This window comes from Streptomyces sp. NPDC002784 (assembly GCF_053592135.1).
In genome coordinates, this window is sequence record NZ_JBSFVD010000003.1 from 392,532 (window position 1) to 567,215 (window position 174,684).

Genomic DNA, 174,684 nt, shown 5'->3' on the forward strand with positions numbered 1-174,684 from the left:
AGGAGGGCGCCCGGGTCCTCACCGGCGGCGAGCGCGTCGAGCACGACGGCGAACTCAAGGGCGGCTACTACGTCCAGCCGACGATCTTCGAGGGCAACAACCGGATGCGGATCTTCCAGGAGGAGATCTTCGGCCCCGTCGTCTCGGTGACGTCCTTCGACGACTTCGACGACGCCATCAAGATCGCCAACGACACCCTGTACGGCCTCGGCGCCGGCGTGTGGACCCGCGACGCCAACACGGCGTACCGCGCGGGCCGCGCGATCCAGGCGGGCCGCGTCTGGACCAACTGCTACCACGCCTACCCGGCCCACGCGGCCTTCGGCGGCTACAAGGGCTCGGGCATCGGCCGCGAGACGCACAAGATGATGCTGGAGCACTACCAGCAGACGAAGAACCTCCTGTGTTCCTACAGCCCGAAGAAGCTGGGGTTCTTCTAGGGTCCGAGCGGCACAGTTTCCCCTCAACCCGTCAGCGGGCAAGTAGAATTCGCACGGCTCAGCCAACGCACAGCGTCCGTTCCGCCTCATCCCTTTCAGCGGGGTGAACCGCACGGGACGAAAGGACGCGATGTGCGTACGAAGAACGCTGTACGGGCGCTGCTGGCCCTCACCGCGACGGGAGCGGTGCTGACGCCCCCGGCGGCGTACGCGGAGGAGCCGCTGCGGGTGGACCTGAGGGCGGATACCGACCGGGACGGACGGGTCGACCTCACCGGCGGCACCGACACCGCCGGTGAGGACGCCTGGTCCGTGGGGCGGGGGGCGGTCTTCCTGCCCAACATCGACGACGACAGCAAGCGGTGCCCGACCACCGGTCCGGGCGGCCGGCCGCTCTCCGACGCCAAGCTGGCCGCCTGCAACGACGCCTCCGACAAGAAGGTCAACGGCCGCGCAGACGCCGCCGACCTCGCCCGGGTGCGCTCGGTGCCGATGCGCGGTCTGCCGTCCGACGCCAAGGGCAGCGTCAAGGTCACCGTGGGAGCGGCGCAGAGCAGAGTCTTCCTCCTGCGCAACGGCGCCTGGGAACTTGTCACTTCGTCGACCCGGCTGACCCGGGCGGAGCTGCGCGCCGGCGTCGAGTTCGGGGTCGAGGGCAAGGACGTGATCCGGGACAGCGCGAAGTGGGACGGACGCGTCGCGATCCGGCTGAAGGTCACCTCCGCGTCCGGCACCGCCTCGGACACCGTCACCCTGCGCGCCGCCCCGCTGCTCACCCACCATGCCCGCCAGAACACCCAGCAGCTGATGGTCACCAAGGTCCGCGGCAACGACCCCTGGGCCAAGCGCCAGCGCGCGTTCGTGACGAAGCTGGACAAGGAGGCCCGGCGGGCGGGTGTCACCAAGCCGCTGGTGACCTTCGAGAAGTACGGCGACATCTGGGCCCAGGACTTCGTCGAGCCGGCCTACCTCAACATGACCGGCCCGGACGGACGGCAGCGGACGATGCGCGTGATGCTGCGCTCCGCCCAGGACCGCGAGGCGGGCCGCGAGCTCTACGAGAAGCTGCGCGGCCCGGACGTCGGCGTCGTGCAGGCCAAGGGCCAGGACATGCAGGGGTGGGAGACCCTGAACTCCTACGGCAACCTGGAGACCATCCCGCCCTACGCGCTGGGCGGCCGCTCGTTCCCGGCCGGGCGGATCATCATGGGCGAGCGCAAGGACGGCAGCGGCATCCGCCCCTCCAAGGAGATACGCACGCTGCTGAAGTCCCAGGGGCTGCAGGATCCCCTCCTGCTGGACACCTCATGGCTGCATGTGGGGCACGTCGACGAGTTCGTGCAGTTCCTGCCCGCCGACACGCCGCGCGGCTGGCGGATCGGTGTCGCCGACCCGGAGGGCGGACTGCAACTCCTGCGCGACGCGCAGCGCGACGGCCACGGCGCGAAGAAGATGTTCTCCGTTCCCGGCTTCGACGAACTGCTGCCCCCCGCGGAGACCATCGACGAAGCCCTCGCCTCGCGGCACCTCGTGTCCGACAACGAGATGGCGGCCGGGAAGATCGCCGCCAACCTGGAGCTCCTCAAGCGGGAGACGGGCGTCACCGACGAGGAGATCGTGCGCGTGCCGGCCCTCTACACCCGGGGCATCGTGGGGGACAGTGCCGAGACGCGCGTCCCGCTGCTGCGGCGCCTCGGCGGCGGCACCCCGGAGGCCGCGCGGAAGTACGGCCAGCAGAAGCTCGCCGCGGACGAGGCTGCCGCCGCACCGGCTCCCACCGTCACGACCAGCGCGTACGTCCCGGGTGCCGTCAACGGCATCCTGCTCTCCCGCGACCGCTATCTCGCCCCGCGCCAATGGGGTCCCGTGATCGGCGGCAAGGACATCTTCACCGAGGCCGTCACGGCCGCGTACACCCGCGCGGGCCTGAAGGTCTCGTACGTCGACGACTGGTACACGTACCACCTCGGCATGGGTGAGATCCACTGCGGCACCAACACCCTGCGCGACGCGTCCGGCCTGTGGTGGATGCCGTAGCCGGGGGTCAGGTACGAGGGGGGCCCGGGATCCCCGGGCGCCCCGTGCGTCAGTCGTCCAGGGCCGTCAGGACGTCCGCGAGGTCGATGAACTTGAAGCCCGTGGCGGCGCGGTCGTCGCCCCGCGGGGTCTCGGCACCGTCCTGGACGACGAGGAGGCCGTTGGGGTAGCGGCGGCCGAGCGGGGCGTTGAGGACCGCCGCTCCGTCGCACTCCTCGGATCCGTCGAGGGTCGCGGAGGCGGCCGTCACCCGGAAGCCGCCCTCGTACTCGTTGTGGTCCGCCAGTTCACGGTCGTACGCGGCGAAGGTGTTGTCGCCCTGGCTGGAGGCGAGGAGATAGCCGTCGCCGTCGGCCTCGGGCAGCAGGGTCAGTCCCTCGACGTCGGCGGACAGGCGGGTGCCGCCGTAGCCGGGGTCGGCGCCCGGGGTGCACTCCTCGGTGGCCTCGTCGTAGGTCCCGGGGACGCCGTACTCGCGGACCTTGTCGATCAGCCGGGGCGTGCCGGTGAGGTCGGCGCGCAGCCGCCAGATGCCGACGTCCTCCTGGCCCGCGTAGAGGACGCCGTTCGCGGGGTCGACCACCATGCCCTCCACCTGGGGCAGTTCACCGGGTTCCAGGCAGGGGGTCCAGGACGTGCCGTCGGGCAGGGTGAAGGACGAGGGCAGGTCGATGGTCCGCAGCTTGCGGTAGCCGACCGTCCCGGAGCGGGTGGGGAGCAGTTCCAGGAGGGCGACGCTGGTGGTCTCGCGGCGGCTGACCAGGGCGTACGAGCGGCCCGACGCGCGGTCGGTCCAGGTGGCGAGGCCGTACGCGGTGCGCTGGTCGTTGATCTCCTCCTGGTCGGCGGAGAAGACGGGCGCCGCGGCCGGGTCGGTGACGTCGGTGAGCGGGCCGCCGGCGCGGTCGCGGTCGATGCGGTAGAAGCGGAGCCGGTCGTTGCCGCGGTCGCTGGTGACGGCGAGGTCGGCGCGGCCGGTGGACAGCTTCAGGCCCTGCACCAGGTCGACGTTGTTGAAGCGTCCGGGGGCGTCCTCGGACGTCGGGCCGGCCGGCGCGGGCAGCGACTGGATCTCGCGCGCGTCGAGGTCGTAGACCCGAAGGCCGCCCTCCTTGGCCGTGGCGACGACCAGGCTGCGGCCGGGCTCCGCGGCGTTGCGCCAGATCGCCGGGTCGTCCGCGTCGGAGTTGCCGCCCGCCTCGTCGTCGTAGAGCGGCGCGGTCTCGGCCCGGGGGGTGAGTTCGGGCAGACCGGACGACGCCCCTGCCTGGGCGGGCAGGGTCACGGCGAGTGCCACCAGGGTGGCGGTCATCAGGAAGACGTACGGTCGGCGGGTACGGGGCTCGGGCACGCGAACGCTCCTTCGGCTCATGATCGGATGCGGCTCGCAGCCTTCCCGGCGCGTGTGACGGGTGGGGGCGGGTCACTTGCCGGGACATGGCCGTGGCATGAACACTACATACCCGGCTCGCGGCGGACGGTGACCGGGAAGTCCACATGGCGGAAAGGGTTCGGCAGGCCGTACTCGGCGGCCCGTCCCGGATCGTCGACGCGGGCGAACGTGCGGATCAGGCTCGCCTTCACGCCGAACACCGCGTCGGAGTCCAGGTAGGGCGAGTCGTCGGCGAACAGATGGGTCGTCAGGGTGCGGAACCCCGGCGCCGACACCTGCAGGTGGATGTGCGCGGCCCGGTTGGCGTGGCGGCCGGCCGCCCGCAGCAGGGCGCCCACCGGGCCGTCGGTGGGGATCGGGTAATGGCGCGGAACGACCGTACGGAACCGGAACCCGCCGTCACCGTCGGTGGTGAACAGGCCGCGCAGATTGCGGTCCGGCACCTCGCCGGGCCGCTGCACGTCGTAGAACCCGTCCGCGTCGGCCTGCCACACGTCCACCCGCGCCCCGGCCACCGGTGCCCCGGAGGTGTCCGTGACCCGACCGGTGACCAGGCAGGGCTCGCCGCCCACGCCGATGGTTTCCCCGAGTTCCCGCTCGGGCGAGTCGATCAGGTGGAAGGGGCCCTCCACGGTCGCCTCGGTGCACTGCCCGTCGGCCGGGTTGTCCAACGACTCCACCAGCATCGACACCCCGAGCACGTCCGAGAGCAGGATGAACTCCTGCCGGGTGGCGTCGCACCGCTGTCCGGTCTCGGTGAGGAAGCGGATGCCCTCGGCCCACTCCTCGCCGGTCAGCCCCACCTCCTTGACGAAGGCATGGGCGTGCCGGACCAGGGACGTGAGGATCTCGTGCAGGCGGGCGTCCGGGGCGCCGGCGAAGGAGGCGGCGACGATCTCCGCGGACCGTTCCGTCTCGAAGGTCCCGGTCGGGTCGCGGGGTGGGCCGGTCATCTGCCGCCTCCTTCACAGCACGGTCAGTTCACGGTCGCGCCGGGCACCTCTTCGGTCACGCCGTTCAGCTCGGAGGCCGGGTCGGAGCCGTAGGGCCGGGTGAAGGCCTCCAGGCCGTGCCCCGAGGGATCGAGGAAGTACACGCCCCGGCCGCCGTCGTTGCGGTTGATCCGGCCCGGGTGCCTGCCGTGCGGATCGGCCTGGATGGGCACGCGCCCGGCGACGAGCCGGGCGAGGATCTCGTCGAACTCCGCCTCCGAGACGAGGAAGGCGTAGTGCTGGACCGGGATGTCTGCACCGGCGGTCATGAAGTCCAGCGTGACGCCGTTGGCGGTGACGACGGGCAGGAACGGCCCGCCGGGTGCGCCGACTTCGAGGCCGAGGATGTCGGCGAGGAAACGGGCGGACTTCTCCCGGTCGCGGGAGAGAACGATGGTGTGGTTGAACTCGACTGCCAAGGGAATGCCTCCACGGGCATCTCCGCGGAACCTCCATGCCTCACCCAGCCGGTGACCGGCACGCGATGCCGCAATGATCACCCTAGGCACAGGGCCGGCGACGCGTCGAGCGGTTTTGCGCCGGAAGGCTCGCCTCCAGCTCGTCGAGGGCTCTTCGCGCCGCGGCGATACGGCTGCGCAGTTCCCGGTCGGCGGGCGGGGTGTCGTCCCGCTGCTCCCGCTCCATCTCCCGCGCCTCCTCCAGCGAGCTGATCACCACCCCGATCAGCACGTTGACCAGCACGAACGAGGCTATGAGCACGTACGACGCGTAGTAGACGATGCTCCAGCGCGTCGCCTCCAGGCCGGCGTGGACCGCCTCGCCGAGGCCGTCCAGGGTCATCAGCAGGAAGAGGGTGAGCACGGCCCGGCCGATCGAGCCGTACTGCTCGGGGTCGTGGTGGCCGAAGAGGAGCCAGCCGACCATGGCGTAGACGTACAGCAGCAGGGCGCCCACGAGCAGGAAGCTGACCGTGCCGGGCAGGCTGCGGCCCACCGCGACCATGACGATGCGCAGTTGGGGCAGGAAGCGGGCGGTGCGCAGGACGCGGGCCAGCCGCAGCAGCCGCAGGACCGTGGTGTTCTCGCGGACGAACGGCAGGAAGGCGCAGCCCACGACGGCCAGGTCGAAGAGGTTCCACGGGTCGCGGAAGAAGTCACGGGGGCGGTCGGCGTGGGCGCAGGCGCGCAGCGCGATCTCGGCGGTGAAGCCGGCCAGACACACGTGCTCGGCGGTCCGCAGCCCCTGGGCCCAGTCCGCCGCGAGGCCGCGGTAGGTCTCCACGCCCAGCAGGGCGGCGTTGGCGAGGATCAGGACGAGGACGGTGAGCGCGAACCAGCGGGCCTCCGTGATGGTGCGGGCCCACCGGGCGAGTGCTCGGCGGGCGGGCCAGGACGCGTTCTCCGGAAGAAGCGGGTGCTCGGTCATCGTGCTGTATCTGCTCCGGCGCGGAGAATGCTATTCCGGGCTCAGATGTGCGAACGGGCGGGGAATGCCCGGCCGGGTCCGCATGGACGAACGGGCACGGCCCCGCGGGACCGTGCCCGTTCCCTCACTTCGCCGGGCGCCGCAGACCGGCCGCCGCCACGGCCGCGCCCACCAGACACAGCGCACCGGTCAGCACCACGGCCGCGTGGACGCCGTTCAGGAACGCCTGCCCGCTGCCCTCCACGACCGCCGCCCGCACGCCCGCCGGCATGTCGGCGGAGACCGGTGCGATGCCCATCGCCACCGCGTCCTTGGCCTCCTGGAGCCGGTCGGCCAGGGCGGACGGGACGCCCGCCCCGGTCAGTTCGCCGGTGAGCGTGGCGCCCGCCTTGGCGCTGATCACGGAGACCAGCACGGACGTGCCGAGGGCGCCGCCGATCTGGAGGGTGGTGGCCTGGAGGCCGCCCGCCACCCCGCCGTCCTGGACGGGGGCGTTGCCGACGATGGCGTCGGAGGACGCCGACAGCACCATGCCGACACCGAGACCGAGCGCCACGAACGGCGGCCACATCGTGGCGTAGGACGAGTCGGTCTGCCAGGTGAGCATGCCGAAGCAGGCGGCGGCCTGGAGCACCATGCCGAGCGGCATCGTCACGCGGGCGCCCAGGCGCTGGGTGAGAACCGCGCCCAGCGGGGAGGCGACCAGCGAGGCCAGGCTCAGCGGGAGGGTGCGCACACCCGCCTCGACGGGGGTGAAGCCGCGGACGTTCTGGAGGTAGAGCATCACGAAGAAGATCACGCCGAGCATGACGAAGAAGTTGAGCGCGGTGATGATCGCGCCGACGGTCAGGGACCGGTTGCGGAACAGCCGCATGGGCAGCAGCGGGTGCGCCACCCGGGTCTCGTACCAGCCGAACAGGACCAGGACGAGCACGCCCGCCCCGACGGCCGCCCAGGTGCCGGCCGAGGTCCAGCCCCAGCTCTCGCCCTTGACCACGCCGAAGACCACGCAGAGCAGTCCGGCCGCGAGCAGCAGGACGCCGGGGACGTCGAAGCGGTGGTGACCGGTGCAGTTCTTGCTCTGCGGGAGCACGAACATGCTGAACAGCAGGGCGGCGACGCCGATGGGGGCGTTGATGTAGAAGACGGACTCCCAGCTGACGTGCTCCACGAGGAGACCGCCGACGATCGGGCCGAGCGCCGTCGAGACGGCGGAGACCATGGCCCAGATGCCGACGGCCATGCCGAACCTCCGCGGCGGGAAGACCGCCCGCAGCAGGCCGAGCGTGTTGGGCATCAGCAGTCCGCCGAAGACGCCCTGGAGCGCCCGGAAGACGATCACCCCGGTGATGGACCCGGAGAGCCCGATGGCGACCGAGGCGAGGGTGAACCCGGCGACGCCGACGAGGTAGTAGGTGCGCCGCCCGAAGCGGTCACCGAGCTTGCCGCCGAGGATGAGGGTGGCGGCGAGGGCGAGCAGGTAGGCGTTGGTCACCCACTGGAGCTGGGCGGTGTCGGCGTCGAACGCCTCCCCGATCGCGGGGTTGGCGATGGCGACGACGGAACCGTCGAGCTGCACCATGAACAGGCCGAACGCGACGGCGCACAGCGTCAGCCAGGGGTTGGCGCGACGGCCCGCGGCCGCTGCGGCCCTGCCGGACGCGGGCAGGGTGGAGTGATCCACGAATGTGGACGGCATGGAGGAGCCTTCTCTTCGAAAAGGGGGTGCGGAGAAAGAGGGAAGGGAGGGAAGGGAGGCCCACGGAGGGGGTGAACCGACGGCGTCACGCCCCTCCCGGGGCGCGCCGGCCGCTCAGCGGACGGCGGAGTGGAGCCGGTTCGTCAGGGAGTTGAGCGCGCCCAGGGCGGAGCCCAGCGCGTCCTTCTCGCCCTCGGTGAGGGACATCAGCGCCTGGCGAAGGTACGTGGCCTCCAGCTCGCGCACCGCGGCGAGCCGCTGCCGGGACGTGGCCGTGAGATGGAGGTGGGCGACCCGCTTGTCGGTGCCGTCCGGCCGGCGCTCCAGGAGCCCGCGCTCGGTCAGCTGGGAGACGAGGGTGCTGACATTGTTCGGCTTCATCAGCAGCGCCTCAGCCGCCTCGCGCACGGTGGCGCCCTCGCGCTGCGCGACGAACCGCAGCAGCGCGAGCTGCCCCTCGGGCGGCTTGGGGTGCGGATACTCCGCGGCGACCCGGCGGTCCAGGGCACGGTGCAGCGCGGGCACGCGGTCCGCGAGCACGGCGGCTACGCGGTCGAGGTCCCGGCCGGGGGCGCTGGAGGGGGTCACCCTCCGACTATATGTAGCGCATCATAGGTATGTCAAAATACCTACCTGGAGAGAGCTGCCCAGAAGACCTCTCCCAGGACCCCCTTCCACGAAAGCCCGGAGCCCGATGACACCCCCGGACCGTGTCTCCTCCCGCCCCCGCACCCCCCGTCCGCCCGCCCCCCAGACGGCCCTGGGCGTCGGCGCGATCCTGCACGGCCCCCGGGGCCTGCTCCTGGGACGCCACCGGCACGGCACCCGGGAGCTGCCCGGGGGCATGGTGGAGCCCGGCGAGTCGCTGCGGGAGACGGTCGTGCGCGAGCTGGCCGAGGAGACCGGCCTGACGGCCCGCCCGGCGGACGTACGCCTCCTCGGCACCCTGCTGGACCGGGTCGACGGGGTGGTACGGCTCACCGTCGCCGCCGAGGTCACCGCCTGGCAGGGCGACCCGGCCGACCAGCCCGGCGAGAAGGTCGGCGACTGGCGCTGGTACGCCCTGGACCGGCTGCCGCAGGAGCTGTTCGTGTGCAGCGCCCAGGCGTTGACCGCCTGGCGTCCCGATCTGCCGATCGACCACACCCCGGCCCACTTCACGCCGTACGCGATCCCCTAGCCGAGGGGGCCCGGCGGTCCTGCAACCCTCTCGCAACCTCCCCCGTGGTCTGCTGGTCCGTCCGGATCCGGTTCCCCTGGGGATGGTTGGCATGTACGAGGAGATCCCGCGCGTCGAACTCACGCCCGCGGCCGCCGAACTGCTGCGCAGGCTGCACGCGGCGCACGGCCCGCTGATGTTCCACCAGTCCGGCGGCTGCTGCGACGGCAGTGCCCCCATGTGCTACCCGAAGGGCGAGTTCCGTACCGGCGGCTCGGACGTGCTGCTCGCGGAGCTGTACGTGGAGGGCGTCCAGGAGCCGGTCGGGTTCTGGATGTCCCGCGGCCAGTACGAGGCGTGGAGCCACACCCGGCTGATCGTCGACGTGGTCGAGGGCCGGGGCAGCGGCTTCTCGCTGGAGGCACCCGAGGGGGTGCGTTTCCTCATCCGTTCTCGCGTCGTCGGCGCATAGCCGTCCCGCCGTCCGCCTCCGTCTGATGCACTTCCCCTGAGACCTGGGACAGTTGACAAGCCCTCAGGGGGAAGCGTGACCCAACCTCAGAAGCGGTTAGCGGCAGGCAGAACAGCACTGACCTTTCTCACCGCACTCGGTGCGCTGGCCGGTACCGCCCTGGCGGGGGCGGCACCGGCCGACGCCGTTCCCGACGGCACCCGGCTCGCCCCGGGTGTCGTCTACGAGCACTTCGACATCGAGGGCGCCCGGGGCACCGCGCACGGCCATCTGCTGCGCGTGGACCTGACCGACCCGCGCGTCTCGCTGGACCTGCTGTACCCGGGGAAGGTGGCCGCGCGGGAGCCCGTGTCCCGGCTGGCCGACACCCAGGGCGCCGTCGCCGGGGTCAACGGCGACTTCTTCAACATCACCGAGACCCAGCACCCGGGCGTCGAGGCGACCGGCGCGAGCGTGGGACCGGCCGTGGCGAGCGGCCGTACGCTCAAGGCGGCCGTGCCGAACGGTCAGCGCTTCGGGCCCGCGCTGCCGCCCGGCACCTCCACCGAGGACGTCGTCGGCATGGGCGTGGACCGCCGGGTCCGCCTCGACGGCATGACCCTGCACGGCTCGATCCGCACGGTGACCGGACAGTTGAGGCTCGGCGGGCTCAACCAGTACGCGCTGCCGGTGAATTCCGTCGGGGCGTTCACCTCCACGTGGGGTTCCGTCTCCCGGGTGCGCGCGACCTGCGGCACCGACACCGAGCGGGCGGCGCCGTGCAGCGGGGACACCCACGAGGTGACACTCCGGGGCGGCCGGGTGGTGTCGACGGCCGACGTCCCGGGCAGCGGCCCCATCGAGCCGGGGACCACCGTGCTGGTGGGCCGGGAGGCGGGGGCGCAGGAGCTGCGGAAGTACGTCACGGGTCAGCCGGTGGCGGTACGGCACCGGCTGGTGTCGGCCGACTCGCGGATCCCGTACCGGTTCGCGGTCGGCGGGTACCCGGTGCTCGCCGGCGGACAGCCCCTGCCGGGCCTGGACGACACCACCTCGGCGGTGCGCAGCGCCGTGGGCGTCGGGGGTGGCGGGAGGCAGGTGCTGCTGTTCTCACTGGACGGCGGACCGGCGTACCGCGGCCTGACCATCGCCGAAATCGCCGACACCTTGCGTGAGTTGGGTGCGGCCGACGCCTTCAGTCTGGACGGCGGCGGCTCCTCGACCCTGGTCGCCCGGGACCCGGGGGCCTCGGCGGTCACGGTCCGCAACCATCCCTCGGGCGGCGCGGAACGCCCCGTCCCGAACGGCATCGGGGTCTTCGTCACCCCCTGAATCGTCACCCCTTGAATCGTCACCCCTTGAATCGTCACCCCTTGAATCCTCACGGCCGCAGACCGCTGACGATGCCGGCGGTGGCCGTGAGGCCGCTCTGGATCGTGGGCGCGATGCTCGTGCCGGCCATGTAGAAGCCGAGCAGCACGCACACCAGGGCGTGGGAGACCTTCAGCCCGCCGCTGCGCAGGAAGATCACCGCAAGGATCAGGAGCAGCAGCACCACAGAGATGGAAATCGCCATCGTCAACCTCCTCCGCCACGCCGTCACGTCCGGTTCACGGCGTTCGGCCGTAAGTGTGGCGTAGCGGAGGGTTCGTCCGGGCGGCTGACCTGTCCGCCGAACGTGTGGTGTCACGCCCGGTCGTTCGCCTCCAGGAAGGCGCGCAGGCCCGCGAGGTCGTCGGTGTTGAGGTGGTCGACGTCGGCGGCGACGAGTTCGGTCCACAGCGCGTCGCGCTCGGGGCCCGGGAGGTCCGGGGTGGCCCAGAACCGCACCCGCTGGCCGCGGGAGTGCGCCGCCTGAACGATCGTCGTCAGCTTCTGCCGCTCGGCGTCGGGGAAGGCGCCGGCGCCCCGCCAGGTGAAGTGGTTGGTCCAGTTGTCACTGATCAGCGGGATGAAGGAGGCGGGGGCCGCGCTGCCGAGGTCGGCGAGCCGGCCGTCGTAGAAGGCGCGGCGCACGGTCTGCGCCTCCATCGGGACGCGGGCGGCGCGGTGGCCGGAGATCACGGCGGTGACGGGTCCGGGGAAGACGCGGCCGTGGGCGTAGGTGGTGAACAGGTGCTTGTAGCGCCTGAGGTGCCGGTCGAGTTCGAGGTACGTCGAGGAGCCCTCGGTCTTGAGGTCGATGAGCAGCTGGAGCGGCCTGCGGTAACCGCGGTACACGGAGCCGTGGTTGGCCTTGACGCGGGCGGCGAGCGGGTCCAGGTAGAGGGACTCCAGGGTGCGCGCGGGGTCCAGGTCCTCGGGGTCGTGGGCGACCAGGAGCTGGTCGCCGACCAGGAAGATGTCGGCCTCCAGGCTGCCGAAGCGGTGATCGAGGGCGTCGAGGAGCGGGCGCGGGTGCTCGTAGTCGTTGTGGGCGTGGGCGCGCCACAACGGGCGCGGGCGGTGCTTGCGTTCGGTCGCGAACGCACTGCCGACGGGCTGGGCGGCGACGCCCGCGAGTGCGGCGCCGACGGTGGTGAGGGCTCTGCGACGGGTGATGAGCGCCATGGTCTGCCTCCCTGTGGCCGATCCGGACCACAGGGAGTATGGAGCGGTCCGGGCCGCAAGGGACCTGTCCGTGCCAGGAGTTGGCCGGACCGCCGCCACCCGTTCACTCCTCCCGCGCGGGCGCACGCAAAAGCCCGCCCCAGGCAGGGCGGGCTTTGCCCGGTGAACTCCCGGCTGCGTCAGGGGGCCTGGAGGTCGACGAGTTCGGCCAGGGCCGCCCGGTGGGCGCCCGCCGTGCCGTAGGCGATGGAGTCCGCCTTGGCCCGCTTCAGATAGAGATGGACCGGGTGCTCCCAGGTCATCCCGATACCGGCGTGCAGTTGCAGCGCCTCCTCGGCGGCGTGGACGGCGACGGATGCCGCGTACGCCTGGGCGACGGCGACCGCCACATCGGCGTCCGTGCCGGCCGTCAGGGCGCCGGCGGCGTTGCGGGCGGCGGCCCGCAGGTTGACGACCTCCAGCCACAGCTGGGCGAGCCGGTGCTTGAGCGCCTGGAAGCCGCCGACGGGCCGGTTGAACTGCTTGCGCTCCTTCAGGTACCGGACCGTCTCGGTCAACGTCCATTCCGCGAGCCCCAGTTGCTCGGAGGCGAGCAGCCCGGCACCGGCGCGCAGGGCCCGCCGTACGGCCGGCTCGGCGTCCCCCAGCCGACGTCCCGGCGCGCCGGCCAGGGTCACCGTCGCCACGGGCCGGGTCAGGTCCAGGGACACCTGCGGGGTGACGGTCACGGCGTCGGCGTCCACGGCGTACAGCCCGCCGTCGTCCGCGGGCACGAGCAGTACATCGGCGACGGCCGCGTCCGCGATCCCGGTCAACTTCCCGTGCAGGGCACCGTCTTCCAGTCGTACGGCCTTGTGGGGGGCGCCCGGAGCGAGGTGCAGGGCGACGGCCAGGGCGCCGATGCGGCGGCCGGCGGCGAGCTCGGCCAGCAGGTCGAAGGCGTCGCAGGCCAGCAGCGCCTCGGTGGCGACGACGGCGCTGGTGAGGTAGGGCACGGGGGCGACCGCGCGGCCCAGCTCCTCCAGGACGACGGCGGCCTCACGGTGGCCGGCGCCCTGGCCGCCGTGCTCCTCGGGCACCAGCAGGCCCGCGAGGCCCATGCCGTCGGCCAGCGCCTTCCAGGCTTCCAGGTCGTGCGGGGCTTCGGACTCGGTGCGCGCGATGACGCCGGGGGCGTCGCAGTGGTCGGCGAGCAGGTCCCGGACGGCGGCGCGCAGCGCCTCTTCCTCCTCCGAGTACAGCAGATCGGGCTGTGCGCTCATCGGGCCAGGTCCTTCCATGCGACGTCCTTGTCGGTGCGCGGCTCGGCGGGCAGGCCGAGGACGCGCTCGGCGACGATGTTCAGCAGGACCTCGCTGGTCCCGCCCTCGATGCTGTTGCCCTTGGAGCGGAGGTAGCGGTAGCCGGCGTCGCGGCCGGTGAAGTCCACCTGGTCGGGGCGGCGCATGGTCCAGTCGTCGTACAACAGGCCCTCCTCGCCGCGGAGTTCGACCTCCAGGCCGCTGATCTCCTGGTTGAGGCGGGCGAAGCCGAGCTTCATCCCGGCGCCCTCGGGTCCCGGCTGGCCCGCGACGAGCTGCTGGCGCAGCCGCTCGCCGGTGAGCCGGGCGACCTCGGCGTCGACCCACAGCTTCAGCAGCCGCTGGTGCAGGTCGTGGGTGCGCAGTTCGGGGCGCTCGCGCCAGGTCCTGGCGACCGGGCCGATCATGCCGCCCTCGCGGGGCAGCCGCGAGCCGCCGATGGCGACGCGCTCGTTGTTCAGCGTGGTCTGCGCGACCCGCCAGCCGTCGCCGACCGCGCCGAGGCGGCGGGAGTCGGGGATGCGGACGCCGGTGAGGAACACCTCGTTGAACTCGGCCTCGCCGGTGATCTGGCGCAGCGGCCGCACCTCGACGCCGGGGTCGGTCATGTCGCAGAGGAAGTAGGTGATGCCCGCGTGCTTGGGCACGTCCGGGTCGGTGCGGGCGATGAGGATGGCCCAGCGGGCGACATGGGCGCTGGAGGTCCACACCTTCTGCCCGTTGACCACCCAGTCCTCGCCTTCCCGGACGGCCCGCGTGCCGAGCGCGGCCAGGTCGGATCCGGCGCCGGGCTCGCTGAAGAGCTGGCACCAGACCTCCTCGCCCGTCCACAGCGGACGCAGGTACTGCCGCTTCTGCTCCTCCGTGCCGTAGGCGAGGATCGTCGGGGCGGCCATGCCGAGGCCGATGCCGATGCGCCGGGGGTTGTTGTCGGGGGCGCCCGCTGCCTCCAGCTCGGCGTCCACGACGGCCTGGAGGGAGCGCGGGGCGCCGAGGCCGCCGAGGCCCTCGGGGTAGTGCACCCAGGCGAGCCCCGCGTCGAAGCGCGCCCTGAGGAAGTCCAGGCGCTCGGTGGTGGCGGGCGGATGCACGGCCAGGAACTCCTGGGTCAGACGGCGGACGTCGGTCATGCCGCTCCCCCCGTCAGCACGGCGACGCGGCCGGTGGTGACGCCGTCGCCGACCCGCTGCACGGCGGCGGCGGCCTCGCCGAGCGGCACCCGCTCGCTGATCAGCGGCTTGATGGCGCCCCGCGCGGCCATCTCGGTGAGCTGCTCGTGGCAGTGCTGGACCAGCTTGGGGTTCTTGGTGTTGTACAGGCCCCAGTGCAGGCCGAGGATCGCGTAGTTCTTCACCAGCGCGTGGTTGAGCCCCGGGCTGGGGATGGTGCCGCTGGCGAAGCCCACGATCACGATCCGGCCCTCGAAGGCGACGACCTTGGTGGACTGGGTGTACGCCTCACCGCCGACGGGGTCGTAGATCACATCGGCGCCCCGGCCGCCGGTGGCCTCCTTCACCGCGGCCACGACGTCCTCGGCGCGCCGGTCGATCACCACGTCGCAGCCCAGGTCCCGGGCGACCGCGGCCTTCTCGGCGCCGCCGACGACACCGATGACGGTGGCGCCGGCGGCCTTGCCGAGCTGCACGGCCGCGCTGCCGACCCCTCCGGCGGCAGCGTGGACGAGCAGCGTCTCCCCCGCCTCGATGCGGGCCCTGCGGTGCAGACCGAACCAGCCCGTCTGGTAGCCGATGTGCAGGGCGGCCGCCTCGGCGTCGTCCAGCGAGTCGGGCGCGGGCAGCAGCGCGGCGGCGTCGGCCACGGCGTACTCGGCGAAACCGCCGTACGGCAGCGCGGGGTTGGCGATGACACGGCGGCCGTCCTCGGTCTCGCCGCAGATCTCCACGCCCGGGGTGAACGGCAGCGGCGGCCTGACCTGGTAGTGGCCCCGGCACATCAGCACGTCCGGGAAGTTGATGTTGGCGGCGCGTACCTTCAGCAGGACCTGGCCGTCGCCGGGGGTGGGCCGCTCGACGTCCGCGAGCCGCATCACCTCGCTCGGCTCGCCGTTCTCGTGCACTTGCCATGCCTGCATGCGGAGCCTCCACGGACTGCGTCGTCTGACCGGGGTCGGTTCGCATACTAAGCGGTCGCTTGCCGATCAGGGAACAGTCACGCCGGTCACGCCTGCCGGGGCTTGGCGCGCACGTGCATCCGCTCCCCCTGCGGTCCGAACAGACTCAGGAACTCCGCGGGCCCCTCCCCCGTCGACCCGAACCAGTGCGGCACCCGGGTGTCGAACTCGGCCGCCTCTCCCGCCGTGAGCACCACATCGTGCTCGCCGAGCACGACCCGCAGCCGCCCGGACAGCACGTACAGCCACTCGTAGCCCTCATGGGTACGCGGTTCGGGCTCCTCGTCGCGCTGCGGCACCAGCACCTTGAAGGCCTGGAGCCCGCCGGGCTGCCGGGTGAGCGGCCAGAAGGTGCGCCCATGGCGGACCAGGGGCTCGGCCCGTACCCGCGGATCCCCCACCGGCGGCGCCCCGACCAGCTCGTCCAGCGGCACCTGGTGGGCCTGCGCGATCGGCAGCAGCAGCTCCAGGCTGGGCTTGCGCAGCCCGGACTCCAGCCGCGACAGGGTGCTGACGGAGATGCCGGTCTTCTCGGCCAGCGCCGCCAGGGTCACCTCGCGGTCCTTGCGGAGCCGCCGCAGCCGGGGGCCCACCTCCGCGAGAACGTCCTCGGTAGTCATGAGGACAATTGCAGAATCGGCAAAGAAGTTTGTCAATCCCGCGCCTCGGAGCGACCGTGGCGGCATGACCGAGACATACGAAGTGATCGTGATCGGCGGCGGAGCGGCCGGCCTCTCGGCCGCCCTGGTCCTGGGCCGCGCCCGGCGCCGCACCCTGGTCGTCGACGCGGGCGAGCCGCGCAACGCCCCGGCCGCCCATATGCAGGGCTATCTGTCCCGGGACGGCATGGCGCCGGGCGAGTTCCTGGCGATCGGGCGCGAGGAGATCGCCCGGTACGGGGTGGAGCTCGTCCGGGACCGGGCGGTGGATGTCGCCAAGGACGAGGACTTCACCGTGGTCCTGGCCGGCGGACGCCGCCTCCGGGCCCGGCGGCTGGTCATCGCCACCGGCCTCGAGGACGAGCTGCCGGAGGTGCCGGGGCTCGCCGGGCGGTTCGGGCGGGACGCGCTGCACTGCCCGTACTGCCACGGCTGGGAGGTGCGCGACCAGGCCTTCGGAGTGCTCGCGACGAGCCCGCTGAGCGTCCACCAGGCGCTGATGGTCTCCCAGTGGTCGAAGGACGTCACGCTCTTCCTGCACGAGGTCGACGAGAGCGAGCTGGCCGGTGACGACCTGCGCAGACTGGCCGCCGCCGGGGTCGAGACGGTGCCCGGTGCGGTCGCCGAGGTGCTGGTCGAGGACGACCGGCTCACCGGCGTGCGCCTCGCCGACGGCACGACGCACGCCCGCCAGGTGCTGTTCGTCGCGCCCCGCGCCGTCCCGCGGACCGACCTGCTGCGGCGGCTGGGCGCGGAGCTGACGGAGACCCCGTTCGGCGCCTACCCCGTGGTCGACCCGACGGGCCTGACCAGCGTGCCCGGGGTGTGGGCGGCCGGCAACGCGATGGGCTTCGCCGAGCAGGTCGTGAACGCCGCGGCCGGTGGCTACCGGGCGGGGGCCACCATCAACGGGGACCTGCTGATGGCCGACCTGGACGCCCGGCGCTGAGGCGTGTCGCGCCCCGGCGGGGCGGCGCCCGTCCGGGTGTGAAGCGGCCGGGGCCGGGGCACCATGGGCTGCATGCTGCTGACCCGGCTGGCCCAGGTGTCCCAGGAGGTCGCCGCGGCCTCGGCCCGGTCCCGGAAGGTCGCCCTGCTGGCGGAGCTGTTCCGGGACGCCGAGGCCGCGGACGTGCCGATCGTCATCCCGTACCTGGCGGGACGCCTGCCGCAGGGACGGCTCGGCGTCGGCTGGAAGGTGCTCGGCCGCCCCGTCGCCCCCGCCGCCGAACCGACCCTCACGGTGGCCGGGGCCGACGCCCTGCTCACCGAGCTGGGCAAGGTGTCGGGCGCCGGTTCGCAGGCCGAACGGGCCCGCCTGGTGGGCGAGTTGATGGGAGCGGCGACGGCGGACGAGCAACGGTTCCTGCTCGGTCTCCTCACCGGCGAGGTCCGCCAGGGCGCCCTGGACGCGGTCGCGGTGGAAGGGCTGGCGCAGGCGGTCCAGGCGCCCGCGGCGGACGTGCGGCGGGCGGTGATGCTGGCCGGCTCGCTGCAGACGGTGGCCGAGGCCCTGCTCGCCGACGGCCCCGCCGCGCTCGACCGCTTCCGGCTCACCGTGGGCCGCCCGGTCCTGCCGATGCTGGCGCACAGCGCCTCCTCGGTGTCCGAGGCGGTCGGGAAGCTCGGCACCTGCGCGGTGGAGGAGAAACTGGACGGCATCCGCGTCCAGCTCCACCGGGACGGCGATGCCGTACGGGTCTACACCCGCACCCTCGACGACATCACCGACCGGCTGCCCGAAGTGACCTGCGCGGCGCTGGAGTTGCGGGGCGAGCGGTTCATCCTGGACGGCGAGGTCATCGCCCTCGACGAGCGGGGGCGGCCCCGCTCCTTCCAGGAGACGGCGGGCCGGGTCGGCTCCCGGGTGGACGTGGCGACGGCGGCGCGCGCGGTCCCCGTCTCCCCCGTCTTCTTCGACGCGCTCTCCGTCGACGGCCACGACCTGCTCGACCTGCCCTTCGCCGACCGCCACGCGGAACTGGCCCGGCTGGTCCCCGAGCCGATGCGGGTCCGGCGCACCCTGGTCTCCGGACCCGAGGACGTCCGGCGGGCCGAGGACTTCCTCGCCGGGACCCTGGAGCGCGGCCACGAGGGCGTCGTCGTCAAGGCCCTGGACGCCGCCTACAGCGCGGGCCGGCGCGGCGCGTCCTGGCTGAAGGTCAAGCCGGTGCACACCCTCGACCTGGTCGTCCTGGCCGCCGAGTGGGGCCACGGCCGGCGCACCGGCAAGCTCTCCAACCTCCACCTCGGCGCCCGCACCGCCGACGGCTCCTTCGCCATGCTCGGCAAGACCTTCAAGGGCATGACCGACGCGATGCTCAGCTGGCAGACGGAGCGCCTGAAGGAGCTGGCGGTCGAGGAGAGCGGCTACGTGGTCACCGTACGCCCCGAACTCGTCGTCGAGATCGCCTACGACGGCCTGCAGCGGTCCACCCGCTACCCGGCCGGCGTCACCCTCCGGTTCGCCCGGGTGATCCGCTACCGGGAGGACAAGCGCCCCGAGGAGGCGGACACCGTGGAGACCCTGCTGGCGGCCCATCCCGAGGTGAGGCCGTGAAGTACAGCGCGGGCCTGCTGCTGTTCCGCCGGACCGCGGGGGGCGCGGAGGTGCTGCTCGGCCACATGGGCGGCCCGTTCTTCGCGCGCCGCGACGCGGGGGCGTGGGGCGTGCCCAAGGGCGAGTACGAACCGGAGTCGGAGACGGCCTGGGAGGCGGCCCGGCGGGAGTTCCAGGAGGAGCTCGGGCTGCCGCCGCCCGACGGTGACGCGGTGCCGCTCGGCGAGGCCCGCCAGTCGAACGGCAAGCTGGTCACGGTGTGGGCGATCGAGGCCGACCTCGATCCGGACACCGTCACCCCGGGCACCTTCCGGATGGAGTGGCCCCCGAAGTCGGGCCTGACCGAGGAGTTCCCCGAGCTGGACCGGGTGGCGTGGTTCCCGCTGGACCGCGCCCGGGAGGTGATCGTCAAGGCGCAGGGCGCGTTTCTGGACCGGCTGGCGGAGCACTCGGGCTGAGCCGCCGCGTTGCGGCCACCGGCGACGCGCGGGAAGGTCGAAGCACATCAGCTCCCCGGGAGGTCAGTCATGCCCATCGCAACGGTGAACCCGGCGAACGGCGAGACACTCAAGACGTACGAGGCCATGGGCGCGGAGGAGACCGAGCGCCGCCTCCAGCTCGCCGAGGCGACGTTCCGCACGTACCGGACGACGACGTTCGAGGAGCGGGCACGGCTGCTGAACCGGGCCGCGGATCTCCTGGACGAGGACCAGCGGGACATCGCCCGGGTGATGACCACCGAGATGGGCAAGCCGGTCAAGCAGGCCCGCGCGGAGGCCGCCAAGTGCGCCAAGGCGATGCGCTGGTACGCCGCACGGGCCGAGGCGCTCCTCGCCGACGAGGTACCCGACGACACCGACGTGCGGGACTCCGGCGCCTCCCGGGTCCGGGTCCGCTACCGCCCGCTCGGCCCGGTGCTCGCGGTGATGCCGTGGAACTTCCCGCTGTGGCAGGTGATGCGCTTCGCCGCGCCCGCGCTGATGGCGGGCAACGTCGGCCTGCTCAAGCACGCCTCCAACGTGCCGCAGACCGCGCTGTACCTGGAGGACCTGTTCCACCGGGCGGGCTTTTCGGAGGGCACCTTCCAGACGCTGCTGATCAGCTCCGGCGCGGTCGAGGAGATCCTGCGCGACGAGCGCGTCAAGGCGGCCACCCTCACCGGCAGCGAGCCCGCGGGCCGGGCGGTCGCCGCGGTGTGCGGGGACATGGTGAAGAAGACGGTGCTGGAGCTGGGCGGCAGCGACCCGTACGTGGTCATGCCCTCGGCCGACCTGGACCGGGCCGCCGAGGTCGCGGTCACCGCGCGGGTGCAGAACAACGGGCAGTCGTGCATCGCCGCCAAGCGGTTCATCGTGCACACCGATGTCTACGACGCCTTCGCGGAGCGGTTCACGGCCGGCATGCGGGCGCTGAAGGTCGGCGACCCGATGGAGGAGGACACCGAGGTCGGGCCGGTCGCGACCGAGCAGGGGCGGGCCGATCTGGAGGACCTGGTCGACGACGCGCGGCGGAACGGGGCTCAGGTGCTGTGCGGCGGTCATCGGCTGCGCCGGCCCGAGCTGCCCGGCTGGTACTACCCGCCGACCGTCCTGGCCGGCATCACCCGCGAGATGCGCATCCACCGCGAGGAGGCGTTCGGTCCCGTCGCCACGCTGTACCGCTCGGGCGACATCGACGAGGCCGTGCTCATCGCCAACGACACCCCCTTCGGGCTGAGTTCGAACGTGTGGACGCGCGACGAGACCGAGGCCGACCGGTTCGAACGGGACCTGGAGGCCGGCAGCGTGTACGTGAACGGGATGACGGCCTCCCACCCGGCGTTCCCGTTCGGCGGGGCCAAGCGGTCCGGGTACGGGCGTGAGCTGTCCGGGCACGGAATCCGCGAGTTCTGCAACATCACGACGGTTTGGCACGGGGCGTGACGCCTGCGCGGCTACCATCCCGTTTGTGAACCGCGAAGTGACTCTGCCTCTGATCGTCGACGACCGCGGGACCTTGCAGGTGGCTGCCGCCGATGTGAGCAAGTTGTTGCGAACCGTGGGTGGGCGGTGGCTGCATCTCGTCGAGGCCGGGGAGGATCTCGACGAGGACACCGTGGCCGCGCTGACCATCGAGCTGGCCAAGCTCGCGGATCGTATCGACGTGGCGTGCATCGCCCACAGCAGCGGCGGCGCGCCGTAGCCCCGGCCGGGGCGCTCACCGTGATCGCGCGTTTGGAGTAGCCCGACGCGAAGTCGCCGCGTCCTCGGGTGAAGGTGGACTGGACCACCCTCTGAGGCGAAAGCAGGCACGGTTCATGGCGACTTTGTGCAGACCCTCGGTGTCCGTTCCAGAGCACGTGATCACGATGGAGGAGACGCTGGAGCTGGCGCGCTCCCGCCACGCAGACCACCCTCAACTGCCGCTGGCACTCCGGCTGATCGAGAACACGGGCGTGAAGACCCGGCACATCGTGCAGCCCATCGAGGAGACGCTGAAGCATCCCGGCTTCGAGGAGCGCAACAAGATCTACGTGTCGGAGGCGAAGGCCCGGGTCCCCTCCGTCGTACAGCGCGCACTCGACGACGCGGAGCTGCTCACCACCGACATCGACGTGATCATCTACGTCTCGTGCACGGGCTTCATGATGCCCTCGCTCACGGCCTGGCTGATCAACGAGATGGACTTCGACGCCACCACCCGGCAGATACCCATAGCCCAGCTGGGCTGCGCGGCCGGCGGCGCGGCGATCAACCGGGCGCACGACTTCTGCACGGCCTACCCCAAGGCCAACGCGCTCATCGTGGCCTGCGAGTTCTGCTCGCTGTGCTACCAGCCCACCGACATCGGCGTCGGCTCCCTGCTCTCCAACGGCCTGTTCGGCGACGGCATCGCCGCGGCCGTGGTGCGCGGGCGGGGCGGCGAGGGCATCGAGCTGGAGCGCAACGGCTCGTACCTGATCCCCAAGACCGAAGAGTGGATCATGTACGACGTCCGCGCCACCGGCTTCCACTTCCTGCTGGACAAGCGGGTGCCGGCCACCATGGAGCCGCTCGCCCCGGCGCTCCAGGACCTCGCGGGGCTGCACGGCTGGGACGCCGCCGACCTGGACTTCTACATCGTCCACGCGGGCGGGCCCCGCATCCTCGACGACCTCAGCAAGTTCCTGCAGGTCGACCCGCACGCCTTCCGGTTCAGCCGGGCCACGCTCACCGAGTACGGCAACATCGCCAGCGCCGTCGTCCTGGACGCGCTGCGCCGGCTGTTCGACGAGGGCGGGGCCCAGGACCGGGCGCGCGGGCTGCTCGCCGGGTTCGGTCCCGGCATCACCGCCGAGATGGCACTCGGCCGCTGGCGCACGGACGAAGAGGCGGTATGACCGAAGAGACGCTCACCGAGATCCTCCCCCCGATCCGGCACTGGCCGGCGCTCGATCTGACCGGGGTCGACTTCGACCCGGTGCTGACCGAGCTGATGCGGGAGGGCCCCATCACCCGGATCCAGCTGCCCAACGGCGACGGCTGGGCCTGGCTGGTCACCCGGTACGAGGACGTACGCATGGTGACCAACGACCCCCGGTTCAGCCGCGAGGCGGTCATGGACCGGCCGGTCACCCGGCTCGCCCCGCACTTCATCCCGGCCCGTGGCGCGGTCGGTTTCCTCGACCCGCCCGACCACACCCGGCTGCGCCGCTCGGTGGCCGCCGCGTTCACGGCCAAGGGCGTGGAGCGCATCCGCGACATGTCCCGCCGGATGCTGGACGACCTGGTCGACGAACTGCTCCGGGCCGGGCCGCCGGCCGACCTCACCGCGACGGTCCTCTCCCCGTTCCCCATCGCGGTGATCTGCGAGCTGATGGGCGTGCCGGCCGCGGACCGCCACGTCATGCACACCTGGACCCAGCTGATCCTGTCCTCCGCGCATGGCGCGGACGTCAGCGAGAAGGCGAAGCACGAGATGGGCGCCTACTTCGCCGATCTCATCGGGCTCCGGGAGGGCAGTACCGCCGAGGACGTCACCTCCCTGCTCGGCGCCGCCGTGGGCCGGGACGAGGTGACTCTGGAGGAGGCCGTGGGGCTCGCGGTGCTCCTCCAGATCGGCGGCGAGGCGGTCACCAACAACAGCGGGCAGATGTTCTACATCCTGCTGACCCGCCCCGACCTCGCCGAACGTCTGCGCGCGGAGCCGGAGATCCGGCCGCAGGCCATCGACGAGCTGTTGCGCTACATCCCGCACCGCAACGCGGTGGGCCTGTCGCGGATCGCGACGGAGGACGTGGGCATCAGGGGCGTACGGATCCGGGCCGGGGACGCGATCTACGTGTCGTACCTGGCCGCCAACCGTGATCCGGACGTCTTCCCGTTCCCCGAGACGATCGACTTCTCGCGCTCGCCGAACCCGCACGTGTCCTTCGGTTTCGGTCCGCACTACTGCCCCGGCGGCATGCTGGCGCGGATGGAGTCGCAGCTCCTGGTGGACGCGCTGCTGGACCGGCTGCCGGGGCTGAAGCTGGCCGTGCCGCCGGAGCAGGTGCCGTTCCGCAAGGGCGCGCTGATCCGCGGGCCCGAGGCGCTGCCGGTGACGTGGTGAGCGGTCGATGACAGCGACGGAAGGGCTGCTGGTGCCGCCGGGCCAGGGCCGGGTCGTGCAGACCCCGGCCCAGCACGTGACCTTCAAGGTCACCGGCTCGCACTCGCGCATGGCGTCCACGTTCGAGGTGATCGTGCCACCCGGCTTCGACGTGGGCGCCCATGTGCACACCCGCAGCGAGGAGTTGTTCTACGTGCTCGAAGGTGAGCTGGACGTGCTCGCCTTCGAGCCGAGGATCCGGACCCCCGACAACTGGCAGCGCTGGGAGTCCGGTTCGGGCAACCGGGTGGTACGCGCGACACCGGGCACGGTGATCGTCGTACCGCCCGGCTGTCCGCACGCCTTCGCCAACCCGACGGACGAGCCCGCGAAGATGTTCTTCCAGGCGAGCCCGCCGCCGGACCACGAGCGGTACTTCGAGGAACTGCTGGAGATCCTGGGCAACGGCGGCCCGCCGGACCACGCGGCGATCGAGGAGCTGCGCAAGCGCTACGACATCGAGCAGCTCACGCCGTTGAAGCACCGGTGAGCGTTGCCACCCGGAGCTACCGAATGGTCATCCCCGAGAGCGTCCGGGCGATCACCAGCCGCTGGATCTCGCTCGTGCCCTCGAAGATCGTGTAGATCGCCGCGTCCCGGTGCATCCGCTCCACCGGGTACTCCCGGGTGTAGCCGTTGCCGCCGAGGATCTGGATCGCCTGGCCGGTGACCTTCTTGGCCGTCTCGCTGGCGAACAGCTTCGACATCGAGCCCTCGGCCGCGGTGAACGGCTTGCCGTTGACCGCCATCCAGGACGCCCGCCAGACCAGCAGCCGCGCCGCGTCGATCGACGTCCGCATGTCGGCGAGCTGGAAGGCGACGCCCTGGTTGTCGATGATCGGGCGGCCGAACTGCTCGCGGGTGGTGGCGTAGTCCAGCGCCACCTCGTACGCGGCACGGGCGGTGCCCACCGCCATGGCGCCGACCGCCGGACGCGAGGCCTCGAAGGTGGCCATCGCCGCGTTCTTCACCCTCTCGCCACCGCTGCGGGCCCGCTCCCGGGCCCGGGCCAGGCGCTCGTCGAGCTTCTCCTTGCCGCCGAGCAGGCAGGAGCCGGGGACGCGGACGTTCTCCAGGACGACCTCGGCGGTGTGCGAGGCGCGGATGCCGTGCTTCTTGAACTTCTGGCCCTGGGACAGGCCCGGCGTGTTCGGCGGGACGATGAAGGAGGCGTGGCCCTTGGAGCCGAGGTCGGGGTCGACGACCGCGACGACGACATGGACGTTGGCGATGCCGCCGTTGGTCGCCCAGGTCTTCGTGCCGTTGAGCACCCACTCGTCCTTGGCCTCGTCGTAGACGGCCCGCGTGCGCATGGAGGCGACGTCGGAGCCGGCGTCGGGCTCGGAGGAGCAGAACGCGGCGACCTTGACATCGTTGGCGTCGCCGTACATCTGGGGGATCCAGGTGCCGATCTGCTCCTCGGTGCCGTTGGCGAGGACGCCCACGGCGGCCAGGCCGGTGCCGACGATGGACAGCGCGATGCCGGCGTCGCCCCAGAACAGCTCCTCCATCGCCATCGGGATGCCGAGGCCGGTGGCGTCGAAGTACTGCTGGGCGTAGAAGTCGAGGGAGTAGATTCCGACCTTGGCGGCCTCCTGGATGACCGGCCAGGGAGTCTCCTCACGCTCGTCCCATTCGGCGGCCGCGGGGCGGATGACATCGGCGGCGAAGCCGTGCAGCCAGTCCCGCACCTCCTTCTGTTCGTCGTTGAGCTCCATGGTGAACTCGGCCATGTCCCCTCCAGCGGCAGCGCACGTGCATGTTACTTGCGGTAACCGCAGTCTGTTACCGGCGGGTAGGAAAAGTCAACTCCTGATGACCGGTCGGCAGCCCGTTCGATGTCAGGAACGTGTTGAGTGTTAGTTTGCGCAGGCGTCACCGAAAAAGCACGGGTGGGGAGAGCACATGGACACCACACAGCGGACCGAGCAGCAGCGGTCCGCGGACCGCCGTCGGCGCGAGCTGCTGGAGGCCGCCGACCGGGTGGTGCTGCGCGACGGTCCACAGGCCTCGATGAACGCCATCGCCGCCGAGGCGGGCATCACGAAGCCGATCCTCTACCGTCACTTCGGCGACAAGGGCGGACTCTACGCGGCCTTGGCCAAGCGGCACACCGACGCGCTGCTGGACTCGCTGCGGGCCGCGCTGGACGCTCCCGCGGAGCGACGGCAGCGGGTGGAGGCCACCCTGGACACCTACTTGGCCGCCATCGAGGCACGGCCCCAGGTGTACCGCTTCCTGATGCACCCCGCCGAGGGCGGGCAGACCGGGGACCAGGGGTTCGACGTCGGCAAGCACTCGGCTCCGCTGCTGCGGCGGATGGGTGAGGAGCTGGCGCAGGTCATCGAGGAGCGGCTGGACCTCGGGCCGGGCAGCCAGCAGCTGGCCCGCGTGTGGGGCCATGGGATCGTCGGGATGATGCATGCCGCGGGCGACTGGTGGCTGGGCGAACGGCCCTGTTCCCGGGCCGAGTTGGTGCGGAGTCTGGCGGATCTGCTGTGGGGCCGCCTCGCGGCCGCCGGCGACAGGGTGGGTGGCCCGGGTTTCTGAGTCAGCCGCTCCAGGAGGCCCGCGCCACCTGCCGCATCAGCCGCCGGTGCCGCCACCCCGTGACCCGGTCCGCGTACACCTTCCCCGCCACGTGGTCGCACTCGTGCTGCAGACACCTCGCGAAGAAGCCCGTCCCATGCACCGTCAACGGCTCGCCCGTCACCGTGAACCCCTCCACCACCGCGTGGTCGTACCGTTCCGTCCCCGCTTCCAGACCGGGCAGGGACAGGCACCCCTCCGGCCCCCGCACCACCACACCGTCGGCCTCGACCAGACGCGGGTTCACCACATGGCCCAGATGCCGTACGTCCTCGTCGTCGGGGCAGTCGTAGACGAACACCCGCAGCGGCACGCCGACTTGGTTCGCCGCGAGGCCGACGCCCTGCGCCGCGTACATCGTGGCGAACATGTCCTCGACGAGCCTCGCCAGTTCGGGGCCGAAGTCCGTGACCTCCTCGGCGGGGGTGTGCAGGAGCGGGTCGCCGAGCAGGGTGAGGGGCCGGACACGCCCGTGGGCGCCCGGAATCGAGCCGTGTCGCATGGGCGCAAGATTACGGCCGATTCGGGAGCGCGAAGGGATCTCGATAGGCTGACCACCTACGACGTTGGGAGGATCGAGGACTGATGGCAGGCAACTCGGACCCGCTCACTCCGCGGGCCAAGATCGCCGTGACCGCGGGCAAGGCGGTCGCGGCGGCATCGCGCGCAGCGGGGCGCGGCAGCGGTTCGGTGATCGGTGGCCGGGTGGCGCTCAAGCTCGACCCCGACCTCCTCGCACGGCTCGCGCAGAACCTGGACGTGGTCCTGGTCTCGGCGACCAATGGCAAGACCACCACCACCCGGCTGATCGCGGAGGCGCTGGGCGCCGCGGGCCCGGTGGTCTCCAACGCGCTCGGCGCCAACATGCCCGCCGGTATCACCTCCGCGCTGGCCGGTGGCTCGGAGGCCCGCTACGGCGTCATCGAGGTCGACGAGAAGTACCTCGCGGGCGTCGCCCGGGACACCGACCCCAAGTGCATCGCCCTGCTGAACCTCTCCCGCGACCAGCTCGACCGCGCCGCCGAGACCCGGATGCTCGCCGAGGCATGGCGCGAGGGGCTCGCGGGGTCGAAGGCCGTGATCGTCGCCAACGCCGACGACCCGCTGGTGGTGTGGGCCGCGTCCTCCTCCCCCAATGTGATCTGGGTCGCCGCCGGGCAGATGTGGAAGGACGACGCCTGGTCCTGCCCGTCCTGCGGCGGTGTGATGCAGCGGCCGGGCGACGACTGGTTCTGCGGTGAGTGCGGCTTCCGCCGGCCGACGCCGAGCTGGGCGCTCTCCGGGGACCACGTCCTCGACCCGCACGGCTCCGCCTGGCCCATCCACCTCCAGCTGCCGGGCCGCGCCAACAAGGCCAACGCCGCCTCCTCGGCCGCCGTCGCCGCCGTGTTCGGGGTGCCGCCGCAGGTGGCCCTGGAGCGCATGTACCAGGTGCAGGCGGTCGCCGGACGCTACGACGTCGTCCAGTTCCAGGGCCGCGACCTGCGCCTGCTGCTCGCGAAGAACCCGGCCGGCTGGCTGGAGACGTTCTCCCTGATCGACCCGCCGCCCACCCCGGTGATCCTGTCGGTGAACGCGCGCGGCGCCGACGGCACCGACACCTCCTGGCTGTGGGACGTCGACTACACGCGTCTGACCGGGCACCCGATCTGCGTCATCGGGGACCGCAAGCTCGACCTCGCGGTGCGGCTGGAAGTGGCCAACCAGCACTTCCAGGTCTGCGAGAACCTCGACCAGGCCGTGCAGCAGTGCCCGCCGGGACGGATCGAGGTCATCGCCAACTACACCGCGTTCCAGGACCTGCGCCGCCGCGTCGGCAACTGACGTATCCGTAAGGACAGTGACCTCATGAGCGACAACCAACTGCGGGTCGTCTGGATCTATCCGGACCTGCTGAGCACCTACGGCGACCAGGGCAACGTCCTCGTCGTGGAGCGCCGGGCCCGGCAGCGCGGCCTGGACGTGGCCCGCCTCGACGTGCGCAGCGACCAGCCGATCCCGACCTCCGGGGACATCTATCTGATCGGCGGCGGCGAGGACCGGCCGCAGCGGCTCGCGGCCGAGCGGCTGCGCCGGGACGGCGGTCTGCACCGGGCCGTGGGCAACGGCGCGATCGTCTTCTCGGTCTGCGCCGGCTACCAGATCCTCGGCCACGAGTTCATCAACGACCTCGGCCAGCGCGAGCCCGGTCTCGGCCTGCTGGACGTGGTGTCGGTGCGCGGCGAGGGCGAGCGGTGCGTCGGTGACGTGCTCGCCGACATCGACCCGCGGCTCGGTCTGCCCCCGCTGACCGGCTTCGAGAACCACCAGGGCGTCACCCACCTCGGCCCCACCGCCCGCCCCCTCGCCCAGGTCCGCCTCGGCAAGGGCAACGGCACGGGCGACGGCACGGAGGGCGCGTACAACGACACGGTCTTCGGTACGTACATGCACGGCCCCGTGCTGGCCCGGAACCCGCTGATCGCCGATCTGCTGCTGAAGCTGGCGCTGGACGTCAACGCCCTGCCGCCGACCGACGACCGCTGGTACGAGGCGCTGCGCACCGAGCGCATCGCGGCCGCGCAGCAGCCGGCCTGAGCCCGTGCTCCAGAGGTACTGAAGCGGCCCTCCAGCGCGCCCTGCCACCGTGCTCACCGGGCCCGCCTGACGGCACGTCCGCTCACATGTGCGGGCACGTCCAGCAGGCGGACGCCCGGTACGGTGCCACCCCCTCACGCCGGTAGGGTGGCCGGGATCCAGCCGGACAGCGTGGTCCGGTCCCCGGCCCACGTTGAGAAGGTATTTCGGGCTATGCGCATTGGTGTCCTCACGTCCGGCGGCGACTGCCCCGGCCTGAACGCCGTCATCCGGTCCGTCGTGCACCGTGCCGTCGTCGACCACGGCGACGAGGTCATCGGTTTCCGGGACGGCTGGAAAGGCCTCCTGGAGTGCGACTACCTCAAGCTCGACCTGGACGCGGTGGGCGGCATCCTCGCCCGCGGCGGCACCATCCTCGGGTCCTCCCGGGTCCAGCCCTCGCATCTGCGGGACGGCGTGGCGCGGGCCAAGGGCCATGTCGAGGAGCTCGGGCTCGACGCGATCATCCCGATCGGCGGTGAGGGCACGCTGAAGGCGGCCCGGCTGCTGTCGGACGGCGGGCTGCCCATCGTGGGCGTGCCCAAGACCATCGACAACGACATCGCCGTCACCGACGTCACCTTCGGCTTCGACACCGCGGTCGGTGTCGCCACCGAGGCGCTGGACCGGCTGAAGACGACCGCCGAGTCGCACCAGCGGGTGCTGGTCGTGGAGGTCATGGGCCGCCACACCGGCTGGATCGCCCTGCACTCCGGCATGGCGGCCGGCGCGCACGCCGTCGTCGTCCCGGAACGCCCCTTCGACATCGAGGAGCTGACCCGCAAGGTCGGCGCGCGGTTCGAGGCGGGCAAGCGGTTCGCGATCGTCGTCGCCGCCGAGGGCGCCAAGCCGGCGCCGGGCTCCATGGAGTTCGACGAGGGCGGCAAGGACATCTACGGCCACGAGCGCTTCGCGGGCATCGCGCGGCAGCTCTCCATCGAGCTGGAGCACCGGCTCGGCAAGGAGGCCCGGCCGGTGATCCTCGGGCATGTGCAGCGCGGCGGCACGCCCACCGCGTACGACCGGGTCCTGGCGACCCGGTTCGGGTGGCACGCGGTGGAGGCCGTGCACCGCGGCGAGTTCGGGATGATGACCGCGCTGCGCGGCACCGAGATCGTGATGGTGTCGCTGGCCGAGGCCGTCGAGACGCTGAAGACGGTGCCGGAGAACCGGTACACCGAGGCGGAGTGCGTCCTGTAGTCAAGCCGTGAACAGAACGGCCCCCGGTCACGAGCGTGACCGGGGGCCGTTCTACTGTGGGGGCCGGACAGACTTGCACAACCCCCACGAAACAGGAGCCGGCGGATGGATCACAGCGGGCACGGCACGATGGTGGATCTGCCGCCGTTCACGCTGGGGCGAGGGCTCCAGTGGTCGCCGGACGCCTTCTTCCTCGTCGCGTGTCTGGCCGGGCTCGCCCTGTACGGGTGGGGGGTCGTGCGGCTGCGGCGGCGCGGGGACGCCTGGCCGGTGACCCGTACGGTGTCGTACGTCGCCGGGGTGCTGACCATCGCGCTGGTGATGTGCACCAAGCTCAACGACTACGGCATGGTCATGTTCAGCGTGCACATGGTCCAGCACATGGTGATCAGCATGCTGTCGCCGATCCTGATCCTGCTCGGCGCCCCGGTCACCCTGGCGCTGCGCGCGCTGCCGGTCGCGGGCCGGGGCCGCAAGGGACCGCGCGAGCTGCTGCTGGCGCTGCTGCACAGCCGTTACATGCGGATCGTCACACACCCCGCCTTCACCATTCCGCTGTTCATCGCGAGCCTGTACGCGCTGTACTTCACCCCGCTCTTCGACTTCCTGATGGGCTCCAAGGTCGGGCACATCGGGATGATGGTGCACTTCCTCGCCGTGGGTGTGGTGTTCTTCTGGCCGATCATCGGCGTGGACCCGGGGCCGCACCGGCCCGGCTATCTGATGCGGATGCTGGAGCTGTTCGCGGGCATGCCGTTCCACGCGTTCTTCGGGATCGCGCTGATGATGGCGTCGTCCCCGATGGTCGGCACGTTCGAGAACCCGCCCGCCTCGCTCGGCATCGACGCGCTCTCCGACCAGAACGCCGCCGGCGGTATCGCCTGGGCGTTCAGCGAGATCCCGTCCGTGCTGGTGCTGATCGCACTGCTGTTCCAGTGGTACCGCTCCGAGCAGCGGCAGGCCCGGCGCACGGACCGCGCGGCCGACCGGGACGGGGACAAGGAGCTGGAGGCGTACAACGCCTACCTCGCCTCCCTCAACGCCCGAGGAAACTGAGACGTACGTTCGAATCCAGGGCGTGCGGCCCCGGAAATCGGGCACATGTTTCCTCCGGGGCACCGTCCGGCGGCAGAACGGGGCACCATGGTGGGGGACGAACCATGAGGAGGGTGTTGCGATGCCCGGTTCTACGGACGGCTCTACGCGGACGATGGGGGTGCTCACCGTCGGCGGACTCGTCGTGGTGACGGCCTACACGGTGGCGCTCGGCAGCAACGGCTGGCTGTGGTTCGGCTGGATCGTGCTCGGGCTGATCACCCTCGGCATGGTGGTCACCCGCCCCTCGTGAGGCTCAGGCGCCGGTCAGCCGGCCCGCGGAGTGCACGCCCGGCTGGTACTTGGGCAGCCGGGCGGTGACCTTCATCCCCGCTCCCACGGCGGTCTCGATGACGAGTCCGTAGTCGTCGCCGTAGACCTGCCGGAGCCGGTCGTCGACGTTGGACAGACCGATCCCGCCGGACGGGCTGACCTCCCCGGCGAGGATGCGGCGCAGCAGGACGGGGTCCATGCCCACGCCGTCGTCCTCGATGACGACCAGGGCCTCCGCCCCCGCGTCCTGGGCGGTGATGCTGATCCGGCACTTGTCGGTCCTGCCCTCCAGGCCGTGCTTGACGGCGTTCTCCACCAGCGGCTGGAGGCAGAGGAAGGGCAGCGCGACCGGCAGGACCTCCGGGGCGATCTGGAGGGTCACCGAGAGGCGGGCGCCGAAGCGGGCCCGTACCAGCGCCAGGTAGTGGTCGATGGCATGGAGTTCGTCGGCGAGGGTGGTGAAGTCGCCGTGCCTGCGGAACGAGTAGCGGGTGAAGTCGGCGAACTCCAGGAGCAGTTCGCGGGCGCGCTCGGGGTCGGTGCGGACGAAGCTGGCGATCACCGCGAGCGAGTTGAAGATGAAGTGCGGGGAGATCTGGGCCCGGAGTGCCTTGATCTCGGCCTCGATCAGGCGGGTCCGGGACTGGTCGAGGTCGGCCAGCTCCAGCTGGACGGAGACCCAGCGCGCGACCTCCCCGGCCGCGCGGACCAGGACCGCGGACTCGCGGGGCGCGCAGGCGACCAGGGCGCCGTGGACGCGGTCGTCGACGGTGAGGGGGGCGACGACCGCCCAGCGCAGGGGGCAGTCGGGGGTGTCGCAGGTCAGCGGGAACGCCTCGCCGCGGCCGGACTCCAGCGGTCCCGTGAGCCGTTCCATGATCTCGGCGCGGTGGTGCGCGCCGACGCCGTCCCAGGCCAGCACCCCTTTCCGGTCGGTCAGGCACAGGGCGTCCGTGCCGAGCAGGGAGCGCAGCCTGCGGGCCGACTTGCGGGCGGTCTCCTCGGTCAGTCCGGCCCGCAGCGGAGGTGCGGCGAGGGAGGCGGTGTGCAGGGTCTCGAAGGTGGCGTGCTCGACCGGCGTACCGAGCCCGCCCTGGTTCTCGGGCCGCGCGGTACGCCGGCCCAGCCAGAACCCCGCCGCCAGCAACGGCAGGACCGCCACGCACAGCCCGGCGATGAATCCGCTCATACTCATACCGCTCATGTCTTCACCTCAGCGCGGCGCTCCGCGGGGAGAGCCGGGACGGGCCTTCGGCCGGCCGCGGCGCCGTCGTGGCCGATCCCGCCCACGCGGCGGAGCCGCACATGACACAGCCCCGCGCCGTTCATGCCTTCACCTCAGCCAGTTCCTCCGGCAGGTGGAAGCGGGCCAGGATGGATGCCGTTCCCGGTGGGACGCGGCTCGGGGTGGCCAGGGAGACCAGGGTCATCGTGAGGAAGCCCAGCGGCACCGACCAGAGGGCCGGCCAGGCCAGCAGGGCGTGCAGGGCGCCGGTGCCGGGCAGGCCGGCCATGGTCGCGGCGACGGCGAGCAGGGCTGAGCCACCGCCCACCAGCATCCCGGCGGCCGCCCCCTGCGGGGTGAGCCGGCGCCACCAGATGCCGAGCACCAGCAGCGGGCAGAAGGAGGACGCGGACACCGCGAAGGCGAGGCCCACGGCGTCGGCCACCGGCAGCCCGCCGACCAGGGCGCTCGCCGCGAGCGGCACCGCCATCGCGAGGAGCGTGCCGAGCCTGAAGTGCCGTACGCCGCGCGAGGGGAGGACGTCCTGGGTGAGGACGCCCGCGACGGCCATGGTCAGTCCCGACGCGGTCGACAGGAACGCGGCGAAGGCACCCCCGGCGACCAGCGCGCCGAGCAGGTCGCCGCCCAGGCCCCCGATCATCCGCTCCGGCAGCAGCAGCACGGCGGCGTCCGCGTCGCCGGTGAGGGTCAGTTCGGGGGCGTAGAGCCGGCCGAGGGCGCCGTAGACCGGGGGCAGCAGGTAGAAGGCGCCGATCAGGCCGAGGACGGCGACGGTGGTGCGGCGGGCGGCGACGCCGTGCGGGCTGGTATAGAAGCGGACGACGACGTGCGGCAGGCCCATGGTGCCGAGGAAGGTGGCGAGGATCAGCCCGTACGTGGCGTACAGCGGGCGTTCGCCGCGGCTCTCGGCCTGGGAGGGCGACAGGCCCCCGTCGCCGTCGCGTTCGGCCTCGGGGACGGCGGCGCCCGCGGCGAACGTCAGCCGGGTGCCGGCGTCGATGCGGTGGGTGCCGACGGGGAGGTCGAGCCGCTGGTCCTCGTGCGGGCGGCCGTCGACGGTGCCGCTCACGGTGACGGTCAGCGGACGCTCCAGGCGCAGCTCCAGGCTGTCGTCGACGCGGACGGTGCGCTGTTCGCGGAAGGCGGCGGGTTCGTCGAAGGCATGGTGCGGGGCGCCGTCGCGCTGCCAGGCGAGGACCAGGAACAGGACGGGCACCAGCAGGGCGGAGAGCTTCAGCCAGTACTGGAAGGCCTGCACGAAGGTGATGCTGCGCATGCCGCCCGCGGCGACGATGGCCACCACCACGACCGCCACGATCACCCCGCCGAGCCAGTCGGGCGCGCCGGTGAGCACGGTCAGCGTCAGCCCGGCGCCCTGGAGCTGGGGCAGCAGATAGAGCCAGCCGACCCCCACCACGAAGGCCCCGGCCAGCCGCCGTACCGCCGGGGAGGCGAGCCGGGCCTCGGCGAAGTCGGGGAGCGTGTAGGCGCCGGAGCGGCGCAGCGGGGCGGCGACGAAGAGCAGCAGGACCAGATAGCCGGCGGTGTAGCCGACCGGGTACCAGAGCATGTCGGGGCCCTGGACCAGGACCAGGCCCGCGATGCCGAGGAAGGACGCGGCGGAGAGGTACTCGCCGCTGATGGCGGCCGCGTTCAGGCGGGGGCCGACGGTGCGGGAGGCGACGTAGAAGTCGGAGGTGGTGCGGGAGATGCGCAGGCCGAAGGCGCCGACGAAGACGGTCGCGAGGACGACGAGCGCGACGGCGGGGACGGCGTAGTTCTCGTTCACGGTCCGTCGGCCCTCAGCGGTCCTGGTCCTCGACGAGACGGACGAGGTCCCGCTCGTTGCGTTCGGCGCGCCGTACGTACCAGCGGGCCAGCAGCACGAGCGGGGCGTACAGGCAGAAGCCGAGGACCGTCCATTCCAGGCGGTCGGAGTCCGGGACGGTGGCGAACAGCAGCGGCAGCGGGCCGATGAGCAGGGCGAGGACGGCGACCACGGCGAGGGCGGCGCGCAGCTGGGAGCGCATCAGGGAGCGGACGTAGGTGTGGCCGAGGGTGGTCTGCTCGTCGATCTCGGTGCGTGGGCGGTAGTAGCCGGACGCGGGGGTGCGGCGGGGCGGGCCGGTGACGACGACGCGGCGCTCGGCGGGATCCTGGCCGGGCACCGTCAGGTCCTCCTCATCAGCAGGTCCCGCAGCTCGCGCGCGTGCCGCCTGCTGACCTGGAGTTCCTCGGTGCCGACCAGGACGCTCACCGTGCCCGCGTCCAGGCGGAGTTCGCCGATGTGGCGCAGGGCGACCAGATGGCGGCGGTGGATGCGCACGAAGCCGCGGGAGCGCCAGCGCTCCTCCAGGGTGGACAGCGGGATGCGGACGAGATGGCTGCCCTTGTCGGTGTGCAGCCGGGCGTAGTCGCCCTGGGCCTCGACATGGGTGATGTCGTCGACGGAGACGAACCGGGTCACCCCGCCGAGTTCGACGGGTATGTGGTCGGGGTCGGGCTCGTGGACGGGTATGCGGGGGCCGGTGCCGATGAGTTCGGCGGCCCGGCGGACCGCCTCGGCGAGCCGTTCCTTGCGGACCGGTTTGAGGACGTAGTCGACGGCCTTGAGGTCGAAGGCCTGGACGGCGAAGTCCTCGTGCGCGGTGACGAACACGACCAGCGGCGGCTTGGCGAACCCGGTGAGCAGCCGGGCCAGGTCGAGTCCGTCGAGGCCGGGCATGTTGATGTCGAGGAAGACCACGTCGATCGCCTCGGGCCCGCCCGGCCCCGATTCCAGGGCGCGGTTGATCCGGCGCAGTGCCACGGTGGCGTCCCCCGCGCCCTCCGCGCTGCCGATCCGGGGATCGGCGTTGAGGAGGAACAGCAGTTCCTCCAGCGAGGGGCTTTCGTCGTCGACAGCCAGGGCGCGCAGCATGAACGTGGAGTGTAGGAGCAATTCGTACGCCTGCACACGGGCCGAGGTCGGATGTTCCCGCTGGATAGGGTGCGGCCATGAACAGCAGGCCCACGCCGTTCGACGAGCTCGACCGGAAGATCCTCACCGCCCTGATGGCGAACGCCAGGTGCAGTTTCGCCGAGATCGGCGCGGAGGTCGGACTGTCCTCCACGGCGGTCAAGCGGCGGGTGGACCGGCTGCGGGAGTCCGGGGTGATCACCGGGTTCACGGCCACGGTGAAGCCGTCGGCGCTGGGCTGGCGCACGGAGGCGTACGTCGAGGTGTACTGCGAGGGCGCGGCCCCGCCGCGGCGGCTGGCGGAGGTGGTCCGCAACCATCCGGAGATCACCGCGGCGATGACGGTGACCGGCGGCGCGGACGCGCTGCTGCACGTGCGGGCGCGGGACGTGGAGCACTTCGAGGAGGTGCTGGAGCGGATCCGCGTCGAGCCGTTCATCCGCAAGACGATCAGCGTGATGGTGCTGTCCCACCTCCTCCCGGAGAGCCCGGAGGCGGGCGCCAGCCACCCGGCACCCGAGGGCGCAGCAGACGTGCGCTGAGCGGCGAAACTACGCAGCATTCCTGCGCGAACACGCAGCTCTCGTTCCTTGTCGGGCTTCTCGGTCACTTCCTACCGTGGGGTCAACCCCGTCCACACCGCAGGAAGCGGAGGAACCCCTCTGTGCCCGAAAGCCGTGTGCAGCGCCGACGGCGCTTTCTCGTCTGCGAACCCAGACACTTCGCCGTCCAGTACGCGATCAATCCCTGGATGCGACCCGACACCCGGGTCGACGTCGATCTGGCCCAGGAGCAGTGGCGGTCGCTGATCCGCGCCTACCGCTCCCACGGCCACACCGTCGAATCGGTGGAGCCCGTCCCCGGCCTGCCCGACATGGTCTTCGCCGCCAACTGCGCGGTCACCGTCGACGGCCGGGTCTTCGGCTCCCTCTTCCACGCGCCCGAGCGCCGCCCCGAGTCCACCCACTACGACACCTGGTTCAAGGCGTCCGGATTCGACGTCTACCGCCCGGAGTCGGTGTGCGAGGGCGAGGGCGACCTGGTCCCCACGGGCCGGTACGTGCTGGCCGGCACCGGCTTCCGCACGACCCGCGAGGCCCATCGCGAGGTGCAGGAGTTCTTCGGCGTCCCGGTGATCGGGCTGACGCTGGTGGACCCGTACTTCTACCACCTCGACACCGCGCTGTTCGTGCTCGACGACGGCCCCGAGGAGAACATCGCCTACTACCCGGAGGCGTTCTCGCCGGGCAGCCGCGAGGTGCTGCGGCGCCTGTACCCGGATGCCGTCCTGGCGACCCGCGAGGACGCGACGGCCTTCGGCCTGAACTCCGTCTCCGACGGCCGGCACGTCTTCATCGCGCCGGGCGCGACCGCCCTCGCCGACCAGCTCGCCCTGCGCGGCTACGTCCCCGTCCCCGTCGACCTGTCCGAGCTGCTCAAGGCCGGCGGCGGCATCAAGTGCTGCACCCAGGAGATCCGCTCATGACCGCACCCGCGCGCACCCGTTCCTCCGCCGACCTGATCCGTGCCGAGGAGCCCGTCCTCGCGCACAACTACCACCCGCTGCCGGTCGTCGTCGCGCGCGCCGAGGGCACCTGGGTGGAGGACGTCGAGGGCCGCCGGTACCTCGACATGCTGGCCGGCTACTCGGCGCTCAACTTCGGCCACCGCCACCCCGCCCTGATCGAGGCCGCCCACCGCCAGCTGGACCGGCTCACGCTGACCTCGCGCGCCTTCCACAACGACCGGCTCGCCGAGTTCGCCGAACGCCTCGCCGCGCTGACCGGCCTGGACATGGTGCTGCCCATGAACACCGGCGCCGAGGCCGTCGAGAGCGCCGTGAAGGTGGCCCGCAAGTGGGCGTACGAGGTCAAGGGCGTCCCGGCCGACCGGGCCACGATCGTGGTCGCGGCGGACAACTTCCACGGCCGTACGACGACGATCGTCAGCTTCTCCACCGACGAGACCGCCCGCGCCGGCTTCGGGCCCTTCACCCCGGGTTTCCGGATCGTGCCGTACAACGACCTGGCCGCGCTGGAGGAGGCCGTCGACGACACCACGGCGGCGGTGCTCATCGAGCCGATCCAGGGCGAGGCGGGCGTGCTCATCCCAGACGACGGCTATCTGGCCGGGGTGCGGGAGCTGACCCGACGCAAGGGCTGTCTGTTCGTCGCGGACGAGATCCAGTCGGGCCTCGGCCGCACCGGCCGCACCCTCGCCGTGGAGCACGAGGCGGTCGTCCCCGACATGCTGCTCCTCGGCAAGGCGCTCGGCGGCGGCATCGTCCCGGTGTCCGCGGTGGTGGCCCGGCGGGAGGTGCTCGGGGTGCTGCGGCCCGGCGAGCACGGCTCGACGTTCGGCGGCAACCCGCTGGCCGCGGCGGTCGGCACCGCGGTGGTGGAACTGCTGGAGACGGGTGAATTCCAGCGCCGGGCGGCCGAGCTGGGCGTGGTCCTGCGGGGCGGTCTGCGGGAGCTGGTCGGCAAGGGCGTCGTCGGCTTCCGCGCGCGCGGCCTGTGGGCGGGCGTGGACGTCGACCCGGCCGTGGGCAGCGGGCGGGAGATCGGTGAGCGGCTGATGCGGGAGGGTGTGCTGGTCAAGGACACCCACGGCTCCACCATCCGGCTCGCGCCCCCGCTGACGATCACCGCGGAGGAGCTGACCGGGGCGCTTGCCTCGCTGGAGAAGGTGCTCGGGCAGGTCTGATCCGCGCGGTGGCCGTCTTCGCTCCTCGCTGCGAGGGTGAACACTGGGATCAGAGGTGGTAGACCACTGACGTGGACCGCTCTCAGCGAACCCAGCGACGGAGAGGTCGGCCGTGGGCAGACACGAGGAGCACGCCGCGGAGCGGCATCGGTTCGACGTGGCCGATGCCGCCCCCGTGCTGCTCGACGCCCAGGGGCTGGTGACCTGCTGGACCAGCGGGGCCCAGCGGCTGTTCGCGTACCCGGCGGCGGAGGCGGTGGGCCGGCCGGTCTCGGTCCTGCTGACGCCCGGGGACGCGGCCCGGCTCCCCGAATTGGCCGAACGCTGTCGCCGGGACGGCGGATGGGCCGGGCTGCTGACCGCCCGGCGGGCGGACGGCCGTGAGGTCCGGGTCATGGTGCGGGTCGTGGCGGCGCCGGAGCCGGGCGGTCCGGCCCGCTGGCTGGCGCTGCTGTCGGAGATGGAGCAGGAGCCCGGCTGGAACATGAGCCGGCCGGTGCTGGAGCAGATGGTGGCCCGCTCCCCCGTCGGCATAGCGATCGTCGACACGGACCTGCGGTTCGTGTGGTCCAACGCCGCGCTGGAGCAGTTCGGCGGCGGACCGGCCCACCAGCGGCTCGGGCGGCGGCTCGGCGACATACAGCCCGGTCTGGACGCGGCGGGCGTCGAGGCGCAGATGCGGCGCGTGCTGGAGACCGGGGAGCCGGTGGTCGGGTACGAGCACCTGGGCCGGGTGCGCTCCGCCCCGCACCGGGAGACGGCGCACATGATGTCGTTCACCCGGCTGGACGACGACCGGGGCCGGGCGATGGGCGTGTACTACACGGTCGTCGACGTCAGCGAGCGGCACCGGGCCCGCGGGCGGCTCGCCCTGCTGGACAAGGCGGGCCGGCACATCGGCCGCACCCTGGACGTGGTGCACACCGCCCAGGAGCTGGCCGACGTGGCCGTGCCCGGCTTCGCCGACCTGGCCCGGGTGGACCTGCTGGGGTCGGTGATCAGCGGCGGGGAACCGGCGCCGGGGCCGCTGAGCGACAGCGAGCCGGTGGAGCTGCGCCGGGCGGGCCATCGCTCGGTGCACGAGGACGAGGCGGTCGGCATCGGCTCGGTCGCCACCTATCTGGCCGGATCGCCGCCGATCCGCTGTCTGACCACGGGCAGCTCCTGGCGCGCGGAACAGCTGGATCCGCTGGCCCGGGAGTGGGCGACGGACGTGCTCGGCCGGGAGGCCACCTTCCGGGAGCTGGGCCTGCACAGCGTGATGATCGTGCCGGTCCGGGCCCGGGGCGTGACCCTGGGCATCACCACGTTCTTCCGGCGGGGCCGCCAGGAGCCGTTCGACGAGGACGATCTGCGGCTCGCCGAGGACCTGGTGTCGCGGGCCGCGGTCTGCGTGGACAACGCCCGCCGCTACACCCGCGAACGGGACGCGGCGCTGGTCCTGCAGCGCAGTCTGCTCCCCCACCGGCTGTCCGACCAGGACGCCGTGGAGGTCGCCGCCTGCTACCGGCCCGCCGACGAGCTGACCGGCCTCGGCGGCGACTGGTACGACGTGGTGCCGCTGTCCGGGGCGCGGGTCGCCCTGGTGGTGGGCGAGGTCCCGGGGCACGGCATCGGCGCCGCCGCGGCCATGGGCCGGCTGCGTACGGCCGTACGGACGCTCGCCGCGCTGGACCTGCGGCCCGAGGAGGTGCTGGCCCACCTCGACGACCTGGTCGGACGGTCGGCCCGGGACGACGGGGTGGCCCCGGACACGGAGGGCGCCGGCAGCATGCGGGCGGTGGGGTCCGGGTGCGTGTACGCGGTGTACGACCCGGTCGACGGGCAGTGCACCATGGCCGCCGCGGGCCATCCCTCGCCGGCCGTGGTGCTGCCCGACGGGGAGGTCACCTTCGTCGATCTGCCGCAGGGCCCGCCGCTGGGCATCGGCGGGCCGCCGTTCGAGTCGGTCGAGATGGTCCTGGCCGAGGGCAGCGTCCTCGCCCTGTACACGGACGGCCTGCTGGCCCGCGGGGACTCGTGGGCCGCCGACGCGGACCCGGACCGGCTGCGGCCGGCCCTGGAACGCCCGGCGGCCTCGCTCGCGCTGCACTCCCGTGCCGTGGTCGACGAGCTGGTCCCGGTACGGCCGCGCGACGATGTGGTGCTGCTGATGGCCCGCACCCGGCTGCTCGGTGACGGCCAGGTCGCGGACTGGGACCTGCCGAGCGACCCCGCCATGGTCGCCGAGGCCCGCAAGAGCGCCACCCGCCAGCTCACCGAGTGGGGTCTGGAGCCGCTGGCGTTCACCACCGAGCTGGTCGTCAGCGAGCTGGTCACCAACGCCATACGGCACGCTTCCGGGCCCATCCGGCTGCGGCTGATCAAGGAGCGCTCCCTGATCTGCGAGGTCTTCGACGGCGGCGCCTCCGCACCCCATCTGCGCCATCCCCGCGCCACGGACGAGGGCGGCCGGGGGCTGCTGCTGGTGTCCCAGTTCGCCCAGCGCTGGGGCACGCGCTTCGCCCCCGAAGGGAAGATCATCTGGGCCGAGCAGTCGCTCACCGAACCGATCGAGTGAGCACGGCCGCCTCTGTCAAGGACGCCGGAAAGGTCTGCGCCAGTCGTCCCGGCCCGGTTACGGGCGCCCCTGCCTGCGCCTACACTGGCACCCCCCACAACACGCCGGTTGACCAGCACGTAGAGGAGCGCCTCTTTGTTCTACTACCTGCTCAAGTACGTGTTGCTGGGCCCCTTGCTGAGACTGGTCTTCCGCCCGCGCATCGAGGGCCTCGGACACGTTCCGCCGTCCGGGGCGGCGATCATCGCGGGCAACCACCTCTCCTTCTCGGACCACTTCCTGATGCCCGCGATCCTCAAGCGGCGCATCACCTTCCTGGCCAAGGCCGAGTACTTCACCGGCCCCGGTCTCAAGGGGCGTCTCACGGCCTTCTTCTTCCGCAGCGCGGGGCAGATCCCGGTCGACCGCTCCGGCAAGGACGCGGGCCAGGCCGCGATCCGCGAGGGCCTCGGAGTGCTGAGCAAGGACGAGTTGCTGGGCATCTACCCGGAGGGCACCCGCTCGCACGACGGCCGCCTGTACAAGGGCAAGGTGGGCGTGGCCGTGATGGCGCTGAAGGCCGGGGTCCCGGTGATCCCCTGCGCGATGATCGGCACCTTCGAGGCCCAGCCGCCCGGCAAGGTCATCCCCAGGATCCACCCGGTGGTCATCCGCTTCGGCGAGCCCCTGGACTTCTCCCGGTACGCCGGCATGGAGAACGAGAAGGCGGTCCTGCGCGCCATCACCGACGAGATCATGTACGCCATCCTGTCGCTCTCCGAGCAGGAGTACGTCGACGAGTACGCGGCCGTGGTCAAGGCGAAGGAGGCCGAGGCGAGCGGCCCCCGGCGCAGGTTCCGGAAGATGCCGCTCGGCTGAGCCCTCCGGCGGGGCAGGGCGGGCGGTTCACGGAGTGAGCGCCCCCAGCATCCGGTCCAGCGCCCGGTCCAGCACCTGACGCAGCACCCGCGCGTCCGGCGCCACGGCGGTCACCAGCGCCGCCGGGCCGGCCAGCGGCACCAGCACGGCATGCTCGGCGAGGATGCGGGGTGCCACGGGCTCGTCCGCGAACTCGGGCCGTACGACGACGAGTTGCCCGAGCGCGCGATGCCCCGCCAGTCCGGCGGGCCCGTCCCAGCCACCCGGCGCGCCGGGCCCGCAGGCGAGTTCCTGGTCCAGGACGGTCCGCCCGGCGATCCGCACGGTCAGCCGGCTGGTGAGCCGCCCCGGCTCCTCCCCCACCCGCCCGAGCACCTGCTCCTCGCGCAGCACCAGCCGGGCTCCCGCACCGAGGTCGGCCCGGGTGGTGACGTACAGATCGCTGCCCCCGGCGCAGATCAACTGCTCCGGCAGCCAGCGCAGTTCGCCGCCGTCGGCGACGGTGAGCCGGACGTCGTAGCGGGCGTCGCCCTTGGCCTGACCGGGCAGGGCGATGGTCGCGGCGGCGGATCCGACGTGCAGGCGGGCCCCCTCCGCCACGTCGGCCTCGACGGCGAAGCGGTCACCGCCGAGGGGGCCGCTCATCGCGCCGACGAGCATGACCCGGGCCTCGCTCCCGCTCCCCCGGGTGCGCCGCAGCGCCAGCGGCCCCTCGCCCTGCAGCACGGGCAGCGACGTACCGCCCCGGCCGTCGTCGCGCGCGCCGATCCGGGCGGTGGCGGTGACGCCGGTGGCGATCACGCCGACCACGCGGCGAGTTGCCCCCGCACCCACGCGGCGACGTCCCGCACGCCGTGCTCGGAGCGCAACGACTGGAAGATCACCGGAAGTTCGGCCCGCTGCGCCTTGGCGTCGGCCGCCATGCGGGCGAGGTCGGAGCCGACGTAGGGGGCGAGGTCGGTCTTGTTGACGACGAGCAGATCGGCGGTGGTCACCCCGGGGCCGCCCTTGCGCGGGATGTCGTCGCCGCCGGCCACGTCGATCACGAAGATCTGCGCGTCGACGAGCCCCTTGGAGAAGGTCGCCGTGAGATTGTCCCCGCCGGACTCCACGAGGATGAGCTGCAGCGGCCCGGCCTCGTCCTCCAGGTCCTCGACGGCTTCGAGGTTGGCGGAGATGTCGTCCCGGATGGCGGTGTGCGGACAGGCGCCGGTCTCCACGGCGGTGATCCGCTCCGGCGGCAGCACGGCCTCCCGCAGCAGGAACTCGGCGTCCTCGCGGGTGTAGATGTCGTTGGTGACGACGGCGAGGGACAACTCGTCGCGCAGGGCCCGGCAGAGCGCTGCGACGGTGGCGGTCTTCCCGGACCCCACGGGCCCGCCGAGCCCGATGCGCAGGGCACGGCGGGAGCCGTCGGGGCGCCGGGCGTCGGCGCTGAGGGCGGCGGGCCCGTCGTGGGAGTGGTCGAGATGCATGTACGGCTCCTTCTCTGCCGGCCTGGTCCGTTCAGTTTGTCGGGCCGGCCTTGCGTGTGATCTCAGGACGCGAACAACCGCACCGCCCAGGAGGCGTGCACCTCCGCGCCGATCTCCAGCAGCGGTGAGGATGCGGCGGGCAGCGCGTCGACTCCCTCGTCGGCCACCGCCCGCGCGGCCTGTACCGCCTGGTCCACGACCCGGTCCAGCTCGGGAGCGAGCCGGGCCAGCACGGCCGTGGCCTCGAACGGATCGAGGCTCAGCAGCCGTACGGTCGCGGACGCGGGCCCGCTGACGCTCTCGTAGACGGCGCAGTACGCCGCGTCCACCGGTCCGAGCCCGGCCGCCCGGGCGGCGACCCCCAGCACCACCGGCTGGTGCGCCCCCTTGGGGAACGCCCGCGCCAGCGCGTCGAGTTCGTCGCAGGGCCAGACGGCCCGGGCGGCCCGCAGCAACTGCCGCCCCAGCTTCCGCGCGGCGGTCCGCAACGCGGGCGAGGGGGTGCGGGCGTCCGCGGCCGCGTCCAGCGACACCGCGTCCACCCCGAACGCGGCCGACGCGGCGAGGGCCGCGGCGACCCGCCCCGCCGTGTGCAACCGCCCGCGGCAGAAGTCCTCCAGAGTCCCGGCCCCGGTGATCCGTCCCGCCTTGACGGCGGCCTCGGCCCCGCCGGAGTGCGCGTGGCCTCCGGCGGGGAACCGTCCGTCGGCCAGGACGAGCAGCGCTGCCCTGGACATCAGAAGAGGAAGTAGCGCTGTGCCATGGGCAGTTCAGCGGCGGGAGCGGCCTCGACCAGCTCCCCGTCGATGTGCACGGCAAAGCTGTCGGGATCCACCCGCACGTCGGGCCGGGCGGAGTTCTCCCGCATGTCGGCCTTGGTGACCCCCCGGGTGGACTCGATCCCCACGAACCGCTTGCCGAGCCGCAGCCGCTCGGGCAGCCCGTCCTCGATCGCCGACGGGGCGACGAAGTTCAGGGAGTTGGCGGCCGGGCCGCGGCCGATCGCGCCGTACATGGGCCGCGGCAGGACCGGCTGCGGGGTGGGGATGGAGGCGTTGGCGTCGCCCATCTGCGCGTAGGCGATCTGCCCGCCCTTGATGACCAGGTGCGGCTTGACCCCGAAGAACGCCGGTTCCCACAGCACCAGGTCGGCGAGCTTCCCGGTCTCCACGGACCCGACCTGCCCGGCGATGCCCTGGGCCAGCGCCGGGTTGATCGTGTACTTGGCGACGTACCGCCGTACCCGGAGATTGTCCGCGCGCCCGTCCCCGGGCAGCGCTCCCCGCCGTCCCTTCATCACATGCGCGGTCTGCCAGGTCCGCATGACGACCTCGCCGACGCGTCCCATGGCCTGCGAGTCGGAGGAGATGATCGAGATGGCGCCGAGGTCGTGCAGGATGTCCTCGGCGCCGATGGTCGAGGGCCGGATGCGGGACTCGGCGAAGGCCAGGTCCTCCGGCACCGCGGGGTTCAGGTGGTGGCACACCATCAGCATGTCGAGGTGTTCCTCGGCGGTGTTGACGGTGAACGGCCGCGTCGGGTTGGTGGAGCTGGGCAGCACATGCGGCTCGGAGACCACGGTCATGATGTCCGGCGCGTGCCCGCCGCCCGCGCCCTCGGTGTGGTAGGCGTGGATGCCCCGGCCGCCGATGGCGGCGAGGGTGTCACCGACGAACCCGGCCTCGTTCAACGTGTCGGTGTGGATGGCGACCTGGATGCCGGTGCGGTCGGCGACGGTCAGCGAGGCGTCGATGACGGCGGGCGTGGAGCCCCAGTCCTCGTGCAGCTTCAGCCCCATCGCGCCGCCGCGGATCTGCGACAGCATCGCCTCGTGCGAGACGGTGTTGCCCTTGCCGAGGAAGCCGACGTTGAGGGGGTACTGCTCCATCGCCTCCAGCATCCGCGCCAGATGCCAGGGCCCCGGCGTCACGGTGGTCGCCTTGGAGCCCTCGGCCGGTCCGGTGCCGCCGCCGATCAGCGTGGTGATCCCCGCCGCCAGTGCCTCGTCGGCGATCTGCGGGCAGATGAAGTGGACGTGCGCGTCGATGGCGCCGGCCGTGAGGATCCGGCCGTTGCCCGCGATGATCTCGGTCTCGGGGCCGATGACGAGGTCGGGGTGGACCCCGTCCATGGTGTCGGGGTTGCCCGCCTTGCCGAGGCCGGTGATCCGCCCGTCGCGGATGCCGACGTCCGCCTTGACGATCCCCCAGTGGTCGATCACGACCGCGCCGGTGATCACCGTGTCCGGGGTGCCTTCCGCGCGCGTGGCACGTGACTGGCCCATGGACTCACGGATGACCTTGCCGCCTCCGAACACCGCCTCGTCACCGGAGAGTCCGGGGCCGCCGGAGCGGTCCTCCTCGATCTCTACCAGCAGATCGGTGTCGGCGAGCCGGATCCGGTCGCCGGTCGTCGGGCCGAACAGGTCGGCGTACGCGGCCCGGGAGATCTCAGGCATCGAGGGCACCTCCGGTCTCCCCGCGCAGCCCGGGCACGACGCGGGCGCCGGCCAGCGGGACGAGTTCGACGTCGACGGGGATGCCGGGCTCGAAGCGCACGGCGGTGCCGGCGGCGACGTTGAGGCGCTTGCCGCGGGCGGCGGCGCGGTCGAAGTCCAGGCCGGGGTTGGCCTCGGCGAAGTGGTAGTGGGAGCCGACCTGGACGGGCCGGTCGGCGGCGTTGAGCACGGTCAGCCGGGTGACCTCGCGGCCCTCGTTGAACACGACGGGCTCGTCCGCGAACAGGATCTCTCCGGGAATCATCGAAGCCCCCTCAGACGATCGGTTCGTGGACGGTGACGAGCTTGGTGCCGTCCGGGAAGGTCGCCTCGACCTGGACGTCGTGGATCATCTCCGCGATGCCGTCCATGACGTCGTCCCGGGTGAGCAGCTTGCGTCCGGAGGCCATCAGCTCGGCGACCGTACGGCCGTCCCGCGCGCCTTCGAGGATGTGCGAGGTGATGAGGGCGACCGCCTCGGGGTGGTTGAGCCTGAGCCCGCGGGCCCGGCGCTTCTCGGCCACGTCGGCCGCCACATGGATCAGCAGTCTCTCTTGCTCGTGCGGGGTCAGTTGCACAGCCCACCTCACAGTCCTCGCTCCGGACCGTGCGGGGCCCGGTTGCCGCAGCCACGGGCAAAGTGCCTGGTGGCGTGGAGGGAGGCTAGTTGGACCGGGTTTCGGGCACGTTAACCGAGCTGTGACCCGTCGGGGGTCCGAGAGCGCCGCCTCCGGAGCTGCCGGCCGGGCGGAAGCCGGTGGAGGGCGGCGAGCGATCTGGCGGCCCGGGCCGGGGAACTGACGCGCGTTCGGGCCCCGTCCAGGCGTTGGCCGCCAGGGCGACGCATCAGCGGGGCGAGAGCGGCGAGAGCGAGGCGCACGCCCCCACGCTGGCGCGCGCACCGCGGGTGCTGGACGGCGAGCGCCGCACGGCTCGGTTCACGCTGCCGCCCCGCTCGGAGAGTTGACGCAGGTGAGCCCGGTCCGGCCATTCGGCGATGGCGCCGAGGCGTCCGGACCGGAGTCGAAACGGACCAAAGGAGGTACCCCCTTTCGGCGTAGCCGTGTCTCCTGCCGTGGGCCCGTCAGGGTTGCGCAACGAGGCTAGGCCCTCACCCGAAAGAGACGTTCCGGTGCTGGTCCGGGCATCCTCCGTAGCCTCGACGCTGGTTCGAACGGAGCAGTGTCCACCCGAACGGGTGAGTGGTGAGTAACGCCACAAATCCCCGGTTCCATTGGGATTTTCGGACATCCGTGAGCCAAGATCCCTGACTGACGACAAGCCCCCGCCACCACGGCGGGGCGATCCGGGCGGACGCCGAGTCCTGCCGCCGCCCGGATGACCGGTCGACAGGAGTGGATCGGCAGGAGTGGAGGACCCGAGCACGACGGGTCGCCGGCACGGATGTCCGTGCCGAGCAGCCCTTGGGGTGAAGCCGCATCGCGGCCGGGCAACTTCGCCAGCCCGAATCCGACAGGTCATCCTTCACAGGCGGCTGACGAAGGGTTGCGCATGACTGCGCTCAATCGTGTCCCGTCGCTCATGGCCCGAGCCGGTACGGCCTCGGCTCTGACCATCGCCGCCGTGGGCGGTTCGATCGTGGCCCCGGGCCTCTCCGCCGAAGCGGCTGCGGCCACGCCGGCGACGAAGGCACTCCAGGTCGCGGCCTCCAAGAAGGGCTCCCCGTACAAGTACGGCGCCACGGGCCCGTACCGCTTCGACTGCTCCGGGCTGACGCTGTACTCGTTCAAGAAGGCGGGCAAGAAGCTGCCTCGTACGGCGGCCCAGCAGTACAACAAGACGCGCCACATCTCCGCCAAGAGCCGCAAGGCCGGCGACCTCGTGTTCTTCCACTCGGGGTCGAACGTCTACCACGTCGGCATCTACGCCGGGAAGGGGAAGCTCTGGCACGCCCCGAAGACCGGGGATGTGGTGAGGCTGCAGAAGATCTGGACCAAGAGCGTCTGGTACGGCCGGGTGAGCTGACCGGCCGCCCGAAGGGCGGCGGCGCCCCTGACACGCCGCCGCCCTGACGGGTGCCCGAGTGACCGCTGCGCGGAGCCGGACCGCTCCCGGGGCGGGTCAGCGCCGTACCGCCCGCGGGGGCGCCCGCTAGGGCTCCTGCTGACCGGCGGTGGTGACCGGCCGGGCCGGTACGGTCCAGGGAAGTTCGATGGAGACCGTCTTGCCGCCCTCACGGGTCGGCCTGACTCTGAGTCGGCCGCCGCACTCGGCGGTCAGCCAGCGGATGATGACCAGACCGCGGCCGTTGTCCTGCTGGACAGCGGCCGGCAGTCGTTTGGGGAACCGCGGGTGGCTGTCGGTGACCCCGATGCGCAGGTGTTCGTCGTGGCTCAGTTCAAGGTCCACCGTGAAGGTGGGTGACTGGCCGAGGGTGTGCTGTACGGCATTGGTGGCGAGTTCGGAGACGATGAGCCGGATGGTGTCGGCCACGTCCGTCCCTGCGGGCAGTCCCCATTCCTCGAGCGTGCTGACCACATAGCCGCGGGCCGCGGAGACCGAGGCGGGATCGCTCGGCAGAGTGACGGATGCTTCCAGATGGTCTGCCATGGCGGCGTCGTCCCTTTCCCACGGGACCGCAGTCCGACACGGAGCGGATGGTTCGAGTACGGTCCCGGACTGGTGCTTCCTCGCCAGACTGCCATTACCGCGCCGGTCACGGTGGCGATCCACCAAGATATGCATATATCTGTCGCTCGATGCGGTGAACTCTGCGACGCGAGAGCGTATTTGGGCGGCCCGGTTGGAGTAAGGAGTAGCGCATGCAACACGGTCCCGCGGTACGCCGCCGGAAGCTGGGCGCCGAACTGCGTGCGTTGCGCGCCGGTGCGGGGCTCACCAGCGGTGAGGCGGCGCGGCTGGTGGGCTGGCACCAGTCGAAGGTCAGCCGGATCGAGACCGGGGCCAGCGGGGTGAAACCGGCCGATGTGCGGTTACTGCTGGACGCCTACGCCGTCGCCGACTCCCAACTACGGGAGTTGCTGCTGGTATTGGCGGGCTCCGACGACGGCGCGGGCCGGCACCACTGGTGGCACGCCTACCGCGGGGTGCTGCCGCCGACCTACCGGGACTTCATCAGCCTGGAGTCCCAGGCGAGCGCGATGCGCACGCTGGAGACCTCCGTGGTGCCGGGGCTGCTCCAGACGCCCGAGTACGCCCGGGAGGTGACCCGGGCCGCGGTGGGCGGCCTGGACGAGACGGACGAGCGCCTCGACACGCTGGTCGAAGTGCGGCTGGCCCGCCAGGACGTGCTGCGCGGGGAGCCGCCGCTGGAGCTGAGCGCGGTGCTGGACGAGGCGGTGCTGCACCGGGAGATCGGCGGGCCCGGGGTGATGGCCCGGCAGCTGTGGCAGCTGGTGGAGGCGGGACGCCTGCCACAAGTGCGGCTGCAGGTGCTGCCGTTCACGGCCGGAGCGCACATCGGAGTCACCGGGCCTTTCGTTATTTTCTCATTTTCGCGCACTTCTGATCTGGACGTGGTTGTTCTCGACCACTTGACGAGTAGCCTCTACCTCGAACGGAAAGAAGACCTCCAGGCGTACACGGAGGCCTTCACCACCCTTCAGATCCACGCCCTTTCGCCCGAGGAATCGCTGGATTACATCGCCGGGCTAGCTGACGGCGCGTAAGGAGGCACCATGACCGCACTGCCTCGGAACGTACCTTCCAGTACCGAACTGCACGACGTGCAATGGCTGCGCAGCAGTTACAGCACGGGTGCGAACAACTGCGTGGAGACCGCTCGGCCGCTGACCGGCCCCTGGGCCGGACTGTTCGCCGTACGCGACTCCAAGGCCCCGGCCGGACCCGCGCTGCTCTTCTCCCCCGAGAGCTGGGCGGACTTCACGGCCGCGATCCGGTCCTGACAGTTGCGATCAGGTTCCGAGCAAGTTCCGAGCAAGTTCTGATCAGCATCCATCAGTTCCACGGCGGCAGGGCCGTGTCACGCCGACTCATGGTCGTGTCTCGCCGATGACTCGTACAGCGCGTTCGATCTGACCGCCCGTGAGATCCGCACGGGCGGTCAGCCGCAGCCGTGAGATGCCGTCGGGCACGGAAGGAGGACGGAAACAGCCCACGGCCAGGCCCGCCGCCCGGCAGTCCGCCGCCCAGCGCAGCGCCCCCTCGGGGGACGGCGCGCGCACGGAGACGACCGCCGCGTCCGGACGCACCGCCTGATGGCCCGCGGCCGTCAGGCGGGCGTGCAGTTCGCTCGCCACCGCACGCGCCTGGGCCGCCCGCTCCGGCTCCCGGCGCAGCAGCCGCAGCGCCGCGAGGGCGGCACCGGTCGCGGCGGGGGCGAGTCCGGTGTCGAAGATGAACGTCCGGGCCGCGTTGACCAGGTGGTCGATGACCCGGGCCGGGCCGAGCACGGCGCCGCCCTGGCTGCCCAGGGACTTGGACAGCGTCACCGTGACCACCACGTCGTCGGCGCCGGCCAGCCCCGCCGCGTGCGGAGCGCCCCGGCCGCCGTCGCCGAGCACGCCCAGGCCGTGCGCGTCGTCCACGAGCAGGCCCGCCCCGTACTCCCGGCACGCCTCGGCGAGCCCGGCCAGCGGGGCCGCGTCGCCGTCGACCGAGAAGACCGTGTCGGAGACGGCGACCGCCGGCCCGTCGTGCGTCCGCAGCGCCTTGCGCACGGCGTCCGGTTCGGCGTGCGCGACCACCTGGGTCGTACCGCGGGCCAGCCGGCAGCCGTCGATCAGCGAGGCGTGGTTGCCCGCGTCGGACACGATCAGCGAGCCGTGCGGCCCGAGCGCGGTGACCGCGGCGAGGTTGGCCGCGTAGCCGGAGGAGAAGACCAGCGCCGCCTCGAAGCCGCAGAAGTCCGCCAGCTCCCGCTCCAGCTCGCCGTGCAGCTGGGTCGTACCGGTGACGAGCCGGGAGCCGGTGGCGCCGCCGCCCCAGGTCCGCGCCGCGCGCGCGGCGCCCTCGGTGACCTCGGGGTGGTGGGTCAGGCCCAGGTAGTCGTTGCCGGCCAGATCCAGCAGCGGCGAGTCGGCCGGGCGAGGGCGCAGCGTCCGTACGAGTCCGGCGCGGCGGCGCAGCTCCGCCTGCTCGTCGATCCAGCCGAACGCCATGAGTCCTCCGGAGATTTTGTAGGCAGCGCACAGACACTAGCGGGACGACCAGGCACCCACGGTGTGGCAATACCCACACGTCGAAGGGGCCGAGTTGTACGAACTCTCCTTGGCCGGGGACCACTCCTTAGGACAGGATCAGCTCTCATGGACCTGCTGAACACGCTGCTGGACAAGGGGCTGCGGCGCGAGCTGCCGACCCGCGAGGAGGCCCTGGCCGTCCTCGCCACCTCCGACGACGACCTGCTCGATGTGGTGGCCGCGGCCGGCAAGGTGCGCCGGCACTGGTTCGGCCGCCGGGTGAAACTGAACTACCTGGTCAACCTCAAGTCCGGCTTGTGCCCCGAGGACTGCTCCTACTGCTCGCAGCGGCTCGGCTCGACCGCCGGCATCCTCAAGTACACCTGGCTCAAGCCGGACGAGGCATCCAAGGCGGCGGCCGCCGGTCTCGCGGGCGGCGCCAAGCGGGTCTGCCTGGTGGCCAGCGGACGCGGCCCGACCGACCGTGACGTGGACCGGGTCTCGGACACCATCAAGGCGATCAAGGACCAGAACGAGGGCGTCGAGGTGTGCGCCTGCCTCGGGCTGCTCTCCGACGGCCAGGCCGAGCGGCTGCGCGAGGCGGGCGCCGACGCCTACAACCACAACCTCAACACCTCCGAGGCCACCTACGGCGACATCACCACCACCCACACCTACGCCGACCGCGTCGACACCGTGCAGAAGGCGCACGGCGCCGGGCTGTCCGCCTGCTCCGGTCTGATCGCGGGCATGGGCGAGAGCGACGAGGACCTGGTGGACGTGGTCTTCTCGCTGCGCGAGCTGGACCCGGACTCGGTGCCGGTGAACTTCCTGATCCCGTTCGAGGGCACCCCGCTGGCCAAGGAGTGGCACCTCACCCCGCAGCGCTGTCTGCGGATCCTGGCGATGGTGCGGTTCGTCTGCCCGGACGTCGAGGTGCGCATCGCGGGCGGCCGTGAGGTCCACCTGCGCACGATGCAGCCCCTCGCGCTGCACCTGGCCAACTCGATCTTCCTCGGTGACTACCTCACCAGCGAGGGCCAGGCGGGCAAGGCCGACCTGGAGATGATCGCGGACGCCGGGTTCGAGATCGAGGGCGCCGGCGAGGTGACGCTGCCCGAGCACCGGGTGGGCGGTGGATGCGGTTCGCCCGGCGCGGGCGGTGGCTGCGGGACGCATGAGGGCGGCGGGGTCTGCGGTACCCACGAGGGTGGCGGGGTCTGCGGTTCCGCCGGGCAGCCGGAGCCGGGCGAGGCCCGCACCGACCTGGTGGCCGTACGCCGTCGGGGGGCCGGAACGGACCTCGCGCCCAATGCCTGACCTGAGCGTGCCCGAGCTGCTGGACCTGGACCGCAAGCACGTGTGGCATCCGTACGGTCCCATGCCGGGCCGGCAGGAGCCGCTGGTCGTGGAGTCGGCGAACGGGGTGCGGCTGCGGATGGCGGACGGCTCGGGCGAGCTGGTCGACGGGATGTCGTCCTGGTGGTCGGCCATCCACGGCTACAACCACCCGGTGCTGAACGAGGCGGCGCGCGAGCAGCTCGGCAGGATGAGCCATGTGATGTTCGGCGGGCTCACCCACGAGCCCGCCGTCCGCCTCGCGAAGCTCCTTGTCGACATGTCGCCAGGAGGTCTGGAGCATGTGTTCCTCGCCGACTCCGGCTCGGTGTCGGTCGAGGTCGCCGTCAAGATGTGCCTCCAGTACTGGCGCTCCCTCGGCCGTCCCGGCAAGCAGCGGCTGCTCACCTGGCGGGGCGGCTACCACGGTGACACCTGGCAGCCGATGTCGGTGTGCGATCCCGAGGGCGGGATGCACGACCTGTGGACGGGCGTGCTGCAGCGCCAGGTCTTCGCGGATCCGCCACCGGCCGAGTACGAGGAGTCCTACGCCGACCAGCTGCGCGCGCTGATCGAGCGGCACGCGGACGAGCTGGCCGCGGTGATCGTCGAGCCGGTGGTGCAGGGCGCGGGCGGGATGCGGTTCCACTCCCCCGCGTATCTGCGGGTGCTGCGCGAGGCGTGCGACGCCCACGGCGTGCTGCTGGTGTTCGACGAGATCGCGACCGGGTTCGGGCGCACCGGCGCCCTGTTCGCCGCGGACCACGCGGCGGTGACGCCGGACGTGATGTGCGTGGGCAAGGCCCTGACCGGCGGGTACCTGACGATGGCCGCCACGCTGTGCACCGCGCGCGTGGCCGACGGGATCTCGCGGGGCGAGGTGCCGGTGCTGGCGCACGGGCCGACGTTCATGGGCAATCCGCTGGCGGCGGCCGTCGCCTGCGCGTCGATCGAGCTGCTGCTCGGCCAGGACTGGCCGGCGGAGGTCAAGCGGATCGAGGCGGGCCTGCGGGAAGGGCTGGCGCCCGCGGCGGAACTGCCGGGGGTGAAGGACCTGCGGGTCCTCGGTGCCATCGGCGTGGTCCAGCTGGACCACCCGGTGGACATGCGGGCGGCGACGGCGGCGGCCGTGCGCGAGGGCGTGTGGCTGCGGCCGTTCCGCGATCTGATCTACACGATGCCGCCCTATGTCACGGGCGAGGCCGATCTGGCGCGGATCGCACGTGCGGTGTGCGCGGCGGCACGGGAGGGCTGAGATGACGGTTCTGGTGATCACGGGCACCGGCGCGGGAGGGCTGAAATGACGATTCTGGTGATCACCGGCACCGGCACGGAGATCGGCAAGACGGTCACGACCGCCGCCGTCGCCGCCACGGCTCTCGCCGCCGGGCGCACGGTGGCCGTGCTGAAGGCCGCGCAGACGGGGCTGCGGCCGGACGAGCGCGGGGACGCCGACGAGTGCGCGCGGCTCGCCGGAGCGGTGACGACGGCGGAACTCGCCCGCTACCCCGAGCCGTTGGCCCCGGCGACGGCGGCGCGCCGGGCGGGGCTGCCGCCGGTGCGCCCGCACGAGATCGCCGAGGCCGCCGCGAAGCTGGCCACCGAGCACGACCTGGTGCTGGTGGAAGGGGCGGGCGGACTGCTGGTCCGCTTCGACGACGAGGGCGCCACGCTGGCCGACGCCGCCGAACTGATGGCCGCGCCGGTCCTGGTGGTGGCGTCGGCGGGCCTGGGCACGCTGAACGTCACCGAGCTGACGGCCCGTGAACTGCGGTCACGCGGGGTGGACTTGTCCGGTGTGGTGATCGGCAGCTGGCCCGACGCCCCCGATCTGGCCTCGCGTTGCAATGTGACGGATCTGCCGGACGTGGCCCGGGCACCGTTGCTGGGAGCCCTCCCGGCCGGGTCCGGGGCGCTGGCACCGGCCGACTTCCGTACGGCGGCTCCGACGTGGCTCGCTCCCGAGCTGGGCGGGACGTGGGACGGCGGGGCGTTCCGGGACGGCATCTGATTGCCCGGGTGCCGGGAAGCCCGGTGACTGTGGCTGTGACGTGGGCCGGCTCCGTCCGCGGGGTTCCGTGGGTGCACAGCGGGGGTGGGTCGGGGCCGACGGGGGGACAATCGGGGTAGTGCCCGTCCTGCCCGGGAGGTCCTCATGCCCCTTCGGTCCGCCCGTACCGGCAAGGTGCCGCGGGATGCCGTGCACCATCCGGTGTTCGCCCGCTATTACACCCGCATCAGCGTGACCGCCGAGACGAAGCTGGGCATGGGCGCCGTACGCGACCGGCTGCTCACCGGTCTGTCCGGGCGGGTGATCGAGATCGGCGCGGGCAACGGCCTGAACTTCGCCCACTATCCGGGCACCGTCTCGGAGGTCGTGGCGATCGAGCCGGAACGGGTGCTGCGGAAACTCGCCGTGGAGGCGGCCCTGCGCGCCGAGGTTCCGGTGGACGTGGTGCCGGGCGCGGCGGAGGCCCTGCCGGTCAAGAGCGAGGCGTTCGACGCGGCGGTGCTCTCGCTGGTGCTGTGCAGCGTCCGTGATGTGCCGCGCGCGCTCGGGGAGATCCGGCGGGTACTGCGGCCGGGCGGCGTCGTGCGGTTCCTCGAGCACGGCCGGGGCGGCGGACGGGTGATGACGTTCACCCAGCGGGCACTGGACCGTACGGTGTGGCCGCTGGTGACCGGCGGCTGCCATGTGGGCCGGGAGCCGATCGCGTCCCTGCGCGGCGCGGGGTTCGAACTCGGCCCCTACCGGCGGATGCTGGTCCCCGAGAAGGGGCCGGTGCTGCCGACGTCGTACTGCGTGCTGGGCACGGCGTGGCGGCCCGGCGCCCCGGACTGATCACCGCGTCGCGGCTCACTCGCACCACTGCCGCAGTTCGTCCGCGATGCCCTGCACCGTGGCCGCACCGCTCTTGACCAGCCGGGCCAGTTCGCGGACCTGTTCCGGCGAGGTGACGACCTTCAGGTCGCCGGCGACCAGATAGGCGTAGGCCACGGCGGAGGCGAACAGGGCGTTGGAGCGCTCCAACGCGGGGACGTGGATGAGCAGTTGGAGCAGTGCCGCGGCGCGGGCGTACGGGCTGTCGTAGACGGGGACGTCGAAGATCTCGGCCTCGTGCCGGGCGACGGCGGCGATCAGCGCGCCCCAGTCGGTGACCTGCGGATCCCCGGGGGTGTTCTGCTCGGCGAGCATCAGCAGCCAGGCGAGGTCGATCCTCACGGTGCTCAACGGATCAGCGACGGCCTTCGCGCTCGGCGCCGAACTCCTCGGCGAACACGGACTCGTACTGCTTCATGAAGTCGGCGGCGGCCTCCACGAAGGTGTGGCCGGCCTCGCCGGTGTCCTGCCGGACCAGTTCCTCGATGTAGCGGTTGACGCTCATGCCGCGCGCGAGGGCGCGTCCGCGGGCCGCGCGGGCGGTGCCCTCGTCGACGCGGACGTTCAGCTGGGTCTTCGCCATGTCTCGAAGCCAGCGCCGAGACGCTAGCAGTGGCAAGGGGGTCATTCCTGGGGTGGAGACCGGCTCGGACCCACGGGGGATATCCGGTGTGCGCCGGATCACACTACGCTCGGGGCCCTGACAAGGACGTCGCGATGTCCAGGATCGAGGAGGCACCCTTGTCCACTCCTGCTTCGGCACACGACCCGGCCGACGGGATCGCGGCAAGGGCCCGCGGTCTGACCAAGGCCTACGGCTCGGGCGAGACGACGGTGCTGGCCCTGGACGCGGTGGACGTGGACATCGCGCGCGGCCGCTTCACCGCGGTCATGGGCCCCTCCGGCTCCGGCAAGTCCACGCTCATGCACTGTCTCGCCGGGCTCGACAACGTCTCGGCCGGACAGGTCTGGCTCGGCGGCACCGAGATCACCGGCCTGAAGGAACGCGAGCTGACCCGGCTGCGCCGGGACCGGATCGGGTTCATGTTCCAGTCGTTCAACCTCATACCGACGCTGAACGCCGCCGAGAACATCACCCTGCCCATGGACATCGCGGGCAAGAACCCCGACGAGAAGTGGCTGGACCAGGTGATCGACACGCTCGGTCTGCGGGACCGCCTCAAGCACCGGCCCGCCCAGCTCTCCGGCGGCCAGCAGCAGCGCGTCGCCTGTGCCCGGGCCCTCGCCTCCCGTCCCGAGCTGATCTTCGCCGACGAACCCACCGGCAACCTGGACTCGCGGGCCGGCCTCGAAGTGCTCGGGTTCCTGCGCGACGCCGTGGACCAGCTCGGGCAGACCGTCGTGATGGTCACCCATGACCCCGGCGCCGCCGCCCACTCCGACCTGGTGCTCTTCCTCGGGGACGGACGCATCGTCGACGAGATGGCCCGCCCCACGGCGGAGGCGGTGCTGGAGCGCATGAAGCGGTTCGACGTGATCCGGGGGGCCGCCGACCCCTCCGAGGAGGACTGACCCGGTGCTGAAGGCGACCCTGCGCAGCTTCCTCGCCCACAAGGGGCGGCTGCTGCTCTCCGCGCTCGCGGTGGTGCTGTCCGTCGCGTTCGTCGCGGGCAGCCTGATCTTCTCGGACACCGTCGGCCGTACTTTCGACCGGCTCTTCGCCTCGACCGCGGCCGATGTCACGGTCAGCCCGAAGGAGAACCTGGACGAGGCGATCCCCTCCGGATTCACGCCCACCCTGCCGGCCTCCCTGGTGGACCGGGCGGCCCGGGTCGAGGGCGCCGCCTCGGTGCGGCTCGAGGTGGACGTGGAGGGCATCACCGTCGCCGACGAGGACAACGAGTCCGTCGGGCCGACCACCGGCGCGCCCACCATAGGCACCAACTGGAGCCCCAGCGACCGCAGTCCGGTCGAGCTGACGTCGGGGCACGCGCCCGAGGGTCCGGGCCAGGTGCTGATCGACGCGGACACCGCCGACTCCCGGAAGGTCGGCATCGGCGACACGCTGACGGTCATCGCCGCGCCGGGCTCGTTCCAGGCCGAGGTCGTCGGCATCGCCACCTTCACCACCACCAACCCCGGCGCCGCGCTGGTCTTCTTCGACACCAAGACCGCGCAGACCAGGCTGCTGGGCGACGCGGACGCCGCCACCAGCATCTCCGTCGAGGCCGCGGAGGGCGTCAGCGACCCGCAGCTCAAGCAGCGGGTCGCCGAGGCCCTCGGCGCCGGCCGCTACGACGTCCGCACGGCCGACGAGCAGGCCGAGTCGGACGTCGAACAGCTCGGCGGATTCCTCGACATCATCAAGTACGTGATGCTCGGCTTCGCCGGGGTCGCCGTGCTGGTCGGGGTGTTCCTGATCGTCAACACCTTCTCGATGCTGATCGCCCAGCGCACCCGCGAGCTGGGCCTGCTGCGCGCGCTCGGCGCGGACCGGCGCCAGGTGCGGCGCTCGGTGCTCACCGAGGCGTTCCTGCTCGGGTTCGTCGGCGCCACGCTGGGGCTGGCCACCGGGATCGGGCTGGCCATCGGGCTGATCGAGCTGATGGGCCTGCTCGGCATGAACATCCGCTCCGCGGACATGGTGATCGGCTGGGCCACCCCGGTCTCGGCGTACGTCGTCGGCCTCGGGGTCACCTTCGTCGCCGCCTACCTCCCGGCCCGGCGCGCGGCGACCGTCTCCCCGATGGCGGCGCTGGCGGACGCCGAGATCGCCGGGGTGGGCCGGCCGCTGCGGGTGCGCGCGGTGGCGGGCACGGTCGTCGGGGCGCTCGGCGTGGCCGCGCTCGTGGGCTGCGCCACCGCCTCCGAGACCTCCTCGTCCGCCTCCCTGCTCGGCCTCGGTGTGCTGCTGACCCTGATCGCGACCGTGATCGCGGGGCCGCTGCTGGTGCGGCCCGTGATCCGGGTGCTGGGCGGGGCGTTCCCGGCGCTGTTCGGCCCGGTCGGCCGGATGAGCCAGCGCAACGCCCTGCGCAATCCACGCCGTACCGGCGCCACCGCGGCGGCCCTGATGGTGGGGCTGGCGCTGGTCGGCGGGATGTCGGTGGCGAGCGCCTCGATGACCGAGTCGTTCGACGAGCAGATCGACAAGACGCTGGGCGCCGACTTCGTCGTGCAGAACACCAACTTCGTGCCCTTCCCCCGGGAGGTCACCGAGAAGGTGCGCGACACCGACGGCGTCGGCCTGGTGGTCCGCTCCCAGCTCGCGCCCGTCGCGGCACGGCTCCCCGACGGCGACCGTGTCGAGACGACCGCCGCGGGCTACGACCCGCAGCTCGACGAGGTCGCCAACATCACCTACGCCCAGGGCGACACGGCCGCCGCGCTCGCCGAGGGCCGCATGGCCATGGACCGGGAGTTCGCCCGGGACCACGGGGTGCGTGTCGGCAGCACGATCCCGCTGGAGTTCCAGGGCGGGCGCACGGCCGAGCTGACGGTGGCGGCGCTGACCGACCAGGACTCCGCCGACGGCTTCGGCACCCAGGGCGGCATGTACGTCGGCCTGGGCACCCTGGAGCGGTACGCGCCGGGCGGCCAGGAGTCCGCGGTGTACGTCAACGCGGCGTCCGGCACCAGCGCCGACGACCTGCGCGCGAATCTGGAGCGGACGCTCGACACCTATCCCCAGGTGCAGGTCAGGGACCTGGCCGACTACAAGGAGCTGGTCCGCGACCAGATCGCGGTCCTGCTGTACCTGGTCTACGCGCTGCTCGGGCTGGCGATCGTCATCGCGGTGCTCGGTGTGGTCAACACCCTCGCCCTGTCGGTCGTGGAACGGACCCGGGAGATCGGCCTGCTGCGGGCGATCGGCCTGTCCCGGGTCCAGCTGCGCCGGATGATCCGCCTGGAGTCGGTGGTGATCGCGGTGTTCGGGGCGGTGCTGGGGCTCGCCCTCGGCCTGGTCTGGGGGGTGTGCACCCAGCAGGTGCTGGCCCTGCAGGGCATGACCGCGCTGGCGATTCCGTGGGGCACGATCGTCGCCGTGGTGGTCGGCTCGGCGGTGGTGGGCATCGTGGCGGCCCTGCTGCCCGCGCTGCGCGCCTCGCGGATGAACGTGCTGACGGCCATCGCGCACGAGTGAGTGTCCGGACTGCGGAATCCCGGGCCCGCCGCCGAGGCCGCGTGATGTGATCATGGCATGACTGATCTACGGATACGGGCCGCCGGCCCCGAGGATCTGGACGCCGTACTGGCCTTCTGGAAGGTCGCCGCCGAGGGCACCAGCATCAGCGACGACCGGGACGGGGTGGAGCGGCTGGTCGACCGCGACCCCGAGGCGCTGATCCTGGCCGAGCGCGGCGACGCGTTGGCCGGCACGGTGATCGCGGGCTTCGACGGCTGGCGCTGCCATCTGTACCGGCTGGCGGTGCACCCGGACCATCGCCGCCAGGGCATCGGCGCGGCCCTGCTCGCCGCCGCCGAGGAGCGCTTCGTCCGGCTCGGCGGCCGGCGCGGGGACGCCATGGTGCTCCAGCGCAACGAACAAGGGCAGCATGCCTGGCGCGCGGCCGGGTATGTGCCGGAGGAGCAGTGGCGGCGGTGGGTCAAGCCCCTCACGGACTGACTCTTTTGCTGCTCCTTTACCCTTGGGGGACCACTTACGGTCCTCCAACGAAAGGTGTGTGAGCGTCCGCCCATGGGCGAGCCTCCCAGTACGCGACATCGCGCGTTCCCAGCCACCCTGTCCGATCATGGGACGGAGGTGACCCGATGACCGAAGTGCTTCTGCTGCTCGTGGCGATTCTGCTCTCACTGGCCTGCGGCGCCTTCGTCGCCGCCGAGTTCTCGCTCACGACCGTGGAGCGCGGCGAGCTCGAAGCGGCCGTGGAGCGCGGCGAGCGGGGCGCCTCCGGGGCCTTGAAGGCCGTACGGAACCTGACGTTCCAGCTGTCCGGTGCCCAGCTCGGCATCACTGTCACCAACCTGGTGGTCGGCATGCTCGCGGAGCCGTCCATCGCACGGCTGCTCGCGGGGCCGCTGGAATCGCTCGGCGCCTCGTCCGCCACGGCGAGTTCGATCGCCCTGGTGATCGGCACCGCGCTGTCCACGGTGGTCCTGATGGTCGTCGGCGAACTGGTCCCGAAGAACTGGGCGATCTCCTCGCCGCTGGCCGTGGCCAAGCGCGTGGGCAACGCGCAGCGCTGGTTCAGCGCCGCCTTCCGCCCGTTCATCACCCATCTGAACAACACCGCCAACCGGATCGTCCGCCGCTTCGGCGTGGAGCCCGCCGAGGAGCTCGCCTCCGCGCGCGGTCCCCAGGAGCTGGCGGCGCTCGCCCGGCACTCCGCCAAGGAGGGCGCCCTGGAGGCGGACACCGCCGAGCTCTTCGTGCGGACCCTGAACCTGGCGGATCTCACCGCGGAGAACGTGATGACCCCGCGCGTGCAGGTCATCGCGCTGGAGGCGTCGGCGACCTGCGAGGACGTGGCGAACGCCACCCGCGCGACCGGCCTGTCCCGGTTCCCCGTCTACCGCGGCAGCCTCGACTCGGTCGTGGGCACCGCGCACATCAAGGACGTCCTGGCCGTGCCCGCCGCCCGGCGGCCCCGGGTACGGGTCGCCGAGCTGATGCGCGAACCGCTGCTGGTGCCGGAGACCCTCACCGTGGACCGGCTGCTGGACCGGCTCTCCGGCAAGCGCACCATGGCCGTCGTCATCGACGAGTACGGCGGTACGGCGGGCGTGGCCACCCTGGAGGACATCGTCGAGGAGGTCGTCGGCGAGGTGCGCGACGAGCACGACCCGCACGAGACCCCCGACCTCGCCCCCGCCGGCAGCGACGACACCGGCCGCGCCCTGTTCTCGGCCGACGGCTCCGCCCGCGTCGACCAGCTCGCGCGCGTGGGCCTGCGGGCCCCCGAGGGGCCGTACGAGACGCTGGCCGGGCTCGTGGCGAACGAACTCGGCCGGATCCCCGAGACCGGTGACCGCGTACAGGTCGCCGGCTGGCAGCTGGACGTCACGGACGCCTCGGGGCACCGGGCGGCGCGGGTGCTGATGCGCGCGCCGCTGGACGAGGCCATGGCGGGCGCGGACGACAAGGAGGGGACGCTGTGACCGCGATCCAGTTGCTGATCGGTCTGGCGACCCTCGTCGTCAACGCCTTCTTCGTCGGCGCCGAGTTCGCGCTGATCTCGGTGCGCCGCAGCCAGATCGAGCCGTACGCCGAGGAGGGCGACCGGCGCGCGAAGAGCGTGCTGTGGGGTCTGGAGCACGTGTCCGCGCTGATGGCCGCGGCCCAGCTCGGCATCACCCTGTGCACCCTGGTCCTCGGTGTGGTCGCCGAACCGGCCATCGAGCACCTGCTGGAGCCGTTGTTCCACGCGGTGGGCATGCCGGCGGGCGCGGGACACGCGGTGTCCTTCGTGATCGCGCTGGCCCTGGCGACGTATCTGCACATGCTGCTCGGCGAGATGGTGCCCAAGAACATCGCGCTGGCCGAGCCGGTGCGCAGCGCGCTGCTGCTCGGGCCGCCCCTGGTGGCCCTGTCCCGGGGGCTGCGCCCGGTGATCTTCACCATCAACGCCTTCGCCAACGCCCTGCTGAAGCTGTTGCGCGTGGAGACCAAGGACGAGGTCACCGCGACCTTCTCGGACGCCGAGCTGGCCCGTCTGGTGCGGGACTCCGGCGAGGCGGGCCTGATCGACGACCGCGCCCGGGAACGGCTGCACGACGCCCTGGAGCTGGGCCGCCGGCCCGTGCGGGACGTCGTCCTTCCGCTGGAACGCGTCGTCTACGCGCGCGTGGGCGTCACGCCGGAGCAGCTGGAGGGCCTGTCGGCCGACTCCGGGTTCTCCCGCTTCCCGGTGGTCGACGAGGGCCGCCGCATCGTCGGCTACCTCCATGTGAAGGACGCGCTGGACGCCTCGCCGCGGGACCTGCCGTTCCGGGTGCCGGACATGCGGCCCATCGCGCGCGTGCGGGAGAGCACACCGCTCGATGACGTGCTCACCGCGATGCGCGGCAGCCGTACCCACCTGGCGGCGGTACTCGGGGACGACGGACGGCTGTCGGGCCTGGTGACCATGGAGGACGTGCTGCGGGAGCTGTTCGGCCAGCGCGCCTGACGGAGGATCCCGAGGCGACCGACCGACGGGTATGCGCCTCGGGATACCCTTTTCCCCGCCATGGAGACGAACCCCTCTTACACCAGCATGGTCGCCCTCGGCGACTCCTTCACCGAAGGCATGTCGGACCTGCTCCCGGACGGAACCTACCGGGGCTGGGCCGACCTCCTCGCCACGCGGATGGCGGCCCGGGCGCCCGGCTTCCGGTACGCCAACCTCGCGGTGCGGGGCAAGCTGATCGGCCAGATCGTCCAGGAGCAGGTCCATGTCGCGGCGGCCATGCAGTCCGACGTGGTGACGCTGGTCGGCGGCCTCAACGACACCCTGCGCCCGAAGTGCGACATGGGCCGGGTGCGCGCACTGCTGGAGGAAGCCGTGGAGCTCCTCGCGCCGGCCTGCAAGCAGCTGGTGCTGATGCGCAGCCCCGGCCGCCAGGGCCCGGTGCTGCAACGGTTCCGGCCGCGCATGGAGGAGCTGTTCACTTACATCGACGACCTGGCCGGACGGCACGGCGCACTCGTGGTCGACCTCTACGGCGCCCCCTCGCTCGCCGACCCGCGCCTGTGGGACGTGGACCGGCTGCACCTGACCGCCGAGGGCCACCGCCGGGTCGCGGAGGCGGTCTGGCAGACACTCGGCTACGAGCCGGAGGACCCGGAGTGGCGCACTCCGCTGCCCGCCTCGCTGCCGCCGGGCTGGGCCGGCCGACGGGCCGCGGACGCCCGGTTCGCCCGGCAGCACCTGCTGCCGTGGATCGGCCGCCGCCTCACCGGACGCTCCTCGGGCGACGGCCTGCCGCCCAAGCGGCCGGACCTCCTGCCGTACGACCTGCGGTGACCTGCGTCTCGTAGGTTCCGCCGAAGGGGCCCGCGGCGCCGGCCTGCACGAACCGCCAGTAGAATCCGGTCACGTGACTTCAGCGCCCGTCAAGCCCCGCATCCCGAACGTCCTCGCCGGACGCTACGCCTCCACCGAGCTCGCCACGCTCTGGTCCCCCGAGCAGAAGGTGAAGCTCGAGCGTCAGCTCTGGCTCGCCGTGCTGCGGGCCCAGCAGGACCTCGGGATCGAGGTGCCGGACCAGGCGCTCGCCGACTACGAGCGTGTCCTCGACACCGTCGACCTGGCCTCCATCGCCGAACGCGAGAAGGTCACCCGGCACGACGTGAAGGCGCGGATCGAGGAGTTCAACGACCTCGCCGGGCACGAGCACGTGCACAAGGGCATGACCTCCCGCGATCTGACGGAGAACGTCGAGCAGCTCCAGATCCGGCTCTCCCTGGAGCTGATGCGCGACCGCACGGTGGCGGTCCTCACGCGCCTCGGCAGGCTCGCCGGCGAGTACGGCGAGCTGGTCATGGCCGGCCGCTCGCACAACGTGGCCGCGCAGGCCACCACCCTCGGCAAGCGCTTCGCGACCGCCGCCGACGAGCTGCTCGTCGCCCACGCCCGGGTCGAGGAGCTGCTCGGCCGCTACCCGCTGCGCGGGATCAAGGGCCCGGTCGGCACCGCGCAGGACATGCTGGACCTGCTCGGCGGTGACGCCGCCAAGCTCGCCGAGCTGGAGCAGCGGATCGCCGGGCACCTCGGCTTCTCGCAGGCCTTCACCTCGGTCGGCCAGGTCTACCCGCGCTCGCTGGACTACGAGGTCGTCACCGCGCTGGTGCAGCTGGCGGCGGCGCCGTCCTCGCTGGCCAGGACGATCCGTCTGATGGCCGGCCACGAGCTGGTGACCGAGGGCTTCAAGCCGGGCCAGGTCGGCTCCTCCGCGATGCCGCACAAGATGAACACGCGGTCCTGCGAGCGCGTCAACGGCCTCATGGTCATCCTCCGCGGCTACGCCTCGATGACCGGCGAGCTGGCGGGTGACCAGTGGAACGAGGGCGACGTGTCCTGCTCGGTGGTGCGCCGGGTCGCGCTGCCGGACGCGTTCTTCGCGCTGGACGGCCTGCTGGAGACGTTCCTGACGGTCCTCGACGAGTTCGGCGCTTTCCCCGCCGTCGTCGCCCGTGAGCTGGACCGCTACCTGCCGTTCCTCGCCACCACCAAGGTGCTGATGGGCGCGGTGCGCGCGGGCGTCGGCCGTGAGGTCGCGCACGAGGCGATCAAGGAGAACGCGGTCGCCTCCGCGCTCGCCATGCGGGAACAGGGCGCGGAGCGCAACGAGCTGCTCGACAAGCTGGCCGCGGACGAGCGCATCCCGCTGGACCGCGCTCAGCTCGACGCGCTGATGGCCGACAAGCTGTCCTTCACGGGCGCCGCCGCCGATCAGGTCGCCACGGTGGTGGGCCGGATCGAGGAGATCGTCAAGCAGCGGCCGCAGGCGGCCGGTTACACCCCCGGAGCGATCCTCTGACGCGCTTCACGCCCGCGGAGCTGGAGGCCGCCCGCGACCGTCTGGTACCGGACGTGGTCGCGGACGGCCTCCGCGTGCTGTTCTGCGGCATCAACCCCGGGCTGATGACGGCGGCCACGGGCCATCACTTCGCCCGTCCCGGCAACCGCTTCTGGCCTGCCCTGCACCTGTCCGGGTTCACGCCGAGGCTGCTGAAGCCGTCGGAGCAGGGGGAGTTGCCGTCGTACGGGCTCGGCATCACCAACGTCGTGGCGCGGGCGACGGCTCGCGCGGACGAGCTGAGTGCCGAGGAGTACCGGGAGGGCGGGCGGCTGCTGACCGCGAAGGTCGGCAGGCTGCGGCCGGTGTGGCTGGCGGTGGTGGGGGTGACGGCCTACCGCGCGGCCTTCGACGACCGCAAGGCCCGGGTGGGGCCGCAGGAGCGCACGATCGGGGACACCCGGGTGTGGGTGCTGCCCAATCCGAGCGGGCTGAACGCGCATTGGACCCTGCAGACGATGGCGGAGGAGTTCGCCCGGCTGCGGATCACGGCGGATCCGTCGTCGTGACCACCACGTGCACCTGGGGATGCCCGGTGTCCTGGTCGACGACCGTCAGGACCACCCAGCGGCCGGCCACTTCCCAGGTCCGCAGTTCTGTCGCCACCGCGCTGAGCATGCCCCACGGCTCGGGTATGGGCTCCCCGCGCGCGGCGCGCTCGACGAGCGTGGTGGTGCCCCACCGCGACGGTTCTCCCCACCGCTCGGTCAGCCGCTCGGTCATGGCCGCCTCGTAGGCGTAGCAGTCCTCCGCGCTCCGCCAGGGGCGCGGCCCTAAGACGGCCTGGCGGTAGCGGTCTCCGTCCGGCTGCGCGGGAACGACGCCGGTGCGGAGCCCGTCGATCAGGGCGAGGTCCTTCGCGATGTCCATGTGATCCAGTAAACCGGCCGCCACTGACAATTGGCGCGGCGTCAGCCGACGACCGGTCAGGCGTCCCGTCGTCGCACGCTCCAGGCCCCGGCGACCAGGGCGGCCGCCGTCCACAGCGCGGTCACCGCGAGCCCCGACCACGGGCCGAGCGTCCCGTCGTACGTCTCGTGCAGGGCGACCTGGCCCGCCCTGTCGGGCAGGAAGTCGGTGGCTGTGCCGGCGGCGTCGCCGAGGACGAAGGAGACGACGAGCACGAACGGGATCAGCAGGGACAGCGTGGCCACGCCACTGCGCAGCAGGGCCGTGAGCCCGGCCGCGAACAGGGCCATCAGCGTGAGGTAGAGCGCGGATCCCAGGACACCGCGGGCCTGTTCGCCCGCGGTGAGGCCGCTCGCCGCGTCGCCGAGCCCGGCGCGGCCCACGGCGAGGGCGGCCAGTGCCGTGGCCGCTCCCACGGCCAGGGCGGGTACGGCGATCGCCGTCATCTTGGCCGCGAACCACCGTCCGCGCCGCGGGACCGCGGACAGCGACAGCCGGAGCGCGCCCGTGTGGTACTCGGCCGAGACGGCCAGCGCGCCGAAGCTGATCGCCGCGATCTGGCCGGGCAGCACCCCGGACAGCGCCGTGAACAGCGGGTCGAGGCCGGGCTCCGGGGTCTCCGCCGAGGCCAGCGCCGAGAACGCCGTCGTCGCGGCGAACAAGGCCAGAAGCGTGCCGTACAGGGAGCGCAGGGTGCGGATCTTCAGCCACTCGGCGTGGAGGGCGGGGGCGAACGTCGTCATGGCCGGGCCTCCTGCGTGGGTGCGGTGAACTCGGTCTCGGCGGCCGTGAGATCGAGGTAGGCCTGCTCCAAGGTGGCCTCCTCGGCGGCGAGTTCGAGGAGGGGGACGCCCGCCTCGGAGACGACACGGCCGATGTCGTCCACGCGTGCGTGGTGCACGGTCCAGTGCCCGTCCTCGTGCCGCACGGGGTCGTGGCCGGCCCGGGAGAGGGCGGCCCTCAGGGCGGTCGCGTCCGTCGTGCGGATCCGGACCCGCGGCCGCACGCGCGCGTGGATGAACTCCCGCATCGGGGTGTCGGCGAGCAGGCGGCCCCGGCCGAGGACCACGAGGTGGTCGGCGAAGGAGGCGGTCTCGTTCATGAGGTGGCTGGAGACCAGGACCGTGCGCCCCTCCCCGGCCAGCGTGCGCAGCAACCCCCGGATCCAGATGATGCCTTCGGGGTCCAGGCCGTTGGACGGTTCGTCGAGCAGGATCACCTCGGGGTCGCCGAGCAGCGCGGCGGCGATGCCGAGGCGCTGGCGCATGCCCAGGGAGTACGTCTTCACCCGGCGCCGGGCGGCCGCGGCGAGGCCCGTCTGCTCCAGCACCGACTCGACCCGGGCCCGCGGGACGCGGTTGGCGGCGGCGAGGACGCGCAGGTGGTCCCGGCCGGTACGCGAGCCGTGCGCGGCCTGGGCGTCGAGCAGGGCGCCGACCCGGCGCAGCGGCTCGTGGAGTTCGGGGTAGCGGCGGCCGCCGATGGTGGCGGTGCCGGAGGTCGGCCGGTCGAGGCCGAGGACGAGCCGCAGGGTGGTGGACTTCCCGGCGCCGTTCGGGCCGAGGAAGCCGGTGACCCGGCCGGGGAGCACGCTGAAGGTGAGGCGGTCCACGGCTCGGCGGGTTCCGTACTCCTTGGTGAGGGCTTGGACTTCGATGCTGGTCATGGCCTCAGCGTGGGGTGTCGCGGGGGGCCGGGGCCTCCCCCGCGCGTGGAGATCGTCTCCCCCGTGCGGGGGAGGCCCGGTGTCAGTGGCGGCTGGCACGATGACGCGATGGTCCGCATCTTGCGCCCGCTGCTGCGGGGGACGACGTACACCCGCCTGCTGCACCTGTGGGTGCCGATGCTGATCGTCAGCGTGTGGATGTTCATCGACCCGTCGACTCCCTGGGTGCCCGCGCTGGTGCTGCTGCCGGTCGGTCTGATCCCGGCCGTCCGCAGGGGCGAGGGCGTGCAGGCGCGGCTGCTGCTGATGCCGGCCGACGAGGAGCCGGTCATCTCCGTCAAGGCGTCGGCGAGCCGGCGGGACCGGCTGCGTACCGTGCTGTGGCTTCAGGTGCGCATGGTGCTGGGTGCGGTGGCGATGTTCGCCACCGTGTGGCTGCCCGTCCTCACGGTGGAGCTGGTGCAGGTCGCGGTCGGCGGGAACCCCGGGGACACCCCGGTGCTGCGGGACGCGCGACCGCACTGGGCGTACGCCCTCCTCGCGCCCTTCCCCCTCGTCCTGCTGTACGGCGTGGTGACGGGGCTGGGCGAGCTGGTGACCCATGCCGCCCGCCGGCTGCTCGGCCCGTCCGCCGCCGAGCGGCTCGCCGCCCTGGAGGAGCGCACCGAGCAGCTGCTGGAGCGCAACCGCATCGCCCGGGAACTGCACGACTCGATCGGCCACGCGCTGACCGTCGCCGTCGTCCAGGCCGGAGCGGCGCGCGCGGCCGGCGACCCGGCGTTCACCGACCGGGCCCTGGGCGCCATCGAGGAGACCGGCCGGGCCGCGCTCGAGGATCTGGAGCGCGTGCTGGGCATCCTCCGGGAGTCCGACCGGCCCGTGAGCGGCCGGCCGACCATGGTGGACGCGGACCGGCTGCTGGAGTCGGCGCGTGCGTCCGGGGCGAAGGTCGACGCCGAGATCACCGGCCCGCTGGACACGGTGCCCGGGCCGGTCTCCCGCGAGGGGTACCGCATCCTCCAGGAGTCGCTGACCAATGTGCTGCGGCACGCGGGAGCGGTCCCCGCAGGGGTGCGCGTCGACGTCACGGACCGCGCGCTCGTCCTGGAGGTCCGCAATCCGCTGACGGCCGGGACACCCGGCCCGGGCCGGGGCAGCGGGCTGCGGGGCATACGGGAGCGGGCCGCCCTGCTCGGCGGGCGGGCCCGCACCGGCCCCGCCGACGGTGACTGGCAGGTGCACGTCGAGCTGCCGTTGCGCTGAACTACGCTGGCCGGATGCCGGTCACCGTTCTCCTCGTCGACGACGAACCCCTCGTACGCGCGGGCCTGCGGGCCGTGCTGGACGCGCAGCCGGACATCGAGGTCGTCGGGGAGGCCGCGGACGGTGCGGCGGTGATCCCGCTGGTGCGGAGCCTGCGGCCGGACGTCGTCGCCATGGACGTACGGATGCCGCTGCTGGACGGGATCGAGGCCACGCGCGCGGTGCTGCGGACCATCGACGGTCCGCCGAAGATCCTCGTGGTGACGACGTTCGAGAACGACGAGTACGTCTACGAGGCGCTGCGCGCCGGGGCCGACGGGTTTCTGCTGAAGCGGGCCCGGCCCGCCGAGATCGTGCACGCGGCCCGGCTGGTCGCGGAGGGCGAGTCGCTGCTGTTCCCGGCGTCGGTGCGGCAGCTCGCCGCCGCGCACGGCGAGGACGGCGGCAACCCCGCCGCGCGCGCGGCGATGGAGCGGGCGCAGCTGACCGAGCGGGAGGCGGAGGTGCTGCGGCTGATGGCGCGCGGGCTGTCCAACGCGGAGATCGCACAGCGGCTGGTGGTCGGCACCGAGACGGTGAAGTCGCATGTGAGCGGCGTACTGGCGAAGCTGGGGGCCCGGGACCGGACGCAGGCGGTGATCGCGGCGTACGAGTCGGGGTTCGTGGCGCCGGGTTGATCCGGCGCCCGGGACGGTCCGGACGGACCGGTCGGTAGGCCGCAGGTTGCCCGGCGCTCGCCGGGGTCCGCCGGGCCGAGTACGATCCGGCCAACACGCGCACGAGCTGGGAGGACGGACGGTGGGGCGGCTGACCGGCGGGGATCCCTCGCTGCTGCGAAGGATCAACTCCGCGGTGGTGCTGCACGCGCTGCGTGCCACGGACTGCGCGACGCTGACCGAGATCACCCGGGTGACCGGGCTGTCCCGGCCGACCGTCGAGGGCGTGGTCGAGGACCTCATCGGCACCGGCTACGTCGTGGAGAAGGCCGCCGACGACAGCGTCGCGAGGCGTCAGGGGCGGCCGGCCCGGCGGTACCGGTTCCGGGCCGAGGCCGGGCATCTGCTGGGCCTGGACATCGGCCCGCACCGGGTGGCCGCGCTCCTGTCCGACCTCGACGGCCGGGTGCTCGGCTCGATCGCCAAGGACGTCGAGGAGACGGCCGACGCCGACGAGCGGCTGGAGAAGCTGCGGACCGCGGTCGCCGAGCTGCTGCGCCGGGCCGGGGTGGCACGCGGCTCGCTGCGGGCCGTGGGCGCCGCGACACCGGGGATCGTGGAGGCGGACGGCACGGTACGGCTGAGCACGGCGCTGCCGCAGTGGTCGGGGCTGCCGTTGGGCGAGCGGCTGAGCCGGTCCTTCAAGTGCCCGGTGCTGGTCGAGAACGACGCCAACGCCGCCGCCGTGGCCGAGCACTGGAAGGGCGCGGCGACCGAGTCCGACGACATCGTGTTCGTGCTGGCGGGGCTCAGTCCGGGCGCGGGTTCGCTGATCGGCGGGCGGCTGCACCGGGGGTTCGGCGGGGCGGCGGGCGAGATCGGCGCCCTGCACCTGCTGGGCCGGGAGGCGACACCGGAGACCTTGCTGTCCACCACGGACGAGCCGCTGCACCCGCTCGACGAGCAGGCGGTCGCCGAGGTGTTCGCCAAGGCGCACAAGGGCGACCGGCGGGCCCGCGCGGCCGTGGACCGGTTCAACCACCGGCTCGTGCACGACGTGGCCGCCCTGGTGCTGGCGCTCGACCCGGAACTGGTCGTCGTGGGCGGCTGGGCGGCCGGTCTGGACGGCGTACTGGAGCCGCTGCGCCGGGAGTTGGCGCGCTACTGCCTGCGGCCGCCGAAGGTCACGCTGTCCCTGCTCGGCGAGGCGGCGGTCGCGACGGGGGCGCTGCGGCTGGCGCTGGACCATGTGGAGGAGCAGCTGTTCGCGGTCGAGGGGACGGTCACCGCACGCCGTTGACCGTGCGACGCCTCGCGCCCCGGTGGAGTTCCGGGGCGCGAGGAGTGATGCGGTCTGACTGTGCTCACGATGCCCGGCGTTCGGGGCCCTCGTGGATCTCCACACCGCCGGAGTCGCCGAAGGTGAGCCGGCAGGTGTCCGCCCGGTAGGTGGCCACCGACAGGGCCGCGGTGCGGCCCTCGGCGACGTAGCGGGTGGTGACGACGAGGACGGGCGCCCCGGGGAGCCGGTCCAGCTGCTTGGCGTCGTCCGCGCGGGCCGAGCCGAGCTCGACGGCCCGCTCCCGGCCCTCGAGTTCCCGTCGCTGCAGCTCGCGCAGTACCGCACGCGCGCGTGCCGCTCCGGCGGGCGCGTCGATGGCGGTCAGACCGGGCACCGAGGACGCGGGCACGTAGAGCAGTTCCGCGGCGACGGGCTGGCCGTGCGACACCCGCGAGCGGCGCACCAGGTGCACCGCCTCGTCGGTGCCGGTCTCCAGGGCCGCTGCGACGGACGCGGGCGGCACCTCCAGGGTGCTGTCGACGGGCTGCCAGTCGTCTCCGGTCCCCCCGGGCCAGACGTGCTGCTCGGTACCGACCGCGACCCCCACGCGCGGCGGCGCCACCGTCGTGCCGACCCCGCGGCGACGCTGCAGCCTGCCTTCCAGTTCGAGCTGTTCCAGAGCCTGTCGGAGCGTGGCGCGGGCCACGCCGAAGCGAGCGGCGAGATCGCGTTCGTTGGGCAGGATCTCGCCCACCGCGAACTCGGAGTCCAGCGCCTCGCTGAGCACGGTCTTGAGATGCCAGTACTTCGGTTCCGGCACCGGTTCCAGTTGCGTGGTCCCCACCCTGTCCTCCGCAATCGCCGTGGTCCGGCAGCGTTTCAGCGCCTTGTTTATTAAAGGTTGTTGCACTTCTCTGCGACCATAGGGCGGCCCCCACCCTTGGTCAATACCAATCCTCGGCCCCTTATGGGCGGCGCGTCGGCCGTGCGGCAGAGCGTTCATGGGGCGTTCGCACGGGGCTGTTTTCCTGACGCGACGGCAAAGATCCGTCGCCTCGGCCGAGCTCCAGCGACCGCAGCTTGTCGGGGTTGCGGATGACGTAGATCGACTGGATGCGGCCTTCCAGGACCTCCAGCTGGAAGACGCTGTCGGGCCTGCCGTCGCCCAGGGCGAGCACGGCAGGGCCGCCGTTGACCTCCAGGAAGCGGAACGACACGTCGGGTACGCCCTTGTCCGCGGCGCCGACGAGGAAGCGGCCCACCTTGTCGGCGCTCTCCACGACGCGCAGGGGCGCCCGGGACTTGCCACCGCTGTCGCCGACCAGACGTACGTCCGGGGCGAGCAGGGCCATGAGTCCTTCCAGGTCGCCCTCGGAGGCGGCGGCGAGGAAGCGTTCGGTGAGGTCACGGCGTTCGGCGGGGTCGACGTCGTAGCGGGGCCGGCGCTCGTCGACGTGCCGGCGCGCCCGCCCGGCGAGCTGACGGACCGCGGGCTCGCCCCGGTCGAGCATCGAGGCGATGTCCGCATACGGGTAGCCGAAGGCCTCCCGGAGCACGAACACCGCCCGCTCCAGGGGCGACAGCGACTCCAGGACGACGAGCACGGCGAGGGAGACGGTGTCGGCGAGCACGGCCCGTTCGGCGGTGTCCGGAACGGTGTCGCCGAAATCGGTGACGTACGGCTCCGGCAGCCAGGGCCCGACGTACGCCTCGTTGCGTGCCTTGAGCCGGCGCAACCGGTCGATGGCCAGGCGGCTCGTGACCCGTACCAGGTAGCCGCGCGGGTCGCGCACCTCGGCGCGGTCCGCGGCCGTCCAGCGCAGCCAGGCCTCCTGGACCACGTCCTCGGCGTCGGCGACGCGTCCGAGCATGCGGTACGCGACGTCCAGGAGGACGGGGCGGTGCTCTTCGAAGACGTCGGTCACGGTGTCGGTGCTCACGCCACCATCCCAGCCGACCTGCCCGGCCGTGTCCAGGCGAGGCATCGCAGACGCAAAGAACACCGCTCGAATCACGCCGTGTTCACGGCCGCCGACAGCGTGCGCGCCCGGGGTCTACCCGTCGGTAGTAATTGCTGACAAGCTGTCTACGACGTTCGACGAGTCCCAGACGAGGAGCACTCCATTGTCCGCCACCGTCTCCTTCGAGGTCCCCTCCGCGCGGGGCCCGCGGCCCGTGACCCTCTCCTACGCGCGCGTGGGCCGCGGCGAGCCGCTGCTCCTGCTGCACGGCATAGGTCACCATCGGCAGGCCTGGGACCCGGTGCTGGACATCCTCGCGACCGAGCGTGAGGTGATCGCCGTCGACCTGCCCGGATTCGGCGCGTCCCCCGCGCTGCCCGAAGGGCTCGCGCACGACCTGCCCACGATGACCGCCGCGCTGGGCGCCCTGTGCGAGGCGCTGGAGATCGGGCGGCCGCATGTCGCGGGCAACTCGCTGGGCGGACTGCTCGCCCTGGAACTCGGCCGGGAAAAGCTCGTGCGGTCCGTCACCGCCCTGTCCCCCGCCGGGTTCTGGACGCAGGCCGAACGCCGGTACGCCTTCACCCTGTTGCTGTCGATGCGGCGGATCGCCCGCGGCATGCCGCTGCCGCTGGTTGAGCGGCTGTCCCGCACGGCGGCCGGCCGCACCGCGCTGACCAGCACCATCTACGCCCGGCCGCACCGCCGTTCACCCGAGGCCGTGGTCGCCGAGACGCTGGCCCTCGCCAACGCCACGAGCTTCACCGAGACCCTCCGGGCCGGGAACGCGGTCCAGTTCACCGATGACATCCCCGGCCTTCCGGTCACCGTGGCCTGGGGCAGCAAGGACCGGGTGCTGATCCGCCGCCAGGGGGTCCGCGCCAAGCGGATCATCCCCCGCGCGCGGCTGATCCGACTGCCCGGCTGCGGTCACGTCCCGATGAACGACGACCCCGCGCTCGTCGCGCGCGTGCTCCTCGACGGCAGCCGCTGAGGCGGCGGCCGCCGGCCCGCGCCGGGCGAACGCGCCCGACCCCAGGGCGACTCCGGCGCCGACCAGGGCGCTGCCCGCGGCCTGAGCGGCGCCGTAGGAGCCCGTGCCGACCAGCGGCGCGGTGCAGGCCGCGGCGACCGGGATGAGGCCGGAGAACAGCGTGGCGCGCTCGGCGCCGATCCGCTGCATGCCCATGTACCAGCAGACGAAGCCGATCACGGTGACGATCACCGCCTGCCACAGCAGCGCGGCCGTCTCGGTGGCGTCCGGCCGGCGCAGCCACCCGGTGCCGTCGACGAGCAGCGCGGCCGTCGCGGACTCGACGGCGGCGACACCGCACACCGTGGCGGACAGCAGCCGCGGGCCCAGGGGGCGCAGGACGGGCACGGCGAGGACGGCGAACCCGACCTCGCCGACCAGCGCGCACACCGAGAAGGCGATGCCCGCCGCGTCCGTACGGCCCCAGCCCTGGACGGTGAGGGCGCCGACGGCGACGAGGGCGGCCCCGTACAGCACGACCCGCTGCGGACGGCGGCCGTCGAGCAGCGGGACGAGGACGGCGACGACCACCGGGGCGCAGCCCACCAGCACGCCCGGGACGGCCGGTTCGGCGGTGCGTTCGGCGGCGATGACGGCCAGGTTGAACCCGACCATGCCGACGGCCGCGAGCAGCGCCAGGCGTCCCCACTGGCGGGCGGTGAGCCTCCTCAGCCGGGCCGTGGCGCCCCGGCCGGCGAGCGGGACGAGCAGCAGACAGGCCAGGCCGTAGCGCAGGAACTGGCCGCCCGCGTACGGGTAGTCGCCGAGGACGCTGTTGGCGGTGAAGGACCCTCCGACGAGGACACAGGCGAGCGCGGCGAGCAGGGACCCGCGCGTGGTGGAGTTCATGGGAGCGACGCTAGGAAGTGCGGCGGTCCGGATTAAGGTCCACTTTCATGACGGCGTCACAGACCAATCCGGACGACCACACGGGGGCGGCCCGGACGGGCACGGGCTCGGCCGCGTGGGAACTGCTGCTGCCCGCCGCCTCCGCGCCGGCCCGCGCGCGTGGGCGGGCGTTGCAGGCCGCGTTGCGGGAGGCGGTGCGCTGCGGGCAGCTCACTCCGGGAACGCGCCTGCCCTCGAGCCGGGACCTCGCGGCCGACCTCGGGGTGTCCCGGGGGCTGATCACCGAGGCGTACGAGCAGCTCACGGCGGAGGGCTATCTGCGCAGTGGCCGGGGCGCCGGGACCTGGGTGGGCGGTGCCGTACGGTCGGCGCGGCCCCGTGCGCACGACCTCGCGCCGCGCTCTCCGGGCGCCCGGGCCGACTTCGTGCCCGGCACCCCCGATCTGTCGCTGTTCCCGCGCGCCGCCTGGGCCGCGGCGCAGCGGGGGGTACTGGCCGAGCTGCCGCACCAGGACCTCGGCTACCCCGACCCGCGCGGGCTGCCCCGGCTCCGTACGGCGCTGGCCGAACTGCTGGCCCGGCGACGGGGCGTGGTCGCGGACCCGGAGCGGCTGGTGGTCGTCTCCGGGGTGGCGCAGGCGACGACGCTGCTCGGTTTCGCGCTGCACGCGCGCGGGATGCGCACGGTCGGAGTGGAGGACCCCGGCAGCCCCCAGCACAACGCGCTCTACGCCGCCGCGGGCGTCGCCGCCGTGCCGCTGCCCCTGGACGAGGAGGGCCTCGCCCTCGACCCGCTGCGGGCCTCGGACGCCCGGTCCGTGGTGACCACCCCCGCGCACCAGTACCCGACCGGGATCGCGTACTCCGCGCGGCGCCGCGCCGAACTGCTGGACTGGGCGCGGTCGGTGGACGGCTTCGTCCTGGAGGACGACTACGACGGCGACTTCCGCTACGACCGCGCTCCGGTGGGCGCGCTGCAGGGCCTGGACCCGGAGCGGGTGGCCTACGCGGGCTCGGTCAGCAAGTCGCTCGCGCCGGGACTGCGGCTCGGCTGGCTGCTCGTCCCGGAGGCGCTGGCCGACGAGGTCGTCGAACGCAAACGGACGATGGATCTCGGCCATCCCACCCTCGACCAGGCGCTGTTCGCCCGGTTCGTGGAGCGCGGGGACTACGACCGGCAGTTGCGCCGCTGCCAGCGCGCCTACCGGGAACGGCGCGACGCCCTGGTCGCCGCGCTGGAGGAGTACTTCCCGGGGTCCCGGGTGTCGGGCATCGCCGCCGGGCTGCATGTGATCGCCGTCCTGCCGAAACGGTTCGGGCCCGAGGAGGACTTCCTGGCGCGCACGGCCGCGGCCGGCGTGGCCGTGCGCCTGCTCTCCCACTGCGCACACGCGCGCGGGGAGCACGACGACGTACGGCTGGTCCTGGGGTACGCGCATCTGTCGCCGGCCCGGATCCGGGAGGGCGTGCGGGCCATGGCCGAGGCGGTGTGAACCGGCCGCCGGTTCCCTTGTCCCGGCGGTCAGTTGTTCACTTGCGGTTTCCGTGGGCGCTGCGGCGCCCCAGTAGGTGTGGCACTGCACACTGGCCGGATCCCGTCCTGGAGGCTCATCCATGTCACACCGTCCGCTCCCCGGCCGCCGCAGCGTTCTGCGCGGCTCGCTCGCCGCCTCCGCGGCCCTGTCCCTGCCCACCGCGCTCGGTGCGGCGCCCGCGTTCGCGCTGTCCGGGCGGCCCGAGGCGGGCTGGGGCGTGCAGACGGGCGATGTGACGACGGACTCGGGCCTGGTGTGGGTCCGCTCCGACCGGCCCGCGCGGATGATCGTCGAGACGTCCGCCACCGAGTCCTTCCGCAACCCGCGCCGCTGGCACGGCCCCCTGCTCGGCGCGGGCACCGACTTCACCGGTACGACCCGGCTGCGCGGGCTGCCCTCCGGCGAGCAGATCCACTACCGCGTCCTGCTCACCGACCCCGACGACCCGCGCCGTACCGGCGAGCCGGTGACCGGTACCTTCCGCACCGCCTCGGCCAGGCGGCGCGACGGCGTCCGGTTCGTCTGGTCCGGCGACCTGGCGGGCCAGGGCTGGGGCATCAACCCCGACCTCGGCGGCTTCCGCATCTACGACACGATGGCCGGCCTCGACCCGGACTTCTTCATCTGCAGCGGTGACAACATCTACGCCGACGGCCCGATCAGCCCGACCGTGACCCTGCCCGACGGCCGGACCTGGCGGAACATCACCACCGAGGAGAAGTCGAAGGTCGCCGAGACGCTGGCGGAGTTCCGCGGCAACTTCCGCTACAACCTGCTCGACGAGAACCTGCGCGCCTTCAACGCCCGGGTCCCCTCGATCATCCAGTGGGACGACCACGAGGTCACCAACAACTGGTACCCGGGCGAGATCCTCGGCGACTCCCGCTACACCGAGAAGCGCGTCGACGTGCTCGCCGCCCGTGCCCGGCAGGCGTTCGCGGAGTACTACCCGATCTCCACGCTGCGCCGCCCCGACGGCCGCGTCTACCGCACCCAGCACCACGGCCCGCTGCTGGACGTGTTCGTGCTGGACATGCGCACCTACCGCAACGCCAACTCGCCCGACGACCAGAGCACCGACCCGGTGGGCATCCTCGGCCGGGAGCAGCTGGAGTGGCTCAAGCGCGAGCTGTCCCGCTCCCGGGCGGTGTGGAAGGTCATCGCCTCCGACATGCCGATCGGCCTGGTGGTGCCGGACACCGGCGACGGCAAGCCGAACATCGAGGCGGTCGCGCAGGGCGACCCGGGCGCCCCGCTCGGCCGGGAGCTGCAGATCGCCGAGCTGCTGCGGTTCATCAAGCACCGGCGGATCACCGGCACGGTCTGGCTGACCGCCGACGTCCACTACACCTCGGCGCAGCACTACCAGCCCTCGCGGGCCGCGTTCACCGACTTCGCACCGTTCTGGGAGTTCGTCTCGGGTCCGCTGAACGCCGGCTCCTTCCCCGCCAACGCGCTCGACAACACCTTCGGGCCGGAGCGGGTCTTCCTCAAGGCTCCGACGGTCGCCAACGTCTCCCCCGCCGAGGGCTACCAGTTCTTCGGCGAGGTCGACATCGACGGTGACAGCGGCGAGCTGACGGTACGGCTGCGCGAGCAGGACGGCACCGTGCTGTTCACCCAGGTGCTCCAGCCGGGGCGGGTCGGCCAGTAGCCGGCGTACCCTTCACCCGTGTCGCGCACCGGCGTCATCCCCCGGCGCGCGGCACGTTCAAGTCGGCCTCGCCGAGGGTGTTTTCGCAGGTGAGAGCCGATTGTCAGTGGTGGCCTCTACGGTTTTCCCATGACGCGATCACTGCACGCAGTGGCCTATCGCCGACCCTCCGTGCTGGACTCCACCGCGGACGGCCGGCGCCTGGGCCTGGAGACCTCACGGGGCGCGACGCCCACCGGCACCACCGACCATCCCCGCTTCTTCACGGGGTTCCTGACGGCGCCTCAGGCGGCCTCCGCCGGGCTGCTGGCGGTGGCCGACGTGGCGGCGGCGCGCTACTACCAGCGGCAGTTGCGCGCCTCGCTCGATCCGGTGGTGACCGGCAACGGCGACCGGCTGCGCTTCGAGTCGTTCTCCGGCTGCGGCGGCGTCTACGCCCGGCTCGACGTGCTGACGCCGGGCCTGGACGGCGACGAGGTGGGCCACGGCACGACCAACGTGGACGTCAACAACCCGCTGCGCGAGGCGCTGTCCAGGATCGGCACGGACGATCCGCTGCACCTGCGCGTCGGACCGGACGACCTGACGGTGACCACGCTGGACGGGCCGGTGGTGGAGAAGAAGGTCCCGCTCCCCGACCGCTGGCTGCGCGGATTCGCGGAGTCCCAGGTGATCGCCGCCGGCTTCGACCTGCGCGCCGAACTGCCCGCCGCCGAGGCGGTGCGGTTCCTGCGCGCGCTGCCGAAGGCCGGACCGCGCGGCGCGGTGGGAGGTCCGCGCTGGGTGGTCCCGGCGGGCCGCGGACTGCGCCCGACCACCCGCGCGGTGCCCGGCGCGGTCTGCCTGCCGGGCCCGGAGCGGCTGAGCGCGCTCCAGCGGGTCCTCCGGCACGCCACCACCCTGCGGGTGTACGGCCCCGCGGTCGGCGCGGGTTCGGCGGCGACCGCCAGTGCCTGGGAGATGGTGCTCCCGGGGATGCGGCTCACCCTCACCCTGTCGCCCGACACCTCCCGCGGCTTCTCCGGCGAGGGCGGCGTCCTCGACGCGCTCGCCACCGACGAGGCCGCCGGGGACGCGGAGCTGATCTCGGTGCTCCTCGCCTGGGAGCCGCGCATCGACGTCACCGGCCTCGCCGCCGCCTCGGGCCTCACCGCCGAGCGGGTGCGCGCGGCCCTGGTCCGCCTCGGCACCTCGGGCCGGGTCGGCTACGACACCGCGGAGGCGGCCCATTTCCACCGGGAGCTGCCGTACGACTCCGCGCGCGTGGAGCGGCACAACCCCCGGCTGCGCTCCGCCCGGGCCCTGGTGGCGGCGGGCGCGGTCGCCCTGGACGGCGCCCTCGGCACGGTGACCGCGGAGGACGGCCATGTGCACCGGGTGCGGGACGAGGCGGGGGTGCTGAGCTGCACCTGCCTGTGGTGGGGGAAGTACCGGGGCGGGCGCGGGCCCTGCAAGCACGCCCTGGCGGTACGGATGGTGCGGCGCGGCGCCGCGGCTGAGCAGAGGGCGGCGACGACGGCGGCACGAGTCGACGGGGGTGTGCGATGAGTTCGCTGATGGACGCGGTACGGGCGGGACGGATCGCCGAGGTGGCGAGCCTGCTGGACGGGATGACGGACGCCGAACGGCGGGCAGAATTCCCCGAGTTGAAGGCGCTGCGCAAGGAGCTGCGTCCGGACCGCTGGAGCGATCGGGGGCAGCGGATCCTGCCCGCCCTGCATCTGGCCGGCGCCGCCTGCCAGACCGGGGCCGCGGCCGTGGCGAACTGGATGGCGGCGACCGACTTCCTCTGGGCGTCCGCCTCGCCGGCCCGGCTGATCGACGCCCTCGCCGACCGGGACCTCGCCTGGATCGCCGATGTCACCCACCGGCTCGCCCGGCGTCCGGTCAGTGCCCGCGTCCCCTTCGAGCTGTTGACGGGCCTGGTACGGCTGGCCGCCTGCCCGGTGCCCACGACCGACGCGTACCTCCAGGGCTGGCTGAGGCACGTCGGCAGCACCTGGGGGCGCTTGGGCTCCCTCTCCGACCGGCTCCGTCAGGAGCCTCAGCTGGCGGAGCTCGTGGCCGCGCTCTTCGAGATCGACGACATCGGCCCGGTGCTCGGCTGGATCGCCGGGGAGGGACGCAACAGCTGGCCCGCGTCCCTGGCCCGCCTCACCGAGGACGGCACTCTCGACCGCAAGTCGATGCTGGACGGCTGTGTGGCGCGCCTGCTGCGGGGCGGCCGGGCGTCCGACGTGCGGGTGTTCCTCCAGCTGTTGCAGGCGCTGGCCCCGACCCCTCAGGAGGAGCGGGAGCGGGTGGCCGACTGGACGGCGCTCGCGGCGGACGCCGCCTCCCCGGTCGCCGGGCACGCCCAGTCGGTACTGGCCGGGCTCGCCCTGGCCGGCGAACTCCCGCCCCGGCGGCTGGCGGAGATGTCGGAGGCGGTGCTGTTCCGCACCGAGAAGAAGCTGCTGCGGGCCCAGCTCGTGCTGCTGGGCAAGGTCCTCGCCCAGGACGCCTCCGGGGTCGACGCGCTGCTGCCCGCCCTGGCACAGGCCCTCGGGCACACGGACTCCGAGGTGCGGGAACGCGCGGTCAAGCTGGTGGAGCGGCACGCGCCGAGGATCGGCGACCCGGAAGTGCGGGAGGCACTCCTCGCCGGGGCCGAACAGGCCGGTCCGGTCCTGCGTGCCCGGGTGGCCGAGGCCCTGGGCAGCGTCCCCGTCACGACGCAGGGGTGGGAGGAGGCGCTGCCACCGGTACCGGTGCCGCTGCGCCTGGCGCCCGCCGCGGAGTCGGCGGCCGAACTCGCCGAAGACGTGGGGGCGTTGCTGGCAGGCGGCGCCGATGACATGGTCGCCTTCGAGCGCACCCTCGACGGCCTGGTGCGCCACGCCCACCGGGACCCGCGCGCCCTGCGCGAAGCCCTCGAACCGGTGGTGAGCCGACTGAGCTGGTTCACCGCCGACACCGTCCATGCGAGCAGCTTCTTCGGCCACCGCCATCTGGAGCTCGTCCTCGCGGGCCTGCTGCGCAAGTCACCGGGTGAGGGCTACCGTGCGCCGCTCCAGGACCCGCTGTCCGGAGCGGGCTGCGTGCACAGCCCTCTCGCCCGCGCCTTCAACGCCCGGATAGGGGAGATCGCGCACCGGGTCCACGCCGATCCGCCGCCCTTCCTCCTCTCCACCCCCACCTGGAGCACCGGCATCCTCGAACCGGACGAGCTGGTCACCCGGCTCGCCGGCTACCGCGAGCTCGGTGTCCGGGTGGCGCCCGCCGACTTCGCACAGGCCCTGCTGCGGGTCCGCCGCCGGGACCGCACGGCGGCCGGGGCAGCCGCGCGGCGGGCGGTGGCGCTCGGCACCCCCGAGGGCACGCGTCTGGCCCAGTGGCTCACCGCCGACGGGCCGGCCCTGCCACCCGTGCGACGGCGCACCACGGGTCCCCGGGTCCTGCTGGAGTCCGGCGAACTCGCGGAGCTGCAGCAGGACTTCCCGCCGGACTTCCAGCCCCTGGGCAGAGCGGTGGCCGTCTACCAGGAGCGCTGGCGCTGCTACCACTGGGACGCCGACCTGCGCCCGCACTGGACGGCCCTGCTGCCCGAGCGGCGCGAACTCGTGGCGGTCCGGCTGCTGCGGGACTTCTCCTCCCTGGCCGTGGACGACACCCGGGGCGCCGCCGGGATACTCCCCCGGCTCGCCGAGTCGGACGGCGCGGCGGGTCCCGCCCTGCATCTGGGCGTCGCGTACGCGCTCGGCGCGCGGCACGAGGAGGACCGGCTCGCCGCCGTGGACGCCCTGCTGGTGCTGGCCGCACGGGGACAGCTCGACGCGGAGCGGCTGGGCGCCGACCTCGGGGAGCTGATGGGCAGGGGGGCGGTCAAGCCGGTGCGGCTCGTGGAGTCCCTACGGACGGCGGCGGCGACCGGGGCGAACTCCACGGTCTGGGAGATACTCCGGCACACGCTGCCCGCCCTGCTCGCCGGCCTCGCCGGTGACCGGCCGCCCGTCCCGCCGCGCGGGCTCGCGGATCTGCTGGCCCTGGCGGCGGACTGCGCCGAGCGGGCCGGTGCGCGGGGCGAGGTGCCGCACCTGGCGCAGACGGCCGGGCGGGGCGGCTCCTCCCGTCTGGTGGCCCAGGCCCGTCGGCTGCGCAGCACGCTGGTCACGGAAGTGGCCGCCTGACGTAGCCCTTTACGCCGTACGCCCGGGGCCCGGCGTGGACACGGGCGGACGACCGGGCTGGAGGCGGAGGTCGGCCGACGCCAGCAACACAACCGTAAAAGAAACGACAAAAGGTGCAGAATCGATCTTTACCGCCCGGACACAAAGCGTTCGTGATCACGCAACACCATTCCTTCACAGTGGCTGCATGAGTCGAGACATGTCTGATGTGACGCGTGCGAAGCACGGGCGCCCCGTCCACCACTGGCGGCGGGACGTCATCGAACTCGCCGCGCTCTTCACGGCCGTCGCGGTGGCGGACGCCGTGGCCAACCTGGTCGGGCACGGCCCGGACGGACCGGAGCTGCTGCTGGTGTCAGCGGTCCTGCTGGTTGCCACGGCCGCGTTCCACACCTGGTGGTCACGCCGCCACGGCCACGCACCGCCGGCGGACGATACCGGTGCCCGGCCCGCCGCTGAGCGGCAGGCCGGGCCGTCGGACCCTTCGTCGCAGCAGCCGGCCGAGGGCGCGCCCGGCGAGAGCACCCTGTGGCGGATGCGGACGACCGTGAAGGACGAGCCGGGATCCCTGGCCGTGCTCTGCACGGCCCTCGCCGAGCGGCGGGTCGACATCCTGAGCCTCCAGACCCATCCGCTGGGCGACGGCACGGTGGACGAGTTCCTGCTGCGCGCCCCCGGCGACCTCGCGGTCGCCGAGATCACCCGGGCCGTCTCCCGGGCGGGCGGCACCAGCACCTGGACCGAGCGCGCCGACGCCCACGACCTGGTGGACGCGCCGACCCGGGTCCTGGGCCTCGCCACCCGCACCGCCCTGGACGCGGCGGAACTACCGCTCGCGCTGCGGCAGTTGCTGGGCCGTTGCACCATCCGCCAGCTGCCCGCCGCGCCGGTCGCCGGACGGGCGCCGGAGGGCGTTCCGGTGGAGGGCGTCCTGGAGGACACCGTGATGCGGCTGCGGGCCCCCGAGGGCGGAGTGATCACCGTGGAGCGGCCGTATCTGCCGTTCACCCCCACCGAGTTCGCGCGGGCGCGGGCCCTGGTGGAGCTGGACGCCCGGCTCGGCCCCCGGGTGCCGCGCAGCCAGGACGTGCTGACGCTGCAGGAGGGCAGCGACATCACCGTCCGGCGGGCTCACACCGGCGATGTCGAGGCGGCGAAGGCCATGCACGAGCGGTGCTCGTCGCGGACGCTGGGCATGCGGTATCACGGGCCCGTGGGTGACGCGGACCGGTATCTGAACCACCTCCTCAGCCCGCGGTTCGGGCGGACGCTCGCGGTGCAGACGGCGTCCGGGCGGATCGTGGGGCTCGGTCACCTCCTGTGGGACGGGGACGAGACGGAGGTCGCGCTGCTGGTCGAGGACGCGTGGCAGCGGCGCGGGATCGGGGCGGAGCTGCTGCGCAGGCTGGTGGGGATGGCTGTCGAGGCCGGGTGCGAGAGCGTGTACGCGGTGACTCAGTCGTCCAACACCGGGATGGTGGCCGCGATGCGAGGGCTCGGGTTGCCGCTCGACTACCAGATCGAGGAGGGCACGCTGGTGATCACGGCCAGGCTCGCCTCGCAGGTGCGGGTGGGTATGGAAGAGGCCGCGCGCCGTAAGGGCTAAGGCCGGATGGCGGGTGCGGGTGTTCTGTGGCTTGTCGCGCAGTTCCCCGCGCCCCTGGGCGGGTTCCCGCTCAGGGCGTTGTCCAGATCCGTCCAGAGGTCTTCCACGTCCTCCAGGCCCACCGACATGCGCAGCAGCCGGTCGCTCACCCCGGCGTCCCTTCGGTCACCCTCGTTCACGATGCGGTGGCTGATGGACGCCGGGTGCTGGATGAGGGTGTCCACGCTGCCGAGGCTGACCGCAGGCGTGATCAGGCGGACCCCGGCGATGACCTCGTGGGGGTCTCCGGCCACCTCGAAGGCGACCATCGCGCCGCCGATGCCCGGGTAGTGGACCCGGGTCACCCGGGGGTCGGCGGCGAGGCGGCCGGCCAGTTCGGCGGCGGTCGCGGAGGCCGCGCGGACCCGCACCGGGAGCGTGGACAGCCCGCGCAGCAGCAGGTAGCCGGCGAGCGGGTGCAGGACCCCGCCGGTGGCGAAGCGGACCTGCCGCAGGCGCCCGGCCAGTTCCTCGTCGCAGGCCACGACGCCCGCCATCACGTCGCCGTGTCCGCCGAGGTACTTGGTCGCGCTGTGCAGCACCAGGCGCGCCCCCTGCTCGGCGGGGCGCTGGAGCACCGGGGTGGCGAAGGTGTTGTCCACGAGCAGCGGGACCGAGCCGCAGGCGTGGGCGACGGCACGCAGGTCGACCTCGGCGAGGGTCGGGTTGGCCGGGGACTCCACCATCACCAGGCCGGTGTCGGGGCGCAGCGCGTCCTCGATGCCGGCCGGGTCCGTCCAGGTCACCTCGGTGCCGAGCAGACCGGCGGTCAGCAGGTGGTCGCTGCATCCGTAGAGCGGGCGTACGGCGACGACATGGCGCAGGCCCATCGAGGCCCGTACCAGCAGCACCGCGCTCAGCGCGGCCATGCCGCTGGCGAACGCCACCGCGCAGTCGGTGCCCTCAAGCCGGGCCAGGGCGGTCTCGAAGCGGGCGACGGTCGGATTGCCGAGGCGTCCGTAGACGGGCGGTCCGTCCGGGTCGGCGCCGGTCTCGGCGAACGCGTCGATGCGGGCGGCCTCGCCGCGGCTGTCGTAGGAGGGGTAGGTGGTGGACAGGTCGATCGGCGGGGCGTGCAGGCCCAGGCCGGCGAGGTCGTCGCGGCCGGCGTGCACGGCTTCGGTGGCCAGAGCTCTCGAGCGCACAGGGATCTCCATGGGCGGAAGAGTGAACGCCGACCGGGTCACGGGAGGCGAACACCGTGCTACGTTCGGCCGGTGGCCGAAACTGTCGTACTGGATCCGGTGGATCTTCATCTGCTGCGGCTGTTGCAGAACGACGCCCGGACGACGTACCGGGACCTCGCCGCGCAGGTCGGGGTCGCACCGTCGACCTGCCTGGACCGGGTGACCCGGCTGCGGCGGGCGGGGGTGATTCTCGGCCATCAATTGCGGCTGGACCCGGCGAAGCTCGGGCGTGGGCTGGAAGCCCTGCTGTCCGTGCAGGTCAGACCGCACCGGCGGGAGCTGGTCGGGCCGTTCGTGGACCGGATCCGGGCCCTGCCGGAGTCGCGGACCGTCTTCCACCTGACCGGTCCCGACGACTACCTGGTCCATGTCGCGGTGGCGGACATGACCGATCTCCAGCGGCTGGTTCTGGACGAGTTCACCTCGCAGCGGGAAGTGGCGCGTGTGGAGACCCGGTTGATCTTCCAGCAGTGGGAGTGCGGCCCGCTGCTCCCGCCTTCGCCCTCGGCTCAATCCGGGTGACGCCCGGCGGGCGCCGTACGAGGATGGTCCGCATGTCAGAGACCAAGAGCCCGCTGCCCCGCGCTGTCGCCGACGCCTATGTCGACGACCTCATCGCCCTCGATCCCGTCACCGGTACCTATCTCGGTGTGAAGGAGAGTTCGAGCCGACTGCCCGACCTCTCGCCCGCCGGCCAGGAAGCGCTGGCGGAGCTGGCCCGGGCCACCCTGGCACGGCTCGACGAGGCCGAGCGGCAGCCCGGAGCGGACAGCGACATCGAGCGCCGGTGCGCCCGCCTGCTGCGGGAACGGCTGACCGCCGAACTCGCCGTGCACGAGGCCGACGAGGGCCTGCGCGCGGTCGGCAATCTGGGCACGCCCGCGCACTCGGTGCGGGAGATCTTCGCCATCACCCCGGCCGGGACCGAGGAGGACTGGGCGGCCATCGCCGAGCGGCTGCGCGCGGTGCCCGCGGCGCTGGCCGGTTACCGCGAGTCGCTCACGCTGGGCCTGGAGCGCAAGCTCTACGCGGCACCGCGCCCGACGGCCACCTTCCAGCAGCAGCTCACCGAGTGGGCGGACACCGGTGCGGGCCGGGGCTGGTTCGAGGACTTCGCCGCCGCGGGCCCCGAGGCGCTGCGCGGCGAGCTGGACAAGGCGGCCCGCGGGGCGACTGCGGCCGTGGTGGAGCTGCGGGACTGGATGCGGGACGTGTACGCCCCGGCCATCGAGGGCGCCCCCGAGACCGTGGGCCGGGAGCGATACGCCCGGCTGGCACGCTACTTCAACGGCACCGATCTCGACCTGGACGAGGCGTACGCGTACGGCTGGTCCGAGTTCCACCGTCTCCTCGGGGAGATGCGGCAGGAGGCGGAGAAGATCCTGCCCGGCGCCGAAACGCCGTGGGTGGCGCTCGCGCACATCGACGAGCACGGCCGGCACATCGAGGGCGTCGACGAGGTGCGGGCCTGGCTCCAGGGCCTGATGGACCGGGCGATCGAGGAGCTGGACGGCACTCACTTCGAGCTCGCCGAGCGGGTGCGCCGGGTGGAGTCCCGTATCGCCCCGCCCGGTGGCGCGGCAGCCCCGTACTACACCGGTCCGAGCGAGGACTTCTCCCGTCCGGGCCGCACCTGGCTGCCGACGATGGGCAGGACCCGTTTCCCGGTCTACGACCTGGTGTCGACCTGGTACCACGAGGGAGTTCCGGGCCATCACCTCCAGCTGGCGCAGTGGGTGCACGTCACGGACCGGCTCTCCCGCTACCAGGCCACCGTCGGCCAGGTCAGCGCCAACTGCGAGGGCTGGGCGCTGTACGCGGAGCGGCTGATGGACGAGCTGGGCTTCCTCACTGACCCCGAGGAGCGGCTCGGCTACCTCGACGCGCAGATGATGCGCGCGGCCCGCGTCATCGTCGACATCGGCATGCACCTGGAGCTGGAGATTCCGGCGGACTCGCCGTTCCACCCGGGTGAGCGCTGGACGCCGGAGCTGGCCGAGGAGTTCTTCGGTGCGCACAGCAGCCGTTCGGCGGAGTTCGTGGAGAGCGAGCTGACTCGCTATCTGACGATTCCGGGGCAGGCGATCGGCTACAAGCTGGGCGAGCGGGCCTGGCTGCTGGGCCGCGAGAAGGCGCGCGAGCGCCAGGGCGACGCCTTCGACCTCAAGGCCTGGCACATGGCGGCGCTCTCGCAGGGCTCGCTGGGCCTGGACGACCTGGTCGACGAACTCGCCCGGCTGTGAACCGGACCGGGCGGTGGCAGCCGCCCGCCTGAGCGGTGCCCGGTCCGCCTCGTCCGGCGCGAGCCACGCGACGAGGCGGACCGGGCCGCCCTTGACGGCCCCGGCAACCTGCCCGCCGGGCCGACGTACGGGATCGGTGTCCCCGGCACCTGTGGGCGGGCGCTGTCAGCAGCCGCAGTCGTCGCTGTCGACCGGCGCGGTGAGCGGGTCGGCGGCGCCGCGGGCGGGACCCTGCCAGGTCTCGTACGCGAAGCCCTCGCGGGCCCAGTACTCGAAGCCGCCGAGCATCTCCTTGACCTGGAAGCCGAGTTCGGCGAGGGCGAGGGCGGCCCGGGTGGCGCCGTTGCAGCCGGGGCCCCAGCAGTAGGTGACGACGGGCACGGACTTGTCGAGGAGCTGCTCGGCCTGCTCGGGAATGAGCGCGGTGGGCAGGTGGACGGCGCCGGGGATGTGGCCCTGGTCCCAGGAGGCGGTGGACCGGGAGTCCAGGACGACGAACCCGGGATCGCCGTCGGCCGCCAGGGCGGCGGCCACGTCGGAGACGTCGGCGTGGAAGACCAGGCTGGCGCGGAAGTAGGCGGCGGCCGCGGCCGGGTCCGCCGGGGCCACCCGCAGGAGGGGGTTGACGGCGGTGGTGACGCTGCTCATGGTCGAGCCCTTCTGTGGTCGCTCCTTCGTCGGTCTCCGCGGTCGCGGCCGCCCCGAAGGCTCCTGACCAGAAATCTACGGCCGGAAGATCAACTCCCTGAAGGGGCGATCCCCGGCGCTCCTCTTGATCGGCCGGGGAATCCCCTGTTAGCTCCGGCCATGACCACGTATTCACCGGACGCCACCGACTGGCGCATCCTCGATGTCCTCCAGCGCGAGGGCCGGGCCAGCTTCGCCGAGCTGGCGCGGGCCGTGTCGATGTCCGCGAGCGCGGTCACCGAGCGGGTGCGCAGGCTGGAGGAGGCCGGTGTCATCCAGGGCTACTCGGCCGTGGTGGCGCCGGAGCGGCTGGGCCTGCCGATCCTGGCCTTCGTCCGGCTGCGGTATCCGACCGGCAACTACAAGCCGTTCCACGACCTGGTCGCCGTGACGCCGGAGATCCTGGAGGCGCACCATGTCACCGGCGACGACTGCTTCGTGATCAAGGTCGCCGCCCGCTCGATGCGCCACCTGGAGGAGGTCTCGGGCAAGATCGGCGCGCTCGGCTCGGTGACCACGTCCGTCGTCTACTCCTCCCCGCTGCCCCGCCGCCCGCTGGGCCGGTAGCCGCTCAGCCGGCGCCGCGCTGCCGCAGGGTCGATCCCGAGCGGCCCTTCACGACCTCCAGCTGGGCGTGGATGCGCCGCCGCAGATCGGCGACGTGGCTGACGATGCCGACGCTGCGGTCGCGTTCCCGCAGGGAGTCGAGGACGTCGAGGACCTCGTCCAGGGTCTGGTCGTCGAGGCTGCCGAAGCCCTCGTCGATGAAGAGGGTGTCCAGGCGCACCCCGCCGGCCTCGTCGGTGACCACGTCCGCGAGGCCGAGGGCGAGGGCCAGCGAGGCGAAGAAGGTCTCACCGCCGGAGAGCGTCGCCGTGTCCCGCTCGCGCCCGGTCCAGGCGTCGACGACATGCAGCCCGAGACCGCTGCGGCCGCGTCCGGCGCGGTCGTCGGAGTGGACGAGGGTGTACCGGCCGGACGACATGCGCAGCAGGCGTACGGTCGCGGCGGCGGCCACCTGTTCCAGGCGGGCGGCGAGGACATAGGACTCCAGGCGCATCTTGCGCTCGTTGTCCGCCGAGGTGCCCGCGGTGAGCGCGGCCAGGCGAGCCACCCGGTCGTACTGGGTGCGCAGTGGCGCGAGCCGCCGTGCGCCCTGGGTCGAGCGGGCGGAGAGCCGGTCGAGTTCGGCGCAGCGCCGCTCGGCGGCGTCCCGCGCGGAGGCGGCGTCCCGCAGCCTCCGGCCCGCCTCGGCCGCGGCCTCCTCCGCCCCCGCCAGGTCGGCGGCGGGCCGCTGGGCGGCGGCCGTCGTGTCGGCCTCCGCGAGGACGGCTCGTACGGCGGCCTCCTCGGACTGCCAGGCGTCCAGGCGCCGTTGCAGTTCCCGGTGGGCGGTGTCGTCCAGGAGGGCGTCGGCGGCGGCCTGCGGTGTGTCGAAGCCCGCGCGGAACGCGGCGTCCGCGAGGCGCGCGTCGGCGGCCTTGAGCCGCTGCGCGCTGTCCTCGGCGGCGCGGGCGCTGTCGGCGGCGTCGGTGAGCAGAGCGACCCGGCGCTCCAGCTCGGCGGCGCGGGCGGCCACGCTCTCCAGGGCGCCGCGCGCCTCGGTCAACACCGCTTCCAGGGAGTCCCGTTCGCGGTCGAGGCGGTCCCGGTGGCCGATCCGCGCGGCAGTCCTGACCTCCGCCTGCTGACGTGCCGCCACCCGCCGCTCGTGCTCCTGCTCGGCGCGGCGCAGTTCCTCGTGCGCGGGGTGCAGCGCGGAGGCGTCCCGGCGGGCCTCGGCGAACAGGCGCTCCAGCTCCGCGACCTCGTCGGCGAGTGCGGGGGTGGGCGTGTCCCCGGCCTCGGCGGTGGCGGCGGCCAGCGCCTCGCGGACGACGCCGAGCCGCCGTTCCCGCTCGGCCTGGCGCTCCTCCGCGGCCTGGAACGCGGCGAGCGCCGTCTCCTCGGCCTCGCGGTCGACGTGTCCGGCGTCCTTGCGGGCGGGCGCGGGGTGCTCGGTGGCGCCGCAGACGGCGCAGGGCTCGCCGGCGGTGAGCTGGGCGGCGAGTTCGGCCGCGATGCCGTTCAGGCGGCGCTCCTTCACCTCCAGCCAGTGCGCCTTGGCGGCCAGCGTGTCGTCCTGCGCGCGGCGGGCCCGGTCGGCGGCGGTGCCGGTGTCCTCCGTCAACTGGTCGCGCAGTCTGGCCGCCTTGAGCCGTCCGGCCGCGGACTCCCGCTGGACGGCGAGCTGTTCGGCGCGGGTGGCGGCCTCCTGGGCGCTGTCGATCCGCGCCTGGAGTCCCGCGCGGGTCGCGTCCCATCCGGCGAGCCAGCTCTCGGCTTCCTGGAGGATGTCCTCGTCGGCCCGCTCCTGGCGGTCCAGCCCGGTGCGCTCCTCGGCGAGTTCGGCCAGCCGTCGCTCGGCACGGCGGGCCGAGTCCAGGCCGCCCAGCTCCTCGGCGGCCCGGCGCGCGGCGGCCGCGAGTCCGGCGGCGCCCGCGTCGGCGAAGGCGGCCGGCAGCAGGCCACGCGTGTGGGCCCGGGCCGCCGACGCCCGCCGGTGTTCGGCCTCGGCGGCGTCCCGCAGCTCCAGGGCGGGGGCCACCGCCTCGGCCTTGCGGGCCCGCTCCATCCGCGCCTGCGCCGCGCGGTGGCCGTCGGCCCGCTCCTCCAGTGACCGCGCCCGCTCCCGCGCCTCGGCGAACCTGCGCTGCAGCCGGGCGGTTTCGCGTACGTCGGCCAGCGCGCGCTCGGCGGCGGCCTGGGCGGACTCGGCGGCGGCGAGGCGGCAGTGGGCGACGGTCAGTTCCTCGCGGGCGGTGCTCCGGGCCACGGCGGCGGCGCCCAGGACGGCCTCGGCGAGTCCCGGTTCGCCCGGCGTCAGCTCGGGCAGCTCCATGGCGTCGCCCGCCGCCTGCTGCATGCGGTGGGCGTCGGCCAGCAGGGCGGCGTCGCCCTCGCGGACCTCCGCCTCGGCCGCGCGGCGGCGCTCGGCGAGGCGCTTTTCGACCTCGGCGAAGCGGTGGGTGTCGAAGAGCCGGCCGAGCAGTCGGCCGCGCGCCTCGGCGTCGGCGCGCAGGAAGCGCGCGAAGTCGCCCTGGGGCAGCAGCACGACCTGGCAGAACTGCTCGCGGCTCATGCCGAGCAGCTGGGTGATCTCCTCGCCGATCTCCTGGTGGGAGCGGCTGAGGTCCTTCCAGGCACCGGTCGTGGCGTCGTACTCGCGCAGCCCGCTCTGTGCCTTGTCGACCGTCGTACCCGGCCGGTTGCCCTTCTTGGGGCGCTCCCAGGGCGGCTGCCGGGTGATCTCCAGCCGGCGTCCGGCGACGGTCAGTTCGAGGGTGACGGACGTGCGGGTGCCCGGCGCGGCGTGGTCGCTGCGCAGGGTGAGGCCCTGGCCGCTCTGCCGGGCCCCGGGCACCGCGCCGTACAGCGCGTAGCACACGGCGTCGAGCACCGAGGTCTTGCCCGCGCCGGTGGGGCCGTGCAGCAGGAACAGTCCGGCCGCGGACAGGTCGTCGAAGTCGACGCTCTGGGAGCCGCCGAAGGGGCCGAAGGCGGTGATGTCGAGGCGGTGCAGCCTCATCGGGTCACCTCCCGCACCACCGCGTCCGCGCGCACGGTGTCGAACGTGTCCCGCAGCACCCCTTGCTCGGCCTGGTCCGGTCCGGCGCCGCGCACATGGGCGACGAAGTCCTCGGCGATCTGCTGGTCGCTGCGTCCGGCCAGCCGTCTGGCGTAGGAGACGTCCGGGTCGTCCGGGGCCCGGTCGGGGTCGAAGACGAGGCTGAGGGTGTGCGGGAAGCGCTCGGTGAGCCGGGCCATGGGGTCGGCCGGACGGACCGCGTCGGTGAGGGTGGCCTCGATCCAGGCGTCCTCGTGCCGGGCGAGGGCCGGGTCGGCGAGCAGGTGCGCCAGCTCCCCCCGGATCCGGGCGAGGGCGCGCGGCGCGGGGCAGTCGATCCGCTCGGCGGTCACGGCGCCGTGGGCGTCCAGGTCGACCAGCCACATGGTCTTGCGGTGGTCGGCCTCCGAGAAGGAGTACGCCAGCGGGGAGCCGGAGTAGCGCACGCGCTCGGTGATGGTCTGGCAGCCGTGCAGATGCCCGAGCGCCGCGTAGTCGACGCCGTCGAAGACGCCGGCCGGGACCACGGCCACCCCGCCGACGGTGATGTCCCGCTCGCTGTCGCTGACCTCGCCGCCGGTGACGAAGGCGTGCGCCAGTACGACGGAGCGGGTGCCCCGCGCGCGTGCGGCGAGGTCTGCGCGGACGCGGTCCATCGCGGCGGCCAGCACCGCCTCGTGCCCTGCCTTCTCCACCGCGAACTCGTCCTTCACCAGGGCCGGTTCGAGATAGGGCAGACCGTAGAAGGCCACCTCGCCGTGGCGGTCGGCCAGCACCACCGGTGTCCCGCACGCCGAGGGTTCGGTGCGCAGATGGATGCCCGCGCGGTCGATGAGCCCGGCGCCGACGCCGAGCCGGCGGGCCGAGTCGTGGTTGCCGGAGATCATCACCGTGGGCACACCGAGGTCGGCGAGGCGGTGCAGGGCCTGGTCGAACAGTTCCACGGCGGCGAGCGGCGGCACCGCGCGGTCGTACACGTCTCCCGACACGAGCACCGCGTCCACCTCGCGCTCGCGCACGGTGGTGACGAGGTGGCCGATGAACTCGGCCTGGGCGCCGAGCATGTTCACGCGGTGGAACGCCCGGCCCAGATGCCAGTCGGAAGTGTGCAGGAGCCTCATGATCCCCGAAGACTAACGGCCGGGTCTGACATCACGGGCGGTTACTCCCGTATCAGCCCGTCATGACCGCACCGGACAACGCCCGTTGCGTCCGATTCCTCCGTTATGCGTCTCCATATGTCTCTCCCCCGAGCTCGAACCGGGCCGTCCCCGCGGACGCGTCGGCGAGCCAGGACCGGAAGGTGTCCACGTCGGCGTCCGGGAGGCCGATGTCGAGGGTGACGTGCTCGCCGTAGCGCACGTCCCGTACCTCGCGTCCGGTGGCGCGCAGGTCGTTCTGGATCTTCCCGGCGCGCTGGTGGTCGACGGTGACGGTGGCGAGGCGGAAGCGGCGGCGGGTGAGCGTGCCGAGGCTGTCCAGGGCCTCGCCGACGGCACCGCCGTAGGCCCTGATGAGGCCGCCCGCGCCGAGCTTGACGCCGCCGTAGTAGCGGGTGACGACGGTGACGACGTACCGCATGTCGCGGCGCAGCAGCATCTGGAGCATGGGGACGCCCGCGGTGCCGCCGGGTTCGCCGTCGTCGCTCGCCTTCTGGATGCCGGCGTCGGCGCCGATGACGTAGGCGTAGCAGTTGTGGGTGGCGTCGGCGTGTTCCTTGCGGACGGCCGCGATGAAGTCCTGGGCCTCCTGTTCGGTGGCCGCCGGGGCGAGGGCGCACAGGAAGCGGGAGCGGTTGACCTCGGTCTCGTGCACGCCCGCGTGGGCCACTGTGCGGTACTCGTCCTGCATCCGGTCAGCCTATGTCAGGCGCTGTCAGGCGCTGTCAGGCGCTGTCAGCGCTTCTTCCCCCGGGGCACGGTGAACCAGGTCAGCAGGGCGGTACCTGGGGTCAGGGCGGTCCAGTCGGTGCCGCGCCAGGCCAGGACGGCGACGGCGGAGGTGGGGAACTTCACCCTCACCTGCTCCAGCGCATCGTCCAGGCTGTCCCCGGCCAGCTCGACCACCAGTTCCTCCAGCCCGGGGTTGTGCCCGACCAGCAGCAGCGTCTCCACGGCGGTGGGCGTCTCGTGCACGGCGGCGAGCAGCTCCGGTACGTCGGCCGCGTACAGCCGCGGCTCGTAGCGCACCGGAGGCGGGGTGCCCCACTCGGCGAAGGCCAGCTCCCAGGTCTGCCGGGCGCGTACGGCGGTGGAGCACAGCGCGAGGTCGGGCAGCAGGTCGGCATCGGCGAGCGCCCGGCCCGCGGCGGGGGCATCCCGCCGCCCGCGCGGGGCGAGCGGCCGCCGGTGATCGGGCACCCCGTCGGGCCACGCGGACTTGGCGTGCCGCAACACCACGAGCCGCCGCAACGGGCCCGTCCCGGGGCGCGCGATCATTCGGGGGCTCCTGGGGCGGGGATCGGACCCGGCCGGCCGGCGTCAGTCAGGACGCGGTCCGAGACGCGGTCCAGGACGCGGTCCGAGATGGCGGCACCCCGGCGACGCTGATCGGACACGCCCGCACGACGCAACGGGCCCGCCCCGAGGCACACGATCACGCTGGGGAACCCAGGTCGCTGGGACGGCCCGGACCGAACGGCCGCCCGACCCGCGACGGGCGCCATCCCGCGGCACCGATCGAGCACGCACCCAGACCACGACCGCCGCAGCTCGACCCAGCGACCCGTTCCGATGCACGCGATCACGTCCGCGACCCCAAACCGCAGGGACGTTCCAGGCCGAACGGCCGGCCGACCCGCGACGGACACCGTCCGGCGGCGCCGATCCGGCATCCCCTCACGCCGCACCCTCCACCGCGCCACCCAGCAGCCCCGCCGCCCCGTCCCCGTGTACGCGGTCATTCCGGGGATCCCAGGTCGCGGGTGAGGTCCAGGCCGAGGAGGCGGTCGGCGTAGGCGTAGGTCTCGAAGCGGGCGCCGTGCGGGAGGTCCGGGTCGGTCTCGACGCGGGCCAGCAGCCGCAGTACGCCGGGCAGGTCCAGGTCGTCCTCCCAGGCGCCGCGCAGGCCGGTGCGCACCTCCTCTGGGACGGGCCGGGAGGGGTGCCGCGCCCAGGACGCGACCGCGCGCCGCCAGCGGACGAGCGTGTCGTGGGCCTCGGTCAGGGCGGCCGTGTCGAGCCGTACCGGCCGGTCCCGGCGCCGGCTGAGCAGGGCGAGGCGCAGGGCGACGGGGTCGGCACCCGTGAGCGGCGCGGGTGACGTGGCGTGGACGGGCGCGACGTGGACGCGGACGCCGTCCGGGGCCGGGCCGTCCTCCGGCACGACATGGATGACCTGCTTCTCACCGAGCCCACGGCCGGCCTCACGGCTGTCCTCCAGCGGGCGGATCCCCAGGGCCGCGGCCCCGGCCCGCAGCTCGGGCTGTTCCCGGTCGCCGTGGAGCACCGCCCAGACCGGGGTACCGCCGAGTTCCAGCGCGCGGACGAGGAGATCGGCGACGAGGAGCACGCGGAGAGCGCCGGTGTCGAAGCCCGGCGCGTGGGCCTCGACGCGGGTCAGTCCGCGCCGGGTGGGCGCGGCCTCGACGGGGACCCCCGTTCGGGAGTCGATGATGCGCAGCACTCCCCGAGCCTAGGCGGGCGCGCGCCCCGGCGCAGCACGCGGCGCGGGTTTCCGGACAGGCAGCGGCGCATCCGCCCGAGAAACCGCACCTGGGCCCGGGAATCTCCCCGCCCCCTTGGCCGTTGAGCGGAGAACAGGCACGTCATGAGGTCGAGGAGGCCCTGGGTGTACGGCGACGAAGCGACGGTCCGCAAGATCCTCACCGAGCTGGGCGACACCTGGGCCGTGGTGGGTCTGTCGTCGAACCAGCGGCGAGTGGCGTACGGCGTCGCCCAGGTGCTCCAGCGTTACGGCAAGCGCGTGGTGCCGGTCCACCCCAAGGCGGAGACGGTGCACGGCGAGCAGGGTTACGCCTCCCTCGCGGACATCCCCTTCGACGTGGACGTGGTCGATGTCTTCGTCAACAGCGAGCTGGCGGGGCCGGTGGCCGACGACGCCGTGGCCAAGGGGGCCAAGGCGGTGTGGTTCCAGCTCGACGTCATAGACGAGGCCGCGTACGACCGCACCCGGGCGGCCGGCCTGGAGATGGTCATGGACCGCTGCCCGGCCATCGAGATCCCCCTCCTGCGGTGACGTTCACGTGCAGGGCGGAGGCAGGGTCCGCGCCCGCCCGCTCGTCCGCCCACGAGGAAGCATCGATGCCCGAGCCCCTCTCCCCCACCCGCTGCTGCATGCCGTCGTCCGGAACCGGCGGCCCGCTCAACCCGCCACCGCGGACCGCCACAGACCGCCCCACCCCCACCGACGGCCGCCCCGCCCCCACCGACGGCCGCCCCACCTCCACCGACGGCATGATCCTGCTCCCCGGCGGCGAGTTCCTCATGGGCGCCGAGGACTCGGAAGGCTTCCCGGACGACGCCGAGGGCCCGGTCCGGATGGTGCGGCTGCAGCCCTTCCGTATCGACGCCTGCGCGGTGACCAACGACGACTTCGCCGCCTTCGTCACCGACACCGGCCACCTCACCGACGCCGAGCGCCTGGACTGGTCGTACGTCTTCGCCGGGTTTCTGCCCGCCGCGCTGCGCCGGGGCGCCCCGCGGCCCGAGCGGACGCCCTGGTGGTGCGCGGTCACGGGGGCGGCCTGGGACCGGCCGGAGGGCCCGGGCAGCGATCTCGCCGGGCGCGGCGACCATCCGGTGGTCCATGTCTCCTGGTACGACGCCGCCGCCTACGCGGACTGGGCGGGCAAGCGGCTGCCCACCGAAGCCGAGTGGGAGTACGCGGCCCGCGGCGGGCTCACTCAGCGCCGCTACCCGTGGGGCGACGAACTCGAACCGGACGGCACCCACCGCTGCAACATCTGGCGCGGCACCTTCCCCACCAGGAACACCGCAGCCGACGGCTACTCCGGCACGGCTCCGGTGACCGCCTTCGAGCCCAACGGCTACGGCCTGTACAACACTTCGGGCAACGTGTGGGAGTGGTGCGCGGACCGGTGGTCCACGGAGCATCGCGCCGGGGAGCAGGGCGGGGCGGTCGACCCGGCCGGCCCGGCCGAGGGCACCGCCAAGGTGATCCGCGGCGGCTCCTACCTGTGCCACGCCTCCTACTGCAACCGCTACCGGGTGGCCGCCCGCAGCGCCAACACCCCGGACAGCTCCAGCGGCCACGCGGGATTCCGCTGCGCGGCGGACGCCTGAGTCCCGGCACACACATAATGCTCGGGTGACTTCCCTCCCCACCCACCCCGACTCCGATGCCGCACACCGCTTTCCGGTCGTCATCGTCGGCGCGGGACCGGCCGGGCTCACCATCGGCAACATCCTGCGCGCCGCCGACGTGGACTGCCTGGTCCTGGAGACCGAGAGCCGTGAGTTCATCGAGCGGCGGCCGCGGGCCGGCGTCCTGGAGGAGTGGGCCGTACGCGCGCTCGACCAGCGCGGCCTCGCGGCGAACCTGCTGGCCCACGGCCAGGTGCACAACGAGTGCGAGTTCCGGTTCGCCGGACGGCGTCACCGCTTCGAGTACGCCGAGCTGACGGGGTATCACCACTACGTCTATCCGCAGCCGTTGCTGGTGACGGACCTGGTGCGGGAGTACGCGGACGTGCGGGGCGGCGCGATCCGCTTCGGCGTGCGGGAGGTGGAGCTGCACGACCTGGACTCGGGCCGCCCCTCGGTGTCGTACACGGACCCCGGTTCGGGCCAACGGCACACCGTGCACTGCGACTTCGTCGCGGGCTGCGACGGCGCGCGCGGGGTGAGCCGGGACGCGCTGCCGCCCGGCCGCGCGCACGTCTCGCGCTACGACTACGGCATCGGCTGGCTGGCGCTGCTCGCCGAGGCGCCGCCGTCCAACGACTGCGTGGTGTTCGGGATCCATCCGCGCGGATTCGCCGGGCACATGGCCCGCAGCCCCGAGGTGACCCGCTACTACCTGGAGTGCCCGCCCGGCGACGACCCGGAGAACTGGTCCCACGAAAGGGTCTGGTCCGAGCTCCAGCAGCGGCTCGGCGCGGCCGGCGCACCCCGGCTGACGGTGGGACGACTGATCGAGAAGCGCGTGCTGGACATGCACAGTTACGTCGTGGAGCCCATGGCGTTCGGCCGGCTCTTCCTGGCCGGGGACGCGGCCCATCTCACCGCGCCGATCGCGGCCAAGGGCATGAACCTCGCCCTGCACGACGCCTTCCTGCTCGGCGACGCCTTCGTCGCACAGCTCACCAAGGGCGACCGGAGCGGCCTGGACGGATACTCGGCGGCCAGTCTGAGCCGGGTCTGGGACTACCAGGAGTTCTCGCAGTGGCTGTCGGAGGTGTACCACGGCGCCTCCTCCGGCGACCCGCATCGCGCGGGCACCACCCTGGCGCGGCTGCGCCGTCTGCTCGGCTCCCCGTCCGCGGGACTCGCCTTCGCCGAGCAGTACTTGGGCAAGAACACGTACGACTAGGCCACAAGCACCCGTACTGCCAGGTCAGTCGTGCGGGGGCCGGTCGCCGATCCGGTGGTCCGCCACCTTCAGCGCCTCCTCCACCAGCCGCCGCAGATGGCCGTCGTGCAGGGAGTAGATCACCCGACGGCCTTCCTTGCGCGTGTTCACCAGACCGGCGAGCCTCAGCCGTGCCAGATGCTGGCTGACGGCGGGCCGGGCCGCTCCGCATGCCTCCGTGAGCGTGCTGACGTCGGCCTCTTCCCGGGTCAGCGCGTGCAGCAGGGCGAGGCGGGTGCGGTCGCCGAGGAGGGCGAGGAGTTCGGCGGCGAGGGCGAACTGTTCCTCGCCGGGGGTGCGCGGGTGCGCATCGTGCGCAGATGACAGGTGCATGCGTGCGCTCATACGCACATAATGGCGCCGTGGACCGGGTAAGTCCACGACCGTCACCGGAACCACCGCACCGGAACCACCCGTCACCGGAACCGCCGTCACCGCAAGGGGGCCCCGTGAGCCACCCGCACCACCATCCGCACCCCCATCCGCACCCCCACCCTCATCACCACCCCCGCCGCCACCGCATCACCCACCTCCTCAGGCCCCACTCCCACGACACGGCCGACAAGCTCGACAACGCCCTGGAGTCCTCGGCCCGCGGCATGCGCGCGCTGTGGGTGTCGCTCGCGGTGCTGGGCGCGACGGCACTCGTCCAGGCGGTCGTCGTGGCGATGTCCGGCTCGGTGGCCCTGCTCGGCGACACCGCGCACAACACCGCCGACGCGCTGACCGCCGTACCCCTCGGCATCGCCTTCGTGCTGGGCCGCCGCGCGGCGACCCGGCGCTTCACCTACGGCTACGGCCGCGCGGAGGACCTGGCGGGGCTGGTGATCGTGCTGTCCATCGCGGCGTCGGCGGCGTTCGCCGCGTGGACGGCGTTCGACCGGCTGCTGGACCCCCGCCCCGTCCAGCATCTGCCCGCGGTCGCCGCGGCGGCGCTGGTGGGGTTCGCGGGCAACGAGTGGGTGGCGCGGTACCGGATCCGGGTCGGCCGGGCGATCGGCTCCGCCGCACTCGTCGCGGACGGTCTGCACGCCCGTACCGACGGATTCACCTCGCTCGCGGTGCTGCTGAGCGCGGGCGGGGCGGCGCTCGGCTGGCAACTGGCCGACCCCGTCGTCGGGTTGGCGATCACCGCGGCGATCGTGCTGGTGCTGCGGGACGCGGCGCGGGAGGTGTTCCGGCGGGTGCTGGACGCCGTGGACCCGGCCCTGGTGGACCGGGCCGAGCGGGCGGTGCGGGAGGTGCCCGGGGTGCGCGGGGTGGGCGAGCTGCGGCTGCGCTGGATCGGGCACCGGCTGCGCGCGGAGGTCGCGGTCGTGGTGGACGGCGAGGCGACGGTACGGCAGGCCCACGCGATCGCGGTCGACGCCGAGCACGCCCTGCTGCACGCCGTCCCCCGGCTCACCGCGGCCCTGGTCCACGCGGACCCGGCGCCCGTGCCCGGCGAGGCGGACCCGCACCTGCCGCTGGCCCACCACACGGCGGCCTGAGCTCAGACGAGCCCGAGCCCCTCCAGTACGACGGCTCCGGGCAGCTCGGCGAAGGCCTTGCCCGGCACCAGCAGCTTGCCGCGCCGGCGTCCGCTGCCGACGAGGACGTAAGGAAGGTCGACCACGGCGGAGTCCACCAGCACCGGCCAGTCGGCGGGCAGTCCGATCGGGGTGATGCCGCCGTACTCCATGCCGGTCTCGCCGGTCGCGGTGTCCATGGCGGCGAAGGAGGCCTTGCGGGCGCCGAGTTGGCGGCGGACGGCGCCATTGACGTCGACGCGGGTGGTGGAGAGCACGACACAGGCGGCGAGTGTGGTCTCGCCGCCGCGCTTGCCCGCCACCACGACACAGTTGGCGGACTGCTGGAGCAGTTCCTGGCCGTAGTGCTCGACGAACACGGCGGTGTCGGCCCATTGCGGGTCGGTGTCGACGTAGACGATCTGGTCGGCGGGGACGCCGCCGCTCCAGTGGCGTACGGCGTCGGCGACGGGGGCGGTCAGCTCGTCGAGGCAGTCGGGGGCGGGGATGGCCCGGTCGAAGTGTCCGATGGGTGCGCGCATGGCCGCACGGTAGCAAGCGTGCGGCACGGCTCAGTTCACGGGCGGGACGGAGACCGCCATCACCATGCGCATCGACGCCTCGCCGGTATTGCCGTACGTGTGCGGGGCGTTGGCCTCGAAGGAGGCGGTCGCGCCCGCCGGGACGCGGTACTCCACGCCGTCCACGGTGAGGGTCAGCTCGCCCTCCAGGACGTGGAGCAGTTCGGCCGTGCCGGTCGGATGCGGGTCCGAGGTGCTGCTCTCGCCGGGCATCAGCCGCCACTCCCACAGCTCCAGCGGTCCCGGTGCCTCGGTGCCGGCGAGGAGGAGGTTGTAGCTGCCGGTGTCGGTGTGCCACAGCCGTACGGCCTGGTCGGCGGGGACGATACGGACCTGCGGGCCCTGCTCGTACTCCAGCAGCGTGGTGATGCTCACGCCGAGTGCGTCGCCGATCTTCACGACCGTGCCGAGGCTGGGGTTGGTGCGCGCCTGCTCGATCTGGATGAGCATCCCGCGGCTGACGTTGGCCCGCGTGGCGAGCACGTCCAGGGTGAAGCCGCGTACCGCACGCCAGTGCTTGACGTTGCGGGCCAGGGACTGGGTCAACAGGTCGAGGGCCGACACGTTCCGTCCAACGTTTGGTCCATCACAGTGAATGACACGGTTCAATTTACTGCACTACGGTGAGGTGCACCCGATCGTGCACCGAACTGTACTGCGAGGCGCCCCCGTGACAGCGCCGCCGGGGTGGTCGGACCGGTCGGGCGATGTTCGCCTTCTACAAGGCGCTCGCCCTCGGCCCGATGGGCGTGGCGTCCCCGCTGTGCTCGCTGAGCCCCACACCGGGACCGGCGCACACTCCCGCCCCGCCGACTGCCACCACGCCCACGCCCCGGCTCTGCACCCCTCCGCTCACCCCTCCGCCTCCCACTGCGCCAGTCGCGCCACCGACTCCTCGTCCAGGTCCGCCAGGGCCGCCAGTTGCTGCGAGGTCACGCCGTCCGGTATCGGGACCGGTGCCGGTGTCCGCAAGGGGGGCTGCCAGCCGTCCGTGGGGGTCCAGCGGCGTACGACCCGGGCGGGCGCCCCCGCCACGACCGCGTGGTCGGGGACCGCCCCGCGGACCACGGCGCCGGCCGCCACGACCACGTTCCGGCCGATCCGCGCGCCCGGCAGGATCACCGCGCCGGTGCCGATCCAGCAGCCCGGTCCGATCGACACCGGCTCCATCCGCGGCCACTGCTTGCCGATGGGCTCGTGCGGGTCGTCGTAGGAGTGGTTGGTGGACGTGACGTAGACGTACGGGCCGAAGTAGCAGTCGCTGCCGATGGTGACCGTGGTGTCGGCGATGACATGGCTGCCCCGGCCGAGGACGACACCGTCGCCGATGCGCAGGATCGGCTCGGGGCCGAGGTCGAGGTCGGGCATCAGGCCCGCGGTCAGCGTGACCTGCTCGCCCACGATGCAGTGGGAGCCCAGCTGGATCCACGGTTCGCCGAAGACCGTGCCGAGCGGAAACGCCAGGCGGGTGGCCTCGCCGATCGCGCCGAAGTGGAAGCGCCCCGGCCGCTCGGCCGTCACCGAGCCGGTGCGCTGCACCCAGGCCCAGCCGGCGTGGACGGCCCGCTGCGCCACTCGGCGACTCCAGGATGAGAACGTGTTCTTGCTCTTCGGCACGCGCTCACCGTACTGAGCGTCCGGCGCCCCGATGAGCCGGAGGGCCTGTGATCTTCACCCCAACCGGTGGCGTACGGTGCCCTGAGTCACATGACCGGGAGGCGATGATGATCAAGGGAATCGGCGGCCGGGAGCCGAAGGTGGACGAGGACGTCTTCGTGGCGCCCACCGCCTCGGTGATCGGCGACGTGACGCTGCGGGCGGGGGCGAGCGTCTGGTACGGCGCCGTGCTGCGCGGTGACGTCGAGCGGATCTCCGTCGGCGCGAGCAGCAACGTGCAGGACAACTGCACCCTGCACGCGGACCCCGGTTTTCCGGTCACCGTGGGGGAACGTGTTTCCATCGGGCACAACGCCGTGGTACACGGGGCGACCGTGGAGGACGACTGCCTCGTCGGGATGGGGGCGACCGTGCTGAACGGGGCGGTGATCGGGGCGGGATCCCTGGTCGCCGCGCAGGCCCTGGTGCCGCAGGGGATGGTCGTACCGCCCGGCTCGCTGGTGGCGGGAGTCCCGGCGAAGGTCAAGCGCGAGCTGACCGAGGAGGAGCGGGCCGGAATCTCCCTGAACGGGACCATGTACGCGGACCTGGCCGGGGCCCACCGGGACGAGCACGGCCGCGACGGCTAGAACACGCGGGGTGCGGGGCCGGTCGCCCAGTGCCCCGCGCTCCCCGCTCCGCCCTACTCCCCCGCGCTCACCGGCTCCGGCCGCGCCGCCCCCGCCCCTGCCGACTGCGGCTGCGGCTGCGGCTGCGGCTGCGCCCGCTTCGCCTTGCGCTTCAGGATCAGGAACGACGTCAGGCCGATCAGGACCGCCGCCACCAGGCCCAGCCACGAGAACCGCTTCAGCCAGGACTCGGCGACCACGCCGACGGAGTAGATGACCGCCGTCGTGCCGCCCGCCCAGAGGATGCCGCCGAGGACGTTGGCCGTGAGGAACTTCCAGTACGGCATGTGCAGGACGCCCGCGAGGGGGCCCGCGAAGATGCGCAGGAGGGCGACGAAGCGGCCGAAGAAGACGGCCCACATGCCCCACTTCTGGAAGGAGCGCTCGGCGGTCGCGATGTGCCCCTCGCTGAAGTGGCGGGGGAACTTGCCGCCCAGCCAGGCCAGCAGTGGCCGGCCGCCCTTGCGGCCGATGGCATAGCCGATGGAGTCACCGATGATGGCGCCCGCGGTGGCGCAGGCGCCGAGGATCACGGGGTCGATCTCACCGTGCTGCGAGGCGAGCAGCGCCGAGGAGACCAGGATGATCTCGCCGGGCAGCGGGATGCCCAGGCTCTCCAGGCCGATGACCACGCCCACCAGCAGATAGATGGCGAGCGGGGGCACCGTTTCGAGCCATTCCTGGACGTGCAACGCCGCTTCCTCTCCTGTGCCGGGCGGGTTCCCGGCGCGCGCTCGTGGGCGAGCGCGCGCCGGGGAAGCCTACCTGGTCAGGGCGACGCCGCCGCGTCCCACAGGTCGCACTGGTGGTCGCCGTACACGGACGTGGTCGGCGCGTTGCCGCCCGCGGACGCCGTCCGCAGCGACAGCACCCGCTCCGGCCCGCCCTCCGGCATGGCGGGCTGTCCGTGGGCGCGGGGCACTCCGGTGCGGACGAAGGAGCCCCAGTACTGGACCATCTGCCGGGCCAGCGCCCGCTGCTCGGCGTTGAGCGGGGTTTTCAGGCCGAAGTGCCTGAAGAGGTACTGCACCTCGTTGACGTGGGTGGCGCCGAAGTCGAAGTCGGTGCCGAGGCCGCGCAGGGAGGCGAAGGGCGGGGAGGTGCGGTCGGCGAACTCGTACGTGTACACGGGGCCGCGTCCGGCCAGCGTGCCGTCGAGCCGGAGCGCGGAGCAGGCGAACATCCGGTCGCCGAGGGCGGTGCCGAAGGCGATCGTCGGGGAGGGGTGGGCGGTCAGCGGGTAGCGGGCGAGCGCCTCCTCGCCGAAGGCGGCCCGCATCACCGCCGGGTACCGCTCGGCCGTGAGCGGAGCGCCCGCCCCGTCGAACCGGCCGAAGGCGAACAGCCGCCCCTCGTCCAGATTGGCGCCGTTCATCACCGGCACCCCGGCCGCCGCTCCGGAGGCGAGGGCCGCGGCGGGCTGCACGGGCAGGAAGGCGCCGCCGGTCACCGGTCCCCAGTCGAAGCCGCCCTGCGCGGCCAGGATCTCGGCGGACGACTTGCCACGCAGACACGCCACCGTCGTGCAGCCGAGCTTCCCGGCGAAGGCGGCGCCCTGTTCCACCGCCGTTTCCCGGGTGCGGGCGGCGCAGTCGTCGTAGGCGCCGCTCTGGATGATGCCCGCCCGGAACAGGCCCTTCGCGGTGGGCGAGGCGAGCTGGGTGCAGACCGAGCGGCCGCCCGCCGATTCCCCCGCGATGGTCACGCGGCGAGGGTCGCCGCCGAAGCGGCCGATGTTGGCGCGCACCCAGCGCAGCGCGGCCTGCTGGTCGAGCATGCCGAAGTTGCCGGAGACGCCGTCCCGGGCCTCGTCGTCGAGCCCGGCCGTGGCGAGGAAGCCCATCGCCCCGAGGCGGTAGTTGACGGTCACGACGACCGTGCCGGTCTGCCGGGCGAAGGTGTCGGGGACGACGTCCTGACCGGCCCCGGCGGTGAGTCCGCCGCCGTGGAACCAGACGAGCACCGCCCGCTGCCGGGAGCCCTCGGGCACGTGGACATTGAGGTCGAGGCAGTCCTCGGTGTGGCTGGGCCGCTCGTACCCGGGATCCCAACTCGCCCCTTGCACACACTTGTTGCCGAAGTCGCGGGCGCCGCGCACGCCTTGCCAGGGGCGGACCGCCCGGGGCTCCTTCCAGCGCAGCGCGCCGACGGGCGCCTCGGCGTACGGGATGCCGAGGAACTGCCGCCCCTCGGCGGTGCGTTCACCGCGCACCAGCCCCGCCTCGGTCCGTACGACCGGCCCCCGCTGTCCCTCGGCCGCCTGCGCCGGGGCGGGGACGGTCACCGCGGCCGCGAGGGCCGCCAGTGCTGTCACGACACGACGTATCACCCGTGCACCTCCACACTCGTACGAAGCCGCAGATCCCCCGCGGACGCCCCCACCCACACGCTGCGCCGCCCGGTGCCCAGCACCCAGTCGTGGCGGGCCGCGTCCCAGGACGACAGTGTCCGCGCCGCGACCCGCACGGTCACCCGGCGCCGCTGTCCCGCGTCCAGCGCGAGCCGCCGGTATCCGCCCAGCACCCGTACCGCCTGGTCGAGTTCCAGGTCGGGCGAGCGGCCCACGTACACCTGCGGTACCGCGATCCCGGCGCGCCGCCCGGTGTTGCGGACCGTGAAGCGCACGTCGAGGCCGCGCCGGTTCCACTGCGCGGAGACGTCCTCGTAGGTGAAGGAGGTGTACGACAGGCCGTGCCCGAAGGGGAACAGCGGGCGCTCGCCCTCGGCGTCGTACCAGCGGTGTCCGGCGTGGACGCCCTCCGAGTAGACCTCGGTGCCGTCGACGCCCGGGTAGCGGCGCGGGTCCCCGGCGACGGGATGGCGGTCGTCGTCGACGGGGAAGGTCTGGGTGAGGCGGCCGCCGGGATCGCAGTCACCGAACAGGACGGCGGCGGTGGCGGCCGCGCCCTCCTGGCCCGGGTAGTACATCTGGAGCACGGCTCCCGTGCGCTCCAGCCAGGGCATCGAGGTGGCGGAGGAGGTGTTGAGGACCACGGTGGTGCGCGGGTTCGCCGCCGTCACCGCCTCGATCAAGGCGGCCTGCTGACCGGGGAGTTGGAGGGTGGTGCGGTCCTGGCCCTCGGTCGCGTCCTCGTAGGCGAACAGGACCGCCTGGCGGGCGCCGCGCGCGGCCCGTACGGCCTCGGCGACGTCCTGGGCCCGGGTCGCGCTGGTGATGCGGCGCAACCGGAACTCCTGCCCGGTGTCCCCGCCCGGCGCGGTGATCCTCAACCGGTGCGGGCCCCGGGCGAGTTCGACCGTCTTGCGGCGTACGGACATCCCGTCGGCGGCGGTGGTGACGTACCCGCCCATGAAGTACTCGCCCCAGCCCGGCACGAGCGGGAAGAGCTCCTCGCCGTCGAGGACCACCTTCGGCCGGATCGTCGGCGCGCCGGAGTAGTGGATGACGAAGGTCCACTCGTCGTCCTCGTCGACGGTGAGCGTGCCGTCGTACGACCAGGTCCGCCCGGCCTCGACCCGCTTGCCCTCGCTGGCGAAGCCGGGGCTGAGCGCCGCGGCGGGGAGGGGCTTGCCGAAGATGTCCTCGCCCAGGGCGTGGGTCACCCGGCCGCCGCGGGCGCGGAGGGCGTCGAGCGGGCTGTCGGCGTGGTCGGGCACGACATGGGCGCTGCCGCCGCCGCTGATGAAGGGCAGGGAGCCGGGCTGGCCGATCACGGCGATGCTGCCGCCGGTCAGCGGGAGGGTGCCGCGCTCGTTGCGCAGCAGGGTGGCGCCCGCCTTGGCGACCTCCAGAGCCACGGCCGCTCCCGCCCGGCTGTCGCGAGCGGGTCTCGGCGGCGCGCTGCCGTCGAGGAGACCGAACCGGTCCATCACGGACAGGATCCGGCGTACGGCCCGGTCGACGTACCGCTCGGCCACGCTGCCGTCGCGCACGGCCCGCTTCAGCGCCGGGCCGAAGTGGGTGCCGTCCGGCATCTCCAGGTCCAGGCCCGCGGTGAGGGCCTTGTGGGTGCTGTGGGCGGCGAACCAGTCGGTCATCACCAGGCCCGCGAACCCCCACCGGGTGCGCAGGATGTCGGTGAGGAGGGTCTTGTTCTCGCAGGCGTAGGTGCCGTTGACCTTGTTGTAGGCGCCCATGACCGCGCCGGTGCCGGCGCCGACGGCGGCCTCGAAGCCGCGCAGTTCGACCTCGTGCATGGTCTGCTCGTCCGCCCGGACGTCGACGGTCTCGCGGTCCCGCTCCTGGTTGTTCAGGGCGAAGTGCTTGACGGTGGCGACGAGTCCCTCGCCCTGGATGCCCTCGATCTCGGCGGCCACCAGGTCGGAGGCGAGCAGCGGGTCCTCGCTGAAGGTCTCGAAGTTGCGTCCGGCGTACGGGGTGCGGATGAGGTTGACCATCGGGGAGAGCAGGACGTCCTGGCCGAGGGCGCGGCCCTCGTGCCCGATGACCCGGCCGTAGCGGCGGGCCAGCTCCGGGTCGAAGGCGGAGGCCAGCAGGACGGGTGCGGGCAGGGCGGTGGCATGTGCGGTGACCCGGACCCCGGCCGGGCCGTCGGCCAGGCGCAGGGGCGGGATGCCCAGGCGTTCGACGCCGGGGAGGTAGCCCGCCTGGCCGAGCGGGGCGGGGTCGGTGGCGCCGTGCAGGAGGGAGATCTTCTCGTCGAGGGTGAGCCGGGCCAGGAGGCTCTCGACGCGCCGCCCGGCGCTCGGGCCGGGTCGGCCGTGCGCGTGGGCGCTGGACAGGGGGATCGGTCCGCCGGTCGCCGCGGCGGCGACGGCGACGGCGCCGCCCACCAGCCGCAGGGCGGATCGCCGGGAGACAGTGTCGGTCATGGCAGCCGTCACTCCTTCGGTGTGCGGGCACGACGATGTGAACCGCGGTGCGCTGGAGCGCCCGGTCTGTCTTCGCCCTTTGAACGCACTATGCGTCAATCGGACTTGACACCCCGTGAGCGACGCCACCGGCGCGTCGGAAACGTAGGACCGACGGTGACTCGTGTCAATAAGCCGAACAGAGAAGGGGCCACCCCAGTGGGGGTGGCACTGTGGTCTAGGAGAGCGGCGAGCCCAGCGGCTCGGTGACCGCGGAGAGGGTGTCCAGTGCCTCGGCGGGGAGGGCGGCGGCCCCGTCCACGAGGCCGGCCTGAGCTGCGGGTTCGGGTTCTGTACGCGTATCGGCCGGGGCGACGCGGGTCTCGTACGGCTCCTGTTGCCGGCTCCGGTCGGGAGTCCCCCGCTCCTCCCTCACCTCCGGGGTGCCGAACTCCCACCGCTGGTCCGCGGATCCGTCCCGCCCCGCGACCGTCACACCCTTTCCGTCGCCGGGGGCCACGACTCGATCCTGGTCGCCGCGGAGCAGGAGCTCGCCGTGCACGGTGAGGTCGTGGCGCACCTCGCCGGCGTGCACCAGGCAGTCGTCGAGCACGACCGCGCCCTCCTCGGCGCGGGAGTTCAGGCAGAGGGCGGGATCGGCGGCGCTGCGCAGCAGGCCGTCGCTTCGGTAGGACCACCGCTGGGATCCGGCGCCCGAGCAGCCCGCGAGGACGGTCGCCACGCCGGGCCGGGGCGCCGCGCCCTGGAGGTCGAGGCAGAGACCGGTGCCGAGGTTGCGCAGTCGGCCGTGGCCCAGTTCCGGGGAACGGCTCGCGGAGGCGTGGTCCGGCGTCGGCGGCTCGGTGGCCGCGCCCCACGTGGCGTGCGGAGCGGGGACACCGTTGTCATCCGTCCAGCCTCCGCTGATCAGGACCGTCGCGAGCAGGGCGAGGGAGGTCAGCCCGACACCGACGACGACCTTGGTCCGCCCGGCGGGCCGGGTCGCCTTCCGTGCCGCGGCGGGCCGGTGGCGTCCGCCACGCGCGCGTGCCGACGTCGCCGGGCGCTCGTCCGCGCGGCCGGGGCGGGAGTCCAGATAGCGCCGGGCGCCCCAGCCGAGGACCGTCTCGGCGAGCAGCTCCTCCAGGCCGCCCTCGAAGTGGCTGAGCTGTTCGGCGGCCTGCCGGCAGTAGCGGCACTCGGTCAGGTGCCGCTGGACATCGGGCAGCAGCGAACCGCCCCGGCGGATCGGGACGTCGAGGAGGCGGTTGTAGAAGCGGCATTCCCGGGTGGGCGCGAGTTCCTGGTGGGCGCGGACACAGGCGGTGCGGAATTGCTCGCGCGCCCGCTCCAGCGCGGCCGATGCCGTCACGCCGTCCACGCCCAGTAGACCGGCCGGTACGGTTATGGGTTCCGCCTCGACCTCGGTGTGCCACAACAGGCATTGTGAAGCGCCCGGGAGGGCCCGGAATGCGCGTTCGGCGAGCCGTCGCCTTTCGGGGGTCACGGACCTCGCCGCCCGAAGCCCACGGGCTCCGGTCGTTTTACGGAGCTCCGGAAGGACGGCGGAAATCCTTTCGTCGGCCGCCCACTCCTTGACCGTCTCCCGTACGGCCATGAGGAGTTGGGGACGCAGCGCGCCGCCGGCCGGCTTGCCGAGGACCCGGTGGAAGGCGTTCGCGGTCACCATGGACGCCGGGCTACCGGCCACGGCCAGGCAGATCACGGCGTAGTCGTGGGCGGCCCGCCAGTGCCGGGCCATCAGCAGCGGAACACCGTCGGCACCGGCACCCGGCGGTGCGAGACGGGCGAGGAGATCACGGTCGGAGTCTTCGAGGCGCAGTCCTGGGCGTGGCGGGTACGGGGGGCGTGGGGGGTAAGGGGATTGCACGGAATCATTTCCTTCCAGGCCGCTTGCGGCACACCCCGTGAGGGGGCGCTCACTTTCGCACAAACGACTGACGGGAAACAAGGAGTTCGATGGCCCCGTGAGCCAAGTCCCGCGGAACGCAGAATAGTTACCGGCGGTATCCGCACCGGCATTCGAAGCTGTGGTCCGAACCAATACCGAAGGTGTGCGCACGGCAAGGGGATTACCGCACGGATTCTCCGCGCATGACACAAAGGGCCCCCACCGGGGGCCCTCTGCGGAAGAACTCTGTGTCCGGTCAGCCGTTGGGGCGGAGCGTCCACACCACCGTCATCTCGGTCGTGACCGCGCCGTCCGCGCGCTGGATCGCCACGCTCACCGGGAACTCCGGCCGCTCGCCCGCGTCGAGTTCGGCGACGACCTCGTCGACCGGGCGGCCCAGCGTCGCGGTGGCGGTGACCGCCCCCAGGGCGATCTTCTTGAAAGCGATCTCCGCGGTGACCGGGAGCGGCACGGCCCGGGACAGCTGGTCCCCGAAGGCGGCGAGCACGATCGCCCCGCTGGCCGACTCCCCCAGCGTGAACATGGCACCGGCATGCGGTCCGCCGACGTGGTTGCGGTACTCGCTCTGGTCCGGAAGGGCCAGCACGGCCTTCTCCGGGGTGGTCTCCAGGTACTCCAGGTTCAGCGTCCGAACCATCGGCACCGTGGCGGCGAGCAACTCGCCGATCGACATCTGATCTGCGCTCATGGCGGCATGTTACCCACGAGTAGCGTCGCTGGCCAGATTCCCGTCCTGCTCGCCCTGCGGACATTCCGCCGATCCGCCACCGTTTTGCTACGTCCCTGACAAGGCCCGGTGACCGAATCGTGTCCCTGGCGCCGCTAGGGTTGCTGCCCATGTGGCCAGGACAGCAGCCGCCCGGGGGCGAGCAGAACCCGCAGCAGCAGAACAACCCGTACCAGCAGCCGGGGTACCAGCAGCCGAATCCGTACCAGCAGCCGGGCTATCAGCAGCCCAACGCCTACGGGCAGCAGCCTCAGTGGGGCGCGCCGACCCCGGCCGGGGCGCCGGCTCCGCAGGGCGGTGGGGGCGCCGGCAACCGGACCAAGCTGGTGGCGATCGTGGCGGCCACGGCCGTGGTCGTGGCGGCCGGTGTCACCGGGTTCCTGGTGCTGGGCGGCGACGACAACGACAAGGCGGACGGCAAGGCGTCGCCGAAGCCGACCGTGAGCAAGTCGGCCGAGCCCACCGCCTCCGAGTCCGGCTCGGAGAACGACCCGCGCGGCGAGGAGGAGCTGGAGCCGACCGTCGAGGGCTGGAAGGTCGTCGTCAACCCGCGCTTCGGCACGATGTTCGACGTACCCGCCGACTGGGAGATCGACAACGCCGACACCAGCGTCGGCTTCGAGTGGGAGGACAAGGACGGCAAGCTCGACCGGTCCACCGTCACCGCCCCCGCCTACCTCAAGTCCAAGTGGTGCACGGTCGACTCCGACAAGGACGGCCGCACCGAGGACACCGCCCTGGTCACCGCCGGTACCCGCGGCGAGAACGGCGCGAAGGACCTCACCGAGGCCGCGGAGACCCGGGTGCCGTGGTGGATCTTCGGCGGGTACACCCAGCCGGACCGCAAGAGCGTGAAGTTCACCGAGCCCAAGCCGTACACCACGACCTCGGGCATCGAGGGCAGCGTGGCCACCGCGCACTCGGAGAACACCCCGCAGAACGGCAAGTGCGACAGCGAGGGCAAGGCGATCACCTTCGCGTTCGAGAACGGCGCGGGCGACTTCGTCACCTGGAACCTCTTCGGCGCCAAGGGAGTCAAGGAGGAGATCCCGGAGGCGACGATCCAGAAGATCCTGAGCACCGTCCGCCTCACCGAGGCCATGCCGACCGACACCTAGGCACAGCCGGCGGGGCCCGAAGTTGCCCTGAATCGCATTTGGCAAGTCGGCCCCGCCGCGGCGATAGTCGCCAGGTGAAGCCCACCATCCCGCTCCGCCGCCCGACCTGGGCGGGCCGCAACTACACCCTGCTGACCGCGTCCGCGGTCGTGACCAACCTCGGCAGTCACGGCGCGCTGATCGCCGCCGCGTTCGCCGTACTGGAGTCGGGCGGGGACGGCGGCGACGTGGGCCTGGTGGCGGCCGCCCGGACCCTGCCGCTGGTGCTGTTCCTGCTGATCGGCGGAGCCGTGGCGGACCGGCTGCCCCGGCACCGGGTGATGGTCGCGGCCAACGCCCTGAACTGCGTGTCGCAGGCCGCCTTCGCGGTGCTGGTGCTGGCCGGCGAGCCGCAGCTGTGGCAGATGATGCTGCTGACCGCGCTCGGCGGCACCGGCCACGCCTTCTTCTCCCCCGCGGCCGAGGGCATGCTGATGTCCTCGGTCAGCGGCGACCAGGTGAGCCGCGCGTTCGCCATGTTCCGGATGGCCATGCAGGGCGCCGCGGTGGGCGGTGCCGCCCTGGGCGGTGCGATGGTCGCCGCGATCGGGCCCGGCTGGGTGCTCGCGGCGGACGCCGCCGCCTTCGCCGTCGCCGGATCGCTGCGCGCCTTCCTCGACGTCAGCCATATCGCGCCGCGCGCCCCCGGCGGCGGTCTGCTCTCCGATCTGCGGGAGGGCTGGCAGGAGTTCAGCGGCCGGCCGTGGCTGTGGGCGGTGGTCGTGCAGTTCTCGATCGCGAACGCGGTGGTCGGCGCGGCAGACGCGGTCTACGGCCCCCTGGTCGCCCGCGACCATCTGGGCGGCGCCGCGCCCTGGGGCCTCGCCCTGGGCTTCTTCGGCGCGGGCACGGTCGCCGGCGCCCTGCTGATGACCCGCTGGAAGCCCCGCCGGCTGCTCCTCGCCGGCACCCTGTGCGTCTTCCCGCTGGCCCTGCCCTCCGCCGCCCTGGCGATCCCCACCTCGGTCGGCGTCCTGTGTGCCGTGATGTTCCTCACCGGCGTGACCCTGGAGGTGTTCGGCGTCAGCTGGATGACCGCGCTCCACCAGGAGATCCCGGAGGACAAGCTCTCCCGGGTCTCCGCCTACGACTGGTTCGGCTCGGTCGCCCTGGTCCCGCTGACCGCCGCGCTGGCGGGCCCGGCGGAGTCGGCGTTCGGGCGGACCTCGGCGCTGTGGGGCTGCGCGGTGCTGGTCGTCGTGGTCACGGCGGCGGTGCTGTGCGTCCCGGACGTACGGAATCTGCGCCGCCGTACCAAGCACGTGACCGCGGCCTCCGCGCAGCCGTCAGCCGATGCCGAAAGCCCCGTCGGGGGGCTCGGGTGACGGTACGGCGTCCTCGTCCCGTACCGGCCGCGCGCCGCCGATGAACCTCCGCAAGGCCGGCCCGTGTTCCACCCGTGCGGGGAAGGCGTCGGACGCGGTGAGGCGGGTCAGGGCGGCGAGGTCGAGGGGCCGGTGCGCGGCGACCAGCACGGCGTTGCCGAACCGCCGCCCCCGCCGCACCCCCGGCTCGGCGATCAGCGCCAGCTCCTCGAACACGGCCGCGAAGGTGGCGAGCTGGGAGCGCAGGAACGTGAACGGCGCGGCGTCGGCGAGGTTGGCGAGGTACACCCCGGTGCCGCGCAGCACGCGCTCGGCCGCACGGGCGTAGGCCAGGGACGTCAGATGCGCCGGGACCCGGGACCCTCCGAAGACGTCGGCGACGAGGACGTCGACGGAGTCGGCGGGGGCCGCCTCCACCCAGGCACGGGCGTCCCCGGGGTGCAGCCGTACGCCTTCGGGAACCGGCAGATGCTCGACGACCAGCTCCAGCAGCCCCCGATCGGCCTCGACGACGTCCTGCCGTGACCCCGCGCGGGTGGCGTCCACGTACCGGGGCATCGTGAGCGCCCCGCCCCCGAGATGCAGCACGTCCAAGGCCGCACCCGGCTCCGCCACCACATCCAGCACATGCCCGAGCCGCCGCGCGTACTCGAACTCCAGATGAGTCGGCTCGTCGAGGTCGACGTAGGACTGCGGAGCCCCGTCGACCGTGAGCAGCCAGGCCCGCTCACGGTCGACGTCGGGCATGAGCTTGGCGGTGCCGTGGTCGACGGTCCGGCTGACGGGGAGGGCTTCGGTCACGTCCCCATTGTGCGGGGCGGAGAACGCCGGGAAGGGGCGCGGGGAACCGCGCGGCCGGCCACAACCGGGCCGGCGGTCCCCCACGCGCATCAGGTGGCCATCACACGGGTCACGGTCCCCGCGCCCACGGTCCGCCCGCCCTCACGGATGGCGAACCCGAGCCCGGGCTCCAACGGAACCTCGCGCCCCAGCTCCACGGTCATCGTGACCGTCTCCCCGGGCCGAGCGACCCCCGCCGCACCGAGGTCGACGTCGCCCACCACATCCGCGGTCCGGATGTAGAACTGCGGCCGGTAGCCGGTGGAGACCGCGGTCGTACGGCCGCCCTCACGAGCCGACAGCACGTACACCTGCGCGGTGAACCGCCTGCTGGGCACCACACTCCCCGGCGCGGCCACCACGTGCCCGCGCCGCACGGCGTCCCGGGGCACCCCGCGCAGCAGCAGCGCCACGCTGTCCCCGGCCTGCGCCTCCTCCATCGGCTTGCCGAAGGTCTCGACGCCGGTGACGACGGTCTCGACGCCGGCCCCGAGCACCTCCACCCGGTCGCCGACCCGCACGGTGCCCCGCTCGACGGCGCCGGTGACGACGGTGCCGCGGCCGGTGATGGTCAGCACGTTCTCCACGGGCAGCAGGAACGGCGCGTCCACATACCGCTCCGGCGTCGGGACGTAGGTGTCCACCGCGTCCAGCAGCGCCTCGACGGCCGCCGTCCACTTCGGGTCCCCCTCCAGGGCGCGGAGCCCCGAGACCCGTACGACGGGCGCGCTGTCACCGCCGTACCCGTGCTCGGTGAGCAGGTCGCGGACCTCCAGCTCGACGAGTTCGACCAGTTCCTCGTCGGCCGCGTCCGCCTTGTTCAGCGCGACGACCACATGGTCCACGCCCACCTGCCGGGCGAGCAGCACGTGTTCGGCGGTCTGCGGCATGATCCCGTCGAGCGCGGAGACGACGAGGATCGCCCCGTCGAGCTGCGCGGCTCCGGTGACCATGTTCTTGACGTAGTCGGCATGACCCGGCATGTCGACGTGGGCGTAGTGCCGGGTGTCGGTCTCGTACTCGACGTGCGCGATGTTGATGGTGATGCCGCGCGCGGCCTCCTCCGGCGCCCGGTCGATGCGGTCGAAGGGCACGAAGGTGCCGCTGCCGCGCTCGGCGAGGACCTTGGTGATGGCGGCGGTCAGGGTGGTCTTGCCGTGGTCGACATGGCCCATCGTGCCGATGTTGAGATGCGGTTTGGTGCGGACGTAAGCCGTCTTGGACATGGCGGTACCTCGAAGCGTCAGAAGTGGCGGTGGGACCCCGGGAAGCGGCCGACCCTCCCCCTGCGGGGTCCGCCGGACGATCCGGAGAGGGTCAGCTTCGGGCGCCGTCGACTGCGGCCGGGAAGACGAGGACGGCAGCCTTCGGGGCATCCGCGACCGCGGATGCTGCGAGGACGAAGGCGTGCCGGAACATGAGGCCGATACTCGTCGACGCGGTGTCCGACGTCGAATGGTTTTCGGCGGTATCACCCCAGGCGCCGCCCGGTGTACGGGACTTCAGGCCCCGATGTTCTTCAGCGCCTCCCGCACCGACAGCGGCGCGAAGCGTCCCTCCTCGCGCGCGAGGAAGTCCCGTACCGCGTCCGGGTCGGTCTTGGCGTACTCGCGCAGCGCCCAGCCGGTGGCTTTACGGACGAAGAAGCCGGGGTGTCCCGACTGGCGCAGGCAGTAGCCGAAGAGGCGCTCGGTGTCGGTGTGTTGCTTGTACCGCAGCTGGTGGAGCAGGGCGGTGCGGACGATCCACAGGTCGTCGTCCGCGCTCCAGGCGTCCATGTCGGCGGTGAGTCCGGGATCGGCGGCGACGAGGGCGCCGACCACGTGGACGGCGAGCAGGTCGACGGTGTCCCACCAGGGCACGGTGGTGACCAGGTGCCGGGTCACGGGCAGGAAGGCGGAGGTGCAGCGTCCGGCGTGGCGGCGCAGATAGTCCACGGCGAAGTACTGGTACTCGCGCTCCGGCAGCCGCCAGCAGCGCAGGGCGACGGCGGTGCAGTCGGCCTCGTCGGGGCGGGGTGTGCCCTCCAGGACCGTGCGGGACAGGGCGCGGCGCTCGGGCGTGGGGAGGCCCAGGAAGGGGGCCACGTCCTTCATGTACGCCCGCATGGGCGCGGCCCGTTCCGGATCGGCCGCGGCGCCGTACACGGCGGTGAGCCGGGCCAGCAGCGTGTCGGCGAGGGCGCTGTCGGGGACCTCGGGGGTTCTCCCGCCTGTCACGCTCATGAGACGAACCATACGGCGATCACACACATTTGTCGGTTAGTGTCACCGGATGCTCGATGCCCACACCCGCTCTGGGGGCACTGCCGTGGTCTCTCCCCGGGCCGCCACTTCGGAGCTCGCCGTCGCCGTACCCTCCAGCTTCGCCGCGCGCTGCACCAGAGCACTGCTCTCGCCCTGGACGCGGCTGTCCCTGCTGGTCGCGCTGCTGGCCTCGGCCGCGGTCACCGTGCTGCTCTTCGAGCCGCAGCGGCTGCTGGCGGACGGCTGGCCCCCGCAGGTGAGCGGGGCCGCGGCGACGGTGGTGTTCGCGGTGGCGTACGGGCTGTGCACGGTGGCGTTCGTGCCGCGGCCGCTGCTGAACCTCGGCGCGGGCGCGCTCTTCGGTTCCCAGCTGGGTCTGGTCGCCGCGGTGACGGGGACGGTGCTCGGGGCGGGGCTCGCCTTCGGGCTCGGCCGGATCCTCGGCCAGGAGGCGCTGCGTCCGCTGCTGCGGGGCCGGTGGCTGAAGGCGGCGGACGGGCAGCTGTCCCGGCACGGGTTCCGCTCGATGCTGGCGGTGCGGCTGTTCCCCGGGGTGCCGTTCTGGGCGGCGAATTATTGCGCCGCCGTCTCCCGCATGGGCTATGTGCCGTTCCTGCTGGCGACGGCGCTCGGTTCGATCCCGAACACCGCCGCCTACGTGGTGGCCGGCGCCCGTGCCTCGGCGCCGACCTCGCCCGCCTTCCTGATCGCGCTGGCCTGCATCGCCGTACCCGCGCTGGCCGGTGTGGTGGTGGCCTGGCGCAAGCGGCATCACCTGCGCGGCCACTGAGCGGTCAGACCGACTCCAGGATCATCGCGTTGGCCAGGCCGCCCGCCTCGCACATCGTCTGCAGGCCGTAGCGGGCGCCGCGCTCGCGCATCGCGTGCACCAGGGTCGTCGTCAGCCGGGTGCCGCTGGCGCCGAGCGGGTGGCCGAGGGCGATGGCGCCGCCGTGCACGTTGACCTTCGCGAGGTCGGCGCCGGTCTCCTGCTGCCAGGCCAGGACCACGCTGGAGAAGGCCTCGTTGACCTCGAACAGGTCGATGTCGTCCAGGGTGAGCGATGCCCGGCGCAGCACCTTCTCCGTGGCGGGGACCACTCCGGTGAGCATCAGCAGCGGGTCGGAGCCGGTCACGGCGAAGCTGTGCAGCCGCGCGAGCGGGCGCAGGCCGAGCCGGGCCGCGGTCTCGGCGGAGGTGATGAGCACCGCGGAGGCGCCGTCGTTGACGGGGCTGGCGTTGCCCGCGGTGACGTTCCACTCGATCTGGGGGAAGCGCTCGGCGAAGGCCGGGTCGTGGTAGGCGGGCTTCAGTCCGGCCAGGACCTCGGTGGTGCTGTCCGGGCGGACGCACTCGTCGCGGGCGACCCCGTCCAGGGGCGCGACCTCGGCGTCGAAGCGGCCCGTGGCCCAGGCGTCGGCGGCCTTGTGGTGGGAGGAGACCGCGAAGGCGTCCATCCGGTCGCGGGTGAGCGACCACTTGGCGGCGATGAGTTCGGCGCTGATGCCCTGCGGGACCAGGCCCTCGGGGTAGCGCGCGGCGACGCCGGGGCCGAAGGGGTCCTTGCCGGGCGGCACGTTGGACCACATCGGCACCCGGCTCATGGACTCCACCCCGCAGGCCACCACCAGGTCGTAGGCGCCCGCGATGACGCCCTGCGCGGCGAAGTGCACGGCCTGCTGGGAGGAGCCGCACTGGCGGTCCACGGTGGTGGCCGGCACCGACTCGGGGAAGCCGGCCGACAGGGCGGCGTAGCGGGTGGTGTTCATGGCCTGCTCGCCGACCTGGTCGACGGTGCCGCCGATGACGTCGTCGATCAGCGCGGGGTCGACGCCGGAGCGCTCGACGAGGGTGCGCAGGGTGTGGGCGAGGAGTTCGACGGGGTGGACGTGGGCGAGGGCACCGCCGGGCTTGCCCTTGCCGAGGGGGGTGCGTACGGCTTCGACGATCACTGCGTCACGCATGGAGCGGCCTCCGCGACTACTGGTCAGTAGGAAATCCAAACTCACCATAGTCCGGCGAGTTGGAAAAACAAACCCTCTATTAGGCTTGGCGTCATGCCCGCCCCCAAGGACCCACGCCCCTGTTCCATCGCCGACGCCCTGGCACTGGTCGGCGAGAAGTACTCCCTGCTCGTCCTGCGGGAGGTGTGCCTCGGCAACGGCCGCTTCGACCAGCTGGTGCGCAACATCGGCGCCCCGCGCGACATCCTGGCCACCCGGCTGCGCCGCCTCGTGGACGCCGGGATCCTCACCAAGCGGGCCTACAGCGAACGGCCGCAGCGCTTCGAGTACCGGCCCACCCGGGCGGGCCTGGAGCTGGAACCGGTCCTGGTGACCCTCATGGCGTGGGGCGACCGGCATCTGCGCGGGGACGAGAACCGGCCGATGGTGATCGAGCACGTCTGCGGCAACGAACTGCTCCCGGTGGTCACCTGCTCGGCCTGCGGCGACGAGGTGCGCCACGAGGACCTCAGCGCCCATCCGCAGGCCGAGGGCTGGACGGTGGCGGGGCCGACGGCGGCGGCCTGATCCCTCACGCGTGGGCGTGGCAGAAGGCGCGCACCGCCCGCGTGAACCCCTCCGGGTCCTCCAGGTTGCTCACATGCCCCGCCCCGGGCAGCAGGACCAGCTCGGCGCCCGCGATCTCCGCGGCGAAGTCCCGGGCCACCGCCAGCGGCGACCGGGCGTCGGCCTCGCCCCACAGCAGCAGGGTCGGCACCGCGACGCGGGGCAGCACGTCCCGGAGATCGGCCTCGGCCATCATGTGCAGCTGCGCCCCCAGCGTCTTGGGGCGCACATCGCGCCGCATCGCGTCGAGCAGGGCCGCGAACTCGGCGGGCGGAGCGCCGGCGGCGAACAGCCCCGGCAGCGTCGGATCGAACTCCTCGGGCGGCGCGGCGAGCATCCGCTCGGCGGCCACCACCCGCGCGGTCACCTCGTCGGCCGGCAGCGAGCCCTGCCAGCCCGCGTAGGTGTCGGCCAGGAGCAGCGTCCTGACCAGCTCCGGCCGCTGCCGGTACAGCTCCAGCACCACGGTGCCGCCCCAGGAGAGCCCGGCGACATGGGCCGGGCCGAGCCGCAGATCCTCGATGACGGCGGCGAGGGCGCGGGCGTAGTCGGGGAGCCCGAATCCGCCGGGCACGTCCGAGGAGCGCCCGGCGCCCGGTTCGTCCCAGGCGACGACCGTGAAGTCGTCGGCCAGCGCCTCGGTCTGCGGCCGCCACATCCGGCCGTCCAGACCCGCGCCGTGCACCAGGACCAGCGGCGGCCCCGGTCCGTCTCCCACGCGCGCGTAGGCGATCTCCATCCCGCTGACCCGCACGGTAGCCATGAATCCAGGCTAGCGACGGGCGGGGCCGGGCGCTCTCTGCCAAACCCCTGTGCCATGGCCGTCGTCGAGGGGCGCTACGCTGCCCTCGACCACTGTGATCACCGTGCCCCCGTGGCGCGGTGTGGCCGTTCTCGCCTACCGCCATCAGCACTTGGACGTCGTACTTTCATGACCTGGTTTGAATCCCTCATCCTCGGACTCGTCCAGGGGCTGACCGAGTTCCTCCCCGTGTCCTCCAGCGCCCACCTGCGACTGACCGCGGCGTTCTCCGGCTGGGAGGACCCGGGCGCGGCCTTCACCGCGATCACCCAGATCGGCACGGAAGCGGCCGTGCTGATCTACTTCCGCCAGGACATCGGGCGGATCATCCTGGCGTGGTCCAGATCGCTCACGAACAAGGCGATGCGCAGCGACCACGACGCCCAGATGGGCTGGCTGGTGATCGTCGGCTCGATCCCGATCGGCGTGCTCGGCGTGACGCTGAAGGACCAGATCGAGGGCCCGTTCCGCGATCTGCGCATCACCGCGACCATGCTCATCGTGGTCGGCATCATCATCGGCATCGCCGACCGCATGGCGGCCCGCGACGAAAGCGGCGGCAAGCACCGCGCGGCCAAGCAGCGCAAGGAACTCAAGGACCTCAACGTCCGCGACGGCCTGATCTTCGGCCTCTGCCAGTCCGCGGCCCTGGTCCCGGGCGTCTCCCGGTCCGGCGCCACCATCAGCGGCGGCCTGTTCATGGGTTACACCCGCGAGGCGGCGGCCCGTTACTCCTTCCTCCTCGCGATCCCCGCGGTCCTCGCCTCCGGCCTGTTCGAACTCAAGGACGCGATGGAGGGCGGCCACGTCACCTGGGGTCCGACGATCTTCGCGACGGTCATCGCCTTCGTCACCGGATACGCCGTCATCGCGTGGTTCATGAAGTTCATCTCGACCAAGAGCTTCATGCCCTTCGTCTGGTACCGCATCGCCCTCGGCATCCTGATCATCGTGCTGGTGGCCACCGGTGCGCTGAGCCCGCACGCGGGCGAGCCGGCGCACTGACCGCGGCCGGAATTTCCGTGACTCATCACATACGGGATGCGTAGCCGTTCGGTAGCGCAGTGTCAGTGCTTGCCCCTAGGCTTGTCCGCATGTCCCCGGATTTCTTAACCCCTGGTTCCGTGCGCTCCGCCGCCGAGGTGAACGAGCAGATCCGCGCCCTGTGGGTGCGCGCGGGCGGCACCCTGACCGCCCAGGAGCGCGCCGAGTACGAACTGCTGGTCGTCGAATGGGCGTCCGCGATCCGCAGCGAGGTCATCGAGGCGGCATAGGGCGACGGCAGTCGCGGCACGCCTCTTGGCGTCACTCGTCCCATGCCCAACACTGAGCCGATGACGCAGCGTGTGGAGCTCGCGACCGTGATGGACCGGCTGGCCGTCGACGGTCTGGTCACCGAGTACGCGGTGGCCGTGGACGACGGCGACTGGGAGGCGTACCGCGGGCTGTTCGCCCCCGCGGGGCGCGCGGACTACCGCTCCGCGGGCGGTATCGAGGGGGACGCCGGACAGATCGCCGAGTGGCTCGCGGAGAACATGCGGCTCTTCCCGATGCGCCAGCACCTCATCGTCAACCGCCGCGTCCGCTTCGGGACCCTGGACCAGGACACCGGGGACACCGCCCAGGTGCAGGCCGACTACGTCAACCCGATGCGCCTCGCCCGCGAGGGCGAGCCCTCGGCCGCCCCCGACTTCGTCTGCGGCGGCCGGTACTCCTTCGGCATGACCCGCACCGACGACGGCTGGCGGCTCGACCGGGTCGTCGTGCGCGAGAAGTGGCGGCAGCTGCCCACGACACGATGATCGATTCCCTGCGGACGCTCTGTTTAGGGGCCGACACCAGCGCGCACACTGGAGGAACCACGGGTCAGGGAGGCGCCGCATGCAGAGGTTCGGCCGATGGCTCGTCATCCCGTGGCGGCGTTCCCTCGTCGCCACGGCGGCCGGTGCCCTGCCCGTCCTCGCCTTTCCGGGCCCCGCCCTGTGGTGGTTCGCCTACGTCGCCCTGGTGCCCTGGCTGCTGTTGCTGCGCACCGCCCCGACCGGCCGCCGGGCGCTCCGCGACGGCTGGTGCGGCGGTTTCGGCTTCATGCTGGCCATGCACCACTGGCTGCTGCCGAACCTGCACGTCTTCACCTTCGTCCTCGCGGCGCTGCTCGGCGCCCTGTGGGCCCCGTGGGGGTGGCTGGTGCGCCGCTTCCTCGCCGGCGCCCCCGGACCGGGCCGGACCGGGGCCGCCCTCGCGGTCCTGCCGTCGGGCTGGCTGGGAGCGGAGCTGATCCGTTCCTGGGAAGGGCTCGGCGGCCCCTGGGGCGTGCTCGGGGCCAGTCAGTGGCCGGTGGAGGCGGCGCTGCGGCTCGCCTCGGTCGGCGGGATCTGGCTGCTCAGCTTTCTGGTGGTGGCGCTCAACGTCGCCGTCGCCGTCCTCGTCTCGGTCCCCGGCGCGCGCGTCCCCGCCGTCGCGGGCCTGGTCGCCACGGCCACCGTCACCTCCGCGGCCTGGGTCTGGTCGCCGCGGCCCGACGCCGACGGGCGGACCCGGATCGCCGTCGTCCAGCCGGGCGTCATCCAGGGCGGCACCGACAGCGCCGACCGGCGCTTCGCCGCGGAGGAACGGCTCACCCGCGAACTCGTCGGCCAGGACGTGGATCTGGTGGTGTGGGGCGAGAGCAGCGTCGGCTTCGACCTCGGCCGCCGCCCCGACCTGGCGGACCGGCTCGCGGCCCTCTCCCACGAGACCGGAGCGCCGGTACTCGTCAACGTCGACGCCCGCCGCTCCGACCGGCCGGGCATCTACAAGAGTTCGGTGCTGGTCGGCCCCGACGGCCTGACCGGCGCCCGCTACGACAAGATGCGGCTCGTCCCCTTCGGCGAGTACGTCCCCGCCCGCTCCCTGCTCGGCTGGGCCACCTCGGTCGGCGAGGCGGCCGGCGAGGACCGGCGCCGCGGCTCCGAACAGGTCGTCATGCGCGCCGGAAGCGGCCTGCGCGTGGGCCCGATGGTCTGCTTCGAGTCGGCCTTCCCCGACATGAGCCGCCATCTCGCCGAGGACGGCGCCCAGGTGCTGGTCGCCCAGTCGGCGACGTCGACGTTCCAGCAGAGCTGGGCCCCCGAGCAGCACGCCTCCCTCGCCGCCCTGCGCGCCGCCGAGACCGGCCGGCCGATGGTGCACGCGACCCTGACCGGCGTGTCCGCCGTGCACGACGCGAGCGGACAGCGCGTCGGCTCCTGGCTCGGCACCAGCGCGCGCACGGCGCAGGTCTACGACGTGCCGCTGGCCCGGGGCACCACGCCCTACGTCCGGTTCGGCGACTGGCCGGTGCAGGCGGCGCTGCTGATCCTCGCCGCCTGGTGCGTGGCCGAGGGCGTGCGGACCCTGCGGATCAGGCGCCCTGCTCCTGGACCGCCCGTACCACCCGCTCGCACAACTCATGGGTCGCCAGCGCGTCCCGGGCGCTGAGCACCTTGCCCGCGCGCACCGCGTCCAGGAACGCCAGCACCGCCTGCTCGATGCCGCGCTGCCGGGCCACCGGCACCCAGTCGCCGCGCCGGCGCACCGTCGGCTGCCCCTTGTGGTCGATCACCTCGGCGAGATTGAGCACCTGACGCTTGGTGTCCTGCCCGGACACCTCCAGGATCTCCTCGGCCGAGCCGCTGAGCCGGTTCATCACCCCGAGGGCGGTGAACCCGTCGCCGGCGAGCTGGAGCACCACATGGTGCAGCAGACCGCCCTCGGCACGGGCCCGCACGGTCACGTCGTCGACGGTCCCCGGCACCAGGAAGCGCAGGGTGTCCACGACATGGATGAAGTCGTCCAGGATCATCGTGCGCGGCTCCTCGGGGAGCCCGATCCGGTTCTTCTGCATGAGGATCAGCTCGCGCGGATGCTCCAGGCACTGCGCGTACCCGGGTGCGTGGCGCCGGTTGAAGCCGACGACGAGGCTCACCCCGCGCCGCTCGGCGAGCTCCACCAGCCGCTCGGAGTCGGCGAGTTCGTACGCCAGCGGCTTGTCGACGTACGTCGGCACACCCGCCTCCAGCAGCCGCGCCACGATCTGCGGGTGCACGACCGTGGGCGCGTGCACGAAGGCCGCGTCCAGGCCCTGCGCGAGCAGCGAGTCCAGATCGGCGTGGCGCTGCCGCGCGGGCAGGTGCAGGGTGTCGGCGACGCGGTGGAGCGTGGCGGGCGTGCGGGTCTGGAGGTGCACTTCCACACCGGGCTGGTGGCCGAGCACGGGCAGGTATGCCTTCTGTGCGATGTCGCCGAGTCCGATGCAGCCGACCTTCACTGATGCTCCTACCGTGTTCCGGGGGGTGACACGACGGAAGCATACGGCGGCTGCGGGGGCCGCCAGTCGGCGATGCCGTCGAAGCCCCGCAGGAGCAGCACGGGCCCGGCCTTGGCGACGGCGGTGATCAGGGCGTCGCGTACGGCGATGCTCGCGCGGCCGGTCATCAGGTTGAGGCGGGCGGTCCTGACGGACTGCCGGGCGATGGCGGTCGCCCGCGGACGGCGGGCCGCGCTGTAGGCCGCGAGGTCGCCGGCATGGTGCGCCAGCACGATGGCGTCCTCGATCGCCTGGTTGCCGCCCTGCCCCAGCATCGGCGGCATGGCGTGCGCGGCGTCGCCGACGAGGGCCACCCGGCCGCGATGGAAGGCGGGCAGCGGTGGGGCGACGTGGTGGACGTCGTGGCGCAGGACGTCCTCGGGGCGGGCCGCGGCGAGGATCGCGGGCACGGGGTGGTGCCAGTCGCCGTAGCGGCGCAGCAGTTCGGCCCGCTCGTCGTCGGGGGCGCGCTCCCCGGCGGGCGCCAGGGCTGCCGCGTAGGCGTACACCCGGCCGTCCTTGAGGGGGTGCGAGCCCCAGATGCGGCCCCGGCCCCAGGTCTCGTGGGAGGCGAACTCCGCGCCGGGGACCGGGATCACGACCCGCCAGGTGGTGAACCCGCAGTACACGGCTCCGGGATGGTCCGGGAACAGCGCCCCGCGTACGGCGGAGTGGATGCCGTCGGCGGCCACCACCAGATCGGCCTCCCGGTCGCCGTCCGGGGTGCTCACGCGGGCCGGGCGGCCGGCGGCGCCGGGATCGGCGACGGTCGCGGTGACGCCCGTGCGGACCGTGCCCGGCGGGAGGCCCGCAGCCAGGCTGGTGACGAGGGTGGCCCGGTGCAGCAGGACCAGGGGGCCGCCGAAGCGTTCGGCCGCGGCGGTGGCGTCGGTGCGCGCGAGCCACCGTCCGGACGGGGCGCGCAGTCCTCCGTCGCCCTGCCAGGCGGCCAGGTCGCGGATCTCGTCGCCGAGGCCGATGACGTCCAGGGCGCGCAGGGAGTTGGGAGCGAGCGAGATCGCCGCGCCGACCGGCTCCAGCGACGGGGCCCGCTCCAGCACGGTCACCTCCAGGCCGCTGCGGTGCAGTGCCGCGGCGGCGGTCAGCCCGCCGATCCCGCCACCGATCACGACGGCCCGCTTCGGCTGTGCCATGGTTCCTCCCGATGCAACTACAGCTGTAGTGAGCACTACGGTACTACGGATGTAGTGAGCCGGGTAGGTTGATCTCCATGTCCGCACGCACCGCAGGCGCCGCCCGCGCCGACCTCGTCGCCGACGCCGCCCTCCGTCTGCTCGCCGAGCGCGGCATGCGGGGCCTGACCCACCGGGCGGCCGACGAGGCGGCCGGACTCCCCCAGGGCTCGACCTCCAACCTGGCCCGCACCCGGCAGGCCCTTCTGGAACTGGCGGTACGGCGGCTCGCCGAACGCGAGGCCCGGGTACTGGCCCTGGAGGAGATGCCGGACCCGCGCGGCGGCCGGGACGCCCTGGTGGACGGACTCGCCCTGGCCACGCACCGCTCCCTGACCCGCAACCGCGAACTGACGCTCGCCCGCTACGAACTGGCCCTGGAGGCCACCCGACGCCCCGAGCTGCGCGCCTACTTCGACGCCACCGGCGCCCGCTTCCACGAACAGCTCGGCGCGCTGATGACCGCGCTGGGGTCGACGGACCCGGCCCGGCACGTGCTGTCCCTGGTGGCGTGGGCGGACGGGCTGATGTTCTCCTGCGTGGCCGGTTCCTTCGGTGCGCGGCAACCGACCCTGGACGAGGTGCGCGCCGGACTGCGCGAACTGCTGGAAGGGATGTTCGGGCCGTCGTAAAACCGCTGGTGGGCGTCGGCGAGTTGGGCAAGGATGCGGCCATGACGACTGAACGCCGTGAACCCGCCGTGAACGCCGATGAGCGCACCATGCTGGAGGGCTGGCTCGACTACCACCGGCAGACCCTCGGGTGGAAGTGCGCGGGCCTGACCGAGGCCCAGCTCAGGACCGCCTCCGTGGAGCCGTCGGAACTCACCCTGATGGGGCTGGTGCGGCACATGGCCGAGGTCGAGCGGTACTGGTTCCACGAGGTGCTCCTCGACGAGGACCTCGGGGTGCTCTACTCCTCCGAGCAGGACCGGGACGGCGACTTCCACTTCTCCGACGCGGACACCTGGCAGGAGGCCCACGACACCTGGCAGGCCGAGATCGAACGGGCCCGGCGCAACACCGCCGGCCTGGGTCTCGACGACTTCTCCAAGGGCACCAGCCGGGCCGGGGAGACCTTCAACCTCCGCTGGATCTACACCCACATGATCGAGGAGTACGCGCGCCACAACGGCCACGCCGACCTCCTCCGCGAGCGCGTCGACGGGTCCACCGGCGACTGACGTCACCGTCGGCGGACCCACGGCCTCCGTACGGGGGCGGAGATCACCCGTGCGGGGCATCCTGCGCTTGTCCGCTGTCCCGAAGGGGGCCCCAACCACCAGAGTGGCCCGGGTGCATCGAACGACGACGACCGCAACGCTCCTGGTCACCGTGGCCGCCTCGGCCCTGGCGGGCTGTGTGACCGTCCAGCACCCGCCCGTCCCGGGGCCGGTCACGGCACCGCCCCAGCCCTCCGTGCCCCGGCCGGACGGCAGGGCGGAGCCGCAGATCGTGAAGGCGCCGGCCCAGGAGGCGCTGGAACTCATCGGCCCGCCCCGCCGCCCGGAACGCACACCCCCGGCGACCCGGCGGCCGACCCGCCCGGCCCCGCCGCCGGCGGCACCACCCGCCCGGCCGGACGCACCCCCGAGCCATCCCCGCCCGGCACACCCCCGCCCCGAGCGCCCCGCTCCGCCGCACCCCCGGGTCGAGATCCCGGACGTCGCGGATTCGGTCCGCAAGAACACCGACGTCTGCGCCCTGGGCAGGAAGTACGGCGGCTGGCGCAAGGACAGCCCGGAGACGAGGATCTGCGAGCAGACGTACGGGCGTTGACCGTCAGGGCCGCTGCCCCGGCGGCCCCCAGCCTCCGGAGGAGTCCCCCTCCTCCCCCAGCCGCAGCGCCAGCCGGTGGATCGCCGCCCGCACCCCGTCCCCGTAGCTGTCCTCGGCGAGCGCGTCCGCCGCCGTCCGGGCCCGCCGCAGATGCGTCCGCGCCGCCTCGGCGCGGTCCAGCTTCACATAGTCGGCGGCGAGGTTCAGATGCAGCGACGGATACAGCGCCCGGACCGCGAGCGCCCCCTCGTGCTCGGCGAGGCGGTCGTCGGTCAGTTCCTCCGCCGCCGTCAACGCCCTGAGGTCCCAGGCGAGTTCGTCGTCCGGCTCGTCCTGGGTGTCGGCCAGGTAGTGGGCCAGGGTGCAGCGGTGCAGCGGGTCGCCGTCCTCGCCGATCTCGGCCCACAGACCGAGCAGGCGGTGCCGGGCCTCCTCGCGGTCGCCCGCGTGATGCAACATCACGACCTGCCCGATCCGTGTCATCACGGCATCCGGCGCCGTCCGCTCCTGTCGCTCCGCCACCGCGTCCTCCACACCCTCGGCGCCTGGTCGCCCCCGACGCTAACCGCAGCCACCGGCAATCCCGGCGAGGCGGGGCCGACCCGCAGGAGCGGCCCCGCACCAGGTCAGCCCAGGTTCGGCAGCCGCCAGTCGATCGGCTCGTGGCCCTGCGCCGCGACCGCCTCGTTGATCTGGGTGAACGGGCGGGAGCCGAAGAACTTCTTGGCCGACAGCGGTGAGGGGTGCGCGCCCTTGACCACCGCGTGCCGCGTCTCGTCGATCAGCGGGAGCTTCTTCTGCGCGTAGTTGCCCCACAGCACGAACACCGCCGGGTCGGGCCGGCCGGCGACCGCGCGGATCACCGCGTCGGTGAACCTCTCCCAGCCCTTGCCCTTGTGGGAGTTGGCCTCGCCGGAGCGGACGGTGAGGACCGCGTTGAGCAGCAGGACGCCCTGCTGGGCCCACGGCATCAGATAGCCGTTGTCCGGGACCGGCAGGCCCAGCTCCTGCTCCATCTCCTTGTAGATGTTCCGCAGCGAGGGCGGGGTCCGCACACCGGGACGGACCGAGAAGCACAGGCCATGGCCCTGCCCTTCGCCGTGGTAGGGGTCCTGACCGAGGATCAGGACCTTCACCCGGTCGAAGGGCGTCGCGTCCAGCGCGGCGAAGACCTCCTCGCGCGGAGGGTAGACGGGACCCTTCGCTCGCTCCTCCTCGACGAACTCCGTCAGCTCCTTGAAGTAGGGCTGCTGCAGTTCGTCGCCCAGAACCCCGCGCCAGGACTCGGGCAGCATGGCGATGTCGGTCACGTCAACTTCCTTCGGTGTGCGGTCACTACGACGTGCGTCGCTTCCTGACCACAGAACCTACCGGCGACCACTGACAACGCGCCCCGCGGACGGCCCTACCAGCTGGTCTTGCGGTACAGCGCGCCCATCATCATGATCGTCGACGGGTCCAGCGCCCGCTCCGCGCCGGAGATGTCGTTGTTGGCCGCCACGTACTGCCGCCCCTGCCACAGCGGCAGCAGCCGGGCGTCCTCGACGAGGATCTTCTGCGCCTCCTCGAAGTCCTTCTCCACGTTGGCGCGGTCGCTCTCCTGGCGGGAGCGCGGCAGCAGCTTGCCGGTGATCTCCGGGGCCGGGTAGGGCGTACCGAGGGCGTTCTGGTCGCCGACGAAGGGGGCGATGAAGTTGTCGGCGTCGGGGAAGTCGGGGGACCAGCCGCGGCCGAACACCGGGTACTCGCCCTTCTGGTAGCCGGTGACGTACGTCTTCCAGGGGCGGCTCTTGAGGGTGATCTCGAACAGTCCGGATCCGTCCAGCTGCTTCTTGATCTCCTCGAACTCCGCCTTGGTCTCGGAGCCGTAGCGGTCGGTGGTGTACCAGAGGGTGAGCGGCACCTTGTCGGTGATGCCGGCCTCGGAGAGGATCTGGCGGGCCTTGGAGGTGCTGGGCTGGCCGTAGTCGTCGAAGAAGCCGGTGGTGTGCCCGGTCAGGCCCTTGGGGACCATGGAGTACAGCGGCTCGACGGTGTCCTTGTAGACCTTGTGCGCGATGGCCGGGCGGTCCAGGACCTGGGCGATGGCCTTGCGGACGGCGGGTTTGGCGGCCCACGGGTCCTTGGGGTTGAAGACCAGGTAGCTGATCTGGGTGCTGACGCTCTCGACGACCTGGAACTCCTTCTGCGCCTCGTGCGTCTGGAGCTTGAGGATGTCGTCGGCGGCGATACCGCGGAAGGCGACGTCGAGCTCGTGCTCGCGCAGGGCGCCCACCATCTCGCCGGAGTCCTGGAAGTAGCGGATCGTCACGGCGCTGTTCTCGCGCTCCGCGTAGCCCTCGTACTTGTCGTTGCGGACCAGCTCGGCCGACTTGCCGTCCTCGTAGGACTGGAGCGTGTAGGGGCCGGAGCCGACGACCCGGCCGTCCTCGCGCACCTTGTCCGCGGGGTAGCTGTCCGGGTCGACGATCGACATGGCGGGCGTGGCGAGCACGAACGGGAAGGTGGCGTCCGGCTTGTTGAGATGGAAGACGACCTCACGGTCGCCCAGCGCCTGGACCCGGTCGAGGCTGCCCAGCAGACCGGCGGGACCGCCGTTGACGTTGATGTCCCGGATGCGGTCGATCGAGTACTTGACGGCCTGGGCGTCCAGCGTGCTGCCGTCCGAGAACTCCAGCCCGTCACGCAGTTCGCAGCGGTAGGCCGTGTTCGTGCTGTCGGTGAACGCGCACTCCTCGGCCGCGTCCGGCTCGGGCACGCTCGCTCCGGCGGGGTAGCTGAGCAGCGTCTGGTAGATGTTGCGGAACAGTTCCCAGGAGCTGTCCCACGACGCGGCGGGATCCAGCGTGCTCGGCGCACTGGTGGTGCCCACGACGATCGGCCCTTCCTCCTCGGAAGAGTCCGAGGAGAGAATTCCGCATCCAGTCATCAGGGACGATATGGACGCGATGGCCGCTACCTGCCGCAGGCATCGGTTCCGGTTGAACACGCGCACGCTCCTCGATCTGCCATACCAAGGGTCGGCAGACCATACCGCAGAGCTCGGCCGATTGAACCGGTGTCTCACAAGGGTTCTTGATCGATAAACCTTTGACTACGTTGTCAGTCGTCGGTGAATCTATTGGGTTGGCGCGGGACGACCGGCTTGGGCGGATTCGGGCCCGTGCCCCCGCCGGGAGACACGGGCCCGACGCGGGTCAGCCGACGCCGGCGTTGAGGAAGATGCCGCCGTCGACGACGAGCGTCTGACCGGTGACCCAGTCGGACTGCTCGGAGGTGAGGAAGGCGGCGGCGCCCCCGATGTCGGAGGGCACGCCCAGCCGGGCCAGCGGGTAGGAGGCGGCCGCCTCCTCCTCCCGGCCCTCGTACAGCGCCTGGGCGAACTTGGTCTTCACCACGGCCGGGGCGATCGCGTTGACCCGCACGCCGGGCGCGAACTCGTGCGCCAGCTGCTGGGTCAGGTTGATCAGCGCGGCCTTGCTGACGCCGTAGGCGGCGATGAAGGGCGAGGGCGCGATGCCCGCGACGGAGGCGATGTTGACGATCGCGCCGCCGTTCTCCTTCTGCCAGGCGTGCCAGGTCTTCTGGGCGAAGCCGAGCGCCGAGATCACGTTGGTCTCGAACACCTTGCGGGCGACACCCAGGTCGAGGTCGGCGATCGGGCCGAAGACCGGGTTGGTGCCGGCGTTGTTGACCAGGAAGTCGACGCGGCCGAATGCCTCCATGGTGCGTTCCACGGCGATGGCCTGGTGGGCCTCGTCGTGGGCCTTGCCGGCGATGTAGATCGCGCGGTCCGAGCCGAGCTGCTCGACGGCCTCCTTGAGGGAGTCCTCGTTGCGGCCGGTGATGGCCACGCGGTCGCCGCGGGCGACGAGCGCCTCGGCGACGCCGTAGCCGATGCCGCGGCTGCCGCCCGTGATGAGGGCGGCCTTGCCGGAGAGTTCCACTGCAGTCATGTGCCTGATCCTCTAGTCGAGCGGTCCGCCGGCGACGTACAGCACCTGGCCGGAGACGAAGCCGGCGTCATCACCCGTGAAGTAGGCGATGGCGCCCGCGATGTCCTCGGGGTAGCCGACACGCTGGACGGGGATCTGGGTGGCGGCCGCGGCCTTGAAGTCCTCGAAGCCCATGCCGACGCGCTCGGCGGTGGCCGCCGTCATGTCGGTGGCGATGAAGCCGGGGGCGACGGCGTTGGCGGTGACCCCGAACTTGCCGAGCTCGATGGCGAGGGTCTTGGTGAAACCCTGCATACCGGCCTTGGCGGCGGAGTAGTTGACCTGGCCGCGGTTGCCGAGCGCGGAGGACGAGGAGAGGTTGACGATCCGGCCGAACTTGGCGTCCACCATGTGCTTCTGACAGGCCTTCGACATCAGGAAGGCGCCGCGCAGGTGGACGTTCATGACCGTGTCCCAGTCGGAGACGCTCATCTTGAACAGCAGGTTGTCGCGCAGCACGCCCGCGTTGTTGACCAGGATCGTGGGCGCGCCGAGCTCCGCCGCGATCCGCGCGACGGCCGCCTCGACCTGTGCCTCGTCGGAGACGTCGCAGCCGACCGCGAGGGCCTTGCCGCCCGCCGCGGTGATCTTCTCCACGGTGTCCTTGCAGGCCGCCTCGTCGAGGTCGATGACGGCGACCACGCGGCCCTCGGCGGCCAGACGTACGGCGGTGGCGGCGCCGATACCGCGCGCTGCGCCGGTGACTACGGCGACCCGCTGGTCAGTGGTGGACATGGCTGCTTCTCCTCGCCCTTGGGGGTGCGGCTCCACGGTCCGCCCATCGGTGAGCGACCGCTTAGTACCTTCAGCAGACGTGACGCTAGAAGCCCTGGCACCCGGTGTCAACGGCACACCGCCACGTGTGATCCATTCCCCGCGCCCCCGGCTCGCGGCGCCCCTCCCCCGCCACCCGATCGGCCCAGCTGAGCGCGTCCCCGCGCCGGTCGGCCCCTAGCGTCGGCCGGAGGCCCTCGTGGCCGGAAAGGAGGCGCACCATGCGCCCTCGCACCGCAGCCGCCGGCACGCTGATAGCCATAGCCGCCATCGTGCCGCCGGCCGGCATCGCCCACGCGCAGGACCTGGACTGCGTCAACTTCACGTACCAGGAGGAGGCGCAGGCCGTCTACAACTCCGACCCCAGTGATCCGCACGACCTCGACGAGGACCAGGGGCCCGACGACGGCATCGCCTGCGAGGTGCTGCCCCGGCGCGGCACCGCCGCCCTCGGCACGCTCGCGCCCGCCACCTCGATCCCCGCCCCCGTCACGGCCACACCCACCCCCACCGCCACCCCCACCCGCGTCACCGCCAGTCCGACGCTCGGCGTGCGCGGTGGAGTGGGCGGCGCCACCGACTCCGGTATCAGCGGCTGGGAGACCGCGGCCGGGATCGCCTTCGTCGCCGGCGGTGCCGTCGCGGCGGGATACGTGGTCAAGCGCCGCCGCGCCTGACTCAGCGGACGAGCAGTTCCAGGAGCCGTGCCGTCTCCGCCGCCGGGTCGGTCGTCAGCCCGGTGTGGACCGGGCCGGGCTGGACGATCGTGGAGCGGGGGGCGATGAGCCAGCGGAAGCGGCGGCCCGCGTCGTCCGGGGCCGCCTGGCCCGCCGCCGCTCCCCCGGCGCAGACCCGCTCCACCGCGCCGAGCGCGGCGCGCACACCGGCCAGGTCGGCCTCCGGGTCCAGCGCCAGCAGGCGGCGCTCGTCGAGGTGGGTGAGTGCCCCGACGTACGCCTTGGCGCGGCAGTAGACCAGCACCCCGGCGTTGATGCACTCGCCGCGCTCGACGCGGGGCACGACGCGCAGGACGGCGTACTCGAAGACCTCGCGCTCGCTCGGGCCCCCCTTGATGAAGTGGCGGTCGTCGCTCACGCGGTGCCCTCGATTCGCTCGTGGATGACGGCTGCCCTGGCCAGCAGCGGGCGGGCGCAGGCCCGTCTGAGGTCCTCCGGGGTGTCGAAGCCGGGTTCGTCGGCGAGCCAGGCGTCCGGGATCTCGGCGGTCACCTCGGCGAGCAGGTCCTCGGTGACCAGGGGCGCCAACTCCCCGGCGGCCGCGGCCACATCGGGGCCGAAGGGCATGAGGGCGTGGTCGCGGGCGTCGTAGGGGCGGGCCGCGGAGGCTTCGGCGGCGGGCCAGTTGTGCTGCCAGATCATGGTGGCGCCGTGGTCGATGAGCCACAGGTCGCCGCGCCACATCAGCAGGTTGGGGTTGCGCCAGGAACGGTCGACGTTGTTGACCAGGGCGTCGAACCAGACGATCCGCCCGGCCTCCTCGGGGCTCACCGCGAAGGCGAGCGGGTCGAAGCCGAGCGCGCCGGACAGGAAGTCCATGCCGAGGTTGGTGCCGCCGCTGGCCCGGAGCAGCTCCTGCACCTGCTGGTCGGGTTCGCCGAGCCCGAGCACGGGATCGAGGGCGACCGTCACGAGCCGGGGCATCCGGAACCCCAGGCGCCGGGCGAGTTCCCCGCACACCACCTCGGCCACCAGCGTCTTGCGGCCCTGCCCCGCGCCGCGGAACTTCATGACGTACGTCCCGAAGTCGTCGGCCTCGACGAGTCCCGGCAGCGAGCCGCCCTCACGCAGCGGCGTGATGAACCGGGTCGCGATGACTTCCTTGAGCATCGCCCCAGGTTACTGGCGCTCTGAACGGCACCCGCGCGCCGCCCGTACCTGTGGGCGCAAGGCATACCTCCGTGGAAGGGAAGACCGGCATGACCAGCGAACCGCTCCACCCCGTCGCGACCCCGAGCCGCCGTACCGTCGTGGCGGCGGTCGGCGCGGTGGGCCTCACCTTCGCGCTGAACGCGTGCGGGTCGGAGGACGAGGAGCCGTCCGGGGCGGCCGGGCCCGCCGAGTCGGCCGAGTCCGCCGGGCCGGCTGGGAACGTCGTCGCACGGACCTCGGACATTCCCGAGGGCGGTGGCAAGGTCCTCAAGGACCACAAGGTGGTCGTCACCCAGCCGACGGCGGGCACCTTCAAGGCGTTCTCGTTCGAGTGCACCCATCAGGGGTGTCCGGTGACGGGCGTCTCCGAGGGCTCCATCACCTGCCCCTGCCACAACAGCCGGTTCTCCATCGAGGACGGCAGCGTGCAGAAGGGGCCCGCCACCCAGCCGCTGCCCGCGCGGGAGGTGGCCGTGGACGGCGACTCGATCACGCTCGCCTGACCCGCAGGGCGGCGAGCATGTCGGCTGTCGTGGTCAGCGTGGCGACCAGGGCCAGGGTGTTGCGGATCATCGCGCGGGTGTACTCGGAGGGCACTCCGGCTATCGCGTCGGTGGGCACCACGACCGTGTAGCCGCGGTTGACGGCGTCGAACACGGCGTTCGGGATCGCCACGTTGGCCGATACCCCGGTCACCACCAGCGTGCGGCAGCCCAGGTTGCGCAGCAGGGCGTCGGCCTCGGTCCCGTGGATCGGCGACAGGCCGTGCAGCCGCCGTACGACGAAGTCCTCCTCGGTGACCTCGATCGGGGCCGCGAGGCGGACCGCGGTGGTGCCGGACAGCTGCTGGACCGGGAGTCGTTCGGCGGCGCGGAACAGACGCGCGTTGCGGTTCGCGCCGCGGCCGTCGGGGCGGCGCTCGGCGATCGCGTGGATCACCTGGAGCCCGCGGGCGTGGGCGCCGTCCACCAGCCGGGCCACGTTGGCGAGAGCCCCGGAGGAGCGGGCCTGCTTGGCGAGTTCGGGCAGGGCGCCGTCCGGTCCGACGACGCCCTGCTGGCACTCGACCGTGAGCAGCACGGCGGTGGCCGGGTCGAGGACTTCAGTGAGCTGCTCGTACGACGGCACGGTTCCCCCTTGTCGTCGGCGGTCCGGGCGGGCGAGGGTAACGACCATTGCGCGAGGAGGGAAGACGACCCATTCTTTTCTGACGTGATGTCAGAGGATCTCCTCTGACACGACGTGGGAGAAGAGGGGGACGCATGACCGTCACTCAGCGCCGGGGCCGGAAGATCATGATGACACCGGGTGAGCTGGACGAGTTCCTGGCCACCCAGCGCACCTGCCGGGTCGCCACGGTGTCGGCGGACGGCGCCCCGCATGTGAGCACCCTGTGGTTCGCCTGGGACGGCACCTCGCTGTGGCTCTACTCGGTGGTGCGCAGCAGGCGTTGGGCTCAGCTGCGCCGTGACCAGCGGGTCGCCGTCGTCGTCGACACGGGCGAGGAGTACGACGAGCTGCGCGGCGTGGAGCTGTCCGGGACCGTGGAGTTCGTGGGCGAGATCCCGCGCACCGGGGAGCTGTGCGCCGAACTCGACGTGCCGGAGACGCTGTTCGCGCGGAAGAACTTCGGTCTGGAGGAGATGCCGCACGACGGCCGGCACGCGTGGATGCGGCTGACGCCGGAGAAGATCGTGTCCTGGGACTTCAGGAAGCTGTCGTCGCTGTAACGCCCGCCCGCTCCGCAGAGGCTGCCGTCGCCGTAGCACCCACCCGCTCCCCCGCCGACCGCAGTGCCCGCACCGCCGCCCGGATCGACGGGCGGCGGTCGGCGTCCGCTCGCCAGATCACGTACACCTGCCGCCGCACCCGCTGCTTGAGCGGCACGGTGACGACCTCCGCGGGCATCGGGTGACGGCCCAGCAGCGGGACGACGCACACGCCGAGGCCCGCGGCGACCAGACCGAGCTGGGTGTGGGTCTCGGCGGCGCGGTGGCCGACGATCGGCTCGATGCCCTTGGAGCGGAGGGTGAACATCAGCCACTCGTGGCAGAACTCGCCCTGCCCCCAGGTGATCCACTCGTCCTCGGCGAACTCCGCGAGATCCACCTCCTCGCGGCCCGCGAACCGGTGGCCGACCGGCATCGCCACATCGGCGGGGTCGTCCAGGATCGGCGCCTTGACCAGGCCGTCCGGCAGCGGCATCGGCTTGTTGTACCAGTCGAGGACCACCGCCAGGTCCAGATCGCCGCGCACCACTCCGGCCACGGCCTGCTCCGGTTCCAGCTCGCAGGAGCGCAGCCGCAGGGCGGGGTGCTCGGTGCGCAGTCCGGCGAGGGCGGCGGGGAAGAGTCCGCGCGCGGCGGTCGGGAACGCCGCGAGTCTGAGCTCCCCCGCGACCTGGCCGCGCTGCGCCTCCAGGTCGGCCTGGGCCAGCTCCACCTGGGACAGGATCCGCGCCGCGTGCTCCGCGAGCAGCCGCCCGGCATCGGTGAGCCGGACCCCGCGGCCGTTCTTGGCGAGCAGCCGCTGGCCGACCTCCCGCTCCAGCTTGGACATCTGCTGGGAGACGGCGGACGTGGTGATGTGCAGCCCTTCGGCCGCGCCGCTGACCGAGCCGTGCCGGGCGAGGGCGTCCAGGGTGCGCAGGCGCTCCAGGTTCAACATGTAAGCAATACTACGAGATGAAGCTCGAAAAATCTCGCTTGTGCTACGACGTCCTGAGCCCTCACCCTGATCCCATGACCCGCTCTCGCTCCCTGCTCGACTGGCGGCTGCGCTTCGCCGTCCTCTCCCTCATCTGGGGTTTCAGCTTTCTGCTCATCAAGGTGGGCACCGAGGGATTCGCGCCGTTCCAGGTCACTCTCGGCCGGCTGGTGTTCGGCACGGCGGTGCTCGCGGTCGCGATGGCGATGCGGCGGGACCGGCTCCCGCGCGGGGCGCGCACGTGGGGGCATCTGACGGTCGCCGCGCTGCTGCTGAACGCGCTGCCGTTCTCGCTGTTCGCCTACGCGGAGCTGACGATCCCGTCGACGCTCGCGGGTATCTGCAACGCCACGTCCCCGCTGTGGGGCATGGCCCTGTCCCTGGTCGCGCTCTCCGAGGACCGGCCCACCCGGATGCGGCTCGCGGGTCTCGGCGTGGGCTTCCTCGGCGTCCTGACGGTGCTCGGCGCCTGGCAGGGCTTCACCGGCATGGACGCCCGGGGCACCGGCATGGCCCTGCTGGCCTCGCTCTGCTACCCGGTCGGCTGGATCTACGTCCGCCGCACGCTGGCCGGCTCCGACTCCTCGCACCTGTCGCTGACCGGCGCCCAGTTGCTGCTCGCCACCCTCCAACTCGCCGTCGTGACCCCCGTGTTCACCACGACCCCGGAGACCTTCCCGCTGCTCCCCCTGCTCGCCGTCGCGGCCCTCGGCGCCCTGGGCACGGGCATCGCGGTGCTCCTCCAGTACGGCCTGGTCGCCGAGGTCGGCCCGACGACGGCCCAGATGGTCACCTACTTCATCCCGGTCATCGCCACCGCGGCAGGCGTCACCCTGCTCGGCGAGTCCCTGACCTGGTCGACCCCGGTCGGCGCGGCCATCGTCCTGGCAGGTGCGGCCCTGACCCAGATCCGCCCCCGCGAACGCGCCCCCATCCCGACCGAGACGGCCGACCCGGTACGGACCCCGGCGAAGACGGCACCCTAGTCGGCGGCCGTGCCCACGGGGGCGGCCCTGACACGGATACGTCCCCCGAGCGCGACGTGATCCCCACCGACGCCGACCGCGCCACGCGATCCCGGCCGACCGCCCCCGACCGCGCGACGCGATCACCGGCCCGAACCCTGCCCCGACGAGGACGGCCGTACAGCCCAGGCGTCGGGGTCTGCCCGGGCCTGGGCCAACGCCGGCGGGGGGCACCACGGACGCAGCTACGCCCTCCGCGGCGCGGCCCGCCTACGACCGACCCCGCGGACACCGGCCGAAGTCAGCCCTACACGCCGCTCCGGCCCCGCGACGGGCGTACGGCCGCGGCGACGGCTTCGGCCAGGGCGTGGGTCTCCGGTTCGGTCAGGGTGGAGATCGTGATGCGCAGGCCGGGGCTGGTGTTCAGGCGGAAGCGGGCCCCCGGGGCGACGGCCCAGCCGGCGTGGAGGAGGCGGGAGACGGCGCCGGTCTCGTCGGGGACGGGGATCCAGACGTTCATGCCGGTGCGCCCCCGGGCGGTGATACCCCGCTCCGCGAGCGCCCCGATGAGCCGGTCCCGGCGTCCGCCGTAGGCCGCCGCCACGACCTTCGGGTCGACCGAGCCGTCTGACCACAGCCGGACCACGGCCCGCTGCACGATCAGGCTGACCCAGCCGGGCCCGAGGCGCTGGCGGCCGCGCACCCGGTCTAGGGTCACCTCGTCACCAGTAAGCACCGCGAACCGCAGGTCGGGGCCGTAGGCCTTGGCGGCGGAGCGGGCGAAGGCCCAGTGCCGGGTGGTGCCGGCCAAGGGGTGCAGCGGGACGTCGACGATGGCGTGCCCGTGGTCGTCCTCGATCAGCAGGGTGTCCGGGTACTCCCGGAGCACGGAACGCAGCGCACGCGCACGCGTGGCGCTCACCGCGGCGCCGGTCGGGTTCTGCGCCCGGTCGGTGACGATCAGGGCGCGGGCCCCGGCGCCGAGCGCGTGGCGTACGTCGTCGGGGAGCGGCCCCTCGTCGTCCACGCCCACGGGCGCCACGCGCAGCCCGAGCGCCGGGACGAGGTCCAGGACGCTGCCCCAGCCGGGGTCCTCGACGGCGACGGTGTCCCCCGGCTTCAGATGCGCGGCGAGGACGCGCTCGATGGCGTCCAGCGCGCCGGAGGTGACGACGAGGGGCCCGTCCGGAACCCCGTCGGCGTCCAGTTCGGCGCGTGCGGCCCGCGCCAGCTCCGGATCCAGCGGGTCGTCCCCGTAGAGGACCGGCGTCCGGTCACCCTGGTCCGCCGCGGCCGCGAACGCCGGGCCGAGCGGGGGCAGCAGCGCCGGGTCCGGGTTGCCGTTCGCCAGGTCCCGCACTCCGGCGGGCACCTCTTCCCGGACGTAATCGCGCGCGGTGGTGGCTGGTTTGGGCCGCACCCGGCTGCCCCGGCGCCCGGCGGTCTCGATGACCCCCCGCTCCCGCAGGGTCCGGTACGCGGCCGCGACGGTGTTGGGGTTGACGCCCAGCTCCACCGCCAAGTCCCGCATGGGCGGCAGCGGTTGTCCCGGCTCCAGTTCCCCGGAGCCGACCGCCGCCTCGATACCGGCCGCAATCTCAGCTGCGCGCCGACCCCTGATCCGGTATTCTCCTAGCACAAACCCAATTATGCACTAGTGCAATGGAGACCGCAATGCAGGGGACCGCACAGCCGACGTCGCAGCCCGCCGCCTACACGCCGACCGACCGCACGGTCCCCACGCGCTCCGCCGAGCGGGCGTCGTACGACAAGGAACTGGTGCACTCGATACTCGACGAGGCCTACGTCTGCCATCTGGGCTTCGTCCGGGACGGCGCCCCGGTGGTGCTGCCGACGCTCTTCGGGCGGGTCGGCGACCGGCTCTACGTGCACGGCTCGACGGGCTCGCGCCCGCTGCGGATGACGGGACAGGCCGACCCGGGGCTGCCGGTGTGCCTGACGGTCACCCACGTGGACGCGCTGATTCTGGCCCGCTCGGCCTTCCACCACTCGATGAACTACCGGTCCGTGGTGGTGCACGGCATCGCCCACCAGGTGACGGACCCCGAGGAGAAGCGGATCGCGCTGGACGCGCTGGTCGACCACGTCGTGCCGGGCCGCTCGGCTGACTCCCGGCCCGCCAACAAGAAGGAACTGGCCGCCACCGCCGTCATCCGCCTCGACCTGAACGAGGTCTCCGCCAAGCTCCGCACCGGCGGCGTCAACGACGAACCCGAGGACCTCGCCCTCCCCCACTGGGCGGGCGTGGTCCCGCTGCGCAAGGGTTACGACACCCCGGTCGACGACCCGAACCTGGCGCCCGGCACCGAGGTGCCCGCCTACCTCAAGGCGCTGTGACCCACGACGTGCACGACGGACGCGGCGGCCTCACCCCGACAGCCGCCGCACTCCCGTCCGGCCCGGCCCCTGATCCGCGATCCCGGGCCCTGCCGACTCCCGCTCGCCCCGCCGAAGGCCACGCACGCCGAGACCTCCGCGCTGAAAGCCCCAGGCACCACGACCACCCCGCCGGACCCGCGGTCCCGGACGCAAGCCTTACGCGCCACATCCGTGCCGAGACACCCCGCCTCCACTCGCCATCGGCTCAGCAGAACCCTCCGCCGACCCCGAGAGCTCCCGGACAGGAGCCCCAGGCAATACGTCCGGCCCGCCGATGATGACCGCAGACCCGGACGCACCCCTCACGCCGCAGAACCCCGCCGCGACAACTCCCGCTCCTCACCACCACTGGCCACCGGCTCGGCGGAGCCCTTCACCGGTGCCGAGGACTGGGCGATGAAGGCGCCGAGCAGGACGACCGCCCCGCCGATGATCTGCGGAGCGGAGAGGTGCTCGCCCAGCAGGACCCAGGCCAGCACCGTAGCGATGACCGCTTCCAGGCAGGCGACCACGCCCGCGACCTGCGGGGAGAGCCGGCGCACCGAGACCACGCCGGTCACATAGGCGAGGACCGTGGCGATCAGCACGATCCAGGAGAGCAGCAGCGCCGCCGCGACGGGGGTGCCGTCCATGTCCGCGCTGTTCGCGAGTACGGCCCACTCCATCGACCAGGGCCGGGCCACCACGGTCAGCACGGCGGCGCCCACGAGCAGGCCGTAGGCGATGACGCCGAGCGGGTCCGGCGCCTCCTCGGCCGCGTCGCTGCCCTGGTCGGACAGGACGAAGTAGCCGACCTGGCAGCAGGCCGCGCCGAGGGCGAGGAGCAGGCCGAGGGCGTCGAAGCCGAGCCCGGCCCAGACCTCGACGACACAGGCGAGACCGCCCACCGCGAGGACCACTCCGAGCGCCGCGGCCCGGGTCACCGGACGGCGCTGCACGAACCGCACCCAGCCCAGCACCAGCGCGGGCGCGAGGTACTCCACGAGCAGCGCGACTCCGACCGGGATACGGGAGATGGAGGCGAAGTAGAACGCCTGGACGCCGGCCACCCCGAGCAGTCCGAACCCGGCGAGCAGCGCGGGGCGGCGGCGCAGCAGGGCGCGATGGCGGACGGCGAGCGGCAGCATCACCAGGGCCGCCCCGGTCACCCTCAGCCACACCACGTGCAGCGGGTCGAGGCCCGCCTCGATCAGCGGCTTGGCCGCGACACCGGATCCGCCGAAGGCGAGCGCGGAGACGAGGGCGAGACCGAGCCCCATCCCCTTGCCGCCATTGCCCTGACTGCTCGTTGACGTACGCACCGGCACATGATGACAGGCGATGACATGAGCGTCACCCCCGATGACACCTGTCTCAACGACTGGACGGCACCAGGCACCTCGGCAGCGGCACCCTTCAGCAGCCGCTCTCGCCGACGTAACTCCCGGGGCGGCTGTCGATACGGGCGTGCACCTCGCCCGGGTCGATCCCGGCATGGGCCAGCACCTCGACGGCCCGCGCCTGGCTGTCCACGACGATGGCGGCCAGCAGGTCCACGCCCCGGGCGGGTCCGTCCCCGCGGCGGGCGGCGCGTTCGCAGGCGTACTCCAGCGCACCGGCGGCCAGCGGGGAGAAGCCCTCCGCCTCGGTCACCACGGGTTCCGTCCCGGAGTCCTCGACACTGCCCTGCCAGCGCAGGCCGTAGCCGATGCTGCGCTGGACGAGATAGCCGAGCAGCCGGGCGATCCGGGGCCCGTCGTCGAGGACGTCCCGCACCTCAGGGTCGTGCTCCAGCAGGGAGTGCAGCAGGTGGGCGGTGTCGACCTGGCGGTCCGCGTCCCGTGCCACGCGACGCCGTGCGCCGGAGATCACCGCTGCCAGTTCGGCACTGAGCCTGGCATCGTTGTCGAAGCGTCCGCCGGCCTGGTGAGGGTCCGGCCGGTGAGGGGTTCGGGGTGGCACATCCCTTACCCCATCAGCCTCCGCCCGGCACGGCATCCCCGGCGGGACGCATCTTCGCGTCCCACACAGAGTGGACCCGGCGGGCCGGAATCTCCTCCTTGAGGAGGAGATCACGCCGGGCTTCCCCCGCGGGCGCGCGCCGCCTTGCGTCGCGCCCCGCGCGCAACCACGGCACGCTCCCGTACGTCCCACAGGTGCATGGAGAGCATGTGCTGGCTGGTGGCGTTGCCGGCCGTGGACGGAAGACAGTACGTCTACCGGGTGTACGCCCCGGAGGACGCGCTGCCCGCCGACCTGTTCTGGGACGCCTGGCACTGCCACGACGAGAGCGCCTTCCCGCGCGCGTGGGACCTGTTCGACGCGGCGGTGATACGGCTCGTCGGCCGAGCCTCGCCCGCGCCGGGCTGGTGACGTGAGGGCCGTACAGGAGGGCCGTACGCGAGAAGGCGCCCCGCGGATCGCTCCGCGGGGCGCCTTCGTCTCACGGCGGGAGGCCGTCAGTCCTCGTCGGCGAGGATCAGGTACATCTTCTTGCGCGCGTCGTTGATCACGGAGATCGCCTTCTCGCGCTGTTCCTTGCTGCCGGTCTTCCAGACCTGCCCGAAGGCCTCCATCAGACCGAAGCCCGCCTGGCGGATCTCGCCGAGGGCCTCCCAGTCGACGCCCTTGGAGGCGTCCTCCCAGGGGGCCTCGGGGCCCTCCTCGGCCGCGGTGCGGCCGGCGTCGGTGAGGGAGAACAGCTTCTTGCCGCCCTCGCTCTCGCTGACGATCAGGCCCTCGTCCTCCAGCAGCTGGAGGGTGGGGTACACCGAGCCGGGGCTGGGCTTCCACGCCCCGCCGCTGCGCTCGGCGATCTCCTGGATCATCTCGTAGCCGTGCATCGGCCGGTCCTTGAGCAGGGCCAGGATCGAGGCGCGTACATCACCCCGCCTCGCCCTCCCCCGAGGTCCGCCGCGACCCCTGGGGCCCCAGTGCCCGGGGCCGAAGCCCGGTCCACCGAAGCCGGGTCCACCCGGCCCGAACGGCCCGAAGGCGGCGCGGCCACCCTCGAAACCGCCTCGGCCGGCTCCACCGTGTCCCTGTGCGAATCCATGGGAACGCATGTCAATCACTCCATTCCATCGTTGATCTGTCGCGATGCCTCAACGATATATCGGAATAGTTCGCGTGACAACCCCCGGCCGGTCCACTGACCCCGAATTGGCCTTGGCCTGCGGCTTCGTCACCCCTCTACGGTCGGCTCATGCGCATCCGAATCGTCGACGCCTTCACCGACCGCCCCTTCGCCGGGAACCCCGCCGGGGTCCTCCTCCTCGACGCCTTCCCCGCCGACGACCGGCTCCAGCAGATCGCCATGGAGGTCAACCACGCCGAGACCGCGTTCGCCCACCGACTCCCCGACGACCCGGAGGCCGACTGGGCGCTGCGCTGGTTCACCCCCGCCGCCGAGGTCCCGATGTGCGGTCACGCCACACTCGCCACGGCCCACGTCCTGCACAGCACCGGCGCCCACGAGGGCCCGGTGCGGTTCGCCACCCGCAGCGGCGTCCTGATCGCCACGCCCCGCGAGGACGGCTCGTTCACCCTGGACTTCCCGACGGCGCCGCTCACGGCGGCCGAGATCCCCGACGGCGCCGCCGAGGCACTGGGTGCCGAGCCACTGGCCGTCTTCGACACCGGCCCGGACGTGGGCAACCTGCTGGTGGAGCTCGCCGACGAGAAGACCGTCCGCGCCCTGAACCCCGACCACCGCTCCCTCGGCGCCCGCTCCGAGCGCGGCATCATCGCCACCGCCCGCGCCGAGGACCCCGCACGCGGCTACGACTTCGTCTCCCGCTGCTTCTTCCCGAACATCGGCATCGACGAGGACCCGGTCACCGGCAGCGCCCACACCGCGCTGGCCCCGTTCTGGTCGCAGCGCCTCGGCCGCCCCGAACTCACGGGCCTCCAGGCGTCCCGCCGCTCGGGCCTGGTCCGCACGGAGGTGCGCGGCGACCGCACCCTGCTCAGCGGCCGCGCGGTCACGGTGATCGACGGCGAGCTGCTGGCCTGAGCCCGGACAGACGGAAGGGGCGTACGCATCCCGCGTACGCCCCTGTCCGCGCCCTTCACGCCGTTCACGCCGTGGGCAGCCAGTCCACCTTGCCCGCGAGCAGGGCGTACCCCACGAACGCGCCGATGTCGAGCAGCGAGTGCGCCACCACCAGCGGGCCGACCCGGCCCCAGCGGCGGTAGAGGTAGACGAACACCACGCCCATCACCAGGTTCCCGATGAAGCCGCCGATGCCCTGGTAGAGGTGGTACGAGCCGCGCAGCACCGAGCCGGCCATCAGCGCGGCCCCGGGCGTCCAGCCCAGCTGGTGGAGCCGGCGCAGCAGATAGCCGACCACGATGACCTCTTCGAGGACCGCGTTCTGGAGCGCCGAGAGGATCAGTACCGGGTACTTCCACCACACCTCGGGCAGCGCCTCGGGGACCACGGTCAGGTTGAAGCCCAGGCCCCGGGCGGCGAGATAGAAGGCGATGCCGCTGCTGCCGATCACCGCGGCGATGGCGGCGCCCCGGCCGAGGTCCGGCCAGGGGCGGGTGCGGTCGAACCCGAGGGCCCGCAGACCGCTGCCCTCCCGCAGCAGGAAGTGCGCCACGAGGAGGACCGGCACCAGGGACGTCGTGATGCCGAAGAGCTGCCAGGCGAGGTCCAGCCAGGGCCGCCCGGGAGCGGCGGAGGCGTTGAGGGTGGCCGCCTGGTCCTTCAGACCGCCGGGCCTGGTGACCGAGCCGATGAAGCTGATGAGGGCGGAGACCCCGCTCGCCCCGAGCGAGAGCGCCAGTACGAGCAGCAGCTCGTCACGGAGGATCCGGCGCGGGGGCCCCTCCTGCGGGAACGACTCGGACACACGGCCCGCCTCCGCCTGCACACTGCCTCCCAGGGCACCACCGTCATAGGACGTCACAGCTTGCCCGACCAGTATGCGGCGGACGGCGGCGACCCCCGTCCAGGCGCCCCTCAGCCCAGCGGCATGGTCTCCGGCAGGCCGACGGGCCAGGCGTGGACCGGGTCGCCCACGTGCATCAGCTGGCGGTAGCGGCGGGTCGTGGCGGCCAGGGCGGCGTCCCGGGACAGGCCCTGCTCCAGGGCGCGGTGGAAGGTGGCGGACTGCCAGGAGGCCCCGTTGGCCCGCCGCCGGCAGCGCTCCTCGATCACCCCGAGGTACAGGTCCCGGTCGGCGGCCTCCACGCCCCACGCGTCCAGCCCGCTCGCGGCGAGCGGCAGCAGTTCGTCACGTACGAGGGTGGCCGCGTCGATCTCCGCGACGCCGCCGTAGCGTCCGCGCCGGGGCCACTGGAGGCGGGCGTCGATGCCGTACTGGCAGGCGGTGTCGAAGTTGGCGGCGGCCGCCTCGAAGGGCAGCCGCGTCCACACCGGGCGCGGTTCCTCGGCGAGGGCGCGGATGAGGCCGTAGTAGAAGGCGGCGTTGGCGAGGACGTCGGTGATGGTGGGGCCGGCGGGCAGGACGCGGTTCTCGACGCGCAGGTGCGGGACGCCGTCGGCGACGCCGTAGACCGGGCGGTTCCAGCGGTAGACCGTGCCGTTGTGCAGGACGAGTTCCGCCAGTGAGGGGATGCCGCCCTCGTCGAGCACCTGGAGCGGGTCCTCGTCGTCGCAGATCGGCAGCAGGGCGGGGTAGTAGCGCAGGTTCTCCTCGAAGAGGTCGTAGGCGGAGGAGATCCAGCGCTCGCCGAACCAGGTGCGCGGGCGCACCCCCTGCGCCTGGAGCTCGGGCGGGCGGGTGTCGGTGGACTGGGTGAACAGCGGCGGGCGGGACTCGCGCCACAGCTCCCGGCCGAACAGGAACGGCGAGTTGGCGCCGACCGCGACCTGGACGGCGGCCACGGCCTGGGCGGCGTTCCAGACGTCGGCGAAGCGGCCCGGGGTGACCTGGAGGTGCAGCTGGACCGAGGTGCAGGCGGCCTCGGGCGCTATGGACTTCGAGGTGCAGGTCAGACGTTCCACGCCGTCGATGTCGAGCAGGAAGTCCTCGCCGCGGGCGGCCACGATCTGGTCGTTGAGCAAGGTGTAGCGGTCGACGTCGGAGAGGTTGGAGGAGACCAGGTCGTCCCGGTCGAGGGTCGGCAGAATGCCGATCATCACGATTCCCGCGTCCAGCTCACCGGCTTTCCGGTCGGCATATGCCAGCGAGGTGCGGAGTTCCTCGGCGAGCTGGTCGAATACCCGCCCACCCAGCCGGTGGGGGGCTATGTTCACCTCCAGGTTGAACATCGCGAGTTCCGTTTGGAAATCCCGGCTCGCGATCCGCTCGAGAACCTGCGCATTCAACATTCTCGGCATGCCGTCGGCTCCAGCGAGATTCAATTCGATCTCGAGCCCCATGAGGTTCTTCGGGCGATCGAACCGCTTCTCCGCCAGAAGCCGCTCCAGGCCCGCCAGACACTTCCGGAGCTTGTCGCGGTAGTGCTGGCGGTCGGCCAGATCGAACCGACCTGCCGCGACCTTCTCGCCCATGGAAGCATCCCTCTCGATCGGTCGGGCCGAAGATCGGCCGTCGGTGTCCTGGGTCACGTGGGATGATGCCCCGCCCAAGCGATCGATAACGTCCCGCCTCGGCTCAGGGCCCGCTAGGCTGTCGAACGTGACCGGCGGCACATTCACCAGGCATGGGGCAGTGTGCAGGTTCGAGCGGCCGACGAACTCGTGAAAAACGCCGACGAGAATTGGCCGACCGCTTCTCCCTTATTTCCCGAGGTCACCGCCTTACACTCCTTCCGGAATCGGGATGAAACCCACGGATCGCCGTCCGAATGCGCCCTTGCCGAGTGCGTCCGAAACGGCTAGCCGAAACACTCCCTGAACACTTGTCGTATAAACTCCGCGAACAAGGCGGATGCTTGGCGCCCGGTCGGAGAACCTGCCGCAGCGATGGACGTGCGGCGGGCCTCTCGCACACCCACGCACGCAGGACCTCGGCCCGAGCCTCTCCGCCTTCGCGAGCTGACAGCGCCGTCCGCCCCCGCCCTCGCGCCACCGTGCCTGTCTCATGAGAGGCGACCCACCATGCCGCTGCATGTCCCCCCGGCTCCCGCGCCCGCACTTCGTTCCGTCATCACCGCACTCGGGTCCCCCACCGCGGTCCGCGAGGCCCGAACTCCCGCCCTGCGCTCCGCCCAGGGACCCGCGACCCCCGAACTGCCGTTGCCGGTGCATGTCCTGGACGGCATCACCGCCACCGGGCCCTCCACCACCCGGCTCGCCGGATGGCGGTTCCTGATCCGCTGCGGCGACCGCGCCGTCGCCGCCGCCGAGACCCGGCTGACGCCCGACGGGTGGGCCTTCTCGCACTTCTTCGAGGGGCCCTACATCACGTCCACCGAGCGCGCGCTGCGTCAGGCCGAGACGATGCAGGCGCCCTACCAGCCACGGCTGCTGTCGATCCCCGGCCTGTACATGCTGGCCCTGTGGCTGCACGGCGACATCGCCGCCGACGCCTCCGCCGGCCATCCCGAGCCCACGGATCTCCTGGTGCCGCTGGCCCCGGCACCCCCCGGCATCGCGGCCCACCGGCCGCATCAGGCCGCCGATCTCCTCTCGGTGCTGACCCGCCGCGTGACCCGGGCGCCGCTCCTCGGCTCACCCGCCTGACCGCCCCCACCCAGGGTCCCGTGCCCCGCCGCCGGTCGCCGGCCGCGGGGTACGGCGCTGCCCGCGGCGGCCATACGCTCGTACGAGCGCCGGTGCGCTCTCCAGAGCCCACTACCTGCATGGACTAGCCCCATCCGGCCCCCCTGAACCACCCGAAATGACAGTGCAGTTGGGATGAACCGTCCGCGCGGGTGACGCGTCCTCAACCTGTGAGAAGCGGTGCATCGAAATCCCTGCGGATCGACGCCCGTGGGGCAACACTGGGTTCGAACCACTTGTCGCAACGGGGGCGGCCATGAACAACACGTCAGAGCGAAAGATCCCACCCATGTGCCAGCACCAGCCACCGTGTCCCTCCGCAGACTCCGCCGACCGGGAATCGGCGCGCCTCGTGGCGCACCACCCGGAACAGGGCTGGAGCCTGCTGTGCAACGGCGTTCTGCTCTTCGAGGACACCGGTGAGCTCCTGCCCGACGGCCAGATCATCGCCCCGCACCGCCCAGTGGGCGCCGGCCAGGTGATGACCGCGGCCTGAGCGCGGCCGGGCGGTCGACCGACCGCGCGGAGACCTTGGGGGCCGGTCCGCAGATCCGTTCTGCGCTCCGGCCCCGACCCATGTCCGGCGGTGGTCCCTCCCCGTATCACGCCACCGTCCGCGCGGTGACGGCTACTTCAGCGCGTCCCGGATCGCGTAGTACGCGGGCTTGGGCCGAAGCTCCTCGTCCCAGGGCAGGGCCGCGCCCTCACCCTCGAAGAAGGCCGGGATCCACGAGTACTTGTCCGTGTAGTCCCAGAGCGTGATGCCCACGCACCGGCGCACCGCGAGGCACGCCTCGGTCAGGTCCCGGTACCACTCGGCCTGCGTGGCCAGCTTCTCCTCGTCCGCGGGCAGGTACATCCGGATGTCGACCTCGGTGAGCGCGGTGTCCAGACCGAGCCGCGCGAAACGGCGGAGGTTGTCCTCCAGCGTGGCCGGATAGCCGTACTGCAGCGCCAGATGGGCCTGGAGGCCGATGCCGTGCAGGGGGACGCCCTGCGCCCTCAGCTCCTTGGCGAGCCGGTAGTAGGCGTCGCTCTTGGGCCCGATCGACTCGATGTTGTAGTCGTTGAGGTACAACTTCACCCGTGGGTCGGCCTGGTGGGCCCAGCGCAGGGCGTCGGCGATGTAGCCGGGTCCGAGGGTCCGGTAGAAGATCGTGTCCCGGTAGGTGCCGTCCTCGTTGAAGGCCTCGTTGACGACGTCCCAGGCGAAGACCTTGCCGCGGTAGTGCCGTACCTCCGTCTGGATGTGCTTCTTCAGTACGGCCCTCAGCTCGCCGGCCGTCCACTCGCGGCCGGTGAGCCAGTCCGGCAACTGGCTGTGCCAGACCAGGGTGTGGCCGCGCACCTTCTGGTGGTTGGCGCGGGCCAGGTCGACGATCTCGTCGCCCTGCGAGAAGTCGAAGACGCCCTGCTGGGGCTCCGTGGCGTACCACTTCATGCCGTTGCCGGGGGTGATCTGGTCGAACCCGCTTCCGAGGAGCGAGACATACGGGGCGTCGGTGAGCTGGGGGTTGTCGGTGGCACTGCCGAAGTAGCGGCCGTGGCGCTGGGCGAGGTCGGCGAGCGTGGGCGGCTCGTCGTGGGCCACGGCGGCCGGCCCGGTGACGGCGACCAGCACGGCGGCGAGGACACCGACGACTCGGAGACGGTTCTTGCGCATGGTGCGACTCCTCACGGAACAGGGGTGGGTGAGCCGTACGTCCGCGGCGCGGGTCATCCCTTCGTGGCGCCGGCGGTGAGACCGCCGACGAGCTGGCGCTCGGCGACGGCGTAGAAGGCCAGGGCGGGGACCATGGCGAGGACGAGATAGGCGAACACACGGGCCACGTCCTGCGAGTACTGGCCCTGGAACTGCTGAACGCCGATCGGAATGGTCCACCAGGTGGGCTCGTTGAAGACGAGCAGCGGCAGGAAGAAGTTGTTCCAGCTGGTGACGACGGCCAGCACCGAGACGGTGCCGAGCGCGGGCCGCGCCATGGGCAGCAGCACCCGCCAGAAGAAGCCGAGCGGACCGCAGCCGTCGAGGGTGGCCGCCTCCTCCAGCTCACCGGGGATCTGCCGGAAGAAGCCGCGCAGGATGATGATGGTCATCGGCAGCCCGAAGGCGGCCTGCGGGAGAATCACCCCCAGGGGGTTGTCCAGCAGGTTCATCTCGCGCAGCAGCAGGAACAGCGGCAGCGCCGCCACCGCGAAGGGGAACATCAGCCCCATCGTGAACAGGGTGAACAGCACCTCCCGGCCCCGGAAGGCGAACCGCGCGAAGGAGAACGCGGCGAGCGCCGACGCGGCGACCACGATGGCCGTCGTGGCCACGGCGATCAGGGTGCTGTTGCCGACCAGCCGCCAGAAGTCGCCCGTGGCCAGGATGTCGGTGTAGTTGCCGGTCACCCAGGGGTCGGGCAGCCCGATGGGGTTGCGGGAGAGCTGGTCGGTGGACTTGAAGCCGGAGAGCACCGCGTACAGCAGGGGGATGCCCATCACCGCGCCGACCACGATCAGGACGAGGTGCAGCGGCATCGAGCGCCCGCGCTTGGTGGAACGGACGGTCACGTGCCGCCTCCCCGCATGGTGGTGGTCGCGCCCTCCAGGTCCCGGCGGAGCACGAACCGCTGGTAGGCGAGGGCGAAGACGAGGCTGATGCCGAACATGACCACGCTGATCGCGCTGGCGTAGCCGACCTGGTAGCGCTTGAAGCCGAACTGGAACATGGTCACGGCCATGGTCTCGGAGTGATGGTCGGGGCCGCCCGCGGTGACCACCCAGACCAGGTCGAAGAGCTGGATCGCCCCGATGACGGACAGGAAGACGCTGATCCGGAGGGTGGGCGCGAGCAGCGGCAGGGTCACACTGCGGAACCGCTGCCAGGGCCCGGCGCCGTCGATCAGCGCCGCCTCGTGCAGTTCCTTGGGGATGGACTGGAGTCCGGCCAGGTAGAGCATCATGTGGAAGCCGAAGTACTTCCAGGTCATGACCAGGAACAGGGTGGCCATCACCATGTCGGGGTCGGCGAACCACTCACCGCCCAGCCCTTCGAGGCCCACCCCGTCGAGGATCTCGTCGGCGAGCCCCTCGCCCGGCGCGAAGATCATGCTGAACAGCACACCGGTGATGGCCTCGGAGAGCACGTACGGCGCGAAGAACAGCATCCGGTACACGGCCCGGCCGCGCATGCGCTGGTTGAGCGCGACGGCCATGGCGAGCGCGAACGGCAGCTGGAGCACCAGCGAGAGCACGACCAGGACGAGGCAGCGCCACAGGTCGCCGAGGAAGACCGGGTCCGCGAAGAGCCGGGTGAAGTTGTCGACGCCGATGTAGTCGGAGGGCATGCCGAAGCCGCCCCACCGGAAGAACGCGGCGTACAGCGCGAACAGGATCGGCAGCAGGACCAGGACGCCGAACAGGGCGAGGGCGGGCACCTGGAAGGAGACCGCGGTGAACCAGTTCAGCGTCCGGCGCCTGGCCCGCCCCCGGCCCGCGGGGGCGGGCGGGGGCGGGAGGTCGAGACCGCTCCGTTCGTCCTTGAGCGAGGTGAAGGTCATCGGCGCTTACTGCTCTTCCTTCGCGACCTTGGTGATCGAGTCGGTGACCTGCTCGGGCGACTTGGACCCGGCGATCAGCGCCCCGACGCTGTCGTTGACCTCCTGGCCGAGGGCGGGCGCGTACGCCTGGTCGAGGTAGAGCTGGAACCCGGTCGCGGCCGTCAACTCCTGCTGTACGGCCTTGATGTTGGGGTCGGTGATGGCGCTCGCGGCGGCCGGTACGACGGGCAGCACGCCGGTCTTCTTGACCAGCTCCCGGTCGGTCGCCTCCGAGGCGAAGAACTTCAGGAAGTCCACCGCCGCCTGCGGGGCGCCGCTGCGCAGGGCGTGGCCGCCGCCCCCGCCGAACACCTCGGTGATCGCGCCCTGTCCGCCCTCGACCGTGGGGAAGGGGAAGAAGCCGAGGTCGTCCCCGAGGCCCTTCCCGGCGTCCGCCTGCACGACGGGCGCCCACTGGCCCATGAGCTCCATGGCCGCCTTGCCGTTGCCGACGGTGGCCGCCTGTCCGGTGGGCCCGGAGTAGGAGGCGCCGAGGAAGCCCTTCTGGAACGGCTGCAGTTCGACGAGTTCCTTGAGGTGTTCGCCGGCCTGGACGAGGCCCGGGGCGGTGAAGTCCTTGTCGTCGTTGGCCTTCTGCAGAGCCTCGGCACCGGCGGTGCGCATGGCCAGGTACGCCCAGTAGTACATGCCGGTCCAGGTCTCCTTGCCCGCGAGGGCGAGCGGGGTGACACCGGCGGACTTCAGCTTGCCGACCGCCTCCAGGAAGGCGCTCCAGGTGGCGGGAGGTGCGCTGATGCCCGCCTTCTTGAACAGCGCCTTGTTGTACCAGAAGCCGATCATGCCGATGTCGAAGGGAATGCCGTACAGCTTCCCGTCGACCAGGTACGGCTCCTTGGCGACCGGCACCAGCCCTTCGGCCCACTCCTTGGTGCGGTCCGTGAGGTCCTCGACGAGACCGGCGTCGATCTGCTGCCGCAGTACGCCCCCGCCCCAGGTGTGGAAGATGTCCGGAAGCTTCCCGGAGGCGGTCAGCGCCGTCATCTTCGACTTGTAGGCGTCGTTCTCCAGCTGGACGATCTTTATCTTCACCTTGGGGTTCTGGGCCTCGAACTTCCGCGCGAGACCTGCCCATACGTCCTTCGTGGGCTGGGTGGTGGAGATGTTCCACCACTCGACCGTGGTCGTGCCGTCGGACGACCCTCCGTCCGAGTCGCCGCCGCAGCCGCTCAGTGCCGTCATGCTCAGACCGGCTGCGGCGGAGGCCGCCAGGAAGCCGCGGCGGGACAGTGCCGGGTCGCCCATCATGCGCTCCTTGAGATCCGGGACGGCATGTCACTCCGCCCACCAGGAATTTCGAAAGTTTCGCTGTGAATCCAGAAAGCTTCGCTGCTGCCGCACCCTAGAGACAGCGCTTGATGGGTGGCAACCCCTCGTGCACGGGGAATCCGACTGTGACGCGCCCTCGGTCGTGAGACAGCCGGGTTCAGCGGGGCTCGGGGCCCCGTTTCCGGTACTCGAACCAGTCGAAGGCCGCGCTGCCCGCGGTGACGTACATGCCGATGACCCGTCCGGTGAAGCCGCCCGCGACCTGGGTGGAGAGGTAGCGCCCGTCGAGCTCGGCCACCGTGACAGCGCCCTCAGGGCTTTCGACCGAGAAGGCGATCGTGTCGGGAGCGGCGGGGCGGACGCCCTCCGCGGGCGGCGGCGCGTCGGTCGTCCGGAACTCCACGGCCAGGGTCACGGGCCCCGCGGGCACGGGGAGTCGGCCGACGCACTGGCGCAGCGGGCCGATCCGGGCCAGCACGCTGACCGTGCCGTCGTGCGCCTCCAGGTCGTAGTGGTGCGCCTCGTCCATGCGGACGGACAGGCCCGCGCGGCTCCCCGGTCCACCGTCCAGCCGGGTGGCCACCCGGCAGTCGTGGTGCTGCTGGCGACGGCCGACGAAGGTGTGGCCCGGCCGGTCGAGGCTGTCGCCGGTGGCGTGCAGGGTGAGCCATCCCGGGCGCTCGGCCGTCGACCCCTCGGGGCGGTGGCGCGGGGAGATGAAGTGCGGGGCGAGGACGGGCGCGTCGAAGTCGTCCCGGGCGGGCTCGGGCGGGAAGGGGTGCAGGGCGGCCGGAGCTTCGTACCGCTCGCGTACCGTGCCGACGTACGGCCAGCCGTCCACCCACTCCACCGGGGCCAGGAAGGTCTCCCGGCCGAGGACGTGGAACTTCGGGAAGGAGCCGCGCGGACGCGTCCCGAGCAGCACCATCCACCACCGGCCGTCGGCCGCCTGGACGAGGTCCGCGTGGCCGGTGCACTGGATGGGCAGCCCGGTGCTGCGGTTGCTCACCACGGGGTTGTGCGGGGCCGGTTCGAAGGGCCCCCGGGGTGTGCGCGCCCGGGCGATCGACACGCTGTGCCCGTCCGCGGTGCCGCCCTCGGCGACCATCAGGTACCACCACGCGCCGACGCGGTACAGGTGCGGCCCCTCGGGGTCCGCCATGCCCGTGCCGGACCAGACGGGGAGCGGCCCTTCGAGCACCGTCCCGGCCACGGGGTCGATGCGCGCGAGACCCACCCCGGCGACGGCGCTCCAGCACGTGCCGTCCTCGTCCCAGGCGAGGTCGGGGTCGATCCCGGGCAGGTCGATCCACACCGGGTCCGACCAGGGGCCCTCGGGGTGGTCGGCGGTGACGAGGAAATTGCCCCCCGCGCCGACGTTGGTGGTGATGACGTGGAAGCGGCCCCGGTGATGGCGGATCGTGGGTGCGTAGATGCCGTCGGAGGCGCGCAGGTCGTGCGGCACCTCGAACTGCTCGGGCCGGTCGAGGACATGGCCGATCTGCCGCCAGTCGACCAGGTCGCGGCTGTGGAAGAGCGGCAGCGCGGGGAAGTACTCGAAGCTGGAGCAGACCAGGTAGTAGTCCTCGCCGACCCGGCACACACTGGGGTCGGGGTGGAAGCCGGCGAGGACGGGGTTGTCGTACGTCCGCATGCGTCAGTCCTTCCGGAGACCGAGCGAAACATTCGGTCTGGGTGGCGAACCTTACGGAGCGGACTGTAAGGGGGCCCGCGGGGGCGGACAAGAAGCCCCGCGAGCCCCTGGCGGTCAGCGGCCGTCGATCAACTCCTTGAGCGCGATGTTGAGTGCGAGCACGTTCACGCGGGGTTCGCCGAGGAAGCCGAGGGTGCGGCCCTCGGTGTGGTCGGCGACGAGCCGCTCGACGCGGGCGACGGAGAGGTGGTTGCGCTCGGCGACCCGGTGGACCTGGAGTCCGGCGTACGCCGGGGAGATGTCCGGGTCGAGCCCTGAGCCGGAGGAGGTGACGGCGTCGGGGGGTACGTCGGAGAGCCTGACCCGGTGGCCGGCGGTCGAGTTCTCCTCGACGACCTTGGCCTTCGCCTCCTTGACCCACTTGATGAGCTCTGGATTGTCGGCCGAGCGGTTGGTAGCGCCGGAGAGGGTCAGCCGGTACTGGGTGTTGACCGAGTTCTCACCCAGTCCGTTGGCGGGGCGGGGCTGGAACCAGTCCAGGCTGTAGCCCTGTTGTCCGATCAGGGCGGAGCCGACGACCCGGCCGTCCGCCTTCACCTCCGAGCCGTTCGCCTCGGTGGGGAAGAGCGCCTGCGCCACACCTGTGACGGAGAGCGGATACAGCACGCCTGTGAACACGGTCAACACGAGCAGCGCCCGAAGCGCCGCGCCCAGCAAACGGCCGGTGTTCAGCACGGAGTTGTTCATGGTCCTTCACCCGATCCCGGGGATCAGCGAGATGATCAGATCGATGAGCTTGATGCCGACGAAGGGCGCGATCAGTCCGCCGAGTCCGTAGACCGCGAGGTTGCGGCGGAGCATCCGGTCCGCGCTCATCGGCCGGTACCGCACTCCGCGCAGCGCGAGCGGCACCAGGGCGACGATGATCAGCGCGTTGAAGACGACCGCGGACAGGATCGCCGAGTCCGGCGAGGACAGGCCCATGATGTTCAGCCTGTCCAGGCCCGGATGGACGGCCGCGAACAGCGCCGGGATGATCGCGAAGTACTTCGCGACATCGTTGGCTATGGAGAACGTGGTCAGCGCTCCACGAGTGATCAGCAACTGCTTGCCGATCTCCACGATCTCGATCAGCTTCGTCGGATCCGAGTCGAGGTCGACCATGTTGCCGGCCTCCTTGGCGGCCGACGTCCCCGTGTTCATCGCCACGCCGACGTCCGCCTGGGCGAGCGCCGGGGCGTCGTTCGTGCCGTCGCCCGTCATCGCGACCAGCCTTCCGCCGGCCTGCTCCCGCTTGATCAGCGCCATCTTGTCCTCGGGGGTGGCCTCCGCGAGGAAGTCGTCGACGCCGGCCTCCTCCGCGATGGCCTTGGCGGTGAGCGGGTTGTCCCCGGTGATCATGACGGTCCTGATGCCCATCCGGCGCAGTTCCCCGAACCGCTCGCGCATGCCCTCCTTGACGACGTCCTTGAGGTGGATGACACCGAGCACCCGGGCCCCGCCGGCATCCTCCACCGCGACCAGCAGGGGCGTACCGCCCGCCGCGGCGATCAGCTCGGCCAGCTCCCTGGCGTCCTCGGCGACCTGGCCGCCCTGCTCGGCCACCCAGGCCAGCACCGAACCGGCGGCGCCCTTGCGGACCTTGCGCCCGGCGACATCCACACCCGACATCCGGGTCTGGGCGGTGAAGGGGATCCAGCGGGCCTGCGCCGGCTCGCCCTCGCGCCGCTCACGCAGCCCGAACCGCTCCTTGGCCAGGACGACGACGGAACGGCCCTCGGGCGTCTCGTCCGCCAGCGACGACAGCTGGGCGGCCTCGGCGAGTTCGGCGGCGGTCACCCCGCGCACCGGCACGAACTCCGCCGCCTGCCGGTTGCCGAGCGTGATGGTGCCGGTCTTGTCGAGCAGCAGCGTGGAGACATCACCCGCGGCCTCGACCGCACGGCCCGACGTGGCGAGCACATTGCGCTGCACCAGCCGGTCCATGCCCGCGATGCCGATCGCGGAGAGCAGCGCGCCGATGGTGGTAGGGATCAGACAGACCAGCAGCGCCACCAGCACGACCATCGTCAGGTGGGCGCCCGCATGACCGGCGAACGGCGGCAGGGTGGCGCAGGCGAGCAGGAACACGATCGTCAGGGACGCCAGCAGGATGTTCAGCGCGATCTCGTTCGGCGTCTTCTGCCGCGCGGCGCCCTCGACCAGGTTGATCATCCGGTCGACGAAGGTCTCCCCCGGCTTGGTCGTGATCTTCACGACGATCCGGTCGGAGAGCACCTTGGTACCCCCGGTGACGGCCGAGCGGTCCCCGCCCGACTCGCGGATGACCGGCGCCGACTCACCGGTGATCGCCGACTCGTCGACACTGGCCACGCCCTCGACGACGTCCCCGTCGCCGGGGATGACATCGCCCGCCTCGCAGACGACCAGATCGCCGACCCGCAGCTCGGTCCCGGCGACCACGGTCCCGTCGGCCTTGCGGGCCACCGTGCCGGTCCTGGCCTTGCGCAGGGTGTCCGCCTGCGCCTTGCCGCGTCCTTCGGCCACGGCCTCCGCGAGGTTCGCGAAGAGGACCGTCAGCCACAGCCAGACGCTGATCGTCCAGCCGAACCAGTCTCCGGGATCCGCGAAGGAGAACCCGGTCGTCAGCACCGAGCCGGCCAGCACCACGAACATCACGGGAGACTTGATCATCACCCGCGGATCGAGCTTGCGGAAGGCGTCCGGCAGCGACCGCAGCATCTGCCGGGGCGCGAACAGACCCGCGCCGACGGTGTGCGGGGCCCGTGCCGGGGCGGTGGTGGACATGGCGTCCTCGGGACGCGTTACGTCGATGGTCATGCCGCCAACCCCTCGGCGAGCGGTCCCAGCGCCAGGGCCGGGAAGTAGGTCAGACCGGTGATGATCAGGATGGCGCCCACCAGCACGCCGGTGAACAGCGGTTTCTCGGTGCGCAGGGTGCCCGCGGTGACCGGCACCGGCCGCTGCTCGGCGAGCGAGCCGGCCAGCGCCAGCACGAACACCATGGGCAGGAAACGGCCGAGCAGCATGCACAGGCCGAGGGTGCTGTTGAACCACTGCGTGTCCGCGTTCAGCCCGGCGAAGGCCGAGCCGTTGTTGTTGGCGGCGGACGTGTAGGCGTAGAGGATCTCGGTGAATCCGTGGGCCCCGCCGTTGGTCATCGAGTGGGGCGGAGTGGGCAGTGCCATCGCCGCGGCGGTGCAGACCAGCACCAGGGCCGGGGTGACGAGGATGAAGCAGGCCGCCGCCTTGATCTCGCGGGTGCCGATCTTCTTGCCGAGGTACTCGGGCGTACGGCCGACCATCAGACCGGCGAGGAACACCGCGATGATCGCCATGATCAGCATGCCGTAGAGGCCGGATCCGGCACCCCCGGGCGCGATCTCGCCCAGCATCATGCCGAGCAGGGCGATGCCGCCGCCGAGGCCGGTGAAGGAGGAGTGGAAGGAGTTCACCGCACCGGTCGAGGTGAGCGTCGTCGACGTGGCGAAGATCGAGGAGGCGCCGACCCCGAAGCGGACCTCCTTGCCCTCGTACGCCCCGCCGGCGATCTCGAACGCCGGGCCGTGGTGGGCGAATTCGGCCCACATCATCAGCGTGACGAAGCCGAGCCAGATGACGCCCATGGCGGCGAGGACGGCGTACCCCTGCCGGACCGAGCCGGTCATGACCCCGAACGTCCGGGTCAGGGAGAACGGGATGAGAAGCATCAGGAAGATCTCGAAGAGGTTCGACAACGGCGTCGGATTCTCAAACGGATGCGCGGAGTTGGCGTTGAAATAACCACCGCCGTTGGTGCCCAGCACCTTGATGGCCTCCTGCGAGGCGACGGCACCCCCGTTCCACTCCCGCGAGCCGCCCGTGAACTGCCCGACCTCATGGATGCCGGAGAAGTTCTGGATGACCCCGCAGCCGGCGAGCACCACCGCCGCGACGACAGCCAGCGGCACCAGCACGCGTACGACGCCCCGCACCAAGTCGGCCCAGAAGTTGCCGAGTTCACCGGTACGCGACCGCGCGAACCCGCGTATCAGCGCGACCGCGACGGCCATGCCGACCGCGGCGGAGACGAAGTTCTGCACGGCGAGACCGGCGGTCTGCACGACATGGCCCATGGCCTGTTCACCGGCGTAGGACTGCCAGTTGGTGTTGGTCACGAAGGACACGGCGGTGTTGAACGCCTGGTCCGGGTCGATCGACGCGAACCCCAGCGAGCCGGGCAGCACGCCCTGGAGCCGCTGGAGGGCGTACAGGAAGAGGACTCCGACGAGCGAGAAGGCCAGCAGGGCGCGCAGATAGGCGGGCCAGCGCATCCGGGTGTCGGGGTCGGCTCCGATCCCCCGGTAGATCCACTTCTCGACGCGCCAGTGACGGTCGCAGGAGTAGACCCGGGCCAGGTGGTTGCCGAGGGGGATGTGGACGAGGGCGAGCGCCCCTGCCAGTGCCAGCAGCTGAAGCACGCCGGCGAGTACGGGACCCATCAGCGCTCAGAACCTCTCGGGGAAGATCAGGGCGAGGACGAGATAGCCCAGCAGGGCCACGGCCACGACGAGGCCGACGATGTTCTCGGCGGTCACAGCCTGGTCACCCCCTTGGCGACGAGTGCCACCAGCGCGAAGACCGCGACCGTGGTGACGACGAAGGCCAGATCGGCCATCGTGAGCTCCTGGAGTTGAGATGCGGTGTGAAAACAGGGACGGGTAGAGCGAACCTCTCCCCTGACCGCATCCGACCGCCGTTGACGGCTCCCATACGGATCACCGACCGTCCTTGACGGTTCTCTTACGCCGACGGCCGAAAGCCGAGGTCGACGCCCTATCGTGACCGGCATGCAGTCCTACACGATCGGCCAGGCCGCACGACTTCTCGGAGTCAGCCCGGACACCGCCCGCCGCTGGGCGGACGCGGGCCGGATGGCGACCCATCGCGACGACAGCGGCCGACGGCTCATCGACGGCCGGGACCTGGCCGAGTTCTCGGTGGAGCTCGCCAGGACGGCCGCGCCCGACGAGGAGGCCCCCTACACCTCGGCCCGCAACGCCTTCCCCGGCATCGTCACCGCGATCAAACTCGGTGACGTGGCCGCCCAGGTGGAGATCCAGGCCGGCCCGCACCGGCTGGTCTCCCTGCTCACCCGGGAGGCCGTGGAGGAGCTGGGCCTGGAGGTCGGCATGGAGGCCACGGCCCGGGTGAAGTCGACAAACGTACACATCGACCGCACCTGAGCCCCTCCCCCGTCTCGCACATACGAACCTCCATCCCGCTTCCCCCTCGCTCATACAAAGAGCCAGCAGACTTCCCCCTCGCATCTGCGTAAGTATGATCGGCGTATGCGAGGGGGAAGCCGACGATGAGTCCCGGCGGCTTCCTTCCCCCGGAGACCGAGGGAGTGGACCCGTGAAGACCCCTTACGCCCGCCGGACCCGCAGGACCGTGCAGGCGGCCGGCGCGGGAGCCGCCGTACTGCTCCTGCTGAGCGCCTGCTCCTCCTCGTCCGGGTCCTCCTCCGAGGCGTCCGGCTCCTCGGGCTCGTCCAGGCTCTCCGGCACGGTCACCGTCTTCGCCGCCGCCTCCCTCCAGGAGAGCTTCACCCAGCTCGGCGAGACGTTCGAGAAGGAGCACCCCGGCACCGAGGTCACCTTCAGCTTCGGCGGCAGCGACACCCTCGCGGCGAACATCACGGGCGGCGCCCCCGCGGACGTGTTCGCCGCGGCCAGCCCGCAGACCATGGAGATCGTGACGGCCGCGAAGGACGTGGCGGGCACGCCGGCCACGTTCGCCCGCAACCGGCTGGAGATCGCCACCCTGCCGGGCAACCCGGACGCGATCTCCTCCCTGAAGGACCTCACCGAGCCCGGCCTGAAGGTCGTCCTGTGCGACAGGACCGTGCCCTGCGGCGCAGCGGCGGACAAGGCGCTGACGACGGCGGGGCTGGAGGTCACGCCCGTCTCCTACGAGCAGGACGTCAAGGGCGCCCTGACCAAGGTGGAACTCAAGGAGGCCGACGCCGCCGTCGTGTACCGGACGGATGTGCAGGCGGCGGGTGACAAGGTGGACGGCGTGGACTTCCCCGAGGCCGCCGACGCCGTCAACGACTACCCGATCGCCCTCCTCGAGGACGCGCCGAATCCGGACACGGCCAAGGCGTTCATGGCCCTGGTGCGGTCCGCCGAGGGCCGGAGGGTCCTGACCGAGGCCGGGTTCCTGAAGCCGTGACGCACCCCGCCGCGCCCTCGAAAGGCGGCCCCGGGCGCCCGCGGCGCCGCCTGGTGCCGCTGCCGCTGCTGCTCCCCGCGCTGCTGGGTCTGGCGTTCCTGGTCGTCCCGCTGATCGCCCTGCTGGTCCGGACCCCGTGGAGCACCCTGCCGGACCAGCTGACCAGCCCCGAGGTGTGGGACGCCCTGCGCCTGTCCCTGCTCTGCGCGACGGCGGCCACCGCCCTGAGCCTGTTCCTGGGCGTCCCGCTGGCCTGGCTGCTGGCCAGGACCGACTTCCCCGGCCGTGGCCTGGTCCGCGCCCTGGTGACCCTGCCGCTGGTCCTGCCCCCGGTGGTGGGCGGTGTGGCGCTGCTCCTGGCGCTGGGCCGCAACGGCGTGGTGGGCCAGTGGCTGGACAGCTGGTTCGGCGTCACGCTCCCCTTCACGACCGCGGGCGTGGTGGTGGCGGAGACCTTCGTGGCGATGCCGTTCCTCGTCATCAGCGTCGAGGGCACGCTCCGGGCGGCGGATCCCCGCTACGAGGAGGCGGCCATGACCTTGGGCGCGTCCCGCTTCACGGCGTTCCGCAGGGTGACGCTGCCGCTGATCGCCCCGGGCATCGCGGCCGGAGCGGTCCTCGCCTGGGCGCGCGCACTGGGCGAGTTCGGCGCCACCATCACCTTCGCGGGCAACTTCCCGGGCCGCACCCAGACCATGCCCCTCTCGGTCTACCTGGCCCTCCAGTCCGACCCGGCAGCCGCCATCGCCCTGAGCCTGGTGCTCCTCGCGGTGTCCATCACGGTGCTGGCAGCACTACGGGACCGATGGATGGCGACCCCATGACCGACACCCGCCCGGGCCTGGACACCCACCTGATCGTCGACCGGGACACCTTCCACCTGGACATCGAGCTCACCGCCGCCCCCGGCGACGTCGTGGCCCTGCTCGGCCCCAACGGCGCGGGCAAGACCACCGCCCTGCGGGCCCTCGCCGGCCTGGTCCCCCTGACCGCCGGCCACCTGCGCCTCGACGGCACCCCCCTGGACCGCACGCCCCCCGAGCACCGCCCCGTCGGCGTCGTCTTCCAGGACTACCTCCTCTTCCCCCACCTCACCGCCCTCGACAACGTCGCCTTCGGCCCCCGCTGCCAAGGCGCCACCAAGGCCGAGTCCCGCGCCCGGGCGCGGACCTGGCTGGACCGCATGGGCCTCGCCGACCACGCGCACGCCAGACCCCGCCACCTCTCCGGCGGCCAGGCCCAACGCGTCGCGCTGGCCCGGGCCCTCGCCACGAACCCGCGCCTCCTGCTCCTCGACGAGCCCCTGGCGGCCCTGGACGCCCGCACCCGCCTGGAGGTCCGGGCCCAGCTGCGCCGGCATCTCGCCGAGTTCGCGGCGGTGGCGGTCCTGGTCACCCACGACCCCCTGGACGCCATGGTCCTGGCGGACCGCCTGGTGGTCATCGAGCAGGGCCGGATCGTCCAGGAGGGCACCCCCTCGGACATCGCCCGCCACCCCCGCACGGACTACATCGCCCAGCTGGTGGGCCTGAACCTCTACAAGGGCACGGCGGCGGGCCACACGGTCCGGCTGGACGCGGGTCCCGTCATCACCACCACGGAGGACCTCACCGGCCCGGTCTTCGTCGCGTTCCCCCCGGGCGCCGTCACCCTGTTCCGCGACCGCCCCACCGGCGCCAGCGCCCGCAACCTCTGGCACTGTCAGGTGGAGGGGCTGGAAACCCACGGCGACCAGATCCGCGCCGACCTCACCGGCGAACTCCCCCTCGCCGCCGACCTCACCACGGTCGCCGCGGCGGAGCTGGACCTGCACCCGGGCGCCCCGGTCTGGGCCACGGTCAAGGCGACGCAGACCCACGCCTACCCGGCCTAGGCACAGCGAAGGGCTCCCCCGAGCCGTACAGCCCGGGCGGAGCCCCTCGCCTGCGCCGGATCAGCCCTCGTACGCGTCCATCGGCGGGCACGAGCACACGAGGTTCCGGTCGCCGAAGGCCTGGTCGATACGGCGCACCGGCGGCCAGTACTTGTCCGCGGCCGAGACCCCGTCCGGGAACACGGCCTCCTCGCGGCTGTACGCGTGCTCCCAGTCCCCGCCCAGCGCGGCGGCGGTGTGCGGAGCGTTCCGCAGCGGGTTGTCGTCCGCGGCCCACTCGCCGGAGCCGACCTTCTCGATCTCCCCGCGAATGGCGATCATCGCCTCGCAGAACCGGTCCAGCTCGATGAGGTCCTCGGACTCGGTCGGCTCGATCATCAGCGTGCCGGCCACCGGGAAGGACATCGTCGGCGCGTGGAAGCCGTAGTCGATGAGCCGCTTCGCGACGTCGTCGACGCTCACACCGGTCGCCTTGGTGAGCGGCCGCAGATCGATGATGCACTCGTGCGCGACGAGCCCGCCCGGGCCGGTGTACAGCACGGGGTAGTGCGGCTCGAGGCGCTTGGCGATGTAGTTCGCGCTGAGCACCGCGACCTGCGTAGCCCGCTTCAGGCCCTCGCCGCCCATGAGCCGGACGTACGACCACGAGATCGGCAGGATCCCCGCGGAGCCCCACGGCGCCGCCGAGATCGGCCCGACACCGGTCTCGGGCCCGGCGCTCGGCTGCATCGGGTGGTTCGGCAGGTACGGCGCCAGGTGCGCCCGCACACCCACCGGGCCGACGCCCGGGCCACCGCCGCCGTGCGGGATGCAGAAGGTCTTGTGCAGGTTCAGATGCGAGACGTCACCGCCGAAGTGACCCGGCTTGGCCAGGCCCACCAGCGCGTTGAGGTTGGCGCCGTCGACGTAGACCTGCCCGCCCGCCTCGTGCACCTGCGCACAGATGTCGGCCACGTGCTCCTCGAAGACGCCGTGCGTCGAGGGGTACGTGATCATCAGCACCGACAGCTCGTCACGGTACTGCTCGATCTTCGCCCGCAGGTCCTCGACGTCGATCTCGCCGTCCTCGGCGGTCCGGACGACGACGACCTTCATGCCCGCCATCACGGCGCTGGCGGCGTTGGTGCCGTGTGCGGAGGACGGGATGAGGCAGACGGTGCGCTGCTCGTCGCCGTTGGCCCGGTGGTAGCCGCGGACGGCGAGCAGACCGGCCAGCTCACCCTGCGAGCCGGCGTTCGGCTGGAGGCTGACCTTGTCGTACCCGGTGACCTCGGCGAGACGTTCCTCCAGCTCCTGGATGAGCGTGAGGTAGCCCTGCGCCTGCTCGGCGGGGGCGAAGGGGTGCAGCTGGCCGAACTCCGGCCAGGTGACCGGCTCCATCTCGGTCGTCGCGTTGAGCTTCATCGTGCAGGAGCCCAGCGGGATCATGCCGCGGTCGAGCGCGTAGTCACGGTCGGCGAGGCGGCGCAGGTAGCGCAGCATCGCGGTCTCGGAGCGGTACTGGTGGAAGACCGGGTGGGCCAGGAACTCGTCCCCGCGCAGCTGCGCCTCGGGCAGCGCGTCCTCGGCCCGCGCGTCCAGCGCCTCGACGTCCCCGTCCACCCCGAAGGCGCTCCACACCGCGGCGAGCTGGGCCCGGCCGGTGGTCTCGTCGCAGGCGAGGGAGACGTGGTCGGCGTCGACCGGCCAGAGGTTCACGCCGTTGTCCCGCGCGGCCGCGACGACCTCGGCGGCCCGACCGGGCACCCGCACGGTGAGCGTGTCGAAGTAGGAGCCGTGCACGACCTCGACTCCGCCGGCGGTGAGCCCCGCGGCCAGGATCGAGGTGTACCGGTGGACCCGCCGGGCGATGCTCTTCAGCCCCTCGGGCCCGTGATAGACGGCGTACATGCCGGCCATGACGGCGAGCAGCACCTGCGCCGTACAGATGTTGCTGGTCGCCTTCTCCCGGCGGATGTGCTGCTCACGCGTCTGGAGCGCGAGCCGGTAGGCCTTGTTGCCGTCGGCGTCCACGGACACCCCGACCAGCCGCCCGGGCAGGCTGCGCGCGAACTTCTCGTGCACGGCCATGTAACCGGCGTGCGGACCGCCGAAGCCCATCGGCACACCGAAGCGCTGCGTGGTGCCGATCGCGATGTCCGCGCCCAGCTCGCCGGGGGAGGTCAGCAGCGTCAGCGCGAGCAGATCGGCGGCCACGGTGACCAGCGCCCCGAGTTCATGGGCCTGCTCGATGACGGGCTTGATGTCCCGTACGGCACCGGAGGCGCCGGGGTACTGGATGAGCACGCCGTTGATCTCGCGCGCGGCGATGTCGGCCGGAATGCCCTCGCTCAGGTCGGCGACGACCACCTCGACGCCCGTGGGCTCGGCCCGCGTCTGGATCACGGCGATGGTCTGCGGAAGGGCGTCCGCGTCGATGAGGAACAGGCCCTTCTTGTTCTTGCCCATGCGCCGGGACAGCGCCATGGCCTCGGCGGCGGCCGTGCCCTCGTCGAGCAGCGAGGCGCCGGAGGTGGGCAGCCCGGTGAGCTCGGCGACCATCGTCTGGAAGTTCAGCAGGGCCTCCAGGCGGCCCTGCGAGATCTCCGGCTGGTACGGCGTGTAGGCCGTGTACCAGGCCGGGTTCTCCATCACGTTGCGCAGGATGACCGGCGGCGTGAAGGTGCCGTAGTAACCGAGCCCGATCATGGAGTCGAGCACCTGGTTGCGGTCCGCAAGGCTCCGCAGCTCGGCGAGCACCTCGGCCTCGCTCCGCGCGCCCGGCAGGTCGAGGGCGTCGGCGTTCTTGATCACGTCCGGCACCGCGGCGGCGGTCAGCTCGTCCAGCGAGCCGTAGCCGACCTGGGCGAGCATCTTGGCCCGAGCCTCATGATCAGGACCGATGTGACGCTGCTCGAAGGGGATCCCTTGTTCGAGCTCGGAGAGCGGAATGCGGTAGGCGGTCATTGCGGAGGCCTCCTGGTCGACACGACCTTCGAGGGGCACCACGGCACGGGTACCCGGACGGCCTCCCCCTCTGTCATCTCAACCTGAGAGCTTCACCGGGGGCACGAGGGCGCCCGGCTTTCACCGTCGGTGAGAGCGGAAGCCGTCGACACCCGCTCTGCTTTCCAGAGTGACCTCGTCCGTGCGGTACGTGGGCCTGAGAGATTCCGGGGAGGATTTGCTCCTTCGGCGCCTCCGGATGGTGTCCGGAGGACTCTCCCGCACGGGGTCAGCAGCCGCTGTCAGCCTACCAGCGAGGTCAACGGCCAGGCGTTCGAGTGGCCGCGCGCCCGAATGTGCTCTTTCGTAGTGCTTACGGATGAGTTGCGACCAAGTGGAGGGCACGTGCAGACCGACATCGATCCGCGCAACCTGATCGGCCGCAAGGCGTTCGACCGCAACGGTACGAAGCTCGGCACCATCGACGAGGTCTACCTCGACGATGCCACCGGCGTACCGGAGTGGGCAGCCATACGAACGGGCCTGTTCAGCAGGGACGCCTTCGTCCCCCTGGAGCCCAGCGAACTGGTGGACGGCACCCTCCGCGTCCCCTTCGACCGCTCCCTGATCAAGGACGCCCCCGACTTCGGAGTAGGCCGCCACCTCTCCCCGGAACAGGAACTCCAGCTCTACCACCACTACGGCCTGGACCTGACCTCCCCCACACCCCCCGACCACGACTTCGGCAAGTTGGCAGGCACAGAAGAAGCAGACACCTAAGCCCCTACAGCCACCCCCCTCTCACCGACGCAACCGCCCACCCGACAACCCCACAACCCGCAACCGGGCACCCCCTCGCAGCCCCAGGAGCTAAGCCTCCGCCTCCCTCCGCCCCCCGCAGCTGGTTGGCCGCGCCCCGCCGCCCAGTGCCTGCGGCACGCCCGCAGCGGAGCGGCCGCGTCCCTCGGCCCCCTAGTTGCGTGGCCGCGTGCCCGTAGCTGCAATTCGCATGCCGTGTAACCCACAGCCCACGCGCCCCGTTGCCGCACAGCCGCCCAGCCCTCAACCTGTTGCCCGCAGCCCTAACAGCCCACCGCCCGCACAACCCCCGGCCCGCGGCCACCCCGCCCCCGCCCCAGCCCGCCGCCGCTGCGGGCAGTCGTGCCGCTGGGGCGGCACGGGTGGGCGCAGCGGCACCCCGCCAACGCGGGCGAGTGCCCCCCCCCACCAACCCCGCCCCCTCACGCCCGCATCTCATCCACAGCAACCCCAGGCCGCCGCGGCACCAACGGCAACGGCTCCGCAGGAACAAGCTCAGGATCATCGACCCGAAACGTCCGCACCCGCCCCGGCCCGGACTCCGGCGTCTCGAACCGCACAGTCACCCGCCCCACCCCACTCCCCTGCACCCACCCATGCCCGAACTCCGCATGCCGGACGTCATGCCCAGCAGCCCACCGCCGCTCGACAGCCGCCCCCACCTCCGCAACCGCCCCCACAACCCCAGCCCCGCCGACCCCGCCGGCCCCGCCGGCCCCGTCCTCCCCCACATCCTCCGCACCCCGCTCCCCCGCGGCCTGCGCGAACAGATCCTCCTGCGTGTAGTCGGCCAGCCCACTGACCCCCACCCCCAGCAACCGCACACCCCCCGTCGTGTCCACCGACTCCAGCAACCGCCCCGCGGCCTCCCGCACGACCGCCGGATCATCCGTGGGCCCCCGCAACGTCTCGGACCGAGTCAGCGTGGAGAAGTCGTACCGCCGCACCTTCAGCACGATGGTCCGCCCGGACAACCCCGCCTCCCGCAACCGCCGCACACACCGATCCGCGAGCCGCTGCACCTCCAGCCCCACCCGCACCCGGTCATGGATGTCCACGTCGTACGTGTCCTCCACGGATACCGACTTCGTCTCCCGCTCAGCCACCACCGGCCGCTCGTCCCGCGCCAGCGCCATGGCGTACAACGCATGCCCGTGCGCCTTCCCCAGCATCCGCACGAGCTCGTCCTCGCCCGCCTCGGCCAGCTCCTCGACCGTGTGGATCCCGGCCCGCCGCAGATGATCCCCAGTGGCCGGCCCCACCCCCGGCAGGGTCCGCACCGGCATCGGCCCCAGCATCGCCCGCTCGCTCCCCGGCTCGATCACCACCAGACCGTCCGGTTTGGCCTGCTCGGACGCGATCTTCGCGAGCATCTTGCACGCGGCGAGCCCCACGGACCCGGTCAGCCCGGTGACCGCCCGTATGTCCGCCCGCAGCTTCGCCCCCGCCAGCCGCGCCGACGCCTCGTCCCAGGCCGCTCCCCCGGCCTCCAGATCGACGAACGCCTCGTCCAGACTCAACGGCTCCACCAGCGGCGACAGCGCCCGCAGCAGCGCCATCACCTGCTCACTGATCGACCGGTAGAACCCGAACCGCGGCACGAGATACGCGGCGTTCGGCGCGAGCCGCCGGGCCTGCGCCATCGGCATCGCCGAATGCACCCCGAAGACCCGGGCCTCGTAGGACGCGGTGGCCACCACACCACGCGGCCCCAGCCCGCCCACGATGACCGCCTTTCCGCGCAGACTCGGCTTGGACGCCTGCTCCGCCGAGGCGAAGAAGGCATCCATGTCGAGATGCAGGATCGTGGGCGTGTTTCTCACATGTCCGATGCTGCCCTACGCCACTGACAATGCCCCCGAGCGGCCTCCACGCCGCCCCGCACCGCCCACGCGGCGGAGCCGTCCTCAGACCGCCCGGTTCCGCCGCCGCGCCAGCTCGTCCGCCGGGTTGGGGCCGACCAGCGTCTCCCCGGTGTCGATACGCTCCCCATGCAGCTGCGACAGCGCGCTCTCCACGTCCCGCCACACCACACCGACGGCGATCCCGAAGACTCCCTGCCCGCCCTGGAGCAACGCGTGGACCTCGTCGGGCGAGGTGCACTCGTAGACCGTGGCGCCGTCGCTCATCAGCGTCATGCGCTCCAGGTCACGAAAGCCCCGCTCCCGCAGATGCTGCACCGCGGTACGGATGTTCTGGAGCGAGACACCGGTGTCGAGGAACCGCTTGACGATCTTCAGGACGACGACGTCCCGGAAGCTGTACAGACGCTGCGTCCCCGACCCGTGTGCGGGCCGCACGCTCGGCTCGACGAGCCCCGTACGAGCCCAGTAGTCCAGCTGCCGATAGGTGATGCCGGCCGCCGCGCAGGCCGTCGGGCCCCGGTAGCCGATCTGCTCGCACGTCATGGACGTCGCCCCTCCGCCGCTCGGCACGGCCGCCGTCGGTCGCTGCGGGGCGCGGTCGGCCGCACCACCCGGCTGGGGGTATCCCCCGCCGGAGCGGAGTCGTGAGCTCGGGGGAGGGTACGGACCGCTCTCCCCGAGACCGCGTCCGGGGGCACCCCCAGCCGTACCGTCGCCGCTGCTTCTCACGCCGACCTCCGTCCTTGACCTGCCTTCTCGACGGTAGGCAGTCACCAGGGGTGCGTCAACGATCGCCACACTCGGCACGCCGAGTGATAATCACCCTAGGAGTGGTTTCCCGTACCCCACCGCGGGGAAAGGCTAGCCGAATGCGCTCGGAGCGGGCCGCAGGACGCTCTCACTCGCCGCTGGCAATTGCCGGGACCCGGGCCGTCTCACTGGCTGCTCGTGCCGAAATCCTCGGGCGAGATCTGGTCGAGGAACTCGCGGAACTTCTCCACCTCGTCCTCCTGCTCGTCCGGAATCGCGATCCCCGCGTCGTCCAGCACGCCGTCACTGCCGTAGATCGGCGTTCCGGTGCGCAGGGCCAGTGCTATGGCGTCGGAGGGACGCGCGCTCACCTCGACGCCGCTGGCGAACACCAGCTCGGCGTAGAAGACGCCTTCACGCAGGTCCGTGATGCGCACTTCGGTGAGCTCCTGGCCGACGGCCTCCAGCACGTCCTTGAACAGGTCGTGGGTCAGCGGTCGTGCGGGAGCCATGCCCTGCTGGGCGAAGGCGATGGCCGTGGCCTCCCCCGGCCCGATCCAGATGGGGAGGTAACGGTCGCCTCCCACTTCGCGCAGGAGCACGATCGGTTGGTTGGAGGGCATTTCGACCCGGACACCTACGACATCGAGCTCGTTCACACAGCAACCCTAGGCCGTGCCCGGGACGTTTGGGTAGTCGGGCAGGAAACGGGCGGTCCATCCGGACTGCCCAGGCCCTCCGGGTCAGGGCAGCCGTACCCCGAGCGCGGTCTGCACGAGCGCCGCGTGCAGCCTCACCGTGAGCCCCGCCAGCTCCTTCGTACGGGCCTCGGCATGGGCCCTGGTCTGCGGGTTGCGATGGCGTCTGAGCGGTGCCACGACCTGGTCCACGAGGCCGGCCTCCCGGTCCGCGGCTGCCTTCATCGCCCGAAGATGCCGCGGCTCGATCCCGAACCGCCCCAGTTCGACGACGAGCGAGGCCACGGTGACCGCCTCGGCGTCGTACGCCCCGTCCGGCAGCGGGGCGATCAGCCCGTACGACTCCCACTCCTCGAGCTCCCGCTCGCCGATCTCCGCGGCGGCCAGCAGCTCGCTCCGCCCGATCCGGGCCGCCGTAGGAGCCTCGGAGAGCTCCGGTCCCGCCTCTCCGTCGCGCTGTCGGCCCACGGTGGGCAGCGCGACGGCCTCGCCGCGCTCCATGGCGTCCAGGTGCTCCCTGATCACCTTCAGGGGCAGATAGTGGTCCCGCTGCATCCTCAGCACATGGCCGAGTCTCTCGACGTCGTCGGCGCTGAACTTGCGGTATCCCGAAGGGGTCCGCTGCGGTTCGACGAGTCCCTCGGACTCCAGGAAACGGATCTTGGAGATGGTGACTTCGGGGAACTCGTCGCGCAGCACGCTCAGCACGGTGCCGATGCTCATCAGCCCGCTGTCCGTGGCGGCGGTGCCGTGTCCGGCACCGCCGCTCGGTGTGTGAAGCATGGACCTTCTCCGGGGAAGGGTCAGTAGCCTCGCTGGCTCGCGTAGAAGACCAGCCGGTACTTGCCGATCTGCACCTCGTCACCGTTCGACAGGGCGACCTGGTCGATCCGCTCGCGGTTGACGTACGTGCCGTTCAGGCTGCCCACGTCGGCCACGGTGAACGAGCCGTCCGGGCTCCGGCGGAACTCCACGTGCCGACGCGAGACGGTGACGTCGTCCAGGAAGATGTCGCTCTGCGGGTGACGGCCGGCCGTGGTCAGATCGCTGTCCAGCAGGAAGCGGCTGCCCGAGTTCGGCCCGCGGCGCACCACCAGGAGCGCGGAGCCGAGCGGCAGCGCCTCGACGGCGGCCTGCGCCTCGGGGGACAGCGCCGGCATCTGCGTCTGGCCGGTGGCCTCGGCGTCGTAGGCCTCGAGACCGGAGATGGAGATCGTGGAGGTGGTCTCGGACGGACGCTCGGGCACCGCGCCCGCCCGCAGCGGAGCACCGCAGTTGGAACAGAAGCGGCTGTTCTCCGCGTTGCGGTTACCGCACCTCGTGCACACCAGGGCCGACATGGACGGATCCTCCTGCCGCGGCTGCCCCGCCGGGGCATTGGACGCATACGGGTCGGCGGTGAACCCTCCACCCGTACCTGAGGTTGAGGGTTGCCCGAAACCTATGCCTCCGGCCTGGGCAGGGTCAACAGACGGCGCGCCCTGACCTCCGGAAATGTCCCCGCCCGGGCCACCCACCTGGTCCCGGAACAATGGCCGCTGGCCCTCTGCGTCAGGCTGCGCGCGGTGGCGGGCGGTGGCGTTTTCGTTGCCCTGCCGCGCGCTCTTGCCGAACAACTTCGCAAACAACTTCACGGGCGATTCCCCTTGACTGAAACAGACCCGCCCGTGGGGCAGGACGAACCCTGACTGCACACTCCGGCCGACCCGGACATCCTCACAACGTCCGTATCCACCAGACAGTTTCCACCACGCACCACCCATTCGGTGCGCCGACCCCCCGCAACCTCATGCCCTCGCGGGACGTCCCCCATGCACCCCCGATTCACCGCGAGGACGACCGAGCGTAGTCAGGCTGCTCCGCGGCTCGCAAGGCGTCCACAACGATCTTGTCCGACCGCTCGACCGTCACGACGGCCTGCTCCTTCTCGAGGGTCTGCACCACGCCTCCAGGGATGTTGAGCGCCGGTTCGAGGTCCTGCGGCTTGCCGATGACCTTGAAACGATAGGGCGCGTTGATCTTGTTCCCGTCGACGCTCACGGAGTTTCCCGAATCGGTCAGATAGGTCCCTGCCACCACGCGTACCCCGTTCACCTGGATCGCCTCCGCCCCGGCCGCACGCAACTCCTGAATGGCGTCGAGCAGCATGTCCGCCTCGACCGTCCCCTTCGTGTCGTCGATGACCACCGTGATGCCAGGTCCTTGCGCCGCCACCGTGCCCGCCAGGATGCCGAGTTGCCGCTCCTTCTCGACCGTCTGCCGACGAGCCTCCTCGGCCTGGTTCGAACTGTTCTCGAGCTCGTCCCGCTGCTGCTCGAGTCCCCGCTTCTCGTCCTCAAGACGCTGTGTGCGGTCATCCAGTTCATCGAGGATCCGGACAAGATCCTCCTGGCGTGCGCCGCGCAGGGCGTCGTCCCCGTCGCTGTTGGAGGCGACCTGCACGGCCAGGCCGAAGCCGAGGCCGAACAGCAACAGGGCGACGATCAGTTGGGCCCGGGTGACCCGCGGCGGCCAGAGCCCCTTGGCGAGCCGCTGCCGTCCGGTGAGCTCCGGCCGCGTCTCCGGGTCGTGCGCGCCAACCGCGGCCGCCTGGGACGGGACCTCGTCGGGCAGTTCCTTGCGCAGCCTGTTCTCGGCCGCCTCGTCCTGGTTGCTCATCGGTCTCACGCCCGGAACACGTGCCGGCGGATCGCCGCGGCATTGGAGAAGATGCGGATCCCGAGGACCACGACGACACCGGTGGACAGCTGCGCCCCCACGCCCAACTTGTCGCCGAGGAACACGATCAGCGCGGCGACGACCACATTGGACAGGAAGGACACCACGAAGACCTTGTCGTCGAAGATCCCGTCGAGCATGGCCCGCAGGCCACCGAAGACGGCGTCCAGCGCCGCCACGACGGCGATCGGCAGATAAGGCTCCACGACCGCCGGAACCTCAGGCCGGACCAGCAGGCCGGCCACGACTCCCACGACGAGGCCCAGTACGGCGATCACGATGTGCCCTTCTCGCTCTTCTCGGTGTTCGGCTGCGCTGTTCGCACGGTCACACTGGGTGCCGCCGGCAGCCGGAGGTCCTCTTCCACGGAGATGGCCGTCCGGATGCCGAAGTTCTCCTGCAGGGCATGCAGATACAGCCCGTCGGCACTGTCCTGGAACCTGGTGCTCAGCCGCTCCCCGTCCCCCACCGCGAGCACGGTGTACGGCGGTACCAGCGGCTTGTTGTCGACCAGTATGGCGTCGCCCGCGGCCCTGATCGCCGACAGCGCCGTCAGCCGCTGCCCGTTGATGGAGATCGCCTCGGCGCCCGACTCCCACAGCCCGTTGACCACCCGCTGCATGTCACGGTCGCGCACCCGCCCGGTGTCGGAGAACCCGGAGGTCTCGCGCGGATCCCCGTCACCGCCCCCACCGGCTTCCCGGGCGTCGTCGACGACCAGCTTCACGCCGGGTCCGTGCACCTCGACGGCGCCGGACAGGATGCCCACGAGCTCCCCCTGCTCGCTGCCGCTCTCCTTCAGCGCCTCACGCTGGCGCGCGCTCACCTCTTCGCGCAGCTCGTCGACGCTGTCCTCGAGCTTGTCCGCGGCCTCGGTCTCCTGATCGATCCGGTCGATCAGCTCCTCGCGCTCCTTCGCCACCACAGGAGCCGCGACCCGCGCCTGGGCCGCCCCGACGGTGACGACGAGGGCGGCCAGCACCAGACCGGCCGCGAGTCCGAGCTTCGCCCTGAGGGTCTTGGGCAGACCGCCGTCCGCCGCCTTCTTCCGGGCCGCCGCCTCGGCGTACCCGTCATCGAGGCTGTGATCCATGACGTTGGTGAGCAGCGACATGGAGGCGTCCGGGCGCGAGGGTCGCGTAGGAGTGCTCCGAACGGGGGGCTGCTGCGGCATGCCGCACATCGTCGCACGTCGCGCCCAGTACCTCCGAATGGCCCCACCGGCGTGCCGGACAGGCCCCCTTGGGGACACTTGTCCGGCACGCGCGCGTGCTGGGGATTTCAGCGCCCGGCGCTGTCCACCACGGCCGACCACTCGTCGAGCAGGGCCTGGGCCGACGCGTCGTCGGGACCCTCCGCCCACAGATGGGTGACGGCCTCGGCCGGGTCGGGCAGAACCATCACCCAGCGCCCGTCGGTCTCCACCACCCGCACACCGTCCGTGGTGTCCACGAACCGGTCACCGGCAGCCTCCACGACCCGTCGCATCACGAGTCCCTTGACCGCCCACGGAGTCGCCAGATCCCGCTTGAGGACGTGCGCCCGCGGAATCCGCGCGTCGATCTGGCTGAGGGTGAGCTGCGTCCGCGCTACCAGCCCGATCAGCCGTACGAAGGCCGCCGTGCCGTCGAAGACACCGCTGAACTCGGGGACGATGAACCCGCCCTTGCCGTCACCGCCGAAGATGGTGGTCTCGTCCCGGCCGACCCGCGTCAGGTCGTCGGGCGACGTCGTCGTCCAGTCCACCTGCGTCCCGTGGTACGCCGCCACCTGCTCGGCGATCCTCGTGGTGGTCACCGGCAGCGCCACCCGTCCACTGCGCCGCTCGGCAGCCACCAGGTCGAGCATCACGAGCAGCGCCCGGTCGTCCTCGACGATCCGCCCCTTCTCGTCGACCAGCGACAGCCGCTCACCGACCGGGTCGAACCTCACCCCGAACGCGGCCCGCGCGGAGGCGACGATCTCCCCCAGCCGCACCAGCCCGGAACGACGAGCGTCCGCCGTCTCGGTCGGCCGGGACTCATCGAGACCGGGATTGATGGTCAGCGCGTCCACACCCAGCTTGCCGAGCAGGCTGGGCAGCACCAGGCCGGCACTGCCGTTGGAGGCATCCACGACGACCTTGAGCCCGGACTCCGCGATCCCGGTCGTGTCCACGTTCCGCAGCAGCGATCCGGTGTACGAGTCGAACACGCTGGCCGGGAAATGGAGATCCCCGATCTCACCGGGGAACGCCCGCCGGTACTCCTGTCGCGCGAACACCCGGTCCAGCTTGCGCTGACTGCCTTGCGACAGATCGGCGCCCTGGCTGTCGAAGAACATGATGTCCACGGAGTCCGGCACACCGGGCGTCGTCCGGATCATGATCCCGCCGGCGCTGCCACGAGCGGTCTGCTGCCGCGCCACGGGCAGCGGTACGTTCTCCAGATCCCGTACGTCGATGGCGCTCGCCTGCAGCGCGGAGATCACCGCACGCTTCAGCGCCCGAGCACCACGGGAGTGGTCGCGGGCCGTGGTGACGGTCGACCCCTTCTTGAGGGTCGTCGCATAGGCACCGGCGAGGCGTACGGCGAGTTCCGGCGTGATCTCCACATTGAGGATTCCGGACACGCCACGGGCACCGAACAGATGCGCCTGGCCCCGGGACTCCCAGATCACCGAGGTGTTGACGAACGCACCGGCCTCAATGATCTTGAACGGATAGACCCGCACATTGCCCTGAATGATCGACTCTTCACCGATCAGGCACTCGTCGCCGATGACGGCGCCGTCCTCGATCCGGGCGGCGCGCATGATGTCGGTGTTCTTGCCGACGACACATCCCCGAAGGTTGCTCTGCTGCCCGACATACACGTTGTCGTGGACGACGGCCTTGTGCAGGAAGGCGCCGCTCTTCACGACCACGTTGGAGCCGACCACGGTGTGCTCGCGGATCTCGGCGCCGGCTTCCACCTTGGCGTAGTCCCCGATGTAGAGAGGACCACGAAGAACGGCGTCGGGATGCACCTCGGCGCCCTCGGCCACCCACACGCCAGGGGAGATCTCGAACCCGTCGAGCTCGACGTCGACCTTGCCCTCCAGGACATCGGCCTGCGCCTTCACATAGCTCTCGTGGGTGCCGACGTCCTCCCAGTAGCCCTCCGCGATATAGCCGTAGATCGGCTTGCCTTCCTTCATCAACTGCGGGAAGACATCGCCGGACCAGTCGACGGGCACATCGGCCTCGACGTAGTCGAAGACCTCGGGCTCCATGACGTAAATGCCGGTGTTCACCGTGTCCGAGAAGACCTGGCCCCAGGTCGGCTTCTCGAGGAAACGCTCGACCTTGCCTTCCTCATCGACGATGGTGATTCCGAATTCAAGAGGATTCGGCACCCGCGTCAGGCAGACGGTGACCAGCGCGCCCTTCTCCTTGTGGAAACGGATCAGGTCGGTGAGGTCGAAGTCGGTCAGGGCATCGCCGGAGATCACAACGAAGGCGTCGTCCTTCAACGCCTCTTCGGCGTTCTTGACGCTTCCGGCGGTACCGAGTGGCTTCTCCTCATTGGCATAGGTGAGCTCCATCCCGAGCTCTTCACCGTCACCGAAGTAGTTCTTGACCAAGGAGGCCAGGAACTGGACAGTTACGACGGTCTCGTTCAACCCATGCCTTTTGAGCAGCCGCAGCACATGCTCCATGATCGGCCGGTTGGCCACCGGCAGGAGCGGCTTGGGCATGCTTGAGGTCATGGGACGAAGGCGTGTGCCTTCGCCTCCGGCCATCACGACGGCCTTCATGTCGGAAGCGTCCTCCTCTAAGACGACGGTCTAGCCGACTTCACCCGTCCAGATTGTCCCGCACTTTTCGTCAGCGGGCCATCGAGCCGCTGGAGCCCGGCAATGGGCGAGGTTCAATCGGCCATGGTGTCCGCACGGACAAGGCGGCGGACCTGTACCACGTAGAGGACTCCTGCCCACCAATAGAGCGTTGTACCCCATCCTGCGAACGCCCATCCGAAAATAGCAGCAAGTGACGGGAGCCACCCACTTCCGTCACTGAGCAGGAGCAACGGGAAGGCGTACATCAGGTTGAAGGTAGCCGCCTTGCCCAGGAAGTTCACCTGGGGCGGCGGATAGCCGTGACGTCTGAGGATGCCCACCATCACCAGCAGCAGCAGTTCTCGCGCCAGAAGTACACCGGTCAACCAGAGCGGCAGAATCTCCCGCCAGGTCAGTCCGACCAAAGTCGAGAGGATGTAGAGCCGGTCCGCGGCGGGGTCCAGGAGCCGGCCGAGGCTGCTGATCTGGTTCCAGCGCCGCGCGAGCTTGCCGTCCAGGTAGTCACTGATCCCGCTCAGCATCAGCACCAGCAGGGCCCAGCCATCGCTCTTCGGCCCGCCGAACTCCGGCCAGAGGATCAGCCACAGGAACACGGGCACGCCAACGAGCCGAGCCATGCTGAGGATGTTGGGGATGGTGAGGACCCTGTCCGTCTGGACACGGGTCTCCTGGACCTCCACCCGGGGCCTCCTGAGGGAAACGTGCGAACGATGCTCCCTGACCTTACCTCAACGCAAAAAAGCTCTGGCTCCTGGGCGGATGCCCAAGAGCCAGAGCTGTAAAAGGAGTTCGGCGGCGTCCTACTCTCCCACAGGGTCCCCCCTGCAGTACCATCGGCGCTGTAAGGCTTAGCTTCCGGGTTCGGAATGTAACCGGGCGTTT

172 protein-coding genes, 1 rRNA gene, 2 pseudogenes and 2 riboswitches (1 of these 177 cut by a window edge) are annotated in these 174,684 nt (G+C 72.3%); of the genes and pseudogenes, 82 read left to right on the forward strand and 93 right to left on the reverse strand.

The features are described from left to right. Both adh and ACWD1Z_RS09020 read left to right on the forward strand, forming a co-directional pair. Nucleotides 1-440 carry the final stretch of an aldehyde dehydrogenase gene (gene adh, locus ACWD1Z_RS09015; protein ID WP_451116867.1) on the forward strand. Its footprint begins 1,084 nt before the window's first position, so the window shows 440 of its 1,524 coding nt (coding positions 1,085-1,524); its start codon lies off the left edge, out of view; its stop codon occupies nt 438-440. Nucleotides 441-572: 132 nt separating this feature from the next. Beyond that, entirely contained in the window at nt 573-2,477 is a 1,905-nt protein-coding gene (locus ACWD1Z_RS09020; protein WP_451116869.1) for a protein-arginine deiminase domain-containing protein, read from the forward strand. 49 nt (nt 2,478-2,526) lie between these two features. On the opposite strand, the gene ACWD1Z_RS09025 is transcribed toward ACWD1Z_RS09020, so the two are convergent. The 6 genes from ACWD1Z_RS09025 to ACWD1Z_RS09050 form a co-directional block, all read right to left on the reverse strand. Next, nucleotides 2,527-3,828 carry a phytase gene (locus ACWD1Z_RS09025; RefSeq protein ID WP_451116871.1) on the reverse strand — a complete coding sequence of 434 codons (1,302 nt, stop codon included), beginning with the start codon at nt 3,826-3,828 and terminating at the stop codon, nt 2,527-2,529. A gap of 104 nt (nt 3,829-3,932) precedes the next feature. After that, on the reverse strand, nt 3,933-4,823 hold the full coding sequence (locus ACWD1Z_RS09030; protein WP_451116873.1) for a dioxygenase family protein: 891 nt from the start codon (nt 4,821-4,823) through the stop codon (nt 3,933-3,935). Between the two features lie 23 nt (nt 4,824-4,846). Further along, nucleotides 4,847-5,281 (reverse strand): VOC family protein, encoded by a 435-nt coding sequence (locus ACWD1Z_RS09035; RefSeq protein WP_451116875.1) that lies wholly within the window; start codon nt 5,279-5,281, stop codon nt 4,847-4,849. Nucleotides 5,282-5,363: 82 nt separating this feature from the next. Beyond that, nucleotides 5,364-6,248: an ion transporter gene (locus ACWD1Z_RS09040; protein ID WP_451116876.1), complete on the reverse strand. Its 885-nt coding sequence runs from the start codon at nt 6,246-6,248 to the stop codon at nt 5,364-5,366. Nucleotides 6,249-6,372: 124 nt separating this feature from the next. Then, complete coding sequence (locus tag ACWD1Z_RS09045) at nt 6,373-7,947, reverse strand: MFS transporter (protein ID WP_451116878.1); 1,575 nt, start codon at nt 7,945-7,947, stop codon at nt 6,373-6,375. Between the two features lie 114 nt (nt 7,948-8,061). Then, a complete protein-coding gene (locus ACWD1Z_RS09050; RefSeq protein WP_451116880.1) occupies nt 8,062-8,535 on the reverse strand; it encodes a MarR family winged helix-turn-helix transcriptional regulator in 474 nt (157 codons plus the stop codon). A gap of 115 nt (nt 8,536-8,650) precedes the next feature. On the opposite strand from ACWD1Z_RS09050, the pseudogene ACWD1Z_RS09055 reads away from it, so the two are divergent. The 3 genes and pseudogenes from ACWD1Z_RS09055 to ACWD1Z_RS09065 form a co-directional block, all read left to right on the forward strand. Beyond that, nucleotides 8,651-9,127: pseudogene (locus tag ACWD1Z_RS09055) on the forward strand (nucleotide triphosphate diphosphatase NUDT15); the annotation flags it as partial. 91 nt (nt 9,128-9,218) lie between these two features. Then, nucleotides 9,219-9,578 carry a DUF779 domain-containing protein gene (locus tag ACWD1Z_RS09060; protein WP_451116881.1) on the forward strand — a complete coding sequence of 120 codons (360 nt, stop codon included), beginning with the start codon at nt 9,219-9,221 and terminating at the stop codon, nt 9,576-9,578. 75 nt (nt 9,579-9,653) lie between these two features. Then, nucleotides 9,654-10,889: a phosphodiester glycosidase family protein gene (locus tag ACWD1Z_RS09065; protein ID WP_451116883.1), complete on the forward strand. Its 1,236-nt coding sequence runs from the start codon at nt 9,654-9,656 to the stop codon at nt 10,887-10,889. A 49-nt stretch (nt 10,890-10,938) separates the two neighbouring features. Here ACWD1Z_RS09065 and ACWD1Z_RS09070 read toward each other — a convergent pair whose 3' ends face one another. The 6 genes from ACWD1Z_RS09070 to ACWD1Z_RS09095 form a co-directional block, all read right to left on the reverse strand. Beyond that, complete coding sequence (locus ACWD1Z_RS09070) at nt 10,939-11,133, reverse strand: hypothetical protein (RefSeq protein ID WP_451116885.1); 195 nt, start codon at nt 11,131-11,133, stop codon at nt 10,939-10,941. Between the two features lie 110 nt (nt 11,134-11,243). Next, nucleotides 11,244-12,107 (reverse strand): phosphatidylinositol-specific phospholipase C/glycerophosphodiester phosphodiesterase family protein, encoded by an 864-nt coding sequence (locus ACWD1Z_RS09075; protein ID WP_451116886.1) that lies wholly within the window; start codon nt 12,105-12,107, stop codon nt 11,244-11,246. Nucleotides 12,108-12,286: 179 nt separating this feature from the next. Continuing rightward, nucleotides 12,287-13,369, reverse strand: a complete 1,083-nt coding sequence (locus ACWD1Z_RS09080) for an acyl-CoA dehydrogenase family protein (RefSeq protein WP_451116888.1) — start codon at nt 13,367-13,369, stop codon at nt 12,287-12,289. Further along, nucleotides 13,366-14,538, reverse strand: coding sequence for an acyl-CoA dehydrogenase family protein (locus tag ACWD1Z_RS09085; protein WP_451116890.1), 1,173 nt, complete (start codon nt 14,536-14,538; stop codon nt 13,366-13,368). Before ACWD1Z_RS09085 ends, ACWD1Z_RS09080 begins: the two co-directional genes overlap by 4 nt. Continuing rightward, nucleotides 14,535-15,500, reverse strand: coding sequence for an NADPH:quinone oxidoreductase family protein (locus ACWD1Z_RS09090; RefSeq protein WP_451116892.1), 966 nt, complete (start codon nt 15,498-15,500; stop codon nt 14,535-14,537). The genes ACWD1Z_RS09085 and ACWD1Z_RS09090 overlap by 4 nt, the downstream gene beginning before the upstream one ends. Nucleotides 15,501-15,586: 86 nt before the next feature. Beyond that, on the reverse strand, nt 15,587-16,159 hold the full coding sequence (locus ACWD1Z_RS09095) for a helix-turn-helix domain-containing protein (RefSeq protein ID WP_451116893.1): 573 nt from the start codon (nt 16,157-16,159) through the stop codon (nt 15,587-15,589). A 64-nt stretch (nt 16,160-16,223) separates the two neighbouring features. Here ACWD1Z_RS09095 and ACWD1Z_RS09100 point away from each other — a divergent pair, with 64 nt between their 5' ends. The 8 genes from ACWD1Z_RS09100 (at nt 16,224) to ACWD1Z_RS09135 (ending at nt 23,856) form a co-directional block, all read left to right on the forward strand. Beyond that, nucleotides 16,224-17,147, forward strand: a complete 924-nt coding sequence (locus ACWD1Z_RS09100; protein WP_451116895.1) for an NAD(P)/FAD-dependent oxidoreductase — start codon at nt 16,224-16,226, stop codon at nt 17,145-17,147. A gap of 72 nt (nt 17,148-17,219) precedes the next feature. After that, nucleotides 17,220-18,758 (forward strand): ATP-dependent DNA ligase, encoded by a 1,539-nt coding sequence (locus tag ACWD1Z_RS09105; protein ID WP_451116897.1) that lies wholly within the window; start codon nt 17,220-17,222, stop codon nt 18,756-18,758. Continuing rightward, nucleotides 18,755-19,216: an NUDIX domain-containing protein gene (locus ACWD1Z_RS09110; RefSeq protein WP_451116899.1), complete on the forward strand. Its 462-nt coding sequence runs from the start codon at nt 18,755-18,757 to the stop codon at nt 19,214-19,216. Before ACWD1Z_RS09105 ends, ACWD1Z_RS09110 begins: the two co-directional genes overlap by 4 nt. 69 nt (nt 19,217-19,285) lie before the next feature. Next, nucleotides 19,286-20,680, forward strand: coding sequence for an NADP-dependent succinic semialdehyde dehydrogenase (locus ACWD1Z_RS09115; protein WP_451116901.1), 1,395 nt, complete (start codon nt 19,286-19,288; stop codon nt 20,678-20,680). A gap of 25 nt (nt 20,681-20,705) precedes the next feature. Beyond that, nucleotides 20,706-20,939 carry a DUF6213 family protein gene (locus tag ACWD1Z_RS09120; RefSeq protein ID WP_389417629.1) on the forward strand — a complete coding sequence of 78 codons (234 nt, stop codon included), beginning with the start codon at nt 20,706-20,708 and terminating at the stop codon, nt 20,937-20,939. 91 nt (nt 20,940-21,030) lie between these two features. Further along, complete coding sequence (locus ACWD1Z_RS09125; RefSeq protein ID WP_451117148.1) at nt 21,031-22,116, forward strand: type III polyketide synthase; 1,086 nt, start codon at nt 21,031-21,033, stop codon at nt 22,114-22,116. Beyond that, entirely contained in the window at nt 22,113-23,327 is a 1,215-nt protein-coding gene (locus ACWD1Z_RS09130) for a cytochrome P450 (RefSeq protein ID WP_451116902.1), read from the forward strand. The genes ACWD1Z_RS09125 and ACWD1Z_RS09130 overlap by 4 nt, the downstream gene beginning before the upstream one ends. 7 nt (nt 23,328-23,334) lie before the next feature. Beyond that, nucleotides 23,335-23,856 carry a cupin domain-containing protein gene (locus ACWD1Z_RS09135; protein ID WP_451116904.1) on the forward strand — a complete coding sequence of 174 codons (522 nt, stop codon included), beginning with the start codon at nt 23,335-23,337 and terminating at the stop codon, nt 23,854-23,856. 16 nt (nt 23,857-23,872) lie between these two features. Here the strand turns inward: ACWD1Z_RS09135 and ACWD1Z_RS09140 are convergent, their stop codons facing one another. Then, nucleotides 23,873-25,099, reverse strand: coding sequence for an acyl-CoA dehydrogenase family protein (locus ACWD1Z_RS09140; RefSeq protein WP_451116906.1), 1,227 nt, complete (start codon nt 25,097-25,099; stop codon nt 23,873-23,875). Nucleotides 25,100-25,271: 172 nt separating this feature from the next. Here ACWD1Z_RS09140 and ACWD1Z_RS09145 point away from each other — a divergent pair, with 172 nt between their 5' ends. Next, nucleotides 25,272-25,916 carry a TetR family transcriptional regulator gene (locus ACWD1Z_RS09145; protein ID WP_451116907.1) on the forward strand — a complete coding sequence of 215 codons (645 nt, stop codon included), beginning with the start codon at nt 25,272-25,274 and terminating at the stop codon, nt 25,914-25,916. Between the two features lies 1 nt (nt 25,917). On the opposite strand, the gene def is transcribed toward ACWD1Z_RS09145, so the two are convergent. After that, on the reverse strand, nt 25,918-26,457 hold the full coding sequence (gene def, locus ACWD1Z_RS09150; protein ID WP_451116908.1) for a peptide deformylase: 540 nt from the start codon (nt 26,455-26,457) through the stop codon (nt 25,918-25,920). An 83-nt stretch (nt 26,458-26,540) separates the two neighbouring features. Between def and ACWD1Z_RS09155 the strand changes: the two genes are divergently transcribed. The 5 genes from ACWD1Z_RS09155 to ACWD1Z_RS09175 all read left to right on the forward strand — a co-directional run bounded on the left by ACWD1Z_RS09155 (nt 26,541) and on the right by ACWD1Z_RS09175 (nt 31,119). Next, the gene (locus tag ACWD1Z_RS09155) at nt 26,541-27,779 is read left to right on the forward strand and encodes a MurT ligase domain-containing protein (RefSeq protein ID WP_389417623.1); all 1,239 of its coding nucleotides are present in this window, start codon (nt 26,541-26,543) and stop codon (nt 27,777-27,779) included. A gap of 24 nt (nt 27,780-27,803) precedes the next feature. Next, on the forward strand, nt 27,804-28,532 hold the full coding sequence (locus tag ACWD1Z_RS09160; protein WP_451116910.1) for a type 1 glutamine amidotransferase: 729 nt from the start codon (nt 27,804-27,806) through the stop codon (nt 28,530-28,532). Nucleotides 28,533-28,745: 213 nt separating this feature from the next. Continuing rightward, a complete protein-coding gene (locus ACWD1Z_RS09165) occupies nt 28,746-29,771 on the forward strand; it encodes a 6-phosphofructokinase (protein ID WP_389417621.1) in 1,026 nt (341 codons plus the stop codon). Between the two features lie 105 nt (nt 29,772-29,876). Next, nucleotides 29,877-30,827 (forward strand): cytochrome c oxidase assembly protein, encoded by a 951-nt coding sequence (locus ACWD1Z_RS09170; RefSeq protein ID WP_451116912.1) that lies wholly within the window; start codon nt 29,877-29,879, stop codon nt 30,825-30,827. 121 nt (nt 30,828-30,948) lie between these two features. Then, nucleotides 30,949-31,119 (forward strand): hypothetical protein, encoded by a 171-nt coding sequence (locus ACWD1Z_RS09175; protein ID WP_389417619.1) that lies wholly within the window; start codon nt 30,949-30,951, stop codon nt 31,117-31,119. A gap of 3 nt (nt 31,120-31,122) precedes the next feature. Here ACWD1Z_RS09175 and ACWD1Z_RS09180 read toward each other — a convergent pair whose 3' ends face one another. From ACWD1Z_RS09180 to ACWD1Z_RS09195, 4 genes are all read right to left on the reverse strand, one after another. Continuing rightward, complete coding sequence (locus ACWD1Z_RS09180; protein WP_451117150.1) at nt 31,123-32,328, reverse strand: sensor histidine kinase; 1,206 nt, start codon at nt 32,326-32,328, stop codon at nt 31,123-31,125. Between the two features lie 136 nt (nt 32,329-32,464). Then, the gene (locus ACWD1Z_RS09185; RefSeq protein WP_451116914.1) at nt 32,465-34,174 is read right to left on the reverse strand and encodes a sodium/solute symporter; all 1,710 of its coding nucleotides are present in this window, start codon (nt 34,172-34,174) and stop codon (nt 32,465-32,467) included. 13 nt (nt 34,175-34,187) lie between these two features. After that, complete coding sequence (locus ACWD1Z_RS09190) at nt 34,188-34,553, reverse strand: hypothetical protein (RefSeq protein WP_451116916.1); 366 nt, start codon at nt 34,551-34,553, stop codon at nt 34,188-34,190. A gap of 2 nt (nt 34,554-34,555) precedes the next feature. Further along, nucleotides 34,556-35,305, reverse strand: a complete 750-nt coding sequence (locus ACWD1Z_RS09195; RefSeq protein WP_451116918.1) for a LytR/AlgR family response regulator transcription factor — start codon at nt 35,303-35,305, stop codon at nt 34,556-34,558. A 77-nt stretch (nt 35,306-35,382) separates the two neighbouring features. Here ACWD1Z_RS09195 and ACWD1Z_RS09200 point away from each other — a divergent pair, with 77 nt between their 5' ends. The 5 genes from ACWD1Z_RS09200 (at nt 35,383) to ACWD1Z_RS09220 (ending at nt 41,468) form a co-directional block, all read left to right on the forward strand. Next, the gene (locus ACWD1Z_RS09200; RefSeq protein ID WP_451116919.1) at nt 35,383-35,886 is read left to right on the forward strand and encodes an Lrp/AsnC family transcriptional regulator; all 504 of its coding nucleotides are present in this window, start codon (nt 35,383-35,385) and stop codon (nt 35,884-35,886) included. 122 nt (nt 35,887-36,008) lie between these two features. Continuing rightward, the gene (gene ddaH, locus ACWD1Z_RS09205; protein ID WP_451116921.1) at nt 36,009-36,830 is read left to right on the forward strand and encodes a dimethylargininase; all 822 of its coding nucleotides are present in this window, start codon (nt 36,009-36,011) and stop codon (nt 36,828-36,830) included. Further along, nucleotides 36,827-38,050, forward strand: a complete 1,224-nt coding sequence (rocD, locus tag ACWD1Z_RS09210; RefSeq protein WP_451116923.1) for an ornithine--oxo-acid transaminase — start codon at nt 36,827-36,829, stop codon at nt 38,048-38,050. Before ddaH ends, rocD begins: the two co-directional genes overlap by 4 nt. Before the next feature lie 112 nt (nt 38,051-38,162). Then, nucleotides 38,163-40,610 carry a SpoIIE family protein phosphatase gene (locus ACWD1Z_RS09215; RefSeq protein ID WP_451116925.1) on the forward strand — a complete coding sequence of 816 codons (2,448 nt, stop codon included), beginning with the start codon at nt 38,163-38,165 and terminating at the stop codon, nt 40,608-40,610. Between the two features lie 135 nt (nt 40,611-40,745). Then, entirely contained in the window at nt 40,746-41,468 is a 723-nt protein-coding gene (locus ACWD1Z_RS09220; protein WP_451116926.1) for a lysophospholipid acyltransferase family protein, read from the forward strand. Nucleotides 41,469-41,495: 27 nt separating this feature from the next. Here the strand turns inward: ACWD1Z_RS09220 and ACWD1Z_RS09225 are convergent, their stop codons facing one another. The 6 genes from ACWD1Z_RS09225 to ACWD1Z_RS09250 all read right to left on the reverse strand — a co-directional run bounded on the left by ACWD1Z_RS09225 (nt 41,496) and on the right by ACWD1Z_RS09250 (nt 46,018). Next, complete coding sequence (locus ACWD1Z_RS09225) at nt 41,496-42,269, reverse strand: urease accessory protein UreD (RefSeq protein WP_451117151.1); 774 nt, start codon at nt 42,267-42,269, stop codon at nt 41,496-41,498. Then, nucleotides 42,266-42,943: an urease accessory protein UreG gene (gene ureG, locus ACWD1Z_RS09230; protein ID WP_451116928.1), complete on the reverse strand. Its 678-nt coding sequence runs from the start codon at nt 42,941-42,943 to the stop codon at nt 42,266-42,268. Before ureG ends, ACWD1Z_RS09225 begins: the two co-directional genes overlap by 4 nt. Nucleotides 42,944-43,005: 62 nt before the next feature. Then, on the reverse strand, nt 43,006-43,680 hold the full coding sequence (locus ACWD1Z_RS09235; protein WP_451116929.1) for an urease accessory protein UreF: 675 nt from the start codon (nt 43,678-43,680) through the stop codon (nt 43,006-43,008). Next, nucleotides 43,680-45,401 (reverse strand): urease subunit alpha, encoded by a 1,722-nt coding sequence (locus ACWD1Z_RS09240; protein ID WP_451116931.1) that lies wholly within the window; start codon nt 45,399-45,401, stop codon nt 43,680-43,682. The genes ACWD1Z_RS09235 and ACWD1Z_RS09240 overlap by 1 nt, the downstream gene beginning before the upstream one ends. Then, complete coding sequence (locus ACWD1Z_RS09245; protein WP_451116932.1) at nt 45,394-45,705, reverse strand: urease subunit beta; 312 nt, start codon at nt 45,703-45,705, stop codon at nt 45,394-45,396. The genes ACWD1Z_RS09240 and ACWD1Z_RS09245 overlap by 8 nt, the downstream gene beginning before the upstream one ends. Nucleotides 45,706-45,715: 10 nt before the next feature. Then, entirely contained in the window at nt 45,716-46,018 is a 303-nt protein-coding gene (locus ACWD1Z_RS09250; RefSeq protein ID WP_389417606.1) for an urease subunit gamma, read from the reverse strand. 158 nt (nt 46,019-46,176) lie between these two features. Between ACWD1Z_RS09250 and ACWD1Z_RS09255 the strand changes: the two genes are divergently transcribed. Beyond that, nucleotides 46,177-46,407, forward strand: coding sequence for a hypothetical protein (locus ACWD1Z_RS09255; RefSeq protein ID WP_451117152.1), 231 nt, complete (start codon nt 46,177-46,179; stop codon nt 46,405-46,407). 416 nt (nt 46,408-46,823) lie between these two features. Continuing rightward, nucleotides 46,824-46,949, forward strand: a riboswitch (cyclic di-AMP (ydaO/yuaA leader). Nucleotides 46,950-46,952: 3 nt separating this feature from the next. Further along, complete coding sequence (locus ACWD1Z_RS09260; RefSeq protein ID WP_451116934.1) at nt 46,953-47,426, forward strand: C40 family peptidase; 474 nt, start codon at nt 46,953-46,955, stop codon at nt 47,424-47,426. Between the two features lie 126 nt (nt 47,427-47,552). Here ACWD1Z_RS09260 and ACWD1Z_RS09265 read toward each other — a convergent pair whose 3' ends face one another. Further along, entirely contained in the window at nt 47,553-48,011 is a 459-nt protein-coding gene (locus tag ACWD1Z_RS09265) for an ATP-binding protein (RefSeq protein ID WP_451116936.1), read from the reverse strand. Between the two features lie 212 nt (nt 48,012-48,223). Between ACWD1Z_RS09265 and ACWD1Z_RS09270 the strand changes: the two genes are divergently transcribed. Next, complete coding sequence (locus ACWD1Z_RS09270) at nt 48,224-49,090, forward strand: helix-turn-helix domain-containing protein (RefSeq protein WP_451116937.1); 867 nt, start codon at nt 48,224-48,226, stop codon at nt 49,088-49,090. Nucleotides 49,091-49,099: 9 nt separating this feature from the next. Continuing rightward, complete coding sequence (locus ACWD1Z_RS09275) at nt 49,100-49,327, forward strand: DUF397 domain-containing protein (protein ID WP_451116938.1); 228 nt, start codon at nt 49,100-49,102, stop codon at nt 49,325-49,327. 87 nt (nt 49,328-49,414) lie between these two features. On the opposite strand, the gene ACWD1Z_RS09280 is transcribed toward ACWD1Z_RS09275, so the two are convergent. Beyond that, nucleotides 49,415-50,542: an 8-amino-7-oxononanoate synthase gene (locus ACWD1Z_RS09280; protein WP_451116940.1), complete on the reverse strand. Its 1,128-nt coding sequence runs from the start codon at nt 50,540-50,542 to the stop codon at nt 49,415-49,417. Nucleotides 50,543-50,689: 147 nt separating this feature from the next. Here ACWD1Z_RS09280 and bioB point away from each other — a divergent pair, with 147 nt between their 5' ends. The 4 genes from bioB to ACWD1Z_RS09300 all read left to right on the forward strand — a co-directional run bounded on the left by bioB (nt 50,690) and on the right by ACWD1Z_RS09300 (nt 54,743). After that, complete coding sequence (gene bioB, locus ACWD1Z_RS09285) at nt 50,690-51,883, forward strand: biotin synthase BioB (protein ID WP_451116942.1); 1,194 nt, start codon at nt 50,690-50,692, stop codon at nt 51,881-51,883. After that, complete coding sequence (locus ACWD1Z_RS09290) at nt 51,876-53,156, forward strand: adenosylmethionine--8-amino-7-oxononanoate transaminase (protein WP_451116944.1); 1,281 nt, start codon at nt 51,876-51,878, stop codon at nt 53,154-53,156. The genes bioB and ACWD1Z_RS09290 overlap by 8 nt, the downstream gene beginning before the upstream one ends. 45 nt (nt 53,157-53,201) lie before the next feature. Beyond that, nucleotides 53,202-53,912: a dethiobiotin synthase gene (bioD, locus tag ACWD1Z_RS09295; protein WP_451116946.1), complete on the forward strand. Its 711-nt coding sequence runs from the start codon at nt 53,202-53,204 to the stop codon at nt 53,910-53,912. Between the two features lie 144 nt (nt 53,913-54,056). Then, nucleotides 54,057-54,743, forward strand: coding sequence for a class I SAM-dependent methyltransferase (locus tag ACWD1Z_RS09300; protein ID WP_451116948.1), 687 nt, complete (start codon nt 54,057-54,059; stop codon nt 54,741-54,743). A 15-nt stretch (nt 54,744-54,758) separates the two neighbouring features. Here the strand turns inward: ACWD1Z_RS09300 and ACWD1Z_RS09305 are convergent, their stop codons facing one another. Then, entirely contained in the window at nt 54,759-55,133 is a 375-nt protein-coding gene (locus ACWD1Z_RS09305; RefSeq protein WP_451116950.1) for a fic family toxin-antitoxin system, toxin component, read from the reverse strand. 4 nt (nt 55,134-55,137) lie between these two features. Next, on the reverse strand, nt 55,138-55,365 hold the full coding sequence (locus ACWD1Z_RS09310) for an antitoxin (RefSeq protein WP_451116952.1): 228 nt from the start codon (nt 55,363-55,365) through the stop codon (nt 55,138-55,140). A gap of 134 nt (nt 55,366-55,499) precedes the next feature. Here ACWD1Z_RS09310 and ACWD1Z_RS09315 point away from each other — a divergent pair, with 134 nt between their 5' ends. From ACWD1Z_RS09315 to mug, 8 genes are all read left to right on the forward strand, one after another. Beyond that, on the forward strand, nt 55,500-56,315 hold the full coding sequence (locus tag ACWD1Z_RS09315; RefSeq protein WP_451116953.1) for an ABC transporter ATP-binding protein: 816 nt from the start codon (nt 55,500-55,502) through the stop codon (nt 56,313-56,315). Between the two features lie 4 nt (nt 56,316-56,319). Beyond that, the gene (locus tag ACWD1Z_RS09320; RefSeq protein WP_451116955.1) at nt 56,320-58,887 is read left to right on the forward strand and encodes an ABC transporter permease; all 2,568 of its coding nucleotides are present in this window, start codon (nt 56,320-56,322) and stop codon (nt 58,885-58,887) included. A gap of 57 nt (nt 58,888-58,944) precedes the next feature. Next, the gene (locus ACWD1Z_RS09325; protein WP_451116957.1) at nt 58,945-59,370 is read left to right on the forward strand and encodes a GNAT family N-acetyltransferase; all 426 of its coding nucleotides are present in this window, start codon (nt 58,945-58,947) and stop codon (nt 59,368-59,370) included. 146 nt (nt 59,371-59,516) lie between these two features. Beyond that, a complete protein-coding gene (locus ACWD1Z_RS09330) occupies nt 59,517-60,863 on the forward strand; it encodes a hemolysin family protein (protein WP_451116959.1) in 1,347 nt (448 codons plus the stop codon). Next, nucleotides 60,860-61,873, forward strand: coding sequence for a hemolysin family protein (locus tag ACWD1Z_RS09335; RefSeq protein WP_451116961.1), 1,014 nt, complete (start codon nt 60,860-60,862; stop codon nt 61,871-61,873). Before ACWD1Z_RS09330 ends, ACWD1Z_RS09335 begins: the two co-directional genes overlap by 4 nt. Nucleotides 61,874-61,933: 60 nt before the next feature. After that, nucleotides 61,934-62,710: an SGNH/GDSL hydrolase family protein gene (locus tag ACWD1Z_RS09340; RefSeq protein WP_451116963.1), complete on the forward strand. Its 777-nt coding sequence runs from the start codon at nt 61,934-61,936 to the stop codon at nt 62,708-62,710. A gap of 73 nt (nt 62,711-62,783) precedes the next feature. Beyond that, a complete protein-coding gene (gene purB / locus ACWD1Z_RS09345) occupies nt 62,784-64,226 on the forward strand; it encodes an adenylosuccinate lyase (RefSeq protein ID WP_451116964.1) in 1,443 nt (480 codons plus the stop codon). Next, nucleotides 64,223-64,774, forward strand: coding sequence for a G/U mismatch-specific DNA glycosylase (mug, locus tag ACWD1Z_RS09350; protein ID WP_451117154.1), 552 nt, complete (start codon nt 64,223-64,225; stop codon nt 64,772-64,774). Before purB ends, mug begins: the two co-directional genes overlap by 4 nt. Here mug and ACWD1Z_RS09355 read toward each other — a convergent pair. Genes ACWD1Z_RS09355 through ACWD1Z_RS09365 form a run of 3 tightly spaced genes read right to left on the reverse strand, consistent with a single transcriptional unit; the run spans nt 64,752 to nt 66,840 of the window. Continuing rightward, entirely contained in the window at nt 64,752-65,135 is a 384-nt protein-coding gene (locus ACWD1Z_RS09355) for a hypothetical protein (RefSeq protein ID WP_451116965.1), read from the reverse strand. The genes mug and ACWD1Z_RS09355 overlap by 23 nt on opposite strands. Nucleotides 65,136-65,191: 56 nt before the next feature. After that, nucleotides 65,192-65,917 (reverse strand): ABC transporter permease, encoded by a 726-nt coding sequence (locus tag ACWD1Z_RS09360; protein ID WP_451116967.1) that lies wholly within the window; start codon nt 65,915-65,917, stop codon nt 65,192-65,194. After that, nucleotides 65,914-66,840: an ABC transporter ATP-binding protein gene (locus ACWD1Z_RS09365; RefSeq protein ID WP_451116969.1), complete on the reverse strand. Its 927-nt coding sequence runs from the start codon at nt 66,838-66,840 to the stop codon at nt 65,914-65,916. Before ACWD1Z_RS09365 ends, ACWD1Z_RS09360 begins: the two co-directional genes overlap by 4 nt. 108 nt (nt 66,841-66,948) lie before the next feature. On the opposite strand from ACWD1Z_RS09365, the gene ACWD1Z_RS09370 reads away from it, so the two are divergent. The 3 genes from ACWD1Z_RS09370 to ACWD1Z_RS09380 all read left to right on the forward strand — a co-directional run bounded on the left by ACWD1Z_RS09370 (nt 66,949) and on the right by ACWD1Z_RS09380 (nt 70,059). After that, nucleotides 66,949-68,103 (forward strand): sensor histidine kinase, encoded by a 1,155-nt coding sequence (locus ACWD1Z_RS09370; RefSeq protein ID WP_451116970.1) that lies wholly within the window; start codon nt 66,949-66,951, stop codon nt 68,101-68,103. Nucleotides 68,104-68,117: 14 nt separating this feature from the next. Continuing rightward, nucleotides 68,118-68,780, forward strand: coding sequence for a response regulator (locus ACWD1Z_RS09375; protein ID WP_451116971.1), 663 nt, complete (start codon nt 68,118-68,120; stop codon nt 68,778-68,780). 121 nt (nt 68,781-68,901) lie between these two features. Then, nucleotides 68,902-70,059 carry an ROK family protein gene (locus tag ACWD1Z_RS09380; protein WP_451116973.1) on the forward strand — a complete coding sequence of 386 codons (1,158 nt, stop codon included), beginning with the start codon at nt 68,902-68,904 and terminating at the stop codon, nt 70,057-70,059. Nucleotides 70,060-70,123: 64 nt separating this feature from the next. Here ACWD1Z_RS09380 and ACWD1Z_RS09385 read toward each other — a convergent pair whose 3' ends face one another. Continuing rightward, nucleotides 70,124-70,885, reverse strand: a complete 762-nt coding sequence (locus ACWD1Z_RS09385; protein ID WP_451116975.1) for a GntR family transcriptional regulator — start codon at nt 70,883-70,885, stop codon at nt 70,124-70,126. 121 nt (nt 70,886-71,006) lie between these two features. Then, a complete protein-coding gene (locus ACWD1Z_RS09390; RefSeq protein WP_451116977.1) occupies nt 71,007-71,981 on the reverse strand; it encodes an RNA polymerase sigma-70 factor in 975 nt (324 codons plus the stop codon). Nucleotides 71,982-72,165: 184 nt separating this feature from the next. Here ACWD1Z_RS09390 and ACWD1Z_RS09395 point away from each other — a divergent pair, with 184 nt between their 5' ends. Further along, nucleotides 72,166-72,996 carry an alpha/beta fold hydrolase gene (locus ACWD1Z_RS09395; RefSeq protein ID WP_451116978.1) on the forward strand — a complete coding sequence of 277 codons (831 nt, stop codon included), beginning with the start codon at nt 72,166-72,168 and terminating at the stop codon, nt 72,994-72,996. A 102-nt stretch (nt 72,997-73,098) separates the two neighbouring features. On the opposite strand, the pseudogene ACWD1Z_RS09400 reads toward ACWD1Z_RS09395, so the two are convergent. Then, a pseudogene (locus ACWD1Z_RS09400) lies at nt 73,099-73,884 on the reverse strand (DMT family transporter); the annotation flags it as partial. Nucleotides 73,885-73,931: 47 nt separating this feature from the next. Between ACWD1Z_RS09400 and pdxR the strand changes: the two are divergent. From pdxR to ACWD1Z_RS09425, 5 genes are all read left to right on the forward strand, one after another. Continuing rightward, nucleotides 73,932-75,377, forward strand: coding sequence for a MocR-like pyridoxine biosynthesis transcription factor PdxR (pdxR, locus tag ACWD1Z_RS09405; protein ID WP_451116980.1), 1,446 nt, complete (start codon nt 73,932-73,934; stop codon nt 75,375-75,377). A gap of 121 nt (nt 75,378-75,498) precedes the next feature. Then, nucleotides 75,499-77,073 carry an alkaline phosphatase D family protein gene (locus ACWD1Z_RS09410; protein ID WP_451116983.1) on the forward strand — a complete coding sequence of 525 codons (1,575 nt, stop codon included), beginning with the start codon at nt 75,499-75,501 and terminating at the stop codon, nt 77,071-77,073. A 129-nt stretch (nt 77,074-77,202) separates the two neighbouring features. Continuing rightward, nucleotides 77,203-78,621 carry an SWIM zinc finger family protein gene (locus tag ACWD1Z_RS09415; RefSeq protein ID WP_451116984.1) on the forward strand — a complete coding sequence of 473 codons (1,419 nt, stop codon included), beginning with the start codon at nt 77,203-77,205 and terminating at the stop codon, nt 78,619-78,621. Further along, on the forward strand, nt 78,618-81,242 hold the full coding sequence (locus ACWD1Z_RS09420) for a DUF7824 domain-containing protein (protein ID WP_451116985.1): 2,625 nt from the start codon (nt 78,618-78,620) through the stop codon (nt 81,240-81,242). The genes ACWD1Z_RS09415 and ACWD1Z_RS09420 overlap by 4 nt, the downstream gene beginning before the upstream one ends. 199 nt (nt 81,243-81,441) lie before the next feature. Further along, nucleotides 81,442-82,848 (forward strand): GNAT family N-acetyltransferase, encoded by a 1,407-nt coding sequence (locus ACWD1Z_RS09425; RefSeq protein ID WP_451116987.1) that lies wholly within the window; start codon nt 81,442-81,444, stop codon nt 82,846-82,848. Here ACWD1Z_RS09425 and ACWD1Z_RS09430 read toward each other — a convergent pair. Next, nucleotides 82,845-84,044, reverse strand: coding sequence for a trans-sulfuration enzyme family protein (locus ACWD1Z_RS09430; RefSeq protein WP_451116989.1), 1,200 nt, complete (start codon nt 84,042-84,044; stop codon nt 82,845-82,847). The two genes, ACWD1Z_RS09425 and ACWD1Z_RS09430, sit on opposite strands and share 4 nt — an antisense overlap. Nucleotides 84,045-84,104: 60 nt before the next feature. Here ACWD1Z_RS09430 and ACWD1Z_RS09435 point away from each other — a divergent pair, with 60 nt between their 5' ends. Both ACWD1Z_RS09435 and ACWD1Z_RS09440 read left to right on the forward strand, forming a co-directional pair. After that, on the forward strand, nt 84,105-84,596 hold the full coding sequence (locus ACWD1Z_RS09435) for an Lrp/AsnC family transcriptional regulator (RefSeq protein ID WP_389417573.1): 492 nt from the start codon (nt 84,105-84,107) through the stop codon (nt 84,594-84,596). Nucleotides 84,597-84,628: 32 nt separating this feature from the next. Further along, nucleotides 84,629-86,317: a DUF885 domain-containing protein gene (locus tag ACWD1Z_RS09440; protein WP_451116991.1), complete on the forward strand. Its 1,689-nt coding sequence runs from the start codon at nt 84,629-84,631 to the stop codon at nt 86,315-86,317. A gap of 165 nt (nt 86,318-86,482) precedes the next feature. Here the strand turns inward: ACWD1Z_RS09440 and ACWD1Z_RS09445 are convergent, their stop codons facing one another. Further along, on the reverse strand, nt 86,483-86,965 hold the full coding sequence (locus ACWD1Z_RS09445) for a rhodanese-like domain-containing protein (protein ID WP_451116992.1): 483 nt from the start codon (nt 86,963-86,965) through the stop codon (nt 86,483-86,485). A gap of 159 nt (nt 86,966-87,124) precedes the next feature. Here ACWD1Z_RS09445 and ACWD1Z_RS09450 point away from each other — a divergent pair, with 159 nt between their 5' ends. Next, on the forward strand, nt 87,125-87,571 hold the full coding sequence (locus tag ACWD1Z_RS09450; RefSeq protein ID WP_351980738.1) for an Lrp/AsnC family transcriptional regulator: 447 nt from the start codon (nt 87,125-87,127) through the stop codon (nt 87,569-87,571). A 4-nt stretch (nt 87,572-87,575) separates the two neighbouring features. Here the strand turns inward: ACWD1Z_RS09450 and ACWD1Z_RS09455 are convergent, their stop codons facing one another. The 5 genes from ACWD1Z_RS09455 to ACWD1Z_RS09475 all read right to left on the reverse strand — a co-directional run bounded on the left by ACWD1Z_RS09455 (nt 87,576) and on the right by ACWD1Z_RS09475 (nt 94,235). Next, a complete protein-coding gene (locus ACWD1Z_RS09455) occupies nt 87,576-90,572 on the reverse strand; it encodes an AAA family ATPase (protein WP_451116994.1) in 2,997 nt (998 codons plus the stop codon). Further along, a complete protein-coding gene (locus ACWD1Z_RS09460) occupies nt 90,569-91,732 on the reverse strand; it encodes an exonuclease SbcCD subunit D (protein WP_451116996.1) in 1,164 nt (387 codons plus the stop codon). Before ACWD1Z_RS09460 ends, ACWD1Z_RS09455 begins: the two co-directional genes overlap by 4 nt. 103 nt (nt 91,733-91,835) lie before the next feature. After that, on the reverse strand, nt 91,836-92,462 hold the full coding sequence (locus ACWD1Z_RS09465) for a YigZ family protein (RefSeq protein WP_451116997.1): 627 nt from the start codon (nt 92,460-92,462) through the stop codon (nt 91,836-91,838). A gap of 44 nt (nt 92,463-92,506) precedes the next feature. Continuing rightward, a complete protein-coding gene (locus tag ACWD1Z_RS09470; protein WP_451116998.1) occupies nt 92,507-93,049 on the reverse strand; it encodes a SixA phosphatase family protein in 543 nt (180 codons plus the stop codon). Between the two features lie 460 nt (nt 93,050-93,509). Beyond that, complete coding sequence (locus ACWD1Z_RS09475) at nt 93,510-94,235, reverse strand: hypothetical protein (protein WP_451117000.1); 726 nt, start codon at nt 94,233-94,235, stop codon at nt 93,510-93,512. A 165-nt stretch (nt 94,236-94,400) separates the two neighbouring features. Here ACWD1Z_RS09475 and ACWD1Z_RS09480 point away from each other — a divergent pair, with 165 nt between their 5' ends. The 3 genes from ACWD1Z_RS09480 to ACWD1Z_RS09490 all read left to right on the forward strand — a co-directional run bounded on the left by ACWD1Z_RS09480 (nt 94,401) and on the right by ACWD1Z_RS09490 (nt 97,124). Continuing rightward, nucleotides 94,401-94,808 carry a CoA-binding protein gene (locus tag ACWD1Z_RS09480; protein ID WP_451117001.1) on the forward strand — a complete coding sequence of 136 codons (408 nt, stop codon included), beginning with the start codon at nt 94,401-94,403 and terminating at the stop codon, nt 94,806-94,808. Nucleotides 94,809-94,873: 65 nt separating this feature from the next. Then, the gene (locus ACWD1Z_RS09485; RefSeq protein ID WP_451117003.1) at nt 94,874-95,875 is read left to right on the forward strand and encodes a formylglycine-generating enzyme family protein; all 1,002 of its coding nucleotides are present in this window, start codon (nt 94,874-94,876) and stop codon (nt 95,873-95,875) included. 25 nt (nt 95,876-95,900) lie between these two features. After that, on the forward strand, nt 95,901-97,124 hold the full coding sequence (locus ACWD1Z_RS09490) for a 4-hydroxybenzoate 3-monooxygenase (protein WP_451117004.1): 1,224 nt from the start codon (nt 95,901-95,903) through the stop codon (nt 97,122-97,124). A gap of 24 nt (nt 97,125-97,148) precedes the next feature. Here ACWD1Z_RS09490 and ACWD1Z_RS09495 read toward each other — a convergent pair whose 3' ends face one another. Further along, nucleotides 97,149-97,508 (reverse strand): ArsR/SmtB family transcription factor, encoded by a 360-nt coding sequence (locus ACWD1Z_RS09495; RefSeq protein WP_389417560.1) that lies wholly within the window; start codon nt 97,506-97,508, stop codon nt 97,149-97,151. Between the two features lie 104 nt (nt 97,509-97,612). Here ACWD1Z_RS09495 and ACWD1Z_RS09500 point away from each other — a divergent pair, with 104 nt between their 5' ends. Next, the gene (locus ACWD1Z_RS09500; protein ID WP_451117005.1) at nt 97,613-98,653 is read left to right on the forward strand and encodes a cation diffusion facilitator family transporter; all 1,041 of its coding nucleotides are present in this window, start codon (nt 97,613-97,615) and stop codon (nt 98,651-98,653) included. A 2-nt stretch (nt 98,654-98,655) separates the two neighbouring features. Here ACWD1Z_RS09500 and ACWD1Z_RS09505 read toward each other — a convergent pair whose 3' ends face one another. The 3 genes from ACWD1Z_RS09505 to ACWD1Z_RS09515 form a co-directional block, all read right to left on the reverse strand. Further along, nucleotides 98,656-99,213 (reverse strand): YbaK/EbsC family protein, encoded by a 558-nt coding sequence (locus ACWD1Z_RS09505; protein ID WP_451117007.1) that lies wholly within the window; start codon nt 99,211-99,213, stop codon nt 98,656-98,658. 30 nt (nt 99,214-99,243) lie between these two features. After that, nucleotides 99,244-99,816: an XRE family transcriptional regulator gene (locus ACWD1Z_RS09510; protein WP_451117008.1), complete on the reverse strand. Its 573-nt coding sequence runs from the start codon at nt 99,814-99,816 to the stop codon at nt 99,244-99,246. A gap of 288 nt (nt 99,817-100,104) precedes the next feature. Then, a complete protein-coding gene (locus ACWD1Z_RS09515) occupies nt 100,105-100,869 on the reverse strand; it encodes an acyltransferase (protein WP_451117010.1) in 765 nt (254 codons plus the stop codon). A gap of 104 nt (nt 100,870-100,973) precedes the next feature. Between ACWD1Z_RS09515 and ACWD1Z_RS09520 the strand changes: the two genes are divergently transcribed. Further along, nucleotides 100,974-101,498 (forward strand): gamma carbonic anhydrase family protein, encoded by a 525-nt coding sequence (locus ACWD1Z_RS09520; protein ID WP_451117012.1) that lies wholly within the window; start codon nt 100,974-100,976, stop codon nt 101,496-101,498. Between the two features lie 53 nt (nt 101,499-101,551). Here the strand turns inward: ACWD1Z_RS09520 and ACWD1Z_RS09525 are convergent, their stop codons facing one another. From ACWD1Z_RS09525 to ACWD1Z_RS09545, 5 genes are all read right to left on the reverse strand, one after another. Beyond that, nucleotides 101,552-102,229, reverse strand: a complete 678-nt coding sequence (locus tag ACWD1Z_RS09525) for a DedA family protein (protein WP_451117014.1) — start codon at nt 102,227-102,229, stop codon at nt 101,552-101,554. A gap of 77 nt (nt 102,230-102,306) precedes the next feature. Next, complete coding sequence (locus ACWD1Z_RS09530; protein ID WP_451117016.1) at nt 102,307-103,851, reverse strand: carboxylesterase/lipase family protein; 1,545 nt, start codon at nt 103,849-103,851, stop codon at nt 102,307-102,309. An 11-nt stretch (nt 103,852-103,862) separates the two neighbouring features. Beyond that, on the reverse strand, nt 103,863-106,331 hold the full coding sequence (locus ACWD1Z_RS09535) for a beta-glucosidase (RefSeq protein ID WP_451117018.1): 2,469 nt from the start codon (nt 106,329-106,331) through the stop codon (nt 103,863-103,865). 217 nt (nt 106,332-106,548) lie between these two features. Next, nucleotides 106,549-108,201 (reverse strand): RICIN domain-containing protein, encoded by a 1,653-nt coding sequence (locus ACWD1Z_RS09540; protein WP_451117020.1) that lies wholly within the window; start codon nt 108,199-108,201, stop codon nt 106,549-106,551. A 277-nt stretch (nt 108,202-108,478) separates the two neighbouring features. Continuing rightward, a complete protein-coding gene (locus ACWD1Z_RS09545) occupies nt 108,479-108,916 on the reverse strand; it encodes a DUF4442 domain-containing protein (protein ID WP_451117156.1) in 438 nt (145 codons plus the stop codon). 164 nt (nt 108,917-109,080) lie between these two features. On the opposite strand from ACWD1Z_RS09545, the gene ACWD1Z_RS09550 reads away from it, so the two are divergent. Both ACWD1Z_RS09550 and ACWD1Z_RS09555 read left to right on the forward strand, forming a co-directional pair. Next, nucleotides 109,081-110,088: a hypothetical protein gene (locus ACWD1Z_RS09550; protein WP_451117021.1), complete on the forward strand. Its 1,008-nt coding sequence runs from the start codon at nt 109,081-109,083 to the stop codon at nt 110,086-110,088. A 74-nt stretch (nt 110,089-110,162) separates the two neighbouring features. Then, nucleotides 110,163-111,452 (forward strand): MFS transporter, encoded by a 1,290-nt coding sequence (locus tag ACWD1Z_RS09555; RefSeq protein WP_451117022.1) that lies wholly within the window; start codon nt 110,163-110,165, stop codon nt 111,450-111,452. On the opposite strand, the gene ACWD1Z_RS09560 is transcribed toward ACWD1Z_RS09555, so the two are convergent. From ACWD1Z_RS09560 to ACWD1Z_RS09570, 3 genes are all read right to left on the reverse strand, one after another. Continuing rightward, nucleotides 111,414-112,253 carry a spermidine synthase gene (locus tag ACWD1Z_RS09560; protein ID WP_451117024.1) on the reverse strand — a complete coding sequence of 280 codons (840 nt, stop codon included), beginning with the start codon at nt 112,251-112,253 and terminating at the stop codon, nt 111,414-111,416. The genes ACWD1Z_RS09555 and ACWD1Z_RS09560 overlap by 39 nt on opposite strands. Nucleotides 112,254-112,342: 89 nt before the next feature. After that, nucleotides 112,343-113,518 (reverse strand): elongation factor Tu, encoded by a 1,176-nt coding sequence (tuf, locus tag ACWD1Z_RS09565; protein WP_451117026.1) that lies wholly within the window; start codon nt 113,516-113,518, stop codon nt 112,343-112,345. Nucleotides 113,519-113,794: 276 nt separating this feature from the next. Further along, nucleotides 113,795-114,517, reverse strand: a complete 723-nt coding sequence (locus ACWD1Z_RS09570) for a DNA alkylation repair protein (protein WP_451117028.1) — start codon at nt 114,515-114,517, stop codon at nt 113,795-113,797. A 49-nt stretch (nt 114,518-114,566) separates the two neighbouring features. Between ACWD1Z_RS09570 and ACWD1Z_RS09575 the strand changes: the two genes are divergently transcribed. Beyond that, a complete protein-coding gene (locus ACWD1Z_RS09575; RefSeq protein WP_451117030.1) occupies nt 114,567-115,328 on the forward strand; it encodes a TVP38/TMEM64 family protein in 762 nt (253 codons plus the stop codon). A gap of 4 nt (nt 115,329-115,332) precedes the next feature. Here ACWD1Z_RS09575 and ACWD1Z_RS09580 read toward each other — a convergent pair whose 3' ends face one another. Beyond that, nucleotides 115,333-116,502: a thiolase family protein gene (locus ACWD1Z_RS09580; protein ID WP_451117032.1), complete on the reverse strand. Its 1,170-nt coding sequence runs from the start codon at nt 116,500-116,502 to the stop codon at nt 115,333-115,335. A 93-nt stretch (nt 116,503-116,595) separates the two neighbouring features. Here ACWD1Z_RS09580 and ACWD1Z_RS09585 point away from each other — a divergent pair, with 93 nt between their 5' ends. Next, nucleotides 116,596-117,069 carry a winged helix-turn-helix transcriptional regulator gene (locus ACWD1Z_RS09585; protein ID WP_451117034.1) on the forward strand — a complete coding sequence of 158 codons (474 nt, stop codon included), beginning with the start codon at nt 116,596-116,598 and terminating at the stop codon, nt 117,067-117,069. 4 nt (nt 117,070-117,073) lie between these two features. Here the strand turns inward: ACWD1Z_RS09585 and ACWD1Z_RS09590 are convergent, their stop codons facing one another. Further along, nucleotides 117,074-117,871, reverse strand: coding sequence for an alpha/beta fold hydrolase (locus ACWD1Z_RS09590; RefSeq protein WP_451117035.1), 798 nt, complete (start codon nt 117,869-117,871; stop codon nt 117,074-117,076). Nucleotides 117,872-118,039: 168 nt separating this feature from the next. Here ACWD1Z_RS09590 and ACWD1Z_RS09595 point away from each other — a divergent pair, with 168 nt between their 5' ends. From ACWD1Z_RS09595 to lnt, 4 genes are all read left to right on the forward strand, one after another. Continuing rightward, entirely contained in the window at nt 118,040-118,915 is an 876-nt protein-coding gene (locus ACWD1Z_RS09595; protein WP_451117036.1) for an undecaprenyl-diphosphate phosphatase, read from the forward strand. Between the two features lie 89 nt (nt 118,916-119,004). After that, on the forward strand, nt 119,005-119,184 hold the full coding sequence (locus ACWD1Z_RS09600; RefSeq protein WP_451117038.1) for a hypothetical protein: 180 nt from the start codon (nt 119,005-119,007) through the stop codon (nt 119,182-119,184). 60 nt (nt 119,185-119,244) lie between these two features. Then, complete coding sequence (locus ACWD1Z_RS09605; RefSeq protein WP_451117039.1) at nt 119,245-119,712, forward strand: nuclear transport factor 2 family protein; 468 nt, start codon at nt 119,245-119,247, stop codon at nt 119,710-119,712. Between the two features lie 79 nt (nt 119,713-119,791). Next, on the forward strand, nt 119,792-121,369 hold the full coding sequence (lnt, locus tag ACWD1Z_RS09610) for an apolipoprotein N-acyltransferase (RefSeq protein ID WP_451117040.1): 1,578 nt from the start codon (nt 119,792-119,794) through the stop codon (nt 121,367-121,369). On the opposite strand, the gene ACWD1Z_RS09615 is transcribed toward lnt, so the two are convergent. Then, complete coding sequence (locus ACWD1Z_RS09615; RefSeq protein ID WP_451117042.1) at nt 121,293-122,198, reverse strand: Gfo/Idh/MocA family protein; 906 nt, start codon at nt 122,196-122,198, stop codon at nt 121,293-121,295. The genes lnt and ACWD1Z_RS09615 overlap by 77 nt on opposite strands. A gap of 8 nt (nt 122,199-122,206) precedes the next feature. Beyond that, on the reverse strand, nt 122,207-123,391 hold the full coding sequence (locus ACWD1Z_RS09620) for an FAD-dependent monooxygenase (protein ID WP_451117044.1): 1,185 nt from the start codon (nt 123,389-123,391) through the stop codon (nt 122,207-122,209). Nucleotides 123,392-123,468: 77 nt separating this feature from the next. On the opposite strand from ACWD1Z_RS09620, the gene ACWD1Z_RS09625 reads away from it, so the two are divergent. The 3 genes from ACWD1Z_RS09625 (at nt 123,469) to ACWD1Z_RS09635 (ending at nt 125,208) form a co-directional block, all read left to right on the forward strand. Beyond that, a complete protein-coding gene (locus tag ACWD1Z_RS09625; protein WP_451117046.1) occupies nt 123,469-124,062 on the forward strand; it encodes a TetR/AcrR family transcriptional regulator in 594 nt (197 codons plus the stop codon). 41 nt (nt 124,063-124,103) lie between these two features. Then, nucleotides 124,104-124,613, forward strand: a complete 510-nt coding sequence (locus tag ACWD1Z_RS09630; protein WP_451117047.1) for a DinB family protein — start codon at nt 124,104-124,106, stop codon at nt 124,611-124,613. Between the two features lie 112 nt (nt 124,614-124,725). Continuing rightward, nucleotides 124,726-125,208, forward strand: a complete 483-nt coding sequence (locus ACWD1Z_RS09635) for a hypothetical protein (RefSeq protein WP_451117049.1) — start codon at nt 124,726-124,728, stop codon at nt 125,206-125,208. 3 nt (nt 125,209-125,211) lie between these two features. Here the strand turns inward: ACWD1Z_RS09635 and ACWD1Z_RS09640 are convergent, their stop codons facing one another. The 5 genes from ACWD1Z_RS09640 to fabG all read right to left on the reverse strand — a co-directional run bounded on the left by ACWD1Z_RS09640 (nt 125,212) and on the right by fabG (nt 129,938). Further along, nucleotides 125,212-125,730, reverse strand: coding sequence for a hypothetical protein (locus tag ACWD1Z_RS09640; protein WP_451117051.1), 519 nt, complete (start codon nt 125,728-125,730; stop codon nt 125,212-125,214). Between the two features lie 104 nt (nt 125,731-125,834). Next, nucleotides 125,835-126,518 carry a uracil-DNA glycosylase gene (gene ung, locus ACWD1Z_RS09645; protein WP_451117053.1) on the reverse strand — a complete coding sequence of 228 codons (684 nt, stop codon included), beginning with the start codon at nt 126,516-126,518 and terminating at the stop codon, nt 125,835-125,837. 95 nt (nt 126,519-126,613) lie between these two features. Next, nucleotides 126,614-128,197: an ABC transporter substrate-binding protein gene (locus ACWD1Z_RS09650; RefSeq protein ID WP_451117054.1), complete on the reverse strand. Its 1,584-nt coding sequence runs from the start codon at nt 128,195-128,197 to the stop codon at nt 126,614-126,616. 208 nt (nt 128,198-128,405) lie between these two features. After that, nucleotides 128,406-129,164 (reverse strand): SDR family oxidoreductase, encoded by a 759-nt coding sequence (locus tag ACWD1Z_RS09655; protein ID WP_451117056.1) that lies wholly within the window; start codon nt 129,162-129,164, stop codon nt 128,406-128,408. A gap of 12 nt (nt 129,165-129,176) precedes the next feature. Further along, nucleotides 129,177-129,938 (reverse strand): 3-oxoacyl-ACP reductase FabG, encoded by a 762-nt coding sequence (gene fabG, locus ACWD1Z_RS09660; RefSeq protein ID WP_451117057.1) that lies wholly within the window; start codon nt 129,936-129,938, stop codon nt 129,177-129,179. Between the two features lie 260 nt (nt 129,939-130,198). Here fabG and ACWD1Z_RS09665 point away from each other — a divergent pair, with 260 nt between their 5' ends. Then, nucleotides 130,199-130,654 (forward strand): excalibur calcium-binding protein, encoded by a 456-nt coding sequence (locus tag ACWD1Z_RS09665; protein ID WP_451117059.1) that lies wholly within the window; start codon nt 130,199-130,201, stop codon nt 130,652-130,654. Between the two features lies 1 nt (nt 130,655). Here ACWD1Z_RS09665 and ACWD1Z_RS09670 read toward each other — a convergent pair whose 3' ends face one another. Together ACWD1Z_RS09670 and ACWD1Z_RS09675 are read right to left on the reverse strand one after the other, a co-directional pair. Next, the gene (locus ACWD1Z_RS09670) at nt 130,656-131,072 is read right to left on the reverse strand and encodes a DUF3037 domain-containing protein (protein WP_451117061.1); all 417 of its coding nucleotides are present in this window, start codon (nt 131,070-131,072) and stop codon (nt 130,656-130,658) included. After that, nucleotides 131,069-131,824 carry a HipA family kinase gene (locus ACWD1Z_RS09675; protein ID WP_451117063.1) on the reverse strand — a complete coding sequence of 252 codons (756 nt, stop codon included), beginning with the start codon at nt 131,822-131,824 and terminating at the stop codon, nt 131,069-131,071. The genes ACWD1Z_RS09670 and ACWD1Z_RS09675 overlap by 4 nt, the downstream gene beginning before the upstream one ends. A gap of 89 nt (nt 131,825-131,913) precedes the next feature. On the opposite strand from ACWD1Z_RS09675, the gene ACWD1Z_RS09680 reads away from it, so the two are divergent. Beyond that, a complete protein-coding gene (locus tag ACWD1Z_RS09680) occupies nt 131,914-132,369 on the forward strand; it encodes a Rieske (2Fe-2S) protein (protein ID WP_451117065.1) in 456 nt (151 codons plus the stop codon). On the opposite strand, the gene ACWD1Z_RS09685 is transcribed toward ACWD1Z_RS09680, so the two are convergent. Continuing rightward, nucleotides 132,356-132,994, reverse strand: coding sequence for a cysteine hydrolase (locus ACWD1Z_RS09685; protein ID WP_451117066.1), 639 nt, complete (start codon nt 132,992-132,994; stop codon nt 132,356-132,358). The two genes, ACWD1Z_RS09680 and ACWD1Z_RS09685, sit on opposite strands and share 14 nt — an antisense overlap. 134 nt (nt 132,995-133,128) lie before the next feature. Here ACWD1Z_RS09685 and ACWD1Z_RS09690 point away from each other — a divergent pair, with 134 nt between their 5' ends. Further along, nucleotides 133,129-133,596 (forward strand): pyridoxamine 5'-phosphate oxidase family protein, encoded by a 468-nt coding sequence (locus ACWD1Z_RS09690; RefSeq protein WP_389417522.1) that lies wholly within the window; start codon nt 133,129-133,131, stop codon nt 133,594-133,596. Here ACWD1Z_RS09690 and ACWD1Z_RS09695 read toward each other — a convergent pair. Next, nucleotides 133,574-134,533, reverse strand: a complete 960-nt coding sequence (locus ACWD1Z_RS09695) for a LysR family transcriptional regulator (protein WP_451117068.1) — start codon at nt 134,531-134,533, stop codon at nt 133,574-133,576. The genes ACWD1Z_RS09690 and ACWD1Z_RS09695 overlap by 23 nt on opposite strands. Before the next feature lie 74 nt (nt 134,534-134,607). On the opposite strand from ACWD1Z_RS09695, the gene ACWD1Z_RS09700 reads away from it, so the two are divergent. Further along, nucleotides 134,608-135,558: a DMT family transporter gene (locus ACWD1Z_RS09700; RefSeq protein WP_451117070.1), complete on the forward strand. Its 951-nt coding sequence runs from the start codon at nt 134,608-134,610 to the stop codon at nt 135,556-135,558. Nucleotides 135,559-135,844: 286 nt separating this feature from the next. Here ACWD1Z_RS09700 and ACWD1Z_RS09705 read toward each other — a convergent pair whose 3' ends face one another. Further along, nucleotides 135,845-137,176: an aminotransferase class I/II-fold pyridoxal phosphate-dependent enzyme gene (locus tag ACWD1Z_RS09705; protein WP_451117072.1), complete on the reverse strand. Its 1,332-nt coding sequence runs from the start codon at nt 137,174-137,176 to the stop codon at nt 135,845-135,847. 35 nt (nt 137,177-137,211) lie between these two features. Here ACWD1Z_RS09705 and ACWD1Z_RS09710 point away from each other — a divergent pair, with 35 nt between their 5' ends. Continuing rightward, on the forward strand, nt 137,212-137,895 hold the full coding sequence (locus tag ACWD1Z_RS09710; protein ID WP_451117074.1) for a pyridoxamine 5'-phosphate oxidase family protein: 684 nt from the start codon (nt 137,212-137,214) through the stop codon (nt 137,893-137,895). Between the two features lie 344 nt (nt 137,896-138,239). Here the strand turns inward: ACWD1Z_RS09710 and ACWD1Z_RS09715 are convergent, their stop codons facing one another. Next, nucleotides 138,240-139,244, reverse strand: a complete 1,005-nt coding sequence (locus ACWD1Z_RS09715) for an EamA family transporter (RefSeq protein ID WP_451117076.1) — start codon at nt 139,242-139,244, stop codon at nt 138,240-138,242. Nucleotides 139,245-139,332: 88 nt separating this feature from the next. Beyond that, nucleotides 139,333-139,878, reverse strand: a complete 546-nt coding sequence (locus ACWD1Z_RS09720; protein ID WP_451117078.1) for a Clp protease N-terminal domain-containing protein — start codon at nt 139,876-139,878, stop codon at nt 139,333-139,335. A 198-nt stretch (nt 139,879-140,076) separates the two neighbouring features. On the opposite strand from ACWD1Z_RS09720, the gene ACWD1Z_RS09725 reads away from it, so the two are divergent. Then, entirely contained in the window at nt 140,077-140,289 is a 213-nt protein-coding gene (locus ACWD1Z_RS09725) for a hypothetical protein (RefSeq protein ID WP_389417515.1), read from the forward strand. Nucleotides 140,290-140,375: 86 nt separating this feature from the next. Here ACWD1Z_RS09725 and ACWD1Z_RS09730 read toward each other — a convergent pair whose 3' ends face one another. Then, nucleotides 140,376-140,981: a PadR family transcriptional regulator gene (locus ACWD1Z_RS09730; RefSeq protein WP_451117080.1), complete on the reverse strand. Its 606-nt coding sequence runs from the start codon at nt 140,979-140,981 to the stop codon at nt 140,376-140,378. Nucleotides 140,982-141,121: 140 nt separating this feature from the next. Here ACWD1Z_RS09730 and ACWD1Z_RS09735 point away from each other — a divergent pair, with 140 nt between their 5' ends. After that, nucleotides 141,122-141,931 (forward strand): PhzF family phenazine biosynthesis protein, encoded by an 810-nt coding sequence (locus ACWD1Z_RS09735; RefSeq protein ID WP_451117081.1) that lies wholly within the window; start codon nt 141,122-141,124, stop codon nt 141,929-141,931. Nucleotides 141,932-141,995: 64 nt separating this feature from the next. On the opposite strand, the gene ACWD1Z_RS09740 is transcribed toward ACWD1Z_RS09735, so the two are convergent. Together ACWD1Z_RS09740 and ACWD1Z_RS09745 are read right to left on the reverse strand one after the other, a co-directional pair. Next, the gene (locus tag ACWD1Z_RS09740) at nt 141,996-142,796 is read right to left on the reverse strand and encodes a CPBP family intramembrane glutamic endopeptidase (RefSeq protein ID WP_451117157.1); all 801 of its coding nucleotides are present in this window, start codon (nt 142,794-142,796) and stop codon (nt 141,996-141,998) included. An 89-nt stretch (nt 142,797-142,885) separates the two neighbouring features. Then, nucleotides 142,886-144,403: a glutamate-cysteine ligase family protein gene (locus tag ACWD1Z_RS09745; RefSeq protein WP_451117083.1), complete on the reverse strand. Its 1,518-nt coding sequence runs from the start codon at nt 144,401-144,403 to the stop codon at nt 142,886-142,888. 549 nt (nt 144,404-144,952) lie between these two features. Between ACWD1Z_RS09745 and ACWD1Z_RS09750 the strand changes: the two genes are divergently transcribed. Both ACWD1Z_RS09750 and ACWD1Z_RS09755 read left to right on the forward strand, forming a co-directional pair. Then, nucleotides 144,953-145,537, forward strand: a complete 585-nt coding sequence (locus ACWD1Z_RS09750; RefSeq protein ID WP_451117085.1) for a hypothetical protein — start codon at nt 144,953-144,955, stop codon at nt 145,535-145,537. 328 nt (nt 145,538-145,865) lie between these two features. Then, complete coding sequence (locus ACWD1Z_RS09755) at nt 145,866-146,072, forward strand: DUF5999 family protein (protein WP_451117086.1); 207 nt, start codon at nt 145,866-145,868, stop codon at nt 146,070-146,072. A gap of 132 nt (nt 146,073-146,204) precedes the next feature. Here ACWD1Z_RS09755 and ACWD1Z_RS09760 read toward each other — a convergent pair whose 3' ends face one another. The 9 genes from ACWD1Z_RS09760 to kdpF all read right to left on the reverse strand — a co-directional run bounded on the left by ACWD1Z_RS09760 (nt 146,205) and on the right by kdpF (nt 156,696). Continuing rightward, nucleotides 146,205-147,239 (reverse strand): endo-1,4-beta-xylanase, encoded by a 1,035-nt coding sequence (locus tag ACWD1Z_RS09760; RefSeq protein WP_451117088.1) that lies wholly within the window; start codon nt 147,237-147,239, stop codon nt 146,205-146,207. Between the two features lie 53 nt (nt 147,240-147,292). Further along, nucleotides 147,293-148,096 (reverse strand): carbohydrate ABC transporter permease, encoded by an 804-nt coding sequence (locus ACWD1Z_RS09765; RefSeq protein ID WP_451117159.1) that lies wholly within the window; start codon nt 148,094-148,096, stop codon nt 147,293-147,295. Between the two features lie 29 nt (nt 148,097-148,125). Continuing rightward, nucleotides 148,126-149,118, reverse strand: coding sequence for a carbohydrate ABC transporter permease (locus ACWD1Z_RS09770; protein ID WP_451117089.1), 993 nt, complete (start codon nt 149,116-149,118; stop codon nt 148,126-148,128). A gap of 6 nt (nt 149,119-149,124) precedes the next feature. Beyond that, a complete protein-coding gene (locus tag ACWD1Z_RS09775) occupies nt 149,125-150,420 on the reverse strand; it encodes an extracellular solute-binding protein (protein WP_451117090.1) in 1,296 nt (431 codons plus the stop codon). Between the two features lie 181 nt (nt 150,421-150,601). After that, entirely contained in the window at nt 150,602-152,098 is a 1,497-nt protein-coding gene (locus ACWD1Z_RS09780) for a glycoside hydrolase family 43 protein (protein ID WP_451117092.1), read from the reverse strand. 114 nt (nt 152,099-152,212) lie between these two features. Continuing rightward, nucleotides 152,213-152,845 (reverse strand): potassium-transporting ATPase subunit C, encoded by a 633-nt coding sequence (locus tag ACWD1Z_RS09785; protein WP_451117094.1) that lies wholly within the window; start codon nt 152,843-152,845, stop codon nt 152,213-152,215. Nucleotides 152,846-152,851: 6 nt separating this feature from the next. Continuing rightward, complete coding sequence (gene kdpB, locus ACWD1Z_RS09790) at nt 152,852-154,939, reverse strand: potassium-transporting ATPase subunit KdpB (RefSeq protein ID WP_451117096.1); 2,088 nt, start codon at nt 154,937-154,939, stop codon at nt 152,852-152,854. Then, entirely contained in the window at nt 154,936-156,600 is a 1,665-nt protein-coding gene (kdpA, locus tag ACWD1Z_RS09795; RefSeq protein WP_451117097.1) for a potassium-transporting ATPase subunit KdpA, read from the reverse strand. The genes kdpB and kdpA overlap by 4 nt, the downstream gene beginning before the upstream one ends. 6 nt (nt 156,601-156,606) lie before the next feature. Further along, on the reverse strand, nt 156,607-156,696 hold the full coding sequence (gene kdpF / locus ACWD1Z_RS09800; protein ID WP_016434100.1) for a K(+)-transporting ATPase subunit F: 90 nt from the start codon (nt 156,694-156,696) through the stop codon (nt 156,607-156,609). A 252-nt stretch (nt 156,697-156,948) separates the two neighbouring features. Here kdpF and ACWD1Z_RS09805 point away from each other — a divergent pair, with 252 nt between their 5' ends. From ACWD1Z_RS09805 to ACWD1Z_RS09820, 4 genes are all read left to right on the forward strand, one after another. Then, nucleotides 156,949-157,344 (forward strand): TOBE domain-containing protein, encoded by a 396-nt coding sequence (locus ACWD1Z_RS09805; RefSeq protein ID WP_451117099.1) that lies wholly within the window; start codon nt 156,949-156,951, stop codon nt 157,342-157,344. A gap of 172 nt (nt 157,345-157,516) precedes the next feature. Next, nucleotides 157,517-158,335: a molybdate ABC transporter substrate-binding protein gene (gene modA, locus ACWD1Z_RS09810; RefSeq protein WP_451117101.1), complete on the forward strand. Its 819-nt coding sequence runs from the start codon at nt 157,517-157,519 to the stop codon at nt 158,333-158,335. After that, nucleotides 158,332-159,159 carry an ABC transporter permease gene (locus ACWD1Z_RS09815; protein WP_451117103.1) on the forward strand — a complete coding sequence of 276 codons (828 nt, stop codon included), beginning with the start codon at nt 158,332-158,334 and terminating at the stop codon, nt 159,157-159,159. Before modA ends, ACWD1Z_RS09815 begins: the two co-directional genes overlap by 4 nt. Continuing rightward, nucleotides 159,156-160,208, forward strand: a complete 1,053-nt coding sequence (locus tag ACWD1Z_RS09820) for an ABC transporter ATP-binding protein (protein WP_451117104.1) — start codon at nt 159,156-159,158, stop codon at nt 160,206-160,208. Before ACWD1Z_RS09815 ends, ACWD1Z_RS09820 begins: the two co-directional genes overlap by 4 nt. 60 nt (nt 160,209-160,268) lie before the next feature. Here ACWD1Z_RS09820 and gcvP read toward each other — a convergent pair whose 3' ends face one another. Then, a complete protein-coding gene (gene gcvP, locus ACWD1Z_RS09825; RefSeq protein WP_451117106.1) occupies nt 160,269-163,154 on the reverse strand; it encodes an aminomethyl-transferring glycine dehydrogenase in 2,886 nt (961 codons plus the stop codon). Nucleotides 163,155-163,328: 174 nt separating this feature from the next. Beyond that, nucleotides 163,329-163,425: riboswitch (glycine riboswitch) on the reverse strand. Between the two features lie 113 nt (nt 163,426-163,538). On the opposite strand from gcvP, the gene ACWD1Z_RS09830 reads away from it, so the two are divergent. Continuing rightward, complete coding sequence (locus tag ACWD1Z_RS09830; protein ID WP_451117108.1) at nt 163,539-163,913, forward strand: PRC-barrel domain-containing protein; 375 nt, start codon at nt 163,539-163,541, stop codon at nt 163,911-163,913. Nucleotides 163,914-164,374: 461 nt separating this feature from the next. On the opposite strand, the gene ACWD1Z_RS09835 is transcribed toward ACWD1Z_RS09830, so the two are convergent. The 11 genes from ACWD1Z_RS09835 to rrf form a co-directional block, all read right to left on the reverse strand. Beyond that, nucleotides 164,375-165,775: a DNA polymerase IV gene (locus ACWD1Z_RS09835; protein ID WP_451117110.1), complete on the reverse strand. Its 1,401-nt coding sequence runs from the start codon at nt 165,773-165,775 to the stop codon at nt 164,375-164,377. An 84-nt stretch (nt 165,776-165,859) separates the two neighbouring features. After that, entirely contained in the window at nt 165,860-166,546 is a 687-nt protein-coding gene (locus ACWD1Z_RS09840) for a MerR family transcriptional regulator (protein WP_451117111.1), read from the reverse strand. Between the two features lie 206 nt (nt 166,547-166,752). Then, entirely contained in the window at nt 166,753-167,226 is a 474-nt protein-coding gene (locus ACWD1Z_RS09845) for a bifunctional nuclease family protein (RefSeq protein ID WP_004002801.1), read from the reverse strand. An 84-nt stretch (nt 167,227-167,310) separates the two neighbouring features. After that, entirely contained in the window at nt 167,311-168,048 is a 738-nt protein-coding gene (gene ftsR, locus ACWD1Z_RS09850) for a transcriptional regulator FtsR (RefSeq protein WP_451117112.1), read from the reverse strand. A gap of 20 nt (nt 168,049-168,068) precedes the next feature. Further along, the gene (locus ACWD1Z_RS09855; RefSeq protein ID WP_451117114.1) at nt 168,069-169,028 is read right to left on the reverse strand and encodes an FHA domain-containing protein; all 960 of its coding nucleotides are present in this window, start codon (nt 169,026-169,028) and stop codon (nt 168,069-168,071) included. 61 nt (nt 169,029-169,089) lie between these two features. Next, on the reverse strand, nt 169,090-169,923 hold the full coding sequence (locus ACWD1Z_RS09860; RefSeq protein ID WP_451117116.1) for a DUF881 domain-containing protein: 834 nt from the start codon (nt 169,921-169,923) through the stop codon (nt 169,090-169,092). Nucleotides 169,924-169,928: 5 nt separating this feature from the next. Further along, a complete protein-coding gene (locus tag ACWD1Z_RS09865; protein WP_003988855.1) occupies nt 169,929-170,261 on the reverse strand; it encodes a small basic family protein in 333 nt (110 codons plus the stop codon). Next, nucleotides 170,258-171,166, reverse strand: a complete 909-nt coding sequence (locus tag ACWD1Z_RS09870; protein ID WP_451117118.1) for a DUF881 domain-containing protein — start codon at nt 171,164-171,166, stop codon at nt 170,258-170,260. Before ACWD1Z_RS09870 ends, ACWD1Z_RS09865 begins: the two co-directional genes overlap by 4 nt. A 98-nt stretch (nt 171,167-171,264) precedes the next feature. Further along, a complete protein-coding gene (locus ACWD1Z_RS09875; RefSeq protein ID WP_389417492.1) occupies nt 171,265-173,760 on the reverse strand; it encodes a sugar phosphate nucleotidyltransferase in 2,496 nt (831 codons plus the stop codon). Nucleotides 173,761-173,873: 113 nt separating this feature from the next. Then, complete coding sequence (locus ACWD1Z_RS09880; protein ID WP_389417491.1) at nt 173,874-174,482, reverse strand: CDP-alcohol phosphatidyltransferase family protein; 609 nt, start codon at nt 174,480-174,482, stop codon at nt 173,874-173,876. A gap of 107 nt (nt 174,483-174,589) precedes the next feature. After that, a 5S ribosomal RNA gene (gene rrf / locus ACWD1Z_RS09885) occupies nt 174,590-174,684 on the reverse strand; the annotation flags it as partial.

What these genes read in the sequence shown, in the direction of transcription:
- ACWD1Z_RS09160 (WP_451116910.1), top strand. Translation starts at nt 27,804, where the DNA reads ATGAGCGACAACCAACTGCGGGTCGTCTGGATCTATCCGGACCTGCTG.
- ACWD1Z_RS09290 (WP_451116944.1), top strand. Translation starts at nt 51,876, where the DNA reads ATGCCTGACCTGAGCGTGCCCGAGCTGCTGGACCTGGACCGCAAGCAC.
- ACWD1Z_RS09300 (WP_451116948.1), top strand. Translation starts at nt 54,057, where the DNA reads ATGCCCCTTCGGTCCGCCCGTACCGGCAAGGTGCCGCGGGATGCCGTG.
- ACWD1Z_RS09265 (WP_451116936.1), bottom strand. Translation starts at nt 48,011, where the DNA reads ATGGCAGACCATCTGGAAGCATCCGTCACTCTGCCGAGCGATCCCGCC.
- ACWD1Z_RS09170 (WP_451116912.1), top strand. Translation starts at nt 29,877, where the DNA reads ATGGATCACAGCGGGCACGGCACGATGGTGGATCTGCCGCCGTTCACG.
- ACWD1Z_RS09765 (WP_451117159.1), bottom strand. Translation starts at nt 148,096, where the DNA reads ATGCCGCTGCACCTCGTCCTGATCGTGGTCGGCGCGGTGATGGGCATC.
- ACWD1Z_RS09115 (WP_451116901.1), top strand. Translation starts at nt 19,286, where the DNA reads ATGCCCATCGCAACGGTGAACCCGGCGAACGGCGAGACACTCAAGACG.
- ACWD1Z_RS09105 (WP_451116897.1), top strand. Translation starts at nt 17,220, where the DNA reads ATGCTGCTGACCCGGCTGGCCCAGGTGTCCCAGGAGGTCGCCGCGGCC.
- ACWD1Z_RS09750 (WP_451117085.1), top strand. Translation starts at nt 144,953, where the DNA reads ATGCCGCTGCATGTCCCCCCGGCTCCCGCGCCCGCACTTCGTTCCGTC.
- ACWD1Z_RS09180 (WP_451117150.1), bottom strand. Translation starts at nt 32,328, where the DNA reads ATGAGCGGATTCATCGCCGGGCTGTGCGTGGCGGTCCTGCCGTTGCTG.
- ACWD1Z_RS09460 (WP_451116996.1), bottom strand. Translation starts at nt 91,732, where the DNA reads ATGAGGCTCCTGCACACTTCCGACTGGCATCTGGGCCGGGCGTTCCAC.
- ACWD1Z_RS09770 (WP_451117089.1), bottom strand. Translation starts at nt 149,118, where the DNA reads ATGACCTTCACCTCGCTCAAGGACGAACGGAGCGGTCTCGACCTCCCG.
- ACWD1Z_RS09330 (WP_451116959.1), top strand. Translation starts at nt 59,517, where the DNA reads ATGACCGAAGTGCTTCTGCTGCTCGTGGCGATTCTGCTCTCACTGGCC.
- ACWD1Z_RS09860 (WP_451117116.1), bottom strand. Translation starts at nt 169,923, where the DNA reads ATGAGCAACCAGGACGAGGCGGCCGAGAACAGGCTGCGCAAGGAACTG.
- ACWD1Z_RS09580 (WP_451117032.1), bottom strand. Translation starts at nt 116,502, where the DNA reads ATGCGTGACGCAGTGATCGTCGAAGCCGTACGCACCCCCCTCGGCAAG.
- ACWD1Z_RS09155 (WP_389417623.1), top strand. Translation starts at nt 26,541, where the DNA reads ATGGCAGGCAACTCGGACCCGCTCACTCCGCGGGCCAAGATCGCCGTG.
- ACWD1Z_RS09700 (WP_451117070.1), top strand. Translation starts at nt 134,608, where the DNA reads ATGACCCGCTCTCGCTCCCTGCTCGACTGGCGGCTGCGCTTCGCCGTC.
- ACWD1Z_RS09100 (WP_451116895.1), top strand. Translation starts at nt 16,224, where the DNA reads ATGACCGAGACATACGAAGTGATCGTGATCGGCGGCGGAGCGGCCGGC.
- ACWD1Z_RS09495 (WP_389417560.1), bottom strand. Translation starts at nt 97,508, where the DNA reads ATGAGCGCACGCATGCACCTGTCATCTGCGCACGATGCGCACCCGCGC.
- ACWD1Z_RS09410 (WP_451116983.1), top strand. Translation starts at nt 75,499, where the DNA reads ATGTCACACCGTCCGCTCCCCGGCCGCCGCAGCGTTCTGCGCGGCTCG.
- ACWD1Z_RS09310 (WP_451116952.1), bottom strand. Translation starts at nt 55,365, where the DNA reads ATGGCGAAGACCCAGCTGAACGTCCGCGTCGACGAGGGCACCGCCCGC.
- ACWD1Z_RS09275 (WP_451116938.1), top strand. Translation starts at nt 49,100, where the DNA reads ATGACCGCACTGCCTCGGAACGTACCTTCCAGTACCGAACTGCACGAC.
- ACWD1Z_RS09680 (WP_451117065.1), top strand. Translation starts at nt 131,914, where the DNA reads ATGACCAGCGAACCGCTCCACCCCGTCGCGACCCCGAGCCGCCGTACC.
- ACWD1Z_RS09745 (WP_451117083.1), bottom strand. Translation starts at nt 144,403, where the DNA reads ATGGGCGAGAAGGTCGCGGCAGGTCGGTTCGATCTGGCCGACCGCCAG.
- ACWD1Z_RS09235 (WP_451116929.1), bottom strand. Translation starts at nt 43,680, where the DNA reads ATGTCCAGGGCAGCGCTGCTCGTCCTGGCCGACGGACGGTTCCCCGCC.
- ureG (WP_451116928.1), bottom strand. Translation starts at nt 42,943, where the DNA reads ATGCATCTCGACCACTCCCACGACGGGCCCGCCGCCCTCAGCGCCGAC.
- ACWD1Z_RS09595 (WP_451117036.1), top strand. Translation starts at nt 118,040, where the DNA reads ATGACCTGGTTTGAATCCCTCATCCTCGGACTCGTCCAGGGGCTGACC.
- ACWD1Z_RS09870 (WP_451117118.1), bottom strand. Translation starts at nt 171,166, where the DNA reads ATGTGCGGCATGCCGCAGCAGCCCCCCGTTCGGAGCACTCCTACGCGA.
- ACWD1Z_RS09455 (WP_451116994.1), bottom strand. Translation starts at nt 90,572, where the DNA reads ATGAGGCTGCACCGCCTCGACATCACCGCCTTCGGCCCCTTCGGCGGC.
- tuf (WP_451117026.1), bottom strand. Translation starts at nt 113,518, where the DNA reads ATGTCCAAGACGGCTTACGTCCGCACCAAACCGCATCTCAACATCGGC.
- ACWD1Z_RS09080 (WP_451116888.1), bottom strand. Translation starts at nt 13,369, where the DNA reads ATGAGCGCACAGCCCGATCTGCTGTACTCGGAGGAGGAAGAGGCGCTG.
- pdxR (WP_451116980.1), top strand. Translation starts at nt 73,932, where the DNA reads ATGACGGCGTCACAGACCAATCCGGACGACCACACGGGGGCGGCCCGG.
- ACWD1Z_RS09505 (WP_451117007.1), bottom strand. Translation starts at nt 99,213, where the DNA reads ATGCGCGCACCCATCGGACACTTCGACCGGGCCATCCCCGCCCCCGAC.
- ACWD1Z_RS09470 (WP_451116998.1), bottom strand. Translation starts at nt 93,049, where the DNA reads ATGATCGCGCGCCCCGGGACGGGCCCGTTGCGGCGGCTCGTGGTGTTG.
- bioD (WP_451116946.1), top strand. Translation starts at nt 53,202, where the DNA reads ATGACGATTCTGGTGATCACCGGCACCGGCACGGAGATCGGCAAGACG.
- ACWD1Z_RS09240 (WP_451116931.1), bottom strand. Translation starts at nt 45,401, where the DNA reads ATGCCTGAGATCTCCCGGGCCGCGTACGCCGACCTGTTCGGCCCGACG.
- ACWD1Z_RS09485 (WP_451117003.1), top strand. Translation starts at nt 94,874, where the DNA reads ATGCCCGAGCCCCTCTCCCCCACCCGCTGCTGCATGCCGTCGTCCGGA.
- fabG (WP_451117057.1), bottom strand. Translation starts at nt 129,938, where the DNA reads ATGTCCACCACTGACCAGCGGGTCGCCGTAGTCACCGGCGCAGCGCGC.
- ACWD1Z_RS09140 (WP_451116906.1), bottom strand. Translation starts at nt 25,099, where the DNA reads ATGGCCGAGTTCACCATGGAGCTCAACGACGAACAGAAGGAGGTGCGG.
- ACWD1Z_RS09675 (WP_451117063.1), bottom strand. Translation starts at nt 131,824, where the DNA reads ATGCTCAAGGAAGTCATCGCGACCCGGTTCATCACGCCGCTGCGTGAG.
- ACWD1Z_RS09875 (WP_389417492.1), bottom strand. Translation starts at nt 173,760, where the DNA reads ATGAAGGCCGTCGTGATGGCCGGAGGCGAAGGCACACGCCTTCGTCCC.
- ACWD1Z_RS09370 (WP_451116970.1), top strand. Translation starts at nt 66,949, where the DNA reads ATGGTCCGCATCTTGCGCCCGCTGCTGCGGGGGACGACGTACACCCGC.
- bioB (WP_451116942.1), top strand. Translation starts at nt 50,690, where the DNA reads ATGGACCTGCTGAACACGCTGCTGGACAAGGGGCTGCGGCGCGAGCTG.
- ACWD1Z_RS09365 (WP_451116969.1), bottom strand. Translation starts at nt 66,840, where the DNA reads ATGACCAGCATCGAAGTCCAAGCCCTCACCAAGGAGTACGGAACCCGC.
- ACWD1Z_RS09730 (WP_451117080.1), bottom strand. Translation starts at nt 140,981, where the DNA reads ATGCGTTCCCATGGATTCGCACAGGGACACGGTGGAGCCGGCCGAGGC.
- ACWD1Z_RS09270 (WP_451116937.1), top strand. Translation starts at nt 48,224, where the DNA reads ATGCAACACGGTCCCGCGGTACGCCGCCGGAAGCTGGGCGCCGAACTG.
- ACWD1Z_RS09130 (WP_451116902.1), top strand. Translation starts at nt 22,113, where the DNA reads ATGACCGAAGAGACGCTCACCGAGATCCTCCCCCCGATCCGGCACTGG.
- ACWD1Z_RS09575 (WP_451117030.1), top strand. Translation starts at nt 114,567, where the DNA reads ATGCTCGATGCCCACACCCGCTCTGGGGGCACTGCCGTGGTCTCTCCC.
- ACWD1Z_RS09805 (WP_451117099.1), top strand. Translation starts at nt 156,949, where the DNA reads ATGCAGTCCTACACGATCGGCCAGGCCGCACGACTTCTCGGAGTCAGC.
- ACWD1Z_RS09695 (WP_451117068.1), bottom strand. Translation starts at nt 134,533, where the DNA reads ATGTTGAACCTGGAGCGCCTGCGCACCCTGGACGCCCTCGCCCGGCAC.
- ACWD1Z_RS09665 (WP_451117059.1), top strand. Translation starts at nt 130,199, where the DNA reads ATGCGCCCTCGCACCGCAGCCGCCGGCACGCTGATAGCCATAGCCGCC.
- ACWD1Z_RS09440 (WP_451116991.1), top strand. Translation starts at nt 84,629, where the DNA reads ATGTCAGAGACCAAGAGCCCGCTGCCCCGCGCTGTCGCCGACGCCTAT.
- ACWD1Z_RS09445 (WP_451116992.1), bottom strand. Translation starts at nt 86,965, where the DNA reads ATGAGCAGCGTCACCACCGCCGTCAACCCCCTCCTGCGGGTGGCCCCG.
- kdpB (WP_451117096.1), bottom strand. Translation starts at nt 154,939, where the DNA reads ATGACCATCGACGTAACGCGTCCCGAGGACGCCATGTCCACCACCGCC.
- gcvP (WP_451117106.1), bottom strand. Translation starts at nt 163,154, where the DNA reads ATGACCGCCTACCGCATTCCGCTCTCCGAGCTCGAACAAGGGATCCCC.
- ACWD1Z_RS09820 (WP_451117104.1), top strand. Translation starts at nt 159,156, where the DNA reads ATGACCGACACCCGCCCGGGCCTGGACACCCACCTGATCGTCGACCGG.
- ACWD1Z_RS09625 (WP_451117046.1), top strand. Translation starts at nt 123,469, where the DNA reads ATGTCCGCACGCACCGCAGGCGCCGCCCGCGCCGACCTCGTCGCCGAC.
- ACWD1Z_RS09045 (WP_451116878.1), bottom strand. Translation starts at nt 7,947, where the DNA reads ATGCCGTCCACATTCGTGGATCACTCCACCCTGCCCGCGTCCGGCAGG.
- ACWD1Z_RS09450 (WP_351980738.1), top strand. Translation starts at nt 87,125, where the DNA reads ATGACCACGTATTCACCGGACGCCACCGACTGGCGCATCCTCGATGTC.
- ACWD1Z_RS09855 (WP_451117114.1), bottom strand. Translation starts at nt 169,028, where the DNA reads ATGGGTGGTGCGTGGTGGAAACTGTCTGGTGGATACGGACGTTGTGAG.
- ACWD1Z_RS09570 (WP_451117028.1), bottom strand. Translation starts at nt 114,517, where the DNA reads ATGAGCGTGACAGGCGGGAGAACCCCCGAGGTCCCCGACAGCGCCCTC.
- ACWD1Z_RS09620 (WP_451117044.1), bottom strand. Translation starts at nt 123,391, where the DNA reads ATGGCACAGCCGAAGCGGGCCGTCGTGATCGGTGGCGGGATCGGCGGG.
- def (WP_451116908.1), bottom strand. Translation starts at nt 26,457, where the DNA reads ATGCGACACGGCTCGATTCCGGGCGCCCACGGGCGTGTCCGGCCCCTC.
- ACWD1Z_RS09095 (WP_451116893.1), bottom strand. Translation starts at nt 16,159, where the DNA reads ATGACTACCGAGGACGTTCTCGCGGAGGTGGGCCCCCGGCTGCGGCGG.
- ACWD1Z_RS09585 (WP_451117034.1), top strand. Translation starts at nt 116,596, where the DNA reads ATGCCCGCCCCCAAGGACCCACGCCCCTGTTCCATCGCCGACGCCCTG.
- ACWD1Z_RS09605 (WP_451117039.1), top strand. Translation starts at nt 119,245, where the DNA reads ATGACGCAGCGTGTGGAGCTCGCGACCGTGATGGACCGGCTGGCCGTC.
- ACWD1Z_RS09520 (WP_451117012.1), top strand. Translation starts at nt 100,974, where the DNA reads ATGATGATCAAGGGAATCGGCGGCCGGGAGCCGAAGGTGGACGAGGAC.
- ACWD1Z_RS09075 (WP_451116886.1), bottom strand. Translation starts at nt 12,107, where the DNA reads ATGGCGCTCATCACCCGTCGCAGAGCCCTCACCACCGTCGGCGCCGCA.
- ACWD1Z_RS09145 (WP_451116907.1), top strand. Translation starts at nt 25,272, where the DNA reads ATGGACACCACACAGCGGACCGAGCAGCAGCGGTCCGCGGACCGCCGT.
- ACWD1Z_RS09070 (WP_451116885.1), bottom strand. Translation starts at nt 11,133, where the DNA reads ATGGCGATTTCCATCTCTGTGGTGCTGCTGCTCCTGATCCTTGCGGTG.
- ACWD1Z_RS09550 (WP_451117021.1), top strand. Translation starts at nt 109,081, where the DNA reads ATGTGGCCAGGACAGCAGCCGCCCGGGGGCGAGCAGAACCCGCAGCAG.
- ACWD1Z_RS09090 (WP_451116892.1), bottom strand. Translation starts at nt 15,500, where the DNA reads ATGCAGGCATGGCAAGTGCACGAGAACGGCGAGCCGAGCGAGGTGATG.
- rocD (WP_451116923.1), top strand. Translation starts at nt 36,827, where the DNA reads ATGACCGCACCCGCGCGCACCCGTTCCTCCGCCGACCTGATCCGTGCC.
- ACWD1Z_RS09415 (WP_451116984.1), top strand. Translation starts at nt 77,203, where the DNA reads ATGACGCGATCACTGCACGCAGTGGCCTATCGCCGACCCTCCGTGCTG.
- ACWD1Z_RS09630 (WP_451117047.1), top strand. Translation starts at nt 124,104, where the DNA reads ATGACGACTGAACGCCGTGAACCCGCCGTGAACGCCGATGAGCGCACC.
- ftsR (WP_451117112.1), bottom strand. Translation starts at nt 168,048, where the DNA reads ATGCTTCACACACCGAGCGGCGGTGCCGGACACGGCACCGCCGCCACG.
- ACWD1Z_RS09260 (WP_451116934.1), top strand. Translation starts at nt 46,953, where the DNA reads ATGACTGCGCTCAATCGTGTCCCGTCGCTCATGGCCCGAGCCGGTACG.
- ACWD1Z_RS09425 (WP_451116987.1), top strand. Translation starts at nt 81,442, where the DNA reads ATGTCTGATGTGACGCGTGCGAAGCACGGGCGCCCCGTCCACCACTGG.
- ACWD1Z_RS09780 (WP_451117092.1), bottom strand. Translation starts at nt 152,098, where the DNA reads ATGCGGACGTACGACAACCCCGTCCTCGCCGGCTTCCACCCCGACCCC.
- ACWD1Z_RS09655 (WP_451117056.1), bottom strand. Translation starts at nt 129,164, where the DNA reads ATGACTGCAGTGGAACTCTCCGGCAAGGCCGCCCTCATCACGGGCGGC.
- ACWD1Z_RS09735 (WP_451117081.1), top strand. Translation starts at nt 141,122, where the DNA reads ATGCGCATCCGAATCGTCGACGCCTTCACCGACCGCCCCTTCGCCGGG.
- ACWD1Z_RS09040 (WP_451116876.1), bottom strand. Translation starts at nt 6,248, where the DNA reads ATGACCGAGCACCCGCTTCTTCCGGAGAACGCGTCCTGGCCCGCCCGC.
- ACWD1Z_RS09135 (WP_451116904.1), top strand. Translation starts at nt 23,335, where the DNA reads ATGACAGCGACGGAAGGGCTGCTGGTGCCGCCGGGCCAGGGCCGGGTC.
- ACWD1Z_RS09755 (WP_451117086.1), top strand. Translation starts at nt 145,866, where the DNA reads ATGTGCCAGCACCAGCCACCGTGTCCCTCCGCAGACTCCGCCGACCGG.
- ACWD1Z_RS09195 (WP_451116918.1), bottom strand. Translation starts at nt 35,305, where the DNA reads ATGCTGCGCGCCCTGGCTGTCGACGACGAAAGCCCCTCGCTGGAGGAA.
- ACWD1Z_RS09535 (WP_451117018.1), bottom strand. Translation starts at nt 106,331, where the DNA reads ATGACCGACACTGTCTCCCGGCGATCCGCCCTGCGGCTGGTGGGCGGC.
- ACWD1Z_RS09355 (WP_451116965.1), bottom strand. Translation starts at nt 65,135, where the DNA reads ATGGACATCGCGAAGGACCTCGCCCTGATCGACGGGCTCCGCACCGGC.
- ACWD1Z_RS09465 (WP_451116997.1), bottom strand. Translation starts at nt 92,462, where the DNA reads ATGCAGGACGAGTACCGCACAGTGGCCCACGCGGGCGTGCACGAGACC.
- ACWD1Z_RS09280 (WP_451116940.1), bottom strand. Translation starts at nt 50,542, where the DNA reads ATGGCGTTCGGCTGGATCGACGAGCAGGCGGAGCTGCGCCGCCGCGCC.
- ACWD1Z_RS09760 (WP_451117088.1), bottom strand. Translation starts at nt 147,239, where the DNA reads ATGCGCAAGAACCGTCTCCGAGTCGTCGGTGTCCTCGCCGCCGTGCTG.
- ACWD1Z_RS09690 (WP_389417522.1), top strand. Translation starts at nt 133,129, where the DNA reads ATGACCGTCACTCAGCGCCGGGGCCGGAAGATCATGATGACACCGGGT.
- lnt (WP_451117040.1), top strand. Translation starts at nt 119,792, where the DNA reads ATGCAGAGGTTCGGCCGATGGCTCGTCATCCCGTGGCGGCGTTCCCTC.
- kdpA (WP_451117097.1), bottom strand. Translation starts at nt 156,600, where the DNA reads ATGGGTCCCGTACTCGCCGGCGTGCTTCAGCTGCTGGCACTGGCAGGG.
- ACWD1Z_RS09590 (WP_451117035.1), bottom strand. Translation starts at nt 117,871, where the DNA reads ATGGCTACCGTGCGGGTCAGCGGGATGGAGATCGCCTACGCGCGCGTG.
- ACWD1Z_RS09775 (WP_451117090.1), bottom strand. Translation starts at nt 150,420, where the DNA reads ATGGGCGACCCGGCACTGTCCCGCCGCGGCTTCCTGGCGGCCTCCGCC.
- ACWD1Z_RS09085 (WP_451116890.1), bottom strand. Translation starts at nt 14,538, where the DNA reads ATGACCGACGTCCGCCGTCTGACCCAGGAGTTCCTGGCCGTGCATCCG.
- ACWD1Z_RS09360 (WP_451116967.1), bottom strand. Translation starts at nt 65,917, where the DNA reads ATGACGACGTTCGCCCCCGCCCTCCACGCCGAGTGGCTGAAGATCCGC.
- ACWD1Z_RS09725 (WP_389417515.1), top strand. Translation starts at nt 140,077, where the DNA reads ATGGAGAGCATGTGCTGGCTGGTGGCGTTGCCGGCCGTGGACGGAAGA.
- ACWD1Z_RS09315 (WP_451116953.1), top strand. Translation starts at nt 55,500, where the DNA reads ATGTCCAGGATCGAGGAGGCACCCTTGTCCACTCCTGCTTCGGCACAC.
- ACWD1Z_RS09710 (WP_451117074.1), top strand. Translation starts at nt 137,212, where the DNA reads ATGCAGGGGACCGCACAGCCGACGTCGCAGCCCGCCGCCTACACGCCG.
- ACWD1Z_RS09165 (WP_389417621.1), top strand. Translation starts at nt 28,746, where the DNA reads ATGCGCATTGGTGTCCTCACGTCCGGCGGCGACTGCCCCGGCCTGAAC.
- ACWD1Z_RS09325 (WP_451116957.1), top strand. Translation starts at nt 58,945, where the DNA reads ATGACTGATCTACGGATACGGGCCGCCGGCCCCGAGGATCTGGACGCC.
- ACWD1Z_RS09030 (WP_451116873.1), bottom strand. Translation starts at nt 4,823, where the DNA reads ATGACCGGCCCACCCCGCGACCCGACCGGGACCTTCGAGACGGAACGG.
- ACWD1Z_RS09430 (WP_451116989.1), bottom strand. Translation starts at nt 84,044, where the DNA reads ATGGAGATCCCTGTGCGCTCGAGAGCTCTGGCCACCGAAGCCGTGCAC.
- ACWD1Z_RS09175 (WP_389417619.1), top strand. Translation starts at nt 30,949, where the DNA reads ATGCCCGGTTCTACGGACGGCTCTACGCGGACGATGGGGGTGCTCACC.
- ACWD1Z_RS09420 (WP_451116985.1), top strand. Translation starts at nt 78,618, where the DNA reads ATGAGTTCGCTGATGGACGCGGTACGGGCGGGACGGATCGCCGAGGTG.
- ACWD1Z_RS09200 (WP_451116919.1), top strand. Translation starts at nt 35,383, where the DNA reads ATGAACAGCAGGCCCACGCCGTTCGACGAGCTCGACCGGAAGATCCTC.
- ACWD1Z_RS09060 (WP_451116881.1), top strand. Translation starts at nt 9,219, where the DNA reads ATGTACGAGGAGATCCCGCGCGTCGAACTCACGCCCGCGGCCGCCGAA.
- ACWD1Z_RS09375 (WP_451116971.1), top strand. Translation starts at nt 68,118, where the DNA reads ATGCCGGTCACCGTTCTCCTCGTCGACGACGAACCCCTCGTACGCGCG.
- ACWD1Z_RS09545 (WP_451117156.1), bottom strand. Translation starts at nt 108,916, where the DNA reads ATGTCGATCGGCGAGTTGCTCGCCGCCACGGTGCCGATGGTTCGGACG.
- ACWD1Z_RS09245 (WP_451116932.1), bottom strand. Translation starts at nt 45,705, where the DNA reads ATGATTCCCGGAGAGATCCTGTTCGCGGACGAGCCCGTCGTGTTCAAC.
- ACWD1Z_RS09785 (WP_451117094.1), bottom strand. Translation starts at nt 152,845, where the DNA reads ATGAACAACTCCGTGCTGAACACCGGCCGTTTGCTGGGCGCGGCGCTT.
- ACWD1Z_RS09600 (WP_451117038.1), top strand. Translation starts at nt 119,005, where the DNA reads ATGTCCCCGGATTTCTTAACCCCTGGTTCCGTGCGCTCCGCCGCCGAG.
- ACWD1Z_RS09340 (WP_451116963.1), top strand. Translation starts at nt 61,934, where the DNA reads ATGGAGACGAACCCCTCTTACACCAGCATGGTCGCCCTCGGCGACTCC.